Source organism: Novosphingobium sp. ERN07 (assembly GCF_012641335.1).
Classification (GTDB): domain Bacteria; phylum Pseudomonadota; class Alphaproteobacteria; order Sphingomonadales; family Sphingomonadaceae; genus Novosphingobium.
In genome coordinates, this window is the sequence record NZ_JABAID010000002.1 from 1 (window position 1) to 227,390 (window position 227,390).

Consider the following 227,390-nt stretch of genomic DNA (forward strand, 5'->3'; position numbering starts at 1 on the left):
GCCTACCTGAGCGCACGCCGGACGCTCTACTTGCCGACAAAGGCTACGATGCCGACACCACCGCGCCGACCTTTCCGAGCGGAAAATCGAAGCCGTCATCCTGGTCGATCAAACAGCCGCGTGAAGATCGAGCATAACCGGGTGCTCTACAAGCAGCGCAACCGGATCGAGCGCATGTTTGGCCACCTCAAGGTCAACCGCGCCATCGCCACCCGATACGACCAACTGGCCAATAGCTTCCTCGGCATGGTTCATATCGCTACCGCCAGATACTGGCTCAAATTTGTCCACGCGGCCTAGCTTGGCTAACGCAGCAGTCCTTGAAGCAACGTGCGGATCTGCGCGGGTGTCTGGTTGCTGGTGACTTCGAGGTAACCAATGCCTGCGCGCCGCAGCGCTTCTTTCTTGATGGCATCACGCGCAGCGGTTTCAGTGCTGAGGTGGTGGCCGCTGCCTTGGAATTCTATGGCGTGGATTGGACGAAATTCCTGATCAACAATAAGCAAATCAACCCGTTTTGCATTGATGGCCCAGAACGCCTCCTTGTCCTCGCTCGCAAGAATCTCGCCAAGTGACACTTGGCCCATCGCACGCCAATCAGGTCTGGCGTCGGCAACGGCTCTGTCGACGACGGCTAGCAGGCGCTTCTCGGACTGGTTGAGCAGTGGACGCGCTTTGAAGTTTGCTTCCATGACACGGCGTAGTTGATCGCTAGCAGTTTCTGTCTGTGTCCTCGCTTTTGGGGCAGTGTCAGGGCTTTGCTGGCGACCTTTCCGTCCTGTGCTGTTCCGACTGCGCCAGAATGCACGTCGTTCTGCGCGCTTGAGATTCTCTGAAAAGCGCTCGACCGCAATTCCTATTACCGCACCGATAGCCAACAGGATTGCGAGAAGGTGGGGTTTTCCAATCAGATCGACGATTTCTTGAGGCATGTGGGGTGGAGTATAGTAGATATCTCAACGAATTCTTATGTCGCGACGCCTTCGTTTCAAAAAGGGGAACCTTTGCTGTCCTCTGTCCATTGCTCTGGCAATCGGGTGCCATTTTCGTGCCCGCCATCCAACGCATTGGAGAAAGTGCGATGAACAAGGTTCTGATGATTTCAGCGCTGGCTGCCGCTACGATGACGGCTGCCTGCACCAGCAACGGATATTATGATCGCCCGGGCTATGCCGATGGTTCCGGTGACTGGGGTTATTACGACCGCGGCTATTATGATCGTTATGGACGTTACGATTACAACAACCCTGACCCGCGCTACGGCGGCTACTATGCTGACCGATATTATCGCAACAACGCACGATATCGGGAGCGGCAGCTTTCGAACGATGACCGCGTGTATCGTGGACGCGATGGCCGTTACTATTGCCGCCGCTCCGATGGATCGACCGGGTTGATCATCGGGGGCTTGGGTGGTGCGGCAGCAGGTGCTGTCATAGCGCAGGGTGACAGCAAGCCGCTGGGTGCGATCATCGGCGCCATCGGCGGCGCTGCCGTGGGCGCTGCCATAGACAGCGGCAATCGCAACAATCGAAATGGGGTTCGGTGCCGCTAAGGAACCTCAAACGCGGTGGCGGGGTGGGCCAAAGTCGGCCCACCCACCCGTCAGGTGTTTCTGATATTATCCAGCCCCGCAACTACGCCGGGCTTTACTGAAGGATTGGAAGCATTCAGCTTCTTGGGCTTTTCGGCCTTGGGTTTGCGAACCTCCCGGCTCGACTTCTTTTGGCTCTTCGCCATTATCGTTCTCCTTGGGGCTGATGCCCTGACACAGCCTAGGCCGTTTGCCGCAAATAGCGAACATTAACGCAGCAGGCGTGTCAGCACTTCATCCAGTGCCGAAAGAAAACGAGAACGATCAGCCTTGGAGAACGGCGCCGACCCCCCAACGATATCTCCACCTGCGCGCAAATCGACCATGATTGCGCGAGTGGCGATCTGTGCTCCGATGGAGCTTGTGGTGAATGGCCTGCCGGCCGAAGAGAGCACGCTGGCACCTGCTTTCAGGCAACGGTCGGCCAGTAGAATGTCAGCGGTGATCACAACGGATTTCGCGTTGGCTGCTTCTGCGATCCAGTCATCGGCGGCGTCGAATCCGTCGTTCACCACCACCCGCCGAACCAATGGATGCACAGGCACACGAAATGGCGAATTGCTGACTATGGTCACCGGCACGTTTCGACGGAAGGCGACCTTGTAGATTTCCTCTTTCACCGGGCAGGCATCGCCGTCGACAAGAATGACGGGATTGGCGGCTGCGGTGGTGTCGGTCATGCCGCGCCATAGCGCCTGATCGCGTTCCGCGCCACTGGATGCCGAATACGTTCGCCAAAACCCGTCTGACCTGCTACCCGGCCGTTGCTGACGTCGAATTTTGCGACGGACTTCGGCATTGACTTCCGCCTTGGCGTTTCGGCGCTCTCGCGGCTTTTGACGACGATTTCCTTTCAATTGACGATTTTGACGCACGACCCGTCTGCATTTCTGCGGGCGGCAACCATCGTTCTTGAAAGGAACTCTCATGCCCGTAGGCACCGTAAAATTCTTCAACACCGAAAAAGGCTATGGCTTCATTCAGCCTGACAATGGCGGCGCTGACAGCTTTGTCCATATCTCGGCCGTGCAGGCCGCCGGTATGGCGTCGCTCGATAAGGACCAGCGCCTTAGCTACGAAGTTGAAACCGGCCGTAACGGCAAGGCTTCGGCGGTCAATCTCGCTTCGGCCTGATTGCAGGGCCCTGAGGCGCAGCGGCCCTTTGCAAAGGGCCGCCATCCTGCCATTGCGCGGTGATGGTATCCGCCTCTGAAGCTGAATTGCAGGTCCGCTTTCGCCGTGCTGCGTACAATCGCGCACTGGCAGAAGCGGACCTTGCTGCGATTGCGCCACTGCTTTCCCCTGATGTCGTGCTTGTAACCGGGACCGATAGCGCGTTGATCGCCGGGCGCAAGGCGCAACTCGCTGCATGGAAGCGCGAGTTTTCCGCTTTGCCGCGCACGATCTATGTGCGCACGACGCAGAGCGTCATCGCGTCTCCGGTCGAGCCGATCGTGATGGAGCACGGCAATTGGCAGGGGGCGGTTCAGGGATCAGGTAGCGTAATCGCTTCCGGCACGTATGCCGCAAAGTGGCGGCATTTCTCGCCGGGGTGGATGCTGGTTGCCGAGATTTTCGTCACCTTGGGGTAGGTGATTCTCCGGACGGCTCGGTTTCATCGGTATTGACCATGACGGGCGAGGATCGGCTCATGCTTATCCGGCCCCAGACATCGCAAACGCTGACGCAATGCTGGTACACGCGCGTTCATCATCCTGGTCCGAGGAAGACGCGGGGCGAGGGCGGAGTTCTACTTTCGGTCTGTCGCCATTGTCATCGCGCGATCAGATCGCACGGGGGCAAGGCTTGGACATTGGCCGATGGCGTCGACCTAGACGAACTCGCAAATAACTCCGGTATTCGCTATATCTGCGTGACAAGCGTTGCCGATGGCATGGTCATCGCGCGCTATATGATCGACCGAAATGCCAGCGATGCAGCGGTGAAAGCCCGCCTTGAAGACGTTATGGCAACGCATGATGCCAAGACGCCGGGTTCTGGGTTGGATGTGAGGTTGATGGGCGGACCGAAAGGTTGAATCAAAAAAGGGCGCAACCGCATCCGGTAGCGCCCTTTTTTTGTTACCGGCTCAGCCTTTTTTTGTTACCGGCTCAGCAATGTGCTGGCGCGGCTGACGGGTTTGGCGAGGCTCGCCAAGCGGCGAGGCATTCCCGTGTTGCCCGGCAGTCAATCGTTGGCAGCAGCCTTGCTGGCGATGGGCTTTACGTCCTTCACGTCGAAGGTGACCGGACGACCGTTGAAGCGACCAGTAACAGTGCGCTTGGTAACCTTCAGTTCGAAGGGCACCTTTCCGGCATAGGCCGAACCCTTGAGAACCTTGACGTCACCCTGCTGTTCGGCGGTGTAGTCGTACTTCACGCCCTGATAGGTGAACGAACCAGCTTCCGGCTCTGCAGCAAGGGCAGGAGCGGCAACGAGGACGGCAGCGGCGAGAGCGATCGAAGTCTTCAACATGGTAATGTCTCCTGAAAGATAAGGAAAGATTACCTTCAGCACCCTTATCTTGTTGCGTTGCAGCATACGTTTTGTGTGCGGCGCCGCAATTGTATTTCCCAGAACAATAGTTGCACAATATGCAATTTATATGAAAATCACTTAAAATCAGTGTCTTGATTAAATATAGCGCTAGACCAAATGCGCGAACTTACGTATGCGGGGCAGCCAGTGGCGACATTCGGCTGCCTGCCCGATCCGCATATTTCAGCGCTTGCGCACAAATTCTGCTCGTAAGACCAAGCCCTTGATGCCGGGGTACTTGCAGTCGATCTCTTGTGAATCGCCGGTAAGCCGGATCGATTTGATCAGCGTGCCCTGCTTCAGCGTCTGGCCAGCGCCTTTGACCTCAAGATCCTTGATGAGTGTCACCTGATCGCCATCGGCCAGAAGATTGCCCACTGCATCCCGTACTTCGACCGTGTTGGCCGCAGCCTGCTTTGCCGCCAGTTCGGACGCGGGCATCCATTCGCCGCTGTCCTCGTCATAGACATAGTCTTCGTTGTCACTCATGATTTCCTCCTCTGTCTGACGGCGCGGTGGCACGTCGGACGCCGGAAAGCCAGCAAAACGGGAAGGGCGTGCATGGATCGGACGGTTATCAGGCTGGGAAGCACCGACGCAGCGCTCGCGACCATCACGCTGGCGGCGGCATTCAGCAATGACCCGGCGATGGCGTGGATGTTTCCCGACCAGCGCGTGCGCGAAAAGCGGTTGCCGGGACTGATGCGGTGGATGTTCGAGGATCATCTGCGGCATGGCATGGTGTTGGGCACGCCGGGTTGCGAGGCGGTCACACTGTGGCGTCCGCCGGGGGCGGTGCATGATCACGCAGCGCTTACGCCTCCTGCGCTTGTCCGCTTCGTTGGCCTGCTGGGCACGGCTGTCTTGCGGGCCGAGAAGCTGGATCGCACGATCGGCAGGCATTTGCCCAAAGGAGAGCAGCAGTTCTATCTGCGCATGGCGGCGGTCAGGCCGGATTGCCAAGGGCAGGGCTTGGGCGGGGCACTGATCCGTGCGGGGCTGGCTGAGTCCGATCAGGCCGGGCTTCCATCAGTGCTGGAAACCGCGACGGAGAGCAATGTCGGCCTCTATCGTGCGCTTGGCTTCGAACTGATCGAGGACTGGCGGGTGGGGCAGAGCGGGCCGCGTTTCTGGACGATGACGCGGCCAGTTGCGGTCAAATGAAAGCGGCGTAGATCAGCCGCGCGCCCAGCATGACCATCAGCAGGTATATGATGGTGTAGAACCGCTCAGGTTTCAGCACTTTGACCACGCGCACCGAAAGGATCGTCGTGCCGATGGCCAGCGGCACGAGCAGGGCGGCGGCAGCCATCACATCGTGCGTGAAGGCTCCCAGCGCCAGATAGCTGGGCACTTTGAGCCAGTTGATCGCGGCAAAGAGGATGGAATTCGTGCCGGCATAGCTCAGATGCGGCAATTTGCGCGGGGTGACCCACATCTGGAACGGTGGGCCGCCCGCGTGCGCGACTTGGCTGGTGAAGCCGGTCGCCATGCCGAACAGAGCGCCGACCCAGCCCGGCGATGTCGATGCGGCAGCAACGCACCCGCCACGCTCAATCCACAGGCGATAGAAACCGAACGCCAGCGTGATCGCGCCAAGCACGCCCATCAGCGTCTTTTCATCGATGCTGGCTGCCATAGCCCAACCGATGCCGATGCCGACAATGGCACCTGGCAACATCCAGCCGACGATCCATTTGTCCCACGTGTGGCGGAAGGACCATACGCTCACCACATCCTGCACGATCAGGATCGGCAGAAGGATTGCCGCGGCTGTGGATGGGGGCAGGGCAAGGGCCACCACCGGCGTCCCCAACGCGCCAAGGCCGGAAAAACCGCCTTTGGCCATGCCGACAAGAACGACGCCAGCCACGCAGGTCAGTAGGGTCATGGGATCGGACAGCAGCACTGTGCCTAGCCCGCCTTCTGGCGCATCGGCCAATCTGTCACACAGCCACACCACAGCGCCAGCCACACCAGCAATGGCTGCAAGAACATGCGCGGCACATGATAGGCAAGGCCAAGGCCGCCGTCAGGCCGCGTCATGTCTATGATGAAATGGTTGATGTTGGCCGGGAAGACGCAGACCGCATATAGCGCCAGCCCAATCGCCGCCGCACGGCGCAGTGGCATCGAAAGAGACTGTAAAAGCCCCACAGCGCCAAGAATTTCGGCAATGCCGGTCCAGAACACCACGCTTTCAGGGAAGGGAACCCATGCGGGCATGATGGTTAGAAACGGGGCGGGTTTGGCCAGATGGATCAGGCCTGCGGCAAGATAAAACAGCGCCAGAATTGCGCGCGCTATCTGGCGGATCATGCGCCGGGACTCCATCCGGGCGGTGCGAGGGTGAATCCTGCAAAATCGAAGCCGGGCGCCACGATACAGGACACCAGCGCATAGCCATGCTGCTCGTTCAATACCGAAGCAGCTTGCCATTGGCCGGTGGGAACAACGCCTTGAAGCTGATGGCGGGCGGTATGGTCGGGGCCAAGAGTGCACGAAACCGGTGATGCGGCATCATCCGCGGCGATTTCCAGCAAGAGCGGATCACCGCCCTGCCATATCCAGATCTCGTCCGCGTCAACAGTGTGCCAGTGTGAGCGATCTTGCGCGCGCAACAGGAAGACTATTGCCGTGCTGGCTGAGCGTTCGCCATCTTGCGCGGGTGCGCGCCACGTTTCGCGAAAAAAACCGCCCTCTGGATGCGGCAAAAGGCCAAGCTGGTCGATGAGATCCTGTGCGGTGGGCATGATCGTGGTGTTGCCGGGGCAGGAAAGCCTGTCAATCACCAGATCGCCGGTTCAAGGCATAAGGTGTGGTATGGCACCTTGGTCCAGCCAAGTTGCGCGATAACATCATTGCTTTCTCGCGCGGTGCGATTGTCTGCGAGCGACCATGTGACGTGCCACACCTTGCCATCGGGCCGCGCGGTTGAACCATCAATCGCCACAATCATCGCTTCTACGCCCAGCCCGTCATCGGCGCGCCCGACAATCTTTGCATCGGCAACACGTTCAGGCGAAACCGTGCCGCTGATCGATAGCGTGACGTGATCAGCGATCGTGCGCGCATACTTGGGTGGCATGGTAGCAATGAGGGCGTCGCGGCATTCGCGCGTGAGTTTCCAACCGACCGTCATGCCCTGATGCCCCTGCTTTCCGAGGCATCAGGGCGCGGTTGTGAGTGCCCCCGTAACCCAGATGATTGTGAGGGCACCGATTGCCAGAAACAGGCCAATCGCCAGAACCCAGCGCGCGATGTTGTAAGTGTCTGCACCGCGTGCCTCATTCGTGGTCACGTGCGTTTCGTCGCCTTGCTTTTCCATGAAGCGTCTCCTTCAGCAATTTCAGAACTTCCCGAGTCTACGCTTGGAATGGCCCCCCGTTCCGGCAGGCATCTATACAGGCGGTGCCGGAACGGGGGAGATGGCCCCGAAAATCAGTCGCGCAGAAGTTCGTTGATGCCGGTCTTGCTGCGGGTCTGCGCGTCAACGGTCTTGACGATAACGGCACAGTAGAGCGACGGGCCGGGGGTGCCATCCGGCAGCGGCTTGCCGGGCATCGCGCCGGGCACGACCACGGCATAGGGCGGAACCTTGCCGATGTGGACTTCGCCCGTGGCGCGATCAACGATCTTGGTCGACGCGCCAAGGTAGACGCCCATCGAAAGCACCGCACCTTCGCCCACGATAACGCCTTCGGCCACTTCCGAACGTGCACCGATGAATGCGCCGTCTTCGATGATCACGGGGCCTGCCTGAAGCGGTTCCAGCACGCCGCCAATGCCTGCGCCGCCCGAAATGTGGACGTTCTTGCCGATCTGCGCGCACGATCCAACCGTGGCCCAGGTATCGATCATCGTGCCTTCATCGACAAAGGCCCCGATGTTGACGAAGCTTGGCATCAGCACCACGCCCTTGGCGATGTGGGCGCCCTTGCGCGCCACGGCACCTGGCACCACGCGGAAACCGGCGTCACGGAAACGGTTCTCACCCCAGCCAGCGAACTTCGAAGGCACCTTGTCGAACGCTGGAGCGCCGCCAGCACCGTGTTCGATCATGGCATTGTCGTTCAGGCGGAAAGAGAGCAGGACGGCCTTCTTCAGCCACTGGTTGACCTGCCATTCGCCGTTTACCTTTTCGGCTACGCGGGCCTTGCCGCTGTCCAGCAGTTCGAGCGCGGCTTCTACGACTTCGCGCACGGCATCGCTGGCAGGCGTCACATTGGCGCGGTCTTCCCAGGCGGCTTCGATGGCAGTTTCGAGCTGGGTCATGGTATTTCTCCGTCCGGGATCAGTCTGGAACAAAATTGCGCGGCCACTAACCCAGCGAGGCCGGATCGGCAAGGCTCGCCAGCGTGTGATCAAGCCATTTGCCAATGTCGTCTGCGATCACGTCGATGGCCGCATCGTCCTTCGCGCGATCACCCCAGTCGGTGGCGAGGTCGAGCCACACCGTCTGCATCCCCAAGGCCTTTGCGGGCGAAAGGTTGCGGGCCATGTCTTCAACGAAGACTGCCGTTTCGGGCGTGATGCCGAATGCGTCGATCATGCCGGTATAGGCTGAGCGTTCCGGCTTTGGTCGGTATTGCATTGCGTGAATGTCCCATATGCCCTCGAAACTGCTTTCCAGATCAAGCGCGGCAAGGACGCGCCGGGCATAGGCATCGTCGCCATTGGTGAACAGCAGCTTGCGACCGGGCAGGGCGGCGAGGCGATCGGCGAGCCGCGGTGCTACCGCAAGCGGGCGCATATCGATATCGTGGACAAAGCCCAGAAAATCATATGGTTCGGTGGCGTGAAAGTGCATCAGGCCGGACAGCGTGGTGCCGTGATCGTGGAAATAGAGCTTCTGCACGCGACGCGCCTCAATCTCGTCGCATCCTAGAAGGTTCTGGATGAACAAGCCCATTCGCATGTCGATCTGATCGAACAGGCGTGTCGATGGCGGGTAGAGCGTGTTGTCCAGATCGAAGATCCAGCAATCGACGCATGTCGGATCGAAAGGCATTGCATATTCCCGTCCAAAGCCGTGACATATGGCGTTTACGTTCCGGGGCCTATCAGCAAGAAGCGCGAGTGACCACAAGGGCTTGGGAGCAAAGATGAAAGCGGCGGAGATGCTTGGGCGCACAGGAGCGCTGGCTTTGCTTGCAGGCCTTGCCGGATGTGGCGGCGGGGGCGTTGCCAGCACGCCTGCGCCCGTTGTGCCGATCACGCCTGCCTCCACGCCGACACCAACTCCAACTCCGACGCCCACCGCAACCAATTACGATACGTCCGAATATCGGCGTTCCGATGGGCCATCGTTGCATGGTGCGATCACCGCATGGCAATCCGGGGCCAGCGGTGTGGGCGCCACGATTGCCATCGTCGATTCCGGCATCGACACGGCGAATACCGAATTTGCAGGGCGCATTGCGGCCACATCTCGCGATGTCGTGGGATTCCGATCACTGAGCAATGCCGAAGATGATCACGGCACGCAGGTCGCCTTGGTGGCAGCGGCGGCGCGCAATGATTCAGGCATTGTCGGGATGGCGTGGAACGCCACTGTTCAGATGCTGCGTGCCGATACGCCGGGCACGTGCAACGCCTCTGATGGCTGCACCTTTGCGGATGCCAATATCGCAGCAGGCATTGATGCTGCGGTCAGCGCTGGGGCGCGAGTCATTAATCTCTCGCTGGGCGGCGATCCGGCCAACGCAGCTTTGCGCACGTCAATCGCGCGGGCGGCCAGCAGCGGCGCGGTGATCGTGGTTTCGGCCGGAAACGATGGCGACAGCACAAGCGCTGGCGTGGACCCCACCAACCCTGATCCCTTCGCCGCATCGGTCTTGCAGGCAGGCGGCGCGAACGTGATCATCGTCGGGTCGGTAGACGATGCCGGAGTCATCTCCGATTTCAGCAACAGGCCGGGCACATCCGCAGCATCGACGCTAATGGCCTTGGGCGAGCGCGTTTGCTGCGTCTACGAAGGCAGCGTGCCCAAGACGACCACCGGTGCGGACGGAACTTTCGTGACCGTGGTCAGCGGCACCAGCTTTGCCGCGCCGCAAGTGTCGGGCGCTGTTGCCCTGCTCGCAGAGGCGTTCCCCAATCTCACTGGAGCGCAGATCGTCGATCTGTTGCTGAGCAGCGCACGCGATGCTGGATCGACTGGCACAGATGCCGTTTACGGGCGTGGCCTTCTCGACATTGCGCGCGCTTTTTCGCCGCAGGGCAGCACCAGTCTTGCAGGCACGCAAGTTGCCGTTTCGCTGGCCGCGCTTTCCGGCACGACCAGCGCGGCAATGGGCGATGCGATAAGCGGAACATCGCTCGGCACGGTTATGCTGGATGGGTATGGCAGGGCCTATCGCATGGATTTGGCGTCTGGCTTGCGTGCATCGTCGGTTCGGCAACCTTTGTTTGAGGCGCTGGCAAGTAGAGGCCGACCGGTTGCGCTTGATGCTGCCGATTTCTCGCTGGCTTTCACCGTCGACCATCGGTTCGGCACGGTTCCGTTGCGCCTTGCGCCGGGCGAGCGCCAACAGGCGCGGGTATTGGCGTCTTCGGTGGTGACGCGAATTGACCGGTCGCTCGACATGGCGCTGGGCTGGAAGGTGAGTGCCGAGAGCCTGACTGCGCGGCTGCAACAGCGACGGGCGTCGGATTTCCTTGTCGCGGGGATGTCTAGCGGTGTTTTGGCCCGACCTGAGACGGGTGTAGCTGCACGCTATCGTTTGGGGCGTCTGGGATTGACGGCGTCGGTGGAGCGCAGCGTGCTGGTGCGATCCGATCCTTTGCGCGAACGGCGGGGTTACCGAATGACGCAATTCGGTATGGCGCTGGACGGCGGGCAAGATGGGACGTTTGATTGGCGCTTGGGCCTTGGCCTGATGCGCGAAGAGCGGACGGTGCTGGGCACGCGCTTTGCCGATGCGCTGGGCGGCGGCGGGGCGACGACGGCGACGCTTTCGCCCGGCTTTGGCTGGCGCTTCGGGAGGGGGTGGGCGCTGGGGGCGACCGGGGGCCTCGGCTTTACGCGGATCGACAGCGGGGCGGTGGTAAGCAGCGGTTCGCGGTTGGTGTCGTCATCATGGAGTGTCGATCTTTCACGCGAGGGCGTGCTGACAGGGGGTGACCGGTTGGCCTTCCGCCTCTCGCAACCCTTGCGGGTGGAGCGTGGCGGGCTGGATCTGAACCTGCCGGTAGCGTGGGACTACGCGACGGAGAGCGCGACCTTCGCCCGCGTGCCGCTGTCGCTGGCACCGAAGGGGCGGGAACTCGATGCGGAACTGGCGTGGGCTACAGTGCTATGGGGCGGCGATGCTTCAGCCAGCGTGTTCTTCCGTAAGGAGCCGGGGCATTTTGCCGGCGCGGCGGATAATGGTGGGTTTGCGCTGCGGTGGTCGCGGGGGTTTTGAGGCTTTTTATCGTGTTTGATAAGCTATAAATTCACAAAAAATAAAGCTGTTAATTTACCTCAAATACTCTTTCTCCATTCACTGGACAGCGTATGCACTTTGGGGATGTATTTCCTTCGAAAAATATCTTCACAATTGAAGTACCTTAACTTCATGGATATATATTTAATATTTTTTGTGTTGTCAGTTAATCTTTCTAATTCAATTAACTCTCCCTTTTTTGTTTTCGGACCCACAATGGTGATCCCGTCGCCAAGATATACCCCATCCTTTTCTAGGACGTACGATGGATATCCCACGTGGGGAACAATGAAGTTATCAACGATAACATTTCCTCCTCGTCCATTTATTTCGGTATTTTCCAAGCAAATGTAATCTTCACCATCGTTCGTCAATTCTATTTGGACGAAATCGCGTAAGCTTTCATTTTCGTATGCAACCCTAGCAGAAAATCTCAAAGGTTTGCCTTCGTTCTTATCGCAGGCAGACGTCAGCAGGAGCATTGTTAGAATCAGTAGTTTTTTCAATTCACTCACCTCAAGCATCGAACAAAATGCCACATACTTGCTCAACAGATCCGGATATTAGCAACGGGATAGCGGCATGTCAGCTCGGCGAGTTGCTTGATTAATCCAATTTGCAATCTTTTGGATTCCTAAGTCGGGCAAAGTCTGAGTTTGTCAGAGACACTTAGCCGTTCGGCACCACATGCCGCAGCTTCGCCCCCTCGCCATCCTCCAGCACATAGAGCGTCCCATCCGGCGCCTGCTCGATTTCGCGGATGCGGTTGCCGAGGTCTATGCGTTCGAGTTCGATAGCCTTCTCGCCGTCGATCTTCACGCGGACGATGCCGCCTGAACCTAAGCCCGCAATCAAGGCCTGCCCCTGCCACTGCGGAAAGGCTTTGCCGCTGTAGAAGATCATGTCCCCCGGCGCGATCACAGGGTTCCAGCTTATAGCGGGCTGGGCCAGATCGGGGCGCGTCCTGTTGCGCGGGATTGGTTTGCCATCGTAGTGATCGCCATCGGACACCAGCGGCCAGCCATAGTTCTTGCCCGGCTCCACCAGATTGATTTCATCGCCCCCCGCCGGGCCATGTTCGATATCCCACAGCCTCCCATCGGGCGAGAACGCGATGCCGAGCAGATTACGGTGGCCGAACGACCATATCTGTGCGGTGACGCCAACCTTGTCGGCCATCGGATTGCCGGGCGCGGCCGTGCCATCGGGCATTAGTCGTAGCACTTTGCCAAGGTTGGCGTTCAGGTCTTGCGCGGGCGTGAACTTTTGCCGGTCGCCCGACGTCACATAGAGATATTTGCCATCGGGCGAGAATGTCATGCGGTGGGAATAGTGACCTTTGCCCGTCACTTTGGGGAATTGCCGCCAGATGACGCTCAAGCCTTCGAGGCGTGGCTGGCCATCGATCACCAGCTTTGCCCGGCCTACCACCGCGCCGCGCGTATCGCCTTCGCCCTCTTCGGCCCAACTGAGGTAAACTGTGCCGGTCGTCGCGAAATCGGGGGCAGCGATCACATCGCCAAAGCCGCCCTGGCCGCCGTAGGCAACCTTTGGCGTGCCGCTCACGTCCATCGCCTCTGCCGCGCCTTCTCGCCACAGCTTCAGTTTGCCCCTCTTCTCGGTAATCAGCGCCATGTTGGTGCCGGGGAGAAATGCCATCGCCCACGGTTCATCGAACGTGGCAACATCGGTGACGGCAATGCCCGCCGTGGCAGGATCGCTGCCTTGTGCGGAAATCGATGAGCCGCAGCTTGCGAGGAGCAGGGCGAGAGGCGATAGCGAGCGCAGGATCGGATTCGTCATGCCTGCTACAATGCCCTCAACTGCTTCTGGTGCCACCACCTTTTCGTCCATGCTGACAATCGGCGTGGACGAGGCGGGCAGAGGGCCGCTGGCAGGGCCGGTCGTGGCAGCCGCCGTGGTGCTGTGCAAGCCGCGCCCATCGGGGCTGGATGATTCCAAGAAGCTTTCGGGCAAACGCCGGGCGGAACTCGAAGCGGTGATCAAACGCAGGTGCCGCTGGGCGGTGGGCGTGGTCGAACCGGAAGAGATTGACCGCCTCAACATCTTCGGTGCCACGATGCTGGCGATGACGCTGGCGGTTCAAGCCTTGTGCGAACAACTGGCGGCGGACGAAGGCGTGGGCGAGGTACTGATCGACGGCAACTTGACCCCGCACGGTCGCCGCGCCGAATGGTGCTGGCCAGCCCGCGCCATCGTTGGCGGTGACGCCATCGAGCCGTGCATTTCCGCTGCATCGATCATCGCCAAGGAACACCGCGACAAGATCATGCGCGAGGCAGCACTGGCCCATCCGCATTATGGCTGGGAACGTAATGCCGGTTACGGCACACCCGAACACCTGACTGCGCTGCGCACGCATGGCCCGACCCCGCTGCATCGCCGCAGTTTCGCTCCGGTCGCGCAGTTGACACTGCTCTGAAAAAATTTCCGAAAGGTGCAAGCCACTACATCTTGAGTCTGTCGGAACTGCACAGACTCCATATATCGATCTGGCCTCGTTCCGTTCTTGCCTTACGTGTTGCGCGACTCGCCTGAATCTGGCGAGTCGCGGCTTGACGCGGGACTTGCGATGACTCAAACGGTGGCCTTGTCCACAGGGTTCAGGGTCTAGATATGGCAGTCGCAGTGAAGGAACGTGCGCTTAAGGCGCGTCCAAAAAACGTTCAGGCAAAAGCGCTTCGTGCCGCTCCGGCAAAAGTGCTCAAGGCTGACGTTGCGCTGCCGCGCAACCAGATCCTGCGCGGAGACTGCATTTCGGAAATGCGCAAGCTGCCCGATGCGTCGATAGACATGATCTTTGCCGATCCGCCGTATAATCTTCAACTTGGCGGCGATCTGGCCCGGCCCGATGGCAGCCACGTCGATGCCGTGACCAACGATTGGGACAAGTTCTCCAGCTTTGCGTCCTATGACACTTTCACGCGCGAATGGTTGGCCGAAGCGCGCCGCCTGCTCAAACCCGATGGCTCGATCTGGGTGATCGGCAGCTATCACAATATCTTCCGTGTCGGCGCGATCCTGCAGGATCTGGGCTTCTGGATTCTCAACGACATCATCTGGCGCAAGGCCAATCCCATGCCCAACTTCAAGGGCACGCGCTTCACCAACGCGCACGAAACGCTGATCTGGGCATCGAAGAGCGAGAAGTCGAAGTACACCTTCAACTATCGCGCGATGAAGACACTCAACGATGAATTGCAGATGCGCTCTGACTGGGTGCTGCCGATCTGCTCCGGCCCGGAACGCCTGCGCCGCAACGGCACCAAGGCGCACCCCACGCAAAAGCCCGAAGCGCTGCTCTATCGCGTGATGTTGGCCACCACCAACAAGGGCGACGTAGTGCTCGATCCGTTCTTCGGCACCGGCACCACGGGGGCCGTGGCAAAACGCCTTGGCCGTGACTGGATCGGGTGCGAACGCGAAGACGATTACATCGAAGTCGCGCGGGAGCGCATTGAACTCGCCCTGCCGCTCGACGAATCCTCGCTGGTCACCATGCAGTCCAAACGTTCTGCACCCAAGGTCGCGTTCGGCGCGCTGGTTGAAAGCGGCTATCTTGCCCCCGGCACGCGCCTTACGGCCAAGAAGGGGCGCTTCAACGCAGTGGTCCGCGCCGATGGCTCGCTCCAGTCGGACGCCGAAATCGGCTCGATCCACGGGCTTGGTGCCAAGCTGCAAGGTGCGCCGTCGTGCAATGGCTGGACGTTCTGGCACGTCGAACACGAAGGCGAGGTCAAGCCAATCGATGCGCTGCGTCAGCTTTATCTGCTGGCGGTTGAAGATTGAGAGCTTGAACTGCCTGTGCGCCCCCGCGTAGGCGGGCCTCAGGCCATTTGGCGGAATCCTCGCGCCCGGCTGCACGAGGTTCCCGCCTTCGCGGGAACGCAGCACATGCCATCAGTCTACATTCGCCCCATCGCTCTTGCCGAAAGCCCGCAGTCCGAAGAAGGCGCGGCGGTGCGGCTTGGTGGCGGATTGGTTTATGCCAGCCGCTTTGCCCTGATCGTGCGCGATGGCGGAAAGATCACGACACGCCAGCGCCTTGGCACTGCGGAAATGCCATCGGCCATCGCCGCACTGCCTGATGATCTTGGCGCAGAAGCAGCGGTACAGTGGGAAAATCTGCGCAAGAGCCATGCCCCGCTGGTGTGCGGCCAGCGCATGTTGCGGCTCGATCAGCCGCAGATCATGGGCATTCTCAACGTAACGCCCGACAGTTTTTCTGATGGTGGCCAGTTCCTCGACAAGCCCGATGCGGCGCTTGACCATGCCCACGCCATGCTTTCGGCAGGCGCTGGGCTGATCGACATTGGCGGTGAATCCACGCGGCCCGGTGCGGCAGCCGTGTGGGAAGGGGATGAGGTCAAACGCGTCGTCCCGGTGATCGAGAAACTGGCGGCAGCGGGCGCGGCCATTTCCATCGACAGCCGCCGCTCTTCGGTGATCGAAGCCGCGCTGGCCGCTGGCGCGCACATCGTCAACGATGTGTCGGCCATGCGCCATGATCAGCGCACCGTTGAAATCGTAGCCAAAGCAGGCGTGCCGGTGGTTCTCATGCACGCACCGGGCACTGACGGCGATCTCCATGCCGATGGCGAATATGCCGATGTCGTGCTCGATGTGTTTGATGCCTTGCGCGAACGACGCGATGCCGCTCTGGCCGCAGGCATCGCGCGCGAGAAAATTCTGCTCGATCCCGGTATCGGCTTCGGCAAATCGCTGGCGCAGAACCTCGCTTTGATCAACGCGCTGCCGATGTTTCATGCGCTCGGCCAGCCGATACTGTTCGGCGCCAGCCGCAAACGCATGATCGGAGCGCTTTCGAATGAAGTGCCCGCGTATCAGCGAATGGCCGGTTCGGTCATGCTGGCGTTAAAGGCGATGGATGCCGGATGCCAGATGGTGCGCGTTCATGACGTGGCCGAAACCGTGCAGGCTTTCCACGTCTGGCGCGGTTTGCGCGATGCGGCGCTGACCGATTTCAGCCAACTCGTCTAAAGCGAAACGCCGCCATCACTGACAAGACAGGTTCCGGTTATCGTTGCTGCTGCGTCTGACAGCAGAAAGCCGATTTGTGCCGCCACTTCATCTGCACTGGCAAAGCGGCCCAGCGGTGTTGCGTCCTTTGCCATCGCGGCCAGAGCCTCGGCCCGGCTGCCATGCTGTTCGACAAGTCCGGCAAACCATTCCGCCTTGTCCCAGATCCCGGTATCGACCCCGCCCGGCGCAATGGCGTTGACTCGCACGCCGTACTTCGCCGCTTCCGTCGCGGCCACTTTGGCAAGCTGGATCGTCGCTGCTTTCGATGCGGAATAGGCTGCCGTTCCTGCTGCGGCCTTAACGCCGGAAACCGAGGCCGTCATCACTATCGATCCGCTGCCTTGCTTCTTCATTGCCCGCAGCGCTGACCGTAGCGAAAGAAACATGCCGTCAAGGTTGACGGCCATCGTCTTGCGCCATGTTGCAATATCGAGATCGACGATATCGCCGTTGCTGGCGATGCCCGCGTTCAGGACGGCATAATCCAGTCGGGGAAGTTCGCGCTCGAACAGTTTCCACAGCGATGGATCGGCCACATCGCCGCCAATCGGCTGAACCTTGCAGCCAAGGCCCAGCGCGTCCAGCCCCGGCCTGTCCATATCGATCAGGATCAGTTCACCGATGCCTTGGCGGTCAAGCCAGCGGGCCGCCGCAGCGCCGATGCCCGATGCTGCCCCGGTAACGAGCGCCACGCGCCCTGCGAATTCGGATTCCCCAGCCATGAGCCAAGGCTAGCGCCAATCAGGCGGCGTTGTCGATTCCCAGTTCGGAAAGCTTGCGATAAAGGGTTGATCGTCCGATCCCTAGCCTCCGCGCGACTTCCGTCATGCGGCCGCGATAGTGGCCGATGGCCAAGCGGATCACGTCGGCTTCGATCTCTTCCAGTGGCCGCAGATTGCCATCGGGCGCGAACAGGGTGATCCCCGCGCCATCGGTTACGCTTGGCGCCCGGCGATTGCCTTCTCCGATCAGGTTGGAAAGGTTCGGGAAATCCTGCGGCGTTAGCGCTTCGCCATCGCAAAACACGGCTGCGCGGAAGAGCGTGGCCTGCAATTGCCGAACGTTGCCCGGCCAGTCATAGGCCCCCAGCAACGCCAGCGCGCCATCGGTTATCCCGAGTGGGCGCAGGCCGGGTTGCTCGCCGATGCGCGAAAGGAAATGGCGTGCAAGCGCTGGAACATCGGCGGGCCGTTCGCGCAGCGCGGGCAGAATCACCTGCGTCTGCGTCAGCAAGGCGTGAAGATCGGCGCGGAAATCACCGGTTTCCACCAGATCGCGAATCCCGGCGTTGGCACAGGCAATCACCCGCACATCCACGCGGAAGGAATGGCGCGCGCCGATGGGCTGCACGTCGCCGCGTTCAAGAAAGCGGACGAGCCGTTCTTGCACGTTGTCCGGCAGCCTGTCGATTTCGTCGACCACCAGCGTGCCGCCATCGGCGTGTTGCAACAGGCCTACGTGCCGTTCGAAAGCGCCCGGAAACGCGCCTTTTTCATGCCCGAACAGCGCCGATTCGATCTGGTTGGCCGGAACGCCACCGGCATTGATCGTGCGCAGTGCTGTCTTGGCGCGGGGGCTTGCGGCGTGCATCGCGCGCACCAGCATTTCCTTGCCCGTGCCACTTTCGCCCTCGATCATCACATTCGAATGGGTGCGTGCGGTTTTTGCCGCCACGGCCAGCGCTGCGCGAAAGGCAGGGGCCGCACCGATCATCGATTCGAAATCGAGCGGCGCGCCGAGTTTTTCGGTCAGCGGTTGAAGCTCGCTGGCGTCCGTTTCGCGCGATGTGGCGCTGCGCAGGGCCTGCAACAGCCGTTCGGGCGCAACGGGCTTGATCAGATAGTCGGTCGCGCCGGCACGCATTGCTTCCACCGCCAGCAGCGGCGAGCTGCTCGTCGTCAGCATCAGGATCGGCAGGGCGGGGCGGCGGGCTTTCAGTTCGGCGATCAGCGCGCAGGCATCGTCACCCGGCACCCATTGGTCCAGAATGATTGCGCCAAGCTGCATTCCTTGCCGCGTGCCAAGCGTTGCGATTGCGCTTTCCGAATCGCGGGCGATGATCGTGCGCCAACCCTCGCGCGATGCCAGTGCCGAAATCAGCCTGCATTGCGCGGGTTCGTCGTCGATCAGCATGAGAAGGCGCTGTTCGGACTCCTGCATGACCTGTACTTTTGGTTACCCCCGCATTTGCGTCAGGAGCGCAGCACTAACCGGATTGGGTAAAGACCCGATTAAGCGCGAGAGGACGCTGCACACTTGAGTGCCAGCCAAGCCACCGCTAGAGCATTGCCGCTGCGCCAGACCGGCGCGTGATTTTTGGGGAAGAACATGGCTCCTGCAAACGATATCAAGGCCGCCAAGGCCACTTACGAAGGCTTCGTCAATCTGGTGAAGTGGTCCACGCCCGCTATTTGCGTGCTGGTCGCTATCGTTATTCTGGTGATCCAGTAAGAACGCCGTGGCGGGGGCAATAAAGATCGCCGTCCTTCGGGAACGCGCGACAGGGGAGAGCCGGGTTTCGGCAACGCCGGAAACCGTGAAAAAATTCATTGCCCTTGGGGCGACGGTCTCGGTCGAGAGCGGGGCGGGCATTACCGCCTCGATCTCGGACGAGGACTATCGTGCTGCAGGAGCCGACGTAACGGACGATGCCGTACAGGGCGCGGATATCGTGCTGGGCGTGCAGGGGCCGGAAGTCGATCAGCTTTCCGGTGCCAATTCCGGCGCATGGATCGCTGCCGGGCTTGATCCATTTGGCAAGCGCGCACGGGTGGATGCCTATGCCGCTGCGGGCTTCGAAGCACTGGCGATGGAATTCATGCCGCGCATTACCCGCGCCCAAAGCATGGATATCCTTTCATCGCAGTCGAACCTTGCAGGCTACAAGGCGGTGCTGGTCGCTGCGAACCTCTATGGCCGCGCCTTCCCGATGATGATGACGGCGGCAGGCACAGTTTCGGCCGCCAAGGCTTTCGTCATGGGCGTCGGCGTTGCCGGCCTGCAGGCCATCGCCACGGCCCGCCGTCTTGGCGCGCAGGTTTCTGCAACCGACGTGCGCTCCGCCACCAAGGAACAGATCCAGTCGCTCGGCGCCAAGCCGATCTTCGTCGAAAATGTCGCCGGGATCGAGGGTGAGGGCGCGGGTGGCTATGCCACCGAAATGTCCGAGGAATATCAGAAGGCGCAGGCCGAATTGGTTTCCAGCCATATCGCCAAGCAGGACATCGTGATCACCACCGCGCTTATTCCGGGCCGCGCTGCACCGCGCCTGATCTCTGACGCGCAGATCGCCACGATGAAGCCCGGCTCGGTGATCTTCGACCTTGCCGTGGCGCAGGGCGGCAACGTCGAAGGTTCAGTGGCCGATCAGGTGGTCGAGAAGCACGGCGTCAAGATCGTCGGCTATTCGAACACGCCTGCGCACCTGCCGGCGGATGCTTCGGCCCTGTTCAGCCGCAATCTCTACAACTTCCTCTCGGCCTTCTGGGACAAGGAGCAGGGCAAGCCTGTTCTGGACGAGGAAATCGGCAACGCCATCCGCCTGACGCAAGGCGGCAAGGTCGTGAACGAACGACTGCTCGGCTGAGGGGGAAAGCCATGGACTTCATATCGATCCTGAGCATTTTCGTGCTCGCTTGCTTTGTCGGGTACTACGTCGTCTGGTCGGTTACGCCGGCCCTGCACACACCGCTGATGGCGGTGACCAATGCGATTTCGTCGGTCATCGTGGTCGGTGCGCTCGTCGCGTCTGCCGCAGCCGGTAGCCCTTCGGCCAAGTGGCTGGGGCTGGGCGCGGTGGTGCTGGCTTCGGTCAACATCTTCGGCGGGTTCGCGGTGACCGCGCGCATGCTCGCGATGTACAAGAAGAAGGAGAAGAAGTGATGGAACACGTCGCTGTCTCTCCCTGGGTCGCGCTGGCCTATCTGGTCTCCGGCGTTCTCTTCATCCTTGCGCTGCGCGGGCTGTCCAGCCCGGCGACGAGCCGTGCGGGCAACCGCTATGGCATGATCGGCATGACCATCGCGGTCGCCACCACGCTGCTCACGCATGAAATCGCCAGCCTGCCCGAAATCCTGGTGGCGCTGGCCATTGGCGGCGGTATCGGCTTCATCATCGCGCGCAAGATCGCGATGACCGACATGCCGCAGCTGGTCGCCGCGTTCCACTCGCTGGTCGGCCTTGCCGCCGTGCTGGTAGGCCTTGCCGCCTATCTCAATCCCGATGCCTTCGGGATCATGCTGCCGGACGGCCAGATCAACCCGGTCAGCCGCATTGAACTCGGCCTTGGCATCGCCATTGGTGCGATCACGTTCTCGGGTTCGGTCATCGCGTTCCTCAAGCTGGCCGGCAAGATGAGCGGATCGCCGATCCTGCTGCCGGGGCGCCACGTGCTCAACCTCGGCACGCTGATCGCGATCATCGGCCTTGTCGCCTGGTTCACGCAGGACCAGTCGGCCTGGGTGATCGCCACGATCACGGTGCTGTCGTTCATCATCGGCTTCCTGCTGATCATCCCGATCGGCGGCGCGGACATGCCGGTGGTCGTCTCGATGCTCAACTCGTATTCGGGCTGGGCAGCGGCGGCGATGGGCTTCACGCTGCACAACACCGCGATGATCGTGACCGGCGCGCTGGTCGGCTCGTCGGGCGCGATCCTGTCCTACATCATGTGCAAGGCGATGAATCGCGGGTTCCTTGCCGTCATCGCAGGCGGCTTCGGCGCCGAGGCCTCTGCCGCTGGCGGCGCGGCCAAGGAACAGCGTCCGTGGAAGCGCGGCTCGGCCGAGGACGCGGCCTACATGATGAAGGAAGCCGAGAACGTCATCATCATTCCGGGCTACGGCATGGCCGTGTCCCAGGCGCAGCACGCGCTGCGCGAGATGGGCGACGTGCTCAAGAAGGAAGGCGTCAACGTTAAGTACGCCATCCACCCGGTGGCGGGCCGCATGCCCGGGCACATGAACGTGCTGCTGGCCGAAGCCAACGTGCCGTACGATGAAGTGTTCGAGCTGGAGGACATCAACTCCGAGTTCGCGCAGGCCGACGTGGCCTTCATCATCGGCGCGAACGACGTGGTGAACCCGGTGGCCAAGACCGACAAGTCCTCGCCGATCTACGGGATGCCCGTGTTCGATGTGGACAAGGCCAAGACGATCTTCTTCGTCAAGCGTAGCATGGGCGGTGTGGGCTATGCCGGCGTCGATAACGACGTGTTCTACATGGATCAGACCATGATGCTGCTGGCCGATGCCAAGAAGATGGTCGAAGATATCGTCAAGGCGTTGCAACACTGATGAAGCGTTTGGCCCCTGCCGTGCTGGCTCTCGCCGTTGCGGCAGGGGCCTGCGCGCCATCGAAACTGGCCTATGGAAAGGTCCGCTCGGCTCTGGTCGATGCGGGCCTTTCCGATTCAAACGCTTCGTGCATGGCGGAGCGTATGACCGACCGTTTGACGCTCGGCCAGCTTTCACGTCTGCAATCCTTGCAAGCGCCCAAGCGCAGCCTTGCCGATTATCTCGCCACCGTCCGCCGTCTTGGCGATGCCGAACTGCTCGGTGTCACCACCAGCGCCGCAGCGCTCTGCGCCACAGGCTTTGCCCCAGAGAAGAAGTAGCGCACTGGACCTCGCACGCCACCTTTCGTAAGGCCGATAGCAACAGGGATGTTTTCAGCCCGCAGGAGTTATCGCTTTGCGCAAGATCGGCCTTATCGGCGGCATGAGCTGGTTTTCCACTCGCACCTATTACGAAGACATCAACCAACTGGTGCAGGCCCGCACCTCAACGCTTTCCAGCGCGCCGCTCCTGATCGAAAGCCTTGATTTCGAAGGCCTTGCTCGCCTTGCCACGCCCGAACAGTGGGCCAGTGCGGCCACGATTCTTTCGGAAAGCGCCCGTCGCCTCGAACAGGCTGGAGCCACCGCGCTGCTGATCGGCGCGAATTCGATGCACAAGGTCTATGACGATGTGGCGCAGGCTGTGTCGATCCCGGTTATCCACATTGCCGATGCGGTCGCTGCAAAGATGAAGGCAGACGGGATTGAAAACGCCGCTCTGCTGGGCACGCGCTACGTCGTGATGGAAAGCTTCTACCGCAAGCGCCTGATCGCACAGGGCATAAGTCTGCTGCCGCCGGTCGTCGAAGAAGTCGATGCGACGGATGCGATCATCTACGATGAACTGATGCAGGGCAAGGCAACCCGGTCTGCCGAACGCACGTTCAAGACGATGCTCACCAACATGGAACAGCGCGGCGCACAAGCGGCGGTGCTGGCCTGTACCGAACTCGACATGGTGATCGATGTCGATGCAAACCTGATGCCGATCTACGATGGCACCCGCATCCACGCGCAGGCGGCTGTTGATTGGATTCTCGGCAGTTAAGGCACGATTTTGCCCAACTCACAGCGTCACCCTGAACTTGTTTCAGGGTCCATCTCTCATCAGGAGATGACCATGTTTGGTCAAAAATGGATGCTGAAACAAGTTCAGCATGACGGTAAAGGGGCGTGACTTTGGCCCCCTACGCCAGCAACCCGGCGCAAACGCGCGGACGCGAATTTGGCCTTGACGACAAGGCCTCACGCGGCCCGCGCAGCGCATTTCAGCGCGACCGGGACCGTATCATTCACTCCATCGCTTTCCGCCGGTTGCGCCACAAGACGCAGGTCTTCATTGCGCCCGATGGCGATCACTATCGCGTCCGCCTGACCCACAGCCTCGAAGTCGCACAGATCGGGCGGGTCATCGCCCGCGCGCTGGGGCTGAACGAGGATCTGACCGAAGCTTTGTGCCTTGCCCACGATATCGGCCATCCCCCGTTCGGCCACGCCGGGGAAGACGCGCTGGAAGAGGCGATGGCTGGGGCAGGGGGCTTTGACCACAATGCCAATACCCTGCGCGTGTTGATGCGCCTTGAAAGCCCCTATTGCGGGCACGAAGGCCTGAACCTGTCGTGGGAAGCGCTTGAAGGTCTTGCCAAGCACAATGGCCCGATCCTCAAACCCACATGGGCGCTTGAGGAGTTGAACGCCGCATTTCCGCTTGATCTCGGCACTTTTGCTTCGCTCGAAGCGCAAGTCGCTGCGATTTCCGACGATATCGCCTACGATAACCACGACATCGACGATGGCCTGCGCGCAGGGTTTCTCTGTCTTGATCAATTGCTCGAACTGCCGAGCGTGGCCGACCAGTGGCGCGCCATCGAACGCCGCTTCCCGGGCGCGCCGCAGGAGCGCCTGTTACGAGAACTGGTGCGCGGCCAGATCGGGCGCATGGTCAACGATGTTATCGCCACGGCTGAGGCAAATATTGCCGCAACGGGCGTGATCAGTGCAGACGATGTGCGCGCCGCAGGGCGTCCGCTTGCCACGTTCTCCACCGCGATGGCTGAGGAAGAGCGCGCGCTCAAACAGTTCATGTATCAGCGGCTTTATCTGCATGAAGAGCAGCGCCAGACCGCAGATCGCGCGCGTGAAGTGATCGCCGCGCTCTTTGCCGCCTATGCACAAAACCCTGCGGAAATGCCGGAATCGTGGCGCTTGACGCTTCCCGAAGCCGAGCCTTTGCGCACCCGCCACATAGCCGATTTCATCTCCGGCATGACCGACCGTTACGCCATCGATGCCTACGCCAAACTGTTCGGCCAAACCCCTGAAGGCCTGCGAAATGTCTGACCCCACCCGCATCGTCCTTGTCGGTGCCACCGGCTTGATCGGCCGGGCTGTGATGGCTGAGGCCGTGAACTGCCCGGACATTCACCTCGTCGCCGTCGCCCGCCGCGAAGTGCCGCTGCCCAAAGGCGCGCGCATGGAAATGCTGCTGTCCGATACCGAACACTGGCCAGATGCCATTGCCGCCGGACGCCCGCACACGGTCATCATCGCCCTTGGCACCACGATCAAGGCTGTCGGAGGTGACAAGGCCGCATTCCGCGCCGTCGATCATGATCTGGTGCTGGAATGCGCTGCCGCTGCCAAAGCTGCTGGCGCGCGCCAACTTATCGTCGTCTCCTCCGTTGGGGCAGAATTTGCCGCCAAAAACTTCTATCTCTCAGTCAAGGGAGAGGTTGAGGACAAGCTGGCCAAGCTGCACTTCGAACGACTCGATCTGCTGCGCCCCGGTCTGTTGCGCGGCCACCGCGAAGGCCCGGCGCGTCCTGCCGAACGGCTCGGCATGATCCTCAGCCCGCTCGTTGATCTGCTGATGCTGGGCAAATTGCGGCGTTATCGTTCGGCCCGTGACAAGGATATAGCCCGTGTGATCCTGTCGCTGGCGGGCGCAAAGCAGCGTGGCCGTTTCATCCATCATCACGACGAATTTCGCCGCATTCTGCACCGTCGATAAGGACTGGCCACTCGTGTTGACTTCACGCTGCAGTGCAGCGATGAAGAACCGTCGCTGATCGCGCGGGAGAGTTCTCTCGATTCGTTCAGGATCGAGAGACGCCGAAGGAGCAACCGCCCCGGAATCTCTCAGGCAAATGGACCGCGTTGGTCGATAGCGACACTCTGGAAAGAGTCGCTTCCCCTAAAGGGAAGGGCCGCCGAAGGGGTAACCCCAACCAAACCCGTCTGGAGAGGCGGGCGGGGGAAAGCTCTCAGGTTTCCGTGACAGAGGGGGCGCCGAATGGCGTCTGAACTGTACGGGAACGATATTTGTGAGCGACACATACGAAATTCACGGTTGTGAAGAAGTGGATACGGCACCTGCCGGTCCGCTGACCTTGCCGCTCGACCAATGGCACCGCGCACGCGGTGGCCGCATGGTCGATTTCGCCGGATACTGGATGCCGGTGCAGTTCGAAGGCATCATTGCGGAACACCTCTGGACCCGCGAATCTGCCGGGTTCTTCGACGTTTCCCACATGGGCCAGCTTTACGTATCGGGTGAAGGCGCAGAGGCCGCACTCGAAGCCGCGCTGCCCATCGACCTGTCCACGCTTACACTTGGCGGCCCACGCTATTCGCTGCTGCTGAACGAAGATGGCGGCATCCTCGATGACCTGATGGTCACGCGCTGGAGCACCGGCTTCTACCTCGTCATCAACGGCGCGACCAAATGGGACGATATCGCCACCCTGCGCGAACGTCTGCCCGATGCGATCACGCTAAACCATCTTGAAGACAGCGCGCTTTTCGCGCTGCAAGGCCCCAAGGCGTGCGAAGCGCTCGAACCGTTGGTGACCGGCGAACAGCCCCTTTCCGCGCTTACGTTCATGCGCGGCGCGGCGTTCAAGCTTGGCGACATTGACGCTTGGATCAGCCGTTCCGGCTATACCGGAGAAGACGGCTTCGAAATCTCCGTGCCCGCAGAAAACGCCGCCGAACTGGCCGATCTGATCTGCGCGCAGCCGCAGGTAAAGCCCATCGGCCTCGGCGCGCGTGACAGTCTGCGCCTTGAAGCGGGTCTTCCGCTCTACGGCCATGACATGACCGACACCGTTGATCCGGTCAGCGCCGATCTGCTGTTCGGCATCAACAAGCGCCGCCGCAGCGAAGGCGGTTTCCCCGGTGCGGACGTGATCAAGCAGCTGATTGCCAACGGTGCCGCAACGCGCCGCGTCGGCCTCGCCATCGAAGGCCGCATGGCCGCGCGCGAAGGGGCAAAGGTGCTTTCGCGTGATACCGAAGTCGGCACCGTCACGTCCGGCGGCTTCTCGCCCAGCCTCGAACGCCCCATCGCGATGGCCTACGTCCCCGTCGCGCTCGCTGGCCCGGGCACTCCACTCACCATCGACGTGCGCGGCCGCAAGCTTGCCGCCAGCGTCGTGCCCATGCCTTTCGTTCCCCATCGCTATCACCGCAAAGGAGCCGCCTGATGACCCGCTATTTCACCAAGGACCACGAATGGATTGCGGTCGAAGGCAGCGAAGCCACCGTTGGCATTTCCGACTACGCACAGAGCCAGTTGGGCGACATCACTTTTGTTGAACTGCCCGGCGAAGGCAGTGAAGTCTCCAAGGGTGACAGCGCTTCGGTGGTCGATAGCGTCAAGGCGGCGTCCGATGTCTACGCCCCCGTTTCGGGCAAGGTGACCGTCGCCAATGCCGCGCTCGAAGACCAGCCCGAACTGGTCAACTCCGATCCCGAAGGCGAAGGCTGGCTGTGGAAGATGACCCTGTCCGACACCGCCGAACTCGATGGCCTGATGGACGAGGCCGCTTATCAGGCCTTCGTCGCGGAGCTTTGATCCCATGCGCTATCTTCCCCTGACCGACGCTGACCGGAGCGCCATGCTCTCGGTCATCGGCGCGGGTTCGATCGACGATCTGTTCGCTGATGTTCCCGCCGAAGCCCGCCTGTCCGCCCCCATTGCTGGCCTGCCCAATCACGCCAGCGAAATGGCGGTCGAACGCCACATGGCCCGCCTGTCCGCCAACAACGTTACTGCAGGATCGGTGCCGTTCTTCCTAGGCGCAGGTGCCTATCGCCACCACGTTCCCGCCAGCGTCGATCACCTGATCCAGCGTGGCGAATTCCTGACGGCTTACACCCCCTACCAGCCCGAAATCGCGCAGGGCACGCTGCAGGTGCTGTTCGAATTCCAGACGCAGGTCGCGCGCCTCTTCGGCACAGACGTCGCCAACGCCTCGCTCTACGATGGCTCGACTGCGTGCTGGGAAGCCATTGCGATGGCGGGCCGCATCACCAAGCGTGGCAAGGCCGTGCTTTCGGGTGGCCTTCACCCGCACTACGTGGAAACCGCGCGCACGATGGCCAAGTTCACCGGCGACGTGCTCGATACGATCGCGCCCGAACTCGCCGCCGCCCCCGATGACGCGGCGTTGATCGCCCGCATCGATGGCGAAACCTCCTGCGTCGTTGTCCAATACCCGGACATCCTTGGCCGCATTCCCGATCTCGCCGCAATTGCCGAAGCAACTCAGGCAAAAGGCGCTCTGCTGATCGCCGTCGTCACCGAACCCGTCGCGCTGGGCGTGTTGCAAAGCCCCGGCAGCCTCGGTGCGGATATCGTGGTGGGTGAGGGCCAGTCCATCGGCGTCGGCCTCCAGTTCGGCGGACCATACCTTGGTCTTTTCGGTTGCCGCGAAAAGTATCTGCGCCAGATCCCCGGTCGCCTCTGCGGCGAAACGGTGGACGCCGATGGCAAGCGCGGCTTCGTGCTCACGCTCTCCACGCGCGAACAGCACATCCGGCGTGAGAAAGCCACGAGCAACATCTGCACCAACTCCGGCCTCTGCGCGCTGGCGTTCTCGATCCACATGACGCTGCTCGGCGGATCGGGCCTGTCCGACATGGCCAAGCTCAGCCACGCCGCCGCGCGGAAGACCGCTGCTGCCCTAACGCAAATCCCCGGCGTCACCGTGGTCAACACACACTACTTCAACGAATTCGCAATCACCCTGCCAACCGATGCCCGACAGGTCGTCCGCGCTCTGGCCGACAGGCAAGTGCTTGGCGGCGTCTCGCTAGGCCGCCTCTACCCGCAGGAATCTGCACTGGCGAACGGCATGGTCGTCGCTGCGACAGAATGCACGACGGACGAAGACATTGCGACGCTGGCCGCCGCGCTCAAGGAGGTGCTGGCATGAACGCGATCAATCCCACCGGATGGCGCCCCTCAATGGGCGAAAACGTCCCAGGCGCGCCTGTTCAGACCTTCACCGGCAATCGCGGGTTGCAGCTTGAAGAAGCACTGCTGTTCGAACTCGGCAATGCCGACCGGTCGGGCGTCGATTTCCCGGAAACCGGCAGCATCGATCTCTCAGCCCTTGGCCCGATGGCCCGCACCGAACGCCCGAACCTGCCCGGCCTGTCCGAACCGGAAACCGTGCGCCACTACACCCGCCTGTCGCGCCAGAACTACGCCATCGACCTCGGCCTGTTCCCGCTCGGCTCCTGCACCATGAAGCACAACCCGCGCCTTGACGAAAAGGTCGCGCGGATGCCCGGTTTTGCCGATGTCCACCCGCTCCAGCCCGTTCACACGGTGCAGGGCGCGCTTTCGGTGATCAACGAACTGGCGTTCTGGCTGATCGAACTCACCGGGATGCACGGCGTCGCGATGACGCCAAAGGCCGGTGCGCACGGCGAACTCTGCGGCCTGCTCTGCATCCGCGCCGCGCTTGAGGCCAAGGGCGATCCGCGCACCGTGATCCTCGTTCCCGAAAGCGCGCACGGCACCAATCCCGCCACCGCCGCTTTCGCCGGGTTCAAGGTTGAAAACATCCCCGCCACGCCCGATGGCCGCGTCGATACCGCCGCTCTCATCGCGCGCCTTGGCCCTGATGTTGCGGGCGTGATGATCACCAATCCCAACACTTGCGGGCTGTTCGAACGCGATCTGAAGATCATTGCCGATGCCGTCCACGCGGCGGGCGGATACGTCTATTGCGATGGCGCGAACTTCAACGCCATCGTCGGGCGCGTGCGTCCGGGTGACCTTGGCGTCGATGCCATGCATATCAATCTGCACAAGACCTTCTCCACGCCCCACGGCGGCGGCGGCCCCGGTTCCGGCCCCGTCGTCCTGTCCGAAGCGCTCAGCCCCTTCGGCCCGCTGCCGTTCACCGCACGGCAGAAGGACGGCTCGGTCCTGCTGATCGAAGAAGAGCAGGCGCACGAGGAACAACCGCAGACCTTTGGCCGCATGTGCGCCTTCCACGGCCAGATGGGCATGTATACGCGCGCGCTCGCCTACATCCTCAGCCACGGCGCTGATGGGTTGCGGCAGGTTTCGGGCGATGCGGTGCTCAACGCCAACTACGTCCTGCGCAGCCTTGATGACGTTCTCGATGCCCCGTTCGGCGCGTCAGGCCCTTGCATGCACGAAGCGCTGTTCTCGGACGATGGCTTTGCCGAAGGCTTTTCGACCAACGATCTCGCCAAAGGCCTGATCGACGAAGGCTATCACCCGATGACGGTCTATTTCCCGCTCGTTGTCCACGGTGCGATGCTGGTGGAGCCGACCGAGACGGAGAGCAAGGCCGGCATCGACCAGTTCGTTGGCGCGATGCGCTCATTGGCCGAACGCGCTCGGGCAGGGGACGAACTGCTCAAGTCTGCCCCTCACTTCGCGCCCCGCCGCCGCCTTGACGAAACTCTGGCCGCGCGCAAACCCAAGCTGGTGTGGAAAGAAGACTGATACGAAAAGGGCCGCCCCGCATGCGCGGAGCGGCCCATTCCCGTCAGGAAACAGCAATCAGTTGATCGCTTCCTCGGTCGTATTGGCGGCAGACTTCAGGTCGTCGCCCGCACCGCGTACGGTGTTGCAGGCGGTCGCGCCCAGCAGCAGCCCACCCATCATCGTGGCAAAAACGAACTTGCGGATCATGGCTTTCACCTTTCCAACTTGGGCGGGCGGAGCCTATCCGCCACATGCCCGATCTGGATGGTAGAACGCCGAACCGTCAGACCGGTTCCGCTGCGGCCCGCCGTTTTCCCAACACATGTTCGCGCCATGCGATCAGCAGGCTTGCGCCGATGATCACCGGCGCACCGATCCATGTGCTCGCCGGTGGAAGGTGGCTGAACACCAGCCAGCCCCAGAATGTCGCCCAAGCCAGTTGGATGTAATCCACCACGATCACGCTGGCGACCGAACCATAGCGCAACGATGCTGTCATCGCGATCTGCGCAAACAGCCCGGTCAGGCCTATCCCGCCCAGCATCAGCCACCCGATAACGTCATGGCTCGCGCCCGTCTGAAACAGGAACAGCCCCAGCACCGGCGCGCTGAAAGCCGAGAAATAGAACACCACCGTCAGTGGTTCTTCGGTGCGGCCAAGGTCGCGCACCTGCACCGTCACCAGCGCCACCATGAACGCCGCGCCTATGCCCACCGCCACGCCAAACAGCGGAAGATTCCCGGTATCCGGCCCGGCGATGATCAACACGCCCAACAGCCCCATCACAACCGCCGTCCAGCGCCACGGCCCGACCTTTTCCTTCAGCATCAGGGCCGAAAGGATCACGGCGAACATCGGCGCGGTGAACCCCAGCACGGTCGCTTCGGCCAGCGGCAGAATCCGCACCACCCCCAGCGTCAGGAACATGCCGGTCCCGCCGATCAGCGCGCGCCGCGCGTGAATCCACGGTCGCTTCGTGCGCAGCCGGTGAAGTTCGCCCCGTGAAACCAGCCACCCGAAGATGGCCAGCGCGGGCAATGCCTGCCGCCAGAACAGCGTTTCGGGAAGAGCGATGCCTCGTTCCCCGGTCAATTTGACCAGAAGCAGCATGATCGAGAACAACACCGTGGCAAGAAGGCGCAGCGCCAGCGCCAGCATTGGACGATCATGCGTGTTCATGCGAAGGCCTTAGGCCAAAGCCCCTTGCGATCAACCCCTTCGTTGCCCATCTGGCGGACAATGGAAGACTGGTTCCCCCATCTCTGGCAATTTCACGTCGCGGCAGGCGTAGTCGCGCTAACCGTAGCGATAACGTCCGTTCTGGCCGAACGCCGTCGCTTCCGCCGCGCCAATCTCGATGCGGTCGGCTTCATGCCGTGGACCGTGATCTATCTGACCACGTTCCTTACGGCCTGCGTCCTTTTTGGATTGGCAGCAAGGGAATGGTTCGCGGCATGAAAATCCTCCCTGCCTTTGCGAAGCACAGGCGGGGAGGGGGACCGCCCGCGCAGCGGGTGGTGGAGGGGAAAGAAAGCCCCCTCCGTCATCGACTACGCCGACGACATCTCCCCATTTGTCCTGCGTATAAATGGAAAGGAACAATGCTCAGAGGCAAGCCTCAAGATAGGCCTGATCGAACCCGAACTGTCGCGCCTTTTCCAGCGTATAGGGCCGCAGGCCGGAGGGGCGGAACTCACCGATGATCTTGCCGTCCTCGGTTTCGTCCAGATACTCGAACTTGAACAGTTCCTGGGTCACAATCACGTCGCCTTCCATCCCGATCACTTCGGTGATGTTGGTCGTGCGGCGCGAACCGTCGCGCAGGCGCTTTACCTGAACGATGATGTCTACCGATTCCGCGATCTGACGGCTGATGGCTTCTTTGGGGATCTTGATGTCGCCCATCAGGATCATGTTTTCCATACGGCCAAGGCATTCGCGCGGGGAGTTGGCGTGAAGCGTACACATCGAACCATCGTGGCCGGTGTTCATCGCGGCAAGAAGGTCGAAACATTCCGCGCCACGAATTTCGCCCAGGATGATCCGGTCGGGGCGCATACGCAGGGCGTTCTTCACAAGGTCACCAATGGTGATCGCGCCCTGGCCTTCAAGGTTCGGGGGGCGCGTTTCCAGCGGCAGCCAGTGCGGCTGCTGCAGTCGAAGTTCGGCGGCGTCTTCGATGGTCAGCACGCGCTCGCCCGGATCGATCATCTTCGACAGCGCGTTGAGCATGGTCGTCTTGCCCGAACCCGTGCCGCCCGAAATCACGATGTTCATGCGGCAGGCGCCGGCGATTTTCAGCGCGGTTGCCATCTTGTCACTCATCGATCCGAAATCGCGCAGCATGTCGATCGTGATCGGCTTTTCGGAAAACTTACGAATGGAAATCGCGGTGCCGCGCAGCGAAAGCGGCGGCACGATCACGTTGACGCGGCTACCATCCTTCAGGCGGGCGTCGGCCAGCGGCGTGGTCTGATCAACACGGCGGCCGACCTGGTTCACGATGCGTTGCGCGATCTGGAACAGGTGGCTTTCGTCGCGGAAGCGGATCGGGGCCAGCACGAGCCGGCCCTTCTTTTCGATGTAGGTCTGCTCCGGCCCGTTGACCATGATGTCCGAAATGTCGGGATCGTTCAGCAGTTCTTCCAGCGGACCGAAGCCCAGCAGTTCGTCTATCAGCACCTTTTCCAGCGCGAACTGTTCGCGCCGGTTCAGCGTGACCTTCAGTTCGGCCAGCACTTCAAGGATGATCGGGCGGAATTCTTCGGAAAGCTCGTCCTTGGTCAGCGTTGCCGCAGCTTCGGGATCGACGCGCTCCAGCAGGCGCGGCAGCACCTGTTCCTTGATCTTGTGGACCGATGCCTCGAAGCCCTCGGCCTGATAGTTACCTTCGTTGACGCCATTGGCCCGGTCAGCCAGGCGCGTCATGGCGTCAGCCTTTAGTGCGGCACCATTGACCGGCGAATCGTCGGCGTCCATTGCGGGCAGCGGCGGGAACTGGTCTCCGCCCATCGGCATGGGCACCGGCACCGGCGCGGCAGAGGGCGTCGCGGCCTGTTCGCCCGACTTCATGGGCCGCGCCACGCCGAAGGATGGCCGTCCGCCACCGCTCGTCACACCCGCCAGCCCCGTCTTTCGCCCGAAAGCGCTCATCAACAGACCCCAATCCAGTTCAGGCAGGTTCCGCCCGGTTCAACCGGGGCCAAAGCTGCCATTGACCTCGTTTAGGTAACCGGAAAACCTTCAAGGAATCCTAACGCAGCTTTTCACCCGCATAAGGATCAACCACCTGTAAAGCATACTGATCCTCATCACCGGGCCAATTGCGATGGTGCGGCAACCTTTTGCGCATGGGTCATTTCGCTGCGCCTGCACATGGTGTAGCGCGCGATCATGGCGGCATATTTTGAGCACGCCGTTTGAAACGAATGCAGGTTCATCTCACTTGGCACATTCCGAAAGGTCCGGTCTGATCTTCGCCCTTGCAGGCTTTGCGCTGCTGTCGATGGGCGATGTCATGGTCAAAAGCATGGCAGGTCAGTGGCCCGGCACGGCCATCGGCGCGTTGCGCTATGTCATTGGCGCAATTGGGCTTGGCGTAGTTCTGCTGGTGCGTGAAGGCCGCGTCGGCTTTGCCTTTCCCCGTCTGCGCTGGCAGATTCTGCGCGGGTTCAGCGTGGCCATGTCTGCCGTCACCGGCTTCACCGCGATCCACCTGATGCCGATCAGTGAAGCGACCGCGATTTCCTTTACAAGTCCGATGATTACGGCGCTCCTCGCAGCGTTTCTACTGGGTGAGCCTCTGCGCAAAGAGACGCTGATCGCCAGCGTTGTTGCCTTTGGCGGCGTCCTGCTGATCCTGCGTCCCAACTTCGCCCTGCTTGGCCCCGTGGCGCTGCTGCCGGTGATCGCGGCGACGGGGATGGCCTTGCTGATCATCGCGAACCGCAAGGTTGCCGGGCTGGGCAGCGCGCTTTCGATGCAATTCAATGTTGCGGCGATTGGCGCGGCGTTTCTGGTCGTCTTCGCAAGCGCCGGACATTTCAGTGGCTTGGCGCTGTTCTCGGTTCCCGATCTGCCGATGCCGGTCCTGCTGAAATCGGCGGTGATCGCAGTAAGCGCCACTTTGGCGCACGCCTGCATCTATCTTGCCACAACGCGGGCGGGGGCTGCGGCGATTGCGCCGATGACTTATGTGCAGCTTTTGCTGGCGGGGTGCTTTGGATGGATTTTCTTTGATGAACATCCCGATCTGATGGCGGCCATCGGCGCGGTGATCATCGTGGGGGCAGGGTTGTATCTGTGGCGCGCGGGACGTCCGGTAAAAGGCGGAAAATCTGAATAATATTCAAAAGGATACGATGAAATTCAGGTGAAATCCTGAAGTGCACCTAGATGCACCTACGCGCACCTAGAGTACATCAAGCAGCGGTTCGAGGGTCTTGAACAGCACCGTGGGCCGGTCTTTTTCGGGCAGGGAAACGTCACTCCCCATGATGCCCGTCGCAAGGCCGATCGAGGTGGCTCCAACAGCGTTCGCCATGCGCATTTCAAGCGCGGGATCGTCACCCACCACCACAACATCCTTCGCGGCGGAGCGGGGTAGGCCCATGACCTTCATCGCGGTGTCGAAAGCGACCTTTGAAGGCTTGCCAAGAATGCGTGGGCGCTTGCGCGTCATCGCGGTGAGCATGGCGTTGATGGGAAAACTCGCCCCGATGGCGCGGCCATTTTCGGTGGCGAAGAAGGGCACGTTGCTGGCGGTGACCAATCGCGCACCGTTCCACAGCGAGTGACAGGCTGCCTCCAAGCTATTGAAATCAAACTCGCGGAACCATCCGGTATAGACCGCTTCGACCCCCTCGGCTTCCTCGGCGGGGCCGACCACTTCCAGCCCGGCATTGATCAGCGGCGCGGCGCAGCCGGGGTTGCCGAGGACGCGGACTTTGCCGGTGCCGGTTTGCCCCAGCCACACGGCGGCGGAGGAAGAGGGCGTGAGCATCTGCGCGTCCCCGACCGGAAAACCTGCGTTTCGCAAGGAGTTGGCATAGGCAGCGGGCGGCTTTGCCGTGCCGTTGGTGAAGACGACATAGGGGGTACCGCTGGCCTTCAGCACTTCCAGGACGGCGATGGCATGGGGCAGGGCGCGGTGGCCACCGCTTTTGGCATCGCCCAATGCGATAGTGCCGTCCATATCGAAGATATAGCCCGCCGCGCCGCGCAGGCGTGCGGCGATTTCCGCGTTCAGTTTCAAAGCGATGCTCCTGCATGAAGGGCGAGGCGGAAGCCGTCGCGTTCGACCACGATGTCACGCGCGTGGGGTCTTGCTGCGAGTTGGCGCAGCAGTGACAGGATCGGCGCGGCGTGGGGCGAATAGGTTGCTCGCGAACGCCCCGCAGCGAGCATGGCATCGACCTGCTCGGCAGGCATGACCGCGCGAAGCAGGAATTCCTCGTCCGGCAGATCGGTGCCGAACTGGCGCTGCAGATCGGCAAGTGCCGGAAACATCGGTTCATTTTCCAGTTCCCGCGCACGCGGGCGGTCCATGATCGTGGCCAGAACCTTGGGATCGACGGGCGATGTCGGCTTGCCAAACTTGCCCATGCAATAGCGGATCACCTGATCGGAAACCTGCGCATAGCGGCGGTCTCCGATCACGTTGAACAGCGCCTGCGTCATGACCATCTGCGGAAACGGCGTGACCATGATGGGAAAGCCGAGATCGGCGCGAACCTGCCCGGTTTCGGCAATAACCGCGTCCATCCGGTCGGACAGGCCCAGTTCTTCCAACTGGCGCGCGATAGTCGTCATGACGCCACCTGCGATCTGGTGGCGCAGGAAGCTGGCGTCGAAGTTCTGAGGGGTGCCGGGCCGGAGGCCTTCTGCCAGCGCGACCTGTTGCCAATACGTTGTGAGGCGTTTCAGCGCGGCCTTGTCTATGCCGACTTCGAAGCCTGCTTCTTCAAGGTTGGCGACCATGCGGTTCGCTTCGGGCAGCGAGGAGCCATCGCCGCCGGGGCCGACGCCGACGTGGATGGCCGAAATGCCCAGCTTTGCGGCTTCCAGACTGGTCATCATGCCGAGACCGACCGTGGTGTGGGCATGGATTTCCAGTGGGCGGTTGCCGATAGCGGCCTTTACCGCAGGGACCAGCGTGCGGGCGCGGTCCACCGAAAGGAGGCCTGCCGGGTCCTTGATATAGAAAAGGTCGATATTCGGGCTTTGCCCCACTGCGTGGGCGAAATCGGCGTAGAACTGGTCGGTGTGGATTTCCGACAAGGTGAAAGTGAGCGCGGCCATGACTTCGGCATCGCCCTCTTCCTTCACCAGCTTGGCCGCTTCGATCACGGCGGGCACTTCGTGCATCGGATCGAGCAGGACGAAGCGGCCAACGCCGTTCACTTGCAGCGCGCGGTAGACGAGGCGCATGAATTCGGGGTCTGCCTGCTGCCACGCGATGAAGCGCAGGCCGGTGGTGATAAATTGCAGCGGCGTGGTGGGCATGGCGGCGGCCATGCGGCGCAAGCGCTCCCACGGGTTGTTGCGGAAATAGCGGACGGCGACGGCCATGTGGCTGGACGAGGTGAAGTCTATCGCACGGAAACCGCAAGCTTCGGTAAGCGCGGCAGCTTGCAGCATGTGCGCGGTGTTCAGGCCAGTGGCGCCCCACAGGCTCTGGTTGCCATCGCGCATCGTAACGTCAACGAGACGGATCTCGGTCATCAGGCAAGTCCCGTAAGGAAGCCGGTATCGACGCCGCCCGCAATGAAGCGCGGGTCTGCGACGATGCGGCGATGGAGCGGGGTAGTGGTCGGCAGGCCTTCGATGTGCAGCGATTCCAGCGCCTTGCCGAGGCGTTCGACGGCCTCTTCGCGCGTGTCACCGTGGACGATGAGCTTGCCCATGAGCGAATCGTAGTGCGGTGGTACTTCGCCGCCGAGGCCGATGTGCGTATCGACGCGCACGCCGCTGCCCGCAGGCCATTCCGCGCGGGTTGCGCGGCCGGGTGAGGGGCGGAAATCGGCATCGGGGTCTTCGGCGTTGATGCGCACTTCGATGGCGTGGCCAACGGGGCGGATCATGGCTTGCGTCAGGGTGAGTTGCTTGCCCATCGCGACGAGCAATTGCTGCTCGACCAGATCGACGCCGGTGATTGCCTCGGTAACCGGATGCTCCACCTGAATGCGCGCGTTCAGTTCGAGGAAATAGAACGAGAAATCAGTCGCATCGACGAGAAATTCTGCCGTTCCTGCGCCGCGATAATTGAGGTGCCGAGCGAGACGCACGGCGGCCTGTTCGATCCCTTCGCGCGCTGCCAATGGCATGGCGGGCGCGGGCGCTTCTTCGACCAGTTTCTGGAAGCGACGCTGGATGGAGCAATCGCGGGTGCCGAGGTGGATGGCGCTGGTGCCATCGCCCAGCAATTGCACTTCGACGTGACGCCCACGCGCAACGAAGCGTTCGACATAGACTGCCGCGTTGCCGAATGCGGCCTGCGCTTCTGCCTGTGCCATATCGAGCGCGGTATCGAGGTCTTCGGCGCGGTCCACGCGGCGCATTCCCTTGCCGCCGCCGCCGGATACGGCCTTTAGCAGCAGCGGGTAGCCGGTCTGCGCGGCGCGGGCGTGAACATCGGCGCGGGTCGCCGCTTCTCCGCCGGGCAGGACCGGAAGGCCCGCTTCAACTGCCAGCGCGCGAGCGGCCAGTTTATCGCCCATGCCTTCGAGCGTGGCGATATCGGGGCCGACGAAACGGATGCCTGCGGCTGCGATGGCGCGGGCAAATGTGGCGTTTTCCGAAAGGAAGCCATAGCCGGGGTGGACTGCATCGGCACCCGAACGGACGGCGGCGGCGACCACCTTATCAATCGACAGATAGCTTTGCGATGAGGGCGCGGGGCCCACCATTTCTACTTGATCGGCCATCTTTGCAGGCAGTGAGGTGGCATCGGCCTCGGATGCGCCGAGCACGGTTTGGATCCCCATGCGGCGCGCGGTTCGGATAACGCGGAGAGCAATTTCTCCGCGATTGGCGATGAACAGTTTTTTGATCATGGGTCAGGTCAGCTTGATCAGCGCCGCGCCCTTGGCGACGAGCGTGCCATCGGGGACGAGGAGTTCAGCCACAGTGCCACTGCGCCCTGCGTGGACCGGGTTCATCAGTTTCATCGTTTCGACGATGCCGACCACGGTTTCGGGGCCAACGGCATCGCCGGGTTTTACGAAGGGTGGCGCGCCGGGCTGGGGCGCGTGATAGAACGTGCCGGGCAGCGGCGAACAGATCGCCTGGGGATCGGCCTGAATGGTGGCAGCTTCGGCGGCGGCTTCTCCCGCAGCGCCTGCCCATTGCCATTCCTGTGTCATGCCACCGTCGGCCCCTTCGCCCTGTGCCACGCGCAGACGGAAGCGGCGCGTGGCCAGATCGAGTTCCCGGTAGCCCGATTGTTCGAGAATCGCGGCGATTTCCGCGATGTCTTCATGCGTGAGGGGAAGGTCATCGGTCATGGTCGGATCAGTTCTTTGCGGCCAGCATTTCGCGCGCGGCGGTGATCACCGCGTCGGAAAAAGCCTCATCGTTGAAGTGGGAATCGATGGCGGTCACGGGCACGTTTTCGGGCATGACCTGCGCCAGATAGGCGGCGAAGGGGGCAGGGACCGAAAGATCCTGCAAGTGGCCTTGCGCGCTGTCATGGCTTGAGAAACCGCCGAGCGGGGTGAATACGCGGACCGGGCCTTTCGCTTCGCGCACATTGGCGGCGAGGTGATCGGCGAGGCGTTTCAGATCGTCCACATTGGTGCGCACGGCGGTGAGCTGCGGGTTGTGCATGTGATAGCGGCGACCGGGGAACTGCGCCTCTGCGGCATCGAGCGGGCCGCCGATGATGAAATCGGCATTGCCGGGCGCGATGATCGTGGGGATGCCCTTGGCCAGCGCCGCCTTGCCGCGATCCGGGCCTGAATCTGCCAGCCCGCCGACCAGGTGATCGAGAATTTCGGTCTGCGACAGGTCGAGCACGAGCGCCACGTCCTTGTCCTGCGCAAGGCCATCGAGCGTGGGGCCGCCCGCACCGGAGGAGTGGAAAACCATGACCTCGCAACCATCGGCTTCGAGCGCCTGACGGATGCGTTTGACGCTGACTTCGGTGGTGCCGAGCGTGGTAATCAGGACCAGCGGCTTGTCCGCGCCTTTATCGCGGTCATAGCCCTTGGCCATGCCCGCCACGGCATTGGCGGCGTTGCGGAAAACATCGCGGCTGATGGTGTTGATGCCGGAGATATCGGTCACCGCGTTCATCATCGCGATGTCCTTGATGCCCATGTACGGCTTGGTGAAGCCCGATGCCATCGTGGATACGATCAGCTTGGGCAAGCCATAGGGAAAGCTCTGCATCAGCGCGCCTGCGAGGGCTGAACCCATTGATCCGCCGACTGCGAGAATGCCGGAAACGGGGGCCTTGTCGTCCCACTGGTGGGCGGCGGCGATGGCTCCGCGAATCATTGCTTCCTGGCACTTACCTTCATGGCCGAGAGCGCGGACCTGCTCGATGGTCATGCCGCCAGCTTCGGCCACCATTTCGGGCGAGATTTCCGCGTTGCCGAGCGTGCGGCGCACGCTGGGATCGAGATGGACCACATCGACGCCCGCCGATTCGAGCACGGCGCGGGTGAAGCGGGCCTCTTCTTCCTTGGTATCCTGCGTGCAGATGAACAGGACGCTTGGCCTGCCTTCTTTGGGTTCGGTCATTTGTGGTTATCCTCTCCGTTCCCCTTTGGTGCGATAGTCCGGTTGACTTTGCACGGGGGTTTCGGGATTTTGCGTTCCACAAGGTGAAACACGGATTTCGCCGGGGCCAAGAGCCGGGAGATTTTTGGGATGCTGGAACGCCGGGTGAAAACCGTGCGCGCGCTGGAGCGTGGGCTGGATGTGCTGATCGAAGTGCAGACGCGCAAGGCAGCAAGCCTGCACGAACTGCATCAGGCGACAGGCCTGCCCAAGGCCACGCTGCTGCGGATGCTGGTGACATTGGGGCAGAAGGGGCTGGTGTGGCAAAGGCTGGCCGATGGGGCCTATTTGCCGCACGTGGACCGGGTGGAGCGGGCCTCGGTCACTTCTGCTGCACACATTGCCGAAATCGCCTCGCCGCACATGAAGGCGCTTTCCACGCGGGTGGCGTGGCCATCGGTGCTGGCTGCGCCGCGATTGGACCATATGGAGATTCTGGAAACGAACAGTCCGCTGTTCCGGCTCGATTCGGCCATTTTGGGTCCGGTGGGCGTGAAGCTTTCCTATATCCATACGGCCACAGGCCGCGCCTATCTGGCGGCTTGCGGGGATGCGGAGCGGGATTCGATCATCAATCGCCTGCGTCCGGCCAATCCCGCCGAAGGGAGCGAGGCCGAATTGCGGCAGATGCTCCAGACGGTGCGCCAGCGCGGCTATGCCACGCGCGATCCGCTGCTGCCGTGGCCCGACCGGTCAAAGCAGATGATCCTGCGCGATGGGCGGCGGTCTATGGCGGTGCCGATCATCGTCGGCGGATCGCCTATCGCCACGATCAATGTCACATGGCCGGGGCGCCGTGGGGCCGATGAGGCGGTGGTGCAGCGGCACCTTGAGGCGTTGAAGGCGACCGCGCGCGCGATTGGGACGGCGCTCGAACAGAACCCCAATTAAGTTTCATCTGGTGAAAACTGTTTGCCCTGCTGATTATCTCTTGGCGCTGAATGGGTGATGTTCAGCGCCACAGGGAGAGAACGATAATGCGCCAGTGGCTGATTTCCGCAGGGTCCACCTCGCTTGACGACCTGAAGCTGGTCGAGACGGCAGAGCCGCGTCCCGGTGCTGGCGAAGTGGCTGTGCGGGTGCGGGCCTGTTCGCTGAACTATCGCGACCAGATCATCCCGCTGGGTTTCTACATGGGCGGTGTGGTGCAGCAGGACACGGTGCCGCTGTCTGACGGCGCCGGTGAGGTTGTGGCGGTGGGTGAGGGCGTTTCATCGCTTGCCGTGGGCGACCGGGTGGCCGGGACATTTTTTCAGGACTGGATGGACGGCCCGCCAAACGCCGGCATGGGCGTGGCGCTGGGGGCTCCGCCGGCGCCGGGCATGTTGCAGGACGTGGTGGTTCTGCCCGAACGCGGCGTTGTGAAGCTGGCCGAGACGCTGGACTTTGCGCAGGCGGCATGCCTGCCTTGTGCAGGCGTGACGGCATGGAACGCGCTGATGGAAGGGCCGCGTCCGGTGAAGGCCGGGGACACCGTGCTGGTGCTGGGCACCGGGGGGGTATCGCTGATCGCACTGCAGATTGCCAAGGCGGCGGGCGCAACGGTGATCGCCACGTCATCTTCTGATGAAAAGCTGGAGCGCGTGAAGGCGATGGGGGCGGATCATGTGATCAACTATCGCACTACGCCCGAATGGGGCGCCGAGGCAGCGCGCCTTGCAGGGGGCGGCGTGGACAAGGTGGTCGAGGTTGGCGGGGCGGGAACGCTCAAGCAATCAATTGCCGCTGTCGGCTTTGCCGGCGAGATCGCGCTGATCGGCGTGCTGACGCGCGAGGGCGATACCAATCCGCATGGGCTGATGTTCAAAGGCGCATCTATCCGGGGCATCTTCGTGGGGTCCAAGGGTATGGCGCAGCGGCTCAATGCCTTCATCGATGCTCACGACATCAAGCCGGTGGTCGACCGCAGCTTTGCAATGGAGGCGGCGCGCGATGCCTATGCCTACCAATCGTCCGCCGGGCTGTTCGGCAAGGTGGCGATAACGCTTTAGAATGCAAAGGTTTTGCGTTGCCGCACGATAGAGGCGGGGCGCGAGGAGAGGATGGGAATGGCGAACTTGCTGGGCTTCGGCCAGCCTTTTGGTGGCGTGATGCAGACCGCCTTTGTGGTGGAGGACATGCGCGCTTCGATTGCGCATTTCCAGCGTGATTGTGCCGCAGGGCCGTTCTTCCTGCTCGATCACTTTCTGGGACCGGATCAGATCTATCGTGGCGAGGCGTCTACTGCCGATGTGACGATTGCGATGGGCTTTGTCGGGCACATGCAGATCGAACTGATCCAGCCGTTGGATGGCAATCCTTCGGTCTATCGCGAGACGATTGAGCAACGCGGCTATGGCTTTCACCACTTCGGGATTGCCTGTGCGGACGTGGATGCGGCGCTGCCCGATTATCTGGCGCGGGGGTACGCGCTTGTCTTCAAGGCGGCGGTGCCGACCGGAGGAAGCGTGGCCTATCTCGAAGGCGGCGACGCGGCGGCTCCCGGATTTCTGGAGCTGATCCCCGCAACGCCGGGCATGGACGCGCATTTCACCGCGATGTGGCGGGCTTCGCAGGGCTGGGACGGTGCCGATCCGGTGCGGCCCTTCATCTGATCCGTTGCGCGCTGGTCCCGGTCGGGATGCGCGCCAATGCAAGAGAGGAGAGCAAAGGCGACCTAGAGTGAGGGCAAGACCGGCAGTGACCGGCGACGAGGATATCGGGAGAACGTGATGTTGGCAGGTGCGGACACAAAAGCCGGAACGGCGCGCGGGAGCGGATACCAGATCTGGGTAACCGCGCTGCTCAGCCTGAATTTCGGCATCCTGTTCTTTGACCGCAACGCGCTGAATTTCCTGATGCCGTTCGTGCAGCCGGATTTGCAACTCAGCAACACGCAAGTCGGCATGTTCAGCTCTGCGCTGTCGCTCACCTGGGCGCTTTCGGGACTGGCCGTGGGGCGGATTTCGGACAAGCTGGGCTCGCGCAAGCCGGTGATCGTGGTGGCGACGGTGGCCTTCTGCCTGTGTTCATTCATTTCGGGCGCGGCGTCATCGTTCCTGATGTTGCTGGGCGCGCGGCTGCTGATGGGCGCGGCGGAAGGCGGCGTTATGCCGGTCAGCCATTCGATGATCGTGGCCGAAGTGGCACCGGAACGGCGCGGGCTGGCGATGGGCGTGGCGCAGAATTTGGGATCGAACCTGCTGGGGTCCGGGCTTGCGCCGATCCTGCTGGTGCCGGTGGCGGTTGCCGTGGGCTGGCGCACGGGTTTCTACCTTGCGGCATTGCCGGGGTTGGTAACGGCAGCGCTGATCTGGTTCACCCTGCGCGAGCCGCCTGCCGATGTTCATGATGAAACCGCGCCGAAAGTGACGCTGCGTGAGGCGTTTGCGCACCGCAATGTCATCTTGTGTGCGCTGATTTCGATCCTGCTCGTGTCTTATCTGGTGGTCTGCTGGGCGTTCATGCCGCTGTTCCTGACCAAGGTGCGCGGGTTCGATCCTGAAACGATGGGCTGGCTCATGGCCACGCTGGGCATTTCGGCAGGGCTGGGCAGCTTTGTGGTGCCTGCCATCTCCGACGCAATCGGGCGGCGGCCTGTGATGATCTTCTTTTCGTTCCTTGGCGTGATCCTGCCGCTGGCAGGGCTGTATTACCACGGCTCAACGCTGGTGCTGGCGGGCATCTTCTTCTTCGGGTGGGGGCTGAATGGCCTGTTCCCGATGTTCATGGCAACGATCCCGGCAGAATCGGTCGATCCGCGCCTGACCGCGACGCTGACCGGCGTGGTGATGGGCACGGGCGAAGTGCTGGGTGGGGTGCTGGCACCGTTCATCGCCGGGGCATTGGCAGATTTTTATGGTCTTTCAGCCGCGCTCTGGCTGATGCTGGTCTGCGCCGTGCTGGCGGGGGTCTGCACGCTGGGACTGATTGAATCCGCACCGCGCGTTTTAGCGCGGCGTGCTGCTCCGGCATTTGCTTGAGAAAAAACTTCGGGAGAAGATCGATGGCTGCGCTTCTCAAATTCCATACCGGCGACGTCGCTCCGGCAGACCGGGCACGTTATTGGAACGAGATTGCGGACAGGGTTTTCACCGGGACGTTCATCAATGTGCCTGGTGAGGATTTTGCAGGGCGGATGCTTACGTGGCGGGTGGGGCAACTGGACATGATCCGGACCGATTCCACACACTCTGGTGTAGGTCGGACCCCGCTGCCGCAAAACGAGGAACGGCTGATTTTGCATCTGCAATGCCGTGGCAGCAGCGAACATCAGCAGAAGCAGGCGGAATGCGCGCTGGAGCCGGGCGATTTTGTGCTGGCCAGCCCCCACGAACCCTATTCGATCAAGCTGACCGGCCACGAAATGCTGGTGGTGGAATTCCCGCGCGAGCCGCTGGCGGAGCGTTTTCCCGGGATCGACGACGCGCTGATGCAGCGTATGTGCGGCGCTACGCCGGGCGGCCGGGTGTTCCACGATTTCCTGCTTTCGCTGTGGCAGCATGGCGAACGAGCGGGCGAAGACCCGGAATGGGAATGCGGCATGAACGCCGTGTTCTATGACCTTGCAGCGATGGCAATGCGCGGGGCACAACGTCCGCTGTCAGTTCAGCCGGAAATTGACCTGCGCAAGAAGGTGACTGCGATGGTTGCGGCCCACCTTGAAGATCCTTCGCTGCGCACGGCATCGATCGCGGACACCTGCCGGATTTCCATGCGGACAGTGCAGAACGTGTTTGCCGCAATGGGCACGACACCGACCGCCTATATTCTTGAGCAGCGGTTGCGGCGGGCGGCAGACCGGCTTGTGGCGCGCCCCGATGCGAGCATTACCAAAATCGCGTTTGAACTGGGTTTCAACGACAGTGCCTATTTCACGCGGTGCTTCCGCCAGCAGTTTGGCGTGGCCCCGCGGGACTGGCGGATGGGCAGACAGCCTCATTCATGAAGGCCCATCCGTGAATCAAAGGCTGCCGCCCAAGACGGGATTTGCGCGGCAGTCCTGATCGGCTTGCGCGTGAGTGCAAGCAAGCGGTCGAACCAGCGTCTATCACGCTGGTGAGATCTTGGGAGCAGGGCCGATGGCCACGTTCCACCATCAAGACCAACAGGGAGAGAAAAGCATGAGATTGGCATCGGTATCCATTGCCGCAATGGCGGCGGTCATCGCCGCACCGGCATTCGCGCAGGACAATGCGCAAGCCGAAGAAAGCACCGGCGGCATCGCGCAGATCGTGGTGACCGCACAGAAGCGCGCGGAAAACGTGCAGGATGTGCCGATTGCGATTTCGGCATTCAGTGCCGATGCGTTGCAGGAACGTGCGGTTGGCAGCGTGGCTTCGCTTTCCAACATTTCGCCCAACGTCACGCTTGACGCAGGTACGCCGTTCTCCGGTTCGTCTGCCGTGCTGTCGGCCTTCATTCGCGGCATTGGTGCAAACGACTTTGCGTTCAACATCGATCCGGGCGTGGGCGTTTACCTTGATGGCGTCTATCTTGCCCGTTCGGTCGGCGCGAACCAGGATCTGCCCGACGTTGAACGCATCGAAGTGCTGAAAGGTCCGCAGGGCACGCTGTTTGGCCGCAACACCATCGGTGGTGCGATCTCCATCGTGACGCACGATCCGGGTGACGAGTTCCGCTTTAAGGGCGATGTCACCACCGGTCGCTTCGGCCTGTTGCAGACGCGGGGCATGGCAGACTTGCCGCTGACGGACGGGCTTGCTGCGTCGGTCAGCTTTTCGACAAAGAACCGCGATGGGTACGTGAAGCGCGTTGCCTTCCCCGGTGCGGAGCGTTTCGCGTCGACATCGATCACGCGATACAAGGCCGCTGGCTACAACAACATCGGGTATGGCACCGAAGGCGGCGACAACAGTTGGAACCTGCGCGGCAAGCTGCGCTATGACAACAAGACCAATCTGCGCATCACGCTTTCGGGCGACTACAGCAATATCGACCAGTCGCAGCTTCCCAACACCGTTATCGCAACGACGCCGGCGGTGTTCGCAGGTACCTATAACTGCGCTATTCAAGGCGTGGTCGCTGGTGATTGCGGTGGTGGTCCGCCCTCGTTCGCCTATATCGGTGGCATCGGCGGCTTGAACAGCATCTTCGACAACCCGACCGTGTTCGGCGTGAACGTGGATGCCGATCCGAACAACAACCGCCTGCCTTACGACAACCGTTTCGTGTCGAATGACATCGACGTGTCCTATGCCAACGGCAACAACTACTCCAAGCTCAAGACCTATGGCGGTTCGGGCACGATCGAGTTTGATCTTTCCGACACGATGATGCTCAAATCGATCACCGCCTATCGTGAACTGCACTGGAATGCGGGCATGGACCTTGATGGTTCGCCGCTGAACTTCCTGCACACCAGCTTCACCATGAACCAGTACCAGTTCAGCCAGGAACTGCAGCTCAACGGTTCGGCAATGGACAAGACGCTGAACTATGTGCTGGGCGCATACTTCTTCAAGGAAGCGGGCGATCTGCATGACTATGTGACCTTTGCCGAAGGTCTGCTGCAGGTGGATGGTCCGAATGATCTTTCGACCAAGAACTATGCGTTCTTCGGCCAGATCGATTACCGCCCGACCGAGCAGTTCGGCATTACCGTCGGGGGCCGCTACACCAAGGAAAACAAGAGCTTTGAAGGCTTCCAGTCAGACGCCAACGGGCTGACTTACAAGATCCTCAATCAGGTTGGCGTGCCGCCTTGCGCATCGATCAATCCGATCACGGACGCTTGCCGCATCGCGGCCGGTTTCCCCAATCAGGGTGAACCGCTGCGCTATTACATTGCCGGAACGCAGCGCAAATCGTTCAGCAACTTCGCGCCAAAGGTGGGCCTGCAGTACCACCCCAGCGACGATGCAATGCTCTATGCAAGCTGGTCGAAGGGCTACAAGACCGGTGGCTGGACCACGCGCCTGTCAAACCCGCTGCCCACCGCGCCTGACTTCAACGAAGAAAAGGCAACCACGTGGGAAGTGGGCGTGAAATCGATGTTCCTCGACCGCCGCTTGCAGGTGAATGCCGCGGCGTTCCTGACCAACTACAAGGGCATCCAGCTCAACTTCCAGCAGGGCGTTTCGCCAACCATCCAGAACGCAGGTGATGCGCGGATCAAGGGCTTCGAGGTTGAGGTCGTTGCGGCCCCGACCGACGGGTTCCTGATCAACGCTTCGGTCGGTTATACCGATGCCTATTACACGGCGGTTCTGGCTGGCGCGCAGGTTGCGGCCAATCCGTTCCAGGCAGGCGTGTTCCCGAATGCCGATCTGCCCAAGACGCCGAAGTGGAAGTTCAACGTCAGCCCGCGTTACGAGCTGTCGGTGGGCGGCGATGCCAAGCTGGTGATCCTCGGTGACTGGACCCACACCACGTCGCTGTGGAACGATACCGAGCGTGCCTATCTGCTGCAGCGCGGGCCGACCGATATCGTCAATGGCAACGTCACCTACAAGTCGGGCAACCACTGGGATCTGACCGCAGGCGTGACCAACATCACCGACGAACGGTATCTGGTGACGGGTCAGGCGCAGATCGCCGGGGGCCAGTTCTATGGCACCTACAGCCGTCCGCGTGAATGGTTCGTGCGGCTTGGCGTGGAGTTCTGAGTGATCTGAACGCGGGCGGGCCCGGACCCGTTCGGCCCAGCCTGCGTTCGCCTTTTTGTGGAGAGAGCAGATGCCTGAGGCACCGCACGCGGAATTCTGGAAGGATATCAAGCCGGTCACCAAGGTGTTCCGCGAAGGCGGGCTGCCCGAAGTCTATCTGCCCAAGATTGCCGAGGGCGATGAACGGTACTGGGTGCCGATATCGGAGACGGTGTTTTCCAAGCCCGTCTGGATCAGCCCGGCCAAGAACATGTGGGCCGATGTGCTGATGAGCAAATCGGCGGGACTGGTGAACCGCCATTACCACCCGCACCCGATCTGGGCCTACACCATCAGCGGCAAGTGGGCCTATCTGGAGCATGAATGGACCGCGACCGCAGGCGATTTCGTCTACGAAACGCCGGGCGAGAGCCACACTCTCGTCTGCTATGAACACGAAGACCCGATGAAGGTGTTCTTCGTCGTTTCCGGCCCGCTGATGTGGCTGGACGAAGATGGCAACACCACCGGCCATTACGATGTGTTCGATTACATGCAGGCCGCACGCGACCATTACGAAAAGGTCGGCATCGGGGCCGACTATGTTGATACCCTGATCCGCTGAGAGGATTTTCGACCATGAGCACTGCAACCGTGATGACCGCGCCACCATCGGACAAGGCCGAGATCGTCGACGTGCCCTTTGCGCACAAGGAACTGGTGGCACGGCTCAGCCCCGGTGGGCGCTATGTCGATGCGCAAACCGATGTTGACAGCCCGTGGGTGCCCTTTGGCGAAAATGCCGCGATCAAGCATCTGGCGTTCGACGTGCGGCAGAACCTGTTTTCGAACATCCTGTGGGTGAAGGGGCCGGGGGTGATCGGCACGCACTTCCACCGTGGCACGATCACGATGGTCTGCCTTGAAGGCAGCGTGCGCTATCTGGAGTATGATTGGGTGGCGACGCCGGGCGGACTGATCCTGGAAACGCCGGGCGAAAGCCACACGCTTGTCACTGACCATCCCCAGGGCTGCAAGCTGTTCGGGTGGATGCAGGGACCGATCGAGTTCTACGACGAAAACGCCGTGCTGATCGATACGACCGACGTGTGGTGGTTCATCAACCACTACGAAACGTACTGCCGCGAGAACGGCATTGCGATCAACCCCAAGCTTTATCTCTGAGGACATCATGGGCACGATGACCGCACCGCCTTCGGGCGCATACAAGATCGTCAATGTTCCCGAACTCTATGGCGATCTGATCCGCGCCAAGGGCGTGGAGGGGACTTACGTCGGCTCATCCGAGGTGGAAAGCCCGTGGGTGCCTTTTGGCGAGAACGCTGCGATCCGGCATCTGGCATTCGACGTGCGCGAGAACGTTTACGTCAACATCCTGTGGATCAAAGGGCCGGGCGTGATCGGCACGCACAAGCACCGTGGCAAGGTGTGGGCGGTGGGCATGGAAGGGTCTTTCCGCTACCTTGAATACGATTGGGTATGCCGCGCGGGCGATTTCATCACCGAAACACCGGGCACCGCACATACGCTGGTAACCGACGATCCCAATGGGATGAAGGCGCTGTTCCACATGCAGGGCGCGAACGAATTCTTCGACGAGCACGGCAACCATGTGGAAACGCTCGACGTGTGGTGGTTCATGAACCACTACGAAAGCTATTGCCGGGAGCATGGCATCGCGATCAACCCCGCGCTCTATCTCTGATCGGAGGCGGGTGTGAGCGGACGGCGTATCCCGGTTCCCAAACTCGACGCTGAACCGCGCGGGACATATCTGCGCAACACGTGGTATGTTGCCGGTTGGGCGGACGATCTGGCAGGCGAACCCCAGCAGCGCACCTTTCTTGAGGAACCGGTTGCACTGTTCCGCGATGCCGATGGCGCGGCGCAGGCGATAAGCGGGCGCTGTCCGCACCGTTTTGCGCCACTGGGCCACGGGAGCGTGGTAGAAGGCGCGCTGCTGTGCCCGTATCACGGATTGCGCTTTGATGGGGCAGGGCGCTGCGTCCACAATCCGCACCCCGGCGGCCAGCTTCCTGACGTGCGGCTGCAAGTCTATCCGCTGGTCGAGCGGCACAGGCTGCTATGGATATGGATGGGCGAGGCCGAGAAGGCCGATCCTGCGTTGATACCTGACTTTGCATGGCTTTCCGACCCGAAGTGGGAGGCGGTGCGTGGGGCGACGGTGGCCGAAGGGCATTACGAACTCTACAGCGACAACATCCTTGACCTGAGCCACGCGAATTTCGTCCATCCTGCGCTTGTCGCCAGCGCCTTTACTGAAGGCGAGCGCAGGTTCTGGCAGGATGGCGAGAATGTTTATGCCGAATATGTGCAGGCGAATGATCTGCTTTCTGTTGGCATATCAGCGGTGATGGGCACCGAAGGGCGGCCGCAGGACTTTTACGGCATGGTCAAGTGGCACGCGCCCGCCGTGCTCTATTTCGATTTCCGCGCAGGTGAGCCGGGCACGCCGCGCGAGGATTGCGTGGCGCTGCCTTCGCTTCATGCTTTCACGCCGGAAACGCCTGATACGACGCACTATTTCTGGGCGACTGCGCGTGATTACAAGCTCGGTGACGCTGAATTTACCGCCGCCATGCGCGGTGCGCTGGAGTTTGCGTTCGAGCAGGAGGACATGCCGCTCATCCGCGACAGCCACCGGCTGATGCGTGGGGGCGATTTCTGGGAACTGCGCCCGCTGATCCTGGGTGGCGATGGCGGCGGGGTGCGCGCAAGGCGCATGTTGCAGCGATTGATCGAGCGGGAAAAACAGGCCGTCGCTGCCTGACCAAGACAACGAACAGAGGATGCATATGGGAACGCTGGACAGGTTCGATATCAAGGGGCGCACTGCGCTTGTCACAGGCGCGGCTTCGGGCATCGGCCTTGCCTATGCCGAAGCGATGGCGGAAGCGGGTGCTGCGGTGACGCTGACCGATATCGACGCCGAAGGTGCCGAGCGCGAAGCAGCGCGGCTGCGCGGTCAAGGCTGTGAAGTGCGGGCGGACCGGCTTGACGTTTCTGACTGGGATCAGGTGGTTGCGGCGTTCGATGCCCACGCAAAGGCTTATGGTGGGCTGGATATTTGCTTTGCCAATGCGGGTATCGATACCGGCGCGGGCTTCTGGAATCCGGCGGGCCATCGCAATCCCGATGGTCAGGTCGATACTTATGACCCCAAGCGCTGGGAACGCTCGATCCAGATCAACCTGAATGGCGTGTTCCATACCGTGAGCAACGCGGTGCGGATCATGAAGCAGGAGGGCCGCGCCAATGGTCGCACCGGCGGATCGATCATCACCACGGCTTCGAACGCCGGGCTGGTGACGGAGCCGATTGTCGGCCTGCCCTATATGCCCGCGAAAGCTGGCGTGCTGCACATGGTGCGCGCGCTGGGGCTGGAATTGGCCGAGTTTGGCATCCGCATCAATGCGATTGCGCCGGGGCCGTTTGTCACCAACATTGGCGGGGGCTGGCTCAAGAAAGATCCTGTGGCGCGCGCGGCCTGGGATGCCATCGTGCCGCTGGGGCAGGTGGCTGAGACGGACCAGTTGAAGCCTCTGGCGCTGCTGCTGGCATCGGATGCTTCCGATTACATGACGGGCAGCCATGTCGTGATCGATGGCGGCATGATGCTGGGCAAGTACAAGTAAGGGATCCGGAACGATGCGCGCCGCCGTGATGCAAGGCTTGCACAAGCCGCTTGCCATCCAAACCGTTGACGATCCAACGCCGGGCGAGGGCGATGTGGTGGTCAAGGTGGGGCGGTGCGGCATCTGCGGGTCTGACCTGCACATGACCGAAGATCCGGCCTATGGTCAGGGTGCCGGATCGATCCTCGGCCATGAGTTCGCCGGCGAGGTCGTAGCGCTGGGCAAGGGCGTGGAAGGGCTGCGGACAGGTGATCTTGTCTCGGTCATCCCGCTCAAAAGCTGCGGGCAGTGCCATGCCTGCCAGACAGGTGTGGTGCAGTGGTGCGAAGCGTTCGGGCTGCAAGGCGGTGGCTATGCCGAGTATGCCCTGACCCGGCCCAACCAGTGCGTGCGCCTGCCCAAGAGCGCGAGCCTTGCCGATGGCGCGATTGTCGAGCCGCTGGCGGTGGCGCTGCATGGTGTGGCATTGAGCCGTATGACCATTGGCGACAGGGTGCTGGTGCTGGGGGCAGGGCCGATTGGCCTTGCCGTGGCCTTTTGGGCGCGGCGCTTTGGTGCAGGGCGCGTGGTGGTGCAGGATCTGGCCGAATGGCAGCGCGACCGTGCAATGCAGATGGGCGCACATGATTTTGTGGTCGATGCAGCCGATCCGGTAGGCAGCGCGGAGCGTGCGCTGGGCGGCAAGGCCGACGTGGTATTCGAATGCGTGGGCGTGCCTGGATTGATCGCGCAAGCTGTGGATCAAGTGCGCAACGATGGCGCCATTGTGCTGCTGGGCCTTTGCACGCGGCCCGACACGTTCAACAGTTTTGCTATGCTTTCGAAGCAGGTGAAACTGGTGACATCGGCCTTCTTCACGCGGCAGGAATACGAAGCCGCGCTTGATGCGCTGGATCGCGGAGCTGTGGAGCCGCGCCTGCTGGTGACCGACACCATTGCACTGGATGCGACTCCCGATGTTTTCGAAAGCCTGCGCAAGCGCACGCACCAGTGCAAGGTGTTGATCGATCCGGCGGGCTGACGATCAGGTTGCGATGCCGATGGTGCTTGCGGCGGTGTAGCCCGCAGACGTCGAACCGCTCATGGTCAGGGTCATAACCGCCATCTGGGCGGTCGTGTTGTTTCCGAACACATTATCGCCTGATATCGACGCGCTCGCGAAGTTGCTCTTGCTCGAACTGTACGCCGACAAGGCATAGACTTCGTTGCAGGCTGCAGCAGGCATGGCGAATTGCGAGATCAGCCGCGCATAATTGGCGTTGGTAGCATTGGCGAGGCTGGAAAAGACCTCGAAGTGGATGTGCGGATAGCGGCCGTCGTAGCATCCGGGGAAAATGGTCGTAAACGTCACCTGCCCGTTTGAATCCGTGACTTGCACGCCGCGCAGGTAGCTTTCGTTTGGCAACGTGTAGAGCGAATAGAGCCCGCTTACCGTGCAGTGCCAGATGTAAACGGCATAGCCCGAAAGCGGAGTGCAGCCGTTGTTGACGTCTACTACGGTGATGGTGATCGTCGTGGTCACACCCGCAGCCGTGGCGGTGGAAGTGCCGATGAAGCTTGACCGGATATCACTGCGGACGATGCCGCTTGCGGTAAGCGCGTTGGAGGTCAAACCCGAAGAAGTATTGGTGCCGTCTGCAGGATAGGGACCATTAGTTTCGCTGGCGGGAACCGTGCAGGTTCCAGCGGTTGCCGTGGCCGTAGCAGTGGCTGTCGCCGTTGCAGTAGCCGTTGCGCTGCTGGTGGTTACGGTGGTGGCCGTCGTCGAAGCCGCGCCGTCGCTGCCGCCGCAGCCGAATAGCAGCGCGCTGCCACCTGCGGAGCCAAATAGGGCCATCGCGCGACGGCGACCGACGCGCAGTTGCTCGATCCGGGCGAGGTCAGCGGCGAGGCCTTCGTCGGCGTGATCGTGCGCGGTGTCTGCAGATTGTTTGTCCATATCCTGTCGTTCCCATCCCGATGCTCTCCATTCAAACGGAGCAAAAGCGAAAACCCTTCGGCAGTTTGTGTATATGGCCGGGGCGGCAGGGCGAACACCGTTGAATTTGCAGTGTAAAAAATCGCCTTTAGAGCCTCATCTCCAATATTTGCAATCGATTGTTGTCATGAAGCGCGCACTGTGGCATGACGTTTCCGAGGCCGTGCAAGCCGGAAAGGCAAAGGCCCGGTGGGAGAGTGCGATCGTGACCTTCAAAAGTAGTCATGACGGTAGCGGACATGCCGCAGCGCCAGCGATACGGCCGCATCTGCCTTTGTCGCGTATACTGGAAATGAATCTCGGTTTCCTCGGCCTGCAATTCAGCTTTGGGTTGCAGCAGGGCAACATGGGGCCGATCTACAGCTTTCTGGGCGCGGATGAATCGCAGCTTCCGATGCTGCAACTGGCCGGGCCGATCACGGGCCTGCTGGTGCAACCGATCATCGGCGCGATGAGCGACCGCACGTTGAGCCGGTGGGGCCGGCGCACGCCTTACTTTCTGATCGGCGCTGTGCTGTGCTGCCTTGGCCTGTTCTTCATGCCGCTTTCCAGTTCGATCCTGATGGCTATGTCGCTGTTGTGGATACTTGATGCGGGCAACAACATCACGATGGAGCCATATCGCGCCTATGTTTCGGACCGGCTCAACCCGGACCAGCGGCAGGCGGGGTTCCTTTCGCAAAGTGCGTTTACCGGCCTTGCGCAGATGCTGGCCTTCCTTACGCCGTCGCTGCTGGTGGGTTTCGGGATGAGCCGGGACTGGGTGGATGATCACGGCATTCCCTATACCGTGCGCGTAGTGTTCATGATTGGTGCCGTGCTTTCGCTGGCGACAATCGTGTGGTCGGTTCTGCGCGTGCCGGAGCTGCCGCTGACGCCGCAGGAAAAGGATCACATCGCTGCACAGCCAAAGGGCGCATGGGCCACCTTGCGCGAAATTGGTGATGCCATTGTGGAAATGCCGGTGGCCATGCGCAAGCTGGGGCTGATGAGCCTGTTCCAGTGGGTCGGCATGTCGGGCTACTGGACTTATGCGGTCTATTCGATGAGCCGCACCGTCTATTCCACGTCAGACGTGCATAGCGGCGGGTTCCGCGAAGCCGTGCTTACCAACGGCGAAGTGGCGGCGTTCTACAACGCGGTGTCGTTTGTCACCGCCTTTGCGATGGTGCCGCTGGTGCGCCGCATCGGGCCGGGGCCGCTTCATGCGCTGTGCCTGTTTGCGGGCGGGGCGGGCATGTTCGTGCTGCCGGGGATCACAGACAAGGTGCTGCTGTTCCTGCCCGCCGTAGGCATCGGCCTCGCTTGGGGGAGCATCATGGGCAATCCCTATGCGATCCTCAGCAATTCGATCCCGCCGCAGCGGACGGGCGTTTACATGGGCATCTTCAACATGATGATCGTGATCCCCATGCTGATCTTTGCGGTGGTGATGAGCCGTCTCGACCTTGGCTTCGCGTCAATCGGGTTCGATGCCTACAAGCTGGCGCTGGGTAACGATCCGCGCAACATGCTGATGTTCTGCGGTATATGCCTGGTGCTGGCGGGCCTTTCGGTGCTGTGGGTGCGCGAAGGCCGCGTGAGCGCCATGCCGCAGGCGGTTGCAGCCTGATGGCAAAGGCGATCGCCTTGCACGCTGGAACCGGATCGCTGGTGTGGGAGGAACGCGAAGGCGCCCCCCCGCTTTGGCGGCATTGTGGCCCGCGCGTTTCGGGTGATATGGTGGAAGCGTTGGGGGCGCAGCGCACGGCGGCGTCCTATTCGATGGACGCGGACGTGCCGCTGGATGTTGCGCCCGTAGGCGCGCAGGGTTGGTTCGGGCCGGAAATGCTGCGGGCGCGCTCTGCTGATGGTTTTGCGCTGGTGGTGTGCTTTGATCATGCCGAGGTGGTGGTTGACGCTGCGCGCGTGCGCTTTGTGTTGCGCGATGATCTGGCGGGCGTTGCGCTTGAACTGGAATACGAGGCTGTTGGTGCGGCATTCATATGCCGTTCGGTTGTGCGCAACATCGGCACGGCGAATTTCGATGTAGATTGGTTGGCCAGCGTTATGCTGCCGATCCCCGCGAGCGCCCGTGAAATCCTGTCTTGGCGCGGGCGGCACAACGCCGAACTGGTGGAATGCCGCGAGGCCATGCCGCAGCAGGCATGGCTACGCGAAGGGCGGCGAGGCATTTCCGGCCACGGCGGGCCGGGCGGGGTGTTCCTGCTGGACGAGGGCGCGACGTTCGACGCGGGCACGGTCCGTGCGCTGCAACTGGCGTGGTCGGGCGACAGCCGCATTGCGGTGGAGCGTGATGACGAGGGGTTCTGGCTACTATCGGCAGGCGCCGTGTTGCATCCCGGTGAAGTGCGGCTTGCCCCCGGCGAGGCGTGGGCCGCGCCCGATGCGATCATCGCCATCTCAACCGCCGGGCGCAATGGCGCGGCGGCGGCATTCCATGATGCGGTGCGGGCGCGGCTGCGCTGGCCCGGCGGCGCGATGCGGCCAAGGCCGGTGCATCTCAATTCGTGGGAAGCATGCTACTTCGATCATGACGAGGAGCGCATCGTCGCGCTGGCCGAAGCGGGGGCGTCGGTCGGCGTCGAACGCTTCATTCTGGACGATGGCTGGTTTCGCGGGCGCAACGATGACACGGCGGGGCTGGGTGACTGGACCACCGATCCGTTGAAATATCCGCGCGGGTTGCGTCCCTTGGCAGAACGGGTCAACGCGCTGGGCATGGAATTCGGCCTTTGGGTAGAGCCGGAGATGATCAATCCTGACAGTGCCCTCTATCGCGCGCACCCGGATTGGGCGCTGGCGAGCGAAGGGCGAGCAAGGCCAACTGCGCGGAACCAACTGGTGCTCGACATGCGGCGGGCCGATGTGCGCGACTATCTGTTCGGCTGCATTGATGCGCTGCTGCGCGATCTGCCGATCACTTACCTGAAATGGGATCACAACCGCGATCTGGCTCCGGCAGGCGGCGCGGCGCAAGTGCGGAGTTTCTATGACCTGCTGGCGCGGGTGCGGGCGGCGCATCCGCATGTGGAGATCGAGGCCTGCGCGGGCGGCGGTGGACGGAACGATGCGGGCATGGCGGATTACTGCCACCGCTATTGGACCAGCGACAACATTGACGCCGCAAGCCGCATCGGCATCCAGCGCGGGTTTCTGGCATTCCTGCCGCCCGAATTGATGGGATCGCACATTGCGGCCAGCCCGGCCCACGCCACCGGGCGGCGGCACAGTCTGGGCTTTCGCGCCGCGATAGCGATGACCGGGCATCTGGGCGTGGAGATGGACCCGCGCACGCTTGGCGAGGCGGAACGCGCCGAACTGGCCAACTGGATTGCCTTCCACAAGCAATGGCGCGACCTGCTGCATGGCGGGCAGGTGTGGCTGGGCGAAGGGGCCGACGGGCTGGTCTGGCAGGCGCAGGGGCGCAGCGACGAAGTGCTGCTGTTCGTGATCCGCGACCAGCCGCCGCAGGACCGCCGCCCCCAACCTCTGCCGCTGCCTTTTGCCCGGCGCGAAGGTGCGTGGGAGGTGCAACTGCTGCACATCGCCGGGGGCGAGGGCGGCCACGCTGCGCATATCGCTCCGCTGCACCATGAGATGCGCACAACGCCGCAGGTCTTCGCGTCCTCCTGGCTTTGTGCCAACGGCTTGCCGCTGCCGCCGGGCAAGGCCGAAACCGTCACCCTGTTCCACTTGCGCAAGCGCGCCTGATAGCCGCTCTGGAAAGTTTGTCATGACCTCTGCTCCGACCGAACTTCAATCGATTGCCGCATATGGAGCGAGCCGTTGGGAGCCGACCGGCTATGGCGATCTGCCGCGCATCCCGTTGATCGGCCAAGATGATGTCGTCCGGCTGTTCGATGATCTGGACTTATGGGACTGCTGGCCACTGGCGCATGAAGATGGGCGCACGGTGCGCCATCTCGACCGCCAGTGGTGGTTCTTCCTGTCCGCACCGGTGTTCCCTGATCCGGTGCAGCGGCATGGCCATGCGCGAATCCGCCTGCTGTCATTCGGCAGCGATGGCTGGCGCGATCACGGTAACGCTTTTCCCGATGGCTTCACGCCCGGAAGCCGCGAATGGGCCGGTTGCTGCGTGCTGATGGACGATGGCGAAACAGTGCAGCATTTTTTTACCGCTGCGGGCCGTCATGGCGAAGCGCAGGAGACTTTCGAGCAGCGTATGTTCCTGAGCGTGGGCCGGTTGACCACAAATGGTCCCGGCGAATGGTGGGCACCACAAGAGATATTCGTCGCGGATGGCACACGCTATGTGTGTGACCGGCAGGATAGGGGGGCGCCGGGGCTGATCAAGGGGTTCCGCGATCCGGCGTGGTTGCGCGATCCGGCAACGGGCAAGGCCCATCTGCTGTTTACGGGCAGCGCTGCATGGTCTGACCATGCGTTCAATGGCAATATCGGCATTGCCACGTTCGATGGCGGCAATTGGATACTGGGCGATCCTTTGATCGAGGCGATTGGTGTCAACAACGAACTCGAACGCCCGCATGTGATCGTGCGGGGCGGGCGCTATTACTTGTTCTGGTCAACTCAGACACACACCTTCGCGCCAGAGTCTGTAGCCGGGCCTAATGGGCTTTACGGCGCGGTGGCCGATAGCCTTGCCGGGCCGTGGGTTCCGGTCAACCACGGGGGACTGGTAGCGGCCAACCCCGATGCCGAACCGAAGCAGTCCTATAGCTGGTGGGTAACTGGTGAAGGCGAGGTGTGGAGCTTCGTTGATTACTGGGGAATGGAAGGCCGCAATACAGCGGACCATCCCGAATTGCTGCGCAGCAATTTTGGCGGAACCCCCGCGCCGCGCTTCACGCTGCACTTCGAAGGAAACAGCGTATCGATTGTCTGAGCGAACGGATCAGGCGCTTTCACGCAGGATCAGTTCGGGTTGCATCACGGTCGACGGTGCGTCTTCACCGGCGATGCGGCGGCGCAGCGCTTCGACCATTGCCCGCGCACCGGCGGCGATGTCCTGCCGCACGGTGGTAAGTTGCGGCACCATGCGCTGCGACAGGGGAAGATCGTCAAAACCTGTTACTGCCACGCGATCAGGCACGGCGATGCCGCGTTCATGGAGAATGCGGATCGTGGTCATCGCGATGATATCGGATGCGCAGACGATGCCGTCCACTTCGGCACCCAGGTCATCCAGATGTGCTGCGATCTGGCTCGCCATCTCGTCGCTGGCCAGATGCGTGGGGAAAGCGCGAAGCGTTGTTTGCGGCGAACCTGCCAGCGCCTGCTGCGCGCCAGCCAGACGGTCTGCGATTTCGGGGCCTTTGGTATCGCCGAAAAAGGCCAGGCGTTTCGCACCGCGATCCAGCAGCCGCTGTGCGGCAAGGCGGCCCCCGGCGGCATTGTCTACGCCGACGGTGCATTGCACTTGTCCTTCAGAATGGCTGCCCCACACAACAAGCGGCTTGTAGTACTGCGCAACCCGCTCGATTGCTTCGGTCTGGTTCGACTGGCCAATCACCAGTGCGCCATCCAGCATTCCTGAATCCACGATCCGGTCCAGCCATTCGTCATCGCCGGGAATCACGCGCGACAGCATTAGATCCTGCCCGCTTTCGGTCAGTTCATCGGCCAGATAGCCGAACAGAGTCATGAAGAACGGGTCGGATATGTGCTGCCGCCGTTCGTGGCCAAGCGGAATGACCACGCCGATCACGCCCGTTTGTTGGGTCCGCAGGCGGCGCGCCATCTGATTGGGGCGAAAGCCATATTCGCGCGCAAGCGCCTGAATGCGTTCGCGCGTCTCCTTGTTCACCAATGACTTGTCGGCGAGCGCGCGCGACACCGTGCCGGCAGAGACACCCGCGAGGCGGGCTAACTCAGCGATGTTCCTGATCTTGCCGGGCTTCTTGCCGTCTTCCATGTGCAATCGACTATCCCGTCCGGTGGTGATCCACGCCTTGCCGCGCTGCCATCTGTAAGCCGCGCCGCTGTTTTCGGTGGGTGTGATGCGTTGCAACCGGCGTGTCTGTCAACCGCATTGGGCGCGCCAGTCACCGGACGGATGACCGCCATGTTGCAAAGCGATCACTCTGTCGAAGTTCTTTTGCAATCGATTGCTATTTTTGTTGCAAACGATTGTTGGTGGGGGTAACGGGACAGTGACTGATTCCTGCAACCTATGCAGGAGCTTCTTGGTGGGAGGATTTATGAAGCTGTCTCCATTCGATGCTTGTGCCTCTTTCATTGCGCTGTCTGCTGCAATGCTCGCTGCACCCGCAGCCGCGCAGAATGCTGCGCAGGCCGATACGGCTGAGGCTGTACCTGAAGGCGTAGGGCTTGATGCGATCGTCGTTACCGCATCCGGTCGTGACAAGACCCAGCTAAACAGCGCCATTTCGGTCAGTTCGATCTCTTCCGACACCATTCAGGCGATCCGCCCCACATCGGAAGCCGAAGTCTTTCGCGCCATTCCCGGCATTCAGGTTGCCGGTACAGCCGGCCCCGGCGGCAACTCGAACATCGCTGTTCGCGGCCTTCCGGTGGCCACTGGCGGTTCACCATTCGTGCAAATTCAGGAAGATGGTCTGCCGACCGTGCTGTTCGGCGACATCCAGTTCGGCAACAATGACTACTGGACCCGTTTTGATGCTTCGGTGCAGAACATCGAAGGCGTTCGCGGTGGTTCTGCTGGAACCTTCGCGTCGCAAGCTCCTGGCGCTGTGATCAACTACATCAGCCACACTGGCAAGCAGGAAGGCGGCTACATCTCGATCAATCGTGGTCTCGGTTATGACGAGACCCGCGCCGATTTCCGTTACGGTGGCCCGATCAACGACACGATGTACTTCCACATCGGCGGCTACGTGAAGAACGGCCGCGGTCCGCTCAAGGCCGACTATACCGTGTCGGACTCGTTCCAGATCAAGGGCAACCTGACCAAGGAATTCAACGAAGGCCGCGGCTATTTCCGCCTCAACTTCAAGGTAGCCGATACGCAGGAGCCGAACTACACAGGTGCTCCCGCGCTCGCCACGATCACCGGCAAGAAGGTCACCAACATCCGCCCCTATCCGGGCTTCGACGGTCGTGATGCTTCAAACTACTCGATCTACAACCAGGACTTCCTGATCTACAACCGCGAGGGCAACCTCGAGCGCGTCAAGATGGACGGCATCACGACCCAGGCACAATCCTTTGGTGGTCAGTTCCACTATGATTTCGACGGTGGAATAACCGTCGACAACAACATGCGCTATACCAGCATGAGCGGTGCCTTCGCCTCGCCGTTTCTAAACACCGCACGGACGTCCAGCGTTCTGGGATCGACCGTCAACGGCAGCACGGTTGCAGCGATCCGCTATGCCAGCGGGCCGAAGGCCGGGCAGTTGTTTACTGACACCTACCTCGACAACAACGTCAACGTGCGCACCAACATCAGTGATATCGGCAGCTTTGCCAACGACCTGACGCTGGCAGGCAAGTTCGATGTGGCTTCGGGCAAGCTGACCACGCGCGCCGGTTTGTTCTACATGAACCAGAAGATCGCGATGGACTGGCACGTCAACAAGTCGCTGCGCGAACTCAATGGCGACAATCCCTCGCAGCTCGATCTGTTCGACAGCGCGGGCAACAAACTGACGCAGGCGGGTACTTCGGGGTACAACAACAACTGGGGTGAATGCTGCGCTCGCGATTACGATCTGTCGTACGCCAACACGGCCCCGTATGTTGCACTCGATTTCGATCATGATCAATTCGGACTTGATGGTTCGGTGCGGTTCGAGCGGGTGAAGGCCAGCGGCTATGCCATTGGTGGCGGCAGTGAGTTCAATATCAACAGCGGTGGGGTGACCATCCCGGCAATCACCGCAAACGGTGTCCGCGAAAACCTCAACTACACCCGCAGCTACACCTCGTGGACCGTGGGCGCGCTGTTCAAGGCGACGCCCAACATCACGATCTTTGCCCGCACGTCACGCGGTGGCCGCTTCAACAGCGACCGCCAGACGCTGGGCGGCAAGATCCGCAACGATGGCGCGCTTTGCACGTCCTCCGATATCGGCCGCAACGGCTGCACGGCCGATGGCGTGACGCCTTCGGTGGACTTCGTGACGCAGCACGAACTGGGCGTGAAGAGCCGCGGCGACCTGCTGGGTGGCCGTTTTACGATGGAACTGACGCTGCTGAAGGGCAACTTCAAGCAGTCCACCTTTGAACTTTCTGCCACGCGCTGCCCCGGTGGAGCAGGGGGTTGCGTGATCGACGCAAAGTTCAAGTCCACGGGCGCAGAGTTCTTTGCGACCTATCGGAACGGCGGCTTCAGCTTTACCGGCAACGCAACTTATTCTAAGGCCAAGCGCCAATCGGCAGGGGCAACTTCGTTCACGCGCTCGCCCAATCTGCCGGACCTGATCTACACCGCGTCGGCCAACTATGACTTCGGCGATATCGCAACGTTGGGTCTTGCCGTGACGGGTCAGACCAGCGCGATTGACGATGGCGGGTTCGAATATCCGGGCAAGGCGATTTTCAACCCCTCGCTACGGGTCTATCCGATGCAGAACCTCGAACTGGGCTTGCAGGTCTACAACGTGTTCGACACCTTCGATCTGCGCGGTAACGGCGGCATTGCCGATGCTTCGGTGACGCCGACGGTTATTGGCGGTGCGCCGGCGCTGGGCCGCACGGTTTCGGCCTCGGTCCGCTACAACTTCTGATGATGGTGGGAGCGATCGCAAACGCGGTTTACTCCCATCAATTCGGGTCGCAAGAGGAAGGGCGGAGCGCGGCTGTGCTTCGCCCTTCCATTTCAATATCGCCGCAAGCGCGATAGGGTGACTTGCCGCCACGGAGAGGCATGAACGCATGAACAATCCCGACCTGATGATCCGCTCTGTTGCCATCATCGGTGGCGGTACGGCAGGCTGGATGACAGCGGCGGCGCTGGCGCAGGCCCTACGTCACAATTGCAGCATCACGCTGGTCGAATCCGACGAGATTGGGACCGTCGGCGTGGGCGAGGCGACGATCCCGCCGATCCGCACGTTCAACGAAACGCTTGAGATCGACGAGCGCGAATTCGTGCGCAAGACGCAAGGATCGTTCAAGCTGGGCATCGAATTCGTGGATTGGGGAAGCCTCGGCAACCGCTATTTCCACCCGTTCGGCCCGCATGGCCGGGCGTTCGATATCGTCAACCTTCACCACTACTGGCTGCGCGCGCGCGAAGCGGGAGAGACCGCGCCGCTCGATGATCATTCGATGGCCTGGGCACTGGCCAAGGAAAACCGCTTTGCTCCGCCGATGCCGGACCAGCGCAACGTGCTTTCAACATTCGATTATGCCTACCATTTCGATGCGGGCCTCTATGCCCGGTTTCTGCGCGAGTATTCCGAAGCGAAAGGGGTGACGCGGATCGAAGGCAAGGTCGCCAGCGTGCAGCAGGATGCGCAGACCGGGTTCGTCACCGGCGTCACGCTGGAAGATGGGCGCGCGGTTGAGGCCGAACTGTTGATCGATTGCTCTGGCTTCCGCGGCCTTTTGATCGAAGGCACACTCAAGGCAGGGTATGAAGACTGGATGCATTGGCTGCCCTGCGACCGTGCCATGGCAGTGCCATGCGAAAACGCCGATCCGCTGACGCCCTACACCCGCTCCACCGCGCGTGAGGCGGGATGGCAGTGGCGCATTCCGCTGCAACATCGCACTGGCAACGGTTATGTCTTTTGCAGTCAGTTCCTGTCCGAGGATGAAGCTGCGGAAAAGTTGCTGTCGAGGCTCGATGGCAAGGCGCTGGCCGATCCGCGCCCGCTGCGCTTCGTCACCGGGCGGCGCAAGACGTTCTGGGAAAAAAACGTCATCGCCGTCGGGCTTTCCAGTGGCTTTATGGAACCGCTGGAATCCACTTCGATCCACTTGATTCAGGCCGGGATATCCAAGCTTCTGGCGCTATTCCCCGACCGCACTTTCGATCCGATGGTGATCGATGAATACAACCGCATCGCCGTGAACGAGTTCGAGCGCATCCGCGACTTTCTGATCCTGCATTACAAGTTGACAGAGCGGGACGATTCAGACCTGTGGCGCTATTGCGCGAACATGGACATTCCTGACACGCTGCACGAGAAAATCGAACATTTCCGCCGTTATGGCAGGTTGGTGCAGCGCGATGCCGATCTGTTCGGCCCGCCATCGTGGCTGGCGGTCCACATCGGGCAAGGCAACATCCCCGAACGCACCGATCCGCTGGCCGATTATCGCGGTGTGGATGGGCGCGAATGGCTGGGCAAGCTGCGCGCGGCAATGCACCATGCGGCGTTGCAACAGCCTCGCCATGAACAGTTCATCGCGGCCAATTGCAAGGCGTTATGACCGACGCGCCAGCTCTGTTGCAACGCGCCGTGGCCATGCGCGATGCGCAGGACACGGCAGGGGCGCTTGACGCCATTCTTGGTGCGGCCAAACTTGCACCAGGTGACGCTAACGTCGCTCTAGGTGTCGCTCAGGTGTCGTTCGAGGCAGGTCTGCCTGCAGCCGATCTCTACGCCCGCGCGGCAGCGCTCTCGCCTACGCGGCTAGACCTGCAACGTAGTCGTGCAACGGCGCTGGCGGCTGAAGGACGGCAGGCCGAGGGTGAGGCTTTGCTAGAGCACCTGCTCGCAACAAACCCTGCATGGATCGATGGGCATCGCTGCCTGTGTGCCATGCGGGCGACGGCGGGTGAGGCCGATTTCGCGCGCAGTTTTGTGGCGGCAATTGCGCGCGACCCAGAAAACTTCGGACTGCGCATGGCATGGTTTCATGTGCTGGCCACGGCGAAGGAATGGAGCGCCGCACAGGCCGTGATCGCTCAGGCCGAAGCCGCGCTGGGTGAGCGGCAGGCATCGCTGCTAGGCAAGCTGTTCATCGCGAGCGAGAGCGGCGAAGGTGCGGACGATCCTGCACTGTTCGATGGCGTGGAGCATGTGCACGACGTCGGGCTGGACCTTGCGCGGGTGCGGCATTTCCTGCGCGGCGGACAGGTTGATCGCGCCCGCGATGTCTGTGTGCGTCATATGGGAACGCCTGCGATGCGCGCGTTCTGGCCCTATATCTCGCTGGCATGGCGGCTTCTGGGCGATGCGCGCGCGGACTGGCTCGATGGCGCAATGCGCCATGTGCGCAGTTTCGATCTGGACTTTACCGCGCAGGAACTGGCTGACCTCGCTACGACGCTCCGCCGTCTGCACACGATGCAAGAGCCTTATCACGAACAGTCGGTTCGAGGGGGGACGCAGACCGAAAGGCCACTGCTGCTGCGGCTCGATCCCGTCATCGCCACTGCTCGCAGCAAGATCGAAAGCGCGGTGAGGGCCTATATCGACACCCTGCCCGAACGCGATGCAGCGCACCCCTTGCTAGCCGCGTCTCGCGGGCGGTTTCTGTTCGCGGGTAGCTGGTCGGTGCGCCTCCGGCCTGCTGGATTCCATGCTGTCCATACCCACCCGATGGGCTGGATCAGTTCTGCGCTTTACGTCAGCGTACTAGAGCCGGAAAAGCTGGGCGCGCCGCCTGCCGGGCATTTGCAATTCGGCGCGCCCCCGCCCGAACTTGGCCTGCCGCTTGAACCTTACGGCGAAGTCGTGCCCACGCCGGGCAGGCTGGCGCTGTTCCCCTCAACCATGTGGCACGGCACTGTCCCGTTTGACGATGGCGAGCGGATGACGATTGCCTTCGACATCGTTCCCCATCCGAAAGCCTGAAAATGCGCCCGTGCTATCACTATGCCACCGCCGCCAACTGGCTGAGCGATCCCAACGGTCTCGTCTGGCAGGATGGCGAATGGCACATGTTCTATCAGTATAACCCGTTCGGTGAGGACTGGGGCCACATGTCATGGGGCCACGCCGTCAGCCGCGATCTGGCGCAGTGGCAGGAACTGCCGGTTGCGCTGGTAGAGGAAGACAGCACGATGATCTTCTCCGGCTCTGCCGTGATTGATGTTGCGGGGAGTGCCGGGTTTGGGGCAGGCGCGATGATTGCGACTTACACTGGCGCGCGGATTGATCGGCAGCACCAATTCCAGTGCATCGCCGCCAGCACGAATCGCGGGCGCACGTTCGCCAAGTTTGCGGGCAACCCCGTGCTCGATATCCAGATGGCTGATTTCCGCGATCCCAGTGTGTTCTGGCACGAACCGTCAGGGCAGTGGACCATGGTAGTGGTGCTTTCGGACGAGAACCGGGCGCTGATCTATGGTTCGGCCGATCTTAAGGCGTGGCGCGGACTTTCGGAGATTCCGCGCGACGGCGCGCCGGGGCATCTGTGGGAATGCCCGTTCCTTGTCGAACTGCCGGTGGAAGGCACAAGCGAAACGCGCTGGCTGTTCAAGGTCGATGTGCTGTCGGGCGCGCCGGGATCGGGCGCGCTCTATCGCTTTGGCCAGTTCGATGGCACGCGGTTTGTGGCGGAAACCGGATGGCAGATCGCGGATCATGGTGACGAGTTCTATGCCGCGATTGGTTGGACCGAACCGCGCGATGCACAAGGACGGCCCACGTGGATTGGCTGGATGGGCAATCACGCCGTGCAAAAGCACCTGCCGCCACAGGGATGGCGCGGCGCGATGAGCCTGCCAAGGCGGCTGTCTGCGCGGCGTGAAGGCGAGATGCTGCGTCTGGTGCAGGCGGTGGAGCCATCCTGCCTAACCCTGTTCAGCACGCAGGAAGCCCTTGTGATGAACGAAGGGTGCCGTCCACTGGACGCTGCCAGCATTCTTGAACTGCCGGGAAACGGTGGTTGGTCGTTCACGCTGTCAGATGATGCTGGCCGCCGCCTTTCTTGCAGCCTTGCCGATGGCAGGCTCACAGTCGAACGACACGATCCACTCACGCCGCAACTGAACCACACCAGCGCGATGGAAATCGCACCCGATGCGCCGGTTCAGGTTCTCCTCGACAGCGGCAGTATTGAAGTGTTGGCCAGCGGTGGGGCAGACTGCCTTACGCTGCAGCACCGGCTTGCAGGTGAGGCTTTTGCCCTGCGCGGCAAGGGCACGCTAACCGTGCGCTACCTTGCCGACAGCGCCTGACGCCCAAGTTCGATAGCCCCAGTGATCCCGGCATCATCACCAAGGCCGGGCGTAACAATGTAGCTTTCGAGGCCCTCGTCCAGACGGGGATGACGCACATAGCCGCCCAGTTTGATTGCGGTTTCGCGCCGCACCGCTTCGATCAGGCCCGGCGCCTTCATGACGCCACCGCCGAAGATCAGCCGATCCGGCATGTGCAGCAGCACCAGCGTGCTGGCGAGGTGAGCGATATACCAGGCGATCAGGCCGGTTTCTTCGGCACCCAACTGGTCAAGACTCTTGCCCCACCGGCGTTCGATGGCCGGGCCGCAGGCAAGCCCTTCAAGGCAATCGCCGTGGAACGGGCAGATGCCGGGGAAGGGATCACGCGCCCCGTTGCGCGGTGGCACGATGTGCCCGCTTTCGAAGTGCGAAATGCCCATGAGCGAGCGTCCGTTCTGCACCACGCCGGTGCCCACGCCTGTCCCGATGGTAGTATAGGCCAGCGTGCGGCAGCCTTGCCCGGCACCGGCCATCCATTCCCCGATGGCGGCTCCATTCACATCCGTATCCACCATGATCGGAGCGCCGAATTGGCCCAGCGCATCATGAAAGCGGGCACCTGACCAGCCCGGCTTGGGCGTGGTGGTGAACGTGCCATAGGCGGGTGAGGCGGGATCGATATCAATCGGGCCGAAGCTCGCTACGCCGAACGCGGTGATGGAGCCATGTTCGGCACTGGCGTCAGCGAAGAAAGCCTGCATCGCGGGCCACGTTTCGGCAGGGGTGTTCGTTGGCAGTCTTGTCCGCGCCAGAATTACTCCTTCCTGCGTGGCAAGCGCGAGGACGAATTTCGTGCCGCCTGCTTCTACCGCTCCGATCAGGCCTGTGCTGCTCATGTTACGTCCTTTGCGTTTTCGCGTACCAGCGTCATTGCGGTGGCTGCCATCGCCATCATCAGTGCGGCCACGAGCATGGTCCAGCGCGGCTCTCCGGGGAAGAAACTGCGCATGATCCCGCCCATCAGCGTTGCCACGACAAGCTGCGGTATCACGATGAAGAAATTGAAGATCCCGATGTAGATGCCGAACTTGCGCGGTGGCAGCACGCGGGTGAGGATGACATAGGGCATTGATAGCACCGATGCCCAAGCCACTCCCATGCCGATCATCGGCAGCAGCAGTGCATGGGGATCGCGGATCAGCAGCAGGCCCAGAAATCCACCTGCGCCACACAAAAGGCCGATGGCGTGTGTTGCGGCGTTGCCGATGTGGCGCGCCAATACCGGCAGCAGAAATGCGGCAAGGATCGAAACGCCGTTATAGAAGGCGAACATCACGCCCACCCAGTCCGCGCCTTCGTTATAGGCAGCGCTGGCGGTGTCGGTCGCACCGAAAGCCTGTGCGGTGACGACAGGGGTGGTATAGATCCACACGATGAAAAAGCCGATCCACGTGAAGAACTGCGCGAAGGCAAGCTGCTTCATCTGCAAGGGCATCTGCGCAAGGTCTGATACGATATGCGCCAGCGCGCCCTTTGCGCCTGCCGTCCGAACGCCGATCTGGATCATGCCAAACAGCGCCAGCCCAGCTCCCAGAACATAAAGCTGCTTGTCCAAGTTCAGCGCGCCGACGAGCGCCAGAAGCGCCGCGCCCGCAATAACCCACAGCGGTCCGGAGCGGGGGTGAACCAGCGGTTCATGCTGCGCAGCATCGTGGTGATGTGCGGGCTGTCCTTCGAACGCGGCCATTTCTTCAGGCGCGTATTCGCGCACGCGAAACACGGTCCATCCGACGCTGAGCACGATGGCGACCGCGCCCAGAGAGAAGCTGAAGCATACCGACGGCGGAATTGTGCCATCCGGTGCGGTATTGGCGATGCCAAGCCAGTTGAACAGCGCAGGCGCAAGGCTGCCCAAAACCGCGCCTGCACCGATGAACGCAGTCTGGAATGCAAAGGCTTGCCCTCGCTGCTCATCGGGAGTCATATCGCCGGCAAAGGCGCGGAACGGTTCCATCGCAACGTTGAGCGAGGCATCGAGCATCCACAGGAAGGCGGCCGCAACCAGCAGCAGCCCCGCACTGGGCAAGCCGATCAACGCCAGCGCCGCCAACACCGCTCCACCAAGGAAATAGGGGCGCCGACGGCCAAGGCGGCCCCATGTGCGGTCCGAATAATAGCCGATCAGCGGTTGCACCAGCAGGCCGGTGACGGGCCCGGCGATCCACAGGAACGCCAGATCGTCAACCGAACTGCCGAGCGACTGGAAGATGCGGCTGACATTGGCGTTCTGCAGCGCAAAGGCAATCTGGATGCCGAAATAGCCGAAGCTGATATTCCACAGCCCCCAGAAGCCCTGTCTTGGCTTATGCGTTGTGACTGGCCCGGAATGTACAGTCATCTCAACTCCCGATCACGTGCGACAGTTGCCGGGTGCCGTCTTGCGCGGACCTGCTGTGCAGCATCAATGGGTGGGGACGTCGCAGAATCCATGCGCTGCTGCAATCGATGCGCATACGAATACCATACCAACCCCGCCCGAAATCATCCCCCGGTGCTGGCACGCACGACCAGTCTTGCGGGAAGAACGCGCGGATTGGGCGGGCGTCCTTCCACTTGCGCAAGCACGCATTCGACCAGCGCTTCTCCGGCAAGGCGGATGTCCTGCATCAAGGTGGTCAGCGGCGGCGAGGTGAAAGCGGCGGCGGGGATATCGTCAAATCCGACGACGGCGACGTCTTGCGGAATTGACAGCCCCGCTTCGGCCAAAGCGCGCATCGCGCCGATGGCGATCAGGTCGCTCGCGGCAAAGATCGCGTCGAAGCCAGCCCCGCGCGTCAGCAGTTCGCGCGCTGCGTTGTACCCCAGTTGCTCGTTAGAAACCGCATTCACCACAAGGCCCGGATCCGGCTCCAACCCGGCGGTGGTGATTGCCTTGACCAGCCCGGCATAGCGCTGTTCGAACTCTGGATAATGCGAATCCGCCTGACCCAGAAATGCGATGCGTTTGCGCCCGCGCGCCAGCAGATGCTCCCCGGCAAGGCGGCCTGCACCAAAATTGTCCGAACCCACGGTTGCGCCGATGGTCCCCTGATCCACCGAACCCCAGCGCACGAAGTGCGTGCCCGACCGGATCAACTGGCGCAGGCGCGGTTCATACGCAGTGTAATCGCCATAGCCGAGCAGGATCAGCCCATCGGCACGGTGGCTGTCCTGATATCGCTTGTGCCAATCGTCATCGAGTTTCTGGAACGATATCAGCAGGTCCAGCCCGCGATTGGCGCAGTGTCGGGTGATCGAACCGAGCATGGCGAGGAAGAATGGATTAATGTTGGATTCGTCAGGCGTCGGGTCTTCGAAAAACAGCAGTGCCAGAGTGTTTGACCGCTGGCTGCGCAGCGACGATGCGTTCTTGTCTACCGTGTAGTTCAACTGGCGGGCAATAGCCTCGATCTTCTGCCGCGTGGCAAGGCTGACCGATTTGCTCCCCCGCAGCGCCCGGCTGACAGTCGGCTGCGATACACCGGCCAGATAGGCAATATCGAAGCTCGTCGGCTTGTTGGAAGGCCTGCGCCCCATGTCCCCGTCTCTCCCGCTGCGCGGTGTGGTCCCGTCGCTAGCTGTCACAGAGTGTATGCGTGATCTGCGTCCCATGCAATCGCTCGTCCAAAATAGCCTGCAACCGCCGGATTTTTCGTGATTTCACCGCCAAGCCAAGTGTTGCAAACAAGCTTCATCTGAAACCAATCCACGCATAGTATACGTATGCCATATTCGTCCTGCTTCATCGATCCCTTAAGCAAAATGGGAACGGAAGCCCGGCCCTGCCGACCCGTGATATTCGCAAACAAGGTTCGAAGGCTGGCGCTGCCGGTCTCGGGGGAGTGAGTTTCAAAATGGCAATTCGCACATTCACCGCTGGTGCGGGCGCTTCGCTTGCAGCCATGACCGTCGCACTGGTGGCAAGTCCTGCTGTGGCGCAGGACGGTGCTGCTGAGGCGCAAGCTGCCCCCGAAGGCGAGCAGGCTATCGTCGTCACCGGTTTCCGCGCATCGCTGGCAACGGCCGTCAACACCAAGAAAACATCCGCTGTCATCGTGGAATCGGTTTCCGCCGAAGACATTGGCCGCCTGCCCGATGCGTCCATCGGTGAATCCATTGCCCGTCTGCCGGGCCTTACCACGCAGCGCCTGTTCGGCCGCGCCAATTCCATCGCCATTCGTGGATCGAGCGCGGACCTTTCGTCCACCACGCTGAACGGTCGCCCGCAAACCTCAACCGGTGAACAGCGCAACGTCGAATTTGACCAGTTCCCGTCGGAAATCGTCAGCCGCGTCGATGTGTACAAGGCACCTCAGGCCAACCTCGTCCATCAGGGGCTGGTCGGCACTGTCGATATCAAGACGATCCGCCCGCTCGAATTCGGCAAGGGCCTTATCTCGTTCGGCGGGCGCGGCACCTATGCCGATCTGGGCAAGGTGAATACCGATAGCAACGAGTTTGGCTACCGCGCCACCGGCACTTACGTCGGCCAGTTCATGGAAGATCGCCTCGGCGTGGCGCTGTCAGCGGCCTACACCGACGAACCCTATCAGGCGCAGGAATTCGAAGCATGGGGTTATGCCGATGGGCCGAACGGCACCAAGATCATTGGCGGCATGAAGCCTTTCGGTGTTTCCACCCAGCTTAAGCGCCTTGGCATTCAGGGCACCGTGCAGTTCCAGCCGGTGAACGAACTGATGTTCACCGTCGATGCCTTCTACGGCAGCTTCAAGGACAAGCAGATCAAGCGCGGCGTTGAGTTCCCGCTGATGTGGAGCGCCGCGCAGCTCTCGCCCACAGGCATTGAAACCAATGGCAACCTTATCAGCAAGGGCACGTTCACGGGCGTGGAGGCAGTGGTCAACAACCACGGCTACGAACGCAATTCGGATATCTTCTCAGGCGGTTTCAACGCGGCGTGGACTGGCGACGATGGCTGGTCGGCGTCGTTCGATTTCGGCTATTCCAAGACTGACCGCAACGAACTGACGCTTGAAACAAACGCAGGCACCGGGCCGGGCATGGGCGTCGGCGCGACCGACACGCTGACCTTCGTCAGCGGCCCGACCGGCACGCAGTTCATCAGCAATACGCTGGACTATGGCAATTACAATTTCATCGTCCTCACCGATCCGCTGGGCTGGGGTGCAGGTGCGCCGCTCGGTTCGCAGGAAGGCTATTACAACGACCGCATCATCGATGATGAGATCAAGAGCTTTCAGATCGAAGTCGGCAAGGAAATGGAAGGCAGCTTGCTGTCGAAACTCTCCGTCGGCACGGCTTATGTTGATCGCACCAAGGGCAAGACCCCGGTAGAGTATTTCCTGAACCTTGCGGGTGGCGCAAAATCGCTGGTGGTGCCCGAACAGTACCGCACGGGGGCAACCGATCTTTCCTTCATCGGTGCAGGCCCGATCATCGGTTATGATCCCTTCGAGATGCTGGAAGACGGCGTTTACGTAAAGACGCTGAACGCCAGCAAGGACGTTCCCGCCAAGGCCTATTCGGTGACAGAACGGGTCATGTCGATCTATATAAAGGGCGATCTCAAGGCCGCGTTTGGCGCTGTCGAGATGGACGGCAACATCGGCCTGCTTGCGCAAAACACCGAACAGAAGTCGCGCGGGTTCCAAAATCTTGCTTCGGCGAGCCTCGTGCCTGTCGTGCGCGGCGCGCGTTATTGGGATTTCCTGCCCAGTCTGAACCTTAACTTCCGTCTGCCCGGCGATTGGGTGGTGCGCGTGGCTGCGGCCCGCGAAATCCAGCGCCCGCGCTTCGAAGACATGAAGGTCAGCCTCGATTACAGCTATAACGTCAACAGCGGCGTCATCACCGGCAACGGCGGTAACCCGCAGTTGAAGCCCTATCGCGCCTGGGCGGCGGATCTGAACATCGAAAAATACTTCGGCGGCAAGGGCTATCTGGGCCTCCAGATGTTCTACAAGAAGCTGGATAACTACATCTACAAGGACATCGTACCCTACGATTTCGCCGGGCTGCCGATTGTCGCGCCGGTGCCGATCACCAACTATGTCGGCACTCTGAACACGGCGGTCAACGGTTCGGGCGGTAAGCTCTATGGCCTTGAACTGGCGGGCACCCTGCCGTTCGATGTGATCACGCCCGCGCTCGAAGGTTTCGGATTTACCGGTGGTCTTGGCTATACCAAGACCTCGATCAAGCCGGGGCCGAATGCGCAGTCGATGGACCTGCCGGATTATTCGCGCTGGGTTGGCTCGGGCACGCTCTTCTTCGAAAAGGGCGGTTTCAATGCCCGCGCCTCTGCGCGCTACCGTTCGTCGTTCCAAGGCATTTTCGTCGGCTTCGGTGGCGAGCGCGAACTGCGCCGCGCGCTCAAGGAAACCATCGTCGATGCGCAGATCGGCTATGATTTCAAGGCGAGCAGCCCGCTCAATGGTCTCTCGCTGTTCCTTCAGGGCCAGAACCTGACCGACGAACCGTTTGTTTCGGTGGACTCCGGCACCACGCTGCAAATTCGCAACTATCAGACCTATGGCCGCCGCTTCATGGCCGGGTTCAACTACAAGTTCTGATGGCCCCCTCGAAGGAGGCGGTCCCTCCCGCCTCCTTCACCCTCTTGCTCTGAAGTGCCCGCAGAAGGCACAGTCCGGTGACCCCTGCGGGAGAACGCGCGTGTCAGCTACGCAATGTAGAAAAATCAGAGGAGCGGCCGGTTGGCTGCTCGCCCGCAAGCGCTTCATGGCATCGCTGCTCGCGCTTTCCACGGCGCAGCCTGCGCTGGCCGACGCGCCGCTGGCACAAGTCCGCGCGCGCCCTGCGGCGGGGGAGACAATCTACTTCCTGCTGCCAGACCGGTTCGAGAACGGTGATGCGAAAAACGATACCGGCGGCTTGAACGGCGACCGTTACAGGACGGGCTTCGATCCGTCCGCCAAGGGCTTCTACCACGGTGGCGATATCAAGGGCCTGGTGGCGCGGGTCGACTACCTGCAAGGCCTCGGCGCGACCGCGATCTGGGTTGCACCGGTGTTTCAGAACAAACCCGTGCAAGGCGCTCCCGGGCAAGAGAGCGCTGGCTATCACGGCTATTGGGTAACCGATTTCACCCGCATCGATCCGCATTTCGGAACCAATGCAGAATTCAGGGCGCTGGTCGATGCAGCGCACGCGCGTGGGATGAAAGTCTACATGGACATCATCGCCAACCACACCGCCGATGTGATCCGCTACAAGGAAGGGCAGTATAGCTATCGCGACAAGGCGAACTGGCCCTATTCGCGCAAAGGGGGCCTGAACGGTCCAACGATCAATCCGGGTTTTGCGGGCGACGAGGATTCAAGCGCGGCGAATTTTGCTCGGCTTGTTGATCCCGGCGCGGCCTATACGCCGGTGGTCCCACTGGCGGAACGGAATGCAAAGACGCCCGTGTGGCTCAATAATCCGATCTATTATCACAATCGCGGCGATTCCACGTTTCGGGGGGAAAACAGCCGCTTTGGCGATTTCGCCGGGCTGGACGACCTCTTCACCGAACATCCTCGCGTGCGGGCAGGGATGATCGAAATCTACGCCGACTGGATCAAGCAGTTCGGTATCGATGGCTATCGCATCGATACCGCCAAACATGTCGATTCCGGCTTCTGGCAGGCCTTCATTCCGGCCATGCTCGATACGGCAAGGCAGGCGGGCATTCCCAACTTCACGATCTTCGGAGAAGTCGCGCATGAAGGACCGGATCCCGGCACGATCGCGCGCTATACCCGGCGCGATGGCTATCCGGCCGTGCTGGACTTCGCATTTCAGGGCGCTGTGCGTGCGGTGCTGGGGCAGGGCAAAGGCACAGAGGTTCTGGCGGACATGTTCGACGGCGATGTGCTCTATGAAGGCGGTGAAGCAGCGGCGCTCGCCATGCCGACGTTTCTGGGCAACCACGATATGGGCCGCTTCCCCATGTTGGTGCGCAAGGACAGACCCGGCATTTCGGATGCCGAATTGCTCGCCCGCACAGAACTGGCGCATGTCATGCTTTTGACCCTGCGCGGATCTCCCGTCATCTACTATGGCGATGAACAGGGTTTCGTTGGCGATGGTCACGATCAGGACGCACGTGAAGATATGTTCGCCAGCCAAACGCCCAGCTACAATGACAACGTACTGCTTGGCACGAAGGCTACGACCGCCACGGCCAACTTCGATCCGGCGCACCCGCTCTACCGGCTGATCGCCACGCTGGCGCAGTTGCGCAAGGATCATCCCGCCCTTGCGCGCGGGCGGCAGGTTACGCGAACGTATTCAGAAGCGCCGGGGCTGTTTTCCGTATCCCGCTTCGATCCCGTCAGCGGTATCGAGTATCTGATTGCGTTCAACACCTCGGACAAATCGCTCCGCGCCCAAAGCGTGATTGGTGCGTCTGCAACAAGCCTTGAAAGCCTCTTCGGCCTTTGTCCGGTGCAGGTCAGCGCACCCGGTTCGGTCAGGGTCGATCTTCCCGCCTTCGGCAGCATGGTCTGCCGCGTCACTCCTTCCCCGGAAACCACGGCTCGATGAACATTTCTCCGACGCAACAGACGCATGATACTATTCCGTGGTGGCGCGGGGCGGCGATCTATCAGATATATCCCCGCAGTTTCTGCGATTCCAACGGCGATGGCATTGGCGATCTGCCGGGCATCACGTCGCGCCTCGATCATGTCGCGCGGCTTGGCGTCGATGCGATCTGGGTGTCGCCGTTCTTCACCTCGCCCATGCGCGATTTCGGCTATGACGTGTCCGATTACTGCGGCGTCGATCCGATCTTCGGGACACTCGCGGATTTCGAAAAGATGGTGGAGCGGGCGCACGAGCTTGGGCTGAAAGTCACCATCGATCAGGTCTATGCCCACACATCGGACCAGCACGCATGGTTCGAAGAAAGCCGTCAGGACCGCACCAATCCTAAAGCTGACTGGTACGTTTGGGCGGACCCGAAGCTCGACGGCTCGCCCCCGTCTAACTGGCAATCTGTCTTCGGCGGCCCGGCGTGGACGTGGGATGCGCGGCGGCGGCAGTACTATCTGCACAACTTCCTTTCGAGCCAGCCGCAGATCAATGCGCATAACCCGGATGTTCAGGCGGCGTTGTTGAATGTGATGCGGTTCTGGCTGGACCGGGGCGTCGATGGCTTTCGCTTGGACGCTCTCAATTTCCTGATGCACGACCCAACGATGCGCGACAATCCGCCCGCGCCGGACGATGGCCGCCGCAAGACGCGACCGTTCGATTACCAGCTCAAGATCTACAACCAGTCGCACCCCGATATCATCACGTTCATTCAGTGCATCAGGGCATTGTGCGATGAATATGGCGCGGTGTTCACTGTGGCTGAAGTGGGCGGCGATCTGGCCGAGACGGAAATGAAGGCGTTCACGGCGGGCGAGCAGCACCTGAACAGCGCCTATGGCTTTGATTTCCTGTATGCCGAGCAGCTTACGCCGAAGTTTGTGGAACAGGCGGTGGCGAAGTGGCCTGATGAGCCGGGGCTGGGCTGGCCGAGCTGGGCTTTCGAGAACCACGATGCGCCGCGCGCGGTTTCACGCTGGTGCAAGCCGGAGGAGCGCGAGGCGTTTGCCCGTCTGAAAGCCATGCTGTTCGCATCGCTGCGGGGCAACATCATCGTCTATCAGGGCGAGGAACTGGGGCTGGCCCAAGTCGATATTCCGTTCGAGCAACTTCAAGATCCCGAAGCCATCGCCAACTGGCCGCTCACGCTTTCGCGCGATGGCGCGCGCACGCCGATGCCTTGGATGGTGCAGTCGGGTGAGGGGGGCTTTACGTCGGGCGTGCCGTGGTTGCCGCTGGGTGAGGAGAACCTTGCCCGCGCAGTGGACCGGCAGGAAGCAGATCCGAATTCACTGCTCAATCTGACCGCGGCGATGCTTCGTCTGCGACGCGATAACGCGGCATTGCGTCTAGGCACATTCGAAGTGCTTCATGCAGACGAATGCCTTCTTGCTATTCGCCGTGTTTCAGGTGAACAATCGATTGCAGGATTATTCAACCTGTCATCGGTTTCCGTGGTCTGGCCACAAGAGCTGGTGCGTGACGGCAAGCAAATCGCGTCGGTCAACGGCGCAAATGTGGGGCAGATTCCGCCATTCGGCGGGCTGCTGATCGAAGAGAGGATCTGATGCGGTACAATCTGACGTTTGCAGCGCCGCTGGCGCTGACCCTTTCGTGCGCCCTTGTTTCGCCTGCGCTGGCCCAAGAAAAGACGCAAGCGGTCACGGCATCATCGCCCGATGGTAGCCTGACGGTTTCAGTGACCACCGACAACGACGGGCACCCGCTTTACAGCGTGACGCGCAAGGGCAAGCTGCTGCTCGGCTCTTCGATGCTGGGTTTCATCACCAGTGATGGCCCGACGATGCAGCGCGGGCAGAAGATCGTGGGCAGCGAAACGGCTTCTGGCAAGGAAACGTGGGAGCAGCCGTGGGGTGAGCGGCGCTATGTGACGGACAACCACAACGAACTGCTGGTCAAGTTCGAACAGGTGCCCGATTGGGGTGGTCGCCGCATGAACGTGCGCTTCCGCCTGTTCAACGACGGCATCGGCTTCCGTTATGAACTGCCCGAACAGGGCGCGATGAAAGTGATGAAAATCGCTGACGAACTGACCGAGTTCAACGTGGGCCAGAACGGGACCGCGTGGTGGATTCCGGGCGGCGAATGGAACCGGTACGAGCAGGTCTATCAGAAGACGCCGATTGATAGCGTTTCCACCGCACACACGCCGATCACGATGAAGCTTGCGGACGGAACGCATCTTTCGTTTCACGAGGCGGCGCTGGTCGATTATTCGGGCATGTGGATTAAGCGGCAGACCGTCACGTCTTTCCGCGCCACGCTGGCCCCATCGTCCAATGGTCCGAAGGTGACGCGCGCGCTGCCGTTCAACACGCCGTGGCGCACGATCCGCATTGCCGACAGCGCCAAGGGACTGGTTGAAAACGATCTGGAACTAAACCTCAACGAGCCGAACAAGATCGGTGACGTGTCCTACTTCAAGCCGATGAAATATATCGGTATCTGGTGGGGCATGATCCGTGGCGACTGGTCGTGGGCGGAAGGACCGACCCACGGCGCGACGACCGCGCGCACCAAGCAGTACATCGACTTTGCCGCAAAGCACGGCTTCGGCGGGGTGCTGGTGGAAGGCTGGGACACGGGCTGGAACGGCACGTGGTTCGGCAGTGGCAAGGATTTCAGCTATACGCAGGCCACGCCCGATTTCGATCTGGAAGCGGTGACGAAATATGGCGCGACGAAGGGCGTCATGCTGATCGGCCATCACGAAACCGGCGGCAATATCGCAAACTACGAAGCGCAGCTTGACGATGCGATGAATCTCTATGACCGACTTGGCGTGCGCGCGGTGAAGACTGGATATGTGGCCGATGCGGGCGGCATTCTTGCGCCCGGCGATGCCCCCGGCACCTACCGGATGGAGTACCATGACGGGCAACGGCAGGTGCAGCACCATCTGAAGGTGGTGGAAACCGCCGCGAAATATCACATTGCCATCAATGCCCACGAACCGGTCAAGGACACCGGTTTGCGCCGCACTTATCCCAACTGGATCGACCGCGAGGGCGCGCGCGGCATGGAATACAATGCCTGGGGCCAGTTCGCCAACGGACCGGACCATGAGCCGACGCTGGTCTACACCCGGATGCTGTCTGGTCCGATGGACTACACCCCGGGCATCCTGAGCCTTGAAGGGGCCAACAAGGTGCCGCTGGCATCAACTCTGGCCAAGCAGCTTGGCCTCTATCTTGCGCTCTATTCCCCGATCCAGATGGCGGCAGATTTCATCGAAAGCCTTGAAGCGCATCCAAAGGAACTGGCCTTTATCAAGCAGGTGCCTGCGGACTGGGCGGAAAGCCACCTGATCGCCGGGGAAGTAGGCGACTTTGCGATATTCGCGCGCAAGGACCGCAACAGCGCAGACTGGTACGTCGGCGGGGTGAACGACGCCACGGCACGCGATGTGGCACTGACGCTCGATTTCCTCGATCCCGGAAAGACCTATACCGCGACGGTGTGGAAGGACGGTGAAGGCGCGACTTACGAAACCGAGGCGCGCCATCGCATCGCCTATGCAACGCTGACGGTGAAGAAGGGCGATGTTCTGCCCGCATGGCTTGCGCCGGGTGGCGGGCTTGCCGTGCGGTTGCAGCCGGGGAAGTAGGCCCCGACAGGCGTGTTTGGATTGCAGCCGATGATGGTGCAGTGCAAACCATCATCGGCTGCTTTGCCACGCATAGCTATCCTGCATACATATGCGTGCTGAACCTGCCGAACTTAGGGTCTAGGGCCACTGTGCAAGGCAGGGGTTCCGGCTGTTTTCAGCAGCCCGAAACGCCAAAGGGAGAATTGCGTCGATGATCGAAACGAGCTGCGCAGCCCTGCTGCTGTTTGGCGCAACCGGCGACCTTTCGCGGCGGATGCTGCTCCCTTCGCTTTACGCTTTGCACGAGGATGGGCTGATCCGGCCCGACCTGCGCATAGTTGGCACCGCGCGTTCGGAACTGGACGATGCCGCGTTCCGCGAATTTGCGCGCGCGGCGCTGGCCGAATTCCTGCCCGAAGACCGGCGCGACGATGAAAAGCTGGCAAGCTTTTTGGAACGGCTTGAATACCAGACGCTCGATGCTTCGAACATCGACGGGTTCGGAGATCTCGCGAAAAAGTTGGGCGACACTTCTTGCGGACTGTCGATCTTTCTTTCCACCGCGCCTTTCCTGTTCGAACCCACGATCGAAGGATTGAAGCGGGCGGGCCTTGCCCATGCAAACGTGCGGATTGGCCTTGAAAAGCCGCTGGGCAACGATCTGGCATCGTCGACCCGGATCAACGATGCGGTGGCTGCTGCTTTTGCCGAGGAACAGATCTTTCGGATCGATCATTACCTTGGCAAGGAAACGGTGCAGAACCTGATGGCGCTGCGTTTTGCCAACATGATGTTCGAGCCGCTGTGGAATGCAGGCGGGATCGACCATGTGCAGATCACGGTGAGCGAGACGGTCGGCCTTGAAGGGCGCAAGGGGTTCTATGATGACACCGGCGCGCTGCGTGACATGGTGCAGAACCACATGCTGCAATTGCTGGCGCTGACCGCGATGGAGCCGCCTGCAAATCTCGACGCAACATCCATTCGCGACGAAAAAGTGAAAGTTCTTCGCGCGCTTCGTCCGGTCAAGGCCGAGGAAATGGTGCGTGGGCAGTATCGCACCGGCGCGGTAAAGGGCGCTTCGGTTAGCGGCTATCAGGAAGATCTGGGCGAGGCTTCCGACACCGAAACTTTCGTGGCGATCAAGGCGCATGTGGACAACTGGCGCTGGACCGGGGTCCCATTCTATCTGCGCACGGGCAAGCGCTTGGGCGAGCGGCGCAGTGAAATCGTCGTCGAGTTCAAACAGGTGCCGCACAACGTTTTTGCAGAGCGCGGCGGGCGGTTGCGCGCGAACCGTCTGGTGATCCGCCTGCAACCGGAAGAATACGTGCGTTTGCAGGTCATGGCCAAGGAGCCGGGCCTTGATCGCGGCGGCATCGTGCTGCGCGAGGTCAATCTTGACCTGTCTTTGACCACGGCGTTTGCCAAGGCGCGCCGCCGCATTGCCTATGAGCGCTTGCTGCTGGACCTGATTGAAGGCGAACAGACGCTGTTCGTGCGCCGAGACGAGGTGGAAGCGCAGTGGAAGTGGGTCGATGCGATCCGCAAGGTTTGGGCCGATACCGACATGGAAGCCAAGCCCTATGCCGCCGGTTCGTGGGGACCAAACGCGGGCATCGCCCTGACCGAGCGTGACGGGAGAAGCTGGAATGACTGACCGGGTGCCGGTAGCCGTCAGATGGGCGGAGCCGGGAGATGCGGCTGCGGTGGCCGACCATATCGCGCGCGTTGTTTCCGCGCCGGGAGCCAAGCGCATTGCCTTTACCGGTGGGTCTACGCCGATAAAGGTTCTGGCATTGTTGAAGGATCGCCTGCTCGACTGGTCGAGCGTGACGATTGCGCTGACCGATGATCGCTGCGTGTCGGATGATCATGCCGCCAGCAATTTCGGCAAGATCCATGCGGCGCTGGGTGCATCGGGCGCCAGCTTTGAGCGACTGGTTGAAGGTGCGGACGTTGCACCGTTCGATCTCGTCTGGCTTGGGATGGGCGAAGACGGGCATGTTGCTTCGCTGTTCCCGGAGATGAAGGCGCATGTCCGTCCGGGCGCGGCGGTGATCGCCACGACGCCGATCCCTTTGCCGCCGGAAGCACCGTTTGACCGGCTGACGCTTAACGCGCGAGCATTGAAGGCAACGCGCGAGATCATTCTGGTGGTGACCGGCGCATCGAAGAAGGCGCTGCTGGACAGCGCACTGGCGGGGGATGCCCGTTATCCCGTTACCGATTTCCTGAGCGGCTATGGTCCGCCCATGACGATATACTGGAGCGAATGATGCCGCTGAACCCTACTGTCGAACGTGTCACGCAGCGCATTGTCGAACGGTCGCGCAAGAGCCGCGCTGCCTATGTCGATCTGATCGAGCGTTCGCGCGAGCAGGGCCTTAATCGGCCACAGCTTTCATGTGGCAATCTGGCGCATGGCTTTGCCGCATCGGGCGATGACAAGGCGCTGATCAAATCGGGCAGGGCGATGAATATCGGCATCGTCACCGCCTATAACGACATGCTTTCGGCGCATCAGCCCTATGGCCGCTATCCTGAACAGATCAAGATTTTCGCACGCGAAGTGGGCGCGACTGCACAAGTCGCGGGCGGCGTTCCGGCGATGTGCGATGGCGTGACGCAGGGTCAGGATTCGATGGAACTGTCGTTGTTCAGCCGCGACAACATCGCGATGGCAACGGTCGTGGGCCTGAGCCATGCGATGTTCGAAGGCGCTCTGCTGCTGGGCATCTGTGACAAGATCGTGCCGGGGCTGCTGATCGGCTCGCTGCGCTTTGGTCATCTGCCGACGATACTGGTTCCGGCAGGACCAATGCCGAGCGGGCTGCCGAACAAGGAAAAGGTGCGCATACGCCAGCTCTATGCCGAGGGCAAGCTGGGCCGCGATGAACTGCTGGAAAGCGAGAGCGCGAGCTATCACTCCGCCGGGACGTGCACGTTTTACGGCACGGCCAATTCCAACCAGATGATGATGGAGATGATGGGGTTGCACATGCCCGGCTCCAGCTTTGTCCAGCCCGGCCAGAAGCTGCGGCAGGAACTGACGCGCGCCGCCGTGCATCGTGTGGCGCAGATCGGATGGAACGGCGATGACTATCGCCCGCTGGGCCTGTGCGTGGATGAAAAGGCCATCGTCAACGCCATCGTCGGCCTGCTGGCGACGGGTGGTTCGACCAACCATGTGATCCATCTGCCCGCTATCGCACGCGCCGCCGGTATCCAGATCGACTGGGACGACATGGACGAACTGAGCCGCGTCGTGCCGCTGGTGGCCAGCGTCTATCCCAACGGCGCGGGCGATGTGAACGCTTTCGCTGCGGCCGGCGGGATGCCCTATGTAATCCGCGAACTGATCGGCGCGGGGCTGGCCCACGCCGATATCATGACCGTTTATGGCAAATCGCTGGACGAAGGCGCGCAAGAGCCGGTCATGCAAGGCGATGCGCTGGCGTGGGAACCTGCACCTGAGTTTTCGGCGGATGAAACGCTGCTGCGCCCTGTGGCCGCTCCGTTTCAGGCCGAAGGCGGCTTCCGACTGCTGCGGGGTAATCTGGGGCGCGGTACGATCAAGGTCAGCGCGGTTGATCCCTCGCGCTGGACGATCGAGGCTCCTTGCCGCGTGTTCGAAGACCAGAATTCCGTTCTGGCGGCATTCAAGGCGGGCGAACTGGAACGGGACGTCATTGTCGTCGTGCGGTTTCAGGGACCGGCGGCCAACGGTATGCCTGAATTGCACAAGCTGACCCCGCCGCTGGGTGTGTTGCAGGATCGGGGCTTCAAGGTGGCGCTGGTGACCGATGGCCGCATGTCGGGCGCATCGGGCAAGGTGCCTGCCGCGATCCACATCTCGCCCGAAGCCAAGCTGGGCGGGCCGTTGGCCAAGCTGCGCGACGGCGATATTGTGCGGGTTTGTGCCGATAGCGGCGAACTGACCGCGCTGGTCCCTGAAGCAGAATGGAATGCGCGCTCGGATTCGGTTGCACCGGCCAGCGGGCTTGGCGTAGGGCGCGAACTCTTCGCGCTGATGCGGGAGCATTCCGATCCGGCTGAGCGCGGCGGTTCGGCCATGCTCGCAGCGGCGGGGCTTTGACGGCACATCGCTGTTCGGGGGATGGAATGCAGGTAGTAGCGGTTGATATCGGTGGCACCCACGCGCGCTTTGCCATAGCAGAAGTTGCAGGCGGGCGCGTGCTGTCGCTGGGCGAGGCGGTGACGCTGAAGACGGCTGAGTACGGCTCTTTCCAACTGGCCTGGGAAGAGTTCGGACGGCAGCGGGGCGGCACATTGCCCAAGGCGGCGGCGATTGCGGTTGCAGGGCCGGTGGGCGGTGAGGTGATCAAATTCACCAACAACCCGTGGATCATCCGCCCGGCGCTGATCCCGGAAAAGCTGGGTGCTGATCGCTATGTCGTAGTGAACGACTTTGCGGCTGTGGCGCACGCCGTGGCGCAGGCAGATCAGGATCATTTCCTGCACTTGTCGGGGCCTGACGAGGCTCTGCCAGACGCGGGCGTGATCAGCGTGGTGGGTCCCGGCACTGGCCTTGGCGTGGCGCAACTCTGGCGCGATTCGGCGAGTTATCGTGTGGTGCCGACAGAGGGTGGGCATATCGACTTCGCCCCGCTTGACGCCATCGAGGATGCCATCCTTGCAGGCCTGCGCAAGCGGCATCGCCGCGTTTCGGTGGAGCGCGTTGTGGCCGGGCCGGGCATCGTCGATATCTATGAAGCGCTGGCGCATCTCCAGCACCGACCCTTTACGCCGCGGACCGATCGGGAGCTGTGGGAACTCGGAACTTCCGGGGAAGACAGCCTTGCCGCAGCGGCGGTGGACCGGTTCTGCCTGTCGTTGGGCAGCGTGGCGGGCGATCTGGCGCTGGCACATGGTGCGACTGCTGTGGTTATGGCGGGCGGGCTCGGTCTCCGGATCAAAGATACCCTGTCTCGGTCAGGCTTTGCCGATCGCTTCCGCGCAAAGGGCCGTTTCGAAGGGCTGATGGCGGCCATTCCGGTCAAGTTGATCACCCATCCGCAACCGGGCCTGTTCGGTGCTGCGGCTGCATTTGCACAGGCAAACGCGAACTGATCCGAAAATACCCTGTTCAAAGTCTTGGGTTGCTCTCTACGGGTGCGTCCCGCACACGCTGTTGCGGCCAACCATCAGCTTAATTGGTCAATTGAATCTGGTGGATTTGCCGTGCCAAAACGGTATGGCTTGGCCAAGGCGCTTTGCGCACAGGTCCATAGGAGAGGGTGCCCGGATGCAGTACGAGACCATTCGCGTCGAACGTGTCGACAATGTTCTGAAGATCGTGCTGAACCGGCCCGAACGGCTCAATGCCTGCCCGCCCAATATGGCGCTGGAACTGGCCAATGCTGTGAACGACCTTGATGGTGCCCGTGCGGTCCTGATCACGGGCGAGGGCCGCGCGTTCTGTTCTGGGGCAGACCTTGCAGCGCGTGGCGAGCGTTCGATTGCAGGTGGGCGGGGGGCATACACCGCACTGACGCAGGCCTATAATCCGCTGATGCTGACGCTATCGCGGCTGTCGGTTCCAGTGGTGACGGCGGTAAACGGCCCAGCCGCAGGCGTGGGCTGTTCCATCGCGCTGGCAGCAGATTTCGTGATCGCTGGGCGCAGCGCCTATTTCCTGCAGGCCTTCGTCAACATCGGTCTTGTGCCCGATGGCGGCGCATCGTGGATGCTGACGCGCCTGGTAGGCAAAGCCCGCGCGACCGAAATGATGATGCTTGGCGAAAAGATCGGTGCGGAAAAGGCAGAGAACTGGGGGTTGATCTACAAGGCGGTCGACGATGCAGCGTTGCAGGATGAGGCGATGGCGCTGGCCACACGCCTTTCTGCTGGGCCGACGGTTGCTCTGGGCACCATGCGGCAGAACATGGCAAAGGCGCTTGAGGCTGGCTATGCCAGCGCGCTGCTGATCGAAGCCGAAGGCCAGTGGCAAGCGGGTGACAGCGCCGACGCTGCCGAAGGCGGCAAGGCATTTTTGGAAAAGCGCAAACCAGCATTCACCGGTAAGTGATAAATGCAGTGGCGTGCGGGCAATTGCCTGCGCGCCATTTCATCAGCGTGCCAGCTGCTCATCGAGAAACGCTGCGACCTCTGCCAAATCGACGTCTTTCGCAAGGAAAGTCTGCCCGATTCCGCGCATCAGCAGGAATGGCAGCGTTCCGGCGTCCATCTTCTTGTCGTGAAGCATATGGTCGGCCAGCTTGCGACCATCGCAAGCGAGCGACAGCGACGAAAGCGTTGCGGGCAAGCCGATTCCACCGATGTGCGCGGCGATCCGTTCGGCGTCCTGCCCGGTCATCAGACCTTGCCTTGCGGAGAATCGGGCAGCCAGAACCATGCCGAGCGCAACGCCTTCGCCATGAAGCAAGCGGTCGGAGAAGCCGGTTTCAGCTTCCAGCGCATGGCCGAAAGTGTGGCCGAGATTGAGTAGCGCGCGAATGCCTGCGGTTTCCTTCTCGTCCGCCGCCACGATCCTTGCCTTGGCCTCGACGCTGCGAGCAATTGCAAATTCGCGCGCAGCGGGATCACCCGCCAGCAGTTTGGCGCCGTTGGTTTCGCACCATTCGAAAAACGGGGCGTCGTCGATCAGCCCGTATTTCACGACTTCGGCATAGCCCGCGCGCGTATCGCGCAAGGGCAGCGTATCCAGCGCCAGCGGATCGGCCAGCACGAGTGATGGCTGGTGAAATGCGCCGACCAGATTCTTTCCGGCAGGCGTGTTGATCGCGGTCTTGCCGCCCACGCTGGAATCGACTTGCGCGAGAAGTGTGGTGGGAATCTGTATGAATCCGCAGCCGCGCTTCACCATCGAAGCCGCAAAGCCGGTAAGATCACCGATTACGCCGCCGCCCAGCGCGATCACATTGTCCTTGCGCTCCACTTCCTGCGCCAGCAGCCAGTCCACAACGCGGGCAAGGTGCTGCCAGCTTTTGGTGCTTTCGCCCGCAGGCAGGACAAGCCAGTTGGAGGCAATGCCCACGGCGGTAAACGATGCTTCGACCTGATTCCGCCATGCCGAAGCAACATGTTCGTCGGTGACGATGGCAGCGCTGTGCTTGCGTAGGAACGGACGGCAATGTTCGCCTGCCTTGGCAAGAAGGCCCGGTTCGATCCGCACGTCATAGGGAGCGCCGGCGATGGCGACGGGGACTACAGCCATTGGTCGATTGCTTTCAGGATCTTGGTTGCGGTCACATGATGCGGCTGCGCGCCGCTCACCACGTGGATCGGCGCTTGCGAATAGAACGGCGCGCGCTCTTCTTTTAGCCGGGTCAGAATTTCGCGCGGATCGCCGGTCTTCAACAGGGGGCGGTTGTCCTTCCGGCCCACACGCTCGACCAGCGTTTCAACATCGCAGTCCAACCAGATGGCGATCCCCTTTTCGAGAAGCAGCGCTCTGGTGGCTTCGTCGCAGAACGCGCCGCCACCGGTGGACAGCACCTTGCGGTCGGTAAATCGTCCATTACCTACCAGACGGCCGATCACCCTGCGTTCGCCATCCCGGAAATAAGGTTCGCCATATGTGGCGAAAATTTCGGGTATGGGCATGTGCGCGGCCCGTTCGATCTCCTCGTCTGCATCCACAAACGGGAAATGCAGCATGGCCGAGAGCTTTTTGCCCACTGTGGTCTTGCCCACGCCCATCATGCCGACCAGCACCAGCGGACGGTCGATCCGACGCGCAATGCGTCCGATTTCGGTCAAGCTGAGGGTAGCCGTGTCTTGTTCCATTGCCGCGCCGCCTATACTTGGGCTACTGCCGGTTGCAAGTATCGCCTGAAGTGTCGCAATCGCCGGGGCAGCCTCGGCCGCAAACCGGATGCGCATGAATGAAGAAGTTTGCCGTGGTCGGAGCCGTGATACTGGCCGCATTTCTGTCACTGGCGTGGATCAAGGGTGGGGCGCAGCCGATGCAGTGGATGGAACAACCGGTTGATCGGGGAACCGCCCCCGGAGCCGATGAATGAACCGGAAAGCCACCTTCTGGATGTGTGGCGCTGCGGCGCTTGCGGCTGTTTCGGGCACACTTGTTGCTCAAGAGTCGCTGCTGCCACCGGGCTTTGACAATCCGCCTGCGGCATCGCGCCCCGCAACACAGCGCACGCCTGCGCCTTCGCGTAGCGCTGCGCCGCGTGCTTCGTCCTCGGCAGCAGGGGCTGCATCCGGCACGGCACCGCAACCTGTGGGTAGTGCTAACGCGGCCGTGTCATCACCTACATCGTCCAGCACTGCGATTCCGGTAGTCCAGCCATTGCCTTCGGGTGGGGCGATGCCACGGGCGCATGGCGGGATGAGCGATGAGGACTTGCTCAATTCCATCGATCCGGCCTTGCTGGCAAAGTTGATTGAATCGGCCCGGCCCAAAGCGGACATTCCCCCTTCCGGGCAACGCAGCCTCGCCCGCGTTGGCGTGCTGGATCAGAGCGATGGCGGTTTTCCGGCGCTGTCCACGTATTACCTGAACGGGGCCTTTGTCGAAGGCGTGGTCGGCAAAATGCGCGGGCGCTTCGTTTCGCGCTGGGGGCATATCCTGACACGGCGCGTGTTGCTGAGCCGCCTTGCAACGCCCGTGGGGATGAACGGGGCCGATTGGGCGGCGATGCGTGCCCAGTTGCTTGTGCGCATGGGCGAAGCTGACGCGGCGCGCGCCACTGTGCAATCGGTTGATAGTGGTGATTTCACGCGCGGGCTTGAAGATGCGGCGCTGGCCAGTTTCGTGGCGACGGCGGACCCGGTTGGCCTGTGTCCGATTACCGCGCTGACCGCTGCGGGCAGGTCTGGAAATGACTGGGATCTGGTCCGGGCGATCTGCTCTGCCTTTGCCAATGAAGGCACCAACGCGATGTCGCAGCTTGATCGCGCGATGCGGCAGGGGAAAGGCAGCAAGATCGACATTTTGCTCGCGCAGAAGTTCGCAGGCGCTGCCACAAATGCCCGGCGTGCGGTGAAGATTGAATGGGATGATGTTGATGCGCTTACGCCGTGGAGCATCGGGCTGTCGTTCGCCACAGGGATCGAACCGCCCAAGCCTTTGCAAGAAAAGGCCGGTGCGAATTATGCCGTTCTGGCATCGCGCGCGCCGATGCTCCCGCTGAAATCGCGGGCCAGTGCTGCCGATGTCGCGGCTGCACGCGGTCTGATGTCCGCACAGGCCATGATCGACCTTTACAGCGAAATCTATGCCGAACGCGAAGGCGGGAACGATCAGCCGGATGACTGGTCGCGACGTGCAGAGACTTTGCGCACCGCCTACGTTGGACAGGAACAAGCCGAGCGATTGGAAGCAATCCGTTCGCTGTGGGGTGATGGCAGCAACCCGGATCGCGCATTTGCGGGGCTTGTGTTGACGTCCTATGCAGCCGCGCGCGTTATGCCGAGTGAAGATGTGGCAGATAGCGCAGCGCCGCTGATCTCTTCGATGCTGACAGCAGGCCTTGATCGCAATGCGCTGAAATGGGCGCCGTTTTGCGCGATAGGCAGCGAGGGCTGGGGGCTTCTCGTCCTTGCAAATCCGGGCAGGGCCAATCGCGTGGGGGCAGAGGGCCTCAATGCGTTTGGCGATGATGACGATTCCGAAGGTTCGTTGCGCTCGCAGTTTCTGGTTGCCGGGCTGATGGCCTTGGACCGTGTGGATCAAGCCGCTGCGCGTGATTTCGCGGGCAAGTTCGATGTCGATCTCACCCGGCAGACCCGCTGGACCCGCGCGATTGAAGGCGCGGCCGCTTCCAAAAATCAGGCGCTCGTGGCTTTGTTGGCTGCGTTTGGGATGCAGGGAGAACGGTGGGACCGGATGACGCCGTTGCATCTCTATCACATCGTCTCCGCGTTGCACCGCGTCGGGCTGGATGGTGAGGCGCGGATGATCGCCGCCGAAGCCGTTTCGCGCGTCTGATCAGGTGAAGCCGCAGGCTGAACCTGCAGTCGAAAGCTTTCTGGCGATGCTCGCCGCGCAGCGTGGGGCGGCGGCGAATACGCTGGCAGCCTATCGCAGGGATCTTGCTGCGGCGGGGGAGCAGATTGGCTGTTTGGAGCGCGCTTCACGGGCAGATATCGAAGGGCTAGGTGCTGCTTGGGTCGAGCTTGCGCCGTCTTCGGTTGCGCGCAAGGCATCTGCGCTGCGGCAGTTCTATGGGTTCCTTGTGGATGAGGGCGTTCGGGAGGACGATCCCTCTTCTGCCTTGCCGCGACCAAGGATCAGGCGGCCATTGCCCCGGCTGCTGGGGCATGAAGAAGTGGCTGCGCTGTTTCGTACCGCAGAAGCGGATGCCGCGGCCGGCACGCCAGAAGGCCTGCGTATATTGGCACTGCTCGAACTGCTCTATGGATCGGGCTTGCGGGCGACCGAACTCGTTTCACTGCCCATAGCGGCGGTGCCACGCGATGCGCCGTTCCTGACGATCACCGGCAAGGGCAGTGTGCAGCGTATGGTGCCGATTTCGGCACGCGCGGCCCATGCGCTGGCCGACTGGCTGGTGGCCAGAGGAAAGGGCGGACGCTTCGTGTTTCCATCGCCACGCGGCGGGCATCTTTCGCGGGTGCGGTTGTTCCAGCTTTTGCGCGATCTGGCGCTGCGGGCAGGGCTGGACCCTGAGAAGGTCAGCCCGCACGTGCTGCGCCATGCCTTTGCCACCCATCTGCTGGAAGGGGGCGCGGACCTGCGCGTGTTGCAAACGCTGCTTGGCCACGCCGATATCGCTACGACGCAGATCTATACCCATGTCGATGCAGCGCGGCTCGTTACGTTGGTCAACCAGCGCCATCCACTTGCCCGGAGTTGACCAAATCAAAGACCGGGCCTAGCGGAAGTGCCATGATTTCCTATCTCGAGTTCGAAAAGCCGGTCGCCGCGCTCGAAGCCCGCATCGCTGAACTGCGTGAAACAGCGCAGAGCGGCGATATCGATATCGCTTCAGAAATCCGCCGTCTTGAAAACAAGTCGGCGGAACTGCTGGCCAGCACCTACAAGGCGTTGACGCCGTGGCAGAAGACGCAAGTCGCCCGCCACCCCGCGCGCCCGCATTTCAAGGACTATGTAGAGCGGATTTTCGCAGATTTCATGCCATTGGGCGGTGATCGCCTGTACGGTGAAGATCAGGCAATTGTCGGCGGCTTTGCCCGGCTTGCACCGGAGTTCGGTGGACGGCGCGTCATGCTGATCGGGCACGAGAAGGGCAACGATACGCAAAGCCGCATCCGGCACAACTTCGGCATGGGCAAGCCTGAAGGCTATCGCAAGGCGATCCGTCTGATGGAAATGGCGAGCCGATTCGGCCTTCCTGTCGTGACGCTGGTCGATACATCTGGCGCATTCCCCGGCGTTGAGGCGGAAGAGCGCGGTCAGGCCGAGGCGATTGCCCGTTCTACCGAAGCGTGCCTTGCATTGGGCGTGCCAATGGTCGCTACGATTGTGGGCGAGGGCGGTTCGGGCGGCGCGGTGGCTTTGGCAAGCGCCGAGCGCGTGCTGATGCTGGAACACGCGGTCTATTCGGTCATCTCACCCGAAGGCTGCGCATCGATTCTATGGCGCACGGCCGAAAAGGCTGCAGATGCTGCAGAGGCGATGAAGGTTACCGCGCAGGATCTGCTTTCTCTGGGCGTGATCGACAGAATCGTGCGCGAGCCAATGGGCGGGGCGCATCGCGATGCCGCCGCAACGTGTAGTACACTGGGCAATGCGATTTCGGAAGAACTGGCCGCGCTCGTGGGCAAGTCTGCGGACGAACTGCGTGGACTACGTGCGGAGCGGTTTCTTCGAATTGGAGCCTGATTGGCCCTGATAGGGTAAGCCTGCTGGCAATCGGGAACCGGATTTGCGACAAAGCGCTTGAACGGGACATTTGTGCCTGTGTGCTTGTCGATATCTGGGGAGATCAAGATGCCATTCGCCCGCCGTTCGCGCGCCGCCTTGCTGACAGTTACCGTGCTGGCAGTGTCGGTTATTCCGGCGTGGGTGCTGAAATCCGCTAGCCCCGCGCAGGCACAGGGTGCCGTGCAGTCGATCAGCGCTGCCGACAAGAAGCAGGGGGCCGAAGCCCATCCGCAACTTTTGCAGGAGTTCGGCGGCGCGATGACCGGCGCGCAGGCGACCTACGTTGAATCGGTGGGCAAGACGATTGCGGTCCAATCGGGCCTGAGCAACGCCAAGGGAGACTTCACTGTCACCCTGCTCAACTCTCCGGTCAACAATGCCTTCGCGATTCCGGGCGGATACGTTTACGTGACCCGCCAATTGGCTGCGTTGATGAACAACGAAGCCGAACTGGCCGGTGTGCTTGGGCACGAAGTGGGTCATGTTGCCGCGCGCCATTCCTCGAAACGGCAAAGCGCTGCTACCCGCAACGCGATTCTTGGTGCGTTGGGCCAGGTTCTTACCGGCGCATTGCTTGGCAACAGCGCGATTGGACAGATCGGGCAGGAAATTTTCTCCACCGGTAGCCAGTTGCTGACGCTGAAGTATTCGCGCGGGCAGGAAACCGAAGCCGACAATCTGGGAATCACCTATTTGCAACGCGCTGGCTATGATCCGCGTGCGATGTCGACCGTGCTGCAAAGTCTGGCGAACCAGAACGCGCTTGATGCCGCCATAAAGGGGACGACGAATCAGGTTCCACAATGGGCCAGTACACACCCCGATCCGGCCTCGCGCGTTCGCGCGGCGCTGACGCGGGCAGGGGCATCGGCCAGCGGACGCACCAATCGCGATGTTTTTCTGAACGGTGTTAACGGCCTGACCTATGGCGACGATCCGGCGCAGGGGATCGTCGATGGTTCAAAATTCACCCACCCGGCGCTGCGACTCGCCTTTCAGGCACCCAATGGGTTCTACCTTGTTAACGGCACAAGCTCGGTCGCCATTTCCGGGCAAAGCGGAAAGGGCGAATTTTCGACGGCCAGCTACAGCGGTAATCTTGAATCCTATGTTCGCACCGTGTTTTCGGGATTGTCAAGCCAGCAGCAGATTGCGCCTCAGACCATCGAGCGCACCACGATCAATGGGCTGACGGCCGCTTATGGAGCCACGCGAGCGACGAGTGGCAACAGCCAGGTCGATATCGTGGTCTATGCCTACGAGTTCGGGCCGAACCAGGCCTACCATTTCGTCACGATCAGTCAGGCCGGCCAGTCGGGCCAGTTTGATTCGCTGTTCCGTTCACTACGGCGGATCAATGCGACCGAAGCCAGTGCGGTAAAGCCGAGGCGTCTTTCGGTGGTCACTGTAAAGACGGGCGACACGTTGCAGTCGCTCTCTGCGAAGATGGCGTTTACGGACAAACCGCTTGAGCGTTTTCTGGTTCTCAATGGCCTTACATTCACCAGCAAGCTGGTGCCGGGGCAGAAGGTGAAGCTGGCGGTTTACTGACCGCCTTTGTCGCTACGCTGGTTATGCCGGACGCGCTTTGCACAAACGAAAAGTGGGGCAAGCACCATGTGCTTGCCCCACTTCAATCAAACCGTTGAGGTCAGATTAGAGGTCGCCGTCCGAAGCGTTGGTCATGTCGCCGGAAACCTTGTTGAAGGTGTTGCCGAGCGAGTCACCCAGCGAACCCATAGCGGCGATCGCGGCGACGGCGACGAGAGCGGCGATCAGGCCGTATTCGATCGCGGTTGCACCTTCGTTGTTGGCGAGCAGGTTGCGGAAAAGCTTCATGTCGGTCTCCTAGAGTAGTTGTTTCTTCTTCCCGTCCCGCTCCAAACTTTGTCCCCGGAGCAGGCATTCGCATCTTTACGTAGCAAAGCCTAAGAAGGCGTTAATCGCGATGCCATCACTCAATCAGATGATTGTTGATGTAGACGTACTCGTTATACAGAGCATCACCGAACGTCTTCATGCCGAATGCAGCAGCAAGGCCAACCAACGAGATCAGCAAGCCGTATTCGATGGCTGTTGCGCCGCTTTCATTGCGGAGAATGTCTCGAAGCAAGGTCTTCATTGGTAATCCTAGAAAGCGGCATTGCGGAGACTAATGCCGGTTCCCTAAGAAAGCGTTGATGGTTCCCATGCCTCTGGAAAGCCTTCCGACAGTTCAGATCGTGGTTGCGCTTGCTCTGCTCGACGGGGCGGGGCGCGTGCTGATGCAGCGCCGCCCGCAAAACAAGGCTCATGGTGGGCTTTGGGAGTTCCCCGGCGGCAAACTGGAACCCGGTGAGACATGCGAAGCGGCAGTTGTAAGGGAAACCGACGAAGAGCTTGGTATTACCGTCGATGTTGCTGATTTATTTCCCATTTCTTTTGCCGCCGGATCGTCGGTTAACGGTGGGCGGCAGGTGCTTCTCTTGTTGTTTGCGACCCGACAGTGGTGTGGGAAGCCGCGAGCGCTGGAGACTGGCAGCGCCATCTCATGGGTATCCGAACAGGAACTGTTTTCGCTGGAAATGCCGCCGCTCGACATTCCATTGGCGCGTGCACTGATTCCTTTTCTGGAAGGGGTTGCCAAAGCTGAAACAGCCCCCTAAAGGCGCGTCTCCCAAGCACCCGTAGCTCAGCTGGATAGAGCATCAGACTACGAATCTGAGGGTCGGACGTTCGAATCGTTCCGGGTGCGCCATTCCCTTCGGGGTGTGGTGGGATTGAAATGGCAGGCACCCGTAGCTCAGCTGGATAGAGCATCAGACTACGAATCTGAGGGTCGGACGTTCGAATCGTTCCGGGTGCGCCAATCCCATATTTCGAAAACGGCCCGCCTCGAGCGGGCTTTTTTGTTGCGTAACAGCGCCCAGTTTCGCTGCGCTCGCGAACAGATAACCAAATTGGCACGCGGATTTTGCATAGGTATCCACGAAAGGTTCGTTTCCAGCGAACGGCGTTGCGCATGGCTCCTACTAAGGTATAGGCTCGCCAAGCATTTCGGACGTTACGGAATGTGAGGCTGCCATAAAAGGAACCCCAGACTTGGCCAAACCCGCCAGGCCCAGTGCCGCCAAGCCCGCTGCCAGATCCGCCACGAAACCCGCTGCAAAACCGGCGAATTCCCGCGCTGCCAAGGCGGCTGCGGAACCGGTAATCGCATCCTCGGTTGCTGAAGAAGCTGCCTTTGCGCTGCGCAGTCTCCAGCAGGCACACGCCAACAACCGGCGTTTTGATGCCAGCGACGAGGAACTGCTGAAGTTCTACGAGCAGATGGTGCTGATTCGCCGTTTCGAGGAAAAGGCCGGGCAGCTCTATGGTCTCGGCCTGATCGGCGGCTTCTGCCATCTCTACATTGGGCAGGAAGCCGTTGCGGTCGGCCTTCAGTCGGCGCTCAAGGAAGGGCACGACAGCGTGATCACGGGCTATCGCGATCACGGGCATATGTTGGCCTATGGCATCGATCCGAAGGTGATCATGGCCGAACTGACCGGACGCGGCGCGGGCATTTCGCGCGGGAAGGGCGGTTCGATGCACATGTTCAGCACCGAACACAAATTCTATGGCGGCCACGGTATCGTTGGCGCGCAGGTTCCGCTGGGCGCGGGCCTTGCCTTTGCGCACAAGTATCGTGGCGATGGCGGCGTGTGCATGGCCTATTTCGGTGATGGCGCGGCGAATCAGGGCCAAGTCTACGAAACCTTCAACATGGCCGCGCTGTGGAAGCTGCCGATCATCTTCGTGGTCGAGAACAACGGCTATGCGATGGGCACCGCGGTAAAACGCGGGTCGGCTGAAACACACTTCTATCGCCGCGGCACGGCATTCCGCATTCCTGGCATGGACGTGAACGGCATGGACGTGCTCGAAGTGCGTCAGGCTGCCGAAGTGGCGCTCGAATACGTCCGCGCAGGCAATGGTCCGGTTCTGATGGAACTGAAGACCTATCGCTATCGCGGCCACTCGATGTCGGACCCGGCGAAGTATCGCAGCCGTGAGGAAGTGCAGGATATGCGCGACAATCACGATCCGATCGAAGGTGCGAAGGCCGAACTGCTGAAGCGCGGCGTGACCGAGGACAAGATCAAAGAAATCGACAAGCGCATTCGCCAGACTGTGGCGGAATCGGCTGATTTTGCCGAAACCTCGCCTGAGCCGGATATGGCCGATCTCTATACCGATGTGCTGGTGGAGACCTATTGAGATGGCAATCGAACTGAAGATGCCCGCGCTCTCCCCGACCATGGAAGAGGGCACGCTGGCCAAGTGGCTGGTCAAGGCTGGTGACGAAGTGAAGTCTGGCGACATTCTGGCCGAGATCGAGACCGACAAGGCGACGATGGAATTCGAAGCCGTGGACGAAGGCGTGATCGGTGAAATCCTCGTGGCCGAAGGCACCGAGGGCGTGAAGGTCGGCACGGTCATCGCAACCATCGCAGGCGAGGACGATGTTGCGGCTCCGGCACATGCGGCAGAGCAGAAGGCTCCTGAAAGCGCGGCTCCTGCTGCGCAGGATGCAAAGGCAAAGGCTGCGGCGGCGATTGCGCCGAAAAGCGATGCGAATCCTGCCACGGATCCCGAACTGCCCGCAGGGACCGCGATGGTTCCCACCACCGTGCGCGAAGCGCTGCGCGACGCGATGGCAGAGGAAATGCGGGCCGATGACCGCGTTTTCGTGATGGGCGAGGAAGTTGCCGAATACCAAGGCGCTTACAAGGTCACGCAGGGACTTCTCGAAGAGTTCGGGCCACAACGTGTGATCGATACGCCGATCACCGAATATGGCTTTGCCGGCATTGGCGCCGGCGCGGCGATGGGCGGTCTGCGTCCGGTGATCGAGTTCATGACGTTCAACTTCGCCATGCAAGCGATTGACCACATCATCAACTCGGCGGCCAAGACCAACTACATGTCTGGCGGCCAGATGCGCTGCCCGATTGTGTTCCGTGGGCCGAACGGTGCAGCCAGCCGTGTGGGCGCGCAGCACTCGCAGAACTACGGGCCGTGGTATGCGGCAGTGCCGGGGCTTGTGGTGATCGCGCCTTATGACAGCGCCGATGCCAAGGGCCTGCTCCGCGCCGCAATCCGCAGTGAAGACCCGGTCGTCTTCCTCGAAAACGAACTGGTCTATGGCCGCACGTTCGATGTGCCGCAGATGGATGATTTCGTTCTGCCCATCGGCAAGGCGCGCATCGTTCGCCCCGGCAAAGACGTGACCATCGTGTCCTACTCCATCGGCGTGGGCTTTGCGCTGGAAGCGGCGGCGAAGCTGGCGGACGAAGGTATCGATGCGGAAGTGATCGATCTGCGCACGCTGCGCCCGCTCGATAAGGACACCGTGCTGGCCTCGCTCGCCAAGACCAACCGCATGGTCGTGGCTGAAGAAGGCTTCCCGATCTGCTCCATCGCATCGGAAATTATCGCCATCGCGATGGAAGAAGGCTTCGACCATCTCGACGCGCCAGTGGTTCGCGTGTGCAACGAGGATGTGCCGCTGCCTTATGCGGCCAATCTGGAAAAGGCCGCGCTGATCAATGCGGACAAGATCGCAGCGGCTGTGCATAAGGTCTGCTATCGCTGACCTGGTCGGTTTGAACCTGAAAATGGAAGGGGGCACCGTTCACATCGATGCCCCTATTTCCGTTCAATGACCTTGTACGATTTATGAGAAGCCGTCGTAGACGTTACAGCGTGCCACGGTGTCAGGCTCGGTGGCACTGCGTTGGTAGATCTGGCTCAGATCGCGATCGTCACGCACGTTGAAGGTCGCCGTCGTGCGGATCACCGGATCTCCCACGAACGTATCGCTGATCAACGGCTGATAGGCGTATTCGATTTCGACGAAGATCACGGCGTCATCCTTGGCAGCCGCAACTTCTTCGCCCGCAGGCCCCATGCCCTCCAGCGAACCATCGGTGCCGGTGCCTTCGGGGCCATAGGTTGATTGATAGTCCCGTTTGCCTTTGCAGCGCTGCCAGTGGATGTATTGAGTGTCTTCAGTGGTTGGCACCACTTCAAGGCTGCTGATCACGACACGCCCGTGCTCGAACAGATCAAGGTTGCCAGATTGCACGTTCGCGCCGGCAAGGATGTCGTTGATGTCGCTCTCATATATCTTGAGCGCTTCAAGCATCGATACGTCGCCAATGCGCGAACCATTGTCGGCTATCTGCATGGCCAATTGGCTGATCCGCATGTGTGTGATCGCCAGACTGCCCAGTTCCGCGCCCCACATGCCGAGCATCAGAACGACGGGCAGGCCCAGCGCCATTTCAACCGCTGCGACGCCCGAACGTGCTGTCTCCAGTCGCTTCAAGATGGACATGCGCTTCACGTGCAGTTCCCCACTTTAGCGACGCTTTTCTGCAGATCGTAAGGCTGATTGCGCAGCACTGTGGAGGCCGTGCTGGTGACCGTTTCTGGCAATCCGATCAATGATGCCATCGGAAACTTGCGGGAATATCGCATCGACACGGTGTAGAGCACGGCATCACGTGCACCGCCCAATCCCGATGCACCGCGATCCTGATCCCAAGTGCCGTTGCCATTGGCGTCCTCGTAGGCTTCTCCATCGTCGCAGACGCCGTTGTCGTTGGCATCGGTGAAATCTTCGGCCACGCCGACGTCCGAGAAATTCGCATAGGCCTTGCGCGAGAATGTGAGAGTAGCGTCGGGGACGACCTCCACAACTTCGTGCTTTACCATGTCATCAATCGAACTGACGATGTTGGCCGCACCTTCCACAGTCGAAGCGCGTGCTGCACGCTGGAGGGCACCTTGCAGCATGGTATTGGCGTAGACGGAAAAGCCCATATCGAACAGGCCGATCAGCACGAGTGCAAGCGTGGGAGCGACCAGCGCGAACTCGACGACGGCCGCACCATCAGATGCGCGTTCAAGAGCTTTGAGGGATTGTGGAGCAATCACAGCGCCAACCTGAGATCGCCTATCGATTTGGCAATTTTCTTGAAGGCATCGTCCAGCTCAGCCGCATTGTTTGCGCGGAAGTAATATCCTTCGCCTGCGCAATTTGTCATGATCGGATTGAGTTCAGTGCCGAATGCCACGAACCACACCTTGATGTTCTTTTTCTTTGCCTGCTCGCACACGAAAGAAAACCGCTTCTCGATCGTCTGTGTCAGCGTGAGGGGGGACGTTGGATTCCAGCGACGCAGGGACAGCGGCTCTACGCCGTACGAGCCGTAGCTGATATCGAGTGAAGAGGTTTGACCATCGGTCAGAAATATAAGATGTCTGCTGGTCCGCTGCTTGGCCGAAACGTCGGCGTTTTCTGCGGAGAACAGGCCGGTGGGCGAAAGCACGCGCGCCGCCCAGATCATGCCGATATCGTGATAGGTGCTTCCCGCCGCGACCAGACTATCGATGTAAGTGTCGTAGTCCGTCTGATTCCACACCTGCAACTTGCGCGCAGCAGTGGGGCAGGCAGCGAAGCCGGCGACACCGGGCGCAAGATATTCGTCGTTGGTGCTGACAGGCGTGGTGCTGAAGTTGCCGGTGCCGTTCCACAACCGTGCGCGTTCGTAGATGATTGAGGGATACATCGGCCGCCATTGTGTTTCGGCATCGCCCGCAGACGGGACCAGATCGATGTCGAGATCCTTCGCGCGATCAAGATCAACATTGTCATAGTCGTCGATCTGATAGGTTTGACGTTCTTCGATGCACCCGTTTGAAGCCGTTCTCCAGTCAGACGTATCGCGCGTGACATTTCGGTAGAGCCATGAGGCGCCTGTGCCCACGGAAGGTTCGGTTATGTACCGGAAGGTGTCTACATAGTTCGCGTAGGTGGTGGTCGACAGCGTGCAGGTGCTGCCAGAAAGGCTCACGGAATAGATATCGCCGTTGCGTGTGCGATTGTAGGTATAAATGGTGCGCGTGCCGTCCGGGTTGGTAACTGCCTCGGTGGTGGTCGATTGCAGCGCGGTGCCGGTCGTCATGGTGTTGGCAGGTTTGGCGCAAGTGAAGCCCCCGCTGCCATCCGACGTTGCTGCAAACGTGGACGTTCGGGTGTAGTATGTCCCCGATACCGGCGAGACCGCGCTGTAATACCCATATAGTGCCCCGGAATTCTTGGCGCCGACGAGCGTTCGGGAGGGATAATCCCACTCTGAAACCATCCAGTCGTCTTTGAGCAACCCACCAACATTCACATTGGTGGAATAAGGAACGAACCCGAAGCGGATGCGGCTTTCCGGCTGTCGGGTGTTCTCCATCGTGGTGTAAAAGTCTTTCACCACGGCTTTGAGTACAGATATCTTGGGTGTGGTGTCGTCCGGGTTGCTTTCGGCCATAGACCCGGTGACGTCGAGCGCCATGACGATATCAGTATTGGGTACGGTCAGTTCGGCCTTGCAGGATACCGATATCTCGATCTGGTCCTTGCCAAAGAAGTGCATGATGTCGGTCGGCAGCACGACTGAGGCTGAGCCGTCGATAGAATTGCCTTCCCCGATCCCCATCGAAAACTGCCGATCAATGGAATTGTAGATGCCATCGGCGAAGTTTGCATTGAAGAAGCGGTTGCCTTTGCTGACGACGGTGCCGCCATCTTCATCGGCATCAAAATTGCTGATCGCGCCCAATTCCTTGCGCGCTCCGAGAACACCAGCGTCGCAGGCTTGCTGCAAGCGCGACTCGACGAGGTAGGCGCGCCCCATGTCGATGCTTGACCCGACAATAGCCAGCAGGGGAACGATTGAAAAACCCAAAATCATCAGTGCGTTGCCGCTGTTGTCCTGCGCCAGATCGGCAACCGTCTGCAGCACACACCGCAATGTGGCGCGCGCAGGCGCAAGACGAGGGAAAAAGGGCACATCTGCACGAAGCATGAGGCCCTCATAGTGAAAGATACTTAATTCAACGCAAAAGTCGCGGCGCGATCAGTTAACCACCTTTGCGCCTCGCCAATGCCGGAACTGTCCTCAGCGCGCTGCTCTACGGTTTCAAGATGTCAGACGATGGGCTAGGGGCCTATCGCGTTAGAGATGAAGTAGGGCGACAACCGAATGCAAGAGCCGCAGATGCCAGGTGACGATGTCGATCCACGGCATCGTATTGCGCTGGCCTACGCGCCTAAATCGGCACGCCCAGCTTGGTATGCACTGCTTCTGCTCGAACGCAAATTGGCCGAGGCCGCGCGCCCCGGACGTGATCCGATGATGATCCAACTCCGTCTGGCCTGGTGGCGCGACAGACTTGGAGAGGAGTCGGCGCGCTGGCCTGTCAGCGAACCAGCTTTTGCACACCTCAGGGCATGGCAGGGCAAGCATCAATGCCTTTCAGCGCTGGTCGATGGTTGGGAAGCAACCATCGTGGGTGAGGATGAAGGGCGTGAACTGGCCGCGGCGAGAGTGGCCAGCTATGTGGCGCTGGCTGAGCTGCTCGGCGCTGGTTCACCTGAAACAGTGCGCTCTGCGCTGCACGATATCGACTACCCGCAGGCGGCATCGCCGCTGCCACATGCCCTGCCGCGCGCAATGCGTCCCCTCGCGGTGCTGCGCGCTTTGGCCCTGCGCAAAGCGCGCGGTGGACGTCATACCCCCTTTTCCGATCTTGCGCGGGTGATCTGGGCGGGCTTGCTGGGACGATAAAAGTGCAAGTCCTGCCAAAGCGGTAGCATCTTTCGCTGCGGATGCGGTCCGGTCCCGATTAACTTTGCCTCCACGATGGAGCGCAAAATACGATGATTCGAGGGTTGCTCGGCGGTCTTGCCGCACTGATGCTTGTCGCTGCCGGAATATTCTGGTGGCAAGGGCGCGCCGAGACGGGGTTCGGCGGCGAGGCACCCGCGCTTCCCGTGGCCGAAGCGCCTGAGGCTGAACCCGAAGACCTGCCCAGTGCCGATGCCGATGGCATGATGGGCGTTGCTCCACCCGAAGCGACAACTGTCGGGCGTGAAACGCGCCGCTTCAATCTGGTGGACAAGGATCGGGACAACCGGATCAGCCGCACCGAAATGCTGAGCGGCCGCGCGCGCGATTTTCGCAAGCTGGACAAGGACGGCAACAATCTGCTGACGTTCGACGAATGGGCGCATACTACGGTCGACAAGTTCAAGGTGGCTGACGGGAACGCCGATCTTTTTCTTACCCGTGAAGAGTTTGCGACCACGCGGCCCAAGGAACGACCTAAACCCAAACAGAAGTGCGCGTGCAAATAGCAGTCAGGCCAGTGTCGCGACCCATTCCGCCAGATCCGCCTTGGCGCGCTCGGTATAGGCTTCCTTGCGCGCTTTTTTCTTCACGTCATGCAGGGGCGGAAACAGTCCGAAATTGACGTTCATCGGCTGATAGCTTTCCGCTTCGGCATCACCAGTAATGTGCGATAGCAGTGCGCCCAACGCGGTAGTGCGCGGCGGGGCTGTCCATGTGCGGCCCGCAATCTGCACAGCAGCCATCAGGCCGGCCAGCATCCCGACGGAGCCGCTTTCGACATAGCCTTCGCACCCTGTGATCTGCCCGGCAAAGCGGATGTGCGGAGCCGATTTCAGCCGTAACTGACGGTCAAGCAGGGTGGGTGAATTGAGAAAGGTGTTGCGATGCAGACCGCCAAGTCGCGCGAACTCGGCTTGCTCAAGCCCCGGAATCGTGCGGAAAACGCGCACCTGTTCTGCATGTTTCAGCTTGGTTTGGAAGCCGACCATGTTCCACAGCGTGCCAAGCTTGTTGTCCTGACGCAACTGGACCACGGCATAGGGCCAGCGGCCATTGGGATGCTCTTCCGTAGCCCAATGCGGGTTATCGAGGCCGACCGGTTTCATCGGCCCAAACCGCAAGGTTTCGACCCCGCGTGACGCCATGACTTCGACCGGCATACAACCGTCGAAATAGGGGGTGTTGGCCTCCCATTCCTTGAACTCGGTCTTGTCGCCCGCCAGCAGTTCCTCTCGGAAGGCGAAGTATTGGTCCTTGGTCATCGGGCAATTGATGTAGTCGCGCCCATCACCGCCCATCGCGAGCGACGCTTCCGCCCCCTTGTCCCAGCGTGAAGCCATCCACGCCACATCCATGTCGATGGATTCGCGATAGACGATGGGCGCGATGGCATCGAAAAAGGCAAGGCTATCCGCCCCGGTGGCCGCGCCGATGTTCGTTGCCAGCGATGGTGCGGTGAGCGGACCTGTGGCGATGATCGTCAAGCCATCGGAAGGCAGAACGTCCACACGTTCGCGCACCAGCTCAAGCGTGGGCTGCGCGCGCAACGCGGCTTCAACCTCGGCGGAAAAGACGTCACGATCAACGGCAAGCGCAGACCCTGCCGGCACCCGGGCCTTTGCGGCGGCAGCCATGAGCAGGCTGTCACACTGACGCATTTCATAATGCAGCAGGCCGACCGCGTTCTTTTCATCGTCATCGGAACGGAACGAGTTGGAGCAGACCAGCTCGGCCAGTCCGTCACCATTGTGTGCGGGCGTCGTATCGCCACCCCCGCGCATTTCCGAAAGCCGCACGCGAATGCCGCGCCGGGCCAGTTGCCACGCTGCTTCGCTTCCGGCCATGCCGCCGCCGATGATGTGAACCTGATGCGTCATGTGCTCGCCCTTGGCATCGCGGTGCCGCTGCGGCAAGACTGTCTGGAGAGATGAGGGGAAGGGGACAAGTGCCCAAACGCGCGTTGATCGAGAAGCGGCCGTGGTTGGTGGCGAGCCTCCTTGCCGGTGTCAGCTATTGGCTGGCGGCCAAGGGCCACGTGCCGGGGCTTTGGCTGATTCTTTGGAAAGGGGCTGGCGTTGCCCTGCTGGCGGCTTATGCCTGGGCGCATCATCCATCGCGCAACGCGCACCTGACTGCGCTGGTCATGGTGTTGGGTGCAGCGGGCGACATGGTTCTGGAAGTGAATTTCACTGGCGGTGCAATTGCATTCCTGCTCGGCCATCTGGTGGCCATTTCGCTTTATATGAAGTTCCGGCGTGCTCAGCCTTCAGGAAGCCAGAAAGCGGCGGCGGTTGTGACATTGATCGCGGTGCCGCTGATTTCCTATCAGTTGTCTGGAAGGCCAGAGGTGGCGCTCTATGCTCTCAGCCTTGGCGGAATGGCTGCTGCGGCTTGGCTCAGCAGCTTTCCACGTTACCGCGTGGGGCTAGGCGCGATGATGTTTGTGGCGTCCGATCTATTCATCTTCGCGCGGATGGGACCGTTGGCTGGCAGCACGATACCCGGGTTGATGATTTGGCCGCTCTATTATTTCGGGCAATTCCTGATCTGCACCGGCGTGATTGGCACGCTACGCGCGCGCGGGGAATTCGCGGCAAGTTAGAGGGCTGTTACCCCGCGACCGGCAATCGCACCTGCTCTGCGTCATCCCGCTCTAAGGGGCCATATGCCACCGCCGCGCTCAGTGGCAGGTCGGCATATATATGCGGGAACAGCGCCCCGCCACGCGAAGGTTCCCACTTCACCGCATCGCCCAGCACGACAAGATCGACCGCAACAACGTGAAGATCGTCCTGTCCCGCGAAGTGCTTGTCCACCGTTTCGGTAAGTTGCGCTTCGGTCGACAGGTGGATGTACCCATCCGCCAGATCGACCGGCGCGCCCTTGAACAACTCGTCTGCCTCAAGCTGCGCCATTTGCGGCCCGGTCAGCACCTTGTAGGCAAGGAGTGGTCGTTCCGTCACTCCGGTGCGCTTCCGTCATCGGCTTGGGGCGTTGCAACCTCGGCTTCATCCGCGCCTTCCTCTTCGGCCAGACGCACCGCGCTGACCACATGTTCATCGCCCGAAACATTGAACAGGCGCACGCCGGCAGACCCGCGACCGATCACGCGCAACGAACCGAGCGGCAGCCGGATCAGCTTGGCCTGATCGGTGACCAGCATAAGCTGGTCGGCTTGTACTGCCGGGAAGCTTGCCACCACCGGACCATTGCGGCCGATGTTGTCGATATTGGTGATGCCCTGGCCGCCACGGCCAGTACGGCGATACTCATAGGCCGATGACAGCTTGCCATAGCCATTGGCGCACACTGTCAGGATGAACTGTTCGCGCGCCTGCAGTTCGGCATAGCGTTCTGCCGAGAGTGCCGGTTCGCCTTCCTTCTCGCCCTTCCACGGTGCAAAGCGAACATAGTCCTCACGCTCGTCAGGCGAGGTGCCGACACGGTGCAGGATCGACAGCGAGATAACCTCGTCATCGCCTTTGAGCGTCATGCCGCGCACGCCGGTAGAGGTACGGCTCGTGAACTCGCGCACTTCGTCACCAGCAAAGCGGATGGCCTTGCCCGCGCGGGTGGCGAGCAGAACGTCATCGCTTGGCTCCAGCAGAGCAACGCCGATCAGGCGATCATCGCTGTCCTCATCGAACTTCATCGCAAACTTCCCGTTCGACGGGATGTTGGCAAAAGCGTCCATCGAGTTGCGGCGGACGTTGCCTTTGGCCGTCGCAAAGACGACCGAAAGTTTGCCCCATTCCGCCTCGTCTTCCGGCAGCGGAAGAACGGTGGCGATTGTCTCGTCCTTGTCCAGCGCGGGCAGCATGTTGATAACCGGACGACCGCGCGTGGTTGGCCCGCCTTCGGGCAGGCGCCACACTTTCAGGCGATAGACCTTGCCCGCCGTCGAGAAGAACAGCACAGGGGTGTGCGTGCTGGTGACGAACATCGTCCCGACCGCATCCTCGTCCTTCGTCGCCATGCCGCTGCGGCCCTTGCCGCCACGGTTCTGCGCGCGGAAGGTGGAAAGTGGGGTACGCTTTATATAGCCGTCGAGCGTGATCGTAACGACCATATCCTCGCGCTCGATCAGGTCTTCGTCCTCGATCCCATCAGCGGGCGCGGTGATTTCGGACTTGCGCGGTGTGGCAAAGGCCTGCCGCACTTCGAGCAGTTCCTGCCGCATCACGCCATAGAGCTTCACGCGGTCGGCAAGGATCGAAAGGTATTCGGCAATAGCCTTTGAGAGGCCTTCAAGTTCATCGCCAATTTCGTCACGGCCAAGCGCGGTCAACCGGTGCAGGCGCAGTTCCAGGATCGCGCGAACCTGAATTTCCGAAAGACGATAGGTCGCCGCATCAGCAACGCCCACATCCTCGATGGCTTCCACAAGCCGGATATAAGGCGCGATCTCACCCATCGGCCATTCGCGCGCAATCAGTGTTTCACGCGCGGTGGCGGGGTTGGGCGAACCACGGATAATCCGCACCACTTCGTCAAGGTTCGTAACCGCGATGACGAGGCCAAGCAGGATATGCGCCCGATCACGCGCCTTGTTCAGTTCGAACTTGGTGCGCCGGGTAATGACTTCCTCGCGGAAGCGCACGAAGGTTTCGATAATGTCCTTGAGATTGAGGACTTCGGGCCGACCGCCGCGGATCGCCAGCATGTTCGCCGGGAAGCTCGATTGGGCGGGCGTGTTGCGCCACACCTGATTGAGCACGACTTCGGGCGTTGCATCGCGCTTCAGGTCGATGACCACGCGCACGCCTTCGCGGTTCGATTCGTCGCGGATGTCAGAGATGCCTTCGATCCGCTTGTCCTTCGCGGCCTCGGCAATCTTTTCGACGAGGCCGGATTTGCCGACCTGATAGGGGATCGAGGTAAGGACGATGGCGCGACGATCCCCGCGCCCTTCTTCGATCTGGTGGCGCGCGCGCATGATGATCGAGCCACGGCCTTCATGATAGGCCTTGCGCGCACCTGCCGTGCCCAGAATGAGCGGCGCGGTGGGGAAATCCGGTCCCGGAATGATCTGGATCAGTTCGTCAATCGTGATCAGCGGGTTGTCCATATAGGCAAGGCAGCCGTCGATCACTTCGCCCAGATTGTGGGGCGGGATGTTCGTCGCCATGCCCACTGCGATCCCGCCCGCGCCGTTGACCAGCAGGTTGGGGAAGCGCGCAGGCAGAACCTGCGGTTCATGCTCAGAACCGTCGTAGTTCGGGATGAAGTCTACCGTATCCTTTTCGATATCCGCGAGCAGCGAATCCGCCACTTTGGCAAGGCGCGCTTCGGTGTAGCGCATCGATGCCGGCGGATCGGGGTCCATCGAGCCGAAGTTCCCCTGACCGTCGATCAGCGGAAGCCGCATCGACCAGTCCTGCGTCATGCGCGCCAGCGCGTCATAGATCGCAGCATCGCCGTGCGGGTGGTACTTGCCCATCGCATCGCCAACGATACGCGCCGATTTGCGATAGGCCTTGGTCGAGACGAAGCCGTTTTCGTGGCTGGTCCACAAGATGCGACGATGAACCGGCTTCAACCCGTCGCGCACGTCAGGCAGCGCGCGACTGACGATCACGCTCATCGCGTAATCGAGGTAGCTGGTCTTCATCTCGTCAACGATGTCGATCCGCTGGAACTCGCCATCAGGGGCGGGGGCAGGAGGGTCGATGATCGTGGTGTCGTCGCTCACGTGGACTGCTTTTCGTTATGATGACAAAGGACGGAAAAATGGCCCTAGACCCATTGCCCGACGATAGCCAGCAATGCGGCCCGGATCGGCCCTGATCCGCCCCGGTTTTCCACATTTGTGAGTGCGTGCGACCAGTTGCCTGAATATTCGGACGAGGCGTCATTCAATCCCCGTTCACGGCAGCAAGGATAGCGCACAAACCGTTGCCAAGGGGCTATTTCCGCGCCACTAGCGGATACGACCAGAGGTGAGAGGACCGAAGGTGCATCTGTTGCCGGGCATGGTCGCCCCGCAAGGCATCCGGTCGAACAGGAGACGAGTTCTATGCGTGCTACTTTCAAGCGTGTTTCTGGCGGCATGATCGGCAAGACGGCGCTGGCCCTTGCCCTGTCCACCGGCGCGCTGACGGTCGGTGCGACCGCCACGTTCGCCAAGGAAAAAGAGCCGAAGGTTGAAAAGGCAAGCTATTCGAAGGAATTCGTTGGCGCTGCCGCTCCCATCCAGAAGACGATGAACGCGCTCGACGAAGCCAAGAAGAAGGGCGCCGATGCCGCCGCGCAAAAGGCGCTGGTCGCCAATGCCCCGGCAGAACTCGCCGCTGCAGAAGCTGCTATCAAAACTCCGCTTGATCGTATGGCCGCTGGTGGCTGGGCGGTCAGCCTTGGCGGCACGCTGAACGATGTCGCCATGCGCCAGCGCGGTATGCAGAACATGCTCGACAGCGGCCAGGTGCCTGCTGCGAACGTGACGGAATATCAGTTCTACCTTGGCAACTTCGCCTATTCGAACAAGGATTTCCCGGCTGCGGTCAAGGCTTTGACCGCCGTCGTCGCCGCCAACTACAAGGATGATACCGCTGCTGAACTGCTGGCGGATTCGTACTCGCAGCAGGGCCAGAACGCCGAGGCGCTTGCAGCGCTCAAGGCTGCCGTGGACGCGCGCAAGGCCGCAGGTGGCGCAGTGCCGGAAGGCTGGTTCAAGCGTGCGAACCTGATTGCGTACAAGAACAAGCTTGGGCCGCAAGCGATCGAATGGTCGACGATGATGGTCGAAAACGATCCCACGCCGCTCAACTGGCTTGGCGCGGGCCAGCTCGTGCGTGAATTCGGCCAGTTCACCAATCAGGAATCGCTGGATCTTGGCCGTCTGCTGCTGCGTTCGGGCGGCTTCCAGAACGATCCCAAGTATGTAGAGCGTGAATACATCGAATATATCGAAGCCGCTGACCCGCGCCGTCTTCCGGGCGAAGTCCTGAAGGTAACCGAAATGGGCGTCAAAAGCGGCGTGCTGAAGGCGAATGATCCGTTTGTTTCGGATGCGCTTTCGCAGGCAAAGAGCCGTATCGCACCTGACAAGGCCTCGCTCCCAGCGCTCGACAAGGAAGCCCGTGCAGGCAAGGACGGCAAGAGCGCGCTGGCAATGGCCGACGCATACCTATCCTACGATGAACCGGCCAAGGCTGAAGAAATGTACGAGATGGCCATCGCCAAGGGCGCGATCGACAAGGATCGTGCACTGACCCGTCTTGGTATCGCGCAGCTCGATCAGGACAAGTTCGAAGATGCCAAGGCCAGCTTTGCGCAGGTCGCCGGCGCTCGCGCGCCGCTGGCACGGCTTTGGGCCACTTTCGCGACGACTCAGGCGCGTCCCTGAACCAGTTCTGCGGAAGCAGGCATAAAAAAGGGCGGCCCGCTCGGGCCGCCCTTTTTCGTTACGCTTGGAGGCTGGACGGGCAGCCTTCAAAAATCAAGTAACGGGTGCGAAATCCCCGCTCGCCTCGTCCAGAACGTGCAGAACGCCGTCAGAGATCGCGAAGAATGCGCCGCGCAGGCGAAGTTCGCCTTGTGCTTCCTTGCGGCTAACGAAAGGGAATGTGCGCAGATTGGCTATGCTCTGGCGCACCCCTGCCAGTTCCATTGCCTGTTCGGCGTCGCGCCCGTCGATTCCATGCTTGGCGACAACTTCTTCGCGCACATCGTCGAGCAGCGAAATCCAGTCGGTCACAAAGCCGCCATCACCGGGGGCAGTGCCTTTCAGGCTGTGGGTAAGCGCGGCCTTGCAACCGCCGCACATACCGTGGCCCATGACCACGACTTCCTTGACCTTCAGCACTTGCACCGCAAATTCGAGCGCGGCCGAAACACCGTGATGGCCCGGCGTTGTTTCGAACGGGGGGACCATCGCCGCGACATTGCGCACCACGAAAATCTCGCCCGGATCGACATCGAAGATCTGGGCTGGATCGACACGGCTGTCGGAGCATGCGATGACCATGACCTGCGGTTCCTGCCCATCGCGAAGCTGGCGCCAACGTTCCAGCCGGCGGTTCCAGCCGGTTTCCCTGAAGCGGCGGTATCCTGAAAGCAGGTGGTCGAATTCGGGGGTTCTCTGGGTCATGGTCAACGCTAATGGCCGCAACGATTGGGTCTTTCAAGTGTGGCGCGAACGGCCTATCTGGACCCAATGAACGACCCGACCCAAAATCTCCGCCCCGAACGCCAGCGTAAGCCTGACTGGATTCGCGTAAAAGCCCCCACGAGCAAGGGCTATGGCGAAACGCGCGCGCTGATGCGCGAACTTGGGCTGAACACGGTGTGCGAAGAAGCGGCTTGCCCGAACATCGGTGAATGCTGGACGAAGAAGCACGCGACCGTGATGATTCTCGGCGAAGTCTGCACGCGGGCCTGTGCCTTCTGCAACGTGAAGACCGGGATGCCACGCGCGGTGGACCCGATGGAACCAATCAATGTCGCCACAGCGGCGGCCAAGATGGGCCTTGAACACATCGTCATCACATCTGTTGATCGTGACGATCTGCCCGATGGCGGGGCAGGCCATTTCGTCAAAGTGATCAACGCACTGCGCGAGATGACGCCAAAAACCACGATCGAAATTCTGACGCCCGATTTCCGCAACAAGATGGAAGCCGCCGTCGAAGCCATCGTTGATGCCGGGCCGGACGTTTATAACCACAATCTCGAAACCGTGCCACGGCTCTATCCCACGATCCGCCCCGGCGCGCGCTATTATGCTTCGCTGCGCCTGCTGGAGCAGGTGAAGCGCCACGATCCGCGCATCTTCACCAAGTCTGGCGTAATGCTCGGCCTTGGTGAGCAACGCCTCGAAGTGCATCAGGTGATGGACGACATGCGCTCCGCCCAGATCGATTTTCTCACGATGGGGCAATACCTTCAGCCTACGCCAAAGCACGCCAAGGTGATTGAATTCGTCACGCCCAAGGCATTCGATGCCTATGGCGCAATCGCGCGTGCCAAGGGCTTCCTGCAGGTTGCGGCCAGCCCGCTAACGCGGTCCAGCTACCACGCCGGGGATGATTTCCGCGCAATGCGTGCCACGCGCGATGCGCAGCTTGCCAAGGTCGCCCAGAAAGCCGCAGCGCAGGGCTGAAACCTTGCCGAAGATCGTTGAAACCCGGTCGCTGCAATGGTCGGCAGAGCAGATGTTCGATCTGGTCGCCGATGTGCGGCGCTATGCCGAATTCCTGCCTTGGGTCGTTGGCACCCGCGTCAGGTCTGACAGCGAAACCGAAATGATCGCGGATATGCTGGTGGGGTTCAGCGCCCTGCGTGAGAAATTCACCTCGCGCGTTCACAAGGTGCGGCCCGGCCACATCCGGGTCGAATATATCGACGGCCCGCTCAAGCGGCTTGAAAACGATTGGACGTTCACGCCCAATGCCGATGGCGGCTGCACCATCAGCTTTTGCGTGGACTTCACCTTTCGCAACGCCATCTTCGAAAAGCTGGCGGGGCAGTATCTCGATGCGGCGTTCCGCAAGATGGTCGCCGCATTCGAGAAACGGGCCGAGCAGCTTTACGGCAGCAGCAGTTCCAGCGCGGTCAGCGTGGCCTGAAGGCGCACTTCGGCGCGTGTAGTTGCGGTGTCGAATACTTTTAGTTCGGCGTTGGTGGCTTCAGGATCTTCACCACGCTTGGCACAGGCAAACACGACCGTGCCCACCGGTTTCTGTTCGCTCCCACCATCAGGCCCGGCAACGCCAGTGATTGCCACGGCAACATCTGCGCCCGATTTTTTCAGCGCGCCTTGAGCCATCGACCATGCAACGGCGATGGATACCGCGCCAAACGTATCGATCAGATCCTCCGAAACGTTCAGCAGTTCCTGCTTCGCTTCGTTGGAATAGGTCACGAAACCGCGATCCAATACTGCCGAACTGCCCGGAACTTCGGTCAATGCCGCAGCTACCAGACCGCCGGTGCAGCTTTCGGCCACGGCCACCTTGCGGCCAAGCGCTGCATTTTCAGCAACGACCCGGCGCGCCAGTTCACCGAGTATCGGCGGGAGAACGCTGTCCATGCGATCAGGCCGCTGTCTTGCAGATCGGAAATGACGAGGTCTTGCCGGGCTTCGGCTTGCTCGACAGAACCAGAATGAAGCTGACCAGTTCGGCGGTGTTTTCCGGCGGAAGCGGTGACAGCAAACGCACGCCGCGTTCGATGGCCGTGCATTGATCCGGCTTGATTTCGCTGCCGACCATTTCGCTGACGAGTCCTTCGACGAAAGGTTGCACAGCCTCATCAGGCAGGTTCGCGATCGTGTCGGTCATCTTGCTGTCCTTGCTCGACCCCAGCTTGACGAAGGCAGACTTGGCCATCGGCCAGTTCACGGCCTTGCGCGTTGCATAGCGATCAAGGAATTCACTGCCGCGCGTCGCGAAATAGCCATTGCTGGAAAGATGCAGCTTGCAGCTCTTCATCGTGCCGTCGATCACAGAGGGCAGGGCAAAACCGACGAGCGCGGTAACCTCAGCTTCGCTCAGGCACGGGGCCGCGGGGGTGGCAGCTTGCGCCAATTGTGTCTGGAACAACGCCAGACCGGCGCTGGCGGCCAGTGCAAATCGTGAAATCTTCATCCGCGTCAAGCTCCTGCAAGCGTCGGCAGCAGTGGTCCTGTGGAATGGACCATCGCCACCGCCTGTGCCGCAATTCCTTCACCACGCCCAGTCATTCCAAGGCGTTCTGTAGTCGTCGCCTTGACCGAGACAAGGCCTGTGTCAATCCCGAGAATGCGGGCAAGCGCCTCGCGCATGGCCTGCTTGTGTGGGCCGATCTTCGGTGCTTCGCAGATCACCGTGACATCCACATTGCCAATTACGAATCCTGCCGTGCGCACAAGGCTTGCCGCGTGGGCAAGGAACCGGTCGGACGATGCGCCTTTCCACTGCGGATCGGATGGCGGGAAGTGATCGCCGATATCGCCTGCCGCGATGGCACCGAGCAGGGCATCGACCAGCGCATGAATAGCCACGTCGGCGTCGGAGTGCCCGGACAGGCCCTTGTCATGCGGAATCCTGACGCCGCACAGCCAAAGTTCTTCACCCGAAACAAGGCGATGAACATCAAAGCCCATTCCGGTCCGAAACTGGCGGTTCACCTCTTGCTCCTCAAGATCGGCGGCGAAAGTCACCTTGCGTAGCGCTTCGTCGCCTTCAACCAGCAGGACCTGATGCCCCGCCGCCACTGCCACTTGCGCATCATCCCCTGCGTCGGGTTCGCGCTGCCATGCGCGATGCGCGGCAAGGATGGGGTCAAAGCCAAACCCTTGCGGCGTCTGCACGCGATAAAGCTCCTCGCGCGGCACGCTGTGAAGCATTGCACCGGCACTACCGCGCACCACGCTGTCCACCACCGGAAGTACCGGTATCGCCGCCACGCCATGATCCAGCGCATCGACCAGCCGGTCGATCACCGCGCACCCAAGCATCGGCCTCGCCGCATCGTGAATCAGCACTTTTACTGGGGCAGCTGCGGCCAGATGTTCCAATGCAACGTGCACCGATTCCTGCCGGGTTGCTCCACCCAAGACGAACTGCACGTTCGCAAGCCCCGCCAGCGCGTCAGCGGCCACATCGTGCCAGCCATCGGGAATCGCCACCACGACAGGCGCGATTCCGCTGGCCAGCAGTGCTTCCACCGAATGTCGCACCAGTGGTTTGCCCCGCCAGATCACGAACTGCTTTGGCACAGCGCCGCCTGTACGCATCCCTTTGCCTGCTGCCACGACGACGGCGGCAACTGAACCAGACAGATCGTCGTCAGTTAGAGGCGGGATAGCGACCATTCGCCGCGCCTCTACCAGCGGTTACCCACCTGGAGCAACAGTCTTGCCGTTTCATTTGCAATCGACTAAGCGCTGCCTGTTTTTTAGGCAGTTATTGATCCATGTCCGAAGCCCCTGTTCCGCCACAGCTAAAACCCATTCAGGTCGGCCCTGTCACCGTCGATTGTCCGGTCGTGCTTGCTCCGATGACAGGCGTATCGGACTTGCCGTTCCGTACGATCGTGCGCCGCTTCGGTTCGGGCCTCAACGTGACCGAGATGATCGCCAGCCCCGCCGCGATCCGCGAAACGCGCCAGTCGATTCAGAAGGCCGCATGGCACCCGATTGAGGAGCCGGTCTCGATGCAACTCGTCGGCTGCGAACCTGATCAGATGGCTGAAGCTGCCAAGCTGTCCGAGGACAAGGGCGCTGCGATCATCGACATCAACATGGGCTGTCCCGTGCGCAAGGTCGTCAACGGCGATGCAGGTTCGGCGCTGATGCGCGATATCCCGCTAGCCACCCGTTTGATCGAGGCGACGGTCAAGGCGGTGAACGTACCGGTCACCGTCAAGATGCGCATGGGCTGGTGCCATGACAGCCTCAACGCTCCCGAACTTGCCCGCATTGCGCAGGATCTGGGGGCGAAGATGATCACGGTCCACGGTCGCACGCGCAACCAGTTGTACAAAGGCAGTGCCGACTGGGCCTTCGTGCGCCGCGTTAAAGATGTAGTTTCTATCCCCGTGATCGTAAACGGCGATATCTGCACTATCGAGGACGTGGCCACCGCCGTTGAGCAAAGCGGTGCTGATGGCGTGATGATCGGGCGCGGCTCCTATGGCCGTCCTTGGTTGCTGGGCCAGATCATGCACTGGCTCAACACGGGTGAGCGTCTGGCCGATCCTACCTTGCCGGAACAATACGCCCTGATCATCGAACACTACCACGCCATGCAGGAACACTACGGCACGGTGACCGGCGTCAACATGGCGCGCAAGCATCTGGGCTGGTATACCAAGGGGCTGCACGGTTCGGCGGATTTCCGCAACAAGGTGAACTTCATCGACGATCCCAAGGCGGTTATCGCCAGCCTTGCCGATTTTTATGGCCGCGCAATCGAACATCAGTTGGCGGTGGATGAAGCCGCAGGGCAGCGCGCTGCCGCATGATTGCGCTTCCCGACTGGCGCCGTTCCGAACCGGGCCAGAAGCCCGATCCGAAGCGCGTCGTCGCAAGCCTCCCGCTGGCCCTGCTGCAACTTGATCCCGATCTGATCGTCGCCACGGTCAATCCCGCAGCCGAACAGCTTATGGGCCAAAGCTACCGCCGCCTTGTCGGCAAATCGGTGGCGGAACTGTTCGATTTCGAAGAGCCGCTGATCCTTGGCCGCCTTGCCGATGGTGAAGCGCACCTTTTCGCGCGCGGCGTGCGCGTGCGGATCATGGGTCAGGCCCCGCGCCGGTTTGACGTGATGACCAGTCCGGTCACCCATTGTCCGGGGTGGCAACTGCTCATGCTGCACGAAGGCGTTGGCGTAGAAGCACTGACCGGTGACGGCAGCGGCGCGGGCGGTGGGGAAGGGGTGGCCCTGCGCGCGCCCGAAGTCCTCGCGCACGAGATCAAGAACCCGCTCGCCGGCATTCGCGGTGCGGCGCAGCTGCTTGATCGCAAGCTGTCAGAGCGTGACCGCGCGATGACCGGTCTGATCACTGCCGAGGTTGATCGCATTGCCAAGCTGATCGATCAGATGCAGTCGCTTTCACGGCGTAGCGCCGAGCCTGCGCAACAGTGCAACCTTCACGAAGCCGTCCGCCGCGCCCAGGCTGTGTTGACAGCGGCGCATCCTGCGTCGGCCTTGATCGAAGAGGAGTTTGATCCTTCACTGCCGCCGATCATGGCGAACCCCGATTCGCTGGTGCAAGTCCTCCTCAACCTGCTGAGCAATGCGCGCGAGGCCTGCCAGCACGAAACCGCGCCGAAGATTTCCGTCCGCACCCGCTTCGCCAGCGGCATCCAGCTTCACGCTGGCCCTGGCGGCAAACCGCTGCGGCTGCCCATCGAACTGCGCGTCAGCGACAACGGTCCCGGCATCGATCCCAAGCTGCGTGATCACATCTTCGAACCGTTCGTCACGGGCAAGAAGAACGGGCAAGGCCTCGGCCTTGCGCTGGTGCAGAAGCTTGTGCGGGAGATGAACGGTCGCATCACCCATGATCGGGATGAAGCCAAGGGCATCACCAATTTCCGCATCCACCTTCCTGTTGCAGGATCGGTTCAGCCATGACCAAACGCATCCTGCTGGTCGAGGACGACGCCTCGATTGCTCTCGTCATTACCGCCGCGCTTGAGGCCGAAGGCTTCGAAGTTGACCAGTGTGATTCCATTGCCGGACGGGACCGCTTTCTCGCTGGATACGATTACCGCCTGCTCCTGACCGACGTGATGCTCACTGATGGCGATGGCATCGAAACGCTCGGCCCGGTGCGTGATGCACATCCCGCGCTGCCGATCATCATTCTCTCCGCCCAGAACACGCTCGATACGGCGGTCCGTGCCAGCGATACGGGCGCGTTCGAATACTTCCCCAAACCGTTCGATCTTGAAGAACTGGTCCGCACCGTCACGCAGGCCATCGGCAAGGCCGAAGCTGCAGCGCCTGATCTGGCACAAGACGTTCCGCAAGGTCTGCCGCTAGTAGGCCGCAGCGCCGCAATGCAGGCGGTTTACCGCATGATCACGCGCGTGCTGCGCAATGATCTGACGGTGCTGATCCTTGGCGAATCCGGGACTGGCAAGGAACTTGTCGCCGAAGCGATCCACCAGCTTGGCAATCGCCGCTCCGGCCCGTTCATTGCGGTCAACACAGCCGCTATTCCCGCAGAACTGATCGAGAGCGAACTATTCGGACATGAAAAGGGCGCGTTTACCGGGGCCGTTGCCCGCTCCATCGGCAAGTTCGAACAGGCCAGCGGCGGCACGCTGTTCCTCGATGAAATTGGCGACATGCCGATGCAGGCGCAAACACGCCTGTTGCGCGCGTTGCAATCGGGCCGCATCCGCCGCGTCGGCGGGCGGGATGAGATCACGCTTGATTGCCGCATCGTCGCCGCGACCAACCGCGATCTTCTGCCAATGATCGCCGCAGGCACGTTCCGCGAAGATTTGTATTACCGCCTTGCCGTGGTGCCTATAGAACTGCCGCCCTTGCGTGAACGCGCCGATGATATCGATGCGCTATCCCGCCACTTCCTCGCTCGCGCTGCCGCCGAAGGGCTTCCCCGTCGCCAGTTGACCGCTGCCGGGGCCGACCTTCTGGCCCGCCAACCGTGGCGCGGCAATGTGCGCGAGTTGCGCAATTTCATCTACCGCCTCGCGCTGCTGGCCCGCGATGAAGTGGTTGATGCTGCCACGATAGAGCCACTGCTGTCGCAAACCGACAGTGGCGTTCCACTGTCTCTCCACGCAGAGACAGTGGGGGGGGGGATAGTACAAGGTCCAGCGGACATCGCTTCCGCCGTTGATCAGTGGCTCTTTGCCAACGCGCCCGCTCCAGGCACCGTTTACGACGCAGCACTAGCCGCCTTTGAACGCCCGCTGTTCCTAAATATTCTGGCGCAAACGGGCGGCAACCAATTGCGCGCGGCGCAAATCCTGGGGATCAATCGCAACACGCTGCGCAAGCGTCTGGTAGATCTTGCCATCACGCCCGACGAAATGCCCAAGCGCGATTAAGGCATTGTAGTTGATCCCGCGCGGTCGGGCGTTGGTCGGTTTCCTCTTGCATTAATGCAACAGTGGTGTTGTAGCAGTGCAACGATGCAACAGGCTGGCAACGCTTCCATCCGCAGAATGCCGCGCTGGTACCGCCGCGCGCTTCTAAGCCTGCGTCGGGCAAACGTGTTCTTCCTGCTCGAAGTTGCTGCCACTACTATCCTCGCCCTGATGCTGTCCGTCAGTTGGCTCACGGTCACGGGTACAGGCTCGAACGAACAGATCCTGCCATCACGGCTCACGTCCAGCCTGCTGATCGGCACGCTGGTCCCCGCTATGGCGCTGCTGGTGCTTGGCGGTCGTCGCTTGGCCATCCGCCGTGCCAACAAAAGCGTTCTGGGATCGAGCGGGCGTCTTCATGTCCGCCTCGTCTGGCTGTTCTCGCTTATTGCCGCCATTCCGACGCTGCTGGTGGTGGTCTTCGCCTCGCTGCTGTTTCAGTCGGGCGTTGAGTTCTGGTTCTCCGACAGTTCGCGCGGAATGCTGGAGAACGCCAACCAGCTCGCGCGTGGGTACTACGAAGACAAGCTGCGCGATGTCGGCAACGAAACCATCGCGATGGCGGGCGACATTCGCGACTATCTCGATCAGGCCCCGATCACGTCGACCGAGTTTGCCGAAGGCTATTCCTATCAGGTGCTCGGTCGCAAGATGAACGAGTCCGCCATCCTCGAACGGATGCCCGACGGTTCGCTGCGCACGGCAGCCATTGTCGATCCTGACAAAACCGAACGCCAGCAGCGCGTCACCGGACAGGATCTCAAACGCCTCGATTCCGGCGAGATGGTCGTTGTCAACGCTTCGGCAGAACGCATCGAGGCGATTACTCCGGTAGACAAACAACGCGGCATCTATCTCTACGCGGCACGCACATCGAACGCTCTTGCGCTTGAACAGTGGGAGCGGGCGCAGACTGTCCTAAAGTCCTACGATATGCTGACCTCGCGGGCGAGGGCGCTGCAACTGCGCTTCAACATCCTGCTGTTCGCCGTCAGTCTCGCATTGGTCGCGGTCGCGGTATGGGCCGCACTTCGCTTTGCGGATCGTCAGGTTGCGCCATTGGCCGAACTGGTGTCAGCGGCAAGGACCATCGGCAGCGGCAACTTCGCCATGCGCGTGGCACAGAACAGCGGCACCGATGAAGTGGGCTTGTTGGCCCGTGCGTTCAACCGCATGACCCAGCAGCTTGAAGGGCAGACGCAGGCACTGGTCACGGCCAATGCCCAGCTTGAAGTGCGCCGCGCCTTTATCGAAGCGGTGCTGGAATCGATCACCGCCGGCATTCTGTCCATCGGACGCGATGGTGCCGTGCAGTTGATCAACTCTTCGGCGCAGCGCGTGCTGGTGCCTTCCGACGCCCCCAGCCCAATCGGTCGCCCGCTGGCAGACCTATCGCCTGTCTTCGCGCAGCTTGTGGCGTCCGGTCAGCCTAACAACGTCATCCAGCACCCGCTCGATGGCGATCTGCGCACGCTGGCGGTGCGTGTAGCCGAAGACAGCAACGGCCACGTCATTACGTTCGAGGATATCACCCGCCAATTGCTCGATCAGCGCCGCGCCGCATGGTCAGACGTCGCACGGCGCATCGCGCACGAGATCAAGAATCCGCTCACGCCGATCCAGCTTGCCACCGAACGGCTCAAACGGCGCTATGGCCGCCAGATCGAAAACGATCCCGAACTGTTCGAGGAACTGACCAGTACGATCATTCGACAGGTGGGTGACTTGCGCAAGATGGTGGACGAGTTCTCCTCGTTCGCGCGCCTGCCCAAGCCGGTGTTCCGGGCCGAAGACGCCAGCGATCTGGTCCGCCAGTCGCTGTTCCTGCAGGAAGTCGCTCACGCAAAGATCGATTTCAGCTTCGCCTGTGATGAACCTTCGATGCCGCTGCAGTGTGATCGCCACCAGTTCGGGCAAGTGATGACCAACGTGGTCAAGAACGCGGTCGAGGCGATTGAAGCCCGCGCCAAGGCGGCGGACGTAGACTATCGCGGACGCATCGCTGTAACGCTTGCAGGCGATCATCAGACGGTCACCGTCAGCGTCACAGACAACGGTATCGGGCTTCCCGCTGAACGGGATCGCATTCTCGAACCCTATATGACCACGCGCGAAAAGGGCACAGGCCTCGGCCTCGCCATCGTTCACAAGATCGTCGAAGAACATGGCGGCGAGATGGCCTTCACCCCCGAACCGGGTGGCGGCACGCGCGTCACCATGCGGTTCGCACGCGATCCGCTCACCAATTCCCCCGTACACGCCGAACAGGACTGACAGGACTCCATCATGGCACTCGACATCCTCATCGTGGACGACGAACGCGATATCCGCGAACTCGTGGCAGGCGTTCTTTCCGACGAAGGCTATGGCTGCCGCCTCGCTGCAGACAGCACGACCGCGCTCGCCGCGATTGACGAGCGCCGCCCCAGCCTCGTCCTGCTCGACGTCTGGTTGCACGGCAGCCCGATGGACGGCCTCGAAGTGCTCGATGAGATAAAGAAGCGCGAGCCGGAATTGCCGGTCATCATCTTTTCCGGTCACGGCAATATCGATACCGCCGTCTCCGCGATCAGCCGTGGGGCGATGGATTTTCTCGAAAAGCCCTTCGAAGCTGAACGCCTGCTTCTGCTTGTGGAACGTGCAACGGAAACCGAGCGCCTTCGCCGCGAAAACCAGCGCCTGCGCCAAGGCTTCGCAATGGCCGAGGAGTTCACCGGTAATAGCTCCGCGATCAATCAGGTTCGCGCCACGCTCAAACGCGTAGCCAACACCGGCAGCCGCCTGCTCATCACCGGCCCCGCAGGATCTGGCAAGGAAGTTGCCGCCCGCCTGCTACACTCGTGGAGTCCGCGCGCGCAGAACGCCTTCATCACGGTCAATTCAGCTCGCATCACGCCCGAACGCTTCGAGCAGGAACTGTTCGGTGAAGAAGTGGACGGCAAGCTGGTGCGGGCAGGCCTGCTGGAAATGGCTGATGGCGGCACACTGTTTCTCGATGAAGTGTCGGATATGCCGGCTTCCAGTCAGGCCCGCATTCTGCGTGTGCTGACCGAGCAATCGTTCGTCCGCGTCGGCGGCCATCGCCAGTTGCGCGTGGACGTGCGTGTCGTGTCCTCCTCGTCTCGCCCGCTCGAAAAGGAAATCGCTGAACGCCGCTTCCGCGAAGATCTCTATTACCGGCTCAACGTGGTGCCCGTCGCCATCCCCTCGTTGACAGAGCGGCGCGACGATATTCCGGCGCTCGTTGATCACTTCTTCACGCGTTACGCCAGCGAACAGGGGGTGATGCCGCCTGCCGTCTCGCCAGAAGCAATGGCCGCGATGCAGAGCTATGACTGGCCGGGTAATGTGCGCCAGTTGCGCAACGTGGTCGAACGCACGGTTATCCTGGCCCCGCGTGATCGTCTCGCACGCATCGATTCGGATATGCTCCCGTCGGAAATCGTCGCCACGCCTATGGGCGGCGATACAGGTGGTTCAACGCTTATGGGCGTGCCGTTGCGTGAAGCGCGCGAGAACTTCGAACGCGAATATCTGAAGGTCCAGATTCGCCGGTTTTCGGGCAATATTTCCAAGACGGCAAGCTTCATCGGCATGGAGCGATCAGCCCTCCATCGCAAGCTCAAGCTCCTCGGCATGGCCGAGCGGCGCGAGGATGAAGACGAGGACTGAACTTGATTTTCGCGCCATGAATACGCATTAATGCGAAACCCTGTGCAATTTCCCATGTTTACGGGAAGCGCATCGGGACATAAACTCGTCAACGAACCCGGCCAGAATGCACCTGCACGAAGGCCAGATCGCGAAGGTCCGTTATTGGACCGAGCCAATAGAAAATGGAGTCACGTTAATGACCGGCAAAACGCTTTCCGCACGCCCTCGGCCCAAGCCCGAACCGGCCCCCGCTGCGGAAGCACCCGCTCCCGTTACCGGCCCCAGCGGCGGAAAGGGACAGAACCTTCAGGATCTGTTCCTCAACCACCTGCGCAAGAACAAGATTCCCGTTACGATGTTCCTCGTGAAGGGTGTCAAGCTGCAGGGCATCGTCACGTGGTTCGATAACTTCTCGATCCTGCTGCGCCGCGATGGCCAATCGCAACTGGTCTACAAACACGCGATTTCCACGATCATGCCGGGCCAACAGCTTTCGGTCGCCCATTTCCAGACCGGGGGTGAGGAAAACGGCAAGAAAGCTCGCCTGCTGCAGGAAGTGTTCCTGTCCAGCGTGCGCGATGCCGCGGTGCAGGTCACGATGTTCCTGGTCAACGGCGTGATGCTTCAGGGCCGCGTTGCGTCCTACGATCTCTTCTGCATGTTGCTTGAGCGCGAAGGCTATGTCCAACTCGCCTACAAACATGCCGTTTCGACAATTCAGCCTGCCGGTCACGTTGATCTCACCGGCGACTGGGATGGTGAGGATTCCTGAGTACTTTTGAATTTGGCAACAATACCGGCGATATAGCCGGTGAAGTCACCCGTGGCGCGCGCGCCGTTGTCGTCCTCCCCGATATCAAACAGCGGGGAGGGGGGCTTGGCGCGGACGCTGAATCCCGCCTCGAAGAAGGGCAGGGCCTTGCCCGCGCTATCGGTATCGAGGTGGTTGATGCATTCATCCTCCCCATTCGCGCCGTGCGCCCGGCTACCTTGTTCGGTGAAGGCCAAGTTGATCGTATCGCCGTGGCCTGCAACCATTCCGATGCCGAACTGGTCATCGTTGACGGCGCGCTTTCAGCGATCCAGCAGCGCAATCTCGAAGACAAACTGAAGCGCAAGGTCATCGACCGGACCGGCCTCATTCTCGAAATCTTCGGAGAGCGCGCGGCGACTGCCGAGGGGCGGTTGCAGGTCGAACTCGCGCACCTCGATTACCAGGCCGGTCGCCTCGTCCGGTCATGGACTCACCTCGAACGCCAGCGCGGCGGCTTCGGCTTCCTTGGCGGTCCCGGCGAAACCCAGATCGAAGCCGACCGCCGCCTGATCCGTGGCCGCATGGCTCGTCTGCGCAAGGAACTGGAACAGGTACGCCGCACCCGCGGCCTTCATCGCGAACGCCGTCAGCGCGCACCTTGGCCTGTGATCGCGCTTGTCGGCTATACGAACGCGGGGAAATCCACGCTTTTCAATCGCTTGACCGGGGCGGACGTGATGGCAGAAGACCTGCTCTTCGCCACGCTCGATCCGACCATGCGCGCAATCCGGCTGCCCGGCGTTGAGAAGGCAATTCTGTCTGACACCGTAGGCTTCATCTCCGATCTTCCCACCCAACTCGTCGCTGCCTTTCGCGCCACGCTGGAGGAAGTGACCGCCGCTGACGTGATCGTCCACGTGCGCGATGTCGCTAATCCCGCCAGCGCGGATCAGAAGGCGGAAGTCGAACAGATCCTCGCCGATCTTGGCGTTAACGGGGAAGGGGGACCAACCATTCCCGTGATCGAGGCGTGGAACAAGTGGGATTTGCTAACGCCTGAAGAGCAGGCAATGCGGCAGGATATCATCGCCGCCAAGGTGGCCGAAGTTCCAGTTGTGCCGGTATCTGCGCTGACCGGCGATGGCGTTGCCGCGCTGCTCGACCAACTCAGCCAGATGTTGACCGGCGGCGCGCAAACACTGGAATTTACAGTGCCGCTGTCAGACGGACAGCGCCTTGCCTGGCTTCACGCACACGGCGACATTATTCAGGAAGTTCAGGTGGATGGCGCTGAAAGTGAACCTTCCATGCGAATAACCGTCCGCCTCACGCCGCGCGAACTGGGGCGTTTCACTGCTCTGACCGCTTGACCGTTTGCCAAAGCGCCTCCTGCTCGTCGAGCGGGAGGCTTGCAAACGTGTCACCAGCGAGCGCTTCCATGCCCCGGAACCGCCGCTCGAACTTGCCATTGGCAGCACGCAACGCTTCTTCCGGGGCAATGCCATATTTGCGTACGACGTTCACAGCGGCGAAAAGCAGGTCTCCCGCTTCCAAAATGCGTTCATCTTCCGAAGAAGCCCCGCGAAGTTCCTGAATTTCTTCCAGAACTTTCTCTATTGGTGTGTCGGTATCGGGCCAATCGAAGCCTTGGCGCGCTGCACGTTTCTGCAGCTTTTCAGCGCGCATCAAGGCCGGAAGCGCCAGCGCCACGCCGTCCATTGCACTGTGCGCGCCTTTCGAAGCGCGTTCGGCGGCCTTGGCGGCTTCCCAACGATCCTCGCGCGATTGTCCTTCGTCAGCTTCGTCTCCGAAGACGTGCGGATGCCGCGCTTCCATCTTGGCCGAAATTGCCGCGGCCACATCGTCGAAGCCAAACAATCCAAGCTCTTCTGCCATGCGCGCATGAAAGACCACTTGCAGCAGCAGGTCGCCAAGTTCTTCTTTCAGAGCGGCCATATCGCCGCGCATGATCGCGTCGTCCACTTCATAGGCTTCTTCGATGGTATAAGGCGAAATCGTCGCAAACGTCTGTGCGCAATCCCATTCGCAGCCGCGCGCAGGATCACGCAGGCGTGCCATGATGCCCAGCAAGCGGGAAAGGTTGGGCGTTACCGCATGATCCATCGCGAACATCCATTTTCAGCATGGGGTTTGGGGCGTGAGAGTGGCGCAGAACATCAGCCTCCACATGCCTCACATTTGAATTGATAATATGTATTATGTAAATTGAATGGCTCGCGAGGCCATCGTGTCACCATCCGATCAACGTAAACACGAGCGCTGCGGCCACGAACAGAAATGCCCAAAGCGCTCCCATCCGCAGCCCGTCTGACAGACCGATCTGGCGGCCGCGCAGGTTGGCCACCAGCAGGACCAGCGCCATCGCTATACCGATGAGCCTGACAATCTCGTCGCCGCTCATGTCACGATCTCCAGCCCATCGTATGCCGGTTCGATGTGATCCGGCGTTTCGGCGCAGAGTGTGCGGTAATCCATCGATTTGTCGAGATGCGTCAGCACGCCGTGTCCAGCACGTGTGGCTTCGATCAGTTCCAGCGCCATGCCAAGATGCGAATGCGTGGGATGCGGCTGTCGCCTCAGGCAATCAACCACCAGCACATCGACCTTATAGAAAATGTCGATCATCTCGTTGGTAATCTCGCTGAAGTCTGTTGCGTAACCGATTGTTCTACCTGCCTGATCAAAGCGATACGCAGTCGATTGTGCCGGTCCGTGCGGCATCTGGCAATGGGCAATGCCGATTCCGCAGATCATGCGGACCCGGTCCAGATTGTCCAGTTCGCAGATCGTGTGATAGCCATGCTGTCCGGCAAAAACATAGCCGAAGCGCTGGCGCAGCCGCCGCACGGTTTCGCTGGCCGCATAGCCCGGAATCGGGCCGCCGCGGCCATAACGCAGCGGGCGCAGATCATCGATACCGTGGCAATGATCGGCGTGATCATGCGTCCACAACACCCCGTCCACCCGGTCGATTCCACAGGACAGAAATTGCTGACGCAAGTCCGTCGGCGTATCGACTAGCAGGCGGCTCCCGTCTTCCCCTTCGACGACAATCGCCACGCGCGTGCGCCGGTTGCGCGGCTCGTTTGGGTCGCAATCACCCCAGTCGTTGCCGATGCGCGGCACCCCGGTGGACGTGCCTGAACCGAGTATGGTCAGCTTCACAGGCTGGCCTTGCCGAATAGTCGGAAGAAGTTGGCGCCCGTAGTTTCAGCCAGCGCTTCCGTGGTTGTCCCGCGCAGGCCCGCCACGAAGGCGCAGGTATTGGCAACGAATGCCGGTTCGCAGGTCTTCCCGCGATGCGGCACCGGAGCGAGAAACGGCGCATCAGTTTCCACCAGCAGCCGATCTTCCGGCAGTTCCGCAGCTATTGCCTGCAAGTCTTTGGCATTCTTGAACGTCACGATGCCGGATAGCGAAATCGAAAGTCCCAGATCCAGCATCTTTGCCGCAAACGGTGCAGACGCGGTGAAGCAGTGGATGAGCGCCGGGAAAGCCCCCTTCCCCATTTCTTCGTCGATGATCCGGGTCGTGTCATCCTCGGCATCGCGGGTGTGGACGATCAGCGGCAGCCCGGTTTCGCGCGCCACTCTGATATGCACACGGAACAGGTCTTGCTGCACCTGCCGGTCTGAATGATCGTAGTAATAGTCCAGACCAGTCTCACCGATGCCGATCACGCGCGGGTGCGCGGTTGCCTCCAGCAACACCGCCTCGCCCAGATCGGCGTGATCGTCGGCCTCATGCGGGTGAATGCCAACGCTGGCCCACACATCGCTTTCGCGTTCGGCCGTGCCGATAATATCGGCCCATTCGCGCTGGCGCGTGGAGATGTTCAGAAACCCGCGAACCCCACTTTGCCGCGCACGATCAAGCACTTGGGCCTGACTTTCAACAAGTCCCTTGTAGTTCAGGTGGCAGTGGGAATCGATCAGCATCATGCCGAGGCTGGCTCCTCAGGCAGCTCAAGGCGTGGAAATGCTGGGACAGGTTGGCCCAAATTCTCGCCAGTCGCCACGCGCGCCACATACCAATCCGCATCGGTCAGTGCGGCAAAATCACGACCTTCACTCGGAAGGCCCAATTGATCCAAAACCTTGGCGGCTGAACTTGGCACAACAGGCGAAATCGCAATCGTCAGATCGCGGATTGCCATGAACAGCGTCAGCAGCACGGCCTTCATGCGTTCGGGATCGGTCTTGCGCAGTGCCCAGGGCGCTTGTTCATCGACATAGGCGTTGCACGCGAACACGGCGCGCATCCACGCATCGATCCCGCCAGAGAAGTTCAGCATTTCGAACTCGCGGGGTAACTCTTCGCGGCAGGCGTTGAACACGATCGCCAGCAGCGCGTCATCCGCCTCGGTCGTCTGAAACTTCGCAAGTTCGCCACCCATGTTTTTGAAAATCATGGAAAGTGTACGTTGCACCAGATTGCCATAACTATTGGCAAGTTCGGCGTTGCATCGCGTGACGATGGCTTCAGGCGAATAGGAACCGTCCTGACCGAACGCGACTTCGCGCATCAGGAAATAACGCAATGGATCGACGCCGAACCGTTCAGCCAGTTCCAGAGGATCGGTAACGTTGCCGAGCGATTTCGATTCCTTCTGCCCCCGGTTGAGCAGGAAGCCATGCCCGAAAACCTGCTTCGGCACGGCAATACCGGCGCTCATCAGAAAGGCAGGCCAGTACACGGTATGGAACCGAACGATATCCTTGCCAATCAGGTGGAGATTTGCAGGCCAATACTTTGCAAAATCACCACTCTCATCTGGAAAGCCAAGCCCGGTGAGGTAGTTGGTCAAGGCATCTACCCAGACGTACATCACATGGCCGTCGCTACCGGGAACCTTGATCCCCCAGTCGAAGCTGGTTCGCGAAACCGAAAGGTCGCGCAAGCCGCCTTCGACGAAGCGCATAACCTCGTTCCGGCGGCTGTCCGGCTGAACGAATTCGGGATGCTCCTCATATAGCTTCAGCAGAGGCTCAGCGTATTTCGAAAGGCGGAAGAACCACGATTCCTCGACAGTCCATTCCACTGGTGTGCCGTGTGGAGAAAGCTTCTCGCCCCCTTCCCCGGCCACGAGTTCGCTTTCATCATAAAACGCTTCATCGCGGATTGAATACCAGCCCTCGTAGCGATCAAGATAAAGGTCGCCGCTCGCCTCCATTCGCCGCCACAATTCCTGAACGGATGCATGGTGCCGTTCCTCCGTGGTGCGGATGAAGACGTCATAAGACACATTCAATTCATCACACATCTTTATGAAATACGACGACATTTCATCAGAAAGCTGGCGCGGTGTAACGCCCAGTTCGCGCGCCTTCTGCGCCATCTTCAAGCCATGTTCGTCGGTTCCGGTCTGGAACCGAACGTCACGGCCCATCGCCCGCTGGAACCGCGCAATCACATCAGCGGCAATCGCTTCGTAAGCGTGGCCGATGTGGGGCTTGCCATTGGGATAGGAGATGGCGGTGGTGATATAGAAGGGTTCGCCCATCGGGCCGGTCGCTTTCTTGCAAGGAATCTGCGTGGTTATCGCGCGCCTTCCCTAGTCGGCGCAACCGATGCCAGCAAGGAGCCGATTTCCATCATCAGCATTGCCGGATCAAAATTGTAGATCGGCGCTTCACCGGCCAGCTTTACCAGTCGGGCATGGGTTTCGGCCAGTCGCAATCGCGCTGGATCATCCGCATGGTCGAGCGCGCGCACCACCGTCATCCGCGCCGCTTCGATGGCGGCACCGATACGCTCGCGATCCGGCCTCGCGCCAATCGCGCCCGAAAGCGCACCGCGCAGAGCAAGATCACGATCTCCACGCTCGATCAACTTTTCGAATATCGCCTGCGCCCGCCCCAGATCCTGTTCGGCAAAGGCAAGCGCCGCTCCGGGCGATCCGCCGGATACCGCCAGCGCTGCACGCCGCGTTTCGGCATCGAGTTCCGGCGCGGCAACGTCCAGCGCTCGCGTCACTTCAGCATCGGTCAGCGGATGAAACCGCACGATCAGGCACCGCGAACGGACCGTGGGCAGCAAGCGCCCCAAGGCATGGACTACAAGCAGGAAGAACGTGCCCTGCGGCGGTTCTTCCAGACTTTTGAGCAGGGCATTGACCGCGCTTTTCTCCAGCAAATCAGCGGAATCGATGATCACCGCGCGCCGCGCGCCCAAGGTTGGTCGGGTGGTCAACCGCCGTTGCAAGGCGCGCACCTGATCGACCGAGATGCTGCGTTTCAACTGGTAGGGTTTGCCCTCGTCGCGCTTCTTGGCCTCGTCGTCGTTCGCGGGCAGGGGCGACAGCGTGAGAATGTCGGGATGTGCGTCTACAGAAGGCTGCATAACGCCCGGCTCGGCCACGAGTTCAGCCGCCGCCGCCCGCGCGAAACTTGCTTTGCCCAGTCCCTCGCGCCCCGCCAGCAACCAACCGTGGTGCATTCTCGCGCCCTGCATGGCTGATCGCCACGCGCGCCACGCCTCATCGTGCCCGATCATGGCAGCACTCCTATCAGCGCCGCTATGATCCTCGCATGAACTTCCTCTGGTGCACCTTCGGCATCCACCACGGCAAAGCGCTTCGGTTCAGCCTCTGCAAAGCCCCGGAATGCCGCTGCCACCCTTGCGTGATATGCCGCGCCGCGTCCGCCGATCCGATCCGCCGTATCGCCATCGCGCAGGGCAAGGCGTGCTGCCGAAACCTCTGGCGCAACGGTCAGCAGCACCGTCACATCGGGCAGCAGCCCTTCGCTGCCGATCCGGTGCAGCGCCATCACCTCGTCGTCCGAAAGCCCGCTTCCACCACCCTGATAGGCGCGGCTGCTGTCCACAAACCGGTCGCACACCACCCACGCCCCGCGCGCCACGGCGGGGCGTATCAGCTTTTCGACATGATCGGCACGCGCAGCGGCGAAGAGCAGTGCTTCGGCCCTCGCCCCCCAGCCATCGCCTTCGGTGGAAAGCAGCATCGCGCGGATCGCTTCGGCACCTGCGGTGCCGCCCGGCTCGCGCGTGGTCACCACTTCAAGCCCCCGCGCCCGCAGCGCTTCGGCCAGCAGCCGCCCTTGCGTCGATTTGCCGACGCCCTCGCCCCCTTCCAGCGCGATGAAACGTCCCGTCACGGTCTGACCACTCACAGGCCAACCATCCCGGCCATGCCATTGCGCAGCCGGTCAAACATGCCGCCCCGCGCCACGTCAGCCCCGGCAACCAGCGGCTGCGTATGGACCGGTTCGCCCGGCACCCGCACGATCAGGCTGGCCACCGTTTCACCCTTGGCAATCGGTGCTTTCAACGGTCCCTTGTACCGTACCGAGAGTGAATAGCGCGCCTTCGCTCCGCGTGGCACTGTCACCGTCAGCGCGCGCGGCGCAACCAATGACACAGCACGCGCCGCGCCGCCCTGCACCGCCGCCCTGCCCACAGCCGTCCCTTTGGCAAAGAGCGGCTGCGCTTCCCACGCGGCAAAGCCCCACTCGATGAAGTCGCGCGATTGCTTTGCCCGCAGGTTGGGCCGGTCATAGCCGCCCAGCACCATCACCAGCCTGCGTCCGTTGCGCTCTGCCGATCCGACAAAGCCATAACCAGCCTCGTTTGTGAAACCCGTCTTCACCCCGTCAGCGCCTTCGACCACGCCGTAGAACGGGTTGTGATTGGGCTGCGTGATGCCACCCCACGTCATTTCGGCATGGCCATAGAAGCGCCGGTAAAGCTCTGGAAACCGCGTCATCAGCGCGCCGCTAAGCGTGGCGAGATCAGCGGCGGTGACATAGGTCTGGCCTTCGTCCATCCACCCGTTCGGCGTGTTGAAATGGCTGTCGCGCATCCCAAGCTCGGCCGCAGCCTCGTTCATCAGCTTGGTGAACGCGGGGACCGATCCGACTGCACCTTCGGCCAGTACAACGCAGGCATCGTTGGCCGAAACGGTGACGATCCCTTCGATCAGTTCGGCCACGGTCGGCTGCGCTTCTGCGGGCAGAAACATCGTGCTGCCCACGTTGCGCCATTGCCGGAAGGTTTCGCGCCGGATCGGGATGCGCTGGTCGAGCCGTAGCTTGCCCTTGGTGATTAGATCGAACGCCACATAGCTCGTCATGATCTTGGTGATCGAAGCGGGCACGAACCGGCGGTGCACATCGCGGGCATAGAGTACGCGCCCCGATCCCACATCGAGCAGCAGCGCAATCGGTGCATCGATCTGCGGCATAGAAGCCAACACGGCCTGCTGACCCTGAGCAGGCGCAGCCGCCCGCACCGGCATCATCCCTGCCGTGCCAACCATCAGAATCGCCAAGATTTTCGCGCGCAAATATCGTCCCCGGATAGTCCGGGCCGCCCACGCAGCGCCCATCCGTATCAGATCACGGCGCGGTTACGACCCGTGCATCGGCATAGCCCGCCGCGCGCACCTTCGCTAGCGCCGCATCGGCTTGTCCACGATCCTTGTGCGGACCCACCCGCACGCGCCACAGCTTGCCTGCGGGCGAGGCAACACCGCCCACCGCCTTGGCCGCCGCTTCGGCGCGTGCCTTGTCGGAATAGGCCCCCACTTGCACGAACAGCCCCTTCGCGGGCGTAGGCGCTACCTTGACAGGCGCTTTCTCGGCCGGATTTTCGACCGGCACTGGTGCAGCCTTTGCCTCAGATGAAACCTTGGGCGTCGGCACTTTGGGCGGTGGCTTCGGCGGCAAAGGCGCAGCCTTCACTGGCGATTTCTCAACCGGCGCTGCAGGCAGCGTTTTGGCAGCAGGCAGAGTTTCCGGCGCAGGCTGGCTCGCCACTGCCGCAATTCCCAATTTCCGTCGCAATGCCGAAAGCAGGCCCGTCGGCGTGTCCATCCGCGCTGGCGCACTGGCTCCGCTGCGCAGCAAAGCGCGCTCTGCTTCGGGAGGATTGACACGGCGCACCCGCACCGGAACCCGTACACCTGCAGGCGCCCCCAATTGCGCCCACGCCCCAGCAGAGAGCGACACCAGATCGCCCCCGGTCATCGGTCCGCGCTGCGTCAACCGCACCAGAATCGTCCGGCCTGTTTCCAGCGAAGTCACTTCGACATAACTCGGCAGAGGCAGCGTGCGATGCGCCCCGCTGATCCCGTCGCCCCCGGCTACGTGTGCATAGCCTACCGAATCATAGTTCAGCGTGTCAGCAGGCGTATAAGTGACCCCGTCCACCACGAACGGTTCGCCCAGAACCATCGGATAATCACCGGCGGGGCCGCGCTGTGCAGCATCGGAAGGCCCCGAAACCTTTGGGTTTACGGCGGCATTTGCGCCGCCACAGGCTGCCAGAAGCAACGTGGCGGCAATCGCGGTCAGGCTAGCGGCTGATCTCATCTGCAAGAAGTCCCACGGACAGAGCGTAAAAGTTCGAGCAGTTGTAATCGAGGATAACCCTATAATTTCCGGTTAGCAGATAGGCCGTCTTCCCTTGCCCATCGGGTTCCAGCAGGCTGGCCATCACATTGTCGGCAGGCCACGCGCCTGATCTGGGCACAATTCCCAAGGCGCGCCACTCGGCCATCGTCTTCCAGCCGGAATGCCGATCAAACACACGCGGGCAGCGCGGGCTGACCATCGTCGTGCCCAGACTGCCCCGGTCAAGCCCGGCAGGCACCGAAACTGCCACCCCCCACGGCTGCCCCGTGCGCCATCCCGCATCGCGGAAATAGTTGGCAATCGAAGCCAGCGTATCGGTGCGATTGCTCCAGATATCGGCAAAGCCATCGCCATCGCCATCAGCCGCCACGCGCAGATAGACCGATGGCAGGAACTGCGGATTGCCAAAGGCCCCTGCCCAGCTTCCCACCAGTTTCGATCGCGGCACCCCGCGATCCACCATCTTCATCGCCGCAATGAATTCATCGGCAAAAAGTTCACGCCGCCGCCCTTCATAGGCCAGCGTGGCCAGCGACCGCGCCAGATCGAAATCGCCGGTATAGCCGCCGTAATCCGTTTCATGGCCCCAGATCGCCAGCATCATCTTGGCAGGCACGCCATAGCGCCGCTCGATGGCGTCGACCTGCCCTGCCGCTGCTGCGAGCTGTCGTCGCCCCCGCGCGATTCGCGCCGCGTCCACATGGCTGCGCCGATAGGGTTCGAAGGCCGGAATTGTCCCCGAAGAAGACCCCGGCTGCGCCCGGTCCAACTGGATCACCCGGCGGTTGAGCGTCAGCCCCTGCGTCATCGCCGCGATGGTGGATTCGCGCACACCCTCGGCCCGTCCGCGCGCGGCCAGAAGCTGCAGATAGCCCTGAAATCCCTGCTCTTCGGCGTCTACCTGACCCACTGCAGGCCCAGCAGCAAGCAGCGCCAGAGCCGCAACACCGGCAGACCGCAGCCTGCCCATCCTTCTCAGCAATCCCATCGCCATTGTCTCGCACGGTTCAGCAACAATGGGAATCCCCTTTGCGTCCGAAGCGGAAAGCGCTAACGGCGAACCGTTCCCCGGCTCCGACCGACGGAACCCGCCTTTGCGATTCTGATCGCATCGCGGCGCGGACAGGTGGCCGAGTGGTTTAAGGCAGCGGTCTTGAAAACCGCCGTGGGTGCAAGCTCACCGTGGGTTCGAATCCCACCCTGTCCGCCAATTTTCGCTTGATAAGCCTATCAAGTCCGGCCCGCACGGGGAGATGCCGCCAGCCCCAGAAACACCATCATCGCCTGATTGAGCCTGAGCATATCGGCATCGCCTAAACGACCGATCAGCCTGCCCATTTTCGATTTGGGTACGGTGGTGGTCTTGTCCACCATCAGGCGGCAGGGCGATCGCAACCCGTTGGGTTCGTCTGGTTCTACAAACAGGCGGAACAGCGGTGCTTCGGTGGCGTCGGTCGTGAAGGCGCAGATGGTGATGGAGTCGGTGCCATCAAAACTGTCGTCCTGAACGATCACCACCGGGCGGGGTTTACCCGCGTAGTCTTTACCGCCCGATACCGTCCAGATTTCTCCGCGCTTCACGTATCGTCCCAGTCGCTCACGGCGTCAATAAAGGCCTGATCGTCTGCCGCAGCGCTGCCGGTTGCCACCGCCACGGATTGGCGATGCGCTTCGGCGCGAAAGGACGCGGCTCTCACATCCGGCACCCAGATCTGAATGGGACGCAGGCCTTGCGCGCGCAGACGTGCGCGGTGTTCGCCAACCTTGACCCGTGTCGGCTTGGGAGAGGATGCCGCTACCATAAGATGCTCCATGCAGAGTTACATGTAACTACCATATCCCAGCGGCGATGTCAGCGAATTTCGAACACTTATCTGAAACGAATTTCACCCCCACACCCCATCCCAGTCATCCGCAGGCGGCACCTGCAAGGCATGACGTACACGCTGCAGCATCATGGCCGATGGCACATCATCGGGCAGCGCCAAAGCTGCAGCGGTAAAGGCCTGCTCTGCCCCCACCCAGTCACGCGCGCCAATAAGCCGCATTCCTTCGGCATAGGCGGCAATGCCCTCAGCTTTGAGGTCGGCGGTATCCACGATCTCGAATATGCGCGTGGGCCGCTTGCGCCCGCGTACCCGAATTAGATCCAGTTCGCGCAAGGGGAACCGGCCCGCGATCTTTGCCGCCGTGCCATCGCAGACGATGGCGTTCACGCGATAGATCTTGGTCGCGTCCTGCAACCGCGCGGCAAGGTTCACCGTGTCCCCGATCACCGTGTAATCCATGCGCTTGGGGCTGCCGATGGTGCCAGCCACCACTTCACCGCTGGCAATGCCGATGCCCAGCCGCAGCGGCACCAGCCCGCGCGCAAGCCGCCCCTCGTTCAGCCGTCGCGTGACCCCGATCATAGCAATCGCGCCGCTCACCGCGTTGGCGCTATCGTCCATGTGCGGCAGCGGCGCGCCGTAAACCGCCATCACCGCATCGCCCATGTATTTGTCGATCATGCCACTGGTCGATGAAACGGCTTCGAACAGCTCGGTGAAAATCTCGTTGAGCATGTCCACGGTGTCGCGCGGCGTCAGCGTTTCGGCCAATGTGGTAAAGCTGCGGATATCGGCAAACAGCACGCTGGCGGGAATGGCCGATCCGAAGATCAGATCGTCGCCCCGGTTGAACACTTCCTGCACCACTTCCTGCGGCATGAAGCGGCGCATCGTCGATGCCATGCGCTTGCCTTCGGAGATATCGTCGATCAGCACCAGCGTGCCCACCTGCCCCGCTTCGGCCAGCAGCGGCACAATGCTCACGTTGGCGTCCTTGTCCTGCCCTTCGCTGACAGTCACATGGACATCGATCAGGTTGCGGACCGAACCATCGCGTGAAACAGAAGCGATTTCCTGCGCCAGCCACGGATTGGCCGCTGCAAACCGGGCACCAGCGGCTGCGGCATCGGCTTGCGGATCGTTACCCAGCCGCAGCATCTGCTGTGCCGCCGGGTTGATCTTGCTGATCCGCCCTTCGACGTCCAGCGTCACCACGCCTGCCGACATTGAGTTGAGGATGCTCTCGCTGTAATTGCGCGATGCCACCACTTCGGCAAACAGTGTGGCGTTCTCGATCGCGATGGCCGATTGCGCCGCAAACGCTGCCATGCGCACTTCATCGTTCTTGGTAAAGCTGCCGCCGTCCACACGGTTCAGCGCCTGCATCACGCCAATCCGCCGCCCATCGCGCGTCGTGATCGGCATGGAAAGGACCGCCCGTGTCACAAAGCCCGTCTCTGCATCCACCGCAGGATTGAAGCGCGCGTCGGCATAAGCATCGGCCACCGCCACAACTTCGCCCGAACGGAACGCCGCCCCCGCCAACCCCTTCCCCGCATCGATGCGGATGATCTTCTGTTCAACCCCTTCGGCCACCATCGACCAAAGCTCATCGTGGGCGGCATCGTAAAGATAAAGCGTGGACCGTTCGGTGTGCAGAATGCGGCTCGTGGCCTCGACGATCTTCTGCAGCAGGGCTTCCAACTTCATTTCGCCGTTGATCGACGAACTGACTTCCAGCAACTGCTGCAGTTCCTCGTTCATCACTTCGCTGGCGTTGATCGTCACCGCCCAGCGTTCGGCCAGCACCACAAGGTGTGAAAACAGCATGATCACCACGCCGAACGCGGTGTAATCGATCCCCGCAACGCGATTGCCGGGCGCCACGCCGAACGCCACCACCGAAATCATGCTCACGCTGGCAAACATCGCGCCCATGCCGATCAGGAAAGGTACGGCCCCATCGCGCCGATGGAAAACCGCACGGAGCAGGATCACGATGATCCATCCCAGCCCCGATGCATGCGCCAGAAAACTGTAGGCAGTTACCTGCGATGTCGTCAGAATCGTCGAAAAGGCGAAGTTGAACGCCTGAGCCAGCCATACAAGCGTCATCAGGGCAGTCAGTGCCCAAAACACACGCTTCGGACTATCCGCCGGAAACAGCGTGTGCGCATAAGCCAGCGCAAAGATCACTGATGCTGTGCCGAACAGGTCCACCAGCGCCAGCATCGCGCGCAACCCAAGGTCGGGCATCAGCATCAGCAGCAGGTTGTCGTATCCCAACATCATCGTTGACGGGATGAAGCCGAAGCATCCCAGCGCCACGAACAGCGATACCCGGTCGCTCCGTCGGAACAGGAAAATCGCAAGGCTGATCGCGCCCAGTACGGTCAGCGCCACCTGAAACAGCATTTCCTGCGCCCAGCGCAAACCACCCCAACTGCGCATCGCTTCCACCGTGCCCAGCACCGGCGATGCTTCTATGCCATTGCGGCGGTGCAGATAGCTCGCAACATCCACCTGCACGCGAATGTCTGCGCCATTGGCCACCAGCGGTACATCTGTGGACCGCCATTCATAACGTGTGTCCGCCGCATCGCGCCCCACTACGCCCCGTTTGCTCACCAACTGGCCGTTCACCCACACCTGGCTTGCGGCAAAGATCGTGGGTAGGTGTAGCGTATACGAACCGGGCGGCAGGCCGCGCAAAGTCACGAAATAGCTGGCTGATGCCTGCGCGGGCAACGGCTTCCCGTCCGGCCCCGGCTGCTTCGCCCACGTTCCCGGCACCGATATCGGAAAAGACCGTCCGGCGTATGGTGCATCGTGCCACACCATCGTCCACTGGCCTTCCAGCCGCACCGGAACGCGGTCGGGCTGTTGCCCGGCAAAGTCGGCAACGCCTGCGCGCACGCCACCTTGCGGCAGCACCTGCGTCGGACTTATGAAGAATGGCAGGTTGATGGCGCACAGCAGCGCCAGCATCATCAGGCTGAAGAAGGCGCGCTGAAGATAGGTCTGCCGCGCGCCGATGCGCGGCGTTGCCCCAAGCGTTACGGCGTTGTCCACTCCGTCCACCCCCAGCCGCGAAAAGCGCCTTTGCCCCCCGGCAATAGAGCCATCCCGCAACCAAGGTGATTTATTTCCGGGCCAAAGTCAAAACGCCCAACACCCGCCCCACCAGAAACCGTTTTCCTACAAGCACTGCGCCTGTCATCTTGGGCGGCTTTTTGAAATCATCGATCCCACTCGCCCAGTGTCCCAGGTTGAACGGGGCACCGCTGGATCAACTTCATCAACTAACTCGCCGCAACTCACTGAAATTCCATGATTCGCTGATTTTCGCCATGTTCGGGCCACAAGCAAAAGCGCGGACAGGTTGCCCCGCCCGCGCTATTTCGTTTTCCGCCAATGCTTTGGCGGTCAACCTTGAAATATCAGATGTGGATCGCCCGCCCAAAGGCCGCCAGCACGCTTTCGTGCATGGATTCACTGATCGTCGGGTGCGGGAACACCGTGTGCATCAATTCCGCCTCGGTCGTTTCCAGCGTCTTGCCCACGACATATCCTTGGATCATCTCGGTTACTTCCGCGCCGATCATGTGGGCGCCCAGCAGTTCGCCGGTCTTCGCGTCGAACACGGTCTTCACGAAGCCCTCCGGTTCGCCAAGCGCAATCGCCTTGCCGTTGCCGATGAAGGGGAACGTGCCGACCTTCAGTTCGTAACCCGCTTCCTTCGCTTTCGCTTCGGTCAGGCCGACGCTGGCGATCTGGGGGTGGCAGTAGGTGCAGCCCGGAATGTTCGCGCGGTCCATTGGGTGCGGGTGAACATCCTTGTTGCCCAGTTCCGCTGCAATGGCTTCTGCCGCGATCACGCCTTCGTGGCTTGCCTTGTGCGCCAGCCACGGTCCTGGCGTCACGTCGCCGATGGCCCACAGGCCCTTGACGTTGGTACGGCCATAACCGTCGATGGCGATGATGCCGCGTTCAGCCTTTACGCCCAGTGCTTCTAGGCCGATGTTTTCGGTATTCGGCGCGATGCCTACGGCCACGATGACATGGCTGAAGTCGCTTTCAACGACCTTGCCGTCCTTGCCCTTGATCTTGGCTTTCACGCCAGAGGCCGAGACGGCGAGGTTTTCAACGCCCGCGCCGGTCATGATCTTCATGCCCTGTTTGGTCAGCGCCTTTTCAAGGAAGGAAGAAACATCCGCATCCTCGACAGGGACCACACGGTCCATCATCTCGACGACGGTAACTTCTGCGCCCATGTCGTTGTAGAAACTTGCGAATTCGATACCGATCGCGCCCGATCCGATGACCAGCAGCTTGGTCGGCATCACCTTGGGCGTCATCGCGTGGCGATAAGTCCATACCCGCTCGCCATCGGCCTTGGCGAAAGGCAGGTCGCGCGCGCGGGCGCCGGTAGCGACGATCACGTGCTTGGCCGAGATCGTTTCAGCGCCCTTATCGCCGGTCACCTCGACCGAAGTCGCGCTTTTCAGCACGCCGTTGCCCATGTGGACGGCGATCTTGTTCTTCTTCATCAGGTGCGTAACCCCCTGATTGAGCTGCTTGGCCACCCCGCGAGAACGTTTCACCACCGCATCGAGATCGGCACGGATGTTGTCGGCCGCAAGACCATAGGCGGCGGCGTGCTTCATGTGGTTCAGCACTTCGGCGGAACGCAGCAGCGCCTTGGTGGGAATGCAGCCCCAGTTGAGACAGATGCCGCCGAGGTTTTCACGCTCGACAATCGCGGTCTTGAGGCCAAGCTGGGCGCAGCGGATCGCCGCGACATAGCCGCCGGGGCCGGATCCGAGAACGATCACGTCATATTGGTCAGCCACGCAAATGCTCCTTCAGGCCCTCTTCCGGCCAAAACGTCTAGCGAAGCGAGGGGCGCAGTGCCGCTCGCAGAATGGTCAGGCGATCAGGCGACCAGACCGAGCGGGTTTTCGATCAGGGTCTTGAACGCCTGCATGAGTTCCGCACCGTCTGCACCGTCGATCGCGCGGTGGTCGAAGCTGCCGGTGGCCGACATGACCGTGGCGATGCCGAGCGCGCCGTCGATCACATAGGGGCGTTGTTCGCCCGCACCGACCGCCATGATCATGGCTTGCGGCGGGTTGATCACCGCATCGAAGCTCTTGATTCCGAACATGCCGAGATTGGAAAGCGAAGCGGTGCCGCCCTGATATTCATGCGGCTGCAACTTGCCTTCGCGGGCCTTGCCAGCCAGCGTCTTCATTTCTGTGGCGATGGCGGACATCGATTTGTTGCCCGCATCGACGATGATCGGCGTGATCAGGCCCGAAGGCGCGGCCACGGCAACCGAGATATCCGCGCGGCTGTAGCTCCGCAGTTCATCGCCCCCGAAGCTGACGTTGCACTTGGGCACCTGCACCAGCGCCTTGGCCAGCGCCTTGATGATCAGGTCGTTGACGGAAAGCTTCACGCCCTGCGCTTCCAAAGCCTTGTTGAGCTGGCCGCGCAGCTTGAGCAGGGCATCGAGCTGGATATCGACGGTGAGGTAGATATGCGGGATCGTCTGCTTCGCCTCGGTCAGGCGACGCGCGATGGTCTTGCGCACATTGTTGAGCTTCTGCGCCTCGTAAGGAATGCCGAAGTCCGGCACGGCGGCGGCAACCGGCGCGGGGGCGGCTGCCGGTGCGGCGGTTGCTGCGGGAGCTGGAGCAGCGTCAGGCGCAGGCTTTGCGCCTTCGACGTCGGCACGAACGATACGACCGTTCGGGCCGGAACCGGCGACGCCTGCAAGGTCGATGCCCTTGTCCGCCGCGATACGTTTGGCCAGCGGGCTGGCGATCACGCGATCACCCTTGGGCGCGGGCGCAGCGGCGACGGGGGCTGCGGCAGGTGCTGGCGCTGGTGCCGGGGCAGCTTCAGCTTTGGGCGCAGGGGCAGGCTCTGCCGCCTTTGGTGCAGGCGCGCTGACGTCTTCGTCCTCGCCCGCGATCATCGCGATGACGGTTCCGACTTTCACACCTTCGCTGCCTTCGGCAACGTCGATGGAAACGATGGTGCCTTCGTCAACCGCTTCGAATTCCATCGTGGCTTTATCGGTTTCGATTTCGGCCATGATGTCGCCGGACGAAACCTTGTCGCCCACCTTGATCAGCCACTTGGCGAGGGTCCCTTCCTCCATTGTGGGGGACAGGGCGGGCATCTTGATCGCGATGGGCATGGGCGTGTTTTTCCGTGTCCTGACAGGTCGGGCAGGAGAGTGCCGTAGCGGAAACCTCTCCTGCATGTTTTCCGCCGCCCATTTCACCAGCATGGCGCGCCGGGTCAAGTGGCTTGGCGCTTGCGCCGCATACGAATTTGCCGATACGATGCATTGGGAAGGATCAATAGCATGTCTCAGCGCATCTACCTTGTGATCATGGACGAGACCGAAGAAGCGCGCGGTGCGCTGCGTTTCGCGGCCCGGCGTGCCGTGCGCACGGGCGGCACGGTTCACATTCTGGCGCTGGTTCCCCGGCAACAATTTGTTGCCTTCGGTGGCGTACAGGCGACGATGGAGCAGGAAACGCGCGACCGTGCCGAAGTGCTGGCGATGAGCATGGCAGGAAGTCTTGCCAGCGAATCAGGTCTGAACCCGGTGATTTCGGTGCAAGAGGGCGATGGGCCAAAGGTGGTTCGGCAATATCTGGACGAACACCCGGAAGTTTCGGCGCTGGTGCTGGGAGCGGCAGGCGGTGGCACGCCGGGGCCGCTGGTATCGCACTTTTCAGGGATCGCCGGGCAATTGCCCTGCCCACTGATGATCGTGCCGGGTGTGATGTCGGACGAGGATATTGACCGGTTTAGCTGATGTCGTTTCGTCATTCCCGCGCAGGCGGGAATCCAGATCGGTCAACGAGCCTTCGCCCTGCGACGACATTCTTGTTTTTTGCTGGATTCCCGCCTGCGCGGGAATGACGAAGGAATTTATGGAATTTGCGATAGGTTTTGTCGGAATGGCGAAGGATTTACTGCCTACTTCTTCCGGCCTTGATGACGGATATTTGAGGGCCTTCCGCGTTTTCCGGCAATGAACTTGCCCTGCTTGCGGGGTTTGTGATCCATCTTGCCCCCGCGCCGTTCGATGCGCTGGACGCCTTCGGCGACGTCCACGGGTTCGAATTTCAACGCGCCGGTGAGGGGATTGGCTTCGGCAAGGCGCAGTTTGAGGATCTGGCCCATCGCGAACTCCTCGCCGCTCAACTCGCCGATCAGGCGCTGGGCCTTCTCATCGTAGTTGAAGCGTTCCGCGCCCAATGTGGAAACGGGGACGAGGCCATCACCGCCAAGGCCGATGATCGTGGCAAACAGGCCGAATTTCTGGACGCCGGTGACCCGCGTGTCGAACACTTCGCCCACCTTGCCCGAAAGCCATGCCGCGACATAGCGGTCGATGGTGTCGCGCTCGGCCTCCATCGCGCGGCGTTCGGCGTTGCTGATCGCTTCGGATACGCGGGCGAGATCGGCGCGGTCACGGTCTGACAGGCCGGATGTGGCGGGCAGATCGGCCTTGGGGCGCGGCTGTTCCAGCCCATAGGCATCGACCAGCGCGCGATGGACAAGCAAGTCCGAATAGCGGCGGATCGGTGAAGTGAAGTGCGCGTAAGAGCCGAGCGCAAGGCCGAAGTGCCCCGCATTGCGCGGGCCGTAATAGGCCTGCGTCTGGCTGCGCAGGACGGCTTCCATGATCAGCGCCTTTTCCGCCTCGTCCGCGATGTCTTTCAGCATCCGGTTGAACAGCGAAGGCGTGATGACCTGCCCCAGCGACAGCTTGCGGTCGAACGTGGCGAGGTAATCCTTGAGCGCGGTCAGCTTTTCGCGGCTTGGCGCTTCGTGGATGCGATAGACCACGGGCGCGACCTTGGCTTCGAGCGCTTTGGCTGCGGCGACGTTGGCTGCGATCATGAAATCTTCGACGACGCGGTGCGCATCGACGCGTTCGCGCATGGCGATTTCTGCGATCTTGCCCTGGCTGTCGAGAATGACACGGCGTTCGGGGAGTTCGAGGTTCAACGGATCGCGGGCGTTGCGGGCCTTTTCGAGCAGGCGCCATGCGGACCAGAGGTTTTGGAGGACTTTGGTTTCGACCTGAGTGTGAGAACCTCCACCCCCAACCCCCTCCTCTGAAGGGGCGGGGGCTTCAGCATTGCTCTCATCAATCCGGCGCTGGGCTTCTTCGTAGGCGATGACTTCGGCAATGCGGACGATGGCGCGGGTGAAGCGCCAGTTGCGGATATTGCCTGAACTGTCGATGTGCATGTGGCACGCCATAGCGGCACGGTCTGCCCCGGATTTGAGCGAGCAGACGTCTGCCGAAAGGACTTCGGGCAGCATGGGCACGACGCGATCAGGGAAATAGACCGAGTTGCCGCGTTTGCGGGCTTCTCGGTCGGTCTGGCCGCCGGGACGGACGTAGAAGCTGACGTCGGCAATGGCGACAACGGCATTGAAGCCCCCTTCCCCATCAGGTTCGGCCCAGATCGCATCGTCATGGTCGCGCGCATCGGCAGGATCGATGGCGACGATAGGCAGGCGGCGCAGGTCTTCGCGCTGGTCTTCGCTAAGCGGGAGTTTGGCCGCAGCTTCGGCTTCGGTGATCGCGGCTTCGGGGAAGACGAAGGGGATGCCGTGCTTGTGAATGGCAATGAGGCTGAAAGCGCGGGGGGCGAGCGGATCGCCCAGCACGGCCACGACTTTCATGCCCGACCGGGGCGAACGCCCGGCGGGTTCGGCAAGGACGAGCTGGCCTTCTTCTGCACCGCCAAGATCGGAAATCGGCACGGCATTGCGCGCGCGCTTGTCCACAGGGGCGAGCCAGCCTTTGCCGGTGCCGTCGAGTTCGACGACGCCCATCAACTGTTCTTCGCCGCCTTGCAGCTTTTTCATCGCGTGCGCGATCCAGCCTTTGCCCGCCTCTTCGGTGCGGGCGAGCACGCGATCACCCGCGCGCAGCGCGGCGTTGCGATCACGCTGTTTGCCGCGCGGTTCGATGATGCGGATGCGGGGCGGCGGGCTGGCGTCTTCGGGGTTCCAGCTATCGGGGATGGCGATGGGTTCGCCCTCATCGATCTCGACAATGCGCAGCACGGTGACTTTGGGCACGCCGCCCATCGCGTGGAAGGCGCTTCTATTGCCGTCAATCAGGCCTTCGTCGGCCATATCTTTGAGCAGGGCTTTCAGCGCGATCTTTTCGGTGCCTTTTAGGCCGAAGGCCTTGGCGATTTCGCGCTTTCCGGCGGGTTCTGCCGACTGGGCGATGAAATCGAGCACCTGCTGGCGCGTGGGGAGGCCTTGGGGAAACTTGTGCTTTGCCATTGGGGGCATGTGGTCTTTCATGCCCTCAATGGCAAGCGATTAGGGGCAAGCGATTAGGGGTTCGGCGCAGGCGGGGCTAGTGGCGCGAACTGGCCGCCAGGGACAGCCGAGGCGACCGGGCTTTCCGAACCGTCTGCCGCCACGGCATTGACGCCGAACAGCCAGTCATCGGCGCGGACGCCGGGGAGGCTGGCTTTGGTATCGGTGGTTTCGAGCAGTTTCGTTTCCCACATCGGCGTATCGGTGCGGCGCTGCCACAGGGTATAGCGGACCGCGCCGGGGACGGGTTGCCATAGGATATCGGTGCTGGGCTTGACCGCGCCTTTTACCACCGGAGCGGGCGGCATGGGTGTGCGGGCGAGCCTGGCCAGCGCGCGCACGTTCAGGCGCGTGACTTTGGCCAGGTAGGGGAAGTCCATTTCATCGGCCGTGTCACCGAATTTGACGCCGCCTTCGGTGCGCAAATCCTGATGCTGGTGTTCGTAATCCTCGACCGCGACGGTGAAGCGGACGGCGGGGAAGCCTTTGTCCGAGAAGGGCAACTGATCTCCGCCTCGGCCCATCCGGTCTGCCCGCCAGATTTGGCGGACGGTCAGGCCATTGTCTGCGTCAGCTTCGGCGAGGGAGGCGACCCAGCGGGAGATATTGCGCGAGGGGCTGTCGTTCTCGCCACCGAAGCGGCGCATCTGGGCGCGCAGGGCGTCGGTCGAATCGGCACGCAAGGCTTCGGACAGGACGCGGACGTGGGCATTGTCGCGGTATCCGTCCGAGCCGGTGGAGCCGCCGACGATATCGTTGTTGAGCACGGCCTTGACCGTCCAGCCCTGTGCAGCGGCGTAATCGGCCAGCAGTTTGCCACCGAGGAGGCCCTGTTCCTCGCCGGAGAGTGCGGCGTAGACGATCGTGGTGGGGAACTTCTCACGGCTGAGGACGCGCGCAGCTTCGAGGACGAGCGCGGTGCCCGAGGCGTTGTCGTTCGCACCGGGGGCGTCTTTGGTTGCGTCGAGAACGTCGGAAACGCGGCTGTCGATGTGGCCTTGGACGATCACCACTTCGTTCGGGCGCTCGGTGCCACGCTGGATGGCAACGACATCGACGAGGCGGGTGGGGGTGGGGACGCGATCACCGGTGACGGTGGTTTCGGGAAGGACGACTTCGAGACAATTGCCGCAAGCCGCGCTGGCCTTGCGGAATGCGGCCTCGGCCCATTTGCGTGCGGCACCGATGCCGCGTTTGGGGTCTGATTGCGAAGATAGCGTGTGGCGAGTGCCGAAGCTGACGAGCTTTTCCACATCGGCGCGTAGGCGGGCTTCGGAAATGGCGTCTTCCGGGGCGGCGTACGCTGCGGTGGACGCGAGGAGTGGAAGCAGGATCAGATAGTTGCGCATGAAAGCATCATGCAACGGGGGCGGCGTTCCGGCAAGCGCTGGGAAGGGAAAAGGGTGGCGATGTTGCGCCACCCTTTCAGGCAATCAGTAGGAACGGGCGATCAGGATCGTTTCAACCGCCGGTTCGCCCGTAAAGGGGCAGGTGCCGGTGGGCTTGGGCGCATCCAGCGGGGTGTTGCGGATGGTGAGCTTGAGCGCCTTGAGCTGTTCCACCACCTTTTCCAGCGCGGGGCCGGTGGGTTTGGACCAGCCCATTTCGACCCAGCCCGGATACTTGTTGCCATCCGCGAAATAGGCCTTGAGGCCATCGAGATCGGTCACGTCGCGCACGATCTGCCCATCGCGGCGGGCGCGGGCTTGTTCGTAGAGCGCCGATTGGATGGCTTCGAGTTCGGACGCGGCGGCAGCGATGAACGCTTCCTTGGACTGGCCGACGAAGTTGGGCTTGGCGTCAAGCCGCCAGAGTTGATCGCGGCGCAGGGCTGAAACCTGTCCGCCTTCGGCATCGCGGCCTCCGATTTCGAGGATCAGCGGCGCGCCCTTCTTGACCCAGGCCCAGCGCTTTTGCGTAGCCTTGCCGGGGCGCTTGTCGAGCAGGACGCGGATGCGTTCACCGAAAGCGTTCTGCTTGGCGAGCGCGGCGCGGATTTCCTCGCAATAGGCGAGCAGCGCTTCGTCGCCATCGTTGTCGCGCAGCATGGGAAGAATGACGATTTGCTGCGGCGCTATCTGCGGCGGCACGCGAAGGCCATCGTCATCGCCGTGCGTCATGATCACGCCACCAATCAGGCGGGTGGAGACGCCCCACGATGTGGTGTGGGCGAGTGCCTGCTGGCCTTCCTTGTCCTGATAGCGGATGCCGGCGGCCTGTGCGAACGTGGTGCCGAGATAGTGCGAGGTGCCGGCTTGCAGTGCCTTGCCATCCTGCATCATCGCTTCGATCGAGAAGGTTTCGACCGCGCCGGGGAAGCGTTCGTTCTCAGGCTTCGGCCCTGCGATCACCGGCATGGCCAGCGGGCCTTCGGCAAAGGCGCGATACATTTCGAGCGCGCGCAGTGTTTCAACCATCGCGTCCGCCTCGTCCGCATGAGCGGTGTGGCCTTCCTGCCAGAGGAACTCGCTCGTGCGCAGGAACATGCGAGTGCGCATTTCCCAGCGCACGACGTTGGCCCATTGGTTGACCATCAGAGGCAGATCGCGCCACGATTGCACCCAGCGCGCCATTGCCGAGCCGATCACCGTTTCAGAGGTGGGACGCACGACTAGGGGTTCTTCGAGCTTAGCTTCAGGATCAGGGGTGAGGCCGCCCTTCCCGTCAGAGATCAGGCGGTGGTGCGTGACTACCGCCATTTCCTTGGCGAAGCCTTCCACGTGCTCGGCTTCCTTGGCGAAGTAGGAGAGCGGGATGAAAAGCGGGAAGTAGCAGTTCTCGACGCCTGCCTCCTTGATTTCAGCGTCCATCAGTTTCTGGATGCGTTCCCAGATGCCGTAGCCCCACGGCTTGATCACCATGCAGCCACGCACGCCGGATTCCTCGGCAAGCTCGGCCTCGGCGATGACGGCCTGATACCACTGGGCGAAGTCTTCGGCGCGCTTGACGTTGAGCGCGTGCTTGATTGCGGGCGTGTTCATGGTTTCGCGCGTTAGAGCGCAAAGAAAAATCCCGCAATGCCCGGTTTGGGAATTGCGGGATCTAACGTGTTTGCAACGCTGTCAGTTCGAAAGCTGATCCAGCTTCTTCTGCATTTCGGCCATCTGCTTGCGCAGGACATCGAGATCATCAGCCTCAGCAGCAGGCTTTTGCTCTTCCGCCGTGGCAGCGCCGGGCACGAACGCGGCTGCGGCAGCCTTGAACATTTCCATGTTGCGCTGCGCCAACTGGGCGAGCGGGTTGGAGCCGAGGCTGTCTTCGATTGCCTTGCGCATCTTGGCCTGATTATCGCGGAAATGTTCCATCGACGCTTCGAGATAGCCGGGCAGGAATGCCTGCATCGAATTGCCATACATCGAAATCAACTGGCGCAAAAAGTTCGTCGGCAGCATCTGCTCTCCGGCGGCTTCTTCTTCCATGATGATCTGCGTGAGGATCGCGTGCGTAAGATCCGCACCCGTCTTCGCATCCATCACTTTGAAATCGACATTATCCTTCACCATCTGCGCGAGATGGTCGAGCGTGATGTAGCTCGATGTGCTGGTATTGTAGAGGCGACGGTTAGCATATTTTTTGATTATAACCGTGCCGCCATTCTTGGAATCACTTGCCATAGTCTGGCACCCCACTGCGACGTGTCTATAGTATTAGCACGTGCAGTATGTGCAGCGCAACAAATCTAAACAAGTAGCGTTAACAACCGGTTTGGCGCGAAAAACGCCGTCCCATCAGCGTCAACAGCTCATATTGAGACAGGCCACTGGCGGCGGATGCAGCACGAAGATCATAATCTGCAGCAAGCCAATCGCCCTCGCCGCAATCCCGCAGAGCGGTAAGGTCAACAATTGTCAGATCCATAGACACGCGGCCCAGCACAGGCGTGCGCTGGCCGTGCCAGAGGAAATGGCCCTGACCTGTCCAGCAACGAAGATAGCCATCGGCATAACCCACGGACAGGACACCAACTCGCATAGGTTTATCGGCGCAGAACAAAGCGTTGTAGCCAACTTTTGCACCGGCATCGAGGTTTCGCACTTGCATGATCATCGCCTCGGGCCGGGCAACCTGCCTGATCACATCGCCGAGTTCGGGGCGGGCGATGCCCCCGTAGAGTGCGATACCGGGACGGGTCAGATCGGCATGATAGGCATCACCCAAGGCGATACCAGCGCTGTTGGCAAGACTGTAGCGACGCGCCGCAACCGTGTGGCGGACCGTTTCGAAGTGCCGAAGCTGATTGACATTCTGGGCGCAATCTTCGTCCGCACTGGCAAGATGGCTGAGGCAGATGTCAATATCGAGCGCCGCGAGTACTGCTTCGTTCAATTGCGCCATTTCTAGTCCGAGGCGATTCATCCCGGTGTCCACCATGAGATGACACGCGCCGCCCCCCGATTCTGTCCAAAGGCGAATCTGGTGCAGGCTGTTGAGCACCGGACGCACGCCTGTGCTGCGCGCAAATTCTGCTTCGTCACGGTTAACCGGTCCGTGCAGCACGGCGATCTGTTCTGCCGGGACAAGCGGAAGCAGGTCAGGAACCTCGCTCCAATGCGCAACAAAGAAATCACGGCAACCAGCATTGGCAAGCACCGGCACAACCCGCCCCGCACCCAACCCATAGGCATCAGCCTTTACCGCAGCCCCGGCCGCAGCACGCCCAGACAGGGCATCCAGCGCACGCCAGTTTGAAGCGAGTGCGTGGGAATCCAGCGAGAGGCGTAGCGTAGCGGGAGGGAGAGCAGAAATATCAGTCGTCCGTGAAATCGGCGGGCAGTCCCGGCTTGAGGCCCCAGAGAGCCACGAGGAAACCGACAAGCACCACGACCCAAGTATACCATAGCCCGGCATAAGGATCGCCGGTGCGGGCCACGATGTAGCTGGAAATCAGCGGCAGGAAACCCCCGAAATAGCCGGTGCCGAGATGATAGGGAATCGACATCGAACTGTAGCGGATACGCGGGGGGAACATTTCGGACAGTAGCGCTGCCACCGGCCCGTAGGTGGCGCCCGACAGGGCCATCAGCGCCAGCAAGCCGACCAGCACCAGTGCGAGCCGCGCCGGCGATGGCGTGACTTTTGCAAAGTCATAACCGTGCGTGGAAAGGTCGGCCTGCAAAGCCTTGATCCGCACAGCGGCCTTGTCATCCCAGGGATAGGACGTGGTGGCCATCGCTGCGCCGCCAACGGTGGCCGTGAAGACTGGCCCGGTCTCAAGCTGATAGCTGATCCCCGATGCGGCCAGATCAGACAGCAGCTTTGCGCACCGGCTGGATTGTTCGGCAGCGAAGGGGCTGTAATTGCAATCCGGCCCATATACGACCACCGGATTGCGCTGCGCAGCAGCGGCAAGGCCGGGGTTGGCGGAAGAGCCGATGAGCCAGAACACCGGGAAGAGCAGCAACAAGGTGAGCGCATAACCGATCACAATCGGCTTTTTGCGGCCCACCCGGTCTGACCACGCCCCGGCGATCAGATAGAACACCATGCCAATCGCCCCGCCGATGCCGACGGTGATCTCTGCAAGCGTATCATCCATGCGCGCGGCGGATTTGAGGAAGCTGAGGCTTGAGAACATCGCGGTGTACCAGATCACCGTGAGGCCTGCCGCGATGCCGAACAGCGCAATGAAGATGCGCCGCTTGTTTCCGGGATAAGTGAAACTTTCGACGAAGGGATTGCCAGCGAGTTCGCCCTGTTCCTTCATCGCCTTGAACACCGGGCTTTCCGACAGCTTCAGCCGCATCCACAGCGAAATGGCCAGCAGCGCGAGGCTGACGAGGAAGGGCACGCGCCAACCCCAGCTTGTCCAGACGGCCTCGCTCATCAGCGACTTGCTGGACAAAACAACGATCAGGCTGAGCACGAAGCCGCCAACCACGCTGGCCTGAATATAGCTGGTGTAATAACCGCGCCTGCCGCCGGGCGCATGTTCGGCAACATAGATCGCCGCGCCGCCATATTCGCCGCCCAGTGCGAGGCCTTGCAGCACGCGTAGGAACAGGACGATGGCAGGTGCAAAAAGGCCTATGCTCTCTGCCGAGGGGATCAGACCGACGCCTGCCGTGGCGATGCCCATCAGCGTCACCGTGACGAGGAAGGTATATTTGCGGCCCAGCTTGTCGCCCAGATAGCCGAAAAGTATTGCGCCCAACGGGCGGAATCCGAAGCCGACCGCGAACCCCGCCCAGACCAGTAGCACTTGCAGCGTGGCATTGTCTGACGGGAAGAAGGTTTTGCCGATGATCGCGGCGAGCGTGCCGTAGATGAAGAAATCGTACCATTCGAACACCGTGCCCGCAGAACTTGCCGCGATGACAAGGCGGATATCGGATGCGCTTGGTTCAAGCGGTCCGTCTTCGGACATTCCGTTGCTGGCAATGCTGGCTGACACGCTGAACTTCCCCCGGACGATCTTATTGAATGGGGCTGTAGCCAAGCGGCAGGGCGCGCGGCAAGCCCCGCAAATAATCAGATGCAGATTGAATCAGCACTGATCGGGTGTGGGGAGTGCATCCAGTGCAGCGTCCCAGGCCAGCAGTATGGCGCCGTGCCGCGCAGGATAGGTGCGCGCGGTGGTGAGAAGATCAAGCTCTGGCCAATCGGGTTGCGGCCCTTCGCCCGCCAGCCAATCGGCCAAGGCCGCGCGGGATGCGGCAATGCTGACCTGATCACGGCCCTTTGCCGATCGGACGAAAAGCGCGGCTGCGGCCTGCCCGACGGCGCAGGCATGGGGGCGCAGGCCGATGGCTGTGATGGCACCGGCGGCATCGGTGGCGAGCGCGATGTCGATCGTGCTGCCGCAACAGCGCGAACGGGCGTTGCCTTTATGCGGGAGCGCTTCATCCCACGGCGCGGCGGAAAGTTCCATTGCCAGCGCCAGAACTTCGGGCGTGTACAGCCCACGGCCTGCGCTCATCTCAGTTTCCGAGAACCTGCTGACGGGCCTTGCGCCGGGCAACTTCGCTGGCCTGTTCGGCAGCCTGTTCACGCCGTTCGGAAATCAGGGTGAGCAATTCTTCGCTGGCGGCATTGAGGAAGGGATATGTGCGCGCTTCGGTGATCCATTGCGGGCGGCCATCTTCGCCCCAGGCAAGATCATAGCCGAAGACCACGATAGAATAGCCGAGTACGACGATAATGAAGCCTTTCACCGCGCCGAAGCCGAAACCGAGCAACCGGTCTATCGGCCCGATGGCGGAATCACGACTGGCGCTGCCGATGCGGCGGGCAAACATGCGCGTGGCGATATAGGGGCCAAGCAGAAGCAGGAAAAAGGCGAGAACGCCCGCGCCGGTTTCGGTCGGCAGATGGGCGGCGAGCCAGTAAGTCAGGCTTTCGTGGAAATAGTGAACGGCCAGCAGCGCAAGGCACCATGCGGCAAGCGATAGCACTTCTTCAACGAAGCCGCGCATGAAGCCGCCGACGGCGCCGATGCCGACGAGGATCAGAATTACATAATCGAAGCCGGTCATTTCGCGTGCGAACCTATGAGCCGCCCATCACGCGGTCAATCAGATTTGGCAGCAGCTTGAGCGGCGAATAGCGCAGACCATCGACCTTTTCGGCTCCGGCTTCTGGCCCGCAGCCAAGCCGGAAGCCCAGTTTGGCCGCTTCGCGCAGGCGCACTGGGGTGTGGGCGACGGGACGCACTTCGCCCGCCAGCGATATTTCGCCAAACCAGATCGAGGCGGGCGGCAATGGCCTGTCGGACAAGGCAGAGACGAGCGCAGCGGCCACGGCAAGATCGGCGGCAGGATCGGTCAACCGGTAGCCGCCAGCGACGTTGAGATAGACTTCAGCAGTGGAGAAACTGAGGCCGCAGCGCGCCTCAAGCACAGCGAGAAGCATGGCGAGACGGCCCGAATCCCAACCCACCACGGCGCGACGCGGCGTGGCACCGCTTGCAAGGCGAACGGTAAGCGCCTGAATTTCCACCAGCACGGGCCGCGTACCTTCAAGCGCGGGGAAGACCGCGCTGCCCGCCACCTGATCCTCGCGTCCGGACAGGAACAGCATCGAAGGGTTGCCCACCTCCTCAAGCCCTGCCCCGGCCATTGCGAAAACGCCGATTTCGTCGACGGCACCGAAGCGGTTCTTGATCGCGCGCAGGATGCGATATTGGTGGCTACGTTCACCTTCGAAGCTCATCACCACATCGACCATGTGTTCCAGCACGCGCGGGCCTGCAATAGAGCCGTCTTTCGTGACGTGGCCGACGAGGACGAGCGCGACGCCGTTCTCCTTGGCATAGCGGATCAGTTCGAACGCGCAGCCGCGCACCTGGCTGACCGTGCCGGGCGCGCCTTCGATCTGATCGGAATGCATGGTCTGGATCGAATCGATCACCAGCAGCGCAGGCGGTGGCATCGTGCCCAGCGTGGTCAGGATATCGCGCACCGAAGTGGTGGAGGCGAGCCGGATGGGGGCTTTGCCCAAGCCCAGACGATCGGCACGCAGGCGGATTTGATCGGACGCTTCTTCGCCACTGATATAGACCGCAGTCCCGCCCGACATCGCCACTTTGGCAGAGGCCTGAAGCAGCAGGGTGGATTTGCCAATGCCGGGATCGCCACCCATCAGGATAGCGCAGCCGGGCACCAAGCCTCCGCCTAGTGCGCGGTCAAATTCTGCAATGCCCGTCTGCCGACGCTGCGGCAGGGCAACCGGTTCATCAAGGCTGACAAAGGCAACGCGACGGCCCCCGCTGGACAGATCATGCTTTGCCGAGAAGACGGTTTCGGGCGCTTCTTCGGCCAGCGTGTTCCATTCGCTGCAATCGGCGCACTGGCCCTGCCAACGGTTGGTGACACTGCCACAGGCCTGACAGACATAACGGCGTTTGGGTTTGGCCATGTGGCTCGCATATCAGAACATAGGTGGAACGCAAGCAATGTCGCGCCATTCCGGTAGCAATTCGCTAACCACGAAACTTGGCGCGATCCTTAACATGCGGAGGCTATGAGCATAGGTAATGGCCCGTAAGTCTACCCAGTTTCTCGGCATCGATCCGAAGATGTACCGCCACTTTGCGGCGCTGACGCTTGGCATTTCGTGCACTGTGTCGCTTTTTGCCGATGGCGAGGCACAGCAAGCGATGGCGCAAAGCCAGAAGCAGGCCGAACTCAAGCGTGCCGAACGGCAGAAGTTCGGCAGCACGAAGCTGGCCGATCACCGCAGCGATGAGGCCAAACGCCCCCGTTCATCGGGCTATCGCGATGGTCTGGACGCGCCGATGGACACAGGTGGAGACGGTGTTGGCGGCATTATCCCGGCCAATATGGCCGTGGGCGCAGCCCCCGTGATCGTGGAAATCGATCAGGCAGCGCTGGCGCGCATGACACCGCAACAACGCGCTGCTTATCTCAAAGTGCTGGAAACCGAACGCCGCAAGCGCATGGCGCAAGGACCGGTGGTGCCCACACAGGCGCAGATCGAAGCTCTGGCGGCGGATTCTGCGCTGCGATCCGGTTCGGAAAGCATCGACTGAAACGTCGCAGATACTTCGAAATCAAGCCCGATGCAGCCGCTTGAACAGGCGGTGCGACGCGGCGAACGTGCTTAAGCTTGAAAAAGCTTAAGCTTGAAAAAGAAGTGCTAAATCAGGTTCCGCTCACGGGAGAGGCACGTGCTGAAACAGGGCTTCAAGCGCCGGTTGGCGTTGGATGGGATATTGGCGAATGCACCTTGCTCGCGGAGGGATGCTCTAATGGGATCGGCATCTTGGGCTTGACCTGCGGGCAGGATTGTTTCCGCACCTACACCATCGAGGAGGTCGTCGGCAGCATCGGGTCCGTCACGCGTCAATCAATGTCGGTCATGTCAGATCGGCTCATGCCAAAGCTGAATGAGATCATCGCGCGAAAGATGAAGCTATGGAATCGCCCCACTACGCATCACGGCATGGCTTAGCTGCAACAACGCGCTGCTCTGCCCAGCGTCCGACCCGCGCATGGGCAAAGTTCCATTTGCCCTAGCGCTCGCACATGTCACGCCAGTTGCAGCCGAATCGCAACACATCAAACATGCCATTCAAAAAGTAGGTTAGCGCCAAATGGGCGGGACTAGTGCCCTCACACAGAGGGCAGAACGGGGCGATCAATTCCCATTTGGCATCCGACAAATCCCCACAATCCATGACTGCTCACCAAAGAACAGTCATGGATCAGAACTCATCGCGGTTGGGAATCCCTTGTGGCAACGAGGCCTAGTTCCTGTCGGAACCGCGATTACGGCCATGATCGTCCTGACCGCGGCTGGGGCGATCTTCATTGCGGGCATTGTCCCGGCTCTGGCTGCGAGCACGACGATCGTCACCGGCGGCATCATCTGCGCCGCGCGAACGACGCACATGGTCGGGGGCATCATCGCAACCGCGGCACTGGCGGACGTGGCCGGCCGGATCGTCTGCGCCGCGGCGAGCGGAGGCCTGCCCCGGAATAGTGAGGGCGGCGGCGATCAGGGTCGCCGAAACGATAAGGCGGTTGAAGTTTTGAGACATGTGAGACTCTCCTGCTCATGGCTTCCCGTGAAGCCAAGGTGCTGCGACAACGCCGCCTCGTGCCAGCTATTCCATCCCCCACACGAATTTTTCGATCACAGGCGGACCGCAGAGAATAAGTCGCTCCACCAGACGTTGTCCTTGTTCGGGAGGGTTCGGTTCGCAGCCGGGCCTGACCGTGATCGACGGGGAACGGGTTTTCTGGGGGACAGATGAAAAAAGCTTTCAATCGTGTGTTGCTGGCCACGGCAGCGGCGCTGGCAGTGCCGGATATCGCGTTCGCGCAAGAGGCAGACGAGGCGGCACAGGCCGATCCGGGAACCTGGCGGATAAGCACTGGCGTGAATTATTCGCAGGGTGACTACGGCGATACGCAGGATACCAAGGTGGTGTCTGTGCCGGTTGCGCTGAAGTATCGGCGCGGTGGCTTTTCGGTGCGTGTTTCGGTGCCCTATGTGCATATCGACGGTCCGGGTAGTCTGCTCGACACGCCGCAGGGCCGCGACGCCGGGTTTGGCGACGACACCGGCTTTGATGACAGTGCCGGACGTTCGGACAATTCGGGTTCGGGCAACTCAGGGTCCGGAAACTCTGGATCGGGCAGTTCGGGATCGAGCAATTCGGGGTCGGGTAACTCCGGTTCCGGAAACTCTGGATCTGGAAATTCCGGCTCCGGCGATTCAGGATCGGGATCCAGCGGTTCTGGTTCAGGCGGCTCAGGGGGCTCCAATTCGGGCGGTTCTGATGATGCACCGACCACGGGCGGCAATGTCTCGGGCGGGAACACCGGCACGGGTCTACCTGGCACGACCGGCAATCGCCGGGGCGGCCTTGGCGACATTGCCGTCACGCTCGCCTATTCACTGGATTTCGGCAATGCGACGTATTTCGACGTGTCGAGCCGCATCAAGTTGCCGACCGCATCGAAGGCGAAGAGATTGGGCACCGGCAAAGTCGATGTCACGATGGGGGGCGATCTGGTCAAGGATGTCGGCGAGGCGACGATCTATCTTGGTGCGCGGCACCGCTTTCTTGGCAAGCCTGCCGGATCGACGCTGCGCAACACGTGGGGCTTTGGCGGCGGCGCAAGCTATCGCCTCAGCGACGGTACGGTGGTTGGGGCGGACTATGACTGGCAGCAGTCCGTCGTCGCCGGCAATTCACCCAGCAGCGAAGTAACCGGATGGGTCAACGTGGGCGTAACGCCCAAACTGCGCCTGCAGGTGTTCGGATCAACCGGTCTGAACCGTGGGAGCGCCGACTTTGCGGGCGGGCTTTCGCTGAGTTACCGCCTGAACTGACCGGTACTTAGGCCAATGGCGGGAGCGTCAGCGCTCCTGCCAACCCCGCGCAATCAGATCGCCCTCTTCCTTGATGCCGAGCGGATCGGACGCACCGATTCTGGCAAAAGCACCGGCGAGCGAAGCGCTATCTGCGCCTGATGCCACGCCGATTTCGGAACCATCAGCAGGACCGGCGCCTGCACCTGTTCCTTCGACCTTCCAGTTGCCACCATCGCGACAAGCAAGGCCCACCGCAGCCTGCTGGCGGTATTCCCGGCACCAGCGACCATCGGCGGCCTTGACGGTGAGGGTCGGCGTAACCGTGGACCCATCGGCCAGACGCACGGCTTCAAGCGAACGACCCGTTTCCAGCGCGAACGACAGATCGCGCTGCGGCTCCCCACCGCCGCGCGGCAGGGAAAGCACCGCAACAAGGCTGGCCGCAACAGCACCGCCCAGCGGCAAGGCATAGCGGCGCCACCACGGCGGATTGTCGTTGGCGGCAACAGGCGCGCGCACCTCGGCAGCATCCTCTTGCATCAGCCCCATCCGCGCCAGCAATTCCGGGCTGATCGGATATTCCGCCAACGGTGCAAAAGCCGCAGCGATGCGCCGGTCGTTGGCAAGCCAGAGTTCCGCGCGGGCAGCAAGTTCTGGGTCGGCCGAAAGCCGCACCTCGAAAGCTGCTGCGGACTCGTCGTCCATCGCTCCGTCAAGGAACGCGGCGAGTTGTTCTTCGGTATCGTCGGTCATTGGATGGTTCCTGCATCGCCCTTCAGGGCCTGCTCGATGCGGCCTCTGGCGCGGGCAATCCTGCTCATGATCGTGCCGATCGGAACGCCCAGGGTTTCAGCGGCTTCCTTGTAGCTGAGGCCTTCGACGACGACGAGCACAAAGGCTGCTCGTTGATCATCGGGCACTGTTTCAAGCGCACGCTGCGCGGCGGCAAGGTCTGAGCGGGATTCGGTCGTCGCGCGTCCATCATCGCCCACCAGATCGAACGCATCCTCCACTGGGACCACAGTGCCGCGTCGGCGCGTTGAGCGGACCTTGTCGATGTGGAGGTTCTGCGCGATGCGATACATCCAACTGTCAGCGCGCGATCCTTCACGGAACTGGTCACCATGGACGAGCGCCTTTTCGACCGTCGCCTGCATCAAGTCGTCTCCATCAGCCGGGCTTGCCGCCATAGCGTGGCAAAATCGGCGCAATTTGGGCAATGCCGCAATGATCGCCTGCTGCAGCGCTCTCGCCTTGGCCGACCCATCAGGCATCAAATGTCTCCGCCACAACGCACATCGTAGTGCTCTATTCCCCTGCCCCCGACAAAAAACCTATGGGTTAGCTACACAAGTGCGGTGCAATCGGGAATAGACCGCGATCTGATCCGTTCTGGTATCTGACGGTGCATTTTCGCAGGCGTTGCGGATCGCATGACGGCAGGGTTGGGAATGACGCGCTATACGACTGTGATTGCAGCATTTGCGCTAACCGCGCTGGTGAACACGGTGTCAGGCGTCGCGCGCCCTCCCGATGACGAGCCGCGCGGATCACGAGCGCAGGAACGGCAGGATAGAGACGCCGAACGCGCAACCGAGCGTGCCAATGCGGCAGCAGGACGGGCCGCCGAGGATCGCGCGAAGATCGAAGAGCGCGCAGCGCGCGATACGGGCCGTGCCGCCGAAGACCTTGCCAAGATTGACGCGGAAAAGACGCGCGATGAAACGAAAGCCGCCGAAGAGCGCGCCAAAATCGCCGAAGATTTCGCTGAAGACGCTGCGAAGGAGGCCGAGGACGCCGCCAAGGACGCTGAAGATGCGGCGGAAGATGCTGCCAAGGAATTGGCCGAACTTGCCGAGGATGCGAACGACGACAGTGGGCAAAAGGGCAGCAGCGCCGAACTGCGCGATCTTGCTCGGACCGAGAGTGCCGAGCACGACGCTGACGGTTTTCCGGTTCGGCGCGGCGAAGTGGTGGCGATGGACCTTCCGGCAGAGGCTCTGATTGCTGCTCAAGCCAAAGGCTTTCGCCTGATCGAACGGCAGAAGCTCGAAGGGCTTGATCGCGAGATCGTGCGGCTGGCAGCACCCGAAGGTTTGACATCAATGAGAGCGCGCGAGCAACTGCGAGAGATCGCGCCGGCAGTCGTCGTCGATCTGGTGCACTATTACGGGCTGAATTTGACGGCAGGATCGCACGGCAAACGCATTGGCACCAAGGCGCTGACTATCGCCCGTGGCAGTACATCCCTGACCGTGGGGATGATCGACACAGCGGTCGGCAAGCATCCTGCGCTGGGCAAAGCGCGGCTTGTCGCTTGGCCTTCGGGCAATCTGCCGACGGCTCCATTGGAGCATGGCACAGCAGTTGCCTCGCTGCTGGCGGGCGAAGGGTCGGCAACGATCTTTTTGGCCAATATCTTTCGCGGACCGGCAAGCCGTCCTTTCACCTCCGCCGACGTGATTGCGCAGGCGTTCGAATGGATGGTTTCGAGCAAGGTGCCGACGGTGAACATGAGCCTTGCCGGGCCGCGCAACGCCATACTTGACCGCCTGATCCGCGATGCGCTGTTGCGCGGCGTGCAGGTCGTCGCGGCAGCAGGCAACGGTGGTCCCACCGCGCCGCCTGCCTATCCCGCCGCTGTTCCGGGCGTGGTGGCCGTGACTGCCGTTGATCGGGACAAGCGGATATATCGTTATGCCAACCGGGGCAGCTATGTGACCGTGGCAGCGCAAGGCGTCGGCGTCATCGCCGCCCGCTCAGCCGGGGGGCTTGCGGCGTTCGACGGCACTTCGTTTGCCACGCCGCACGTCGCCGGCTGGATCGCGCGTTGCCGCGCAAAGGGCGGGACTGCGGCCGCCTGTCGTGACCAGTTGAAAGCCGCAGCGCGCGATCTTGGGCCAGCGGGTTTTGATGATACGTACGGCCACGGCCTGATCGAATAGCACGCTCGGTGTGGTCGCAGTGTCGCGACATCCGGAAACGCAGCATAGCAAATCAAAAAGCGTAGCTGGCCGAAGCGAAAATTCGCGCTTTGCCGATGGGGCTGTAGACCGGATAATTGGTAGCAGCGACGCCACCGGACAGGAAAAGCTTGCCCACGGGGCGGCTGATCTGGAGCCGCCAGTCACGGTAGGTCTGCATTTTGAGGTTCGTTCCGGAGCCTTGATGTCCCGGCTGAAGCGAAATGCCAGCATGCCCGTCGAGGCTCCATTGATGGAAGCCGATCAGCCGCGCGTTGATCTCACCGTAGTAGCTGGCGCGCTTATCGCGGCGATAATTGGGTGAAACAAAAAATCGCGCCTTCAGCGACTTGTGCGTGACGCCCGCGTAGATCTCGACGAAATCCTTGCGGTATTCGGTGTCGACCACGCGCTCGTACGTGCGGTGAATGATACCGGCCTCAACTGATGTCTCGCCAAAGCGCTTGGCGTACCCGGCATACTGGCTGGCATAGGTCATCCGTGGATCGGAGTTGCCAGCCGCGACGCTGGCAGCCACTCCGGCAAACAGGCCGCTCTCGTCGTCAAGGCTCAGCGAAAGCGAAAGCGCAGGATCGTTGGCGCTGATCGTTTCACCGCGAAACATCTCATTTGAGGAGAGCGCGATGCTGCCAGCGAACTGGCCATATGCTGGACTACTGAGCGCACTGGCAAAAGGCAGGGCAAAGCCCGCGCAGATCAGCCACTTGATGAGACTTCGAGCAGTCTCCATCAAGCTGCGATACCCGCACCAATGCCGCGCAGGCATCGATGGCCCCGCGCGGTCCCATCAGTGTTGACCCTGAAGCGGTACGAAAGCGTAGGCTGTGAATCTGGTGCATGAGCGCCGCGAGGCCACTCACGTGCGCCGCCGCAAACGAACTCCCGCTTACCATCGTCCATTTGCCGTCCGGCCCCGTCGTCGGAATATCCCTGCCCGGCGCTATGTAGACCGGTGGCATTCCGCTTGGCAATCGTTCGTCGGACACAGGCAGCACGCCCGGAACGAAGGCCGGAAAGCTGGATTGCGGACGCTGCTTGTCAACTGCCGCCACAATCGTGAGATTTCGCTTTATTGCCAGACCGATAAGCGTTTCGAGCAGGCGGTCTTGCGGCCCGGTCAGGCTGAGATTTATGACATCAGCCTTGTTTTCGAGCGCAAACGTAAGCGCTTTGGCAAGGCTGAGCGTATCGCAGACGGTGGCTCCGCCGAGGGGGCGCTCCCAGCAGGCGCGCAAGCCCAATACGCGCGCATCGGGTGCCACACCGGCGATCCCCAACGCATTGTTTGGCTGCGCGGCGATGATGCCCGCTACCCCGGTGCCATGACTTTCAGCAACCATCCGTTTGGGCACGACAAAATCGGGCGCGATAACGATCTTGCCGGCAAAGTCGGGATGGCGCGTATCGATCCTGCTATCGACGATGGCCACGGTCACACCCCGGCCAGTAGCCATGCGATGCAGGCGAGGCAGGTTCCACGCCTGCGCACCGAACAGCCGATCATTGTAGCCCTGCTTCGTCGCGCCTGCCTGCATGCGATATTCGTTAAGTGGCTGCGACCATTCGACCCCGGGCAGCTTCGAAATCTCCTCTGCCACCGCAGCGGCAGAGCGATCATCGTTGATCCCCATGATAACGCAGTCGACCCCGATCAACTGCATCGGCCATGCTTCGATCAAAGTCAGGCGATAGCGCCGGGCGATGCTCCTTGCGATGCGCAGCCGGGCCTTCTCGCCCATGACGTCGCCATAGGGCCCGCCATAGTCACCCCCGGCACGATAATGATCCGCGCCCAGCTTGAGCATAACCATCACCCGCCGATCTGAGGCAGCCTCCTCCTGCTCGGGCGCAACTTCCGTGGCGGTAACAGGCAAGGACCAAACCCCTGCGAGCGACAGGAGGATTGCGGAGATTGCTGCCTTCACGCCGTTCATGGGGTTTGTCCGTCGATGGGCTCGGCCAGCGTTACCCGCTCGTCACGGCGCAGAGAGGCCAGAATATCCGCGCGCCGACCGGCAGGCATGGCAAGCTTCCACGCACCCGCGTCATTGGGAGTACCGACCAGCGCGGCCCCTGCAGCCCCGGCGATGGCCCGCGCCGCTGCGGCATCGGTGCCGGGGGCGAAGACCACCACGCCATTGGCAGGCGCTGAATGGCCGGCGTTGCTCAGTGTACGGAACGGTGCGTCACGCTCGCTCGCCGTATTTTTCCAAAGCGTCACAGCAAGTCCCAACCCCGCCACCAATGCCACTTGCGCGGCAAGGCGCGAAAGGTTGAACCGGCGCTCGGGAACTACCTTTGTCGCACCAGTTTCGGCCCTCGCCCGGCGCGCAGCGGAAAGATCGACCACCTCTGCCGACACCGGCGCGCTGGCAAGGCCGAGCCGTTCCAGCAGTTCTGCAGGAACATGCTCTTCAGGCACAGCCTGTCGTACCAGTCCATCAAGGTGCCTGATACGCTCGGCCCGCAGGCCGAGGCTATCATCCGATGCCACAAGCTTTGCCATGCGGGTCGCTCCATCCTCGTCCAATTCGCCGTCCAGCCAGGCTGCGATAGCCAGATCGTCTGGCTTGCCATGTTCGTCGGTCATGCCGCCGCGATCCTTTCCGGGCTCCGCCGTACGTATGCGTCAAGAAACTGCCGCGCACGCGAAAGCCGGCTCATCACTGTGCCAATCGGCACGCCAAGGCATTCGGCTGCATCCTTGTAGCTCTGTCCGTCCAGCACGACTGTCGTCATTACCATTCGCAAATCTCCCGGCATGGCGGCAAGCCCTGCCCGCACCGCATCGAGTTCCGAACGGAACTCCATCCGCGCCAGTTCATCGTCACCGGGAAGCTCGGCCACTTCCTCGACATCCACAGCAATGCCGCGTGTCCGCTGGCTGCGCAGAAGGTCGATGTGGAGATTGGACGCCATCTTGAATATCCAGTTCTCCAGGCTCGTCCCGGGTTGCCACTGCTCGATCCGCGCAAGCGCCCGCTCAACGGTTGCCTGCAACAGATCATCGCCACGATCGGCGTTGCCGCCAGCCAGACCCCTGCAGAACCGGCGCAAGCGCGGCAGGAACGCGACGATCCGTGCGCGCACCTCCTCACTTGCCCCCATGGTTACCGCACCGGCCATCATGCCTCCACCCGATCAACGGATCGGATCGCGGTTTATTCTCATTTGCTGCAGATTTTTCCGCAACGCAGGGGAATAACCGCAACCAGAAAGCGTTGAAGCCTTCGATGCCCTACGTTAAAACGCCGCGCAAGCTGGCGGCTTCGCCCAACTTCGCCCTGTGCCACGCTGCAGATGGAAGCCCCTTCGCGCTTGGCGAGGTGGAACCCTATGCGCAGTTCTGGCTGAATGAACGCGAGCGGATGCTGCTGGCGCTGTTCGGTCGCAAGGGCGGCCTGATGGTTGAGCGCGCCATCACCGCACTGCTGGCCATGCGCCCGGCCAGCAATACCGCTGCCGAGCGACGCCGGATAGAACGCGCGATTGCCGAAATGATCGCAGCAGGCGTGCTTCATGAACCTGCCGACGAACTCTCTCGCTATGGCAAGGAAATGGCGCGCGACTATCTGGAGCATCGCCCGTTTCCCACCGCCATCGCCGCCAGCATTGCCGCACAGAGCGGACTGGGTGAACAGTCGCGCGCACTCGACCTTGCCTCAGGCCCCGGCAGCCTCGCGCTCACTCTCGCCGAGCGGACGCCTCACGTCACGATCATGGAGCTGTCGCGCGGCTTCGTTGCTACTGCAACCGAAGAAGCAGCGCGGCGCGGACTGGTGCTTGAGGCGATCAACGAGAGCTGCAACCGGCTTGCCCAGCATGACGGCACCTATGATCTCGTCACGATCTCGCAGGCGTTGCACTGGCTTGATGACATTGCCGTGTGCAAGGGCGTATGCCGGGTACTGGCCGAAGGCGGCAGCTTCGTGGTGATTCACGCCGCGATGAACTTGCCGCAAGACCATCCGCTTAGCTGGATTCTGGGCGACAGGACACCGCTGGGTGACAAGGCTCAAGTCCCCTTTGTACAAAGCGCCCGCGCCTTGTTCCGCAGGCTGTCGCTGCTTTTTGCCGCGCTGGATGCGCCGCAAGTGGAACGCCATGACCCGCAGCACGCACGTGCAGGCCGCGCACCGATAGTCGGCGCAGGAATTGCCCTCTATCACCAGCCCCGACCGATGGGGACCGGCTTTGCCCGCGCGTTTCTGTCCGATTCCCATCTCGCTACGACTGGCCTTAATCCACAACAGGTGTGGAAGCGCATTGAGGCCAAGTGCGGCGTGGCGAGCGAAGAAGCTCTGCAAGCCTCGATGGATTGGGCGGTGCTGCATTTCCAGCGTGGGGCGACCAGCTTCGACATCGAAAGCTGGGAGCCAGAAACACCGCAGGTCATTGCCTACCCCTAAGGGTGCGCGATAACGACCAGCGTTTCGGCTTCTTCCAGCGCGGTTGTCAGGCAGCGGTCCATCGTTGCAGGATCGAGCGAGGCAAAGCTTTCATCGAGGATCGTGACCTGCGCCTTTTGCAGCAGGGCGCGGGCCAGAAATACCCGGCTACGCTCGCCATGCGATAGCTGCCATCCGGTTTCGCCAACCTGCTGATGCAGGCCACCGGGCATCTTGCGCAACAGATCGCCCAGATCCAGCCTTTCGCACATCTGCTCAGCGGCCTTCAGATCGGTCACCGACGGTGGCCATTGCCGCCCCATCAGCAGATTAAAGGCCAGTGTGCCGCTCAGGATGTGGTTGTCATGGAATTGAGGCGCAGACGTCACCCGCCCGTGCCAGTCATTGCCGATAGTATGGCGATCAAGCCCGTCGAGCAGCAACAGACCATTGTCGGCCTTGCGCAAGCCGGTGAGCAGATTGGCCAGCGTCGACTTCCCTCCACCCGATGGTCCCTCCATCAGGATACGGTCGCCTGCGTTTATGGTGAAGTCCACGCCGCTTAGCACCGGTTTGTGTCCCTCTTCGTGTGCAAATGCGATGTTCTGGCCTTCCAGCACTGGTCCGCTGTCCGATCCGCCGCCTTCTGTACTTGCAATGCGCGAAGGCGATGGGGCAGTGCGCTTTCCGGCTTGGAAGATCGTGCGCACCTGTTCCCATGCAAAGCTTGCGCGTGACAGGCTGGACAGCCCGCTGCCAACCGCGCCCAGCGCTCGCTGCGCCAGCATCACTCCGCCAAGGCTGATCGCCAAAAGCACGCCCGATGGCGCAGGGCTTCTGGCAACCGAAGGCCCCAGCGCGAGGATAGCGGCTATCAGCCAGGCACTCGCCAGCCCCGAGCCAAAGCGCAAGGCTGTGCGGTCCATCGCCGCGGATTTCCCCTGATAGCGCACGAGTTGGCCATCTTCGGCCAAGTCTCGCCGGTCCGCACGCTCTTGTGCCAGCCGTGTGCGGTGGCCTATCATAGCCTCGATCAGATAGTCGGTCATGCCCAGCCGGTCGCGCGTCCACTCGATGATGCGGCGGTGATATTGCCCGGCCATCAGCACCGTCAGCACGGCAAATCCGCACAGCAAGGAACCGTGGAGCACCGGCGCAGCGCCCTGTCCCAGCACCCAGAAGGCAAAGCCGAGTTCGATCAGCCCGACCAGCACGGAGAAGGCTCCACCGAGCGCCAGCCCTTCCAGCGCCTGTGATTCCATGACCTTGCCAATCAGCGCGCCAACGCCCTGCCGTTTGACGCTGTCGGGCGGCAGAGCCAGCGCGCCGGCCAAAAGGCGTGACTTGACCAGACGTCCGGTTTCCAGCCCGAAAACGGCCTCGTTCCAACCGGCCAGCAAGTGCCCCGGCATCATCGTGAATGCCAGCAGCAGCCACGCCGTCAGCCAGCCCCAATCGAGCCTGCCCGAAAGCGTCGCCCCGCCAATCAGGCTCCAGCTCCACAGCTCCGCGCCATAGAGCAGCACGAACAGGCCGACAATCTGCGCCAGCCGCCACGGCAGCCGAGCATGACGGAATTGCTGCAGGAAATCTGCGTCGGGGGGCAAGCGGAGCATTGTCAGCCCGGTCACGTCCTCGCCGCCGATGCGCTCTGCGATCAGTGCTGAAGAAACGCTGCTTGTGCGCTCGTCCGAAACGCCCGCTGCGGCCACGATCCGCGCCACTTCCGGCATGAGCTTTTCGGCATGGTTGCGATAGAGTATCGCGGCGATGTTGGCAGCTCCTGCGCTTGCCACGCTGCCATCGGGGCAGAGGAAAGCCGGCGTACCACGTCGTGCTCCGGTCAGCGCCAGAGTGCCGCATCGCTCTCCCGCATCGACCCGGATCAGCGCCGGTCCGCCGTGCATCAGAAACGCAGGAAGTTCGCGCACTTTGGCTTGCGCGGGCAGGGTCTCAATCCCGATCTGCTGCCCCGCCCAATCCAGCCATGCGTCTGCATTGTCTTCATCAAACGCGCCCGAAACGAGAGCGGAATCCGATGCAACAAGGCCGTGGCGCTGCGCCAGCACTTCCAATGCCTCGCCCGCGCTGGTGATCGGCCACAGCGCCCTGCCCAGAAATGCGTCCATTGCCACGCTCATGCGGCTTCGCTCACACTGCCGCCCGACACGCGCCAGCGGCGCCATTGCGCACCCTGCCACATCGTGCGTGTCACGTGGGTTTCGGCATGGAGCAGCGCGCGGTAGCGGCTGTGCCGTCTGGCGAGCCGCTGGGGGTTTCCATCCTCGACCAAGCAGCCGTCCTCGATCACCAGCACACGCGGGAAATCGAGCGTTTCGGCAATGTCGTGCGTGACGCAAAGCATGGTCACGTCCTCCCATTGCCGTCGCGCCGCTTTCAGCAGGTCTCCGCGCTGCTGGCGATCAAGCCCGCGAAAAGGCTCGTCCAGCAGGGCAAGGCGTGAGGACGGCGAAAGCAGCGCGCGCCCTAGCCGCACGCGCTGCCCCTCGCCCCCCGACAGCAAACCGCCACCTTCGCCGATGGGTGTTTGCAGACCTTGCGCCAACCGGCCAGCAAGCTCCCTCAGTCCGCTAGATTCGAGCAATGTCTGCACCCGCAGGAGATCTCGACTGCCGACTGCATAAGTCAGATTGTCGAGCAGCGACCGGTTCCACAACTGGACCTGCGGATCGACCCATGCGCAATCGCGGCGCAATGCGGCTAGCGCCGCCGCGTCCAGAGGCGCGCCATCAACCATCAAGCTGCCCTCATCCAATCGATGCCAGCCCAGCAGGAGCCCAAGCAGCGACGATTTGCCTGCCCCGGACCGCCCGACAATGGCGACGTGCTCACCCGGTTCGATCACCAGATCGAGATCGGACAGAATGGTGTGTCCCCCAGCAACCAAATGCCCGCCCGTAATCACGACGCGCGCTGCGCCGGTATTCGATGAAACTTGCGCGGGCGCTTCGCTTTCGGCCTCTTCGGGCGCATCCAGCGGCTCCATCTGGCGCAGCAGGGCATTGCGCATCGCCGGGTAGCTACGCGCAAGGCTGCCCAGTTGCGCCGCAGCGGCGGGCAGACGCAGCGTCCAGAACACCAGCAGCAGGTCCGCGCCGCTAACCCCGCCACTTGCGGCAAAATGCCGCATCAGCAGCAGCGCAGAAAGACCGGTGGTGACGATCAGTAGCAACGCCTCGGCCAGCACCGACCAGCGCGCCAGCCCACGAGAGGCGCGGGTCCATTCCACCAGCAGGCCTTCGTGTTGCCGCGCAACGGCTGCCTGCGCGCGATGCGCGCGGATCGGGGCTAGGCCAAGCAAGGCGTCGAGGTAGAAACCATGCAGCGCGCCTCCATGATTGCGCACGCGCAGGTCACGCTCGTTGATCAGCGGTTGCAGCGCGATCGGCAGCACCAAGGCGGCACCTGCGAGCACCAAGGCCCACCCAAAACTCCCCGGCGCGATCCATGCCACCGCCAGCAACGTCAACACCAGCTCACTCAGCGCCTGCACTCCCTGCATCGCTAAAGCGGGCAGGCCACGCACCAAGTGAATGTTGTGGCTGCGGTCAGCCATGTCAGTGATCGGGCGGCTCTGGAAGTATCTGTCCTTCAAGCGCGGCAACTTGCCGAGGATTGCCCGGCGCAACCGTGTCTCCAGCCTGCGCCCCTGCCCGATGGCGGCAGCAGCGAGACCAAGATCGAGCACACTGGCCAACATGACCAGCCCCGCCACGGCCACCAGCGCGACGATGCGCTGCAACGGCAATTCAAGATGCTCCGCTATATCGATCAGCCCGCGAAACACCGCCGCTTGGACCATCAGCATCAGTGCTTGGACACCAATCGCAGAAGCGGCCAGTCGTGGACGAAACGCTGCGTCCTGCCGCAACATTGTCCAGAACTGCTGCAATGGTTTGGGCGTACGTTCGCCGAGTGCCGCGACGAGTTCCGGCGGCAACGTCGCCAGCGCTTCGGACGAGACTTCGCCTTGGTGCCCGCGGGTCCGCAGCATCACACCCCCACGTATGCGCAACATTTCGCGCGTGGGATCGGTGTTGGTCACATCGGGTCGGGCCGACCAGTAGGCAGGCGGGATGATTGCGAAGATGTCGTTCCCGCTGCTCGTGGTGTCCCGGAACAACGCAGCAGTCACGCGCGCAGCCTCGTCTCCTTTCGCCAGTCCTCCAGCCGACGCAAGTGACGCGCACAGCCGCACCGCCGCATCGAGCGCACCGAACGCGAACCAGCCCGGATCGCCAGCGGCTTCGCCGATCAGTTCTTCGGCCTCACCTTGACCAAAGCCGAGTTCAGCGAGCCGCAGACGCATCGGCCCGCGAAAGTCTTCGCTGTCACACCACGCCCGCCAGTCGACCGCCTCAACCGATTGTTCGTGCGCGAAGATGTCCTGCTCGAACCGGCGCGATGAGACCCAGCGCCGCCCGGACGCAGGATCCATGATCTGCAGCCAGTTCCCGTGCCGCGCCCACACGACCACGAAATGCGTGGCGGCATCTGCATGGCGCACGACGACGATGGCCGGAAGGGAACCCGCATCGTCAAGGCAGACAAAGTCCTGCGGCACCAGAACCTGCTCTGCGCGAAGGCCCAGTTGCTGCGCCACCGCCTCGATCGTGTCGATCGAAGTGCCGTCCACGCTGGTTTGGCAGGCCTCACGCAGGCGGCCATAGCTGATCGGCACGCCATGCCCTTCGAGCAGGCATTTGAGCGCCGCCGGGCCGCAATCCATCGAGGAGGTCTGCACCACTTCGGGTGCGAACAGCCGGCGATTGCGTGAGCGGGCAGTGAACCACGGCATGGTCATGCCGCCCACTGCCCCAGCGTGCGCAGCAGCAGAATGAGCGGCGAGACTTCCTCTATCATCACATCGACTTTACCCGTCATGCCGTGGCGCAAGGTGAGTGCGCCCGCACTGGCGCGCGGCATCAGCAATTCCACGCGCAGCGCCTGTCCATCGGCCTCGGCCGCCACCCGCTCAATCCGGGCGGGAAAATCGCCATATTGCGTCCAAGCAAATCCATCGAGCCGGAGCCGCGCAGGCTGCCCCTCGCTCAACCGCCCTACGCCTCGCGCCGCATCGAACGTGGCGACGATCCGCAAATCGCCATGCGGCACAATTGTGGCAAGGCGCGTGCCGGGGGCCAGAACCTCGCCCCGACGAAGCACTGCGACATCGCCGATCACGCCATCGAACGGCGCACGGATGCGTTGCGCGTCAAGTTCGGCCCGTAGCTGCGCGACGAGAGCTTGCGCGGCGACCCACTCGCTTGCCGACTGAGCCAGTAGACTATCGATACTGGCAGCATCAACCGCCCGGTCCGCCTGCGCGGATTGTGTCTCCCAGGCAAGACGCTGTTGTTCACGCACAAGGGCATCGCGCGTGGCATCGGCTTTGCGCGCTTCGGTTGCCGCACGTGCGGCATCGACAGGTGCCATGCCACCCGCTTCGCTATCCATGCGCTGGCGCTCGGCCAGATCATCGTTGAACGAGGCCTCAGCCTCCGCCCCGCGCGAGCGCGCACGTGCCGCGGCAAGCGCGGCATCGGCAGAGCGGGCAGCGCCCGAGGTGGCATCCTGCGCCGCCGCCTGCTGACGCTTGAGCGCAGCAATCCGTGCGGGAAAACCCGCCAGCCGGGCTTCAGCTTCGGCAAGGCGCAGCTTGTGCAGCTCGGCGTCAAGCTCGGCCAGGATTTCGCCCGCCTTCACCCTCTGTCCGATCTGCAAGCGGAATACTGTCAGCTTGCCGCCGTGAACCGCCGAAATCTGCCCCGATGACGAGGCCACTTCCAGCCGCGCCTTCTGCGATACGGCATGGACGCCGACGCGACCGGTAACGAACCACAGGCTCCATAGTGCCAGCAGGGCAAGCGCCACAAGAATGGCCAATCGGGGCATTCGAGCCGTGTCTGCGGCAAGCGCCCGGGTCGTGCGTGAAAACGATACTGCCATTGCCCCTCACGATCACTGCGCGAGGGATTCAACGGATCGGCAACGGCATTATTCCGCGCAAAAAATAAAAAAGAATATGCGGAATAATTGCAGATTGCCCGCGTTTTCCAGGCATCGGATCACGGGAATGGGAATGGCACGGTGCCAGTTGCAGAGCTTCAGGTTAGCGCGGAAATGGAGGGCGCACAGGCTCTTCATCCGCATGACGTGCTGGCGCTGCCAATGGCTCGCGCCGCTGTTCTCCAGCACACGGTCGATAGCGATGTCGCACCGCTGCTGACGCTCTTCCATGCTGGCAAGGAAGTGTCGTGGGACGATCCGCGCCACTTCGCCTTTGCCAAAGCTTTGGTCAGCGGTGGCGATTTCAGCGCCGTCGATCTGGCGCACGCTGCAGGGCTCGACTGGGCCGAAACGGCACCGATGCTTGAAGCCTTGCTGGAAGAAGGCCTCGTTGTTCCCGCCAGCAGTCTTGCCGCCGCAGCAGCGCGGCATGACAATCGCCCAATGCCATCGCCGCTGCCGCCAGCACCGATGGCCGTTGCGCGTTGCTGGACCGATCCACAATTGTTGATGGCCGACCTGACCGGCACCGCGCTCGATACCTACTGGCTCGAAGTCGTGGTTCCCGTATTCCGCACCGCGCACATCTTTCTGGATCGCGATGGGCGGCACGTGGGGGAGGCGAATGCCTTTCCCGCTGCCGCACGCACCGAAGTGCCGACCGAATGGCGTGGCTGCCCCTATGCCGGCAACCGCTATCAGCCGGACAAGCCGATGAACATGACCGCGCTCAAGGCAATGCGCGCACATTGGCGGCAGATGATGGGTCTGCTCCTGCCGATCCGCGAAGCCTATCTGCGCCGCTTCCCGCAAGCGCGTGCAGGCTGGACGGTCGCCCATGTCGAACGGCTTGCCGTCTGCGTGCTCGCCCTGCCCAGTTACATGCTGTTGCGGAACGACGGGCGCGTCGCAAACGGTGATCTGCACCCGGCGCTGTCAAACCTGTTTCGCGTGACGGACGGTTTGCGGATGGTCATGCATCACATGCTTTTCGTTCCGCTGTTCGAGCCGATGCAGCGGCCTGATGCACCGGTCACCATCGAAACAATCTTGGCCTATGCCGACCGCAATTTCCTGTTCCATTCGGAACACGGCGTCTGCGCCGGGCCGCGCTTCATGGTCGAGGATTTCCTTGGCGTGCTGCTCAGCGGACAAGCGCCGCGCAGTGGCTTCGATGCCGAGATCGATCCCGAACTGCAAGCAACGGCGGCCCTGATCGAACCGGCGATGGATTACGGCCTGCTCGGCCTGCAGACTTTCGGCGCGGTCTTTGCGCTCTGGCCAGCGATGGCGCGCTGTTACGACCGGCTCCATGCTCTTCTGGCCGGTGGATCAACCGCCGAACAGGAACTGGCCGATCGCTTTGCCGGGCATTTTGCAGCGCTAAGCCACCGATCCTTCCTCGCCAGCGAGGAATGGCGCATGCACCGCGAGGCCGTTTACGACGATATGTTCGCCTCCTGCGCGCAGGGGTTGGGTGCAGGCAGCGACGAACCACACCTTTCCACATTGCTGTCACGCCCTGAAGGTCCGGGCACAGCGCAAGCCGCAGCCACACTCGAAGCCGCTGTGTCGCGCCGCTTTGCCGATGCCAACCCGGCGCTGTCCGCAGCGTTCGCTGATCAGGTAGTGGTGTTCCTTACCATCGCTCGCAACATAGTAGCGCTGGCAGAAGCGATCCAGGCTCGCACAGCAAAACTGCTGCAACGGGGCGAACCGGCAGACCGTCTGACCCTGCAGAACATCAACCTGCACAACATCCTGATGGGCGCTGACCAGCGCAGCGTTCCGTTCCTCCCCGATGAACTGGGGGAGTTGTTCGACCTGCACATCCATGTCGACGCCCAGACAATCGAGATCACTCCCGGCGTCGGCCGGAAGTCCGCCCATTCGCCTGCCAAACCGGCAGCGGATACCCGTGCATGAGCACGATCAAGTGAAGAGGAAGCACCCATGAAGATCAAGACCAACCTGCGCGCTGGCGCCAAGAGTGGCACCGTTCCGAGCGGCAAGAAGAAGTCGACCGGTCCTGACACCCCCGAAGTCGAAGTTCACAGCAGCCCGGTCGTCGTTTCGACCACGCGCTGCGCCGGTCTCTGACCAGCAGGTTGCAATGGGTGGTCGGAACGTCCGGCCATCCATTCACCGCATTGGCATGACAATGACTTTTCAAGAATTGCGCCGTTTTGTCACTGTACGCTTAGCGCTTGCGAGCTTGATTGCTCTATCTGTTGCGACGACCGGAACCTTTGCCGCGGCGAAGGATGGCCTTCCTCCGATTTCACTGCCTGAGCAATACGAAAGCAACACCGGCGACGGCACTCCGGTTTCAAACGCGCCTTGGTGGAGCGTCTTTGGTGATCCCCAACTCGCATCGCTGATCGAACGTCTCCACGCCGCCAACACCACGATCGCCCAAGCCCGCGCCCGCCTTGCCGCAGCAGAAGCTGCCGCACGCGCAGGCCGCGCCTCGCAAGGCCCGTTTGCCAGCGTGGATGCCAGCGCAACCAGTGTGCAAGGCCCGCTGATCAATGCTGCTGGGGAAAGCGGCAATCTCTATTCCGGTCGTATGAACGTCAGTTGGGAAGTGGACGTGCTAGATCGTCTTTCGGGCGAAAGGGCCGCAGAGCGTCTTGATGCCTCGGCTGCAGCAGCACTCCTTGAAGATGCAAAGTTGCTGATGGAAGGGCGCGTCGTGCGGACCTGGCTTTCACTGAAGGCCCTGTCCGCCGCACAGATCGACGCAGACCGTGCGGTGAGGCTGCTTCAGGAAGCAAGCGTCATCATGCAGCGCCGCCGCGACATAGGACAGGTTGCCCTGCAGGAGGTAGACACGGCGCAATCACGCCTGAAGGCCGCGCTCCAACACCGGTCGGACCTCCAGTTATCTCACGCCACGGCAGCGCGAGAATTGGGCTTTCTTTTGGGTGAAACGACACCAATTTTCCCCGCTGCTGCTGCCGAACCTACAATCCAACTGCCACAAATCGCCGCCGGATTGCCGTCCGAACTCCTCGTGCGCCGTCCCGACATTGCCGCCGCCCGCAGCCACCTGATGGCAGCGGACCAGCGCCTCGTTTCGGCTCGCAGGGGCTGGCTGCCCACATTCGGCCTGACTGCATCGGGTGGCGCTGCCTCGTCCAGCCTCGGCCAGATTTTATCAGGCGGAGCCGCAAGCCTGCTTTTGGGCGCTCTTTTCTCGATACCCGTGCTTGATGGCGCGCGGCAAAAAGCTCGCATCGCAGGGCGAGACGCCGAAGTGGCGCTTGCAGATGCAAGATACCGCGAAACCGTACTCAGCGCTGTGCGAGACGTGAACAATCATCTGCAGGCCTATAACAACTGCAAAACCGTTCTCTCCCACGCCAACGAACAAGAACAGTCCGCGTCCTCAATGCTTGCGGCGGCAAATGGCCGCGCCAAGAACGGAACAATCGGCAGACTAGCCCTGATAGACGTAGAGATCATGTATATCGAACGCACATCGGCTCAAATTTTTATTCAAACAATTTGCTATCACAATTTAGCAGATGTTCTACAATCTTTAGGTAGAGCGACATGAAAAATAACCACACACGTCTTCAAAAATATATTTTGAATTAATATCTAGAATTTCAATAGATTTTATAAATATTATATTATAATTACCATAATAATAAGATAGAATAATAATTGCAATCAGGAAGTCAAGGCTTATTCAAGAGATCCTTTTTACATCTGCATGCGCCTCTCTGCCGAATAACAGGACGGTGAGCCACAGAGCATAGGCAACTATGATATCGTGGATGAGTTTGCCGAATCAACCTACACAGGGACTAACGACAGACCACCCCAGTTCCGGTGGATGATCGAGCTGGTAACGGACTCGTCAGATCCCGTCGATGAAGTCCTGCTTTAAATGTACAGCCGGATGCATCTTGACATGCGGTTCCTACACAGGCCCTGCAAGCCTGCGGAAGCGGGCGTAAAATCCCTCTTTATCATGGAAGATGTTGGCACTGGGCAGCACGCAGAGTTTGACCGCGCGATTCGGTAAGTTGACCTCAGAGAAGCGCCGCGAAGAGGACAGACCCTTTCGTTCGGGGTGCATAAGATGTTCGTGGACGCTGTGACGGTCTTGGACACGCAAATCGCCAACTCGGGACAGAGTTCAGTCCTTGAGGCCAGTCTTTCGACCGGAATAGCAACGACGCCCAGCGTTGACTGGTGGTGGTGCCCCTGGCCCGACTCGAACGGGCACGTATTGCTACAAACGATTTTGAGTCGTTCGCGTCTACCATTCCGCCACAGGGGCACGGAATGGCACGGGCCTTAGCCAGTGCCATCACGATAGGTCAAGTGTTACGCAGCGCGCCTGCCAAAAGCTTGTGGAGCTTTGAGTGGAGCGCATCGTTCCCGGCCAGCACGGTTTCGTCGCAGATCGGCTGCGAACGGCCCTTGTAGTCGGACACGAAGCCACCCGCCTCGCGCACCAGAAGGCAGCCCGCGGCGGTGTCCCACGGATAGAGACCGCTTTCCCAGAATCCGTCGAAACGACCGGCTGCAACCCACGCGAGATCGAGCGAGGCCACACCGAAGCGGCGAATCCCGGCAATGCGCGGTCCGAGTTCGGCGTAGATGCGCGCCCATTCGTTGATATCGCCCCGACCGGCGAAGGGAATGCCGGTGGCGATCAGCGCTTCATCCAGATGGCGGCGGGCAGAAACGCGCAGGCGGCGATCCTGCAACCACGCCCCTTGCGCCTTTTCGGCCCAGAAGCTTTCATCCGTGATCGGCTGATAGACCAGCGCTGCGGTAACGTCGCCCCAGCCTCTGCCATCCAGCGTGGGTTCCTGCACCGCGATGGAAATCGCGAAGTGCGGGATGCCGTGGAGGAAGTTGGTCGTGCCGTCGAGCGGATCGATGATGAAGCGGGGCTTGCCCTCTTCACCGGCGATCTCGCCGCCTTCTTCCATCAGGAAGCCCCAGCCCGGACGCGCGGTGCGGAGTTCGTCCCACAGCGTGCGTTCGGAATGCTGATCGGCCTTCGAAACGAAATCCGCAGGGCCTTTCTTCGAAACCTGAAGATGCTCGATCTCGCCAAAGTCGCGGCGCAGGCGTCCACCCGCCTTGCGCGCCGCGCGTTCCATCACGCGCATCAGGCCGGAAATGGCTGCCATCGATCAGTTCGCCTTGCCGACGTAAGTGCGTTCGTAAACGTCCACGATGATGCGCGTGCCGCTTTCGATGTGGGGCGGAACCATGACGCGCACGCCATTGTCTAGAATCGCGGGCTTGTAGGACGACGAGGCGGTCTGCCCTTTCACCACGGCATCGGCCTCGACGATGGTGGCTTCGACCTGTTCGGGAAGCTGAACCGAAATCGGGCGATCATCATACATTTCGAGAACGGCGGTCATGCCATCCTGAAGGAAGGCCTCGGCACCGCCGAGCAGATCCTTGGGCAGCGTAATCTGGTCGTATGTTTCCACGTCCATGAACACCAGATCATCGCCCTCTGCATAGAGGAACTGGAAATCCTTGGTGTCGAGGCGCACGCGCTCAACCGTGTCGGCGCTGCGGAAGCGGACGTTGGTCTTGCGGCCATCGATCAGGTTCTTCATTTCGACCTGCATAAACGCGCCACCCTTGCCGGGTTGGGTATGCTGGGTCTTGGCGACCTTCCAGATGCCCTTTTCGTATTCCAGGATATTGCCCGGACGGATGTCCACGCCGCTGATCTTCATGATGGAAAGAGCCTTACCGTGTGTAGGGAAGCGCGGCCCTTAGCCGTTCGGTGCCCAAGCTTCAAGCGCGATTGCCTGAAATGGGCCGAGCGTGCTAGCGGGGCGGTATGAAGCAGCTCGTTATGATCGCCATCATTGCCCTTTCTGTGGCCAGTGCCGCGCAAGCCGTGCCCGGCGGAAAACTGATGGTTCTGCAGAAGGGGGACTGGACCTGCGAGGTGCCGGGCGATGCCAATACGCTGGCAACCGAAAAGCCCGAACTGGGGTTCGAGACGATTGCGGATTCGAGCTATGTTGCGCCCGATGGCACTACCGGTTCCTACCTCAGGTTGGCAGACCGGCTAACGCTGACAAGCGGGGTATTTGCGGGCCGCAGGTTCGTGATGGATGGCGAGGAAATCCTGCGCGAAGTGGCGCGGGACGACACGCCGACAGGCCTGCGCTGCGTTCACGCAGGGCCGATCAGCATAGCGAACCCCGGTTAAGCAGCCGCACTATCGCGCCGCATCCGCCAGTAGGCATAGGCGATGATCGCGGTGAATGCCGCAATGCCGAATAGCAGGCTCGCCGGGAAATTTTCTACCACGGCCAAGGCTTCGGGATTGTCTGTCCCGGCCACGATTGCAGCAAACGCGATGTTGAACAGGCTGTCACCAACGATCAGGCCGGTGGCGGTGAGCACGCCCATGCGTTCGGCAAATTCAGGCGCGGATTGGCGCGCAGCCCAGCGGTTGTAAAAGTGCCCCAGAACGGTGCCGAGAATAACCATGAGCGTCACCTGCGTTGGCAGATACATGCCCATACCAACCGCGAGCGGTGGCAGCGCGCCCTTGCCCGAACGTTTGAGCAATTCATCCACCACGATCACACCCGCGCCGATTGCTGCGCCCAACCCGACCAGATACCAATCGAGACTGCCGCCCAGCACGCCCTGCGCAATGGCCGAGATAAGTGACGCTTGCGGGGCCGATAGCGCATTCTCCCCTGCCCCCGGCGCACCCTGGAAGCCGAACGTGGAGTTGAGCAGATCGAGGATCGGCGGGATCACCAAAGCGCCGAACAGCACGCCAAGGATCAAGGCGACCTGCTGACGCCAAGGCGTCGCGCCGACAAGCTGGCCAGTCTTGAGATCCTGCAGGTTGTCGTTCGAAATCGTGGCAACGCCGAAAACGATGGCAGTGACGAACAGCGCAAAGGCGACGAGCGCTTTCGTATCCGCCTCTGACCCGCCCTGCCCGAACAGGCCGAGCAGAAGCAGCGAGATGCCCAGTGCGGCGAGGATGCCTACCCCCGAAATCGGGCTGTTCGACGCGCCGATCAGGCCTGCCATATAGCCGCAGACCGACGCGATGATGATGCCAGCGATCAACACATAAACGACTGAAGAAACAAGCGTCATGCCCAGTGCGGCTGCCACCGGGCCACCAACCGCAAAGTCGGCCAGAAGCAAAGCAATCGGGATCATCGAGGCGAGAATTGTGCCGCCGACAATGCCGATAGGAATATCACGCTCAGTGATGTCGAGGCTATCGATGCCACCATCCTTGCGTGAGGCATTGGCGGCAATCGCGGCGGTCACGCCGCGCACAATCGGCCCGATCACCCGCAGCAAAGTCCAGATTGCGGCAACGCCTATGGTCCCTGCACCGATGAAACGGATTTTCTGGCGGAACACGGTGCCGACGAAATCGGCAAGGTCCGCCCCCGCCGGAATGCTGCCTGCTGTCAACTGGGGGAGCAGGACGCCGAAGCTGATCACGATGCCCACAAGCATGGCGATGCCAACCGCAAGGCCGACGAGATGGCCGACACCGACAAGCGCCAGTGAAAGACCGCCGAACAGCATCGAGCCGCCAGACCCGACCTTGAACGCGCCGCCCACTTCTTCGGCTGCCAGCTTCATTTTAGCGAGCAGCGGGTAGAGCGCAGCAAGCAGGCCTCCGGCAGTAACGGCGGCAAGGCCCTTGCGGTTTTCCTCCGCCCCGCCCACGCCCGCGCCGACTTTCAGCACTTCGGCAGCGGCAACGCCTTCGGGGTAGGGCAGATCGGACCCAGTCACCAGCGCGCGGCGCAGCGGCACCGAATACATCACGCCCAGCACGCCGCCGACAGCGATCACCGCGACCGATTCCCAATAGGGGAAATCTGCCCACCATCCGACCATAACCAGGCCGGGCAATACGAAAACGATGGCCGAAAGCGTACCCGCTGAACTCGCAATCGTCTGGACGATATTGTTTTCCTGAATCGTCGCGCCAGAAAATGCTCTCAGCACTGCCATCGAGATGACCGCTGCGGGAATCGAGGTGGCGAATGTCAGCCCGATCCGCAGCCCGAGATAGACGTTTGCAGCGGTAAACACGACCGTCAGAAGTGCGCCCAGCACCACCCCACGCAGTGTCAGTTCCCTTGTGGTCGGTCCGGTCATACGCGCTCCACCCGATGTGTCTGACCGCCTGTCTTGCACGGCAAGCGTCACATGGAAAGCTGCATCAGCTTACAAACGAAACCTTCGTCGATCCGGTCACCATTTGCGCAAGACGCGCGGCGTCCCAGTTGGTGAGGCGCACGCAGCCGTGGCTTTCGGCGCGGCCAATGGTTTGCGGTTCTGGCGTGCCGTGGATGCCGTAGTGTTCCTTGGAGAGATCGATCCACACGACGCCGACAGGGCCGTTGGGGCCGGGCGGCAGCAGATGTTCACCTTTGCTGTCAGGAACATCCCAGAACAGGCTGGCATCATAGGAAAATTCGGGGTTGTAGGACTTGCCGTTGATTTTCCAATCGCCCAGAGGCAGCGGATCGCGGCTTGATCCGGTCGTCACGGTGAACACGGCAACGAGTTTGTCTGCCTTGTCATAAGCTTCGAGCGTGCCTTTGGACTTGCTCACCACGATCCGCGCCACATCTGGTTGCGCATCGCCGACCCCCAGTGTGGCAAGCGTTGCCAGCCAGCCCTTGTTTTCGACCTTTGCCGGGTCGATCCGGTCACCGCCGGTATTGGGCACCCTGATCTGAAGGCCCGCGCGATATGGCTCAGGCGGCAACGGGCTTGTCGTGGGCGGATTGAGCGTTTTGCGCTGCTGTACTGCATCCGCACGAGCGGCGGCATGCTGTGCCAAGGCCGGGTTAAGGCCGCGCAGCACTTCAGGCGTGGTGTGAAAACGCTCGGCAAGCTTTTCTTCGAGCGAGGTATAGCCGATTTCTGGCAGCTTCGCCTGCTGCGCCGGGTCTTTGGGCAGGGGTTCGAACCTGCCTCGCGCGAAATCTTCGGGGATGGTGACAACGCGCGTTGCGGCGATGTTTGACCATCGGCCCAAGGCCTTCATCGTAGGATCGTCGAACTTGCCCGTCGCCTGCAACCCGTTCGCTTTCTGAAACCCGGTTACGGCGTTGGTGGTCGATAAGCCCGTCTTGCCGTCGATCACGCCTGGCAAGAATCCAAGCCTTTCAAGAACGACCTGGGCTTGCATGACCGGGCGTGCTGCGTCCTCAGACGGAGCAGGCTGTCCGGCTGCAGGATCATTCGACGCCATCGGCACGACGAACGACGGCGTGGCTGCTGCGCTTTCGCTTGGCGAAGGCGCCGGTTTTTCGGAATTGCAGGCAGAAAGTGCAAGGACGGCAAGCGCAGCGGCGGTGAAGCGGGGCATTGAGGCTCCAATATGGTTGCCCTGCTACAATGCCCTGCCCTGCTCGCTTGTTCCGGCGTTTGCGATCAGTCAGTCATCGGCGATCAGACGGGGATTGGCACGGATTGTGTCGAAGAATGCCGCGACGTTAGCGGCTTCGTCGCCGTCCCAAACGGCATTGCTGACGGCGAGGAAATCTGCCCCTGCCTGCACCAGAGGAGCGCAGTTGGCAGGCGTGATGCCACCGATGGCGACACAGGGCAGTTCGAAGATCGACTGCCACCATTCGAGAAGGTCCAGCCCTGCGACGTGTTTGGTTTCCTTGGTGCTGGAGGGAAAGAACGCGCCGAAGGCAACGTAATCAGCCCCTGCATCGCCTGCATCCATCGCGAAATGGCGGCTGTCGTGGCAGGTGACGCCGATCTGCGCAGTGCGTCCAAGCCTGTCGCGCGCGTCCTTCACGTCGCCATCGTCCTGCCCAAGATGGACGCCATCAGCACCAAGGCGCTTGGCGAGGCTGATGGAATCGTTGACGATGAACGCCACGTCGCGATCCGCGCAGATGCGCTGGAGCGGTTCGGCAAGGCGCGCAGCCTCATGTTCGTCCACGCCTTTTACCCGGAACTGGAATGCGGCAACCGGGCCTGCGTCAAGCGCGCGGGCAAGACGATCCGGGAATGGGCCGGTAACGTCGAGCGGGGAGATGAGGTAGAGTTCGGAGGAGAGCTTGGCCATGAAGGCGGCCATATCGGTGCATATGGCAAGCTGCAAGCAAAACGCCCCGCCCCGGCTTTGCCGGCGGCGGGGCGGCCTTTCCCGTCCTCTCAAACGGATTTAGGCGGCGACGAGCGTCTTCTGCGTCGAACCGGTGTAGATATCGTCGATGGCTGCGCCCAAGGCTGCGTCAAACTCAGCATCGGTCATCTGCGCGCGCAGATCTTCGAGCAGGGCGCGGCTGAAGCTGGCGATGATGCCGTTGTTCTTTGCCAGCTCGACGCAGGCTTCGGGGCGCTTGTAGCCGCCCGAAAGCGCGACGACGCGCAGCACCTTGGGGTGCGAGACGAGCGGATCGAACGTGCCTGGCACGATGGGGAGCGAGAGCTTGAGCATGACCTGCGTGCCTTCGGGCAGCGCATTGAGGTTCTTGAGGATTTCGTCGAGCAGGATTGCATCGCATTCCGCCCGCGTCTCGCTCTTGATGTTCACTTCGGGTTCGATGATTGGCATCATGCCGTGGCTGAGAACCTGATTGCCCACTGCAAACTGCTGGGAGACCACCGCAGCGATACCTTCTCGGTTGGCGGAATTGATAACCGAGCGTTCCTTGGTGCCATAGACGCCGAGCGCCTTTGAACGGGCCAGCAGATCGTCGAGCGTGGGCATCGGCTTCATGAGCTGAACGCCGTTTGCTTCATCCTCAAGGCCCTTGTCGATCTTGATGAAGGGCACGACGCCCTTTTCGATCAGAGCAGCGGGAACCGGCTTGCCATCTACGGTTCCGTCCATCGTCCGTTCGAACAGGATCGCGCCGATGACCTTGGAACCGTCGAAAGCTGCTGAACGGATGATGCGGGCGCGCATTTCGTGGATCAGACCGAACATTTCTTCGTCGGTGTTCCAGGCGCCTTCTTCGACGCCATAGCCCTTGAGCGCCTTGGGAGTCGAACCGCCCGACTGGTCGAGAGCGGCAATGAAGCCATCACCTGAAGCCATCTTCGCGGTCATTTCGGTCGTGTTCATCAGCCCGTCCTATCTGCTGCGAAAGGGCGGAATTCCGCCTCCGCATACCTATGCGTAAATGCGCTTTTAAAAGACGCTCGCGGGTCGGCGCGAGCGTCGAAAATGGCGCATACCTATGCAAATACGCGCCATAAAGGAGCGCGTGCCGCAGTGCAACACGCGCTCCTTAAAATTTTTAGGCTTCGAGCGCGGCCACGCCGGGCAATTCCTTGCCTTCCATCCATTCGAGGAACGCACCACCTGCCGTCGAAACATAGGAGAAATCAGCGGCAACGCCGGCGTGATTGAGCGCGGCAACGGTGTCTCCACCTCCAGCGACCGATACCAACGAGCCTTCCTTGGTCAGCGCGGCGGCGGTCTTCGCCAGTGCAACCGTGGCGGCATCGAACGGCTCGGTTTCAAACGCGCCCATCGGCCCGTTCCAGACCAGCGTGCGACAGGTTTTGAGAGCGTCGGCCAAAGCTTCGACGGCAGCCGGGCCTACGTCGAGGATCATCTCGTCGGCAGCGACTTCGTGGACGTTACACGTGCGAAGCGACGGCGGATTCGTCGCAAATTCCTTCGATACGACAACATCGTAAGGGAGGTGAACGGTGCAGCCAGCCTTGTCGGCATTGTCGAGGATTTCCTCGGCGGTCCCAGTAAGATCGTGTTCGCATAGCGATTTGCCGACGTTCACGCCGCGCGCGGCAAGGAAGGTGTTGGCCATGCCGCCGCCGATGATCAGATGATCGACCTTGGTGACAAGGTGCTTGAGCACATCAAGCTTGGTTGAAACTTTTGCACCGCCGACAACAGCAGCAACCGGGCGCTCAGGTTCACCAAGAGCCTTCTGAAGCGCCTTCAACTCGGCTTCCATCGCACGTCCAGCATAGGCGGGCAGCACTTTGGCAAGGCCCTCGGTCGATGCGTGAGCGCGGTGCGCGGCAGAGAAAGCGTCGTTGACGTAGATATCGCCAAGGCTTGCGAAACGCTCGACAACTGCCGGGTCGTTCTTTTCCTCGCCGCCGAAGAAGCGCGTGTTTTCAAGGATCGCGATGGATCCCGGCGCGAGAGCGGCGACGGCTGCCTTGTCGCCTTCCCAATCGATGTAGCTGACCGGACGGCCCACAACGTGCGCGAGCGGTTCGGCAATTTTCTTGAGCGAGAACTCCTCCGAAGGCTGCCCCTTGGGACGGCCGAAGTGGGCCAGAACGAGGACTTTGGCGCCCTTGTCGGCAAGTTCGCTCAACGTGGCGACCGTGGCGCGCAGACGGGTATCGTCGGTCACCTTGCCATCGGCCATCGGCACGTTCAGGTCTTCGCGCACCAGCACGGTCTTGCCGTTCAGGTCACCGATATCGTCAAGCGTCTTGAAGCTCATTCCTCGATCCTCACTTCGTCGCCAATAGCAATTTCGCCATCGGTCAAAACCCGGCCAAGCACCCCGCCGCGCCAGTCTGGCATCAGGGCGAGTTTCAGGCCGGGGTGGATTTCATCCATGCGGCTGCAGGGATCGCATTCGCAGGTTACTTCGATGCGCAGACTTTGGCCGATTGCGACGATCTTGCCCGGTTCGCGCGGAAGCCTGATGCCCTGCACCAGCAGGTTGGCGCGGCGAATGTGCCAGGGCAACGTGCGTTCGACGGCGGTGCCCAACTCGGCCAGCGCCGCCTGCCAGCTTTCGGTCTCGATCAGAGATATCTGCCGACGCCCGGATTTGCCGGGGCGGATCGCCCCGCGCAGGTCACCGCGAACGCCAAGTTCGCGAGTGACCGCAACGTGATCGAGCGTCTCTATCGGCCCACGCGGCCTATCGTGCCGTGCAATGCCTTCGAGACGCCCGCTCATTATGACAGTTCCTTAGAGAAACTTCGCCATCGCGCCCGCAGTATCGAGCATACGGTTGGAGAAGCCCCACTCGTTGTCGTACCAAGAAAGCACGCGGACCAGCTTGCCTTCGAGAACGGCGGTTTCAAGGCTGTCAATGGTCGACGAGTGCGCATCGTGGTTGAAGTCGATCGAAACCAGCGGTTCGTCGGTGTAGCCGAGCACACCCTTCAGTGCGCCTTCGGCAGCAGCCTTCAGCACGCTGTTCACTTCTTCCAGCGTCGTGTCGCGCTTGGGGGTGAAGGTCAGGTCAACCACCGAGACGTTCGGCGTCGGCACGCGGATCGAAGAACCATCGAGCTTGCCCTTCAGATCGGGCAGAACTTCGCCGACGGCAACGGCGGCGCCGGTGCTGGTGGGGATCATGTTCATAGCAGCGGCGCGAGCGCGGCGCGGGTCGCTGTGGATCTGATCGAGGATCTTCTGATCGTTGGTGTAGGAATGGATCGTGGTCATCAGGCCACGTTCGATCCCGATGGATTCGTGCAGAACCTTGGCCATCGGGGCAAGGCAGTTGGTAGTGCACGATGCGTTCGACACGATCTTGTGATCGCCGGTCAGCTTGTCGTGGTTCACGCCGAACACGACGGTCAGATCGACGTTCTTGGCAGGGGCTGAGATCAGCACGCGCTTGGCACCGGCATCGATGTGCTTCTGGCCGCCATCGCGGTTGGTGAAGAAGCCAGTGCATTCGAACGCGATGTCGATGCCGTTGGCGGCGTGCGGCAGGTTTGCCGGATCACGCTCAGCCGTAACCTGGATACGCTTGCCGTTGACGATCAAGTCGCTGCCATCGACCGAAACGTCGCCCGAAAACGCGCCGTGCACGCTATCGCGCTTGAACAGCAGGGCGTTGGCCTTGGCATCGGCCAGATCGTTGATCGAGACCAGCTCAAGGCCGCAATCGGGCCGTTCGAGAATGGCGCGGGCGACATTGCGCCCGATGCGTCCGAAACCGTTGATTGCAACCTTGATCGCCATGTCGGGTATCTCCTTTTGAATTTACGAAACCCGCGAAAGGATTTGCGGGACGATCTTCTCAGCCGTCAGGCCGAAATAGTCGAAAAGCACCTCGGCCGGGGCCGATGCGCCGAAAGTGTCGATGCCGATGGTCAGGCCATCACCGACATACTTCTGCCAGCCCAGCGTGACGCCTGCTTCGACCGAAACCTTGATCGCATCTGCGGGCAGCAGGTCTGCCTTGTAGGCGGCGTCCTGTTCATCGAACAGTTCCCAGCACGGCACGGAAACGACATCGGCACCGATCCCCTTCTCTTCGAGCGCGGCCGCCGTCTTCATCGCGACTTCGACTTCCGAGCCAGTGGCCAGCAACACGACCTTGCGCGCAGCCGTTGCACCGACCAAACGATAGGCACCCCTGGCGCTCTTCATCGCTGCATCAAAGCGAACCGGCGGCAGGTTCTGGCGCGTGAGTGCCAGCACCGAAGGACGATCCTTGTTTGCCAGCGCGATGGCCCATGCCTCGGCGGTTTCAATCGCGTCCGCCGGGCGGAACACCAGCAGGTTCGGGATCATGCGCAGCGACATGACATGTTCGACCGGCTGATGGGTCGGTCCGTCTTCGCCAAGACCGATGGAATCGTGCGTGAACACATAGATCGCGCGGGTGTGCTGCAAGGCCGACATGCGCACTGCATTGCGGCAATAGTCCGAGAACACGAGGAAGGTGCCGCCGTAAGGAATGATGCCGCCGTGCAGCGCCATTCCGTTCATCGCGGCAGCCATGCCGAATTCGCGGATGCCGTAATAGACATAGCGACCGTCATAGCTTTCCGGCGTGAAGGGGCTGGTCGATTTGGTCTTGGTGTTGTTCGAACCGGTAAGGTCTGCCGAACCACCGACCATTTCGGGCACGTTCGCGGTGAAGGCTTCCAGCGCCATCTCGCTCGACTTGCGGGTCGCGACCTTGGGCGGGTTGGCAATCAGCGACTGGATATAGGCATCGAAGCCGGTGTCAGCGGGAAGATCGCCAGCCATCCGGCGGGCCAGTTCCGCAGCCTTGTCACTGGCGGCGGCGCGCTTTTGCCATTCGGCGTGCGCGGCCTTTCCGGCTTCTGCCGATGAACGCCAGTTGGTCAGAATGTCTGCCGGAACTTCAAAAGGAGCCGATGTCCATCCCAGATACTCGCGCGCGGCGGCGATTTCATCGGCACCCAGCGGCGATCCGTGGACGTTGTGGCCGCCCTGCTTGTTGGGCGCGCCCTTGCCGATCACGGTGCGGCAGGCGACCAGCGACGGACGCGGATCGGCTTCGGCTTCGGCCAGAGCACGGGCAATGTCGGCAAAGTCATGGCCATCGCACGACGTGACGTGCCAACCCGACGCTGTATAGCGGCCAAGGATATCTTCGCTGGTCGAGAGCGATGTATCACCATCGATGGTGATCTTGTTGTCGTCCCACAGCACGTTCAGGCGGCCAAGCTTCAGCGTTCCGGCAAGGCCCACGGCTTCGTGGTTGATGCCTTCCATCAGGCAGCCGTCACCAGCGATGACCCACGTCTTGTGATCGATCAGATCGTTGCCGAAATGTGCGTTGAGATGCCGTTCGGCCATCGCAAAACCGACGGCCATCGCCAGCCCCTGCCCCAGCGGACCGGTGGTCAATTCCACGCCGGGGATCAGGAAGTTTTCCGGGTGACCAGCGCAAACGCTGTCCAACTGACGGAAATTGCGAATATCGTCCATCGCCGGGCTTTCGTAACCCGTCAGGTGGAGCAGCGCGTAGATCAGCATCGAGCCATGGCCGGCCGAAAGGATGAAACGGTCGCGGTCGGTCCACGCCGGAGCCGACGGATCATGCTTGAGGAACTGCGTCCACAGCACCGTGGCAACATCGGCCATGCCCATCGGCATGCCGGGGTGGCCAGAGTTCGCTGCCTGGACTGCGTCCATTGCAAGCGCACGGATCGCGTTGGCCATTGGTGCCAGCGCGGTGGTTTCGCGTGTCATGCTTGAAAAAAGCCCTTCCCTGTCGTGCGGCCATCCCTGACGCCCGCACGAAAACCGATGATTCGGAGCGGGGCCTCTTTGGTCATGGTGGGGCGAAGGGTCAAGGCTGTGCGGTGGCGTTCTTTGCGGTGAACGCATTGACCTGCGCTGTCTACTGGTGCTGTCTACCGGGTTTTGCAGTGCCGCAGTTGCGATGGGCCGCCAATCTGGTAACTTGCATGGTCATGGCAGCAGACGCATTGAATGCCGCGCTGGACCGGCTTGAGCAGGCGCTCAGCCGGGTCGAGGGGGCAGTTTCACAACAGGGCAATCGCAGCGGCGAAACGGCTGAGGAGCTTGCGCTGCTCAGGGTCCGGCATCGCAAGCTTAAAGATACGGTAGCGCAGGAATTGCGCCAGTTGGACCTTTTGCTGGCAGGCCTTCCCAAATGAGCAATCTTACGTTGACCATTGGCGGTCGACCCTTTGCCGTATCCTGCGCCGATGGCGAGGAAGCGCATATCGAAATGCTGGGGCGTATGGTCGATGACCGCGCCCGTCGCATCGGACTTGGGCAGGGTGAGCCGCGAATGCTGCTGTTTTCAGCGTTGATGCTGGCCGATGAATTGCACGAAGCGCACCGCAATGCGCCTATCGAGCCGGTGGCAGAGGTTGCGAAGGCGGCATCAGATGAAGCTGATAGTGCAGAACAAATTTTGGTCGGCCGGATCAACCTTCTGGCCGAACGCCTCGAAAAACTCGCTGCTACCCTTGAGCAGGGGCCAGTGAGCGCCTAGATAGGCAGCGACGGGATCTGCCCGGCACGAGCCGTATGAACATCCCTGAGGCTATAAGCAATCCAAGGGGGCTGCCCCTGCCTGGGATCCTGGTCCTGGGTAAGCGGTCCCCACCTGACGTCGAGGCGTCAGAGGATTTTCCGAGCAACCGACCCACGGTGGGCCCGTCACCCCCCTCCTCTTTTCCCATTCGACCGGAGCATCCCGTGGAAGCCAAGACTGCGCTGCGCGAGCAACTGAGGGCGCAGCGCAATGCGCATGTGGCGTCGCTTGATCCGCGTGTGAAGGCCTTGATGTTTCGGCGCCCACCCTCGCCCATCCTGGCGATGGTGCCGGAAGGTGCGACGGTGGGAGTCTATCTTGCCGGGCCTTCAGAGGCTCCGGCCACGGCCTATGCGCAGGTTTTTCACGAGGCGGGGCATAAAGTGGCGCTGCCGTGGTTTGCCGACCGTAATTCACCGATGCAGTTTCGCGAATGGACTTCACCGTGGGTGGACAAACTGCTCGTGCCGGGACCGTGGAAAGGCATTTCGCAGCCCGCACCCGATGCGGCAGTCGTTGTGCCCGATGTGCTGTTTGTGCCGCTGGTCGGTTTCAGCGCAGACGGCGGGCGTCTTGGGCAAGGCGGTGGTCATTATGATCGCTGGTTGGCAGCGCATCCCACCAGCTTGCCGGTCGGCCTTGCATGGGATTGCCAGCTTGTCGAGCATTTGCCGAGGGAGGCCCACGACCGTCCGCTCCATGTCGTGGTAACACCGACGCGAATCTATGGTCCGTGGGAGTTTGCCGCATGACGCAGCCGGAAAAGCCTGAATGGAAGCCGACATGGCGCAAGCCGGTGGGCATCCTTGCGCTCGTCATTGCGCTATGCATCTACATGTTTGCCGTGGCTTCGGCGTCGGCCGTCATCGGTGGTTGGCACGTTTTGCTGCAGACGCTGGTTTATGTCGTGCTGGGCACCATCTGGCTGCTGCCGCTTCGACGCTTCCTGATCTGGATGGAAACCGGGCGCTGGGGGTGAACGCGCATCGGTAACACCAGCGCCATCAGACTGGCCCCGAAGGGATTGTTCAGTTCGATGCTGTAAGGAAATTCCCAAGGTGGCGCGAGTGACGGGACTTGAACCCGCGACCCTCGGCGTGACAGGCCGATACTCTAACCAACTGAGCTACACCCGCGTGCCCCTTGGGAGACGCGCCTCTATGGCAGGTTCAGCGGGCTGTCAACGGGCTGTTTCAAGGAAGTTTTCCACAGCAGTTCGGGGCGATTAAGGGCAAAGAAAAAGGCGCCCGGAGGCGCCTTTTTAATCTCCCCAATGGCGCGAGTGACGGGACTTGAACCCGCGACCCTCGGCGTGACAGGCCGATACTCTAACCAACTGAGCTACACCCGCTCACCCTTGGGAGCGCCGCCTCTATGGCAGAGTTTGCGGGCTGTCAACGCTGTTCGTGCGGCAAATTTGCGCTCAAGCGAATTTCTCTCAAATCATCAGCATTTCTGGTATTTCCAGTTGCGCGTTTTGCCTTCGCCTATCCATTCCACCGCTTGCGCAATACGTTTGTCGCGGGTGGCATCGGTCTTAGCTTCGACAATCCATTCAATATATTCGCGCCGTTGCCCCGGCGGCATGGCATCGAAACGCTCGCGCGATGCCGTTAGAGCCAACGCTTTGGCAAAAGCGTCGGGCAGGTTTGGCACAGGCTTGGGTGGCGCTTTGGGGCGCGGGACCGCCTTCGGAGCAGACAGCCGTTCCACCGCAGCATGAAGGCGTTCGACGACGGCTGTTTCGTCCGGGAATGCCTCTATACTGGCGATCTGACGGAATGGCCCGGTGCCGCCGGGTTGTTCGTCATGGTGGAAGAACACCGAAACGTGCTTTTTGAACGCTGCCATCCCCGCGATGTTCTTTCCGCCAAGCGTAAAGTGCGGCATTCCCCATTTGATAGCTTCGGCGCAGCCGGGCACCTCACGATGCACGAGCGCGCGGAAGCGTTCGAGGATCGGGCGCGCGAAATCGCATGCCTTGGCGATATGATCGTCTATGCGTGGATCGGTAGTCGGCAAGTGGCACCTCCCGTTTTGCGAGAGGTTACCACATCAATCCGCCAGCAACAGCACCGGCGCTTCGATCAGTTTCTTCACCGCCTGAACGAAGCTGGCGGCATCGTGTCCGTCCACCACGCGATGATCGCAACTGATCGAGATGTTCATGAGCTTGCGCTTCTCGATGCGTTCGCCCCCCAAGCCATCAGACACGAACATCGGGCGTTCGATGATGCGGTTGGGGCCTATGATCGCAACTTCGGGCCGGTTGATAACGGGCGTGGTGGCAACACCGCCTAGCGGGCCTAGCGACGTTATGGTCAGCGTCGAGCCAGACAGTTCATCCGATTTTGCGCTGCCGCTGCGGGCCGCTTCGGCAAGACGCACGATTTCGCGCGCGAGTTGCCAGAGGTTGAGGCTTTGCGCATTGCGAATCACCGGCACCATCAACCCGGCAGGAGTCTGCGCTGCCATGCCCAGATGCACCGCGCCATACCGTGTAACCACGCCTGCTTCGTCATCATAGCGCGCGTTGAGCATCGGAAACTGCGGCAAAGTGTGACAAATCGCGGTGATCAGCAGCGGAAGCATGGTCAGCTTCGGCTTGTCACCACGATGGGCGTTCAATTGTTCGCGCATCGCTTCGATCGCGGTAACGTCGCATTCCTCCACATAGGAAAAGTGCGGGATATTGCGCTTTGAAGCGGCCATGTTCTCGGCAATGCGGCGGCGCATCCCGATGACCTTAATGACCTCATCTCCGCGCTCGACCCCTGCCGCGCGATATCCGCCTTGCGCGTTGTAGGCGAGAAACTGATCGAGATCCGCATGACGGACGCGCCCTTCCTCTGACGGGCGCACTTCCGACAGGTCGATACCAAGATCACGCGCGCGTTGGCGCACAGCGGGACTGGCCAGCACTTTCGCGCTGCTGCCGTGCCTTGTTGGCGTTTCGACAGGCACGATTGCGACGGGTTGCGATATCGGGGGCGATGGGGCAACGGCGTCGATCTTCGCCGCGTCCACCGCCTCAGGCGTTTCGGCTGCGATCCGCTGCTCCACAACCTCGGCTTTCGGGGCGGGTGCCGGGACAGGCGTTTCAGCCTCCCCTTCTCCCTCAGTCTCGATCACGACCAGCGCCGAGCCGATCGCCACGATATCGCCCACTTCACCCGCGATCGAAACGACCTTGCCCGCAACCGGGCTTTCCATCTCAACCGTGGCCTTGTCGGTCATCATGTCGGCAAGGCGGCCATCCTCTTCGACGGAATCGCCGACTTTTACGTGCCAGGCAACGATTTCGGCCTCGGCAATGCCTTCTCCGATATCGGGCAGGCGGAATGTGTAAGTTCCCATTGGCTCAGGCTTTCGTCAGACGGTCGATGGCCTCGCCAATGCGGACCGGGCCTGGGAAATAGGCCCATTCGAGGCTATGGGGATAAGGCGTATCGAAGCCTGTCACGCGCTCTATCGGCGCTTCAAGGTGATAGAAGCAACGCTCCTGCACCAGCGCCGAAAGTTCCGCGCCGAAGCCGGATGTGCGCGTGGCTTCATGGACGATCAGGCATTTGCCGGTTTTTTCCACCGACTTTTCCACCGTCGCTATATCCAGCGGAACGAGCGTGCGCAGATCGATGATTTCGGCATCGACGCCCTTTTCTGCGCAGACTGCCGCCGCAACGTGAACCATCGTGCCATAAGCCAGCACGGTGAAGGCATTGCCGGGGCGCACGATCCGCGCCTTGCCCAGCGGTATCGAATAATACCCTTCCGGCACCACGCTATCAGCGTGCTTCGACCACGGCTCCACCGGCTTGTCGTAATAGCCGTTGAAGGGGCCGTTATAGATGCGCTTCGGTTCGAAGAAGATCACCGGATCGTTGTCTTCTATAGCGGCAATCAACAGGCCCTTGGCATCGTGCGGCGTGCTGGGGACGACCGTTTTCAGACCGGCAACGTGGGTGAACAGCGCTTCGGGGCTTTGGCTGTGGGTCTGCCCGCCGAATATACCGCCACCGAATGGGGAGCGCACGGTCATCGGCGCGATGAACTCGCCCGCCGAACGATAACGCAGGCGCGCTGCTTCCGAAACGAGCTGATCCAAACCCGGATAGATATAATCGGCAAACTGGATTTCCGGCACCGGACGCAGGCCATAGGCACCCATGCCCACGGCAACGCCGATAATGCCGCACTCGCTGATCGGCGTATCAAACACGCGGGGCTTGCCGTATTTCTTCTGCAAGCCTGCCGTCGCGCGGAACACGCCGCCAAAGTAGCCAACATCCTCGCCCATCACGACAACATTGGGATCGCGCTCCATCATGATGTCGAGCGCGTCGTTGATCGCCTCGATCATGTTGAGGCGGCGGGTCGGAGCCTCGGCCAGGCTGACCGGGGTTTCTTCGTAGGTCATCCGTCTTTCCATTCCGGCCATTTGACGCGACGCTCGTGTATCGCCTGCCTGCTCTGTTCCTGCAGATGCCAAGGCAGATCCTCGAACACATCTTCGAACATGGTGTGGAAGGGGTGATGCAGTCCGTGGCCAAGGATGCCGTTCTTCTCAGCCTCCTTCGTCGCCACCTTCACCTGCTCCATCAGTTCACGGTCCATCGCGGCGTGCTGGTCTTCCGACCATTCGCCCAGCGCGATCAGGTGCTTCTTGAGGCGGTTGATAGGATCGCCCAAAGGCCACTCTTCCCGCTCATGCGCAGAACGATACTGGCCCGGATCGTCAGAAGTTGAATGGCCTTCTGCACGATAGGTGAAGTGTTCGATCAGCGTCGGCCCGGCGTTTGAACGGGCGCGATTGGCGGCCCATTCGGTGGCCGCGTAAACCGCCAGCGGATCGTTCCCATCCACCCGCAGCCCCGCCATGCCATAGCCGATGGCGCGTGCGGCAAAGGTTGTGCGTTCCGCCCCGGCAAAGCCCGAAAAGCTCGAAATCGCCCACTGGTTGTTGACGACGTTGAAGATGACAGGGGCGTTATAGACCGTGGCAAACGTCATCGCTGAATGGAAATCGCCCTCGGCTGTCGATCCCTCACCGATCCAGGTGGCAGCAATGCGGGTATCACCCTTGATCGCGCTGGCCATCGCCCAACCCACGGCTTGGGGGTATTGTGTGGCCAGATTGCCGCTGATCGTGAAGAACGAAGCCTCGCGCGCCGAATACATGATCGGCAACTGGCGGCCTTTCAGCTTGTCCGCCCGGTTCGAATAGATCTGGTTGATCATCTCGACGATGGGATAGCCGCGCGCGATCAGAATGCCCTGTTGGCGATAGCTGGGAAACACCATGTCATCGTCGGCCAGCGCCATCGCCGGGGCGACCGAGGAGGCCTCTTCACCGGTACACTTCATGTAGAAGCTGGTTTTGCCCTGCCGTTGGCCGCGATACATCCGGTCATCGAAAGCGCGGGTCAGTGCCATCGTACGGAGCATTCGCCGTAAGGTTTCGGCATCAAGCTTTGGATCCCAAGGCCCGACTGCGCGATCATCATCGTCCAGCACGCGCACCAGATCGAGGCACAGGGGATGCGTATCGGCTGCCACGCACCCCTCGTCAGGGCGTGGCTGTTCGCCCGCGACGGTGATCTGAAGATGCGAATAATTGACCGGATCACCGGGACGGAACCGCGGCTCAGGCACGTGCAGCGACAGCGACGGCAGGTTGCCACGCGCGCTTGTGCTCATGATGAGAACGCCTGCATTTTGACTCTCCCGCATCGAATCGGCCTTTGCAAATGCAAAAGCTAGACTGATGCAAAGTTATATACGTTTGTTATTTTATTTCACACACCTTATCGAGTCAATCACAGCGTCAGACGGCAACCGGCGCGGAAAGATGGCCCTGCGGCGCGTATCCTGTCACTTCAAAATCCTCGATCCGATAACCGAAGATGCTATCGGGTCGGCGCGATATGGCAAGGCGCGGATCGCCTTCCGGTTCCCGCCCAATCTGCGCTTCGACCAGTTCTGCATGATTGAGATAAAGGTGCGTGTCACCGCCCATCCACACCAGTTCGCCCGGCTCCAGATCGCACTGTTGCGCCAGCAGGCGGATGAAAAGCGCTGCGCCCCAAAGATTGAACGGAAGTCCCAGCGCCACATCGCAACTGCGCTGGTAGAGCAAGCCATTCAGCTTGTTACCGCTGACGTGGAACTGGTAGGTCTTGTGGCACGGCGGCAGCGCCATCCGATCAAGTTCGGCCACGTTCCAGCCTTCCACGATGTGACGGCGGCTGCCAGGATTGCCCCGCAGCGATTCGACGACATCGGCCACCTGATTTATTCCGGTGGCGCGCTGGGCAAAAAGCCCCTCACCCGCAGGTTCATAAACCGGCCAGTTGACCCACTGCTTGCCATAGACCGGGCCAAGATCGCCCCATTCGGCAGCAAACGCCGCATCCGCCACGATCCGGGCGGAAAAGTCGGCACGGGCGATATCGCTGCCAGTGGCCTTACGATAGCGTTCGAGGGGCCAGTCGGTCCAGATCTCCACGCCTTGCGCGCACAATGCGCGGATATTGGTGTCACCCGTAAGGAACCACAGGAACTCGCGCGTGGCCGTTTTCCAATAGACGCGCTTGGTCGTCAGCAGCGGCATCCGCCCGTCCGAAAGATCGAACCTCAATTGCGCGCCAAACACAGAGCGCGTGCCCACGCCGGTGCGGTCAACCCGTTCGTCACCGTGCTCCCATATCTCGCGCATGAGATCGAGATATTGCCATTCGTAATGGCGGGCGGAATCGGCGCGTTTCAACATGATCCGGCTTCTATCGCCGTGCGCCCGCAGGCGCAAAAATCAGCCTGTGAAAAAACTTGGCCCTTCCCGCTTGCCAGCCCCGGAACTGCCTCGTATAGGGCGCCCCTGCCTCGCAGCCGGGTCACCGGCTTGCGGATCGGTCGGGGAATAGCTCAGCCTGGTAGAGCACTGTCTTCGGGAGGCAGGGGCCGGAGGTTCGAATCCTCTTTCCCCGACCATTTCACCTTACACTGGTGAAGAACAGAGCGGCCTTCGGGTCGCTCTTTTCGTATGCGCTTTGTCCGCCATGAGCGGCTCGGTTTATCGTGCGTGAGGCACAAGTCTTTCAATTCGCCGCATATTTAAGCGCGAAACAGCGCAAACGCTCTTTCGCTTATGCGGCGTATTGCCGACCTTGGCAGGGCTATCCCAATAACAGGACAGGAAACCCTTCCGTGAAACTCCGCAAACTCTCGCTTGCCCTTCTCGTCGCAACAGCACCTTTTGCCACCACCGCCATCGCGCAGGATGCAGCCGCAAGTGCATCGGCGCCGGCTGCAGCAACGCCCACAGTGAGCGCAACCGTCTATGACACTGCCGGAGCCGAAGTCGGCACGATCAAGAGCGTGAATGCGCCAAACTTCGTGATCGACACTGGCAAGAACACGGCCACGCTGGCTCTTACCTCGCTTGGCACCGGTCCAAAGGGGCCAGTGCTTGGCATGACCAAGGCAGAACTCGACGCAGCCGCTGAAAAGGCTGCGGGTGCCGCTGCTGAAGAGCTGTCCGCCGCTATTGTTGCCGACGCAGCAGTTCACGCATCGGATGGCACCACCGTGCTGGGCAAGATCAGCGAAGTCAGTGAAACAGATTTCGTACTTGATACCGGAACGGCAAAGGTCAAGCTGCCGCGCACATCCGTTGCCAAGGGCGCAAGCGGTCTGTTCATCGGCATGAGCGCCGAACAATTTGCCGACGCGACCAAGAGCGCCCAGGCGCCTTCGCCCAGCGAGTGACGGTGCGAAGGGGCGTTCAACCTCCTCGCAGCAGTTGAACGCCCCAATCGCGCTCGAACAGATAGAGCAATATCCGCGCCGCCTCTCCACGTGGCGATGAAAGGCCGCCGTCACGCTCCATCAGCAGCCGCGCATCATCATGCGCCAAGGGCAACAAGCGGGCGATCTGTCCAAAGTCTGCCACTTTGAACGGCGTATCGCCGGATTGCCGGGTTCCGAGTAGTTCTCCCCCGCCGCGCAGGCGCAAATCCTCTTCCGCCAACCTGAACCCGTCCTGCGTTTCACGCATCAGGGCAAGACGCTCGCGTCCGGTTTCTGAAAGCGCATCGCCGCGCAGCAAAAGGCAGGTCGATTGCTGACTGCCGCGCCCCACACGCCCGCGTAACTGGTGCAACTGGGCCAGCCCAAAGCGTTCGGCCTGCTCGATCACCATCAGCGTGGCATTGGGCACATCAACGCCCACTTCGATAACGGTCGTTGCCACCAGCAGCTTGGCCTCGCCTCTGGCGAAGCATTCCATCGCGGCGTCCTTCACCTCTGGCCGCAACTGTCCGTGGACCATGACCACGGTATCGCCAAACCGATCTTTCAACGCGGCATAGCGCGCCTCGGCGGCGGCGATATCGTCGGTTTCCTGTTCGCGCACCATTGGGCAAACCCAATAGGCCTGCGCGCCCTTGGCAATGTGCCGACCGATACCTTCGATCACATCGGCAAGCCGGTCTTGCGCAACCACGCGCGTATCGATGGCTTGCCGTCCCGGCGGCATCTCATCGAGCCGGGATACGTCCATCTCGCCATATTGGGCCAAAGTCAGCGTTCGCGGGATCGGCGTGGCGGTCATGGCCAAGCAATGCGGCGTGCGCTTTGCCTTCTGCGTCAGCAAAAGCCGCTGACCCACGCCAAAGCGGTGCTGCTCGTCAATCACGGCAAGCGCCAGATTGCGATATGCCACAGCTTCCTGAAAAATAGCGTGCGTGCCCACGCAAATGTCGATGGAGCCATCAAGCAGCCCCATCAGGATCGATTCGCGCGCCTTGCCCTTGTCGCGCCCGGTTAGCAAAGCGATGGTCACGCCTGTGCCAGCAGCCATCCGGGTCAGCGTTTCGGCGTGCTGGCGGGCGAGGATTTCGGTTGGAGCAAGCAGGGCCGCCTGTCCTCCTGCCTCAACCGCAATCAGCATGGCGTTTAGCGCGACCGCTGTCTTCCCCGAACCCACATCGCCTTGCAGCAGCCGAAGCATGGGCGCGCCCTGCGCCACATCGCTTTCGATCTCGGCAATGGCGCGCTTTTGCGCACCTGTCAGCTCGAACGGCAGCTTCAGCTTCGCGCGCAACCGGCCGTCGCCATGCAGCGGCGTGCCTTTCTTGGCACGATTGCTTTCGCGCACCAGCATCAGCGCAAGGCTGTTCGCCAGCAGTTCGTCATAGGCAAGGCGATCACGGGCAAGCTTGTTTTCGCCCTTGTGCGCTTCAGGCAGGGCTTCATGCCAATGCGGCCAGCCTTCGCGCGCCAGCAGGCCCGGTTCGATCCATTCGGGCAGCTTGGGCAAATTCGACAGCGATTGTTGCATCAAAGCCTGAATGCGGCCCTGCGTCAGCCCTTCGGACAGGGCATAGACCGGCTCGTTCAACTGGCCGAGCATCCCGGCGCTGTCATCGCTCACATGATCGGGATGGACGATCTGCCAGGTCTGGCCATACTGGTCGAGCCGCCCGGCGATCCAGCGCTTCTCGCCCAGCGGCAATTGCTTTTTCGCGGTGTAGGACGCGCGCCCGAAATAGGTGAGCGCAACATAGTTGCCCACCGCATCTTCAGCCATGACTCGGAACGGCCCTCGCCCCGCAGGCTGGCGATACTCGCGCGGGGCCAGCGGCACGACGATCTGTTCGCCCACGCTGGCTTCATCAAGATTCGCCACCGCTCGGCGCAGAACCCAGCGGTCGGGCAGGTGATAGGCGATGTCCCTCACCCGCCCCAGTCCCAGCTTTTCCAGCGGGCGCGCCAGCCCCGGCCCCACGCCTTTCAGACTGGCGGCTTCCGCAAACAGGGGATTGAGCACATCGGGACGCATCGCGCTGGCATAGGCTGGACGCGGCGTCCGCGCCAATCCCGTTGCGAGCAAAATTCACTGCTGTTTTTTGATTCAACGCATGGTTGGCGGGCGCCAGCGGTGCTTGGGTCAGGTGGAAGAAGCAGGAAAACGAGGAGTTCTAGCAATGCTGATCCCACATGGTGCCATCATCGCCGTAATCGACGGCAACACCTGGCAATTGCTGCGCAACGCAGGCACCGAGGCTGCACCGGAACTCACCGAAATGGAAACCCCGGCCCTTGTCGAGCACAACCACAGCGCCGGGGGCAGCCATGCATCGCCCCACAATCAGGATGAAGCAGCGCATTGCGCAGCGGTGGCCGACTGGATCAATCGGCAGGTTCTGGGCTACAGGATCGCGGACCTGATCGTGATCGCTCCACCAAGAGCGCTGGGCGAACTGCGTCATCAACTCGGCAAGGCCGTGCAGCACGTACTGCGTCACGAACTGGCCAAGGACATGATTGGCCGCAAGCCAACGGAAATCATCGCCGCGTTGCGGAGTAAATAGTCCGCCATCGCTGTGAAGGGTATTCCGGCGCGGGGGAAGGACGAGTGCCGGAATGCCCTTTTGCGCGGCCTTGTTTCGCCGGGATGATCGGCCTAACGGCAAAGCATGACCGACCGCTCCGCATCTGCCGCAACCGAAATCACGCCTGAACGCCTCAAGCGCCTGCACTTCCGCGCATGGCATCGCGGCACGCGCGAGGCTGATTACATGATCGGCTGCTATTTTGATCGCTTCCACGCGGCGTGGACGGCGGATCAGGTTGCATGGTTTGAAACGCTGATCGAGGAAGAAGACGTCGATATCATGGGCTGGGCGCTTGGCACGCTATCGGTGCCAAACGAATACACGGGGCCAATGATGGACGCGATGCGCAAGCTCGATTACGTCGAAATTCCCCGCTAAATCTGCCATTCGCGCGCGTTAGCAAGCCCATCATGTCCGACCTGAATCGCATCCTTACGGCCAAGACGCCGGTAACGCTTTCCTCCATCGCACGCGGAGCGCAGCCACTGGTGCTGGCCGACCTTGCGCGGGCAGCAAAGGGGCGCGCGGTGTTCATCGCGCCCGATGAAGCAGCGATGCGCGCTATTGCGGACAGCGCGGCCTTCTTTGCGCCAGACCTTGAAGTTATCGACTTCCCGGCCTGGGATTGCCTGCCGTTTGACCGCGCTTCGCCCGCGCTAAGTGTCAGTTCAAGGCGTTTAGCGGCACTTCAGAAACTGCAGTTGAAGCGCAGCGGTCCGCGATTGCTGGTCACCACCATCAACGCGGTAATGCAGCGGGTGCTGACGCCGTTCCGCATCCGCGAATCCACGCGGCTGCTAACGCCGGGAGCGGAGATCGGGCGCGAAAGCCTGATCGCGCTGCTGCAGAGGCAGGGTTATTCGCGCACCGATACCGTGGTCGATGCCGGCGAATACGCGGTGCGCGGGTCGGTGTTCGACATCTTCCCGTCAGGACTGGACCACGGCCTTAGGCTCGACTTCTTTGGCGACGAACTGGAAACGCTGCGTCTGTTCGATCCGAACACGCAGCGTTCCGTGCAGTCGGTGGAAACCCACCTGCTGCTTCCGGCAAGCGAGGCTCTTCTCGACGAAGACAGCATTAAACGCTTCCGCAGCCGCTACCGCGAGCTGTTCGGAGCGAACGCGACCGGCGATCCGCTCTACCAGGCGATCAGTGATGGCCGCCGACTTGCAGGCATGGAACACTGGCTGCCGCTCTTTGAAGACAGGCTGGTCACCCTGTTCGACCATCTGGGCGAACACGATCTGGTTCTGATCGATGGCACCGCGATCAAGGCCGCCGAGCAGCGCGCCGCCGATATCGCGGACTATCACCAGTCGCGCCTCGATTCGTCATCCAAGGCGCCTGGCAGCTATCGCCCTCTGGCGGAAAACGCACTCTATCTGGCGCAAGACGAGCTCGGCCGAGCGCTGGCGGGCTGGCCAGTCCATCGCACCACGATCTTCGCCGAGCCGGAATCGCAGCAGGTCGTCGATTTCGGCTTTTCGTCGAGCCATGATTTCACGCCGGAACGCGCTGCGGCAGCAAGCGGGGGCACGAATATCTATGAAGCGGCGTCAAAGTATATCGCCGCCTTGGGCACGCGTGGGAAGAAGCCGATCATCGCGGCCTATACCGCTGGCTCGCGCTCGCGCCTTGCCTCGCTGCTGGCCGAAGCGGGCAAGTTTAAGCCGCATATGGCCGAGACCTGGCAAGAAGCCTTGGGTGCTGCCGCCAGCGGAAAGCCTGTGGCGGTGGTCCTGCCGCTGGAACAGGGTTTTGCCAACGACGATCTGGAACTGCTGACCGAGCAGGACATCCTTGGCGACCGCCTTGTCCGCCGCAAGAAGAAGCGCAAGGACGCCGACGCATTCCTTGCCGAACTGTCGGCGCTAACGCCCGGCGATCTGGTGGTTCACATGGACCACGGCATTGGGCGCTACATCGGGCTTGAAGCCATCGCAGTGGGCGATAGCCCGCACGATTGCGTGCAGCTTGAATATTCGGGCGGCGACAAGCTCTACATCCCGGTCGAAAACCTCGACGTTCTTTCCCGCTACGGCTCCGACGCCGAGGGCGTTGCGCTCGACAAGCTGGGCGGCGAAGCATGGCAGCGCCGCAAGGCGCGGATGCGCGAACGCATTCTGGAAATGGCCGGGCATCTCATGGCCACGGCAGCCCAGCGCGCACTGCGGCAGGGCACCGTGCTGCCGGTCGATCCCGCCAGCTATGGCCCATTCGTTGATCGGTTCCCGTGGGACGAAACCGAGGACCAGGAACGCGCGATTGGCGATGTGCTGGGCGATATGGCCGAGGGCAAGCCGATGGACCGCCTTGTTTGCGGCGACGTTGGCTTCGGCAAGACCGAGGTGGCATTGCGCGCTGCGTTCGTGGCCGCCATGCAGGGCGTGCAGGTTGCCGTCATCGCGCCAACCACGCTCCTCGCTCGCCAGCACTACGCAAACTTTGTCGAACGCTTCAAAGGCTTCCCGCTGGAAATCGGCCGCCTGTCGCGCCTCGTACCGGCCAAGGAAGCGGGCGAAACCAAGATCGGCCTTGCCAATGGCACGGTCGATATCGTCATCGGCACGCACGCGCTGCTGTCGAAATCGGTCGAATTCAAACGCCTCGGCCTCGTCATCGTTGACGAGGAACAGCGCTTTGGCGTGACGCACAAGGAAAAGCTGAAAGAGCTGAAAGCGGACGTCCACGTCCTCACGCTCACTGCCACGCCGATTCCGCGCACCTTGCAAATGGCCATGTCGGGCCTGCGCGAACTGTCGACGATTCAGACCCCGCCGGTAGACCGGCTTGCCGTGCGCACATATGTGATGCCGTGGGACGATATGGTGATGCGCGAGGCTTTGCTGCGCGAACACCAGCGCGGTGGGCAAAGCTTTATCGTGGTGCCGCGCATTGCCGACATGCCAGACCTTGAGGAATGGCTGCGGCTCAACGTGCCCGAAGTCCGCTTCGTTACCGCGCATGGCCAGATGAGTCCGACCGAAGTCGAAGACCGTATGGGCGCGTTTTACGAGAAGAAGTACGAAGTCCTGCTTTCAACCACTATTGTCGAAAGCGGCATCGATATTCCTTCGGCCAACACCATCGTCATTCACCGCGCCGACCGGTTTGGTCTTGCCCAGCTTTATCAGCTGCGCGGGCGCGTGGGGCGCGGAAAGCTGCGGGCTTATGCCTACCTGACGGTGCCAGAGGATATGGCGCTTTCCGAAGTCGCGGAGAAGCGGCTCAAGGTGCTGGGCGATCTCGACAGTCTTGGCGCGGGCTTCCAGCTTGCCAGCCACGATCTGGACATTCGCGGCGCGGGCAACTTGCTGGGCGACGAGCAATCGGGCCACATCAAGGAAGTCGGCTTCGAACTTTACCAGTCGATGCTGGAAGATGCGATCCTTGCCGCCAAGGCAGGCGACATCGGCCTTGCGCGTGAGCGGGAAGCGCTCAGCCCGCAGATCACGCTTGATGCACCGATCATGATTCCCGAAGACTACGTGCCCGATCTGGCCGTGCGAATGGCGCTCTATCGCCGCATGAACGATGCCGAAGGGCCAGAGGCGGTCGAAGCGCTGGCCGCCGAGATGATCGACCGGTTCGGCGCCCTGCCCGCACCAACGCAAAACCTGCTGCGCCTGATCGAGGTGAAACGGCAGGCCATTGCGGCCAATATCGCCAAGATCGACGTTGGGCCGAAGGGCGCACTTGTCAGCTTCCACAAGGACACCTTCCCCGATCCTTTGGGCCTTATCGGCTATGTCGAGCGGCTCAATGGCGTGGCCAAGCTGCGCCCGGACAACAAGCTGGTGATCACGCGCGCATGGGGCACGGCGGAGGGGCGGCTCAACGGTCTGGTCCAGATGACCAAGGGACTTGCCGCCATCGTCCGGAGGGCAAAGAAGGCAGCTTAAAGAAGCGCGCCGATCCCGTCGGCGGAAACCGGGCCTGAGCGCAGGAAGCCCTGAAACACATCGCAGCCTTCATCGCGCAAAATGGCCAGTTGGCTCTCCCGCTCGATCCCTTCGACCACGATCTTCTGGCCCAACGCCCGCGCCATTGCGACTATTGCCTTGAGTATCGCCCGGTCACGCGGGTCGCCATCAACATCGCTGACGAGCGAGGCATCCAGTTTCAGCGTATCGATGGGTAGTGCCTTGAGCGTGCGGAAATTGGCATAGCCGGTGCCGAAGTCATCCAACGCGATCTGCACGCCCATTCCGGCAATTGCACGCAGGGCATTGGCAGAACGGGCGAAGTCTGCGATCAGACTTTGCTCGGTCACTTCCAGCGTGAGCATGGATGGCGGGAATGCGGTCTGCGCGAGCATGGCAGCAAAGCTTGCCGCGAAATCGTCCGAGGCCAGATCCTCCGCCGTGATATTGATCGACAGCGGAAGTCGCCCTTTCCACGGCACTTCGCACGCCAGCGCCCGGTGCACGATGTGGCTCGATAGCTGGCCGATGTGATCACCCCTTTCGGCAATCGCGAACAGCGTTTCCGCCCCGATCCGGCCAAGCTTTGGATGGTCCCACCGCGCCAGAACCTCGGCCCCGGCCAGAGCGCCACTGGCAACAGAATATTGCGGCTGGAAGACCAGTCCGATTTCATCCCGCGCCATCGCGCCGATCAGATCCGCTTCGAGCCGTGCCGCGCTGCGTCCGCGCGATCGGTGTGTGCCATCGGCCCACATCACACGGCGTCCGGGCTGTTGTTCAAGGGCGCCCAGCGCCTGATCAAGCCGGTCGAGCATTCGGCCGCCGCTTTCACCTGGCGCGCGCCGCAGCAGCGCGATACGCGGCAGAAGGTGCAGCACGTCCCCGTGCACGGGCAAGGCCCTGCCCACGGTCCGTCCCAGTGCTTCGGCCAGCCACTGCCAGCGTTCGCGCGTCATGGCACCGCTGCACGCAACCAGAAATTCGCCCCCGCCAACACGCGCCACCATTGCGGTGTGCCCAAGTTCCTGCGCGGCAAAATCGCGAATGCGGCGCGCGATCTCAGCCAGCGCAAGATCGCCCCCCGCATGGCCATAGGCAATGTTGACGGAACGAAACCGATGCAGCCCCAGGAGCATGGCTTGCAGATAGTCGGATTCGTGCGTGCCTTTCAGCCATGCAAGCGCTTCGGCAGAACCGCACAAGCCGGTCAGCGGATCGCGCGCAAAGGTGGCAGGAACATCATTCATGCGACGACGGCATAGTCGGCAAGTCTTGCCAAACCGTTCCGGCCACTTCTGCGAACTGGTTGAAATGCAGCGATACTGCCGCTTTTGTGCATTGCGCGCGGGCCGTGCAGCCCATATCTCCCGGATAGAGTTGTCGGGAGGGCGAAAGTCGATGCCGGAATACACCCGTCTTGCCCTGTTGGCATCGCCAACGGAGCGGGCGCAGGAAGCCTGTACCGCGCTGCACCAGCAGCGCGACTGGGTGCCGCTTGAGCAGGCCAACGCCGCGGTCGTCATCGGCGGCGATGGCTTCATGCTGCAGACGCTTCATACCATGCTCGACATTGATCACGTGATCCCCGCGTTTGGGCTAAATCTCGGCACGGTCGGCTTTTTGATGAACAAGTATCGTTCGGGCCGCAGTATTGAGGAAAGGCTGGCAAAGGCCACGGCCATCGCAATCTCACCGCTGCGGATGACCGCGACTACCAACACGGGTGAGGAACATTCCGTCTGCGCGATCAACGAAGTGTCGATCCTGCGCGAAACGCGACAAACGGCAAAGCTGGAAGTCAGCGTCAACGGCAAGGTTCGGATGCCCGAATTGGCGTGCGATGGCGTGTTGGTGGCAACACCTGCCGGATCGACCGCCTATAACCTTTCCGCAAACGGGCCGATCCTGCCATTATCGTCGAATATGCTGGCACTGACCCCAATCAGCCCGTTCCGCCCGCGGCGTTGGCGCGGTGCGATTCTGCCGGAAAGCTACGAGATCGTGTTCAAGGCGCTGGAATCGGTCAAGCGGCCGGTGCTGGTCGTGGCTGACCAAAAGGAAGTGCGCGACGTGCGCGAAGTGCGCGTAAAGGCTTGGCCAGAGCATCGCCTGACGCTGCTGTTCGACCGTGGACAGAGCCTTGAAGACCGCATCTTCGCAGAACAGTTCATGGTCTGACGAAAAATTTGAAAACAGGTGCTTGCCAAACAGAATTGGCCTGTTATTAGCGCGCTCCTGCCCCGGGCAACCGAGGCTGCTCCCTGATAGCTCAGCGGTAGAGTAGGTGACTGTTAATCACTTGGTCGTAGGTTCGAATCCTACTCAGGGAGCCATTTTTCTCCACAATCTGGAAGAGCCGCAAGCTGCGGCGTACTGATCCCATTCAGTGCAAGCTGTTCATGCGTCCGTAAACAACGGCATCAATGACCGCCGGATGGAAGGGTTCTGTGAAGCGCAAGTGCGCAACAATTCCTTCGATCGCTTCCACTGTCGCTGAACGCGATTCTAGGCCTGGAAGGGTGATCCATACAAGTGATCCGGCACGGGGACGCTCAAGGCATTCAATCGAGGCGGCAAACCGCGAGAGCGTTTGCACGTTAACCTTGGCTTTGAGAACGCCGCGGCGATAGCCTGCCACAAACGGAGCCTGCTGGATGCGGGGTTCTGCAATTCGGGGGTCGTTGCAATCAAGCCACATCGCCAGTCTCCAACTGCGCGTTCTGCGCACAAGGAAGGACGGCATATTAACCAGACAATTCAGTCCGCCAGCGCTGGGGCTGACGGACTGTGTATTCTTGCGTAGGTGCCCGGAATATCCGGTTACCCGTGCCGCTTATCTTGCGGCAGGTGCTGCTCCTTGCCCGGCGCTGGCCGCCATCAGTGGCTTGGCGCCGTCTCCCACGATCACGAACGCTGCCCAGTAGAACGGATGGGACGTGTTGGGATCGTCCATCAGCTTTTCCTGCGCGCCTTCAAGGCCATCGGCAAGGGGCTGGCCGGGCTTTGATTCGATAACGCCGCCGATCAGGCGCTTGGTCGCATCGAAATCATCGGGCACGGGCCAGTGACTTGCGATGACAGAACGCGCACCTGCGCCCACGAACGCGCGCACAAGCCCATCCAGCGCATAGTTGCCGCCGCTGGTGACGCCCGCTTCACGGCTCGCGGCGACAGACGCGACGCCCGCCGTATCGCAGGCCGAAAGGATCACAAGATCCGCATTCAGCTTCAGGTCGAAGATTTCCTTGAAGCTCAGAAGCCCGTCCGATCCTGCGTTGCCAAAGCTGGTCACCAGCGCAGGCCGCGCGGGGCAACCGGCGCGGGGGGCGGTGACAAGACCGTGCGTCGCAAAGTGGAGGACGCGATACTGGTCCAGATCCTGTTCACCCAGCAGGGCCGTATCGTTGAACGCAGCGTCTGTCCGCACCGTGCTGCCGCCCCGGTTCAGTTTCTGCTGCGCATAGAGCAGTTCGTCCGCCGAAATGGGGTTCATCCAGGTGGCGAGTGGCCAGTCGCACTCATCAGCAACAGCCGCCACCGGACGCGCGGCAGGCTTGGCATTGTGCCCCAGTCCCAGATAATTGCGCGGTGCCGATGATGCGGCCAGCTTGCGGATATCAAGGAAAGCGCGCGGGCTGACGGCGATGGAGACTTCACGCCCGCGGCCAAGCCACGCCATGCCGGTAAAGTCGAACGGATCGCCGTCGGGGCTTTCCATGCGTTTGTTGTATGCAGCGATCCCCTTTTCGTCGGTAATCAGAACCGTCGGCGGCAATTGCAACATCGCGCCATCCGGCTCGAAAATGAAGTGTCGCGTCGTTGCGAGCAGATCGCCAACAGAGCCGAACAAGGTCTTGTAAAGGCTGTGTGACCGTCCAACATCGAACGGATAGTTTACCTGCCGTCCATTTTCGACCTTGACGATGGTATCGCGCAGTTCCTGCACCTCTTGTGACAGAGCAGCAGGGCTGGCAGCAATCGCCACAGCGCGCGCATTATCAGGCGTGACGAACAGGCCATAGGTACGCTCGCCCACAACCATCAGTTTGAAATAGCCTTCACCGGGCCGGAGCGCCGCCTGAAGCTCGGCAAGCGTGACGTTCTTGGGCGAAAGCACATTATAGCGCGGATAGGCAGCCAGCTTGCTGGTCAGTTCGGTCTGTTCGCGCTGGAGGTATGTAAGGTCACTCTGCGCAACCTTGAGCGCCGCCTGTTGCTGCGCGTCGGGTGCTGCAATCGCGCTCAACTGCGCGACGGTCGCTTCGTTGCGAGCGATATCGCGGCTGCGCGCCACCGACAGGCGGAAGAGAGCCGCAGCGTCATCATTGCCTTCAGACATCTGGCGCGCGAACACCGCCTGCGTCTGCGCTACACCAGGGCGTTGGAGAACCTGCGAAGCGGTGAAAATCGCGTCCGGGCCGTCCTTGCCATCCTGCTTTGCCAGCAAGCTGAAGTACGGTCCCAGCAAATCGCGCAAGGTGGCACCGGCATCAGGAATCGAGAGGCTTTCCGCCACGACTTTGCCGAACAGAGCAGTTGCACCAGCTTCATCGCCCGAACGGCTGAGCCAAGCCGCCTTACGTGCTTGGGCTGCAAGAACCGCCGGGGATTGCGGGAAAGCATCCTGCAGCAAGGCCAGCGCCCGATCATAAGCATCGCTCGCCGCGCCGCGCCGGTTTTGCGCTTCTGCAACGAGCGCAAGTTCCATGTCGATTTCGGACCGCAACCACGCCGTTGAGGCTACACGCCCTTCGCGCACAAGAGACAGGGTGTTAGCTGCTGCTTGCAGGCTTGTCTGCGCATCGTCCATCCGTCCCTGCATTCGCGCCGCAGTTCCGCCCAAAGCGATTGCTTGCGCATCAAGGATTTCTGCGCGCTCCTGATCGGTCAGTCCCGGATCGACCGCACCAAGCCGCTTCAGCCCCGAACTTTCCCGGTTGATCTGTTCGGCCAACGGTCGAGATATCAGGCCGGTGGAGAGGCTTTCTCGATCAAAGGTTGCCCCCACCGTACTGACCGGCTTCGCCAGTTCCTGCAATGCTTCTGCAGGCTTGCGCTGGTTCAACTGATCGATGGCGCGATAGTTGCGCAAAAGACGTTCGGCAAGGCCATCTCCGCGCGCGGTCGCCGCGCTTGCCTGTGTGAAGAGTTGGCCAGATGATCCGAAATTGCCAAGGTTCGATTGCTGCAAACCCTGATTTGCCAAGGCTTCGCTCAAGCCCATCCCGCCGCTCACGCGATCACGGCTGACCAGCGCTTCGAAGAACTCCGACGACTCCGCAAAGCGGCCGCTGTTGTTGCGAAGATAGCCTTCGTCCCGCGCGCCGAGCCGGTCAAGCTGGCCGGCTTGCACGCGCGCGAAGGCCGCTGGATCGCTGACTTCGGTGGTGGCTACGCGGATCTCGCCCGGCACCGTCGCATCGTTGACCACACTGGCCAGCGCCAGCTTCAGCGCAGGATCATAGCCCGCAAGACCTTCGACAAGGTAGGTCACCCCATCGCGCCGGACGAGGTAGCGTTTGTATCCTACATTCGCACCCTGATCGCGGCAGTTTGTCGCTTCAACCCGACCGATGCGGTCGATCTCTACAGAACCGGGCGCGCCGCAGGCCAGCGTCACACCGCCAAGCCCGGTCGGCTCTGCCGCCACAGACACATCGCGCCGTACTGCGATCAGTGTGCCGACAGATCCTGCGGCATCACGACAGCTAAGCCGATAACCGCGATCGAACATGCCGCCCAATCGCGCGTCGAGCGGGGCATTCTGTGCGGTGCAAGTCACGCCAGAAGTGCCCACACGGAACGAGTTGCGGATCGAAAGCGGTTGCTGCGATCCCTCAGCCGCCATCGCTGGCAAAGCGAGGAGCGCCAAGCCCAGCCCTGCGCCTGCGGTGCCGAACAACTGGCGACGGAACGATGCGAAAGGCGCGCTCACTGGGCGTCTCCTGCCTGAACGGTTGTGGTGGCATTGGTCCCGATAAGCGCGGGGTTGCCACTGCCGGTGACCGGTTCATCAATCTGGCTGGTAGTATCAAGCGGACTGTCATTGATGATTGGGGTTGGCGGAACAATCGGGCTTGCAGGTCCGCTTTCCGAAGGCTGAATCTGAACCTCTGCTTCGTCTTCGGGATCACCTTCCTCATCGCTCGGCTCTTCGGCAAAGCCCGGCGTGCTGCCCAACGGGTCTTGCGTGACGATTTCGAACTGCCCCGCAATTGCACCGATAACGTCAGGCCCCTCGCTAAGTGGGCTGGCGCATTGTTCGGCGGAGAACAGACAACCGTTGATCTGGCTGTCGGCAGAGAAGATCGAAAGATCGTCTGCCCCGTCTACAGCAAGATCATGCGCATCAATGCCACTGACGATGCCGGTTGGCGTCTGGAAAGCCCCGTTGACCACAACCGAGATTGACCCCGGCTGCGCGCCGGTTGGCGCGGTCACATCGGCAAAATCGATATCGGCAAAGAAACCGGCAGGATTAAGCGCCGTCCCCGTGTTCTGGATGTAAAGCGTGCCCGTGGGATGGAAATCAAGTCCCAAAGCACGCAACACGCCTTCGGGCCGCTGTACCGTCGCTGGTGCATTAAGATCGGCAATGCGCCCTGTGTAAAACGGGTTGGCCGCCAGCTTGTCAAGAATCGTGGCCGATGCCACATGGATGTTCACGGCGTTGAATTCGGCAATTCCGCCCAGCGTTGTGCCCGTCGAAGCTAGACTGATTGATCCGGTGGCTGCGTCCAGTTCGAACCGGCCCGTGCTGAATTCCAGAACATTGCCCGATCCAAAGCCGGTTCCGTTGATCGCGCCGGTCACGCGGATAGTTCCGCCCAATGCTTGTGAAGCGGCGTTGCCGGTGGCGAAGATCAACCGCCCGGTCGATCCTGCCAAAGTGTTGACGCCAATGTTGCCGCCCGCAGTCAGATCGACCTTGCCGATCAGCATGTCTATGGGGTTGCCGGTGATATCGACGGCGGCAATGGTCAACCGGTTGGTAGAGATCAACCCGATCTCGTTGTTGCTCAGAGCAAAGCCACTGCCCGTCAGCCCATCACCGATCAGCGCCGGCGAACCCGATGTGGAGATGATATCGACTGTGCCATCCTGGGTGGTGCGAATGCCGGAAAGCAACTGCTGGCCAATCGCCCTGCCGCCCACGCCATTGTCGACAATCGAAATATCGGTGCCAAGAATGCGTATCAAAGGCGATGTCCACCGTTCGGCGACGGTGACCCGTCCATCTGATGTCACGCCGATGCTTTCATACCCAGCAAGTTCAGCGCTGTTGACGGCACCGGTTGACGTGATCGAAATGCGGCCTGCAATCGCATTGCGCGTATTTAATACCGCACCGCCGCTTGCGACCGGGCTTTTGGCAAGCAGGGTGGCGTAGTTGATCGCGCCAGGCATTGCGGTTGCCGCCAACATGGATGTGTTAGCGATTAGCAGCTGACCGGTAGCCCCCGTCACCTGTCCAGTTGCCGAATTGATTATGGCCCCGGCGCGTGCTTCACCAATGGAAACGTCACCGCCGGAAAGCAGCGCAAGGTCACGGCCCACCGCGCGATCCAGATTCAAACCCGTTGCACCGCTGGCCAGCACGTCGAACCGGGCGTTCACGGTCGAACCGGTAAGGCTACCTGCGCGGGAAAGCAGTTCGACATTGCCGTCGCTGCTCAGCAGCGTCCCGAAAGTGCCGTTACCGCCGCTCGTCACGCCAATATTGCTAGAGGCGATGACATTTGCAGTGTTTACCGCGGTGCCCGCAGCGATGCGCAGCGACCCGACGTTGGAAGCGTTAGCCAACGCAACCGAGCCGCCCGTTGCAATCGGCGTTGCAGCAAGGATCTGCTCCTTGGTCGGCGGGGTCCCGGGCTGCGCTGGGCCGCCTTGCCCGCCGCCCTGCCCGCTCGGCTGCGCCATCGAAGCATTGGCAATCAGCGCCCGGTTGCTCACGATCAAGTTGTCGACCGCAACATTGCCGCCACCAAGCAGCAGCGCGTCAACTGCCCCCACTGCGCCGGTGGCTATGTTGCCGGGCGTGGTGGCAAATACGTCACCTGCAGATGTCAGGCTGCCTGTCTGCATATCGCCATTTGCTGACAGTTTGATGCCGCCGCTAGCTGCCGTGGTGTTTCCTGTTGTCAGCCCCAAGCCCGAAGCCAGCGTCACTAGGCTGCCAGCAACGGTGCCAAGCTGCATTGCGCCGCCGCTTCTGGCGGATAGGCCGAGTGCAGCACTGATGTTTCCGGCAGTCAGCCCCCCCCCGGTAGAGACAAGATCAATGGCCGCAGCACTGCTAGAAAGGTTGCCAAACGTCGCGTTGCCGCCGCTCAAAACCGAAATCTGCCCGGGCGCCGTGAAATCGCTCAAATCCACCGTCGTCCCCGCCACAACCAGCAGCGATACCGCAGTGGAAGGAGCAAAAATACTGACTCCGCCGGCAGTGGCGATGGGCGTGGCTGCGAATATCTGCTCCTTGGTCGGGCGTCCGCTGCCAGTACCCGTGGCAATATCGGCAACAAGCAGTCGGTTGACCAGTTCCACACCGCCGAGCGCCACGCTGCCGTGGCCAAGCGCCAGTGCGTCGTAGGCAGAAATCAACCCGGTTCCGATATCGCCGCCCGCCAGAAGCGTTACATCGGCGTTTGATATCAGATTGCCCGTACTGATGTTCACCCCAGCATCGATCGCGATGCTGCTACCGCTGGCGCTCGCCGTGCCGCTTCCGGCAACGACTTCATCGGTAATCACTGTTCCCGCCGATGCGAGGGAAACTGAGCCAATCGAAGAGATCAAGCCGGTTTGGATGCCACTCAGGCCGAAAAGATCAACACTCCCTTGCGATGACAGATTGGCTAACGTTATGGATCCGTCCGCTGTCGCCCCAATGCTGCCAAGGCTCAGCACGTCGCCAAACTGGATGTCGCCCAAGGCGCTCAGGGTGATAGCGCCATCGGACTGCAGATTGGCATGACCGACCAAATCCAGCCCTGAATTGAGAGCAAGCGATGTGGTGCCGATGAGATTACCCAGCGTTGCCGGGGTCGTTTCGCCAAGCGTCCAGTTCGCTGCGGAAATCGCAACGCTGTCTGCCACGGCGTCGGACGCATCGAGGCGGAGCAGGAAGGTTCCGGGCGTCGAGATGCCAAGACTTCCGCTCAGGTCGATCAAAGAACCATCGGACATACTCAGCGTGTCGGGCTGGATGTTTGTGCCCACATTGTCGGCAATCGCGACCATTGACAGGTCGGTGCCGGTGTAACTGCTGTTGGTCACCTCAATCCGCAGCGCGCTCTGCGCCATTGATGTGGTGCCGCTGACGGTGCCAGTACCCGCCGTTGCCGCGGCGGTGAAAGACAATCCATTCGCCGTCAGATTGCCGCGCTGGGTTGGCTGGTTGAAGCGATTGGTCACGACCAGTTTGACACCGGTGATGATGGTGGCACCGGGCTGATTGCTGATCACGGCATTGCCGCCGTTGCCTGCGGCCGCGGTCGCACTTCCCCCGTTTCCACCGCCGGCGTTCGCGTCGAACGTGGAGGGATTGTCAATCGTCACCGGGCCACCGCGCACAATAAGGGAAACGCCACCGCCGATGCCGGTGCCGCCGTCACCGCCAACAAACTCTGCGCTGCCGCCTGTTCCACCAAAGCCCGAAGCGCTTGCCGTAACCGTGCCAAACCGGGCAGAGCCGGTGTTCGTAGTTCCCGTGTCCAAACCGCTCGAAACGCCGAGCTGAACGGCGCCGCCCGTCCCAAGACCACCAACACCGCCCAGATCGAACACAGCGCTGCCACCGGTCCCACCGATGGCGTCGGCTGATACGTCAATCGTCTCAATGTCGATATTACCGTTTCCAGCGCTTCCGAAGATGGAAATGTTGCCGCCTTCTGCAACGCCGCCGACGGCACCCAGCGCGTCGGGATCGAACACATTGCCACCCTCGCCGCCTGTCGCGGAAGCTTGGGCCGTAAGGTTGTTGGCTAGGAGCAACGAACCTCCCTCGACCGCGCTGTGAGCGAATATCTCGATCGTTCCGGCCTTGCCGATGCCACCTATCCCGCCATTCAGGCCGTTGCCACCTGCAGCGTTGGAGGAGACGAAAACTTGATCGAGTTCGAGAGTTCCTTGCCGCGCGACGATGGCCGTCAACCCGCCTGTTCCGCTGCCGGGATTGAACCCGGACCCGCCGTTCGCATCCGAGAAGGCGACGACCTGGCCCACCACCACGATACGCCCGTTGTTGCCCAGAAGGGTTGGCGTGCCGACTGTGAGCAGAGCGTTACCACCACGCCCAGCGCCGCCGCCCCCGGATGGATCGTCGGAGATTCCATTGCCGCCATTTCCGGCTGCATCCAACAGCACGTTTCCGGTGATTTCAATTACGCCGCCGTCGCTGTAGAGACGCGACGTGCCGCCAGTGCCATTGCCACCTGTGCCAGAATTGGAACTGCGGCCGCCGTCTGCTGAAGTGGAGATTGACAAGCCGCTGCCAATCACTGCGCTGCTGGTACCCGATGCGGTGAACTGTGCATTGCCTCCAAAGGCAAAACCACCGATCAAACCTCCTGTCTGCGACGAGATGGCATCACCCCCTTCAGCATAAGCGTCAAGCGCCACCGTATCCGCTGTCAAAGCAAGGCCGGAGTTGAGCCGGAGGAACACCGAACCACCCTGCCCCAGTCCGCCGTTAGCAGAGTCACTGTTGCCGCCGCGCCCGAACGCGGAAAGTTGCAGCGTCGACAGGTTGATTTGATTGCCCGACGTCATGCCGTTCGATCCGAAGATGATCGTGCCACCTGTGCCTGACCCCGCTGTCGCGGTACAGGCGTTGAAACAATTCCCGGTGTTCGCACCGACGCCATCAGCCTGCACCGACAGCAGGCCATCGACTTGAAGCAGGCTGCCGCCGGCATCGAACTGCATGTCGATGAGGCCGCCCTGCGCGTTGCCGCCACTTCCCGACAGCCCAGGATTGGTGCTCGATGCACCCGTGCCACCCAACCCACCAGTCGCGCCAGCATTTACGATAGCATCGCCAAGCAAAAAGCCTCCAGCGGCGCTGCCTGTCCCAAGAACCGAACGGAAGCTGATGTTCCCGCCGGTTGCATTGCCGCCGGATCCGCCGTTCTCTCCCGGATCAGTCGACCCACCACCGTCTCCGCCGAGGCCTCCTGCACCGGCAGCCTGAACCGTCAACTGCAGCGTTTGGATGGTGCCGCCGTCGGGCGCAGTCACCAGCGACACCGCGCCGCCAAGGCCCGCGCCGCCATCGCCCGCCTGAATAGCAGCCGCGCTTGCCTCGCTCGTTCCGTTACCACCGCGTCCCGTTGCACTTATGTTCAAAGTCGGCGCAGTAATACTGCTGGCTCCGTGGACATCGCCAAGGGCGAACAGCCTTATCGTGCCACCCGTTCCCAGCGCACCATCGCCCCCATTCAGGCCACCATCGCCACCCTGCCCTTCGGCGAACACTTGCAGTTCGTTGCCCGCGCTGATCGTACCCGCTGTTGCAGTGATATTGATCGTGCCGCCGGTGCCCGTGCCAGAGTTGCGCCCATCGGCGCCAAAGCCGGTTGCCTCCAGCGTGGCGTTGTCGGCCGTGGAAAGATTGGTTGTGCTCTGATTGGCGTTGATCGTGATGGTGCCACCAGCACCGCTGCCTCCGGTGGAACCGAAGAAGGCGCTCCCGCCACCGCCATCGGCGCCGATGTAACTGGTGCCTTCGACGTCGAGAGTGTTGGCGAACTGGAAGATTGATGTCTGACCACCCAGACCGTCGCCACCCTGCGCAGCGCCTCCTCCGCCTACACCGGCAGAATCAAGGCGCAGATCGCCGGTAACGCTCAGCGAACCGCCCCCCAGATCAAGCCGGGCGATACCACCTGTGCCGTTACCGCCAATCGTGTCGGGCCCGCTGCCTGCAGAACCACCGTTGCCGAATGCGAGCAACTCCAGCGAACTCTGCAGTTCGATGTTGCCGCTCGATCCGATACGGACTTCTGCCGTGCCCCCTTGCCCCGCCCCGGCCATCGCGTTCTCCAGCTGTGAGCCGCCGTTGCCGTTGGAGTTGAGGAAAGCATCGCCCGTCACCGTCAACAAGCCGCCATTGGCCTGAATGGTCGTGACCCCGCCGGTGCCTACGCCACCTACCTGCGTCCCCAAGCCCAGGCCGCCGAACCCTTGGGCCGTAAGCGCTGCTGATCCTTCCAGCACCAGAAATCCGGCCGTTGCCGTTTCTATGGTGACAGAGCCACCCGTGCCGGCCATCGACCCGGCATAACCGTCACCGCCGGTCGCATTGCTAGACAGGTTGACGTCGCCCGTAACGCCGATGACCTTTTCGTCGCGGGAACTTACGAGAATGGCGCCGCCGGTGGCCGCCCCGCCAGCTGTAGACAGCGACTGTCCGAGCCCACCGAAAGCCTCTGCACGCGCCGTCAGACCACCCTCTACGGAAATTCCGCCAGCCCCCGTGCCGCTGGTGGAAATTTCGATCGTACCGCCGGTCGCATTGCCCGCCGCAATTCCATCACTCCAGCCGCCCCCTGCCGAGACGAGTCCGGAGAAATCAACAAACGAAATGTTCGCACCATCGTTCGCGCGCACCGTAATCGTGCCACCAGCAGCGTCGCCAACGCTGCCAGTCAATGCTTCCCCTGCGTCGGAACCAGCATCGAGGCTGGTATTGGCAGCCAAAGACAAGCTGTTTCCGCTGCCTAGAGCGAATAGCGAAATCGACCCACCAAAGGCGCTTCCCCCTTCGAACACGCAATTGGTGCAGCCGGTCCCGTCAGTGCCCTCGCCTCTCGAAATGATCGTAAGATCACCACCAACGTCGATCGCTGATCCGGTCGTACCCGAAGCGCGAATGACGACTGAGCCACCCGTGCCAACACCGCCACCAATTCCGGAAAGTGTTGGCTCACCACCGACCCCATCAGCGAACACATCGACATCGGATTGGAAGGATATAGTCCCGCCATTCACCGCCTCGACAAGAACGGTCCCGCCGAACCCATTGCCGCTGACGGTGCCGGCAACGGTGGATGCAGCTCCGAACGCCTCTGCAATCAGCGTGGCATTGCCAGCAACATTGATCGCCCCGCCATCAAGCGCGCGTAGCGCCACACCACCTGCTTGAGCGTCCAGGTCGGTTGCCGTACCATCATCTCTGGCCGAAAAGCGCAGCGTGTCTGCGAAGTTCACCACACTGCCTGCATTGGCTGTGACGCTTGAATTTGGCGCCTTGGCCCGCAAGACAGCGCTTCCGGCGAATAAGATGCCACTCGCAGAATTCGCGACCATATTGATCGCGCCCGTCGCCCGCCCCGTAAAGGCAGACGAGAACGTGCTGTCCTCAGCCGTTATCGATGCAACGCCGGTGCCGCCGCCAGCGGAAGGTGTGGTAACCAGGTCTCCGCCGACAATATCTTGCCCAGCGGAGAGGATGATGGCGTTGCCGATCGCGTCTGCCGCCCCGGCAATGTCGAAGCCCAGCGAACTGCCCGCGCCAATCGCCATCGTGATCGCATCGTTCTTGGGCACCGCCACCATGTAGACCCGGTGGACAAAATTCGGCTGCGAAGCAGCAGCCCCGGTTATCGAACCGCTGTTCTGGATCACCGTCCCTGTGGCACTGGTGCCCGAATCCACCTGAACGTCGAAGAGGCCGGAAGGCGAGAAAGTGATCGTCGCCGCGTCGGCCGCTACCAACGCGGCAGAGCCGTTCACATTGATCGTGCCATTGTTGGTGATCGAAGGCGCCACCATAGCGATGTAAGACCCATCGACCGATGCGTTGAGTTGCGCGCCTGCCGAAACAACGATCTGCGATCCGGCCACCGTAGCGGGTTGGAAAACATAGGAACCCGACGTGTCGAACACCCCCGTCGCGTCATAGGCAAGGTCAGATGTCGTCAGCGTCAGGCTGCCAACATTGAACACGCTACTACCGCCGACAAGTATGCCGCCGGGGCTGTAGAAAAATAGCGTGCCACCGGGCGTCGGCGGTGCGGAAACCGCCTGCAACTGGGAAATAACTGTACCGTTGAACTGGATCGGTCGCGTCGAGTTTACTGGGATAATCCGGTTCAGCACCGCATAATTGGAAATGCTGAAGTCGTTTTGGTAGGTCGTGGTAGCGATCGAATCCTGAAAGTTGATCGGCCCACCGGTCGGTGCCGTGTCGTTCGGCGTCCAGTTGATGACGGCGCTTGGCGTGAACACGGTGATTGCCGTCGTGGTTGGCGTTGTATTGATCGTCGCAGTGCCCGCCACAACAGTACCGCTGGCATTGAAGCCTTGCGCCATCAGCTTTGGCCCCATCGCCACCAAGGCGGTGGCCAACGCAAGCCCCGATGCCGAAACCAGTTGCTTGACGGTTGCAGAAGGGATCGTGCGCATCAGAAGCTCCTCCACGGCAGCAGCCGCGTGGTCAAAGTCACAAGAAATCGCGGATCGGACCGGCGCACCTGCGTGCCAACACGCTCCAGCGGAACCGCCAGCGTCGCCTCAAGCCGGAACCGCGATCCGATTTCGGACCGCAGACCGCCGCCCACCGAAGTCAACCGTTCAGACCCGGCAATGCCCTTGTTCCAAACCCACGCTGCATCGCCATAGACAAATGGCTGCACCCGCCATGTGCGGTCACCATCAATGGCCCAGCGCGGCCCGCGCAGTTCCAGCGCGCCTCCGACTGCACTGTCACCGATCAGTTCGCCCGGATCGTATCCCCGGCCCACGGTGAAGTTGCCCGCAGAGAACTCCTCAAAACTGAACAGCGGCTTGAAGGCATATTGCCCGCGCGGCGCAAGCAGGACCGAAACCTTGCTGCCCAGCGCCTGCTCGAACTCGCCCTGCCAACGTACCACCGTGGCCTTGGCCGAACCGTCAAACCGGCTTGTCGGCACTTGCGCTGCACATGCGGCACCGGCGCAACTCTGCGTTGCATTCAGGATCGAAAGCCCCTGCCGCAATTCCAGCGAGCTTGCCACGCGCCAACGGGGCTGCACATGCGCTGTATCGACAGCGTCGAGATCCAGCCTGCTCCAACCCACCCGGATACGGTCGCGCGTCAGCGGCCCGATGAAGTCAACGTTCTGGTTCACCAGATCCAGCCCGCCGCTCAACCACACATTGCGAGAAAGCGACCGTTGCAGCGGATAGCGCGCAAAGACGCTGGCGTAGAGCGTGCGAGCATCGAGCGACACGTTTGCCGGAAGGCCTGCCACATCGGGCCGCGTCCATGCATAGGTGAACTGCCCGCCGATGATCAGCCCTTCCGATCCAGGGCGGAACTCATGCGAAGCCTGCAGGATGTGCTGCTCACTGAAATCGGACGTGGCATAGTAGGACAGCGAGGTTACATCGCCAAGCCCCGTCAGCCCAAACGCCTGTGCGCGCACTTGCCCGCCAAAGCGCCCTGTGGCTTCCGACGCAAGGTTCTGCAGCGTCAGGTCCACGGCATAAGGTTCGCGCAACACGGCCACTTCGGCTATCAGGTCGCCCGGCCCGGTTCCTGCAGGTTTCAGGGTAAGTTGCACGTTGTAACCGGGCAGATCGCGCGCCAGCAGCAGGTAACGTTCGGCGCGGCGCTGGTTGAACACTTCTTCGCCCGTCAACGCGCCAAGATACTGCTGCAACTTGCTTTCAGCACCGCGGGTTTCGCCCCGCGCCCGAACAGCCGATATCCGCGCATAGATGACTTCCATGCGGACTTTGCCGTCTTCGATCTTCTGCGTGGGCACCTGCACCGCGGCCAGATAGCCCTTATTGCGGAGTATCGTTCCGGCCGCATCGCGGATCTCGCACAGCGCGGCTATCGGCTGCGCCGTTCCGACCAGCGATTGCCACGTATCGTCCAGTTCGGCAGGCGCGATTTCCTTCAATCCGCCAAAGGCCACCTCGGTGATATTCACCTTGATATCGGCATATTTCGGATCATCGAGCGGGCAGGCAGAACGCTCGATCCCGCCCTTGATCGACAGACGCGATGGTGCCGGGGCGGATTGCGTGGTTGCGCCGCGAATATCGTCACGGGTTGGCGGACTGGCCGCTTGCCCTGCGATTGCGCCCGGCAGGGCTTGAGCCAATACAGCAGCAGGGAAAGTGGCTACAACACAGGCCACAAGGCCGCGCGCAGGCATGTTCGAACAGGCAATATGGCCTGCGCGCTTCATTTTCCCCGAAAATCGCAACTTCATCGCGCACGCGCCCCCTCAGGCTTCTAAGATTGCGCGACCCCGTTCTTGTTTATGCTTATCGTTGATACTCTAGCACCAAATGCCGTGGCAGCAATCACCGGCAGAAACAATCCGGCAAACCGGCGACGCAGAAACCTCCATCGCAGATCAATAGCTTACGGCCGTAATCTGTGAGGAAAATGCAAGGTCCGACGCTCCGTCCCGCGCAAATCTTGCGGCCCGGAGCATCGGATATCCTCAATCAGACGAACGTGATCAGGCAGCCACGCCGTGGCAGTGCTTGTATTTCTGCCCCGACCCGCATGGGCACGGTGCATTCCGGCTGATGCCCATCGCGGCATAGGGATCGGCAACCGCTCCAGCAGCAACCCCTGCGGAAAGCGATCCGCCCACCTGCGGGGGCAAAGCGCCGAACATCGCTGGCGCTGGGGCCAGCAGTGTCGCGTCGTTCTCTCCGGTAAACGGATCGATGTGGCTGGTCAGGAAATCAGGCAATTCCGGCAATTCGAAATCGTCCATCGGGCGCAGGCGAATTTCGCTGGTCATCAGGATGCGCGTCACATCCTCACGGATCGCGTCGAGCATCTTTTCGAACAGGCCGAATGCTTCCTGCTTGTATTCGTTGATCGGTGTCTTCTGCGCATAGGCGCGCAGGAATACCACCTGCCGCAGTGCGTCGAGCGTGGCGAGGTGTTCCTTCCAGTGATGGTCAAGCCGTTCGAGCAGGATCGACTTCTCCAGCCCACGCCAGGCATTGGCGTCGACCTCGGTAATCTTCACGTCCATCTTTTCGTCGGCAAGCGTCTGAATGCGCTCCTCAATCATGTCAGGCTCGATGGCCTCTTCCTGCATCCAGTCCTCCAGCGGAATGTCCATGCCCAGCACATCGGCCAGACGCGCCTTCAGGCCCACAACGTCCCACTGTTCGGGATAGGATCCCGGGGGGCAGGCATCGCCCACGATGGCATTCACGGTATCGTGGCGCATATCTGTCACCACATCGTCCACCGCTTCGGCATCCATGATGTCGGCGCGCTGTTCGTAAATCACCTTGCGCTGGTCGTTCATCACGTCGTCGTATTCGACAACCTGCTTGCGAATATCGTAGTTGCGCGCCTCAACCTTCTTCTGCGCCGTCTCGATGGCCTTCGACAGCCACTTCGAACCAATCGCCTCACCATCGGCAAGGTTGTTGTTCATCATGCGGGCAAACAGCGTGTCCGGCCCGAAGATGCGCAACAGATCGTCTTCAAGGCACAAGTAAAACTTGCTCATGCCGGGGTCGCCCTGACGGCCCGAACGCCCGCGCAACTGGTTGTCGATACGGCGGCTTTCGTGCCGTTCGGTGCCGATCACGCAAAGGCCGCCGGCAGCCAGAACCTTCGCCTTCTCTTCAGCCACTTCCGCCTTTATCCGCGCGATACCAGCATCGCGCTCTGCCCCTTCCGGCACATCGCGCAATTCGTCCTCGATGCGGAACTCCACATTGCCGCCCAACTGAATGTCGGTGCCGCGCCCGGCCATGTTGGTGGCGATTGTCACCGCGCCAAGGCGGCCCGCCTGCGCCACGATATGCGCTTCCATCTCGTGGAAACGGGCGTTCAGCACGTTGTGCTTCACACCTTCCTTCTGCAGGAAGTCCGAAAGCAGTTCCGATTTCTCGATGGAAACCGTGCCCACCAGCACCGGCTGTCCATTCTCGTACCGCTCGCGGATCAGCTTGGCGATGGCGGCAAACTTGTCCATCGTGTTCTTGTAGAACTCGTCTTCCTCGTCCACGCGCTGAACCGGCACGTTGGTCGGGATCGAAACGACGTTCATCTTGTAGATGTCGAAGAATTCCGGCGCTTCGGTTGCCGCAGTGCCGGTCATGCCCGAAATCTTGGGGTACATGCGGAAGTAGTTCTGGAACGTGATCGATGCCATCGTCTGGTTTTCAGGCTCGATCCGCACGCCTTCCTTGGCTTCCACCGCCTGGTGCAAGCCATTGGACCAGCGCCGGCCATCCATCATGCGGCCAGTGAACTCGTCGATGATGACGACCTTGTCGTCCTTGACGATGTAGTCGATGTCACGCTTGAACATGACATTGGCCTTCAGCGCCTGATCCAGATGGTGAACCACCATCGTGTTCTCGACATCATAGAGGTTGGACCCGACCAGCAGCCCGGCTTCTTCAAACGCGCGCTCAACCCATTCCACGCCATCTTCGGTCAGCGTGATGTTCTTCGTCTTCTCATCCGCCTCGTACAGGTCAGACCCGATCTGCTTCACGATGGCATCGACCGAAACGTACAGCTCGCTCTTGTCGTCTGTCGGGCCGGAAATGATCAGCGGCGTGCGTGCTTCGTCGATCAGGATCGAGTCCACTTCGTCGACGATCGAGAAGTTGAACGGGCGATGCACCATGTTCTCGCGCGTGTGCTTCATGTTGTCGCGCAGGTAATCGAAGCCCAACTCGTTGTTGGTGGCATATGTGATGTCGGAGTTGTAAGCCTCGCGGCGCTGCTCCTCGCCCAGGTTAGGCACGATCACGCCCACCGTCAGGCCAAGGAATTTATACAGCACGCCCATCGTCTCGGCGTCGCGGCGGGCGAGGTAATCGTTCACGGTCACCACATGAACGCCCTTGCCTTCCAGCGCGTTCAGATAAACCGCCAGCGTCGCCACCAGCGTCTTGCCTTCACCCGTGCGCATTTCGGCAATTTCACCGCGATGCAGCACGATACCGCCGATCATCTGCACGTCGAAGTGGCGCATGCCCAGCGTGCGCACCGATGCTTCGCGCACGGTGGCAAACGCTTCAGGGAGAATATCGTCCAGCGTGCTGCCATTGGCCAGCATTTCGCGGAACTTGGGCGTCTGCGCGGCCAGTTCCTCATCGGAAAGCGCCTGCAAGTGGGGTTCGAACGCTGCGATCTGGCGGACGATCTTGTCCAGAGATTTGACGTAACGGTCGTTGGAGGAACCGAAAAAGGCCTTGGCGATGGAGCCGAACATAGGCGAAATTTTCCTGTCGAATCTGTAGTGTAGGGGATCGGGCACACGCTCAGTGCACCACGGCAGGCAAAGGACTTGCCGAAAAAGGATATGCGTGAACGGCGCGCTATTCGCGCGCGCGGTCGCTCAATTGAATGCCGCAGGGCCGGATCAGTGCCGGGGCGGGAAGCCACACCGTCTTGCGGCGGGCGCTCGTGCGCTTTTGCGGAACAGCTCCGCCCCGACCGGCGCAGCGCTGCTGCCGCCGTTCCGTCGAAGCCGAAGTTCCTGCCGCCATCCCGGCCTCGGCCACTTCCGCGCGAGAGATGGCTACGGCCACCTCCGGCAACGAAAGGCCCGTAATCATGGCCAGAAGAGCAAGCAAAATGCGCATCGCGGGAAGGAGATAGGCACTAAGGCCGCATTCGTCCATCACGAAAACGCAACTGTTCACCGCGATGGAGCAGTTGAACCCCGCTCTCACGCACGCTAGGCGCTAGTCGCATGTCCGACGCCATCTCCCCGCTCGCCACGCCCTTCCCCGCCATCCCCGCCATCGCGGGCGTTACCCCACGCGTTGCCCGCGCCGGGTACAAGGACTGGGGCCGCTGCGACCTGACATACGTTGAATTGGCGCAAGGCACTGCGGTTGCAGGCGTTTTCACGCGCAACGTGTGCTGCTCTTCCGAAGTCGAACTTGGGCGCCAAAACGTCGCCCAAGGCGCAGCGCGCGCGGTGGTGGTGAACGCTGGCAATTCCAACGCCTTCACCGGTTATCGCGGGCGCGAGGCGGTGGAGCAGATCATGGAGCAGGTCGCCACGCACCTCGGCTGCGCGAAGGAGGAAGTGTTCGTTTCCTCGACCGGCGTGATCGGCGTTCCGCTGCCAAAAGACAAGGCCCGCGCCGGGATCGAAGCGGCGCTGCTGGCCGAACCTTGCGACTGGCAGGTTGCGGCGCAAACCATTGGCACAACGGACACTTTTGCCAAGGGTGTGTGCGCCTCTGTGCAGCTAGGTGCATCTAGGTGCACTTTAGGAGCCATCATCAAAGGCAGCGGAATGATCGCGCCGGATATGGCCACGATGCTCGGCTATGTCTTCACCGACGCGGCGGTAAGCCCTGAATTCCTTCAGGAATGTCTGTCCGCCGCCAACCGCCGCACCTTCTCCTGCATCACGGTAGATAGCGACACCTCCACCAGCGACACCGTTCTGGCCTTCGCCACCGGCAAGGCCGGAAATGAAGTCCTGACCGGTTTCGACAGCCCCGGCGCGGATGCCTTCGCCGCCGCGCTTGAAGACGTCTGCCGCCAGCTTGCCCACCTCGTCGTGCGCGATGGCGAAGGTGCGCAGAAGTTCATCGCGGTCAGCATCAGCGGCGCGGTTTCGGACGAAAGCGCCCGCAAGGTCGGCCTCGCCATCGCCAATTCGCCGTTGGTAAAAACTGCCATCGCCGGGGAGGACGCCAACTGGGGCCGCGTCGTCATGGCCGTCGGCAAAGCGGGCGAACCAGCGGATCGTGACAAGCTGTCCATCGGCTTTGGCGGCACATGGGCCGCGCGCGATGGCCAGCCTCTTTCAGACTATGACGAAGCTCCCGTCGCCAAGCACCTGAAAGGGCGTGACATTTCCATCGAGGTCGATCTCGGCCTTGGTGAAGGCACTGCCACTGTCTGGACCTGCGACCTGACCCACGGCTATATCTCGATCAACGCCGATTATCGGTCGTGACACGCGCGCTCGACACTGCCGTGGCCGCGCTGATGCGCGATACGGCGGAGAAAACGCTGCTCAAGCACTACCAGCGCCTTGGCACCGATGCGGTGACCAACAAGGCTGCCGATGATGTCGTAACCATTGCCGACACAGAAAGCGAGGTCATGCTGGCCGAAGGGCTGGCAAAGATCCTGCCCGAAGCGGCCATCGTTGGTGAAGAAGCCGCCCACGCCGACCCGGCGATCTTCGAGCGCCTGTCAGACAGCCTGTGCTGGATCATCGATCCATTGGACGGCACCAACAACTACGCCGTAGGCAAGCCCCCTTTCGGCATCCTTATCGCTCTGGCTGAAAAAGGTGAGGCCGTGGCGGGCTGGATATACGATCCGCTGACTGGCCGCCTGTGCACTGCACATCGCGGCCAAGGCGCATGGGTCAACGGCGAACGCCTGACCGCACGCACCAGCGGCGCAAGCAAGCCTATTGCCGCCATATCACTGGTATTCGTCGACAAATCCAAGCGTGCCGCGCTGATGGAACACATCGCTCCGCACTACACATTGGTCGATATTCCGCGCTGCGCTGCCGAGCAATATCCTCGCATTGGCCTTGGCCAGAACGACGTTTCGCTGTTCGAACGCACCTTTGCGTGGGACCATGCCGCCGGGGTTCTGTTCCTGAACGAGGCGGGCGGCAAGGCCGCGCGGCCTGATGGTTCACCCTACCGGGTTGACCGCCATCTCGAACCCGGCCTGATCGGTGCGGCCAGCCCTGCCCTGTTTGACGACATGGCAGAGCGCCTTACGCGCCTGTAACACCACTCCCGCCTTGCATTTCCCGGCAAAACCGCTAAGGGCCGCCGCTTCCCCGGCATGGTCATCCCTGGAGGCGTGGCGGCGGAAGATTTGAAACAACGCATTCTTGGAAGGTACTGACATATGAGCGAGACGCTTACGCTGTCGGCTGAGACGCGCGATCGGGCAGGCAAGGGAGCCTCCCGTGCACTGCGTCGCGAAGGCCGCACCCCCGCCGTGATCTATGGCGGCAACGAAGAACCGGTTGCGATCCATCTGGAAGAAAAGGCGCTCGCAAAGGCGCTGGGCACCGGCCACTTCTTCAACTCGGTTGTCGAGCTCACTGTTGGCGACAAGACCGTCCGCACCCTTCCCAAGGATGTCGCCTTCCACCCGGTGACCGATCGTCCGCAGCACGCAGACTTCTTGCGCGTTTCGAAGGACTCGGTCGTTCACGTGAACGTGCCGGTGGCCTTCATCAACGAAGAAAAGGCACCCGGCCTCAAGAAGGGCGGCATCCTCAACGTCGTCCGTCACGAGCTGGAAATGATCTGCGCGCCGGATTCGATCCCCGATGATATCATCGTCGACGTTTCGGGCTATGAAGTGGGCGATTCCATCCACATCAGCGCCGTCACGCTTCCTGCAGGCGTGAAGCCCGCGATCACCGACCGCGATTTCACCATCGCAACGATCGTGGCCCCCTCCTCGTTGAAGAGCGAAGAAGGCGACACCACCAAGGAGGGCTGAGGCCCTGCTTGCGAAGGAAGGCTGATAGCCAACCTTGGTTCTGCTTCGGCAGGCCCGAAAAAGCAGCCCCTTCCGCTTTGCGCGGGAGGGGTTCTTTTTTTGATTGGCGTAATCTGCCAGAGCGCGTTCGCACGGCAACGAAGGACTATCGCAAATGCAACTCTGGGTCGGCCTCGGAAATCCCGGACCGCAATATGCACTCCATCGCCACAACGTGGGCTTTATGGCGCTCGATACCCTTGCCGAGGTCCACAACTTTGGGCCGGTCCAGAAGAAGTTTCAGGGCTGGTTGCAGGAAGGCCGCATCGGCACGCAGAAAGTGCTGCTGCTAAAGCCCGCCACGTTCATGAATGAAAGCGGGCGTTCGGTGGGAGAGGCGATGCGCTTCTACAAGCTTGGCCTTGATGCACTGACGGTATTCCACGACGAACTCGATCTTGCACCATTCAAGGTCAAGGTGAAGCAGGGCGGCGGCACCGCCGGGCACAACGGCCTTCGCTCCATCGATCAGCACCTTGGCGCGGATTTCCGCCGCGTGCGGCTTGGCATCGGCCATCCCGGCCACAAGGACCGGGTCACCGGATACGTGCTGGGCAACTTTGCCAAGGCTGAACAGGACGATCTGATTGAGATGCTTGGCGCAATTGCATCGGAGGCCGATTGGCTCACCAAGCGCGATGACGTGCGCTTCATGTCCGATGTGGCGCTGCGCCAACAGGGCTGACGCAAATACGGACCGTCTGAGAAACACTTCAGAAACCGAAAACTGTCGAACTTCCTGACATATCGTTCATCTGAAAACCTTCGTTAACCATCGAAACCCCTGATTTCACGAAGTTGGCACGGCACTTGCTGTGTATTGCGTCAACCAAGTTCCAGGGTGTGGAGGTTAACATGACGAAGAAGGTTCTCACCGCGATCGCTACGGTCGCACTCGGCACCGCGATGGCCACGCCGGCCCACGCCACGTGGTGGACGACGCTGACGCACAAGCACTATTGCAACTGCGGCCACGCTGGCCAGTGCGGTGGCACCAGCACGGGTGGAACCACCACCGGCGGCACGACGACTGGCGGCACGACGACCGGCGGAACCACCACGGGTGGCACCACGACTGGCGGCACCACCACCGGTGGCACGACAACAGGTGGAACGACCACCGGCGGTACGACGACTGGCGGCACGACCACCGGTGGAACCACCACCACGGGCGGCACCACGACGGGTGGCACGACCACCGGCGGCACCGCTGTTCCCGAACCCGGTATGCTGGGCATGATGGCTCTGGGCCTGCTGGGCGTTGGCTTTGCCCGCTCGCGCAAGGTCAAGCCGCGCGCCTGAGCCGGAACGATCAGGGGAGGCTTAACTCAGCCTCCCTGCGCTACGGAAAATCGAGCGAGGCTGCGCCGGAACGTTACGTTCTGTGGTGCAGCCTCGCTCGCTTGTTTGAGCAAGGCAATGCCTGTGGCAGTATCCTTGCCACCAGCAGCCCGCACGTAGCCTGCCATATAAGTCGTATCGGGATCTTCAGGTTTCAGCGCGCGGGCGCGGTCTGCGGCCTTGATCGCTTCATCGGTGCGCCCAAGATGGCTCAAAGCCATCGCCAACCGCTTCATCACTTCGGCATCATCACCCATCGCGGCCAATTGTCCGTAAGCGGCGGCAGCGGCATTCCAGTCTTGCGTCGCCAGCGCCTTTTCGCCCTGACGGACAAGCCCTTGTGATGTTCCGGCCTTTGCTGCTGCCAGTCGCTGGGCAAGCCGACCGGCATCGGGGCTTTCGATGGCGCGCGCGGCCATTTCCGCCAGTTCCAGTTCGGGCGGGCCGGCGAGCAGACTATCCGACAACGGCTTGACCGTGGCATAGGCCGCAACGGCATCGCCCGTGGCCATTTGCGCTTGCGCCAGCATCAGCCGCGAATAGGGATTGTTGGGTGATCGCGTGACGGCACGCTGAAACATCGCGCGTGCCTGTTCGGGATGGTTCAACCGCAGCATCGCCTCCGCATAAGTCAGCCCGTTGGTAGACAGCGGGTCGAGCGTGCTTTCCTGATCGGCAAGCGTTTCGCGAACCTTTTCCCAATCGCCCTTCATCGAAGCGAACTGCACTTGCAGCGCCACCACGCGCGGGTCTGTTGGCGCGATATCCGCTGCCTTGGCGGTCATGCTGATCGCCTCGTCCAGCTTGCCTTCCATGTCATAAATTTCGGCCCGCGCGACCCACGGTTCCACCACGGCGGGGTAGCGTTCCGCCAGTTTGGCCAGCACGGCGTGCGCTTCGGCCATGCGGCCACGGCGCGCGGCGATATCAGCCTTTAGCATCGGCGCATCATAGCCATCGGGGGCAATACGATCCAGCGTGGCCACCTGCTGCGCTGCGCCATCCAGATCGCCGGATTCGGTCAGAAACTTGGCATAATCGCGCAGCAGCAGCGCATCGTTGCCCGCCGCAGCGCCCTGACGAAGCGCCGCAAGTGCGCCTTCCGGGTCTTTCAAAGCCAGCTTGGATGAGGCCCGGATGCGCCATGCCGTTGGTGAATTATCCTGTGCCACCAGCGCCAGGGCATCTTCAGCGCGACCGCGCAGCACTGCCGCTTCGGCGCGGATCAGCGTGAGTTCGGCACCTTTTAGCCCGGCGCGTTCCATTCGCGCTGCCGTGGCGTCGGCTCCGTCGCCGTCACCCATGCGCAATTGCACGGCGGCAAGCATCCGCAGCAGCGCCGGATCGTCGCCCTTTTCGGCAAGAGCGGCAGACAGATCGACCTTTGCCGCCCCAAGCCGCATTTCGGCAATTTCCTGGCGCGCGCGGGCAATTTTCTGGTCGGCATTTTCACCACAGGCACCCAGCAGCGCCACGGCGGACAGAATCAGCAGATGTTTCTTCATGGCCGGAAAAATCGCACCTCATGCTGAAATTTCGGTGAAGGTTTCCAAATCCCTTCCCGCCCGCTAAATGCCCCGCCAACCAAGGAGTTTGAGAATGGGTTTTCGTTGCGGGATCGTCGGTCTTCCCAATGTCGGCAAGTCGACGCTGTTCAACGCGCTGACTGAAACGCAGGCAGCGCAGGCGGCGAACTATCCGTTCTGCACGATTGAGCCGAACGTCGGCAACGTCGGCGTGCCCGACCCGCGTCTGGACAAGTTGGCCGCCATCGCCGGCAGCCAGAAGATCATCCCCACGCAGCTTGGCTTTGTGGATATCGCAGGGCTGGTGCGCGGCGCTTCGAAGGGCGAAGGTCTGGGCAACCAGTTCCTTGGCAATATCCGCGAAGTGGACGCCATCGTCCACGTTCTGCGCTGCTTTGAAAACGACGATATCCAGCATGTCGACAACAAGGTCGATCCGATTTCCGATGCGGAAACGGTAGAGACGGAACTGATGCTCTCGGACCTCGAAAGCCTTGAGAAGCGCGTGCCAGCGGCTGAAAAGAAGGCCAAGGCGGGTGACAAGGAATCGAAGATCATCGCTTCGGTTCTGGGGCAGGCGCTGGAACTGCTGCGCGAAGGCAAGCCTGCGCGGCTGACGCAGCCGAAGGACGACGAGGAAATGCGCGTCTTCCGCCAAGCGCAGTTGCTCACCGCCAAGCCGGTGCTCTATGTCTGCAATGTCGAGGAAGAAAGCGCCGCCAATGGCAACGCATTCTCCGCGCGCGTGTTCGAAAAGGCCAAGGCCGAAGGCGCGAACGCGGTAATCGTCTCGGCTGCCATCGAAGCCGAACTGGTTGGCATGGATGCCGAAGAGCGCACCGTTTTCCTTGAGGAAATGGGCCTGCATGAAACCGGCCTCGCCCGCGTGATCCGGTCGGGCTATGATCTGCTGCACCTCATCACCTTCTTCACTGTCGGCCCCAAGGAAGCACGCGCGTGGACCGTGCATCTGGGTGCCAAGGCCCCGGAAGCCGCTGGTGAAATTCACTCCGACATGCAGCGCGGCTTCATCCGCGCCGAAACCATCGCCTTCGATGATTTCGTGGCACTGGGCGGCGAAAGCGCCGCGCGCGATGCGGGCAAGCTGCGTCAGGAAGGCAAGGAATATGTGGTGAAGGACGGCGATGTCCTGCACTTCAAGTTCAATGTCTGACCGGATTTAACCGACCGATTGACATCGCCGCGCAGCGCGCCATGCTGCGCGGATGATGTATTTCGAAGATATAGAACCCGGCGCGGTACAGCGCTTTGGCAGCTATGCGGTCAAGCGCGACGAAGTGATCGATTTCGCTTCGAAATACGATCCGCAGCCTTTCCATCTCAGCGACGAAGCGGCTGCGCAAACGCATTTTGGTCGGCTATCGGCCAGCGGGTGGCATACCTGCGCGATGACGATGGCGATGCTGGTCGAAAACCTGAAAGAGCGGAAGCAGGCAGGCCTCGGTTCGCCGGGGTTGGACGAAATTCGCTGGCTCAAGCCTGTATATCCCGGCGATACGCTTTCGGTTGAGACGCAGATCGTCGACAAGAAGCGCAGCGGATCGCGGCCAGAAATGGGCAGTTTCCGGTCGAACCTGAAAGTCTTCAATCAGGATGGCGTGGTGGTGATGACGATGAAGTCCATCGGCCTCATTCGCGTGCGCGATCCTGAGAGTGGCGACTGAACGGGTCGGTCAGTCCACGCGCCAGACCGAAAGCCGCACCGTGTTGCCCACCTTGCCGCCGCGCGCGACGAACAGCGCGCGGTTGACCCACGAATAGGCCGGATGCCCGCTTTCAAGCCGGATCGCGGTGCGCATGTAATATTCTGCCGGATCAACCTGCTCGCCGCTCGCAATCCGCGCGTGAACTTCGGCAGAGGCATGGCGCACGCCCTGGCTTACGACCTCGATCACCGCGCCGTCCGCCGTTTCGACGGCATAGCGCGCGTCGAGATCGGCAATGCCTTCGCGTGAAACCGTTTGCCAGTCTGCGCCAATCGGCAAGATGCGGCCCGCAAGCAGCGGTCCCGCGGCCGTTCCGCCTACGATGGGGATGATGCGGCGCACGCCTGCCGGGCATTCACCCATTTCGTGCGGGGGCGAAAGTTCCACCACAAGGTCGGTCGCATGGGTCAATCCGATGGTCATGCGGTCACCCTCGCCACTTTGGCTCCTGCCGGGATCGTCCGTGGTGCGGCATTCAACCGATCCTTGGCAAAGCCCGCCGCCTGTTGATAGGCCAGCATGAACGCGCTCCGCTCTGCCGCCGGGATGACATCGTCGATGTTCTCGAACTGGCCACCGCAGCGGTCGTCCACCATGTTGAGCAAGCCGAACGGTCCGGCCCCGCGATTGCGCATGGCCACTTGCCCTATCGGCCCGCAGAACTCCGCATCCCACGCGGCCAGCGTATCCGCCGTGACGCCTTGTTCGACCATCAGGCGCCCGATAGTGCGCGCATCGATGATCGCCTGCGAAGCGCCGTTCGACCCGGTGGGATACATCGGATGCGCCGCATCACCCATCAACGCCACCGGCCCGTCCACCCACGTCGGCAGCGGATCGCGGTCGATCATCGGGTTTTCATAGGCCACATCAGATTTCGCCAGCAGCGCGGGCAGATCGAGCCAGTCGTAGACGAAGCCGTCGAACTCCCTTGCAAACTCGGCAAGCTCCACCGGGCGGAACCAGCCTGACTTCGACCAGTCGTGGTCGGTGTCGTAAGTTTGCTCCGCAATCCAGTTGATGTCCGCCAGCCCGTCCGCATCCGGGTGCGAGATCGGGTAGATCACCACGCGGTGGCGGCTTGTGCCCAGCCCTACGAACGAAGATCCGCTGCGGATCGGCATGCCCTTGGCCGTCCCGCGCCACATGATCGTGCCGCCCCAGTGGATCGGCGGTTGGTTCGGGTGCATCTGCGCGCGCACGCTCGAATGAATGCCGTCCGCGCCAAACAGCAGCGCGCCGCGTTCCTTGATGCGCACGCCTGCCGCCGTCTCTATCAGCGCAGTCACGCCACCATCGGCTTCATGCCGGTATCCGGTCACCTTGTGGCCCAGCCGAACGGCATCCGGTCCCATACGCTCGATCACCTTGCGATAGAGCATCATGTGGAACGCACCGCGATGCACCGCATACTGGTGCCAGTTATAGCCCGCCAGCTTCCCGCGCGGTTCGGAATAGATCTCGCGCCCGTTCAGTCCGACCAGCGCCCATTCGCGCGCCGGGATGCCCACGGCGTCCATCTCCGCTTCACCAATGCCCAGGTCTTCGAGTTCGCGAACCGCATTGGGCTGCAGGTTGATCCCCACGCCCAGCGGCTTCAATTCGCGCACGCCTTCGAACACAGTGCAAGGCACGCCGATTTCATGCAGCGTCAGCGCAAGCGCCAGACCACCGATGCCACCACCAGCAATAACCACATGATCACGGCGCATCGTCTTAAGTCTTCCTTCGAAATGCGCCCAAAGCGCCACCGCGCGCGCCTAGCGGGCCTCCTAGTCCGGTGCAAGCGCTCGCAGAGCATCCAAAGCCATCATGTGTTACGATCTGTCCCAACGGGCGGATTTTGACGGGCGATTTGCGGTGGCTTGTTGCGCTGCAAAAGCCTATTGGCGCTGCGAATCCCGTCAGCCTGCAACCGGACAGACCTGATCCCATGCGTATCGCCATCGCCTCCGACCACGCCGCCGTCGATCTGAAAGCCGTCCTGCGCGAATATCTGATCGAGCTTGGGCATGAAGTGGCAGACCTCGGCCCCGAAACCGCTGATCGGGTGGACTATCCCGATTACGGCTACAAGCTGGCCTCGGTCGTGGCCGAAGGCATCGCTGAACGCGGCGTTGCGCTGTGCGGATCGGGCATCGGCATTTCCATCGCCGTGAACCGCGATCCTGCCTGCCGCTGCGCGCTGGTATCCGAACCGCTGTCAGCCGCTCTTGCGCGTGAACACAACGATGCCAACGTGATCGCAATGGGCGCCCGCCTGACGGGTGAAGACATGGCCAAGGCCTGTCTCGACGCTTTTCTATCCACTGACTTCGGCGGAGGCCGCCACACCGGCCGCGTCGAAAAGCTTTCCAATCCCGCATTCTGAAGGAGCCAGAACCGATGACCACCGCCACCGCCGCGCCGGAAATCCGTAAAGCCGGCTTCTTTACCGAACATCTCGAAACCGCAGACGCCGAAGTATTCGCCGCAATCCGTGGCGAGCTGAAGCGCCAGCAGACCAAGATCGAACTAATCGCCAGCGAGAACATCACCAGCCTCGCCGTGCTCGATGCCACCGGTTCGGTCTTCACCAACAAGTATGCCGAAGGCTATCCGGGCAAGCGCTATTACGGCGGCTGCGAATATGCCGACGTGGTCGAAACGCTGGCCATCGAACGTGCCAAGCAGTTGTTCGGTTGCCAGTTCGCCAATGTGCAGCCCAATTCGGGCAGCCAGATGAATCAGGCCGTGTTCCTTGCTCTGCTGCAGCCGGGCGACAGCTTCATGGGCCTCGATCTCAATTCGGGCGGCCACCTGACCCACGGTTCGCCCGTGAACATGAGCGGCAAGTGGTTCAAGCCCATTCCCTATGGCGTCCGCGCCGACGATCACCAGATCGATATGGAAGAAGTTGCCCGCCTTGCACGCGAACATAAGCCCAAGCTGATCATCGCAGGCGGCACTGCCTATTCACGCATCTGGGATTGGGAAGCGTTCCGCGCCATTGCCGATGAAGTGGGCGCATGGCTGCTGGTCGATATGTCGCACATCTCCGGCCTCGTTGCTGGTGGCGCGCACCCCTCGCCCTTCCCGCACGCCCATGTCGTGACGACCACCACGCACAAGTCGCTGCGCGGCCCGCGTTCGGGCGTGGTTCTGACGAATGACGAAGACATCGCCAAGAAGGTGAACATGGCGGTATTCCCCGGTATGCAGGGCGGCCCGCTGGTCCACGTCATCGCTGCAAAGGCCGTGGCTTTCGGTGAAGCGCTGCGTCCCGAATTCAAGGCCTATGCCCACCAGATCGTTGCCAATGCCAAAGCGCTGGCCGAAAGCCTCAAAGACGCTGGCCTCGGCATCGTTTCAGGCGGCACCGACAACCATCTTATGCTGGTTGATCTCTCGGCCAAGGATGTGACCGGCAAGGCCGCTGAAAAGGGCCTCGATCGCGCATGGCTCACTTGCAACAAGAACGGCGTTCCGTTCGACAAGCGTTCGCCCTTCGTCACATCGGGCATCCGCCTCGGCACGCCCGCAGGCACCACGCGCGGCTTCCGCGAGGAAGAGTTCCGCAAAATCGGTGGACTGATCGCTGAAGTCGTGGATGGCCTTGCGCGCAACGGCGAAGAGGGCGATGGTCAGGTGGAACAGCGCGTGCGCGACCGTGTGGCCGAGCTTTGCGCGCAGTTCCCGATCTACCCGGAGCTGTAAGCCTATGAACGACCAGGACGATCTCGCCGCCCGTGCCAAAGAGGAAGTCTCCGGCATGGCAAAGCAGGGCCTTGCCCACCCCTCGACCAAGCCGGTGCTGACCGGCGCGGCCATCGGGGCGGTGGCAGGCGCGATTCTCCCGGTCGTTTCCATCCCCCTCGGCCTTGCCGTGGGCGCGGGCTTTGCCTTCTGGCAGCGGATCAAGCGCTGATTAATTGATTCAGTTGTCAGCAAAGGCGAC

At 61.6% G+C, this 227,390-nt stretch carries 206 protein-coding genes, 8 tRNA genes, 1 pseudogene and 2 riboswitches; of the genes and pseudogenes, 106 read left to right on the forward strand and 109 right to left on the reverse strand.

Annotated elements, in window-relative coordinates:
- The first annotated feature begins 48 nt into the window (after positions 1-48).
- Positions 49-300 carry a transposase gene (locus HGI47_RS22175; RefSeq protein ID WP_240949994.1) on the forward strand — a complete coding sequence of 84 codons (252 nt, stop codon included), beginning with the start codon at positions 49-51 and terminating at the stop codon, positions 298-300.
- A gap of 5 nt (positions 301-305) precedes the next feature.
- Here HGI47_RS22175 and HGI47_RS03200 read toward each other — a convergent pair whose 3' ends face one another.
- Positions 306-932 carry a DUF2726 domain-containing protein gene (locus HGI47_RS03200; RefSeq protein ID WP_168851370.1) on the reverse strand — a complete coding sequence of 209 codons (627 nt, stop codon included), beginning with the start codon at positions 930-932 and terminating at the stop codon, positions 306-308.
- 149 nt (positions 933-1,081) lie between these two features.
- Here HGI47_RS03200 and HGI47_RS03205 point away from each other — a divergent pair, with 149 nt between their 5' ends.
- Entirely contained in the window at positions 1,082-1,555 is a 474-nt protein-coding gene (locus HGI47_RS03205) for a hypothetical protein (RefSeq protein WP_168851371.1), read from the forward strand.
- A gap of 50 nt (positions 1,556-1,605) precedes the next feature.
- On the opposite strand, the gene HGI47_RS22865 is transcribed toward HGI47_RS03205, so the two are convergent.
- The gene (locus tag HGI47_RS22865; RefSeq protein ID WP_255460615.1) at positions 1,606-1,740 is read right to left on the reverse strand and encodes a hypothetical protein; all 135 of its coding nucleotides are present in this window, start codon (positions 1,738-1,740) and stop codon (positions 1,606-1,608) included.
- A gap of 63 nt (positions 1,741-1,803) precedes the next feature.
- Positions 1,804-2,274: a YaiI/YqxD family protein gene (locus HGI47_RS03210; RefSeq protein ID WP_168851372.1), complete on the reverse strand. Its 471-nt coding sequence runs from the start codon at positions 2,272-2,274 to the stop codon at positions 1,804-1,806.
- 247 nt (positions 2,275-2,521) lie between these two features.
- On the opposite strand from HGI47_RS03210, the gene HGI47_RS03215 reads away from it, so the two are divergent.
- From HGI47_RS03215 to HGI47_RS03225, 3 genes are all read left to right on the forward strand, one after another.
- Positions 2,522-2,728, forward strand: a complete 207-nt coding sequence (locus tag HGI47_RS03215) for a cold-shock protein (RefSeq protein ID WP_084277208.1) — start codon at positions 2,522-2,524, stop codon at positions 2,726-2,728.
- Between the two features lie 62 nt (positions 2,729-2,790).
- Positions 2,791-3,186: a nuclear transport factor 2 family protein gene (locus HGI47_RS03220; protein WP_168851373.1), complete on the forward strand. Its 396-nt coding sequence runs from the start codon at positions 2,791-2,793 to the stop codon at positions 3,184-3,186.
- Positions 3,187-3,407: 221 nt separating this feature from the next.
- Positions 3,408-3,632 carry a hypothetical protein gene (locus tag HGI47_RS03225; protein WP_168851374.1) on the forward strand — a complete coding sequence of 75 codons (225 nt, stop codon included), beginning with the start codon at positions 3,408-3,410 and terminating at the stop codon, positions 3,630-3,632.
- Between the two features lie 149 nt (positions 3,633-3,781).
- Here the strand turns inward: HGI47_RS03225 and HGI47_RS03230 are convergent, their stop codons facing one another.
- Both HGI47_RS03230 and HGI47_RS03235 read right to left on the reverse strand, forming a co-directional pair.
- A complete protein-coding gene (locus tag HGI47_RS03230) occupies positions 3,782-4,069 on the reverse strand; it encodes a hypothetical protein (protein ID WP_168851375.1) in 288 nt (95 codons plus the stop codon).
- Between the two features lie 246 nt (positions 4,070-4,315).
- A complete protein-coding gene (locus HGI47_RS03235; RefSeq protein WP_168851376.1) occupies positions 4,316-4,621 on the reverse strand; it encodes an alkylphosphonate utilization protein in 306 nt (101 codons plus the stop codon).
- 72 nt (positions 4,622-4,693) lie between these two features.
- On the opposite strand from HGI47_RS03235, the gene HGI47_RS03240 reads away from it, so the two are divergent.
- Positions 4,694-5,296, forward strand: a complete 603-nt coding sequence (locus tag HGI47_RS03240) for a GNAT family N-acetyltransferase (protein ID WP_168851377.1) — start codon at positions 4,694-4,696, stop codon at positions 5,294-5,296.
- On the opposite strand, the gene HGI47_RS03245 is transcribed toward HGI47_RS03240, so the two are convergent.
- From HGI47_RS03245 to HGI47_RS03275, 7 genes are all read right to left on the reverse strand, one after another.
- Entirely contained in the window at positions 5,289-6,023 is a 735-nt protein-coding gene (locus tag HGI47_RS03245) for a sulfite exporter TauE/SafE family protein (protein WP_168851781.1), read from the reverse strand. The two genes, HGI47_RS03240 and HGI47_RS03245, sit on opposite strands and share 8 nt — an antisense overlap.
- A gap of 23 nt (positions 6,024-6,046) precedes the next feature.
- Positions 6,047-6,451 (reverse strand): DoxX family protein, encoded by a 405-nt coding sequence (locus tag HGI47_RS03250; protein ID WP_168851378.1) that lies wholly within the window; start codon positions 6,449-6,451, stop codon positions 6,047-6,049.
- On the reverse strand, positions 6,448-6,885 hold the full coding sequence (locus HGI47_RS03255) for a cupin domain-containing protein (RefSeq protein ID WP_206066001.1): 438 nt from the start codon (positions 6,883-6,885) through the stop codon (positions 6,448-6,450). Before HGI47_RS03255 ends, HGI47_RS03250 begins: the two co-directional genes overlap by 4 nt.
- Positions 6,886-6,920: 35 nt before the next feature.
- On the reverse strand, positions 6,921-7,274 hold the full coding sequence (locus HGI47_RS03260; RefSeq protein WP_168851379.1) for a hypothetical protein: 354 nt from the start codon (positions 7,272-7,274) through the stop codon (positions 6,921-6,923).
- 27 nt (positions 7,275-7,301) lie between these two features.
- Positions 7,302-7,460, reverse strand: coding sequence for a hypothetical protein (locus HGI47_RS03265; protein WP_168851380.1), 159 nt, complete (start codon positions 7,458-7,460; stop codon positions 7,302-7,304).
- Between the two features lie 113 nt (positions 7,461-7,573).
- A complete protein-coding gene (gene dapD, locus HGI47_RS03270) occupies positions 7,574-8,407 on the reverse strand; it encodes a 2,3,4,5-tetrahydropyridine-2,6-dicarboxylate N-succinyltransferase (protein ID WP_168851381.1) in 834 nt (277 codons plus the stop codon).
- A gap of 46 nt (positions 8,408-8,453) precedes the next feature.
- Positions 8,454-9,143 carry a pyrimidine 5'-nucleotidase gene (locus HGI47_RS03275; protein ID WP_168851382.1) on the reverse strand — a complete coding sequence of 230 codons (690 nt, stop codon included), beginning with the start codon at positions 9,141-9,143 and terminating at the stop codon, positions 8,454-8,456.
- A gap of 94 nt (positions 9,144-9,237) precedes the next feature.
- Between HGI47_RS03275 and HGI47_RS03280 the strand changes: the two genes are divergently transcribed.
- On the forward strand, positions 9,238-11,541 hold the full coding sequence (locus HGI47_RS03280; RefSeq protein ID WP_168851383.1) for a S8 family peptidase: 2,304 nt from the start codon (positions 9,238-9,240) through the stop codon (positions 11,539-11,541).
- 59 nt (positions 11,542-11,600) lie between these two features.
- Here HGI47_RS03280 and HGI47_RS03285 read toward each other — a convergent pair whose 3' ends face one another.
- Both HGI47_RS03285 and HGI47_RS03290 read right to left on the reverse strand, forming a co-directional pair.
- On the reverse strand, positions 11,601-12,077 hold the full coding sequence (locus HGI47_RS03285; RefSeq protein ID WP_206065982.1) for a hypothetical protein: 477 nt from the start codon (positions 12,075-12,077) through the stop codon (positions 11,601-11,603).
- 154 nt (positions 12,078-12,231) lie between these two features.
- Positions 12,232-13,365 (reverse strand): PQQ-dependent sugar dehydrogenase, encoded by a 1,134-nt coding sequence (locus HGI47_RS03290; protein WP_168851385.1) that lies wholly within the window; start codon positions 13,363-13,365, stop codon positions 12,232-12,234.
- Positions 13,366-13,414: 49 nt separating this feature from the next.
- Between HGI47_RS03290 and HGI47_RS03295 the strand changes: the two genes are divergently transcribed.
- From HGI47_RS03295 to folP, 3 genes are all read left to right on the forward strand, one after another.
- Entirely contained in the window at positions 13,415-14,005 is a 591-nt protein-coding gene (locus tag HGI47_RS03295; RefSeq protein WP_168851783.1) for a ribonuclease HII, read from the forward strand.
- A gap of 194 nt (positions 14,006-14,199) precedes the next feature.
- Positions 14,200-15,372 (forward strand): site-specific DNA-methyltransferase, encoded by a 1,173-nt coding sequence (locus tag HGI47_RS03300; protein WP_168851386.1) that lies wholly within the window; start codon positions 14,200-14,202, stop codon positions 15,370-15,372.
- Between the two features lie 105 nt (positions 15,373-15,477).
- On the forward strand, positions 15,478-16,584 hold the full coding sequence (folP, locus tag HGI47_RS03305; protein ID WP_168851387.1) for a dihydropteroate synthase: 1,107 nt from the start codon (positions 15,478-15,480) through the stop codon (positions 16,582-16,584).
- Here the strand turns inward: folP and HGI47_RS03310 are convergent.
- Together HGI47_RS03310 and HGI47_RS03315 are read right to left on the reverse strand one after the other, a co-directional pair.
- The gene (locus HGI47_RS03310) at positions 16,581-17,348 is read right to left on the reverse strand and encodes an SDR family NAD(P)-dependent oxidoreductase (RefSeq protein WP_168851388.1); all 768 of its coding nucleotides are present in this window, start codon (positions 17,346-17,348) and stop codon (positions 16,581-16,583) included. The genes folP and HGI47_RS03310 overlap by 4 nt on opposite strands.
- Positions 17,349-17,367: 19 nt before the next feature.
- Positions 17,368-18,786: a sigma-54 dependent transcriptional regulator gene (locus HGI47_RS03315; protein ID WP_168851389.1), complete on the reverse strand. Its 1,419-nt coding sequence runs from the start codon at positions 18,784-18,786 to the stop codon at positions 17,368-17,370.
- 168 nt (positions 18,787-18,954) lie between these two features.
- On the opposite strand from HGI47_RS03315, the gene HGI47_RS03320 reads away from it, so the two are divergent.
- From HGI47_RS03320 to gcvPB, 12 genes are all read left to right on the forward strand, one after another.
- A complete protein-coding gene (locus HGI47_RS03320; protein ID WP_168851390.1) occupies positions 18,955-19,077 on the forward strand; it encodes an aa3-type cytochrome c oxidase subunit IV in 123 nt (40 codons plus the stop codon).
- A gap of 19 nt (positions 19,078-19,096) precedes the next feature.
- The gene (locus HGI47_RS03325; protein ID WP_168851784.1) at positions 19,097-20,212 is read left to right on the forward strand and encodes an NAD(P) transhydrogenase subunit alpha; all 1,116 of its coding nucleotides are present in this window, start codon (positions 19,097-19,099) and stop codon (positions 20,210-20,212) included.
- An 11-nt stretch (positions 20,213-20,223) separates the two neighbouring features.
- Complete coding sequence (locus HGI47_RS03330) at positions 20,224-20,508, forward strand: NAD(P) transhydrogenase subunit alpha (protein WP_011445494.1); 285 nt, start codon at positions 20,224-20,226, stop codon at positions 20,506-20,508.
- Complete coding sequence (locus HGI47_RS03335; RefSeq protein WP_168851391.1) at positions 20,508-21,920, forward strand: NAD(P)(+) transhydrogenase (Re/Si-specific) subunit beta; 1,413 nt, start codon at positions 20,508-20,510, stop codon at positions 21,918-21,920. Before HGI47_RS03330 ends, HGI47_RS03335 begins: the two co-directional genes overlap by 1 nt.
- Positions 21,920-22,240 (forward strand): hypothetical protein, encoded by a 321-nt coding sequence (locus HGI47_RS03340; RefSeq protein ID WP_206065983.1) that lies wholly within the window; start codon positions 21,920-21,922, stop codon positions 22,238-22,240. The genes HGI47_RS03335 and HGI47_RS03340 overlap by 1 nt, the downstream gene beginning before the upstream one ends.
- Before the next feature lie 76 nt (positions 22,241-22,316).
- Positions 22,317-23,009: an aspartate/glutamate racemase family protein gene (locus HGI47_RS03345; protein ID WP_168851392.1), complete on the forward strand. Its 693-nt coding sequence runs from the start codon at positions 22,317-22,319 to the stop codon at positions 23,007-23,009.
- Between the two features lie 125 nt (positions 23,010-23,134).
- On the forward strand, positions 23,135-24,301 hold the full coding sequence (locus tag HGI47_RS03350) for a deoxyguanosinetriphosphate triphosphohydrolase (RefSeq protein ID WP_168851393.1): 1,167 nt from the start codon (positions 23,135-23,137) through the stop codon (positions 24,299-24,301).
- Positions 24,294-24,971 carry an NAD(P)H-binding protein gene (locus tag HGI47_RS03355; protein WP_168851394.1) on the forward strand — a complete coding sequence of 226 codons (678 nt, stop codon included), beginning with the start codon at positions 24,294-24,296 and terminating at the stop codon, positions 24,969-24,971. Before HGI47_RS03350 ends, HGI47_RS03355 begins: the two co-directional genes overlap by 8 nt.
- Positions 24,972-25,024: 53 nt before the next feature.
- Positions 25,025-25,125, forward strand: a riboswitch (glycine riboswitch).
- Positions 25,126-25,251: riboswitch (glycine riboswitch) on the forward strand.
- Between the two features lie 33 nt (positions 25,252-25,284).
- Positions 25,285-26,445 (forward strand): glycine cleavage system aminomethyltransferase GcvT, encoded by a 1,161-nt coding sequence (gene gcvT / locus HGI47_RS03360; protein ID WP_370521618.1) that lies wholly within the window; start codon positions 25,285-25,287, stop codon positions 26,443-26,445.
- A complete protein-coding gene (gcvH, locus tag HGI47_RS03365; protein ID WP_168851395.1) occupies positions 26,445-26,816 on the forward strand; it encodes a glycine cleavage system protein GcvH in 372 nt (123 codons plus the stop codon). Before gcvT ends, gcvH begins: the two co-directional genes overlap by 1 nt.
- A 4-nt stretch (positions 26,817-26,820) precedes the next feature.
- The gene (gcvPA, locus tag HGI47_RS03370) at positions 26,821-28,179 is read left to right on the forward strand and encodes an aminomethyl-transferring glycine dehydrogenase subunit GcvPA (RefSeq protein WP_168851396.1); all 1,359 of its coding nucleotides are present in this window, start codon (positions 26,821-26,823) and stop codon (positions 28,177-28,179) included.
- Positions 28,176-29,732 (forward strand): aminomethyl-transferring glycine dehydrogenase subunit GcvPB, encoded by a 1,557-nt coding sequence (gene gcvPB / locus HGI47_RS03375; protein WP_168851397.1) that lies wholly within the window; start codon positions 28,176-28,178, stop codon positions 29,730-29,732. Before gcvPA ends, gcvPB begins: the two co-directional genes overlap by 4 nt.
- Positions 29,733-29,789: 57 nt before the next feature.
- Here gcvPB and HGI47_RS22870 read toward each other — a convergent pair whose 3' ends face one another.
- Both HGI47_RS22870 and HGI47_RS03380 read right to left on the reverse strand, forming a co-directional pair.
- Positions 29,790-29,921, reverse strand: coding sequence for a hypothetical protein (locus HGI47_RS22870; protein WP_255460619.1), 132 nt, complete (start codon positions 29,919-29,921; stop codon positions 29,790-29,792).
- A 76-nt stretch (positions 29,922-29,997) separates the two neighbouring features.
- Positions 29,998-30,894, reverse strand: coding sequence for a DMT family transporter (locus HGI47_RS03380; RefSeq protein WP_240949967.1), 897 nt, complete (start codon positions 30,892-30,894; stop codon positions 29,998-30,000).
- Positions 30,895-30,954: 60 nt separating this feature from the next.
- On the opposite strand from HGI47_RS03380, the gene HGI47_RS03385 reads away from it, so the two are divergent.
- The gene (locus HGI47_RS03385) at positions 30,955-31,173 is read left to right on the forward strand and encodes a hypothetical protein (protein ID WP_168851398.1); all 219 of its coding nucleotides are present in this window, start codon (positions 30,955-30,957) and stop codon (positions 31,171-31,173) included.
- Between the two features lie 147 nt (positions 31,174-31,320).
- Here the strand turns inward: HGI47_RS03385 and HGI47_RS03390 are convergent, their stop codons facing one another.
- A complete protein-coding gene (locus HGI47_RS03390; protein ID WP_168851399.1) occupies positions 31,321-32,868 on the reverse strand; it encodes a CpaF family protein in 1,548 nt (515 codons plus the stop codon).
- Positions 32,869-33,160: 292 nt separating this feature from the next.
- Between HGI47_RS03390 and HGI47_RS03395 the strand changes: the two genes are divergently transcribed.
- Positions 33,161-34,060, forward strand: coding sequence for a DMT family transporter (locus HGI47_RS03395; RefSeq protein ID WP_168851400.1), 900 nt, complete (start codon positions 33,161-33,163; stop codon positions 34,058-34,060).
- A 66-nt stretch (positions 34,061-34,126) separates the two neighbouring features.
- Here the strand turns inward: HGI47_RS03395 and HGI47_RS03400 are convergent, their stop codons facing one another.
- Genes HGI47_RS03400 through HGI47_RS03420 form a run of 5 tightly spaced genes read right to left on the reverse strand, consistent with a single transcriptional unit; the run spans position 34,127 to position 39,459 of the window.
- Entirely contained in the window at positions 34,127-34,969 is an 843-nt protein-coding gene (locus HGI47_RS03400; protein ID WP_240949968.1) for an HAD-IIA family hydrolase, read from the reverse strand.
- Positions 34,966-36,438: a biotin carboxyl carrier protein gene (locus tag HGI47_RS03405; protein WP_168851401.1), complete on the reverse strand. Its 1,473-nt coding sequence runs from the start codon at positions 36,436-36,438 to the stop codon at positions 34,966-34,968. The genes HGI47_RS03400 and HGI47_RS03405 overlap by 4 nt, the downstream gene beginning before the upstream one ends.
- Positions 36,438-37,769 carry an acetyl/propionyl/methylcrotonyl-CoA carboxylase subunit alpha gene (locus HGI47_RS03410; RefSeq protein ID WP_168851402.1) on the reverse strand — a complete coding sequence of 444 codons (1,332 nt, stop codon included), beginning with the start codon at positions 37,767-37,769 and terminating at the stop codon, positions 36,438-36,440. The genes HGI47_RS03405 and HGI47_RS03410 overlap by 1 nt, the downstream gene beginning before the upstream one ends.
- Positions 37,770-37,772: 3 nt before the next feature.
- Positions 37,773-38,219: a biotin/lipoyl-containing protein gene (locus tag HGI47_RS03415; RefSeq protein ID WP_168851403.1), complete on the reverse strand. Its 447-nt coding sequence runs from the start codon at positions 38,217-38,219 to the stop codon at positions 37,773-37,775.
- A gap of 7 nt (positions 38,220-38,226) precedes the next feature.
- A complete protein-coding gene (locus tag HGI47_RS03420; RefSeq protein WP_168851404.1) occupies positions 38,227-39,459 on the reverse strand; it encodes a Tm-1-like ATP-binding domain-containing protein in 1,233 nt (410 codons plus the stop codon).
- Between the two features lie 129 nt (positions 39,460-39,588).
- Here HGI47_RS03420 and HGI47_RS03425 point away from each other — a divergent pair, with 129 nt between their 5' ends.
- From HGI47_RS03425 to HGI47_RS03480, 12 genes are all read left to right on the forward strand, one after another.
- Positions 39,589-40,389, forward strand: coding sequence for a helix-turn-helix domain-containing protein (locus tag HGI47_RS03425; protein ID WP_168851405.1), 801 nt, complete (start codon positions 39,589-39,591; stop codon positions 40,387-40,389).
- Between the two features lie 86 nt (positions 40,390-40,475).
- The gene (locus HGI47_RS03430; RefSeq protein ID WP_168851406.1) at positions 40,476-41,489 is read left to right on the forward strand and encodes an NAD(P)-dependent alcohol dehydrogenase; all 1,014 of its coding nucleotides are present in this window, start codon (positions 40,476-40,478) and stop codon (positions 41,487-41,489) included.
- Between the two features lie 57 nt (positions 41,490-41,546).
- Entirely contained in the window at positions 41,547-42,092 is a 546-nt protein-coding gene (locus HGI47_RS03435; RefSeq protein ID WP_168851407.1) for a VOC family protein, read from the forward strand.
- 117 nt (positions 42,093-42,209) lie between these two features.
- Complete coding sequence (locus tag HGI47_RS03440) at positions 42,210-43,460, forward strand: MFS transporter (RefSeq protein WP_168851408.1); 1,251 nt, start codon at positions 42,210-42,212, stop codon at positions 43,458-43,460.
- Positions 43,461-43,483: 23 nt separating this feature from the next.
- On the forward strand, positions 43,484-44,425 hold the full coding sequence (locus HGI47_RS03445) for a helix-turn-helix domain-containing protein (protein ID WP_168851409.1): 942 nt from the start codon (positions 43,484-43,486) through the stop codon (positions 44,423-44,425).
- Positions 44,426-44,600: 175 nt separating this feature from the next.
- Positions 44,601-47,105, forward strand: a complete 2,505-nt coding sequence (locus HGI47_RS03450) for a TonB-dependent receptor (RefSeq protein ID WP_168851410.1) — start codon at positions 44,601-44,603, stop codon at positions 47,103-47,105.
- Between the two features lie 70 nt (positions 47,106-47,175).
- Positions 47,176-47,709, forward strand: a complete 534-nt coding sequence (locus HGI47_RS03455) for a 2,4'-dihydroxyacetophenone dioxygenase family protein (RefSeq protein ID WP_168851411.1) — start codon at positions 47,176-47,178, stop codon at positions 47,707-47,709.
- Between the two features lie 14 nt (positions 47,710-47,723).
- Positions 47,724-48,269 carry a 2,4'-dihydroxyacetophenone dioxygenase family protein gene (locus HGI47_RS03460; protein ID WP_168851412.1) on the forward strand — a complete coding sequence of 182 codons (546 nt, stop codon included), beginning with the start codon at positions 47,724-47,726 and terminating at the stop codon, positions 48,267-48,269.
- Between the two features lie 7 nt (positions 48,270-48,276).
- Positions 48,277-48,810 (forward strand): 2,4'-dihydroxyacetophenone dioxygenase family protein, encoded by a 534-nt coding sequence (locus tag HGI47_RS03465; RefSeq protein ID WP_168851413.1) that lies wholly within the window; start codon positions 48,277-48,279, stop codon positions 48,808-48,810.
- Positions 48,811-48,822: 12 nt separating this feature from the next.
- Positions 48,823-49,896 (forward strand): aromatic ring-hydroxylating dioxygenase subunit alpha, encoded by a 1,074-nt coding sequence (locus HGI47_RS03470; protein WP_168851414.1) that lies wholly within the window; start codon positions 48,823-48,825, stop codon positions 49,894-49,896.
- 25 nt (positions 49,897-49,921) lie between these two features.
- Positions 49,922-50,761 carry an SDR family NAD(P)-dependent oxidoreductase gene (locus HGI47_RS03475; RefSeq protein WP_168851415.1) on the forward strand — a complete coding sequence of 280 codons (840 nt, stop codon included), beginning with the start codon at positions 49,922-49,924 and terminating at the stop codon, positions 50,759-50,761.
- Between the two features lie 13 nt (positions 50,762-50,774).
- Complete coding sequence (locus tag HGI47_RS03480; protein ID WP_168851416.1) at positions 50,775-51,782, forward strand: zinc-binding dehydrogenase; 1,008 nt, start codon at positions 50,775-50,777, stop codon at positions 51,780-51,782.
- Positions 51,783-51,785: 3 nt separating this feature from the next.
- Here the strand turns inward: HGI47_RS03480 and HGI47_RS03485 are convergent, their stop codons facing one another.
- Entirely contained in the window at positions 51,786-52,700 is a 915-nt protein-coding gene (locus HGI47_RS03485; protein WP_168851417.1) for an intradiol ring-cleavage dioxygenase, read from the reverse strand.
- Between the two features lie 331 nt (positions 52,701-53,031).
- Between HGI47_RS03485 and HGI47_RS03490 the strand changes: the two genes are divergently transcribed.
- The 3 genes from HGI47_RS03490 to HGI47_RS03500 are packed head-to-tail and all read left to right on the forward strand — an operon-like array spanning position 53,032 to position 57,609.
- Positions 53,032-54,351, forward strand: a complete 1,320-nt coding sequence (locus HGI47_RS03490) for an MFS transporter (RefSeq protein WP_168851788.1) — start codon at positions 53,032-53,034, stop codon at positions 54,349-54,351.
- Positions 54,351-56,453, forward strand: a complete 2,103-nt coding sequence (locus tag HGI47_RS03495; RefSeq protein ID WP_168851418.1) for an alpha-galactosidase — start codon at positions 54,351-54,353, stop codon at positions 56,451-56,453. The genes HGI47_RS03490 and HGI47_RS03495 overlap by 1 nt, the downstream gene beginning before the upstream one ends.
- A gap of 22 nt (positions 56,454-56,475) precedes the next feature.
- Positions 56,476-57,609, forward strand: a complete 1,134-nt coding sequence (locus HGI47_RS03500; protein ID WP_168851419.1) for a glycoside hydrolase family 68 protein — start codon at positions 56,476-56,478, stop codon at positions 57,607-57,609.
- 9 nt (positions 57,610-57,618) lie between these two features.
- Here HGI47_RS03500 and HGI47_RS03505 read toward each other — a convergent pair whose 3' ends face one another.
- Positions 57,619-58,638: a LacI family DNA-binding transcriptional regulator gene (locus HGI47_RS03505; protein WP_168851789.1), complete on the reverse strand. Its 1,020-nt coding sequence runs from the start codon at positions 58,636-58,638 to the stop codon at positions 57,619-57,621.
- Between the two features lie 286 nt (positions 58,639-58,924).
- Here HGI47_RS03505 and HGI47_RS03510 point away from each other — a divergent pair, with 286 nt between their 5' ends.
- The 4 genes from HGI47_RS03510 (at position 58,925) to HGI47_RS03525 (ending at position 65,787) form a co-directional block, all read left to right on the forward strand.
- The gene (locus HGI47_RS03510) at positions 58,925-61,435 is read left to right on the forward strand and encodes a TonB-dependent receptor domain-containing protein (RefSeq protein WP_168851420.1); all 2,511 of its coding nucleotides are present in this window, start codon (positions 58,925-58,927) and stop codon (positions 61,433-61,435) included.
- A 148-nt stretch (positions 61,436-61,583) separates the two neighbouring features.
- Positions 61,584-63,089: a tryptophan halogenase family protein gene (locus HGI47_RS03515; RefSeq protein ID WP_168851421.1), complete on the forward strand. Its 1,506-nt coding sequence runs from the start codon at positions 61,584-61,586 to the stop codon at positions 63,087-63,089.
- A complete protein-coding gene (locus tag HGI47_RS03520; protein WP_168851422.1) occupies positions 63,086-64,459 on the forward strand; it encodes a putative 2OG-Fe(II) oxygenase in 1,374 nt (457 codons plus the stop codon). The genes HGI47_RS03515 and HGI47_RS03520 overlap by 4 nt, the downstream gene beginning before the upstream one ends.
- 2 nt (positions 64,460-64,461) lie before the next feature.
- Positions 64,462-65,787 carry a glycoside hydrolase family 32 protein gene (locus tag HGI47_RS03525; RefSeq protein WP_168851423.1) on the forward strand — a complete coding sequence of 442 codons (1,326 nt, stop codon included), beginning with the start codon at positions 64,462-64,464 and terminating at the stop codon, positions 65,785-65,787.
- On the opposite strand, the gene HGI47_RS03530 is transcribed toward HGI47_RS03525, so the two are convergent.
- The 3 genes from HGI47_RS03530 to HGI47_RS03540 all read right to left on the reverse strand — a co-directional run bounded on the left by HGI47_RS03530 (position 65,766) and on the right by HGI47_RS03540 (position 69,345).
- Entirely contained in the window at positions 65,766-66,665 is a 900-nt protein-coding gene (locus tag HGI47_RS03530) for an ROK family protein (RefSeq protein WP_168851424.1), read from the reverse strand. The two genes, HGI47_RS03525 and HGI47_RS03530, sit on opposite strands and share 22 nt — an antisense overlap.
- The gene (locus HGI47_RS03535) at positions 66,662-68,167 is read right to left on the reverse strand and encodes an MFS transporter (protein ID WP_168851425.1); all 1,506 of its coding nucleotides are present in this window, start codon (positions 68,165-68,167) and stop codon (positions 66,662-66,664) included. Before HGI47_RS03535 ends, HGI47_RS03530 begins: the two co-directional genes overlap by 4 nt.
- A 143-nt stretch (positions 68,168-68,310) precedes the next feature.
- Complete coding sequence (locus HGI47_RS03540; RefSeq protein WP_168851426.1) at positions 68,311-69,345, reverse strand: LacI family DNA-binding transcriptional regulator; 1,035 nt, start codon at positions 69,343-69,345, stop codon at positions 68,311-68,313.
- 317 nt (positions 69,346-69,662) lie between these two features.
- Between HGI47_RS03540 and HGI47_RS03545 the strand changes: the two genes are divergently transcribed.
- The 9 genes from HGI47_RS03545 (at position 69,663) to HGI47_RS03585 (ending at position 84,050) form a co-directional block, all read left to right on the forward strand.
- Positions 69,663-72,362: a TonB-dependent receptor gene (locus tag HGI47_RS03545; protein ID WP_168851427.1), complete on the forward strand. Its 2,700-nt coding sequence runs from the start codon at positions 69,663-69,665 to the stop codon at positions 72,360-72,362.
- Between the two features lie 166 nt (positions 72,363-72,528).
- On the forward strand, positions 72,529-74,337 hold the full coding sequence (locus HGI47_RS03550) for an alpha-amylase family glycosyl hydrolase (protein WP_168851428.1): 1,809 nt from the start codon (positions 72,529-72,531) through the stop codon (positions 74,335-74,337).
- Entirely contained in the window at positions 74,334-75,956 is a 1,623-nt protein-coding gene (locus tag HGI47_RS03555; protein ID WP_168851429.1) for an alpha-amylase family glycosyl hydrolase, read from the forward strand. Before HGI47_RS03550 ends, HGI47_RS03555 begins: the two co-directional genes overlap by 4 nt.
- Complete coding sequence (locus HGI47_RS03560; RefSeq protein WP_168851430.1) at positions 75,956-78,016, forward strand: glycoside hydrolase family 97 protein; 2,061 nt, start codon at positions 75,956-75,958, stop codon at positions 78,014-78,016. Before HGI47_RS03555 ends, HGI47_RS03560 begins: the two co-directional genes overlap by 1 nt.
- Before the next feature lie 193 nt (positions 78,017-78,209).
- On the forward strand, positions 78,210-79,658 hold the full coding sequence (gene zwf, locus HGI47_RS03565) for a glucose-6-phosphate dehydrogenase (protein ID WP_168851431.1): 1,449 nt from the start codon (positions 78,210-78,212) through the stop codon (positions 79,656-79,658).
- Entirely contained in the window at positions 79,651-80,277 is a 627-nt protein-coding gene (locus HGI47_RS03570) for a 6-phosphogluconolactonase (protein WP_168851432.1), read from the forward strand. The genes zwf and HGI47_RS03570 overlap by 8 nt, the downstream gene beginning before the upstream one ends.
- On the forward strand, positions 80,277-82,097 hold the full coding sequence (gene edd / locus HGI47_RS03575) for a phosphogluconate dehydratase (RefSeq protein WP_370521619.1): 1,821 nt from the start codon (positions 80,277-80,279) through the stop codon (positions 82,095-82,097). The genes HGI47_RS03570 and edd overlap by 1 nt, the downstream gene beginning before the upstream one ends.
- 26 nt (positions 82,098-82,123) lie before the next feature.
- Positions 82,124-83,092 (forward strand): glucokinase, encoded by a 969-nt coding sequence (locus tag HGI47_RS03580; RefSeq protein WP_168851434.1) that lies wholly within the window; start codon positions 82,124-82,126, stop codon positions 83,090-83,092.
- Positions 83,093-83,267: 175 nt separating this feature from the next.
- The gene (locus HGI47_RS03585; protein WP_168851435.1) at positions 83,268-84,050 is read left to right on the forward strand and encodes an enoyl-CoA hydratase-related protein; all 783 of its coding nucleotides are present in this window, start codon (positions 83,268-83,270) and stop codon (positions 84,048-84,050) included.
- A gap of 42 nt (positions 84,051-84,092) precedes the next feature.
- Here HGI47_RS03585 and aroB read toward each other — a convergent pair whose 3' ends face one another.
- Both aroB and HGI47_RS03595 read right to left on the reverse strand, forming a co-directional pair.
- Entirely contained in the window at positions 84,093-85,199 is a 1,107-nt protein-coding gene (gene aroB, locus HGI47_RS03590) for a 3-dehydroquinate synthase (RefSeq protein WP_168851436.1), read from the reverse strand.
- Positions 85,190-85,771, reverse strand: a complete 582-nt coding sequence (locus tag HGI47_RS03595; protein ID WP_168851437.1) for a shikimate kinase — start codon at positions 85,769-85,771, stop codon at positions 85,190-85,192. Before HGI47_RS03595 ends, aroB begins: the two co-directional genes overlap by 10 nt.
- A gap of 98 nt (positions 85,772-85,869) precedes the next feature.
- Between HGI47_RS03595 and HGI47_RS03600 the strand changes: the two genes are divergently transcribed.
- On the forward strand, positions 85,870-86,007 hold the full coding sequence (locus tag HGI47_RS03600; RefSeq protein ID WP_168851438.1) for a hypothetical protein: 138 nt from the start codon (positions 85,870-85,872) through the stop codon (positions 86,005-86,007).
- Between the two features lie 67 nt (positions 86,008-86,074).
- On the opposite strand, the gene HGI47_RS22545 is transcribed toward HGI47_RS03600, so the two are convergent.
- Positions 86,075-86,353: a hypothetical protein gene (locus HGI47_RS22545; RefSeq protein WP_240949969.1), complete on the reverse strand. Its 279-nt coding sequence runs from the start codon at positions 86,351-86,353 to the stop codon at positions 86,075-86,077.
- Here HGI47_RS22545 and HGI47_RS03605 point away from each other — a divergent pair.
- The 4 genes from HGI47_RS03605 to HGI47_RS03620 all read left to right on the forward strand — a co-directional run bounded on the left by HGI47_RS03605 (position 86,331) and on the right by HGI47_RS03620 (position 91,400).
- Positions 86,331-87,932, forward strand: a complete 1,602-nt coding sequence (locus HGI47_RS03605; RefSeq protein ID WP_240949970.1) for a hypothetical protein — start codon at positions 86,331-86,333, stop codon at positions 87,930-87,932. The genes HGI47_RS22545 and HGI47_RS03605 overlap by 23 nt on opposite strands.
- Before the next feature lie 4 nt (positions 87,933-87,936).
- Positions 87,937-88,818 carry a tyrosine recombinase gene (locus tag HGI47_RS03610; RefSeq protein WP_168851440.1) on the forward strand — a complete coding sequence of 294 codons (882 nt, stop codon included), beginning with the start codon at positions 87,937-87,939 and terminating at the stop codon, positions 88,816-88,818.
- 32 nt (positions 88,819-88,850) lie between these two features.
- On the forward strand, positions 88,851-89,807 hold the full coding sequence (locus tag HGI47_RS03615; protein WP_168851441.1) for an acetyl-CoA carboxylase carboxyltransferase subunit alpha: 957 nt from the start codon (positions 88,851-88,853) through the stop codon (positions 89,805-89,807).
- A 108-nt stretch (positions 89,808-89,915) separates the two neighbouring features.
- Entirely contained in the window at positions 89,916-91,400 is a 1,485-nt protein-coding gene (locus HGI47_RS03620; RefSeq protein ID WP_168851442.1) for a M48 family metalloprotease, read from the forward strand.
- Positions 91,401-91,505: 105 nt separating this feature from the next.
- Here the strand turns inward: HGI47_RS03620 and HGI47_RS03625 are convergent, their stop codons facing one another.
- Positions 91,506-91,688, reverse strand: coding sequence for a Flp family type IVb pilin (locus tag HGI47_RS03625; RefSeq protein ID WP_168851443.1), 183 nt, complete (start codon positions 91,686-91,688; stop codon positions 91,506-91,508).
- A gap of 115 nt (positions 91,689-91,803) precedes the next feature.
- Complete coding sequence (locus HGI47_RS03630; protein ID WP_168851444.1) at positions 91,804-91,971, reverse strand: Flp family type IVb pilin; 168 nt, start codon at positions 91,969-91,971, stop codon at positions 91,804-91,806.
- Between the two features lie 58 nt (positions 91,972-92,029).
- On the opposite strand from HGI47_RS03630, the gene HGI47_RS03635 reads away from it, so the two are divergent.
- The 5 genes from HGI47_RS03635 (at position 92,030) to HGI47_RS03655 (ending at position 95,466) form a co-directional block, all read left to right on the forward strand.
- The gene (locus tag HGI47_RS03635; protein WP_240949971.1) at positions 92,030-92,494 is read left to right on the forward strand and encodes a (deoxy)nucleoside triphosphate pyrophosphohydrolase; all 465 of its coding nucleotides are present in this window, start codon (positions 92,030-92,032) and stop codon (positions 92,492-92,494) included.
- A 15-nt stretch (positions 92,495-92,509) separates the two neighbouring features.
- Positions 92,510-92,586: transfer RNA gene (locus HGI47_RS03640), tRNA-Arg, on the forward strand.
- A gap of 34 nt (positions 92,587-92,620) precedes the next feature.
- Positions 92,621-92,697, forward strand: a tRNA-Arg gene (locus tag HGI47_RS03645).
- 380 nt (positions 92,698-93,077) lie between these two features.
- On the forward strand, positions 93,078-94,088 hold the full coding sequence (pdhA, locus tag HGI47_RS03650; RefSeq protein WP_370521638.1) for a pyruvate dehydrogenase (acetyl-transferring) E1 component subunit alpha: 1,011 nt from the start codon (positions 93,078-93,080) through the stop codon (positions 94,086-94,088).
- Between the two features lies 1 nt (position 94,089).
- Positions 94,090-95,466 (forward strand): pyruvate dehydrogenase complex E1 component subunit beta, encoded by a 1,377-nt coding sequence (locus HGI47_RS03655; protein ID WP_168851446.1) that lies wholly within the window; start codon positions 94,090-94,092, stop codon positions 95,464-95,466.
- 81 nt (positions 95,467-95,547) lie between these two features.
- On the opposite strand, the gene HGI47_RS03660 is transcribed toward HGI47_RS03655, so the two are convergent.
- Genes HGI47_RS03660 through HGI47_RS03670 form a run of 3 tightly spaced genes read right to left on the reverse strand, consistent with a single transcriptional unit; the run spans position 95,548 to position 98,734 of the window.
- Positions 95,548-96,210 (reverse strand): TadE/TadG family type IV pilus assembly protein, encoded by a 663-nt coding sequence (locus tag HGI47_RS03660; RefSeq protein WP_370521639.1) that lies wholly within the window; start codon positions 96,208-96,210, stop codon positions 95,548-95,550.
- A 5-nt stretch (positions 96,211-96,215) separates the two neighbouring features.
- The gene (locus tag HGI47_RS03665; protein WP_168851448.1) at positions 96,216-96,812 is read right to left on the reverse strand and encodes a TadE family protein; all 597 of its coding nucleotides are present in this window, start codon (positions 96,810-96,812) and stop codon (positions 96,216-96,218) included.
- Positions 96,809-98,734: a Tad domain-containing protein gene (locus HGI47_RS03670; RefSeq protein ID WP_206065984.1), complete on the reverse strand. Its 1,926-nt coding sequence runs from the start codon at positions 98,732-98,734 to the stop codon at positions 96,809-96,811. The genes HGI47_RS03665 and HGI47_RS03670 overlap by 4 nt, the downstream gene beginning before the upstream one ends.
- A 192-nt stretch (positions 98,735-98,926) precedes the next feature.
- On the opposite strand from HGI47_RS03670, the gene HGI47_RS03675 reads away from it, so the two are divergent.
- Both HGI47_RS03675 and HGI47_RS03680 read left to right on the forward strand, forming a co-directional pair.
- Positions 98,927-99,496 carry a hypothetical protein gene (locus tag HGI47_RS03675; RefSeq protein WP_168851450.1) on the forward strand — a complete coding sequence of 190 codons (570 nt, stop codon included), beginning with the start codon at positions 98,927-98,929 and terminating at the stop codon, positions 99,494-99,496.
- Positions 99,497-99,588: 92 nt separating this feature from the next.
- Positions 99,589-100,065, forward strand: a complete 477-nt coding sequence (locus HGI47_RS03680) for a hypothetical protein (protein ID WP_168851451.1) — start codon at positions 99,589-99,591, stop codon at positions 100,063-100,065.
- A 3-nt stretch (positions 100,066-100,068) separates the two neighbouring features.
- Here HGI47_RS03680 and trmFO read toward each other — a convergent pair whose 3' ends face one another.
- Positions 100,069-101,436: a methylenetetrahydrofolate--tRNA-(uracil(54)-C(5))-methyltransferase (FADH(2)-oxidizing) TrmFO gene (trmFO, locus tag HGI47_RS03685; protein WP_168851452.1), complete on the reverse strand. Its 1,368-nt coding sequence runs from the start codon at positions 101,434-101,436 to the stop codon at positions 100,069-100,071.
- A gap of 68 nt (positions 101,437-101,504) precedes the next feature.
- Between trmFO and HGI47_RS03690 the strand changes: the two genes are divergently transcribed.
- Positions 101,505-102,161 (forward strand): lysoplasmalogenase, encoded by a 657-nt coding sequence (locus tag HGI47_RS03690; protein WP_168851453.1) that lies wholly within the window; start codon positions 101,505-101,507, stop codon positions 102,159-102,161.
- A 7-nt stretch (positions 102,162-102,168) separates the two neighbouring features.
- Here HGI47_RS03690 and HGI47_RS03695 read toward each other — a convergent pair whose 3' ends face one another.
- Both HGI47_RS03695 and gyrA read right to left on the reverse strand, forming a co-directional pair.
- Positions 102,169-102,474: a DUF952 domain-containing protein gene (locus HGI47_RS03695; RefSeq protein ID WP_206066006.1), complete on the reverse strand. Its 306-nt coding sequence runs from the start codon at positions 102,472-102,474 to the stop codon at positions 102,169-102,171.
- Positions 102,475-102,518: 44 nt separating this feature from the next.
- Positions 102,519-105,251: a DNA gyrase subunit A gene (gene gyrA / locus HGI47_RS03700; RefSeq protein ID WP_168851455.1), complete on the reverse strand. Its 2,733-nt coding sequence runs from the start codon at positions 105,249-105,251 to the stop codon at positions 102,519-102,521.
- Positions 105,252-105,575: 324 nt separating this feature from the next.
- Here gyrA and HGI47_RS03705 point away from each other — a divergent pair, with 324 nt between their 5' ends.
- Positions 105,576-106,904, forward strand: coding sequence for a hypothetical protein (locus HGI47_RS03705; protein WP_168851456.1), 1,329 nt, complete (start codon positions 105,576-105,578; stop codon positions 106,902-106,904).
- Between the two features lie 93 nt (positions 106,905-106,997).
- On the opposite strand, the gene HGI47_RS03710 is transcribed toward HGI47_RS03705, so the two are convergent.
- Positions 106,998-107,648, reverse strand: coding sequence for a carbonic anhydrase (locus HGI47_RS03710; protein ID WP_168851457.1), 651 nt, complete (start codon positions 107,646-107,648; stop codon positions 106,998-107,000).
- A 66-nt stretch (positions 107,649-107,714) separates the two neighbouring features.
- On the opposite strand from HGI47_RS03710, the gene lipA reads away from it, so the two are divergent.
- Both lipA and HGI47_RS03720 read left to right on the forward strand, forming a co-directional pair.
- On the forward strand, positions 107,715-108,659 hold the full coding sequence (gene lipA / locus HGI47_RS03715; RefSeq protein ID WP_168851458.1) for a lipoyl synthase: 945 nt from the start codon (positions 107,715-107,717) through the stop codon (positions 108,657-108,659).
- A 4-nt stretch (positions 108,660-108,663) separates the two neighbouring features.
- A complete protein-coding gene (locus HGI47_RS03720) occupies positions 108,664-109,125 on the forward strand; it encodes a type II toxin-antitoxin system RatA family toxin (protein ID WP_168851459.1) in 462 nt (153 codons plus the stop codon).
- On the opposite strand, the gene HGI47_RS03725 is transcribed toward HGI47_RS03720, so the two are convergent.
- From HGI47_RS03725 to HGI47_RS03735, 3 genes are read right to left on the reverse strand one after another with little or no spacing between them, the layout of a single operon-like run.
- Entirely contained in the window at positions 109,086-109,589 is a 504-nt protein-coding gene (locus HGI47_RS03725) for a CinA family protein (protein ID WP_168851460.1), read from the reverse strand. The genes HGI47_RS03720 and HGI47_RS03725 overlap by 40 nt on opposite strands.
- A gap of 4 nt (positions 109,590-109,593) precedes the next feature.
- Positions 109,594-110,145: a hypothetical protein gene (locus HGI47_RS03730; protein ID WP_168851461.1), complete on the reverse strand. Its 552-nt coding sequence runs from the start codon at positions 110,143-110,145 to the stop codon at positions 109,594-109,596.
- A 5-nt stretch (positions 110,146-110,150) separates the two neighbouring features.
- On the reverse strand, positions 110,151-111,353 hold the full coding sequence (locus HGI47_RS03735; protein WP_168851462.1) for a bifunctional 2-C-methyl-D-erythritol 4-phosphate cytidylyltransferase/2-C-methyl-D-erythritol 2,4-cyclodiphosphate synthase: 1,203 nt from the start codon (positions 111,351-111,353) through the stop codon (positions 110,151-110,153).
- Positions 111,354-111,454: 101 nt separating this feature from the next.
- Here HGI47_RS03735 and dusB point away from each other — a divergent pair, with 101 nt between their 5' ends.
- The 7 genes from dusB (at position 111,455) to hflX (ending at position 120,884) form a co-directional block, all read left to right on the forward strand.
- Positions 111,455-112,504 (forward strand): tRNA dihydrouridine synthase DusB, encoded by a 1,050-nt coding sequence (dusB, locus tag HGI47_RS03740; protein WP_168851463.1) that lies wholly within the window; start codon positions 111,455-111,457, stop codon positions 112,502-112,504.
- Entirely contained in the window at positions 112,501-113,619 is a 1,119-nt protein-coding gene (locus HGI47_RS03745; protein WP_168851464.1) for a nitrogen regulation protein NR(II), read from the forward strand. Before dusB ends, HGI47_RS03745 begins: the two co-directional genes overlap by 4 nt.
- On the forward strand, positions 113,616-115,067 hold the full coding sequence (locus HGI47_RS03750) for a sigma-54 dependent transcriptional regulator (protein ID WP_168851465.1): 1,452 nt from the start codon (positions 113,616-113,618) through the stop codon (positions 115,065-115,067). Before HGI47_RS03745 ends, HGI47_RS03750 begins: the two co-directional genes overlap by 4 nt.
- A gap of 84 nt (positions 115,068-115,151) precedes the next feature.
- The gene (locus HGI47_RS03755) at positions 115,152-117,380 is read left to right on the forward strand and encodes an ATP-binding protein (protein WP_168851466.1); all 2,229 of its coding nucleotides are present in this window, start codon (positions 115,152-115,154) and stop codon (positions 117,378-117,380) included.
- 12 nt (positions 117,381-117,392) lie between these two features.
- Positions 117,393-118,778 carry a sigma-54 dependent transcriptional regulator gene (locus HGI47_RS03760; RefSeq protein WP_168851467.1) on the forward strand — a complete coding sequence of 462 codons (1,386 nt, stop codon included), beginning with the start codon at positions 117,393-117,395 and terminating at the stop codon, positions 118,776-118,778.
- Between the two features lie 178 nt (positions 118,779-118,956).
- Entirely contained in the window at positions 118,957-119,532 is a 576-nt protein-coding gene (gene hfq / locus HGI47_RS03765; RefSeq protein ID WP_168851468.1) for an RNA chaperone Hfq, read from the forward strand.
- A complete protein-coding gene (gene hflX / locus HGI47_RS03770) occupies positions 119,529-120,884 on the forward strand; it encodes a GTPase HflX (protein ID WP_168851792.1) in 1,356 nt (451 codons plus the stop codon). The genes hfq and hflX overlap by 4 nt, the downstream gene beginning before the upstream one ends.
- Here hflX and mazG read toward each other — a convergent pair.
- From mazG to HGI47_RS03820, 10 genes are all read right to left on the reverse strand, one after another.
- The gene (mazG, locus tag HGI47_RS03775) at positions 120,865-121,638 is read right to left on the reverse strand and encodes a nucleoside triphosphate pyrophosphohydrolase (protein WP_168851469.1); all 774 of its coding nucleotides are present in this window, start codon (positions 121,636-121,638) and stop codon (positions 120,865-120,867) included. The genes hflX and mazG overlap by 20 nt on opposite strands.
- Before the next feature lie 127 nt (positions 121,639-121,765).
- Positions 121,766-121,936 (reverse strand): hypothetical protein, encoded by a 171-nt coding sequence (locus HGI47_RS03780; protein WP_168851470.1) that lies wholly within the window; start codon positions 121,934-121,936, stop codon positions 121,766-121,768.
- Positions 121,933-122,700, reverse strand: a complete 768-nt coding sequence (locus HGI47_RS03785) for an MBL fold metallo-hydrolase (protein WP_168851471.1) — start codon at positions 122,698-122,700, stop codon at positions 121,933-121,935. The genes HGI47_RS03780 and HGI47_RS03785 overlap by 4 nt, the downstream gene beginning before the upstream one ends.
- Entirely contained in the window at positions 122,697-123,473 is a 777-nt protein-coding gene (locus HGI47_RS03790; protein WP_168851793.1) for a TatD family hydrolase, read from the reverse strand. The genes HGI47_RS03785 and HGI47_RS03790 overlap by 4 nt, the downstream gene beginning before the upstream one ends.
- Positions 123,473-125,038, reverse strand: coding sequence for a methionine--tRNA ligase (metG, locus tag HGI47_RS03795; RefSeq protein ID WP_168851472.1), 1,566 nt, complete (start codon positions 125,036-125,038; stop codon positions 123,473-123,475). The genes HGI47_RS03790 and metG overlap by 1 nt, the downstream gene beginning before the upstream one ends.
- A gap of 35 nt (positions 125,039-125,073) precedes the next feature.
- A complete protein-coding gene (locus HGI47_RS03800) occupies positions 125,074-126,030 on the reverse strand; it encodes a DNA polymerase III subunit delta' (protein WP_168851473.1) in 957 nt (318 codons plus the stop codon).
- Complete coding sequence (tmk, locus tag HGI47_RS03805; RefSeq protein WP_168851794.1) at positions 126,027-126,653, reverse strand: dTMP kinase; 627 nt, start codon at positions 126,651-126,653, stop codon at positions 126,027-126,029. Before tmk ends, HGI47_RS03800 begins: the two co-directional genes overlap by 4 nt.
- Before the next feature lie 11 nt (positions 126,654-126,664).
- Positions 126,665-127,813: a D-alanyl-D-alanine carboxypeptidase family protein gene (locus HGI47_RS03810; protein ID WP_168851796.1), complete on the reverse strand. Its 1,149-nt coding sequence runs from the start codon at positions 127,811-127,813 to the stop codon at positions 126,665-126,667.
- 79 nt (positions 127,814-127,892) lie between these two features.
- Positions 127,893-128,867, reverse strand: a complete 975-nt coding sequence (locus HGI47_RS03815; protein ID WP_168851474.1) for an SPOR domain-containing protein — start codon at positions 128,865-128,867, stop codon at positions 127,893-127,895.
- The gene (locus HGI47_RS03820) at positions 128,851-129,879 is read right to left on the reverse strand and encodes a lytic transglycosylase domain-containing protein (protein WP_168851797.1); all 1,029 of its coding nucleotides are present in this window, start codon (positions 129,877-129,879) and stop codon (positions 128,851-128,853) included. Before HGI47_RS03820 ends, HGI47_RS03815 begins: the two co-directional genes overlap by 17 nt.
- Positions 129,880-130,029: 150 nt before the next feature.
- Between HGI47_RS03820 and HGI47_RS03825 the strand changes: the two genes are divergently transcribed.
- A tRNA-Ser gene (locus tag HGI47_RS03825) sits at positions 130,030-130,119 on the forward strand.
- 20 nt (positions 130,120-130,139) lie between these two features.
- Here HGI47_RS03825 and HGI47_RS03830 read toward each other — a convergent pair.
- From HGI47_RS03830 to HGI47_RS03850, 5 genes are all read right to left on the reverse strand, one after another.
- On the reverse strand, positions 130,140-130,490 hold the full coding sequence (locus HGI47_RS03830; RefSeq protein ID WP_168851475.1) for a type II toxin-antitoxin system PemK/MazF family toxin: 351 nt from the start codon (positions 130,488-130,490) through the stop codon (positions 130,140-130,142).
- Complete coding sequence (locus HGI47_RS03835; RefSeq protein WP_168851476.1) at positions 130,487-130,711, reverse strand: antitoxin MazE family protein; 225 nt, start codon at positions 130,709-130,711, stop codon at positions 130,487-130,489. The genes HGI47_RS03830 and HGI47_RS03835 overlap by 4 nt, the downstream gene beginning before the upstream one ends.
- A gap of 84 nt (positions 130,712-130,795) precedes the next feature.
- Positions 130,796-133,819, reverse strand: a complete 3,024-nt coding sequence (locus HGI47_RS03840) for an adenylate/guanylate cyclase domain-containing protein (RefSeq protein ID WP_168851477.1) — start codon at positions 133,817-133,819, stop codon at positions 130,796-130,798.
- 359 nt (positions 133,820-134,178) lie between these two features.
- Entirely contained in the window at positions 134,179-135,591 is a 1,413-nt protein-coding gene (gene lpdA, locus HGI47_RS03845) for a dihydrolipoyl dehydrogenase (RefSeq protein ID WP_168851478.1), read from the reverse strand.
- An 83-nt stretch (positions 135,592-135,674) separates the two neighbouring features.
- Positions 135,675-136,946 carry a pyruvate dehydrogenase complex dihydrolipoamide acetyltransferase gene (locus tag HGI47_RS03850; protein ID WP_168851479.1) on the reverse strand — a complete coding sequence of 424 codons (1,272 nt, stop codon included), beginning with the start codon at positions 136,944-136,946 and terminating at the stop codon, positions 135,675-135,677.
- Positions 136,947-137,117: 171 nt separating this feature from the next.
- On the opposite strand from HGI47_RS03850, the gene HGI47_RS03855 reads away from it, so the two are divergent.
- Positions 137,118-137,576, forward strand: coding sequence for a universal stress protein (locus HGI47_RS03855; RefSeq protein ID WP_168851480.1), 459 nt, complete (start codon positions 137,118-137,120; stop codon positions 137,574-137,576).
- 164 nt (positions 137,577-137,740) lie between these two features.
- On the opposite strand, the gene HGI47_RS03860 is transcribed toward HGI47_RS03855, so the two are convergent.
- The 9 genes from HGI47_RS03860 to radA form a co-directional block, all read right to left on the reverse strand.
- Complete coding sequence (locus HGI47_RS03860) at positions 137,741-140,080, reverse strand: ribonuclease R family protein (RefSeq protein WP_168851481.1); 2,340 nt, start codon at positions 140,078-140,080, stop codon at positions 137,741-137,743.
- A 53-nt stretch (positions 140,081-140,133) separates the two neighbouring features.
- On the reverse strand, positions 140,134-141,468 hold the full coding sequence (locus tag HGI47_RS03865) for a M28 family peptidase (protein ID WP_168851482.1): 1,335 nt from the start codon (positions 141,466-141,468) through the stop codon (positions 140,134-140,136).
- An 84-nt stretch (positions 141,469-141,552) separates the two neighbouring features.
- Positions 141,553-143,100 carry a proline--tRNA ligase gene (gene proS / locus HGI47_RS03870; protein ID WP_168851483.1) on the reverse strand — a complete coding sequence of 516 codons (1,548 nt, stop codon included), beginning with the start codon at positions 143,098-143,100 and terminating at the stop codon, positions 141,553-141,555.
- An 81-nt stretch (positions 143,101-143,181) separates the two neighbouring features.
- Complete coding sequence (gene phaR, locus HGI47_RS03875) at positions 143,182-143,733, reverse strand: polyhydroxyalkanoate synthesis repressor PhaR (RefSeq protein ID WP_168851484.1); 552 nt, start codon at positions 143,731-143,733, stop codon at positions 143,182-143,184.
- A 79-nt stretch (positions 143,734-143,812) separates the two neighbouring features.
- Complete coding sequence (alr, locus tag HGI47_RS03880) at positions 143,813-144,967, reverse strand: alanine racemase (RefSeq protein ID WP_168851485.1); 1,155 nt, start codon at positions 144,965-144,967, stop codon at positions 143,813-143,815.
- Entirely contained in the window at positions 144,867-146,483 is a 1,617-nt protein-coding gene (locus tag HGI47_RS03885; protein ID WP_168851486.1) for an MFS transporter, read from the reverse strand. Before HGI47_RS03885 ends, alr begins: the two co-directional genes overlap by 101 nt.
- 120 nt (positions 146,484-146,603) lie before the next feature.
- Positions 146,604-147,035, reverse strand: a complete 432-nt coding sequence (locus HGI47_RS03890; RefSeq protein WP_168851487.1) for an iron-sulfur cluster assembly scaffold protein — start codon at positions 147,033-147,035, stop codon at positions 146,604-146,606.
- Position 147,036: 1 nt separating this feature from the next.
- On the reverse strand, positions 147,037-147,591 hold the full coding sequence (locus HGI47_RS03895; RefSeq protein WP_168851488.1) for a CvpA family protein: 555 nt from the start codon (positions 147,589-147,591) through the stop codon (positions 147,037-147,039).
- A gap of 13 nt (positions 147,592-147,604) precedes the next feature.
- Positions 147,605-148,972, reverse strand: coding sequence for a DNA repair protein RadA (gene radA, locus HGI47_RS03900; RefSeq protein WP_168851489.1), 1,368 nt, complete (start codon positions 148,970-148,972; stop codon positions 147,605-147,607).
- Between the two features lie 118 nt (positions 148,973-149,090).
- On the opposite strand from radA, the gene HGI47_RS03905 reads away from it, so the two are divergent.
- Positions 149,091-149,606 carry a hypothetical protein gene (locus HGI47_RS03905; protein ID WP_168851490.1) on the forward strand — a complete coding sequence of 172 codons (516 nt, stop codon included), beginning with the start codon at positions 149,091-149,093 and terminating at the stop codon, positions 149,604-149,606.
- 16 nt (positions 149,607-149,622) lie between these two features.
- Here HGI47_RS03905 and HGI47_RS03910 read toward each other — a convergent pair.
- The 3 genes and pseudogenes from HGI47_RS03910 to HGI47_RS03920 form a co-directional block, all read right to left on the reverse strand.
- Positions 149,623-149,920, reverse strand: a pseudogene (locus tag HGI47_RS03910) (IS5/IS1182 family transposase); the annotation flags it as partial.
- A gap of 169 nt (positions 149,921-150,089) precedes the next feature.
- Complete coding sequence (locus HGI47_RS23020; RefSeq protein WP_370521621.1) at positions 150,090-150,254, reverse strand: transposase; 165 nt, start codon at positions 150,252-150,254, stop codon at positions 150,090-150,092.
- Between the two features lie 69 nt (positions 150,255-150,323).
- Entirely contained in the window at positions 150,324-150,617 is a 294-nt protein-coding gene (locus HGI47_RS03920) for a hypothetical protein (protein WP_168851492.1), read from the reverse strand.
- Between the two features lie 212 nt (positions 150,618-150,829).
- Between HGI47_RS03920 and HGI47_RS03925 the strand changes: the two genes are divergently transcribed.
- Complete coding sequence (locus HGI47_RS03925; protein WP_168851493.1) at positions 150,830-151,918, forward strand: hypothetical protein; 1,089 nt, start codon at positions 150,830-150,832, stop codon at positions 151,916-151,918.
- A 27-nt stretch (positions 151,919-151,945) separates the two neighbouring features.
- Here the strand turns inward: HGI47_RS03925 and HGI47_RS03930 are convergent, their stop codons facing one another.
- Together HGI47_RS03930 and HGI47_RS03935 are read right to left on the reverse strand one after the other, a co-directional pair.
- Positions 151,946-152,653: an anti-sigma factor gene (locus tag HGI47_RS03930; protein ID WP_168851494.1), complete on the reverse strand. Its 708-nt coding sequence runs from the start codon at positions 152,651-152,653 to the stop codon at positions 151,946-151,948.
- Positions 152,650-153,174 carry an RNA polymerase sigma factor gene (locus HGI47_RS03935; RefSeq protein WP_168851495.1) on the reverse strand — a complete coding sequence of 175 codons (525 nt, stop codon included), beginning with the start codon at positions 153,172-153,174 and terminating at the stop codon, positions 152,650-152,652. Before HGI47_RS03935 ends, HGI47_RS03930 begins: the two co-directional genes overlap by 4 nt.
- A gap of 177 nt (positions 153,175-153,351) precedes the next feature.
- On the opposite strand from HGI47_RS03935, the gene HGI47_RS03940 reads away from it, so the two are divergent.
- Positions 153,352-154,845 (forward strand): S8 family serine peptidase, encoded by a 1,494-nt coding sequence (locus tag HGI47_RS03940; protein ID WP_168851496.1) that lies wholly within the window; start codon positions 153,352-153,354, stop codon positions 154,843-154,845.
- A gap of 52 nt (positions 154,846-154,897) precedes the next feature.
- Here HGI47_RS03940 and HGI47_RS03945 read toward each other — a convergent pair whose 3' ends face one another.
- The 4 genes from HGI47_RS03945 to HGI47_RS03960 are packed head-to-tail and all read right to left on the reverse strand — an operon-like array spanning position 154,898 to position 158,010.
- Positions 154,898-155,614: a TorF family putative porin gene (locus HGI47_RS03945; RefSeq protein WP_168851497.1), complete on the reverse strand. Its 717-nt coding sequence runs from the start codon at positions 155,612-155,614 to the stop codon at positions 154,898-154,900.
- Complete coding sequence (locus tag HGI47_RS03950) at positions 155,538-156,818, reverse strand: S8 family serine peptidase (RefSeq protein ID WP_168851498.1); 1,281 nt, start codon at positions 156,816-156,818, stop codon at positions 155,538-155,540. Before HGI47_RS03950 ends, HGI47_RS03945 begins: the two co-directional genes overlap by 77 nt.
- Positions 156,815-157,474: a hypothetical protein gene (locus tag HGI47_RS03955; RefSeq protein ID WP_168851499.1), complete on the reverse strand. Its 660-nt coding sequence runs from the start codon at positions 157,472-157,474 to the stop codon at positions 156,815-156,817. The genes HGI47_RS03950 and HGI47_RS03955 overlap by 4 nt, the downstream gene beginning before the upstream one ends.
- A complete protein-coding gene (locus tag HGI47_RS03960; protein WP_168851500.1) occupies positions 157,471-158,010 on the reverse strand; it encodes an RNA polymerase sigma factor in 540 nt (179 codons plus the stop codon). The genes HGI47_RS03955 and HGI47_RS03960 overlap by 4 nt, the downstream gene beginning before the upstream one ends.
- A gap of 107 nt (positions 158,011-158,117) precedes the next feature.
- Here HGI47_RS03960 and HGI47_RS03965 point away from each other — a divergent pair, with 107 nt between their 5' ends.
- Positions 158,118-159,293: a class I SAM-dependent methyltransferase gene (locus HGI47_RS03965; RefSeq protein ID WP_168851501.1), complete on the forward strand. Its 1,176-nt coding sequence runs from the start codon at positions 158,118-158,120 to the stop codon at positions 159,291-159,293.
- Here HGI47_RS03965 and HGI47_RS03970 read toward each other — a convergent pair.
- Genes HGI47_RS03970 through HGI47_RS03980 form a run of 3 tightly spaced genes read right to left on the reverse strand, consistent with a single transcriptional unit; the run spans position 159,290 to position 165,188 of the window.
- Entirely contained in the window at positions 159,290-161,413 is a 2,124-nt protein-coding gene (locus HGI47_RS03970) for an ABC transporter ATP-binding protein (protein WP_168851502.1), read from the reverse strand. The two genes, HGI47_RS03965 and HGI47_RS03970, sit on opposite strands and share 4 nt — an antisense overlap.
- Positions 161,410-164,091 (reverse strand): cysteine peptidase family C39 domain-containing protein, encoded by a 2,682-nt coding sequence (locus HGI47_RS03975; protein ID WP_168851503.1) that lies wholly within the window; start codon positions 164,089-164,091, stop codon positions 161,410-161,412. Before HGI47_RS03975 ends, HGI47_RS03970 begins: the two co-directional genes overlap by 4 nt.
- A 2-nt stretch (positions 164,092-164,093) precedes the next feature.
- Positions 164,094-165,188, reverse strand: a complete 1,095-nt coding sequence (locus HGI47_RS03980) for an HlyD family secretion protein (protein ID WP_168851504.1) — start codon at positions 165,186-165,188, stop codon at positions 164,094-164,096.
- 141 nt (positions 165,189-165,329) lie between these two features.
- On the opposite strand from HGI47_RS03980, the gene HGI47_RS03985 reads away from it, so the two are divergent.
- The 3 genes from HGI47_RS03985 (at position 165,330) to HGI47_RS03995 (ending at position 168,864) form a co-directional block, all read left to right on the forward strand.
- The gene (locus HGI47_RS03985; protein WP_206065986.1) at positions 165,330-167,228 is read left to right on the forward strand and encodes a hypothetical protein; all 1,899 of its coding nucleotides are present in this window, start codon (positions 165,330-165,332) and stop codon (positions 167,226-167,228) included.
- Between the two features lie 27 nt (positions 167,229-167,255).
- Positions 167,256-167,402 (forward strand): hypothetical protein, encoded by a 147-nt coding sequence (locus HGI47_RS03990; protein ID WP_168851506.1) that lies wholly within the window; start codon positions 167,256-167,258, stop codon positions 167,400-167,402.
- Positions 167,403-167,463: 61 nt separating this feature from the next.
- Complete coding sequence (locus HGI47_RS03995; protein ID WP_240949973.1) at positions 167,464-168,864, forward strand: TolC family protein; 1,401 nt, start codon at positions 167,464-167,466, stop codon at positions 168,862-168,864.
- 648 nt (positions 168,865-169,512) lie between these two features.
- Here HGI47_RS03995 and HGI47_RS04000 read toward each other — a convergent pair.
- From HGI47_RS04000 to efp, 3 genes are all read right to left on the reverse strand, one after another.
- Positions 169,513-169,596: transfer RNA gene (locus HGI47_RS04000), tRNA-Leu, on the reverse strand.
- 40 nt (positions 169,597-169,636) lie between these two features.
- Positions 169,637-170,461 carry an inositol monophosphatase family protein gene (locus tag HGI47_RS04005; RefSeq protein WP_168851508.1) on the reverse strand — a complete coding sequence of 275 codons (825 nt, stop codon included), beginning with the start codon at positions 170,459-170,461 and terminating at the stop codon, positions 169,637-169,639.
- Positions 170,462-170,464: 3 nt separating this feature from the next.
- Positions 170,465-171,028 carry an elongation factor P gene (gene efp, locus HGI47_RS04010; protein WP_168851509.1) on the reverse strand — a complete coding sequence of 188 codons (564 nt, stop codon included), beginning with the start codon at positions 171,026-171,028 and terminating at the stop codon, positions 170,465-170,467.
- A 107-nt stretch (positions 171,029-171,135) separates the two neighbouring features.
- Between efp and HGI47_RS04015 the strand changes: the two genes are divergently transcribed.
- Positions 171,136-171,513: a hypothetical protein gene (locus HGI47_RS04015; RefSeq protein WP_168851510.1), complete on the forward strand. Its 378-nt coding sequence runs from the start codon at positions 171,136-171,138 to the stop codon at positions 171,511-171,513.
- Here HGI47_RS04015 and HGI47_RS04020 read toward each other — a convergent pair.
- The 8 genes from HGI47_RS04020 to tkt all read right to left on the reverse strand — a co-directional run bounded on the left by HGI47_RS04020 (position 171,510) and on the right by tkt (position 181,236).
- Complete coding sequence (locus HGI47_RS04020) at positions 171,510-173,456, reverse strand: OPT family oligopeptide transporter (protein WP_168851511.1); 1,947 nt, start codon at positions 173,454-173,456, stop codon at positions 171,510-171,512. The two genes, HGI47_RS04015 and HGI47_RS04020, sit on opposite strands and share 4 nt — an antisense overlap.
- Positions 173,457-173,520: 64 nt before the next feature.
- Positions 173,521-174,678 carry a L,D-transpeptidase gene (locus HGI47_RS04025; protein ID WP_168851512.1) on the reverse strand — a complete coding sequence of 386 codons (1,158 nt, stop codon included), beginning with the start codon at positions 174,676-174,678 and terminating at the stop codon, positions 173,521-173,523.
- Between the two features lie 69 nt (positions 174,679-174,747).
- Positions 174,748-175,392, reverse strand: a complete 645-nt coding sequence (thiE, locus tag HGI47_RS04030) for a thiamine phosphate synthase (protein WP_168851513.1) — start codon at positions 175,390-175,392, stop codon at positions 174,748-174,750.
- 99 nt (positions 175,393-175,491) lie between these two features.
- Positions 175,492-176,397, reverse strand: a complete 906-nt coding sequence (locus HGI47_RS04035) for a fructose bisphosphate aldolase (protein WP_168851514.1) — start codon at positions 176,395-176,397, stop codon at positions 175,492-175,494.
- A gap of 175 nt (positions 176,398-176,572) precedes the next feature.
- On the reverse strand, positions 176,573-177,760 hold the full coding sequence (gene pgk / locus HGI47_RS04040; protein ID WP_168851515.1) for a phosphoglycerate kinase: 1,188 nt from the start codon (positions 177,758-177,760) through the stop codon (positions 176,573-176,575).
- Positions 177,757-178,227: an MOSC domain-containing protein gene (locus tag HGI47_RS04045; protein ID WP_168851516.1), complete on the reverse strand. Its 471-nt coding sequence runs from the start codon at positions 178,225-178,227 to the stop codon at positions 177,757-177,759. The genes pgk and HGI47_RS04045 overlap by 4 nt, the downstream gene beginning before the upstream one ends.
- 12 nt (positions 178,228-178,239) lie before the next feature.
- The gene (gap, locus tag HGI47_RS04050) at positions 178,240-179,247 is read right to left on the reverse strand and encodes a type I glyceraldehyde-3-phosphate dehydrogenase (RefSeq protein WP_168851517.1); all 1,008 of its coding nucleotides are present in this window, start codon (positions 179,245-179,247) and stop codon (positions 178,240-178,242) included.
- A 21-nt stretch (positions 179,248-179,268) separates the two neighbouring features.
- Positions 179,269-181,236: a transketolase gene (tkt, locus tag HGI47_RS04055; RefSeq protein ID WP_168851518.1), complete on the reverse strand. Its 1,968-nt coding sequence runs from the start codon at positions 181,234-181,236 to the stop codon at positions 179,269-179,271.
- 224 nt (positions 181,237-181,460) lie between these two features.
- Here tkt and HGI47_RS04060 point away from each other — a divergent pair, with 224 nt between their 5' ends.
- The 4 genes from HGI47_RS04060 to HGI47_RS04075 all read left to right on the forward strand — a co-directional run bounded on the left by HGI47_RS04060 (position 181,461) and on the right by HGI47_RS04075 (position 183,032).
- A complete protein-coding gene (locus HGI47_RS04060) occupies positions 181,461-181,667 on the forward strand; it encodes a hypothetical protein (RefSeq protein ID WP_168851519.1) in 207 nt (68 codons plus the stop codon).
- A complete protein-coding gene (locus HGI47_RS04065) occupies positions 181,664-182,011 on the forward strand; it encodes a cell division protein ZapA (RefSeq protein WP_168851520.1) in 348 nt (115 codons plus the stop codon). The genes HGI47_RS04060 and HGI47_RS04065 overlap by 4 nt, the downstream gene beginning before the upstream one ends.
- Before the next feature lie 206 nt (positions 182,012-182,217).
- On the forward strand, positions 182,218-182,805 hold the full coding sequence (locus HGI47_RS04070; RefSeq protein WP_370521623.1) for a 5-formyltetrahydrofolate cyclo-ligase: 588 nt from the start codon (positions 182,218-182,220) through the stop codon (positions 182,803-182,805).
- Complete coding sequence (locus HGI47_RS04075) at positions 182,802-183,032, forward strand: DUF2842 domain-containing protein (protein WP_168851522.1); 231 nt, start codon at positions 182,802-182,804, stop codon at positions 183,030-183,032. Before HGI47_RS04070 ends, HGI47_RS04075 begins: the two co-directional genes overlap by 4 nt.
- 80 nt (positions 183,033-183,112) lie before the next feature.
- Here HGI47_RS04075 and HGI47_RS04080 read toward each other — a convergent pair.
- From HGI47_RS04080 to thyA, 7 genes are all read right to left on the reverse strand, one after another.
- Positions 183,113-183,189 (reverse strand) — tRNA-Asp (locus tag HGI47_RS04080).
- A 138-nt stretch (positions 183,190-183,327) separates the two neighbouring features.
- Positions 183,328-183,404 (reverse strand) — tRNA-Asp (locus HGI47_RS04085).
- A 95-nt stretch (positions 183,405-183,499) separates the two neighbouring features.
- Positions 183,500-184,075, reverse strand: coding sequence for a YdeI family protein (locus HGI47_RS04090; RefSeq protein WP_168851523.1), 576 nt, complete (start codon positions 184,073-184,075; stop codon positions 183,500-183,502).
- A 33-nt stretch (positions 184,076-184,108) separates the two neighbouring features.
- On the reverse strand, positions 184,109-185,410 hold the full coding sequence (locus HGI47_RS04095; protein WP_168851524.1) for a dihydrolipoamide acetyltransferase family protein: 1,302 nt from the start codon (positions 185,408-185,410) through the stop codon (positions 184,109-184,111).
- Between the two features lie 4 nt (positions 185,411-185,414).
- Entirely contained in the window at positions 185,415-186,470 is a 1,056-nt protein-coding gene (locus HGI47_RS04100; RefSeq protein WP_168851525.1) for an alpha-ketoacid dehydrogenase subunit beta, read from the reverse strand.
- Positions 186,467-187,750: a thiamine pyrophosphate-dependent enzyme gene (locus tag HGI47_RS04105; RefSeq protein WP_168851526.1), complete on the reverse strand. Its 1,284-nt coding sequence runs from the start codon at positions 187,748-187,750 to the stop codon at positions 186,467-186,469. The genes HGI47_RS04100 and HGI47_RS04105 overlap by 4 nt, the downstream gene beginning before the upstream one ends.
- A gap of 127 nt (positions 187,751-187,877) precedes the next feature.
- Positions 187,878-188,822 (reverse strand): thymidylate synthase, encoded by a 945-nt coding sequence (thyA, locus tag HGI47_RS04110; RefSeq protein ID WP_168851527.1) that lies wholly within the window; start codon positions 188,820-188,822, stop codon positions 187,878-187,880.
- Between the two features lie 141 nt (positions 188,823-188,963).
- Here thyA and HGI47_RS04115 point away from each other — a divergent pair.
- Together HGI47_RS04115 and HGI47_RS04120 are read left to right on the forward strand one after the other, a co-directional pair.
- Positions 188,964-189,040, forward strand: a tRNA-Pro gene (locus HGI47_RS04115).
- A 216-nt stretch (positions 189,041-189,256) separates the two neighbouring features.
- Positions 189,257-189,817: a hypothetical protein gene (locus HGI47_RS04120; RefSeq protein WP_168851528.1), complete on the forward strand. Its 561-nt coding sequence runs from the start codon at positions 189,257-189,259 to the stop codon at positions 189,815-189,817.
- A gap of 16 nt (positions 189,818-189,833) precedes the next feature.
- Here the strand turns inward: HGI47_RS04120 and recG are convergent, their stop codons facing one another.
- The gene (recG, locus tag HGI47_RS04125; protein WP_168851799.1) at positions 189,834-191,891 is read right to left on the reverse strand and encodes an ATP-dependent DNA helicase RecG; all 2,058 of its coding nucleotides are present in this window, start codon (positions 191,889-191,891) and stop codon (positions 189,834-189,836) included.
- Between the two features lie 145 nt (positions 191,892-192,036).
- Here recG and HGI47_RS04130 point away from each other — a divergent pair, with 145 nt between their 5' ends.
- The 3 genes from HGI47_RS04130 (at position 192,037) to mfd (ending at position 196,352) form a co-directional block, all read left to right on the forward strand.
- Entirely contained in the window at positions 192,037-192,423 is a 387-nt protein-coding gene (locus HGI47_RS04130; protein ID WP_168851529.1) for a host attachment protein, read from the forward strand.
- 105 nt (positions 192,424-192,528) lie between these two features.
- Entirely contained in the window at positions 192,529-192,825 is a 297-nt protein-coding gene (locus HGI47_RS04135) for a succinate dehydrogenase assembly factor 2 (RefSeq protein WP_168851530.1), read from the forward strand.
- A gap of 32 nt (positions 192,826-192,857) precedes the next feature.
- Entirely contained in the window at positions 192,858-196,352 is a 3,495-nt protein-coding gene (gene mfd / locus HGI47_RS04140; RefSeq protein WP_168851531.1) for a transcription-repair coupling factor, read from the forward strand.
- Here mfd and HGI47_RS04145 read toward each other — a convergent pair.
- Entirely contained in the window at positions 196,349-197,623 is a 1,275-nt protein-coding gene (locus tag HGI47_RS04145; protein ID WP_168851532.1) for a bifunctional diguanylate cyclase/phosphodiesterase, read from the reverse strand. The two genes, mfd and HGI47_RS04145, sit on opposite strands and share 4 nt — an antisense overlap.
- 151 nt (positions 197,624-197,774) lie before the next feature.
- Between HGI47_RS04145 and HGI47_RS04150 the strand changes: the two genes are divergently transcribed.
- Positions 197,775-198,554 (forward strand): NAD kinase, encoded by a 780-nt coding sequence (locus HGI47_RS04150; protein ID WP_168851533.1) that lies wholly within the window; start codon positions 197,775-197,777, stop codon positions 198,552-198,554.
- An 80-nt stretch (positions 198,555-198,634) separates the two neighbouring features.
- Positions 198,635-198,709: transfer RNA gene (locus HGI47_RS04155), tRNA-Asn, on the forward strand.
- Between the two features lie 50 nt (positions 198,710-198,759).
- Here HGI47_RS04155 and HGI47_RS04160 read toward each other — a convergent pair.
- The 6 genes from HGI47_RS04160 to HGI47_RS04185 form a co-directional block, all read right to left on the reverse strand.
- Positions 198,760-199,014 (reverse strand): hypothetical protein, encoded by a 255-nt coding sequence (locus HGI47_RS04160; protein WP_168851534.1) that lies wholly within the window; start codon positions 199,012-199,014, stop codon positions 198,760-198,762.
- A 195-nt stretch (positions 199,015-199,209) separates the two neighbouring features.
- Positions 199,210-202,311: a CHAT domain-containing protein gene (locus HGI47_RS04165; RefSeq protein ID WP_370521624.1), complete on the reverse strand. Its 3,102-nt coding sequence runs from the start codon at positions 202,309-202,311 to the stop codon at positions 199,210-199,212.
- Complete coding sequence (locus tag HGI47_RS04170) at positions 202,308-210,782, reverse strand: hypothetical protein (protein ID WP_168851535.1); 8,475 nt, start codon at positions 210,780-210,782, stop codon at positions 202,308-202,310. Before HGI47_RS04170 ends, HGI47_RS04165 begins: the two co-directional genes overlap by 4 nt.
- Positions 210,782-212,557, reverse strand: a complete 1,776-nt coding sequence (locus HGI47_RS04175; RefSeq protein WP_168851536.1) for a ShlB/FhaC/HecB family hemolysin secretion/activation protein — start codon at positions 212,555-212,557, stop codon at positions 210,782-210,784. The genes HGI47_RS04170 and HGI47_RS04175 overlap by 1 nt, the downstream gene beginning before the upstream one ends.
- Positions 212,558-212,836: 279 nt before the next feature.
- Positions 212,837-215,581 carry a preprotein translocase subunit SecA gene (gene secA, locus HGI47_RS04180; RefSeq protein ID WP_168851537.1) on the reverse strand — a complete coding sequence of 915 codons (2,745 nt, stop codon included), beginning with the start codon at positions 215,579-215,581 and terminating at the stop codon, positions 212,837-212,839.
- A 106-nt stretch (positions 215,582-215,687) separates the two neighbouring features.
- Complete coding sequence (locus HGI47_RS04185; RefSeq protein WP_168851538.1) at positions 215,688-216,044, reverse strand: hypothetical protein; 357 nt, start codon at positions 216,042-216,044, stop codon at positions 215,688-215,690.
- A 20-nt stretch (positions 216,045-216,064) separates the two neighbouring features.
- Here HGI47_RS04185 and argJ point away from each other — a divergent pair, with 20 nt between their 5' ends.
- From argJ to HGI47_RS04210, 5 genes are all read left to right on the forward strand, one after another.
- The gene (argJ, locus tag HGI47_RS04190) at positions 216,065-217,291 is read left to right on the forward strand and encodes a bifunctional glutamate N-acetyltransferase/amino-acid acetyltransferase ArgJ (protein WP_168851539.1); all 1,227 of its coding nucleotides are present in this window, start codon (positions 216,065-216,067) and stop codon (positions 217,289-217,291) included.
- A 32-nt stretch (positions 217,292-217,323) separates the two neighbouring features.
- A complete protein-coding gene (locus HGI47_RS04195; RefSeq protein WP_206066010.1) occupies positions 217,324-218,091 on the forward strand; it encodes an inositol monophosphatase family protein in 768 nt (255 codons plus the stop codon).
- A 123-nt stretch (positions 218,092-218,214) separates the two neighbouring features.
- Positions 218,215-218,820 (forward strand): 50S ribosomal protein L25/general stress protein Ctc, encoded by a 606-nt coding sequence (locus HGI47_RS04200; protein ID WP_168851541.1) that lies wholly within the window; start codon positions 218,215-218,217, stop codon positions 218,818-218,820.
- Between the two features lie 154 nt (positions 218,821-218,974).
- The gene (gene pth / locus HGI47_RS04205) at positions 218,975-219,544 is read left to right on the forward strand and encodes an aminoacyl-tRNA hydrolase (protein ID WP_168851542.1); all 570 of its coding nucleotides are present in this window, start codon (positions 218,975-218,977) and stop codon (positions 219,542-219,544) included.
- Positions 219,545-219,714: 170 nt separating this feature from the next.
- Positions 219,715-220,161, forward strand: a complete 447-nt coding sequence (locus HGI47_RS04210) for a PEP-CTERM sorting domain-containing protein (RefSeq protein ID WP_168851543.1) — start codon at positions 219,715-219,717, stop codon at positions 220,159-220,161.
- A gap of 26 nt (positions 220,162-220,187) precedes the next feature.
- Here the strand turns inward: HGI47_RS04210 and HGI47_RS04215 are convergent, their stop codons facing one another.
- On the reverse strand, positions 220,188-221,705 hold the full coding sequence (locus HGI47_RS04215; protein ID WP_168851544.1) for a tetratricopeptide repeat protein: 1,518 nt from the start codon (positions 221,703-221,705) through the stop codon (positions 220,188-220,190).
- A 94-nt stretch (positions 221,706-221,799) separates the two neighbouring features.
- Between HGI47_RS04215 and ychF the strand changes: the two genes are divergently transcribed.
- Positions 221,800-222,900, forward strand: a complete 1,101-nt coding sequence (gene ychF, locus HGI47_RS04220) for a redox-regulated ATPase YchF (RefSeq protein WP_168851545.1) — start codon at positions 221,800-221,802, stop codon at positions 222,898-222,900.
- Between the two features lie 52 nt (positions 222,901-222,952).
- The gene (locus tag HGI47_RS04225) at positions 222,953-223,411 is read left to right on the forward strand and encodes a MaoC family dehydratase (protein WP_168851546.1); all 459 of its coding nucleotides are present in this window, start codon (positions 222,953-222,955) and stop codon (positions 223,409-223,411) included.
- Between the two features lie 9 nt (positions 223,412-223,420).
- Here the strand turns inward: HGI47_RS04225 and HGI47_RS04230 are convergent, their stop codons facing one another.
- Entirely contained in the window at positions 223,421-223,876 is a 456-nt protein-coding gene (locus tag HGI47_RS04230) for a DUF3237 domain-containing protein (RefSeq protein WP_168851547.1), read from the reverse strand.
- The gene (locus HGI47_RS04235; protein WP_168851548.1) at positions 223,873-225,165 is read right to left on the reverse strand and encodes a flavin-dependent oxidoreductase; all 1,293 of its coding nucleotides are present in this window, start codon (positions 225,163-225,165) and stop codon (positions 223,873-223,875) included. Before HGI47_RS04235 ends, HGI47_RS04230 begins: the two co-directional genes overlap by 4 nt.
- Positions 225,166-225,386: 221 nt before the next feature.
- Between HGI47_RS04235 and rpiB the strand changes: the two genes are divergently transcribed.
- Genes rpiB through HGI47_RS04250 form a run of 3 tightly spaced genes read left to right on the forward strand, consistent with a single transcriptional unit; the run spans position 225,387 to position 227,360 of the window.
- Positions 225,387-225,824 carry a ribose 5-phosphate isomerase B gene (rpiB, locus tag HGI47_RS04240; protein WP_168851549.1) on the forward strand — a complete coding sequence of 146 codons (438 nt, stop codon included), beginning with the start codon at positions 225,387-225,389 and terminating at the stop codon, positions 225,822-225,824.
- Between the two features lie 14 nt (positions 225,825-225,838).
- Positions 225,839-227,149, forward strand: a complete 1,311-nt coding sequence (gene glyA, locus HGI47_RS04245; RefSeq protein WP_168851550.1) for a serine hydroxymethyltransferase — start codon at positions 225,839-225,841, stop codon at positions 227,147-227,149.
- 4 nt (positions 227,150-227,153) lie between these two features.
- A complete protein-coding gene (locus HGI47_RS04250) occupies positions 227,154-227,360 on the forward strand; it encodes a hypothetical protein (RefSeq protein ID WP_168851551.1) in 207 nt (68 codons plus the stop codon).
- Positions 227,361-227,390 lie beyond the last annotated feature (30 nt).

Excerpts from the sequence above, each read along its gene's own strand:
- zwf (WP_168851431.1), top strand. The coding sequence starts at position 78,210 with ATGATCGAAACGAGCTGCGCAGCCCTGCTGCTGTTTGGCGCAACCGGC.
- HGI47_RS03475 (WP_168851415.1), top strand. The coding sequence starts at position 49,922 with ATGGGAACGCTGGACAGGTTCGATATCAAGGGGCGCACTGCGCTTGTC.
- HGI47_RS04075 (WP_168851522.1), top strand. The coding sequence starts at position 182,802 with ATGACGCAGCCGGAAAAGCCTGAATGGAAGCCGACATGGCGCAAGCCG.
- HGI47_RS03320 (WP_168851390.1), top strand. The coding sequence starts at position 18,955 with ATGGCTCCTGCAAACGATATCAAGGCCGCCAAGGCCACTTACGAAGGC.
- HGI47_RS03380 (WP_240949967.1), bottom strand. The coding sequence starts at position 30,894 with ATGAACACGCATGATCGTCCAATGCTGGCGCTGGCGCTGCGCCTTCTT.
- HGI47_RS03615 (WP_168851441.1), top strand. The coding sequence starts at position 88,851 with ATGATTTCCTATCTCGAGTTCGAAAAGCCGGTCGCCGCGCTCGAAGCC.
- HGI47_RS03480 (WP_168851416.1), top strand. The coding sequence starts at position 50,775 with ATGCGCGCCGCCGTGATGCAAGGCTTGCACAAGCCGCTTGCCATCCAA.
- HGI47_RS03600 (WP_168851438.1), top strand. The coding sequence starts at position 85,870 with ATGAAGAAGTTTGCCGTGGTCGGAGCCGTGATACTGGCCGCATTTCTG.
- mazG (WP_168851469.1), bottom strand. The coding sequence starts at position 121,638 with ATGGATCATGCGGTAACGCCCAACCTTTCCCGCTTGCTGGGCATCATG.
- HGI47_RS03905 (WP_168851490.1), top strand. The coding sequence starts at position 149,091 with ATGGCCCGTAAGTCTACCCAGTTTCTCGGCATCGATCCGAAGATGTAC.
- HGI47_RS04200 (WP_168851541.1), top strand. The coding sequence starts at position 218,215 with ATGAGCGAGACGCTTACGCTGTCGGCTGAGACGCGCGATCGGGCAGGC.
- HGI47_RS03275 (WP_168851382.1), bottom strand. The coding sequence starts at position 9,143 with ATGCCTTTCGATCCGACATGCGTCGATTGCTGGATCTTCGATCTGGAC.
- argJ (WP_168851539.1), top strand. The coding sequence starts at position 216,065 with ATGTCCGACGCCATCTCCCCGCTCGCCACGCCCTTCCCCGCCATCCCC.
- HGI47_RS03390 (WP_168851399.1), bottom strand. The coding sequence starts at position 32,868 with ATGAGCGCTTTCGGGCGAAAGACGGGGCTGGCGGGTGTGACGAGCGGT.
- HGI47_RS03885 (WP_168851486.1), bottom strand. The coding sequence starts at position 146,483 with ATGTCCGAAGACGGACCGCTTGAACCAAGCGCATCCGATATCCGCCTT.
- hfq (WP_168851468.1), top strand. The coding sequence starts at position 118,957 with ATGACCGGCAAAACGCTTTCCGCACGCCCTCGGCCCAAGCCCGAACCG.
- recG (WP_168851799.1), bottom strand. The coding sequence starts at position 191,891 with ATGCGTCCCGATGTGCTCAATCCCCTGTTTGCGGAAGCCGCCAGTCTG.
- HGI47_RS03680 (WP_168851451.1), top strand. The coding sequence starts at position 99,589 with ATGATTCGAGGGTTGCTCGGCGGTCTTGCCGCACTGATGCTTGTCGCT.
- HGI47_RS03950 (WP_168851498.1), bottom strand. The coding sequence starts at position 156,818 with ATGAACGGCGTGAAGGCAGCAATCTCCGCAATCCTCCTGTCGCTCGCA.
- HGI47_RS04135 (WP_168851530.1), top strand. The coding sequence starts at position 192,529 with ATGACCGACCGCTCCGCATCTGCCGCAACCGAAATCACGCCTGAACGC.
- HGI47_RS03980 (WP_168851504.1), bottom strand. The coding sequence starts at position 165,188 with ATGCCCCGATTGGCCATTCTTGTGGCGCTTGCCCTGCTGGCACTATGG.
- HGI47_RS03210 (WP_168851372.1), bottom strand. The coding sequence starts at position 2,274 with ATGACCGACACCACCGCAGCCGCCAATCCCGTCATTCTTGTCGACGGC.
- HGI47_RS03920 (WP_168851492.1), bottom strand. The coding sequence starts at position 150,617 with ATGTCTCAAAACTTCAACCGCCTTATCGTTTCGGCGACCCTGATCGCC.
- HGI47_RS03455 (WP_168851411.1), top strand. The coding sequence starts at position 47,176 with ATGCCTGAGGCACCGCACGCGGAATTCTGGAAGGATATCAAGCCGGTC.
- HGI47_RS03820 (WP_168851797.1), bottom strand. The coding sequence starts at position 129,879 with ATGGGCAGGCTGCGGTCTGCCGGTGTTGCGGCTCTGGCGCTGCTTGCT.
- gap (WP_168851517.1), bottom strand. The coding sequence starts at position 179,247 with ATGGCGATCAAGGTTGCAATCAACGGTTTCGGACGCATCGGGCGCAAT.
- HGI47_RS03540 (WP_168851426.1), bottom strand. The coding sequence starts at position 69,345 with ATGGGGCGCAGGCCTTCCAACAAGCCGACGAGCTTCGATATTGCCTAT.
- dapD (WP_168851381.1), bottom strand. The coding sequence starts at position 8,407 with ATGACCCAGCTCGAAACTGCCATCGAAGCCGCCTGGGAAGACCGCGCC.
- HGI47_RS03505 (WP_168851789.1), bottom strand. The coding sequence starts at position 58,638 with ATGGAAGACGGCAAGAAGCCCGGCAAGATCAGGAACATCGCTGAGTTA.
- HGI47_RS03510 (WP_168851420.1), top strand. The coding sequence starts at position 58,925 with ATGAAGCTGTCTCCATTCGATGCTTGTGCCTCTTTCATTGCGCTGTCT.
- HGI47_RS03560 (WP_168851430.1), top strand. The coding sequence starts at position 75,956 with ATGCGGTACAATCTGACGTTTGCAGCGCCGCTGGCGCTGACCCTTTCG.
- aroB (WP_168851436.1), bottom strand. The coding sequence starts at position 85,199 with ATGGCTGTAGTCCCCGTCGCCATCGCCGGCGCTCCCTATGACGTGCGG.
- HGI47_RS04060 (WP_168851519.1), top strand. The coding sequence starts at position 181,461 with ATGGCAGCAGACGCATTGAATGCCGCGCTGGACCGGCTTGAGCAGGCG.
- HGI47_RS04045 (WP_168851516.1), bottom strand. The coding sequence starts at position 178,227 with ATGAGCGGGCGTCTCGAAGGCATTGCACGGCACGATAGGCCGCGTGGG.
- HGI47_RS04230 (WP_168851547.1), bottom strand. The coding sequence starts at position 223,876 with ATGACCATCGGATTGACCCATGCGACCGACCTTGTGGTGGAACTTTCG.
- HGI47_RS04005 (WP_168851508.1), bottom strand. The coding sequence starts at position 170,461 with ATGGCAGCCATTTCCGGCCTGATGCGCGTGATGGAACGCGCGGCGCGC.
- HGI47_RS03230 (WP_168851375.1), bottom strand. The coding sequence starts at position 4,069 with ATGTTGAAGACTTCGATCGCTCTCGCCGCTGCCGTCCTCGTTGCCGCT.
- HGI47_RS03460 (WP_168851412.1), top strand. The coding sequence starts at position 47,724 with ATGAGCACTGCAACCGTGATGACCGCGCCACCATCGGACAAGGCCGAG.
- HGI47_RS03595 (WP_168851437.1), bottom strand. The coding sequence starts at position 85,771 with ATGGAACAAGACACGGCTACCCTCAGCTTGACCGAAATCGGACGCATT.
- HGI47_RS03485 (WP_168851417.1), bottom strand. The coding sequence starts at position 52,700 with ATGGACAAACAATCTGCAGACACCGCGCACGATCACGCCGACGAAGGC.
- HGI47_RS03530 (WP_168851424.1), bottom strand. The coding sequence starts at position 66,665 with ATGAGCAGCACAGGCCTGATCGGAGCGGTAGAAGCAGGCGGCACGAAA.
- HGI47_RS03655 (WP_168851446.1), top strand. The coding sequence starts at position 94,090 with ATGGCAATCGAACTGAAGATGCCCGCGCTCTCCCCGACCATGGAAGAG.
- HGI47_RS04065 (WP_168851520.1), top strand. The coding sequence starts at position 181,664 with ATGAGCAATCTTACGTTGACCATTGGCGGTCGACCCTTTGCCGTATCC.
- HGI47_RS03570 (WP_168851432.1), top strand. The coding sequence starts at position 79,651 with ATGACTGACCGGGTGCCGGTAGCCGTCAGATGGGCGGAGCCGGGAGAT.
- HGI47_RS03675 (WP_168851450.1), top strand. The coding sequence starts at position 98,927 with ATGCCAGGTGACGATGTCGATCCACGGCATCGTATTGCGCTGGCCTAC.
- HGI47_RS03445 (WP_168851409.1), top strand. The coding sequence starts at position 43,484 with ATGGCTGCGCTTCTCAAATTCCATACCGGCGACGTCGCTCCGGCAGAC.
- secA (WP_168851537.1), bottom strand. The coding sequence starts at position 215,581 with ATGTTCGGCTCCATCGCCAAGGCCTTTTTCGGTTCCTCCAACGACCGT.
- HGI47_RS04175 (WP_168851536.1), bottom strand. The coding sequence starts at position 212,557 with ATGAAGCGCGCAGGCCATATTGCCTGTTCGAACATGCCTGCGCGCGGC.
- HGI47_RS03760 (WP_168851467.1), top strand. The coding sequence starts at position 117,393 with ATGGCACTCGACATCCTCATCGTGGACGACGAACGCGATATCCGCGAA.
- HGI47_RS03335 (WP_168851391.1), top strand. The coding sequence starts at position 20,508 with ATGGAACACGTCGCTGTCTCTCCCTGGGTCGCGCTGGCCTATCTGGTC.
- radA (WP_168851489.1), bottom strand. The coding sequence starts at position 148,972 with ATGGCCAAACCCAAACGCCGTTATGTCTGTCAGGCCTGTGGCAGTGTC.
- trmFO (WP_168851452.1), bottom strand. The coding sequence starts at position 101,436 with ATGACGCATCAGGTTCACATCATCGGCGGCGGCATGGCCGGAAGCGAA.
- HGI47_RS03385 (WP_168851398.1), top strand. The coding sequence starts at position 30,955 with ATGGAAGACTGGTTCCCCCATCTCTGGCAATTTCACGTCGCGGCAGGC.
- HGI47_RS03855 (WP_168851480.1), top strand. The coding sequence starts at position 137,118 with ATGTCTCAGCGCATCTACCTTGTGATCATGGACGAGACCGAAGAAGCG.
- HGI47_RS03695 (WP_206066006.1), bottom strand. The coding sequence starts at position 102,474 with ATGGCGCAGCTTGAGGCAGACGAGTTGTTCAAGGGCGCGCCGGTCGAT.
- HGI47_RS03435 (WP_168851407.1), top strand. The coding sequence starts at position 41,547 with ATGGCGAACTTGCTGGGCTTCGGCCAGCCTTTTGGTGGCGTGATGCAG.
- HGI47_RS03710 (WP_168851457.1), bottom strand. The coding sequence starts at position 107,648 with ATGACCCAGAGAACCCCCGAATTCGACCACCTGCTTTCAGGATACCGC.
- glyA (WP_168851550.1), top strand. The coding sequence starts at position 225,839 with ATGACCACCGCCACCGCCGCGCCGGAAATCCGTAAAGCCGGCTTCTTT.
- HGI47_RS03300 (WP_168851386.1), top strand. The coding sequence starts at position 14,200 with ATGGCAGTCGCAGTGAAGGAACGTGCGCTTAAGGCGCGTCCAAAAAAC.
- HGI47_RS03780 (WP_168851470.1), bottom strand. The coding sequence starts at position 121,936 with ATGAGCGGCGACGAGATTGTCAGGCTCATCGGTATAGCGATGGCGCTG.
- HGI47_RS03940 (WP_168851496.1), top strand. The coding sequence starts at position 153,352 with ATGACGCGCTATACGACTGTGATTGCAGCATTTGCGCTAACCGCGCTG.
- rpiB (WP_168851549.1), top strand. The coding sequence starts at position 225,387 with ATGCGTATCGCCATCGCCTCCGACCACGCCGCCGTCGATCTGAAAGCC.
- HGI47_RS03310 (WP_168851388.1), bottom strand. The coding sequence starts at position 17,348 with ATGGCTGGGGAATCCGAATTCGCAGGGCGCGTGGCGCTCGTTACCGGG.
- HGI47_RS03240 (WP_168851377.1), top strand. The coding sequence starts at position 4,694 with ATGGATCGGACGGTTATCAGGCTGGGAAGCACCGACGCAGCGCTCGCG.
- pgk (WP_168851515.1), bottom strand. The coding sequence starts at position 177,760 with ATGAGCTTCAAGACGCTTGACGATATCGGTGACCTGAACGGCAAGACC.
- dusB (WP_168851463.1), top strand. The coding sequence starts at position 111,455 with ATGTCCGAAGCCCCTGTTCCGCCACAGCTAAAACCCATTCAGGTCGGC.
- HGI47_RS03405 (WP_168851401.1), bottom strand. The coding sequence starts at position 36,438 with ATGACCGAGATCCGTCTCGTTGACGTTACGATGCGCGATGGCAACCAG.
- HGI47_RS04105 (WP_168851526.1), bottom strand. The coding sequence starts at position 187,750 with ATGAGCACAAGCGCGCGTGGCAACCTGCCGTCGCTGTCGCTGCACGTG.
- HGI47_RS03990 (WP_168851506.1), top strand. The coding sequence starts at position 167,256 with ATGAAGATCAAGACCAACCTGCGCGCTGGCGCCAAGAGTGGCACCGTT.
- HGI47_RS03495 (WP_168851418.1), top strand. The coding sequence starts at position 54,351 with ATGGCAAAGGCGATCGCCTTGCACGCTGGAACCGGATCGCTGGTGTGG.
- HGI47_RS04100 (WP_168851525.1), bottom strand. The coding sequence starts at position 186,470 with ATGACCTACGAAGAAACCCCGGTCAGCCTGGCCGAGGCTCCGACCCGC.
- HGI47_RS03260 (WP_168851379.1), bottom strand. The coding sequence starts at position 7,274 with ATGACGGTCGGTTGGAAACTCACGCGCGAATGCCGCGACGCCCTCATT.
- edd (WP_370521619.1), top strand. The coding sequence starts at position 80,277 with ATGCCGCTGAACCCTACTGTCGAACGTGTCACGCAGCGCATTGTCGAA.
- HGI47_RS22175 (WP_240949994.1), top strand. The coding sequence starts at position 49 with ATGCCGACACCACCGCGCCGACCTTTCCGAGCGGAAAATCGAAGCCGT.
- phaR (WP_168851484.1), bottom strand. The coding sequence starts at position 143,733 with ATGGCAAGTGATTCCAAGAATGGCGGCACGGTTATAATCAAAAAATAT.
- HGI47_RS03235 (WP_168851376.1), bottom strand. The coding sequence starts at position 4,621 with ATGAGTGACAACGAAGACTATGTCTATGACGAGGACAGCGGCGAATGG.
- HGI47_RS03245 (WP_168851781.1), bottom strand. The coding sequence starts at position 6,023 with ATGACCCTACTGACCTGCGTGGCTGGCGTCGTTCTTGTCGGCATGGCC.
- gcvH (WP_168851395.1), top strand. The coding sequence starts at position 26,445 with ATGACCCGCTATTTCACCAAGGACCACGAATGGATTGCGGTCGAAGGC.
- HGI47_RS03945 (WP_168851497.1), bottom strand. The coding sequence starts at position 155,614 with ATGGAGACTGCTCGAAGTCTCATCAAGTGGCTGATCTGCGCGGGCTTT.
- HGI47_RS03330 (WP_011445494.1), top strand. The coding sequence starts at position 20,224 with ATGGACTTCATATCGATCCTGAGCATTTTCGTGCTCGCTTGCTTTGTC.
- HGI47_RS03925 (WP_168851493.1), top strand. The coding sequence starts at position 150,830 with ATGAAAAAAGCTTTCAATCGTGTGTTGCTGGCCACGGCAGCGGCGCTG.
- HGI47_RS04235 (WP_168851548.1), bottom strand. The coding sequence starts at position 225,165 with ATGCGCCGTGATCATGTGGTTATTGCTGGTGGTGGCATCGGTGGTCTG.
- metG (WP_168851472.1), bottom strand. The coding sequence starts at position 125,038 with ATGGGCGAACCCTTCTATATCACCACCGCCATCTCCTATCCCAATGGC.
- HGI47_RS03835 (WP_168851476.1), bottom strand. The coding sequence starts at position 130,711 with ATGGTAGCGGCATCCTCTCCCAAGCCGACACGGGTCAAGGTTGGCGAA.
- HGI47_RS03550 (WP_168851428.1), top strand. The coding sequence starts at position 72,529 with ATGGCATCGCTGCTCGCGCTTTCCACGGCGCAGCCTGCGCTGGCCGAC.
- HGI47_RS03525 (WP_168851423.1), top strand. The coding sequence starts at position 64,462 with ATGCGCCCGTGCTATCACTATGCCACCGCCGCCAACTGGCTGAGCGAT.
- HGI47_RS04195 (WP_206066010.1), top strand. The coding sequence starts at position 217,324 with ATGCGCGATACGGCGGAGAAAACGCTGCTCAAGCACTACCAGCGCCTT.
- HGI47_RS03425 (WP_168851405.1), top strand. The coding sequence starts at position 39,589 with ATGCTGGAACGCCGGGTGAAAACCGTGCGCGCGCTGGAGCGTGGGCTG.
- HGI47_RS03250 (WP_168851378.1), bottom strand. The coding sequence starts at position 6,451 with ATGATCCGCCAGATAGCGCGCGCAATTCTGGCGCTGTTTTATCTTGCC.
- HGI47_RS04170 (WP_168851535.1), bottom strand. The coding sequence starts at position 210,782 with ATGCGCACGATCCCTTCTGCAACCGTCAAGCAACTGGTTTCGGCATCG.
- HGI47_RS03815 (WP_168851474.1), bottom strand. The coding sequence starts at position 128,867 with ATGAGATCAGCCGCTAGCCTGACCGCGATTGCCGCCACGTTGCTTCTG.
- HGI47_RS04020 (WP_168851511.1), bottom strand. The coding sequence starts at position 173,456 with ATGACCGGACCGACCACAAGGGAACTGACACTGCGTGGGGTGGTGCTG.
- HGI47_RS03955 (WP_168851499.1), bottom strand. The coding sequence starts at position 157,474 with ATGACCGACGAACATGGCAAGCCAGACGATCTGGCTATCGCAGCCTGG.
- lipA (WP_168851458.1), top strand. The coding sequence starts at position 107,715 with ATGAACGACCCGACCCAAAATCTCCGCCCCGAACGCCAGCGTAAGCCT.
- HGI47_RS03465 (WP_168851413.1), top strand. The coding sequence starts at position 48,277 with ATGGGCACGATGACCGCACCGCCTTCGGGCGCATACAAGATCGTCAAT.
- HGI47_RS23020 (WP_370521621.1), bottom strand. The coding sequence starts at position 150,254 with ATGGATTGTGGGGATTTGTCGGATGCCAAATGGGAATTGATCGCCCCG.
- HGI47_RS04130 (WP_168851529.1), top strand. The coding sequence starts at position 192,037 with ATGCTGATCCCACATGGTGCCATCATCGCCGTAATCGACGGCAACACC.
- HGI47_RS03670 (WP_206065984.1), bottom strand. The coding sequence starts at position 98,734 with ATGCTTCGTGCAGATGTGCCCTTTTTCCCTCGTCTTGCGCCTGCGCGC.
- tkt (WP_168851518.1), bottom strand. The coding sequence starts at position 181,236 with ATGACACGCGAAACCACCGCGCTGGCACCAATGGCCAACGCGATCCGT.
- HGI47_RS03420 (WP_168851404.1), bottom strand. The coding sequence starts at position 39,459 with ATGACCGAACCCAAAGAAGGCAGGCCAAGCGTCCTGTTCATCTGCACG.
- HGI47_RS03255 (WP_206066001.1), bottom strand. The coding sequence starts at position 6,885 with ATGCCCACCGCACAGGATCTCATCGACCAGCTTGGCCTTTTGCCGCAT.
- HGI47_RS03850 (WP_168851479.1), bottom strand. The coding sequence starts at position 136,946 with ATGCCCATCGCGATCAAGATGCCCGCCCTGTCCCCCACAATGGAGGAA.
- HGI47_RS03930 (WP_168851494.1), bottom strand. The coding sequence starts at position 152,653 with ATGACCGACGATACCGAAGAACAACTCGCCGCGTTCCTTGACGGAGCG.
- gcvPB (WP_168851397.1), top strand. The coding sequence starts at position 28,176 with ATGAACGCGATCAATCCCACCGGATGGCGCCCCTCAATGGGCGAAAAC.
- HGI47_RS03585 (WP_168851435.1), top strand. The coding sequence starts at position 83,268 with ATGCAGTACGAGACCATTCGCGTCGAACGTGTCGACAATGTTCTGAAG.
- HGI47_RS03995 (WP_240949973.1), top strand. The coding sequence starts at position 167,464 with ATGACTTTTCAAGAATTGCGCCGTTTTGTCACTGTACGCTTAGCGCTT.
- HGI47_RS03625 (WP_168851443.1), bottom strand. The coding sequence starts at position 91,688 with ATGAAGCTTTTCCGCAACCTGCTCGCCAACAACGAAGGTGCAACCGCG.
- HGI47_RS04035 (WP_168851514.1), bottom strand. The coding sequence starts at position 176,397 with ATGAACACGACCGAAATGACCGCGAAGATGGCTTCAGGTGATGGCTTC.
- HGI47_RS03800 (WP_168851473.1), bottom strand. The coding sequence starts at position 126,030 with ATGATCGGGCACGATGAGGCGTGGCGCGCGTGGCGATCAGCCATGCAG.
- HGI47_RS03580 (WP_168851434.1), top strand. The coding sequence starts at position 82,124 with ATGCAGGTAGTAGCGGTTGATATCGGTGGCACCCACGCGCGCTTTGCC.
- HGI47_RS03810 (WP_168851796.1), bottom strand. The coding sequence starts at position 127,813 with ATGGTTGGCACGGCAGGGATGATGCCGGTGCGGGCGGCTGCGCCTGCT.
- HGI47_RS04015 (WP_168851510.1), top strand. The coding sequence starts at position 171,136 with ATGAAGCAGCTCGTTATGATCGCCATCATTGCCCTTTCTGTGGCCAGT.
- pth (WP_168851542.1), top strand. The coding sequence starts at position 218,975 with ATGCAACTCTGGGTCGGCCTCGGAAATCCCGGACCGCAATATGCACTC.
- HGI47_RS03515 (WP_168851421.1), top strand. The coding sequence starts at position 61,584 with ATGAACAATCCCGACCTGATGATCCGCTCTGTTGCCATCATCGGTGGC.
- HGI47_RS03415 (WP_168851403.1), bottom strand. The coding sequence starts at position 38,219 with ATGACCGATGACCTTCCCCTCACGCATGAAGACATCGCGGAAATCGCC.
- mfd (WP_168851531.1), top strand. The coding sequence starts at position 192,858 with ATGTCCGACCTGAATCGCATCCTTACGGCCAAGACGCCGGTAACGCTT.
- HGI47_RS03935 (WP_168851495.1), bottom strand. The coding sequence starts at position 153,174 with ATGCCTGATGGGTCGGCCAAGGCGAGAGCGCTGCAGCAGGCGATCATT.
- HGI47_RS03410 (WP_168851402.1), bottom strand. The coding sequence starts at position 37,769 with ATGATCAAAAAACTGTTCATCGCCAATCGCGGAGAAATTGCTCTCCGC.
- HGI47_RS03440 (WP_168851408.1), top strand. The coding sequence starts at position 42,210 with ATGTTGGCAGGTGCGGACACAAAAGCCGGAACGGCGCGCGGGAGCGGA.
- HGI47_RS04095 (WP_168851524.1), bottom strand. The coding sequence starts at position 185,410 with ATGGGAACTTACACATTCCGCCTGCCCGATATCGGAGAAGGCATTGCC.
- ychF (WP_168851545.1), top strand. The coding sequence starts at position 221,800 with ATGGGTTTTCGTTGCGGGATCGTCGGTCTTCCCAATGTCGGCAAGTCG.
- HGI47_RS03735 (WP_168851462.1), bottom strand. The coding sequence starts at position 111,353 with ATGGTCGCTATCCCGCCTCTAACTGACGACGATCTGTCTGGTTCAGTT.
- HGI47_RS22865 (WP_255460615.1), bottom strand. The coding sequence starts at position 1,740 with ATGGCGAAGAGCCAAAAGAAGTCGAGCCGGGAGGTTCGCAAACCCAAG.
- HGI47_RS03280 (WP_168851383.1), top strand. The coding sequence starts at position 9,238 with ATGAAAGCGGCGGAGATGCTTGGGCGCACAGGAGCGCTGGCTTTGCTT.
- efp (WP_168851509.1), bottom strand. The coding sequence starts at position 171,028 with ATGAAGATCAGCGGCGTGGACATCCGTCCGGGCAATATCCTGGAATAC.
- HGI47_RS03500 (WP_168851419.1), top strand. The coding sequence starts at position 56,476 with ATGACCTCTGCTCCGACCGAACTTCAATCGATTGCCGCATATGGAGCG.
- proS (WP_168851483.1), bottom strand. The coding sequence starts at position 143,100 with ATGAACACGCCCGCAATCAAGCACGCGCTCAACGTCAAGCGCGCCGAA.
- HGI47_RS03635 (WP_240949971.1), top strand. The coding sequence starts at position 92,030 with ATGGTTCCCATGCCTCTGGAAAGCCTTCCGACAGTTCAGATCGTGGTT.
- HGI47_RS04210 (WP_168851543.1), top strand. The coding sequence starts at position 219,715 with ATGACGAAGAAGGTTCTCACCGCGATCGCTACGGTCGCACTCGGCACC.
- HGI47_RS03750 (WP_168851465.1), top strand. The coding sequence starts at position 113,616 with ATGACCAAACGCATCCTGCTGGTCGAGGACGACGCCTCGATTGCTCTC.
- HGI47_RS04025 (WP_168851512.1), bottom strand. The coding sequence starts at position 174,678 with ATGCCCCGCTTCACCGCCGCTGCGCTTGCCGTCCTTGCACTTTCTGCC.
- alr (WP_168851485.1), bottom strand. The coding sequence starts at position 144,967 with ATGCCGGGCTATGGTATACTTGGGTCGTGGTGCTTGTCGGTTTCCTCG.
- HGI47_RS03745 (WP_168851464.1), top strand. The coding sequence starts at position 112,501 with ATGATTGCGCTTCCCGACTGGCGCCGTTCCGAACCGGGCCAGAAGCCC.
- HGI47_RS03860 (WP_168851481.1), bottom strand. The coding sequence starts at position 140,080 with ATGGCAAAGCACAAGTTTCCCCAAGGCCTCCCCACGCGCCAGCAGGTG.
- HGI47_RS03975 (WP_168851503.1), bottom strand. The coding sequence starts at position 164,091 with ATGCCGTGGTTCACTGCCCGCTCACGCAATCGCCGGCTGTTCGCACCC.
- HGI47_RS03295 (WP_168851783.1), top strand. The coding sequence starts at position 13,415 with ATGCTGACAATCGGCGTGGACGAGGCGGGCAGAGGGCCGCTGGCAGGG.
- HGI47_RS03555 (WP_168851429.1), top strand. The coding sequence starts at position 74,334 with ATGAACATTTCTCCGACGCAACAGACGCATGATACTATTCCGTGGTGG.
- HGI47_RS03490 (WP_168851788.1), top strand. The coding sequence starts at position 53,032 with ATGAATCTCGGTTTCCTCGGCCTGCAATTCAGCTTTGGGTTGCAGCAG.
- HGI47_RS03535 (WP_168851425.1), bottom strand. The coding sequence starts at position 68,167 with ATGACTGTACATTCCGGGCCAGTCACAACGCATAAGCCAAGACAGGGC.
- gcvPA (WP_168851396.1), top strand. The coding sequence starts at position 26,821 with ATGCGCTATCTTCCCCTGACCGACGCTGACCGGAGCGCCATGCTCTCG.
- HGI47_RS03205 (WP_168851371.1), top strand. The coding sequence starts at position 1,082 with ATGAACAAGGTTCTGATGATTTCAGCGCTGGCTGCCGCTACGATGACG.
- HGI47_RS03960 (WP_168851500.1), bottom strand. The coding sequence starts at position 158,010 with ATGGCCGGTGCGGTAACCATGGGGGCAAGTGAGGAGGTGCGCGCACGG.
- HGI47_RS03450 (WP_168851410.1), top strand. The coding sequence starts at position 44,601 with ATGAGATTGGCATCGGTATCCATTGCCGCAATGGCGGCGGTCATCGCC.
- HGI47_RS03965 (WP_168851501.1), top strand. The coding sequence starts at position 158,118 with ATGCCCTACGTTAAAACGCCGCGCAAGCTGGCGGCTTCGCCCAACTTC.
- HGI47_RS03970 (WP_168851502.1), bottom strand. The coding sequence starts at position 161,413 with ATGAGCGTGGCAATGGACGCATTTCTGGGCAGGGCGCTGTGGCCGATC.
- HGI47_RS04250 (WP_168851551.1), top strand. The coding sequence starts at position 227,154 with ATGAACGACCAGGACGATCTCGCCGCCCGTGCCAAAGAGGAAGTCTCC.
- folP (WP_168851387.1), top strand. The coding sequence starts at position 15,478 with ATGCCATCAGTCTACATTCGCCCCATCGCTCTTGCCGAAAGCCCGCAG.
- HGI47_RS03630 (WP_168851444.1), bottom strand. The coding sequence starts at position 91,971 with ATGAAGACCTTGCTTCGAGACATTCTCCGCAATGAAAGCGGCGCAACA.
- thiE (WP_168851513.1), bottom strand. The coding sequence starts at position 175,392 with ATGGCCAAGCTCTCCTCCGAACTCTACCTCATCTCCCCGCTCGACGTT.
- HGI47_RS03730 (WP_168851461.1), bottom strand. The coding sequence starts at position 110,145 with ATGAAGATTTCACGATTTGCACTGGCCGCCAGCGCCGGTCTGGCGTTG.
- HGI47_RS04145 (WP_168851532.1), bottom strand. The coding sequence starts at position 197,623 with ATGAATGATGTTCCTGCCACCTTTGCGCGCGATCCGCTGACCGGCTTG.
- HGI47_RS22870 (WP_255460619.1), bottom strand. The coding sequence starts at position 29,921 with ATGATCCGCAAGTTCGTTTTTGCCACGATGATGGGTGGGCTGCTGCTG.
- thyA (WP_168851527.1), bottom strand. The coding sequence starts at position 188,822 with ATGTTGAAACGCGCCGATTCCGCCCGCCATTACGAATGGCAATATCTC.
- HGI47_RS03705 (WP_168851456.1), top strand. The coding sequence starts at position 105,576 with ATGCGTGCTACTTTCAAGCGTGTTTCTGGCGGCATGATCGGCAAGACG.
- HGI47_RS03290 (WP_168851385.1), bottom strand. The coding sequence starts at position 13,365 with ATGACGAATCCGATCCTGCGCTCGCTATCGCCTCTCGCCCTGCTCCTC.
- HGI47_RS03430 (WP_168851406.1), top strand. The coding sequence starts at position 40,476 with ATGCGCCAGTGGCTGATTTCCGCAGGGTCCACCTCGCTTGACGACCTG.
- HGI47_RS04150 (WP_168851533.1), top strand. The coding sequence starts at position 197,775 with ATGCCGGAATACACCCGTCTTGCCCTGTTGGCATCGCCAACGGAGCGG.
- HGI47_RS03215 (WP_084277208.1), top strand. The coding sequence starts at position 2,522 with ATGCCCGTAGGCACCGTAAAATTCTTCAACACCGAAAAAGGCTATGGC.
- HGI47_RS03725 (WP_168851460.1), bottom strand. The coding sequence starts at position 109,589 with ATGGACAGCGTTCTCCCGCCGATACTCGGTGAACTGGCGCGCCGGGTC.
- HGI47_RS03340 (WP_206065983.1), top strand. The coding sequence starts at position 21,920 with ATGAAGCGTTTGGCCCCTGCCGTGCTGGCTCTCGCCGTTGCGGCAGGG.
- HGI47_RS03865 (WP_168851482.1), bottom strand. The coding sequence starts at position 141,468 with ATGCGCAACTATCTGATCCTGCTTCCACTCCTCGCGTCCACCGCAGCG.
- HGI47_RS03755 (WP_168851466.1), top strand. The coding sequence starts at position 115,152 with ATGCAACAGGCTGGCAACGCTTCCATCCGCAGAATGCCGCGCTGGTAC.
- HGI47_RS03520 (WP_168851422.1), top strand. The coding sequence starts at position 63,086 with ATGACCGACGCGCCAGCTCTGTTGCAACGCGCCGTGGCCATGCGCGAT.
- HGI47_RS03890 (WP_168851487.1), bottom strand. The coding sequence starts at position 147,035 with ATGAGCGCAGGCCGTGGGCTGTACACGCCCGAAGTTCTGGCGCTGGCA.
- HGI47_RS04225 (WP_168851546.1), top strand. The coding sequence starts at position 222,953 with ATGATGTATTTCGAAGATATAGAACCCGGCGCGGTACAGCGCTTTGGC.
- HGI47_RS03355 (WP_168851394.1), top strand. The coding sequence starts at position 24,294 with ATGTCTGACCCCACCCGCATCGTCCTTGTCGGTGCCACCGGCTTGATC.
- HGI47_RS03220 (WP_168851373.1), top strand. The coding sequence starts at position 2,791 with ATGGTATCCGCCTCTGAAGCTGAATTGCAGGTCCGCTTTCGCCGTGCT.
- HGI47_RS04215 (WP_168851544.1), bottom strand. The coding sequence starts at position 221,705 with ATGAAGAAACATCTGCTGATTCTGTCCGCCGTGGCGCTGCTGGGTGCC.
- HGI47_RS03605 (WP_240949970.1), top strand. The coding sequence starts at position 86,331 with ATGAGCGATGAGGACTTGCTCAATTCCATCGATCCGGCCTTGCTGGCA.
- HGI47_RS03200 (WP_168851370.1), bottom strand. The coding sequence starts at position 932 with ATGCCTCAAGAAATCGTCGATCTGATTGGAAAACCCCACCTTCTCGCA.
- HGI47_RS03620 (WP_168851442.1), top strand. The coding sequence starts at position 89,916 with ATGCCATTCGCCCGCCGTTCGCGCGCCGCCTTGCTGACAGTTACCGTG.
- HGI47_RS03660 (WP_370521639.1), bottom strand. The coding sequence starts at position 96,210 with ATGTCCATCTTGAAGCGACTGGAGACAGCACGTTCGGGCGTCGCAGCG.
- HGI47_RS03895 (WP_168851488.1), bottom strand. The coding sequence starts at position 147,591 with ATGACCGGCTTCGATTATGTAATTCTGATCCTCGTCGGCATCGGCGCC.
- HGI47_RS03545 (WP_168851427.1), top strand. The coding sequence starts at position 69,663 with ATGGCAATTCGCACATTCACCGCTGGTGCGGGCGCTTCGCTTGCAGCC.
- HGI47_RS03265 (WP_168851380.1), bottom strand. The coding sequence starts at position 7,460 with ATGGAAAAGCAAGGCGACGAAACGCACGTGACCACGAATGAGGCACGC.
- HGI47_RS03790 (WP_168851793.1), bottom strand. The coding sequence starts at position 123,473 with ATGCTGATCGATTCCCACTGCCACCTGAACTACAAGGGACTTGTTGAA.
- HGI47_RS03315 (WP_168851389.1), bottom strand. The coding sequence starts at position 18,786 with ATGCAGGAGTCCGAACAGCGCCTTCTCATGCTGATCGACGACGAACCC.